The following is a 210,105-nucleotide window of genomic DNA, read 5'->3' as shown; positions in this document are numbered from 1 at the left end:
TGGGTCTGTGGAGATCGTCACCGGAATACCGTGGGGCGTCTGCTCCGCAAGCTTCTGAAGAGCATTACTCCATCGCGCCGCCATCCGTGCGTCCGCCAGCGCGTGCACGTTGAAGTGGTTCATGAGCTTGGTTAGGACGACGGTCGACGTCGGGGACTTACTGATCAGCCCGGGCGCCTCCTGAACGCTACCGTCGGCTCCTGCCTCGATGACAGTTTGAAACATCAGGCCGATCTTCTCGTCCAGGGAGAGGCGACCCAGGAGGTCGTCCGTGCGTTCCTCAGCTGTTCGCCGCGGATCTTCGTACAGGTCCATGACGCCGTTGCGGTTCAAGTCGCGGTACCGCGTGCCGTCGGCTGCAGTCGACAGGACGAGCAGTGTCAAGATCCGCTCCCAAGGTGGTCGAGTCGGGGCGCGCCGGTTGATCGCAGGTCGTGACTGCCGGACAACGAAGGGACGGATCCCTTGGAGCGCCGCACCCATCGTGCCATCGAGGTCGTTGAGCCGGGCTTCATTGCTTCGCCTCATGTTCATCCAGTGGGACATTGCTGTGACGCGCGGTGAATATAGAACAGCTGATATACATTGTCTACCTCATTGTGGCCGTGTGAACGAGACTGCCCCAGACGGCGCTCGCCGGCCCGGCCAAGAGGGGCCCCACCCGCTACGTGATCTCCTCGACGCACACACGGTGACGTGGACCTTGGCACGAGAGGTGTCGACGTGAAGGACGAGGATTTTCGTCCCCCAGCCCCTTCCCGGCCGGAGCGATGGATGTTAGCGTTTACCAAAATGTAACAGCCAGTACATTTTCGTGATCTGCAGTGAAGGTTCACGGCGGCCAGGGCCAAGCGAGGCAGGCCCAAGTTTGTTGCGCCAGGCACTCAAAGGCGAGTCCGGAAAGGAAGGTGAGGCTCCTTCGGCGGTAGCGGCGCAGCTCTAGGCGTCGTCATCTCCACGTCGCTCTGACGGGATGCAGTCCCTCGACGTGACCACTGGACCTGGTAGCGGCCCCATAGCCGGCTAGATCTACCAGAGAAGACATTCAACCTGGGAAGAGCGGACACATCAGCCCTTCTTGCGGCCGATAACACTCTCGGCAGTCGATCGATTGAAAGGATGCACGCGAAGTGAAGACTCAACGCATCGTAGCGATGCTCGCGACAGTCAGTCTTGGACTAACACTGTCAGTGCTCAGCACCCAAACCGCTAACGCCGCCACGACGAAGGCAATTGCCACAGATCAGCGCCGCGCGAACGGCGGTGGTGACGCCATCGGCTCACTCCGAGACGAGGCGGAAAAGGCCGGCCTCCTCATTGGGTCGGGCTCGATCAAAGCGATGACGACCACGTCCGATGGCCGACCCCCCAACTACTTGGCTGAGCAAGAGTTCAGAAAGGTGCTGGCGCAGCAGTTCAACAGTCTGTCGCCTGAAAACGATCTCAAGTGGCAGTTCATCGAGCCGGAGGAGGGGGTGTTCGACTTCAAGGGAATCGATCGACTGGTCGAGTTCGCCAAGGAAAACCACATGCAGCTGAAGGGACACGGCCTCATCTCCTCCTGCTGCAATCCCGACTACTTGACGGCGAAGAGTGATCCGGTCGAGTTCCGGGCCGCGATGGTCGAGCACTTCACAAAGATCATGAAGCGGTACAAGGGCAAGATGGATCGGTATGATGTCGTGACTGAGGCACTTGAGACCTTCGGTGGCGGCCTCCAGCACAACGACTTCTACAACGTCCTGGGCCCGGACTACATCGCGGAAGCCTTCCGAATCGCCCATACGGCAGACCCGAAGGCGAAGTTGTTCATCAACGACAACCTAGTCGAGTTCTTGCCGGGGAAGCGTCAGGAACTTTATGACCTCGTTTCAGGGCTCGTCGCGGATGGAGTGCCCATCGACGGCGTCGCTCTGCAGATGCACGAGACCCTCCAGGGGCCGCCGCCCGGAGTCATTACCGAGATGGTGAACTCATACCATGCGTTGGGGCTTGAGGTCAGCATCGCGGAGCTGGACGTCCACACGTATGACCCTGTCAGTCAGGCGAAGATCTACGGCGACGTGGTCGCCGAGGCGTTGGCCGCCGGAATCACCGAGATCAGTGTCTGGGGCTTCACGGACAAGCACCTCTACACGTGGCTCCCGGGAGCAAAGCCGTGCCTCTTCGACGAGAACTACAACCCCAAGCCGGCCTACTTCGCCGTCCTTGACGCGCTCCGGAACTATGTTCAGAACAGGCAACAATCCGCGCAGGCTGGTCGACGGTCCCTCCAACACCGCTGACCCGATCATGGCGGCCCGGTGTGCCGAAGATCAGCACCTGGCTCTATCGGCCCAGCCCTCGACGAGTCGCCGAGGGCTGGGCCGGCAGAGGCGTCGCTTTCGCCACGCCTAAAGCGGTTTGACCGAGTCGTGCACGCGACCGGGTCGTTCCGGAGAGCGTGCCGGCCCGGCTGGTGCTCCTGATGCTAGACCCGAGGAGAGTGACGGCAGGTCAGCCGTTCCGGGCCGGTCAGCCGTTGGTCCCAGTGGTCATAACAATGGTGAGCAGCGCCGTCGGTATGGCCGGAGAGCGGATCGCCGAACGGCGGCTGCGCTGTAGCTCGCAGAGACCCTCTGAGCCGGCTTGATCGCCACCGACCCTGGTTGTTCCGACGTTGATACCCGTAGTCAGCACCGAGAGTCATCGGAGTTTTAGGAAGCAATGACCACTACGCCCGAGTGGAACAACCCCGCCGTCTACGAATGGGGCAGCGAGCCGGCTCATGCCACGCTCATGCCCTATCAAACTCACGCACAAGCCATGCAAGGCAACCGTTCCGAGTCCCCGTGTCGACTCGATCTCGACGGCGAATGGAAGTTTCACTGGTGGCCAAACCCGGAATTGAAGCAGGTCGATTTCGAGGCACAGAATTTCGACGATTCGGGCTGGGAAACCCTCCCGGTCCCGTCGAGCTGGCAGCTGCACGGTCATGACTTCCCAATTGGAACCAATTTTGTCCTTCCATGGACCGGCGCCACCGGAAATCACGAGCAGCCGAAGCCCACCGGAAACTATCCATTCGCGCCGACCATTTACAATCCGGTCGGACAGTACCGCAGGACTTTCGAGCTGCCACACGATTGGCAAAGTCGCCGTACGTTCATCCACTTCGACGGCGTCGAATCGGCCTATTACGTCTGGGTCAACGGCCAGCGCGTTGGCTATCGTGAGGACAGCTACACGCGGGGAGAATTCGATATCACCCGTCACGTGCGCACTGGGCACAACGTGATAGCGGTGGAGGTGTATCGCTGGTGTACCGGTTCCTACCTTGAGAACCAAGACAACGTACGGCTCTCGGGAATCTTCCGCAGCGTATTCCTGGTCTCGCGCTCGCCGGTCCTGATCCGCGACTTCACAGTACGCACCCACCTGGACGATGCCCTCGTCGAGGCTGAACTTGAGATCAGGGCCGATGTCCGTGATTACGCCGGGGAGAGCTCCGCCACGGCCCTTGGATACCAGCTTCGGGCACGACTCTTTGACGGAACCGCGCCCACGGCACCCGAAGTATGGGCACAAACCGCAGAGGTGGACGTGGCGGGCGTAGGCATTGACGTAACCACAACCCTCTCGGCACCGTTCCAACAGCCGCGGTTGTGGTCGGCCGAGTGCCCGAACCTCTATACGCTGGTGCTCGAGCTTTGCCATGAAGACGGATCGGTTGTGGAACGAGTCTCCACACGCGTTGGATTCCGCCGAGTCGAGGTCATCGACGGGGTGTTCCGGATCAACGGTCAAGCGGTCTCGATCCGTGGCGTAAACCGCCATGAGTGGAGCCCGCGAACGGGGCGCACACTCACCGCCGCAGAGATGCACGCCGACATCCGCCTCATGAAGCAGAGCAACATCAATGCCGTTCGAACCTCGCACTACCCAAACGATCCCCGTTGGTACGAACTGGCCGACGAGTACGGGTTGTACGTGTTTGACGAAGCGAACAACGAAAGCCACATCAACCGCATAGACGGAGGCGACCGGCCCAATATCCCCGGCGATCGTCCGGAACTACGCGAGCCCCTGCTCTGGCGAATGCGCAACATGGTCGACCGAGACAAGAACCATGCGTGCGTAGTGGCCTGGTCGCTCGGCAATGAGTCCGGCGTGGGGTCGAACCTCGAGGCCATGTACGAATGGGTTAAGACCTACGAGGCAACCCGGCCGGTAAGCTATCAGGATGCGACCGGGTCAGGCTCGGCCATTGTGCCCACGGGGCTTTCGGACTTCGACGGCGACTTCTACCCGCCCGTCACCGAGCTGATCACCCGAGCCGAGCGCGATTCTCGGCCTTACCTTCTTATTGAGTACGCGTTCAGTCAAGGAAACACATCAGGTTACCTTGATGAGTACTGGGCGGCCATTCGCGAACACCCAGGGCTGGTGCAGGGCGGCTTCCTCTGGGATTGGGCCGACAAGGGGCTGTGGTGGGCGCTTCCCGGGCATCCCGGCGAGGAGTTCATCTCTTACGGCGGAGACTGGGGCGACGACCCCAACGAGGAAGGCGCCCATATGAGTGGCCTACTGCTCTCCGATGGAACGCCTACAGCAAAGCTCGCCGAGGCCAAACTCGCGTACCAACCGGTCAGCATCTCCGCCAAGGACCTGCTTGCCTGGACGCTGACCATCTCGAACGAGCATCTGTTCACCGGCCTCGACGTCTACACGCTCCATTGGTCACTGACCGAGGACGGGACGACGATCGAGGAAGGACGGCTCCCCGGGGCCCAACTGGCCATCGGGCCGCAGCTGAGCGCAGACGTCACACTGCCGTGCAGGTTGCCCGAGCCCGTTCCGGCCTGGGCGGAGTATCGGCTGGATGTTTCGTTCCATCTCGCGGCGTCGACTTCATGGGCAGAGCGCGGGCACGTCGTTGCACGTGCGCAGTTCGACATTCCAGTCGCACTCCGAAGCGAGACGCGCGTCGCGGTCATAGACCTGCCGCCAGTAGACATCGCCGACGACGCGAACGTGGTCCGGGTCAGCGGCGATGCCTTCGCGGTCGTGATAGAGCGCGCCACGGGACGCCTGACATCGCTCCGCTACGACGAACGTGAGGTGCTCGCCAGCGACCTGCTGCCGAACTACTGGCGGGCGCCCAACGATCCGGAGCTCGCGACCCCCGAAATACGTGCGTATCTCCCTGAGCCGTCACAACCGTGGCGGGGCGTGGGTGAGGAATGGACGATCAGCAAGGTGGAGGTCCAGCCGATGTCGGGGGCTGCGCGCGTGACTGTTCGCGGCAGTATCACCACCAGTGTGCCCTTTCGGCCGAGCTACCAGATCACCACCTCGCCACAGTCGATCGTCTACACCATTTACGGCAATGGTCAGGTTGACGTGTTGTCGACCTTCGCACCCGTGGCGAACACACCCAATCCGCAAGTCATAGGCACCACGTTCGGACTCAGGCCTGAGTTCGACACGATCCATTGGTACGGTCGCGGACCGCTGGAGTCGACCGCCGACCGACGTGCTTCAGCATTCTTCGGGCGTTACTCCGGCGCGGTCGCGGACCAGGTCACGTGCTACAGCCGACCGCAAGACAGCGCGAACAAGGCCGATACCCGGTGGGCTGCACTGGTTGATGACACGGGAACCGGCGTGCTACTGGTCGCCGGTGGAAGCATGTACCTCAACGTCCAGCCGAACAGTCCGGACGAACTAGCCGACCGCCGACATTGGCATGAAGTTCCGACCTCGCGGCGAACTGTCGTCCGCATCGATTCCGCGCAGGAGGGCGTCCAAGGGGGGAACTGGGATGTCTTGACGCGTCCCGACAAGTACAGCAACACCCCCGCCAAGGGCCCATTTAGCCTCCTCTACCGAATCATGCCATTGCGTGAAGGAGAAGACCCGTCAGATTCGGCCCGGCGATATGTGGAGACCGACCTCCCCTATTCGCCGCCCGCCGCCCCGCACCCAAGTCCGAAGGACGCCGAATCGCAGACTGTGTCGGCGACCAGCACCGTGCGTGACTGGCTGGGACAACCGGATGCGGCCGGCCATCTGCGGGCGGCGATGAGCCGCGCGGAGTTCGACGACTCGGTGCTCGGCGCCAGCCTCGACCTCAGCGTCGTGCAGCTCTTCGCGTTCAGCAGAGGTCGGCTGACTTCGGAGATGCTCAGAGACTTGATCGGGAAGGTAGCAACGCTTCCGTCCCAGTCAGCAGGCACGATCCGGTAGCGCTCCCTTTGGCGCTGGGAAGTCAAACGCAGAGACGGGAACTGCGGTCATGATCAAGAGGCGAGAACTTGGTCGAACTATTCATATGTTGACGCCGAGGGAGAAGTTGACCCCCAGGCCGGCGCGGGCCAGGCCCATCTCCAGCAGGCCAGCGCCCTCCAACCAGTGCGCCAGGCTCAGGTCGCCGGCGTCCTGAGGGCGAAGGCCCGGCTCGTGATGAAGGCTGAGACGCTCGCCTTCGCCTGCGCGTCATCGCCAGCCATGAACACATGCACCGGGTCGCCCGCGGCCAGGAGTCTCCGCGCGCGATCGCGACGTCGGTAGGTCTGGTAACGACCGATAGAAATACGCGAGGTCTGGTCGTCGGGCGAGCAACTGCTGCATGCCGCGGGTGCCGCTCTCGCGGGAGTAGTCGCCAGCCGAAGAACGCCACCAACGAGGGATAGCGGAGGCGCGCACCTTGCCGTCAACGAGCGCGTGGAGTAGTCGCGAGATTGAGATGCTTCTCGCGCGCCCTCGCTGGCCTACAGCCCACGAGACCGGGACCGTGCTGGGACGACGCCCGCGCCCGCCGAGCTGCACCAGTTGCACGAAGGGGCTTGTGTTCTGGCAGCCCTTCGGTCTATTTTTGGGAAAGCGCATTCCAAAGGGACCACGAAGACGTGAGGAGCCACTGATGGGCAGCACGAGCAGGGCCAGGAGGGTGTCATGACCCTGGCCTCTCCGCCCCAGACGCCGCAGGGCATTGCGACCGCTGAAGGAGCCGACACGCTCGCGTTGATGAGGTTCCGCAAGGGGCGTCGAAACGCCTCGGAGGGCCGCGGTCAGCGCTGGTCGCGGCGCGACCGGCTTTCCATCCTGCTTTTGGCCCTGCCGGCGATCGTCCTGCTGGTCGTCTTCGCCTACCTGCCCATGGCGGGCCTGGTGGTGGCGTTCAAGGAGTTCAACATCGTCGACGGTGTTTTCAGGTCGCCGTGGGCGGGTCTGGAGAACTTCCGGTTCTTCTTCAGCTCCGGGGACGCGGTGCGGGTCCTGTTCAACACCGTCTTCCTCAACGTCCTGTTTCTGGGGTCGACGCTGGTCGTGGGACTTGGCTTGGCCATCATGCTCAACGAGCTGCGCAGCAAGTACCTGCGGCGGCCGTTGCAGTCGGTGATCTTCTTCCCGTACTTCGTCTCACCGATCGTGGTAAGCGTCATCCTGCAAGTGCTCCTGGCTGGCGTTGGCGGCAGTGGTGGCGCGGTCAACAAGATGCTGGGCGTCTTCTCGCTTCCTGAGGTGAGCTGGTACACCCAGCCGGGGCCGTGGCCCTGGATCTTGACCATCGTGAAGATCTGGCAGATGGGTGGCTACACGTCCGTCATCTTCCTCGCGGCCATCACCTCCATTCCCGAGGAGGTGTATGAGGCTGGCGCACTTGATGGCTGCTCGCGAGCCAGGATGGCGCTGCACATCACGACGCCGCTGCTGCGCCCGACGGTGGGCATCCTCGTCATCCTTGGTGTTGGGCGCATCTTCTTCGGCGACTTCGGCACGATCTACGCGATCGTTGGTGACAACGGGACCCTCTTCCCGACAACGGATGTCATCGACACGTATGTCTTCCGCGCACTGCGTACCCAGGGTGACTTTGGCACCACGGCAGCGATCGGCCTGTTCCAGTCGCTTGTCGGGTTCGTTCTCATCAGCGTGGCCACCCTGCTGGCCCGGCGCTACTCAAGCGACTCGTCGATTATCTGAGCGTCAGGAAACCGATTCGATGACTACTGTCCAGAACCGCGCTCGTCGGGCTCAGCCTCCAGCGCGTCCGGCAGCCAAGCCCAGGACCGAGCCGTTCGCCGTCGTGAGCCTTGTGTGCGTCTCGCTCTTTGCGGTCTTCGCCCTCGTGCCACTCTGGATGATTGTTGCGGGCTCGTTTACCGACGAGTCCAAGCTGTCAGTGGATGGGTACAGCCTGTGGCCCAAGCCGTTCTCCACGGCGGCATACCAGGCCATCTTCGCCGGCGGCACCCTGTGGAAGGCACTGTTCGCGTCCCTGTTCATCACCATCGTCGGCACGGCGCTTGCGTTGGCCGCCACGGCCGGGCTCGCGTGGGTGATTGCCCGACGCATCCCGCGGCTGAGCACGGCCCTGGCTGTTTTCGGCTACGTCCCGATGCTGTTCACCGGAGGCTTGGTTCCTCTATACATCCTGGTCACCCAGTACCTGCGGCTGACAGACAGCTGGTTCGCAGTCATTCTTCCCGGTGCGGTGGCCCCATTCCTCGTGTTCATCGCTGTCAGCTTCTTCGCCCAGCTTCCGAAGGAGATCTTGGACTCCGCCCGAGTCGACGGGGCCGGCGAGCTGCGCACCTTTTTCCAAATCGTGCTCCCCCTGAGCAAACCAATCCTTGCCGTCGTGGGCCTCTTCTATGCCGTGCACTTCTGGAACGAGTGGTTCATGGCGCTGCTGTTCATCTCCGACCCGAACAAGTTCCCGGTTCAGCTGGTGCTGCAGAACCTCATCGCCAGCGTGGCGAACGCCGCCAACATGGCGCCGGTCAGCAGCAACGTGGCACCCGTGTACCAGCTGCGGCTCGCCCTGACGGTCGTCACGATCCTGCCGATTCTCTTCGCCTATCCATTCGCCCAGCGCTACTTCGTCAAGGGCCTCACTCTCGGCGCCACCAAGGGATGACCCTGGCGCTTCACCCCCCAAGGCGCCGAGCTCGCTCGACTCGCCAAACACATCAAGGAAGGTAGTCATGTCCAACATCGCCTCCACGCCGGTGTCCCGGCGCGCGCTTATCGCCGGAACTGGCGGCTTGACCCTGGCGGGCATGCTCGCGCTGGCCGGGTGCAGCAACGAGCCGGGTTCGTCCGCCTCTAAGAGTGGCAAGTTCACGGGGAACCTCACGTTCCTGCTGCCTGGCACGATTCCCACCGGCTGGCAGAACGTCCTTGGCGCCGTGAACAAGCAGCTGAAGACGGACCTCGGCTTCACCATTCAGCCGCAGTTCATCTCCTGGGCGGACTACGCAACCCAGTCGCTGCTCAAGTTCACCTCCGGCGCCAATTTCGACACTGCGCTGCAGGCGCGGTGGCTTAACATGACCCAGCTTGTGGCCGACAAGGCGTTGGTCGACGTCAGCGGCAAGGTCGGGCAGTACAAGAATCTCAGCGCCACCGTCGACTCCAAGATTCTGGAGGCCAACAAGTGGGGCGAGGGTCTGTACGGCATCCCGCAGGTCAACAGCGCAGCACGACTTCACCACTTCGGCATCAGGCAGGACCTGGCCGACGAGCTCGGCTTCAGCGAGATCACCGACTTCGACACCCTCGAGCGGTTCTGGTATGCGGTCAAGCAGAAGAAGCGCGGAGTCATCCCCTTCGGCCTAAACACGGGTAGCGGTCGCAACACCGTCTTCGGGCCCGTGACGCCGACGCTGAATGCGTGGGCGTGGGACAACCCGAACGCGTTCGGGTGGAGCTTCACTGGTGACTCCATGCTGTTCGCGTTCGCTCAGGACGCGGCGACTGGCGGCAGCTCGAACCCGGTCCCGTTCTGGGAGCAGGAAGGCGTGATGGACGCGCTGAATCGGGTCCGGAAGTACAACCAGGACGGCATCATCAACCGTGACATCCTGAACCTGGACGCCAAGGCCGAGCAGGGCCTGTTCTCTGCGGGCAAGACGGCCACCACCTGGGCCATCACCGACGGCACGACGTCCAACTTCCTGACGGCACTTCGCAAGGCCGTGCCGGGCGCGCAGATGGCGAACGTTGCCCCGCTGCGCGGTGGGTTGTCCGCCAAGCCTCTGCAGAACTTCCAGGCAGACAACTTCACCGTTCTCAACACGCGCGGTCAGAGCAACGACGCCGCGATGGCTCTGCAAGACTGGGCGTCCATCAAGAAGAACTACGACCTGCTGAACTACGGAATCGAGGGCACCGACTGGGCAGCCCAGGGCGATGACGGCGTCGAGGTGAAGAGCGCCTACAACTTCCCAGGCTTCGCACTGGCATGGCGGGCGCCGCTGTTCCGCAACCCGTCGACCATGAGCCCCACGGAGAAGACCATCTTCGAGTGGTCGAAGGACACGGAGAACTTCACCCTCGACCCGTTCGCCTCCTTCATTCCCGACGTGGAGCCGGTGAAGACCCAGAACACGCAGATGTCTGCCGCGATGACGCAGTACGCCAAGCCGCTGTTTGCTGGCGTTGTCGACGTGAACAAGGGACTGGACAACCTCAAGCGGGCTGCGGACCGTGCCGGGTTGAGCAAGCTGCAGGCCGAAATGGCCAAGCAGGCGGACGCCTACATCAAGAAGAAGTAGCGCGTCGAGGTGAACCGCGAAGGCGCCGGGGGAGATCCCCCCGGCGCCTTCGTCGTGGCTCACGACCCTCGGGCTCGAGCGCGAACCCGTTGAGTGGCCCTCCCGTGATGTGGTTGCGGCGATCGGCTGCGAGCGGCCGATGCGCCAAGGCCTGGCGGTTCAGATGGTCTGCTGCGAGCACATCGAGGCGTAGGCACCTCCCGCAGAGAACAGCTCTGCGTGCGATCCGCGCTCGATGATTCGACCGTCGTCCAGAACGACGATCTGGTCCGCCTGCCGCACTGTGGCCAGTCGGTGAGCGACGACCAGGGTGGTCCGGTCATGAGGGAGCCGAGCCAGGGCGTCCTGCACGACAGACTCTGCGTGTGCGTCGAGCGCTGAGGTCGCTTCGTCGAGGATCAGCACCTTCGGGTCGCGGATCAGTGCTCGCGCGATCGCGAGGCGCTGCCGCTGTCCACCGGACAGTCCGGCGCCAAGTCCACCGACTCGGGTGTCCCAGCCGAGTTCCATACTGGCCACGAAGTCCCACGCGTTCGCCTCGGCCAGGGCTCGGCGGACCATCGCGTCGGGCGCGCCTTCCAGGCCATAGGTGACGTTCTCGCGAATGGTCCCTTCGAACAACACCGGGTCCTGCGGAACGACGGAGAAGAAGCGTCGGGCGGTGCGCAGGTCCACGCTGTTGGTGTCCATGTCGTCGAGCAGGATTAGTCCGCCGGTCGGGCGAAGGAACCCCAGAGCGAGGTTGATCAGGGTGGACTTGCCGGACCCGGATGCCCCGACGAATGCGACGGTCTGGCCTGCCTCGATACGCAAGCTGATGTTGTGAACTACGTCGGCCGGGTCATCGGGGTACCGGAACGTCACGGCGTCGAACGTCAAAGCTCCGTGGATCGATTGCACGGGGTGACTTACCCCGGTTGTCCTCGAGGTCGCGGTCTTGAAGGACTTCCGCGATTGACCGTAGCGACTCTCGTCCTCTCGTCACGATGGGTGCCAGGGCGAATGCGTTGGTGACCGAATTGGTCAGGATCGTGAAGTAGGTGCTGAGCAGCACGACCTCTCCTGCGCTGATGTTCAGTGTTCCGGTCAGGGACATTGAGGCGGCAAGCACCAGGCACAACACGCCCAAGGTCTGATAGCTGGCCCATGAGAGTGCGCCGAACCTGCCGTTGAGGCGGTCCAGGTGGACGCCGGCGTCCCGAACCCCTTGGGCACTGGCTGCGACGCGGCTGACGGCGACGCTCTCGAGTCCGTGGGCACGGGTGATGTGTGTCAGCGACGCCATCTCTCCTACTCGGCTTGAGAGCTGCTCTACCTGTCGGCGGAACGCTTCGTTGCGTTCATGCGAGCGTCGCCGCAGCCAGCGGACCAGCAGGGCGGCCAGTGGGACCAGTAGGAGGAACACGGCCATGAACTGGGGAACTCGCAGTGAGGTGACGACGCACGCCCCGACTAGGACGCCGACCGAGCTCATGACTGGTGCGAACGTCTGCTGCATCATCAGCTCGACGTTCTCCACGTCGCGGACGACCTTGCTTTGGGTGACCGATGCGCCAAGCCGGTAGTGGAACCCGATGCTGAGCTCTTGGAGGTGGTGGGTCAGCTCGTTACGGACGCTCACGCCGACGTCCCGAACCGTGGCCGACAGGTTGCGGACGCAGACGGCGTTTGCGGGCAGGTTGAGCAGGATCACGGCGGCGGCAGCCGCCCCGTCGACAAGAACAGGCGAAAGGGAGTCGCCAGCTACGACGGCGTCGATGATGTTGGCGGTGACTATCGGCATGGCCCAGAACGGGCTGTCCTTGACGACGAAGGCGAGGGTTGCCGCAGCCATGCGTCGGCGGTGGGGGCGTACGAGACGGATTAGGGAGCGGATGGCGTGGTCGCGGTGGACAAGGGGCAGTTCAGCTGGGGTCACACGTCCTAGTCTGTCTGGAAAACGACTGGACGGAAAGGGCTTTCCTACCGCTCCTCCCACTCGTTTCGGCGGGTGGCGCCTGCGAATGAGACGACGTCGGTCAGCACGGGCAGCAACGCGGCTTGGTACGCGTGGTACACGTCCGGCTTGCCTTGCCAGACGCTGTGCGAAGGCGTGTTCTGGGGGCTGAGTTCGTGACGCCAGGACCCGTCCGGCTCGATGAACAGCTCCATGGCGTGGGCCCACCAGCGGCTGTGCAGGTCGGCGTAGCGGGGGTCGCTCGTGGCAGCGAACATTGCCCAGGCTGCGGCGATGGCTTCGGTGACGACCCAGTGCATGCGTTGCCGGACGATGGGCCTGCCTTCGAAGTCGGTGGTGTACACGAATCCTGGGTGACCGTCCACGGCCCATCCGTCGTGCTCGGCGCGGGCGAACAGGGCCGCGGCGTCGTCAACGAGCCAGGCGGGTGCGTTTGATCCGAGGGCTGTGCGCACGTGCAAGCTCAGGCGCGCCCACTCGAACAGGTGCCCGATGGTCACGCCGTACGGTCGGAACGGGTGGGCGGGATTGTCCTCGTTGTACTGGGGGAGGGCGTTCCAGTCGGTGTCGAAGTGCTCGGGTAGCCGGTACGCGTTCTCGGTCGCGAAGTTGTGTACGACGCGCTCGACGATGCGCGCGGCGCGGTCGATCCATTCGCGGTCGCCGGTCACGTCACCGGCTGCTAGGAGGGCTTCGACGGTGTGCATGTTGGCGTTGACGCCGCGGTAGGGCTCGAGTGTTGACCAGTCGCGGTCCCAGACGTCGACCGCGAGGGCGTCCGGGAAGTGCCAGAACTTCTCGTCGTGCACGTCGAGGGCGTGCTCGAGCATGTAGTCGGCATCGGGGTGGCCGGCGGCGACTGCGGCGGACGCGGCGAGGATGACGAAGGCGTGTCCGTACGCCTCCTTGGACGCGTTAGCAGGACCGTCCTCGTTGACGGCGGCGAACCATCCGTCGTGGTTGCGGTCAAACAGGGTGTGCCGCAGGGCGTGCATGCCGTGGTCGAGCAGGCGGGTTGCTTCGTGGTCCAGCTCGAGGTGGCCGAGTGCGAAGACGTGGGTCATGCGGCACGTGATCCACAGCTCGACGTTGTGATGTGGTCTGAGGGCGCCGTGGTCGTCCAGCCAACCGAAGCCGCCGGTGGGGTGCTTGGAGGCGCTGGCGAACCGGCGCAGGTGCGTTCGATGCTGGCGCAACCAGGCGGTGTCGGGGCCAATCGTGATTGTCTCGCTCATGCGGTTGCTCGCTCGCTTCGGTGGTGGGGCCATGAGGTGGTGACGTGCTGTCCGGCAGCTTCGAGCCAGCGAGTTGGCTCTGCCAGCGCCGCTTGGGCTGAGCCGGCGAGCTCGCTCAGGGATGTGCAGCCGTGCAGGTTCTTGGTGTCCGAAGTGTCTTGTTGCCCGACGCATGCCCAGACGGGGACGCCGGCAGCGGCAGCGAGCTCGGCGACGTGGCCAACGACCTTGCTGCGGAAGGACGGGGAGTCCAGACGACCTTCGCCGGTGATGATGAGGTCGGCGTCGGCCACGGCGTCGTGCAGGCCGGTGAGTTTGCCGATGGCTTGGGCGCCCGGGGTCAGTTTCGCGGTCCAGAGGGCGGCGAGGCCGTACGCGGTTCCGCCGGCTGCGCCGCTGCCAGGGGTGGCGGGGTCGTGGCCCAGGACGTGGGCGAGGTGCTGCAAGGCGGCGTCGAGGGTTGCGACCTGGTCCGGGTTGGCTCCCTTCTGTGGGGCGAACTGGTGGGCGGCCCCGTTGGGCCCGATCAGTGGGGCGTCGACGTCGACGAGTACTTCGACGCCGTCGACAGGTGCCGGTAGCAGCCGGGAGAGGTCAGTGCGGATCAGCCCGGACAGGTGGCCGCCGCCCAGGGGGATTCGAAGGCCGCTCGGGCCGTAGAAGCGGACTCCGAGCGCGGTGAGCGCGCCGGAGCCGCCGTCAGTGCTTGCTGATCCGCCGAGGGTGGCCACGATGCGGCGCACATCCCGGTGGCTTGCTGCGTCTGCGAGCAGCTGCCCGAACCCGAATGTGTGCGCCCCGAGCGGATTGGGCTTTGGCAGCAGAGGTAGCCCGCTGGCGGCGGCAAGTTCGACGATGGCGGTACCGTCTGGGCACAGCAGCCAGGGCGCGACCAGTGGCCCGCCCGGTCCGAGGACCCGGACGACGCGCTCGGTGGTCCCGGGGACGCTTTGCTTGACGGCGGCGAGCGTGCCTTCCCCGCCGTCGGCCATGGGGATGACGGTCACCCTGTCGGCGGGGCGAGCGCGCAGCCATCCCTGCCGCAACGACTGGGCTGCTTGTGCGGCGGTGGCGCTGCCCTTGAAGGAGTCCGGGCAGATGACGACGTGCATGTTGGTCGTCATGTGGTGGGTGGCAGGACCTGGGTGAGGGTCCGCTGCTTGATGAGGGCCAGGACGGTGTCGGGGTTGGCAGCCCAGACGTCCGCGTTGAAGATCTCCACTTCGATGTCGCCGTGGTACCCGGCACGGGTGACGAGGTCGTAGTGGTGGTGGAAGTCGATGTGGCCGTCGCCCATGATCCCTCGTGACAGCAGCGTGTCGGCGGGTAGCGGAGTGATCCAGTCGCAGACCTGGAAGGACGCGATGCGGTTGGATGCGCGCGCTACCTGCGCCTCGAGCTGCGGATCCCACCAGACGTGGAAGGAGTCGACGACGACGCCGACGGTTTCGGCGGGGTACTTCTCGGCGAGGTCGAGCGCTTCGCCAAGCGTGGCCAGAACGCCGCGGTCGGCGGTGAAGATGGGGTGCATGGGCTCAAGGGCAAGTCGGACGCCTTGGTCGGCTGCCATGGGGACGAGCTCGTCGAGCAGGTCAGCGACTCGCGAGCGGGCTGCTGGCAGGTCGCGAGACCCTAGGGGTAGGCCACCGACGACCATGACCAGGCAGTCGGCGTTGAGCGCGCTGGCTTCGTCAATGGCTCGCTTGTTCTCCTCGAGCGCGTGCTGCCGGGCGGCTGCGCCTTCGGCGGTGAGGAAGCCGCCGCGGCACAGGGAGGAAACCCTCAGTCCGGCGTCGCGGATCAGCCGTTGGGCCTTGTCGAGGCCGATGTCGGCGACGGGTTCGCGCCAGACGCCGATGGACTGGATGCCGTGTCGCAGGCAGCCGTCGACGGCTTCCTTCAGGGACCAGGCGTTGGTTGTCTTCTGGTTCAGTGACAGTCGTCGCAGGTGCTCGCTCATCGGTGCAGTCCTGCAACGTCCAGGAGCTGGTGCATGCGTCCGGCGGCGAGGTCCGGGTCGGCGATGAGGCCCGCTCGGTCTGCGAGTTCGAAGGTGGTGGCCAGGTCGGTGACGCTGCGGGCGCTTTGCAGGCCGCCGACCATGGTGAACCCGGGCTGGTGGCCGCCGAGCCAGGCCAGGAACGCGATGCCGGTCTTGTAGTAGTAGGTGGGTGCGGCGAAGACGTGCCGTGCGAGCGGCACGGTCGGCTCGAGTACGGCGTTGTACGTGTCGATGTCGCCGTTGTCGAGGGCGTGCAAGGCGGCGCCGGCGGCGGGGGCGATGGCGGCGAAGATGCCCAATAGGGCATCGGAGTGGTGGCTGTCGTCGCCGAGGATGAGTTCGGGGTAGTTGAAGTCGTCGCCGGTGTAGAGTCGCACGCCTTCGGGCAGCCGTTGGCGCAGGTCCTTCTCGTGGTTGGCGTCCAGCAGGGACACCTTGACGCCGTCGACCTTGTCAGTGTTGTCGTGGACCAGGTCGAGGAACGCGCTGGTCGCAGTGGAAACGTCTGCTGAACCCCAGTAGCCGGCGAGGGCGGGGTCGAACGCGGTGCCCAGCCAGTGCAGGATGACCGGTCGCTGCACTTGGGCAAGCAGGCGGTCGTACACCTTGCGGTAGTCGTCAGTGTCCCTGGCGGCGGCGGCCAGCTGTCGGCTGGCCATGATGATTGCCTGCGCTCCTGTGGACTCGACGAAAGCCACCTGCTCTTCGTAGCCGGCCAGGACGACGTCGATGCTGTCGGCACGGGGGTCAAGGTGGTCCGTTCCGGCGCCAGCGGCCATGCGTGCGCCATGTTCGCTGGCTTGGGTGGCGCTGCGACGGATGAGCTCCTGGGTTGCGGGCCAGTCCAGGCCCATGCCGCGCTGCGCGGTGTCCATGGCCTCGGCGACGCCGAGGCCATGCGCGAACAGGTGTCGGCGAAAGGCGAGGGTGGAGTCCCAGTCGACCTGGGCCGGTGCTCCAGGAACGTTGTTGCCCAAGGGGTCAGCGACGACGTGGACGGCGGCGAACGCCACGCGTGAGCGTGCGGGTGTGGGCTGGGGGTTCCATTCCGCCGGGCCGCGGAGAGCAACTTCTCGCCACGTGCGGTCCGGCTGCGGCAGATGGATGCTGGTCACGGCTGAAGCTCGCCGAGTTCGATGCGGCGGCCCTCGGCGGAGGATGCCAGGCCGGCTTCGGCGAGGCGGACGCCGCGGGCGCCGGCCAGGAAGTCGTACGGGTGCTCGGCGTCGCCGACGAGTGAGCGCAGGAACAGCTCCCACTGCGCCTTGAACCCGTTGTCGAACTCGATGTTGTCCGGCACCTCCTGCCACTGCTGGCGGTAGGGAGTGGTGTCCTTGAGGTCGGGGTTCCACACGGGCTTGGGGGTCATGGTGCGGTGCTGGACGGCGCAGCCGAATAGTCCGGCTACCGCGCTGCCTTCGGTGCCGTCGACCTGGAATTCGACGAGCTCGTCGCGGTGGACGCGGACCGCCCAGGAGGAGTTGAGCGAGACGATGATGCCGCCTTCGAGCTCGAACAGGCCGTAGGCGGCGTCGTCGGCGGTTGCGGTGTACGGCTTGCCTGCTTCGTCCCACCGCTGGGGGATGTGGGTCGTGGTCTTGGCGGTGACGGCCTGGATGGGGCCGAACAGGTTTTCCAGGACGTAGTTCCAGTGGCAGAACATGTCGGTGGTAATGCCGCCGCCGTCTTCGGTGCGGTAGTTCCAGCTGGGTCGCTGGGCTGGCTGCTGGTCGCCTTCGAAGACCCAGTAGCCGAACTCACCGCGGACGGACAGGATGCGTCCGAAGAAGCCGCTGTCGATGAGCCGGCGCAGCTTGAGCAGGCCGGGCAGGTACAGCTTGTCGTGGACGACGCCGTTGGCGACGCCGGCCTCCTTGGCGGTTTTGGCGAGGGCAAGGGCACCTTCTAGGGACTCCGCGATGGGCTTCTCGGTGTAGACGTGCTTGCCAGCCGCGATGGCCTTGAGCAGTGACTCTTCGCGCACGGTCGTCAGCTGGGCGTCGAAGTAGACTTCGTCACTGCCGGCCAGGGCGGAGTCCAGGTCTGTGGTCCAGCGGGTGACGCCGTGACGCTCGGCAATCTCCTTGACCTTCTCCGCGTTGCGTCCGACAAGAATGGGGTCGACCTGGAGACGTTCTCCGTTGCTGAGCTCGACGCCTCCCTGGTCGCGGATGGCGAGTATGGACCGGACCAAGTGCTGTCGGTACCCCATGCGGCCTGTGATGCCGTTCATGATGATGCCTAGGGTTCTCGTCGCCATTGTCGGTCCTTCGCGCGTAGATCCAAATAGCGCGGAAAGCGCTTGCCAGAACCGTAGCGGTGCCATGCCGAGTTGTGCAAGAGTTGATGGGAAAGCGGATTCCTTCCAGGAGGTGGCAAGTGGTCGCATGGGGCTCGCGGGGTCGGCTGGGGGTGTCCTCGATCACCTTGAAGGACCTTCCAGCTGCGCAGGTGGCACAGGTCGCCGGTCGGTCGGTGCTGTCCGTTGTCGAATGGGCGGAGGTGCATGCTCCGCCGGGACGTCCTGAGGAGCTGGCGAATGCAGCCCGGGCGGCCGAAGCGGCGGGGCTGCAGGCCAGCTCGTATGGCTCGTACTGGCGGGCGGGTGTGTCGGACGCGGGCGAGTTCGTGGACGTGGTGCGTGCGGCTCGTGCGGTGGGGACGAGCCGGATCCGCATCTGGGCTGGTGCGGTGGGGTCTGCCGAGGCGAGCTCACAAGACTGGGCTGCGGTCATCGGGGCGACGCGGGAGGCGGCGCTGATTGCTGCGGACCAAGGCTGCGAGGTGGCCTTTGAGTTCCATGGGGAGTCGCTGACGGACACCGTGGACGGGACGGTTCGGCTGTTGGAGGAGGTGGGTAGTGTGAACCTGTCGACGTACTGGCAGCCTCCGGTGGATGCGAGCGTGCCGGACGCGGTGGACGGGCTGCGGCGGCTGGTGGACCGGGTCAGTGCGGTGCACGTGTTCTCGTGGTGGCCCGGGACGATGCGGCTTGCGCTGCGGGAGCGGACCGACCTGTGGTCCAGTGTGTTCGACGTCTTGGCCGCCCATGACTCGTCTACGGACCTGTTGTTGGAGTTCGTCCCGGGCGATGACCCGGACATGGTGGTGTCGGAGGCTGCGGTGCTGGAGGACTTGGTGGCGGCTGCGCAAGGCAGGGTGGCGTGACCCGCCGGCCGGTTGCTCTGTTGAGCATGGCGCCGGACCTGCCGGCCCGGTTGTTCGACCCTGACGCGAGGGCGCGGCTGCAGGCGGTGTTCGAGGTCGACTTCGACCGTCCGGCGGTGGCCGACTTGCATCAGGAGGACCCGCAGGTGCTGGCCGGGGTCGATGTGCTGATCACCGGGTGGGGTGCCGGCACGATCGACGATGCTCTTCTTGCTGCGATGCCACGTCTGCACGCGGTCCATCACGCGGGAGGTTCGGTGCGTGACCTCGTGGGGGAGGGCTGTTGGCGTCGCGCGGTTCGGGTGACGTCTTCGTCGGATGCGAATGCCGTCCCGGTCGCGGAGTATGCGGTGGCCATGGTCCTACTGTCCGCCAAACAGGCTTTCCGCAGCCAAGTGGTCTACCGCCGCGTGCGTGCCTTCGTCGACCGTGAACGTGAGTTTCCGTCGGCGGGCAACCATGGCGCTGTCGTGGGCTTGGTGGGTGCGTCGAGAATCGGGCGCAACGTCATTCGCCTCCTTCGCCCGTACGACCTGAAGGTTCTGGTGTTCGACCCGTTCCTTTCCGCGGCTGAGGCGGAGCGGCTCGGGGTCCGCAGCGTCGGTCTGGATGAGCTGCTGTCCCGTAGTTCGGTGGTGTCGCTGCACGCTCCGTTGCTGGAGAGCACCCGCGGCATGTTGGGGCGGCGTGAGCTGGCGCTGATGCAGGCCGGGGCGACCTTGGTGAACACGGCTCGCGGCGCGCTGGTCGACCACGACGCTTTGGTTGACGAGCTGGTCTCTGGTCGGTTGTGGGCGGTGCTGGACACCACTGACCCGTTCGAGCCGCTGCCGGCAAGCTCGCCTCTCTATGACCTGACGAATGTTGTGCTGACTCCCCACATGGCGGGTGCGGTGGGCAACGAGCTGACCCGGCTGGGAGACCACGCCGTCGACTCGGCAATCAGCATGTTCCGGGGGGACTCACCGGTGGCGGGAGAGGTCAGTGAGGAGTCCGCTGCGACGATGGCCTGACCTGCTGGTGGCCGGATGAGGGTGCGACCGGTTTGGGAGTCAGTGTCGTGGTGGAGTGCTTGCGCGGATGACGACCTGGCCGGCAACTCGGGTCTGGCGCGGTCGCGGGCCGTCGATGGTCACGATGAGGTCGAGCGCGGCTTGGCCGAGCTGCTCGAGGGGGAGTCGGACGGTGGTCAGGCTCGGGTCGACATCGCGCAGGGTCGCAATGTCGTCGAAGCCGGCCATGGCAAGGTCGTCTGGCAGTCGCAGGCCGTTCTCCCGGCAGGCTGCCATGGCGCCCATGGCCATCACGTCATTCACGGCGAACACACATTCGACAGTTGCACCGATTTCGAGCAGTTCCTGCATGGCTCCGTAGCCACCGTCGCGAGTGAATGCGCCGGGCACGACTACGGGCGCTGGCAGGCCGGCCTTGGCGAGCCCGTCGCGGAAGCCTTGGCAGCGGTCTCTGGCGGTGAGCAGTCCGCGAGGGCCGGCGAGAATGGCGAATTTTTTGTATCCCAGGCCGACCAGGGACTGGGCCAGCTGTCGCGCGCCTTTGCGGTTCTCGACGATGACGGTGTCGACGGGCAGCTTGGCCTGGCTAATGACGACGACGTGTCCTCCGGACCTCTGGAACGCCTCGACTTCGGTGAGCAGGCGTGCGTTGAGGGCTGGATCGTCGACGCGGCTTCCGGCCAGGATGATGGCGCGGCTGCGCTGGCCACGCAGGGTGCCCAGGTAGTCGAGCTCGCGTTCGGGGCGTCGCATGGTGCTGCCCACGGTGACGAGCAGGTGGTGTTCGTCGGCGGCTTCCATGACTCCGGCGGCGATGGAGGAGAAGTACGGGTCTGCGATGTCGTGGACGATCAGGCCGACGACGTTGGTGGTCCCGCGCGCCATGGCCTGCGCCGGCGCGTTCGCCGAGTAGTTCAGTTTCAGAGCTGCCGCGAGGACACGTTCCTTGAGGTCGGCGCGGACATTTCGAGTGCTTCCGTTGAACGCGCGGGATGCGGTGGCCAGGGATACGCCGGCTTCGTGGGCGACGTCCATGAGCGTGACCGGACCAGGCAGCTGGTCAGTCATGATTCCTCCAGGACGTCGATGGGAAGGCGCATTCCACACCTTACCGGCAAGAATCACGTTGTTGTTGCGACGACGAGCGATTGGGGATGAGCGCGTTGGGTGCTTTGGGCCAGATGTGTCTGATTCACGGTTGGGGTGCCACCGCGGCTTCGTGGCTGCCCGTCATCGCCGAGCTGGACGCGGGGTGGGACGTGCGGTGTACGGACCTTCCCGGCCACGGGTCCAGGGCGGGGCACGGCTTGACGTCTCCGTTGACGGTGGCGGACTTGGCGGCGGACGTCGCCGGATGGCTGGGCGCGGAGCCGACTGTCGTCGTGGGTCATTCGATGGGCGCGCAGGTGGCTGTTGCGCTGGCGCTGCGTGAGGAGGTTCAGGTGAGCGCCTTGGTGCTGGTTGACCCGGCGTTTGGTGCAGAGCCGGCGGAGATGGCCGGTGCGCCGGACCGGCTGGCGGACCTTCGGTCCAGGGGCGCACTGGCCGGCGTCGAGTTCGTCGACGGGGCCTTCCCGGACGGGCAGCCACATGACGTGTGGTTGCAGGCGCGGCGGGAGATGGCTGCGACCCCCGGGCAGGCGCTGGCTGACCTGTACGAGTCCATGTACCTGGCCCCGGACAGCATGGGTCCGACCGACCGCGCCGCCGCCGTCCTTGGTCGGGTTCGGGTCCCGGTGCTGTACCTGTTCTCGACGTCGTTCGCCGCTGGGGTGGCGAACGCGTACCCGAAGGTGCCCGGTTCGCGAGTTCAAGAATGGGTGGGCACCACCCACTACCTGCACCAGCAGCGGCCTGAGGAGTTCGCGCAACTAGTGCAGGGGTGGGTGGGCGGGGTCCGCTCGACGTAGGAACGCCTGGTTGTGGGCGGGCGCAGGCTGGGTGGCTTGGGGGATTACCGCCCAACCTGCGCCCTGGGGTGGTCAGCTGCGTTCGGCAGGGTTGTACAGGATGACGGTGCTCAGCGGGGGCACGGGTCGCGGTTGCGACAGGGCCACGTTCTTGCCAGTGACCAGGTCGCGTCCGCGCCCGGTGGCCGGGCACTGGTAGGTGAACGTCTGGTCCTTTGTCGTGTTCATGGCGATGTAGTACCCGGCATAGGAGAAGCTGTAGAACGGCGCCTTGCCGACCAGCAACGTCTCCACGCCGTACGTGGTGCCGCCGAGTGCGGGGTCCATGTCGGGCGGGGTTTGCGCGATGGGCAGCCTCTGTCCTGCGTACACCTGGTGCAACGCCGGCCCGGGTGGGGGGAACCCGCCGCCAGGCAACGGGGAGGGGCCGCCGTTGGCGTCGTTGATAGCGTATTCCCAGGTGACCCAGTCGGGGACCGTGAACGTGCCCACGGGGGCAGCTGTGCCGAACGCCGTCTGGCTGCGGATGACAGCAGAGCGTTCGAGTTGGGGGCCGACAAGGTGGACGCGCGCAAGGCTGTTCACGGCGGAGCGGGCGCGCCAGTACAGGGATGCGTAGAACACTTCCTCACCGTTCTTGACGGCCAGGCATCCGTTGACCTCGTCGGTGAACGTGACGTTGGGCTGTCCCCACATCATGGGCAGTCGCGTGCTGGACGCGGCCTTGGCGCGGAAGGAGGGCAGGTCACGCTTGAGGAACACCAGCGCTTGCAGCCCGACGCGGGTCCAGGAGTGTGAGTGCAGCAGTTCGAGCTCAGGGGCGAGCTGCCCGTCGCTGACCTGGGTCTGGGCCCAGCCCACGAGGTCGGGGTCGTCCAGGACGGCGGCGACCTGGAGCGGGTTGCCGTCCCATTGGGTCTTCTGCGTGTAGGCGACGTCGCCGGGGAAGTGCTCGTTGCGCCATCCGATGATGGTCTCCAGACGCATCGCCCGATTGCCGGACTCGTCCTCGCCTTCGTGGCGGAAGTACCCGCGGGTTTTGCACAGCTTGACGATCTGCTTGGTCAGGATGGGGTCGTCCACGGCGCCCTTGCCACCGGTCACGGTCTCGTGGAAGGCGATGAGCATGTCGTTGATCTCGCCGTAGTTTCCGACGTAACCGAGCTCTCGCGACAGGCCCTTGGGAGTGAACACGTGGTAGTCGTGTCCGAGCTCCCACGACTTGTCCCCGGCCTTGTTCTCAGAACCTGCCCAGGGCTTGAGGCCGACAGCCATGTAAAGCCACTCGCGCGCTTGCGGTTCGGGCCATGCGTCGACTGGGGAGAGCAGCGCCAGTCCGCGGTTGCACTGGTAGATGCCGATGGCGGTGAACTGTGCCTGGTTGGTGTAATGACGGAAGTTCTGGCGCCAGTACTCGCGGCTGCCCAGCAGCATGTCGCGGTAGGCGGCACGTCGCCCGATCGGTTCGGTCGCAGCGGGTGGTGGCGCGGTCACGGTCACGTCGTCGAACCAGGCAGTGGCGCCGTCGCGGGTGACGACCCAGAACTCGTACTGGGTGGCCCCCGTGGGGACGGTGACCTTGCCCTGCAGGTTCGTCCATTCGGTGGTGCCACCGGGCACGTGGATGAGGTGGTCACCGCCAACGAACGTGCCGTCTGCGGTCCAGAACAGGATGTTCAGGTCGACGCTCCCGGTCGTTCCGGGGTACTTGACCCAGGCGCCGTAGGTGACCTCGCCGGCTCCGGTGAACGTGCGTGAGTCCGGTCCGACGATGCACGCACCGGTTGCCTGTGCTGCGACCTTCAGGCTGGCGGTGCCGGTGTGGGCGGCGCTGGTGTCACGCGAGGCGGTCCCCTTGTTGGCCCATCCTTGGACGTGCCACCCGGACGGCATGGTCGTGCCAGCTTCAAACCCTGGGTTCATCACGTCGGTGCCGCCGGGCGTGACGTCGTCGTCCAGATCGTCTTGGATGTGGTCCCAGAAGCGGTCAAGGAAGAGGCCGACACGGCCGAAGCCCTGCCACTGCTGGTCGGAGCCTGTGAGGACCGCGGCGTCCTTCTTCCACGCGAGGTAGCGGCCGTCGATGCCCTGGCAGACCTTGGTCAGAGCAACGGGGTTCTGGTAGGCGGGGCTGTCCGGCCATTCATAGCCTTCGGCCAGCTGCATGTAAGCCCAGGCGTCGACGGTGGCCATGTTGGTTGCATACAGCATCCGGTTCTGGTCGTTGAGCACCCTGGTGCGGATCTTGGCGATGGCGGCGTCGTCGTTGTTGGCCCTGGTTGAGGGTGCGGCGGCATTGCCATACGTGTCGTCGGCCGTGGGGGTGAAGTATGGGGTGGTGTGGGTGTACGCGCGGTAGATGCCGCGCGACGCAGTGGTCATCGGATAGAAGAAGTTGTCCGCCTGCCCGTAGGCGTAGAGGCGTCCCATGGCGCGGATCTCCACCTCCAAGCTGGTCTTGCCCGCGGTGAGGAACGCAGGCAGGGGCAGCGTGTGCACGTAGAACCGGTCTGCGAGGCGTGGTGCGTAGCTCATCTGGTCGGCCTGGTCGACGGAGCCCTGGTCGATCCAGCCCATGATCTTGCCGCCGATGAACACCTGAAGGCGCCATTCGTGGGTGTCGTCGGCGAAGTCGCCGCCGAAGAACTTTGTGGACAGGTAGGTGGTGCCGGAGGAGGCCACAGCCAGGGTGAACTTCATGGTTCCCCCCCAGAAGTCCGGGGTGCTCTTCGGTTGGAGGACTCTGGAGGGCTGTCCGAGCCCACCGCGTGCTGTCGTGGACAGCGTCGACGTCAGGGCGTGAGCCTTCTCGGAGGCTGCGTCTCCGAAGACCACCGCGTCCAGCACCGGACCGGTCTTTCCTCCTGCGGCTGGCGCAGGGGATGGGGTCGCTGCTCTGGCAGGCGTCTGGGCGGCCCAGGCGTATGCGGCGGTTCCGGCGGCAACTCCTGCGCTCTGCAGAAGGCCTCGACGGGAAAGTGCGGTCATCTCCAACTCCCTTGGTAGACAAAGCATTACACAGAAGAAGCGGCATAACCCCGAGAAGGGGAAAGCGCATTCCCCTGCTCACGGTAGATCCGAGCGTGACGTTTCGCAACAGCAGACTGCTCGCGGCCCTGCGACTTCTCGACCGCAGCTCGATGCACTTCTTGTGCCCGAGTCGAAGTGCGGTTACCCTGCTATGGGCAAGCGCTTTCCAGTTTAGAAGGTTGCTTCTGTCCAGCCCGAGAGTTGCGTTAGGAATGAAGGAGAGTTGGTTTGGTGCCGCCGACGACACCCCCGCACGGCTCCACCTGGAGCCCCGTCAATCCCGTGGTGCCCGGTTTCCATCCTGACCCGTCCATCGTCCGTGTCGGGGACACGTACGTGTTGGCGAACAGCACGTTCGAGTGGTGGCCGGGTGTGCGGCTGCACACGTCGACGGACCTGCGTAACTGGGTGCCTGCAGGGCACGTGCTAACCGACCCGGCCGTGTTGGACCTGCGGGACGTTCCGGACTCGGGCGGGTTGTGGGCTCCGTCCTTGTCGCATGACGGGGAGATATTCTGGCTGGTCGTGGGCCTGGTGCACGCGTGGTCTGGGCCGTTCAAGGATGTGGACATTCTGCTGACGACGGCCACTGACATCGGCGGGCCTTGGACGGAACCGGTGCGACTCGGCGGCGGAGGATTCGACCCGAGCATCTTCCACCACGAAGGCCGGCACTGGCTTGCCAACATGCGCTGGGACCACCGCCCTGAAGAGTTTTCATTCGCGGGAATCACGTTGCAGGAGGTCACTGCTGCGGGGGTGGTTGGCGAGGAGCGGCTGATCTTCAGCAGCGAGGAACTTCTTGAAGGGCCGAATCTGTACCACCACGACGGCTGGTTCCATCTGATGCTGGCGGAGGGTGGCACCGGTTGGAACCACGGCATCCGGATTGCCAAGTCGCGAAGCCTCGAGGGGCCGTACGAGGTGGATCCGGAGCCGTTGCTGACGACGCGAGACAGCCCTGGGTGGCCGTTGCAGAAGGCTGGGCATGGTGAGCTGGTCCGTGATCCCGACGGCGGGTGGGCCATCGTTCACCTGGCCAGTCGGCCGCTGATGTCCAAGCGGGGTTTGGTGTGTGTGCTGGGCCGTGAGACGTGCGTCCAGCCGGTGGTGTGGGAGGACGGGTGGTTGCGGCTGGCTCACGGTGGTCACTGGCCGCAGGGTGCGACCGCGTTGTCCGCGGCGACGCCTTACCCGCAGGGGTTTGAGGACCGTTTCGACTCGGGTGGGCTCGACCCCGGGTGGGTGAGCTTGCGCGAACCGGTCAGTGCCACGTGGGCGGACCTCCAGGCGCGTCAAGGCTGGTTGCGGCTGCGCGGCAGACGCAGCCTGTTCGCTTCGACCGGTGTCAGCTTGATCGCGACCCGCTTGTTGACGACGCGCTGCGTTGTCACCACGGAGATGTCGGCGGCTCCGGAGAGCCTGGCTCAGGCGGCCGGCCTGGTCATCTGGTACGACCGTCTTGGGCATCACCGGGTGGCCATGACCTGTGGCCCGGGAGGCCGCCACTTGGTGGTGGCAACCAGCGACGGCGATACGTACACCGAGGTCGTGCCGGACGTGGACCTGTCCGAGTGGGTGACCGTGCACCTGCGGGCCACCATCACCAACCTTGAGCTGGTCTTCGACGCCTCGCCCGACGGTCAAAGGTGGAGTCGGGTCGGCAAGGCGCTGGACATGGCGGTGGTCTCGGACGACTGGGGCGGCCGATTGCGTTTCACCGGGGCGATGGTCGGCCTGACCGCTCAGGACACCGGCCCTGGCACCTTCACCGCGGACTTCGCCGGCCTGCTCATCACCCCGTCCCACGACCCCTGAGGGCCGACTGGCCTAAGCAACCGTCTGACCACCACCGTCAGGCGTCATGAACCGATGAGGAATCCTGTGAGCTCTCACCCTGACCGTCGTCCACCGCTGCTGAGTATGTGGTTCGGCAACTTCTTCGAACCGTTCTACTCCGACTTCGACGCCACTCGCCGCGGCATCGACGACGTGGCCAGCCTGGGCTTCAACAACATCAACCTGGACTCCAAGCCGTGGGAGGACTTCTTCGCCCGGTACCGCGGTGAGGAAGCCAGCCAGTACGTGGCCATGCAGGAGTTCATGATTTCTCAGGCCGGATCGCGGGGGATGACGCACACATGTCTGGCGCTGTACCTGTGCGGGGACAATCTGTACCCGAGCATCCGTGACGTCCCCCCGGTGTGGGGGGAGCAGGCGGTCCGGGTGGACGGAGACCTCATGGGCACGTACAAGTACTGGTCCCCGAGGGCGCAGGCAACGATGGTCGAGCACGTACAGGGGCTGCTGCGGCTGTACGGCGACGGGATGTACCGCCGCGATGACGGTTCGGTGGTCGTCCAGACGATGTTCGACCCCATTCCCAAGCCGAGCTTCGACCCCGAGGGGCGAGCCAAGTACCTGACCTGGCTGGAGAGTCATTACGAGGGTGACATCAGCTCCTTGAATGAGAGGTACGGCACTTCAGCTGGCGCCTTCGGTGATCTTGCCCCCGACGAGTACTGGCTGCGACCGCAGGAGCTGGACTGGGTTGGCTGCGCGCTGCCAAGCAGGGACGACTTCGAGCGCCGGTCGGGCGACTTCCACAGGTGGGTGGACAATCAGAGGCACCTGGCGCACGTGCTGGACGAGCATCTGGCCACCATGGTCAAGCAATGGCATGGGCTGGAGCCGGATGTGTACGTGGAACCTGTCCTGCACCAATGGGGATACTTCTTCAACCCGCCTGGCCAGCTCGACTGGCAGACAGGTCAGCGTGCCCTGGATGTGTACCGGTGCGCGGACTACGTGGACGGGGTGTTGTTCATGGCTGCTCCGCTGAACAGTGAAAACCGGGCCGACGCAATGGCCCTGAGCGTGGACTCGACGATTGCGCGCTGTGCGAACGGGGGTCGACCGTTCACCGGCGGCCTGTACCTGGGTCGTCACGTGAACACGGACATCTACCGTGTGGTGCCCCCGGCAGAGGCCATAGCGACCCATGTCGTCAACGGGGCCACTGCGTTGCACGTATACGGGTACAGCGGCTTGGACGACGGCGGCGTCATGTTCCGCATGGACTCGACCTTCAAGGACTCCCTGCGTGCCGGGACAGAATGGGCAAAGGCGGTGATGCCACAGTTGGACGCTCCGCGCACCAAGGAGGTGGCGTTGCTGTTTCCCGAGCAGATGAGCTTGCTCGAACCGCTCAGTGTCGACGAGGGTGGCCGTCACCGGATGGACCTCCTCGGCTGGTACCAGCAGTTCGTCGACCTTGGCTGGCACGTCGACATCGTGCATCCGCGCCAGGTCGTTGCCGGGGCCCTGCGCGACTACCAGCACCTCGTCGTCCCCACGGACAGCCTCTACGACCTGGGCGACAACGACGCCCTGGAGGCTGCTGTCCGTGAGTTCGTGAGCGACGGTGGGACGCTGTTCCACGGGCCTGGCTGTCGGCTCGCGCAGGCCGCGTTCGGCGTCCTCGAGCGGCCCGTACCCTACGACTGCATCCGGTGGACCGAGGACGTCATTCCGCACGGGTGGAGCACGGTCGCCTACGACAGCGGCGAACCGATTGCCCCCTACATCCAAAGCGGGGACGCAGCCTTCGCCCGCATCGACGTAGGCGACGGGCAGGTATTCTCGTTCGGTTTCGAGTACGGGTATGCGTACAGCACCAATGTCATGCCGATTGTCCCCACGCAGTACGGCAAGGCGGAGATGCACCCCGTCGTGCTGCTTGAGCACACCCCGGTCGAGGTCCTTGCGGGTACGTCACCGCGGTCGCCGCTTCACCCGGTCAAAGGCGTCGAGTCGGCTCGCTTCGGGGACAAGGTCGTCATTGTCAACCACAGGTCGAGTCCCGTCGCCTTGACCGGTATGCCCGCCGGGGAGCAGGTGCACATGGTCCCCGCGCCTCACGGATGGCTCGCGGCGCACTCGGCCGTATTGGTCCAAACCGCAACGCATCCCGACGCCCGGCCTCATCGGGATCGCCGGGCGTCCAACTGACAATGGCAAGGCCGGGAGATGCGCCGAGATGTGTCCTACGAAGGGCCTCGAGCGCGGGAACCGAGGGCGCAGAGGACCCTCCCAAGGCGCGCACGTGCGAAGGCGTCGGGAATCGACGCGTATCCGACTCGCGTTTGATCGGCGGTGTTCGGTAGCGCCCCATGCCTCTGGCGTCTGACGTCAGATCTGGGTGCCATTCTGGACTTGGGATCGCCGGGCCTCCTGCGTGGCCGCGCCTTGGGCTTCTAGGCGCCATGGCGCCCAGGCGGCGGCTTGCTCAGCGCGCCACACGTGGGTGGCGGAGGTGTCTACTCCAGTGGTGGTGATGGCGGCGCGGAGCACGTCCGCGGGGTCCGTGTGGTCGGGTTCACCGTGGTTGGTGGCGTGCTCAGGGTCGTGGGCGGTGTCGACGTACAAGCGGTTGGTCTCCCGGCCCCGGGTGGCCATCACGTAGAGGGGTTCGCGGAGGGTGGTCGCCGTGATGTAGGCATGGGCGGTGTCGACGGTTCGGCCTTGGGCGCGGTGGGCGGTGGTGGCGTACCCGAGCTCGACGTGATCACGCACGTAGTCCGCCGGGAGCAGCGCAGGGGACCCGCCACGGGCGCGGGTGACGTGCAGGGCCCCGTCCGCGCGGATGTCGGTGACGACCCAGTCGTCGCCGTTCTTGACCCAGCCACGCCCGGTGGCCAGGGTTCGGTGGTTGAGCCGGGTCACGACGACATCACCGACCCCGACTGTGGTTCCGTCACCGAGCCGCACCCCGTCCCCGGCTACCTCACCGGTGGCGACGCGGTGGTCCCGGGCTCGGGTGTTGAGGTCGGTCACGGTTTGGGTGTCAGCGGAGAGCATGAGCGAACGGCGGCCCGCGCTCGTGTCGGCGCGCCAGGCGTCGAAGAGTAGGTCCAAGAGGTCCTCCCGCGTCCCGGCCTGGACCCGGTCGTGGGTTAGGTAGGTGGCGGCGACGCCGGGGTCGCCGCGGCGGAGTCGGAGGGTGGCTTCGGCTTCCCAGTCGTGGGCGAAGCGTTTGACCTGGTGGAGGGTCGGGGTGTCGGGGCCGCGGTCGTCGGCGAGCAGCTTGAATGCGCCGCCGGCCTGCACCGGGGACAGCTGCGCCCAATCCCCCACGAGCAGCACCTTCGCGCCGACCTCGGCGGCGTGGGTGGCGATCCGGTGCAGGTCTTTGGTGGCGGCCATGGAGGCTTCGTCGATGATGACGAGCTGCCCGGGTCGCAGCGCCCACCGGGCGTACGCCTCATACGCCTTGGCTGCTCGCTGCTGCAGGGCATGGGTTTGGGATGAGGGGTAGGCGCGGGCCAGCCGGGCCGCGTACCCCTGGACGGCGGTAAGACGTTGCGGGGCGTTGTCGTGTTCGGCTAGCCATTTGGCGGTGTTCTCGGCGGGCACGCCGACGGCGTCGGCGAGCACCTCCGCAGCGGCGGCGGACGGGGCGAGTCCGACCACCGACCCGGACCCGTGGGTGGCCTCCCACACTGCCCGGACGGCGGCCATGGTGGTGGATTTCCCGGTCCCGGCTGCGCCGACGAGCACGTCCAGCCGCCTTCCCGAGGTGACTACGCTCGTGAGCGCGTCGACCTGCTCGGTTGAGAGTGGCTGGCGGCGGTGTGGGGTCCACGCGGCCGCTCGGACAGCCGCCGCGGAAGGCACGGTGGGGCCGTCTGTGGTTCGGCCGAGCTGGAGGAGGTGAGCTTCGGCGTCGATCAGTTCGGCGGTGGCGTAGACCTCGCTGTTGCGGGCCCGGAACTTGCTGGACCCGTCGGCGCGTTGCAGCGCCTCTGGGACGGCGCCGACCTCGGGTGGGGTGAGCATGACCGCCAGTTCGGCGGCGTGGGTGGCGGTCTTCTCGGCGACGGCGATGCGGTCGGTGGCGGTGGCGAACCGGACCCCGTGGAGCTGGCGCAGGGTCTCGGCGAGCAGGTTCGCGCGGGTGAAGGTGGCCCGCTTGTCGGCCACGTTGTCCAGGACGAGGGTGGCGGCGTCCCGCAGAATCCCGTCGTCGATGTCGGAGGCGGTGAGCAGGGGTTGGCTGTTGCGACCGGCCAGGCCGGCCACCCACGACGTCGGGTCGATGTCGAGGTGCGGTTGCGCGCGGGTGCGCCAGTCCTCAATCAGCCTACGCATCGGTGTAAGGGTCTTGGGATTGCGGGTTGTCAGGGTCGCCTGCTGTCGCAGCCGGAGGATCTCCGGCCCCGCCGGAGGTCGTCCGTGCGCGGCCTGAAAGTCGGCCACGAGGTGCTTGGTGGCGCCCTCGATCGCGCTAGTCCGCTGCGAGAACTCGTCACGCAGCGCAGCGGGGACGCCGTCGACCTCCCACTTTGGCTCCGCGGATCGGCGGCGTTGTTCCGGTGTCCAAGCCCAGCCGAGGTCGGCGGTGAGCTCGTCAGCAAGGATCCCGTTGTACAGCGTGGACATGCCGACGGTGGCCCTGAACAGGGCCTTGGAGTCCAGGGTGCGCCACTTGCCGTCGGCCACGCTCTGTGCCCTGTTGAGGACGACGACGTGGGTGTGCAGTTGCGGGTCGTGCGCGCGGGAGTCCCAGTGGTCGAACGCCACCGCGACGACCCCGCGCACATCCTCGGACACCACACCGCCGCGACCGGTGCGGGTGGCGAACACCTGCGACTCCCCGTAGGCGATGACCGCCTCCACCGCTCGGCGGTGCGCGGTATGGATGCGCTGCCGGGTGCCCTCGTTACCCAGGGCCCACGCCACGGACACGGACTTAGGGACAGAGAAGGTGAGGTCGAACCCGGCCACCGCCTGGACGGCCTTGCGCCGCCGACCCAGGCGGTCAACGAACGCGCTGGGATGCCCGACCGGTGGGCGTCCGAGGGGCTCCCCGGTAACCGGGTCCTGCAGCATCCCGAGCATCCGCCACAGCTGCTCCTCAGTGACCTGGCTCCCGGGTTGAATGCCCAGACCGCCGGCGAGGCCGCTCAGGCCGGTGCCGAGGAACCGCCCCGGCGGGGTGCCCTCCGCGGCGTAGTAGCCGGTCAGTCCGGCGGCGGGTCCGTCCTCGTCCATCCGCGCCACCGACGACATCAGGTACCGGTACCCCGCACCCAGCGTCATCCGCCTGATCGACATGGTCACACCGGGTAAACGGTGCGGACGGGGCACCCCGGGGACGAGTCGAGCCACCTTGGTGCCAACAGTGTGGCGCTGGTGGTTGGTGGGAGTGTTGGATGGTCAGGTGTGTCGCGTGCGGTGCGTGGGGAGGGCTGTGGGCGGGTCGGTGGGGTGATGGGTGGTGGGGGGCGCTGCGCTGTCGGGGCGTCAGGTCAGGATGACGCCGTGTGGATTCGCGTGAGCCGAGAGGTCGGACTGCCGGATCGCCTGCCTGCGTTCAAGCGACTGCCGCGACGTGCCGCGTTGTTCGTCGCACCGCGGCTCATGCCACGAGACCTCGACGGGCGCGCCTGACGCTGTGGACGTTCCAGAGCCGTGGCGCGTACGACTAGCTCCGGCGCGACGGCGTCCTGGTCGGCGATCCGGCGGCTGCGGACGTCGTGCCCCCGCGTCGGCGTACACGTCTCAGTTCGCCAAACGAAGGAGCTGAGCATGACAACCATCCCGATTGGCAGCGACGCACGTCGCCGCTTGCAGGAGGCGCAGCGCGCCGAGTCGGCGGCCGTGGCGGCCACGACGAAGGCGTATGCGGCACTCGCCCGCGCGCAGGGCAAGGTCGAGACCGCGCAGGGGGAGGTCGACCGCGCCGTCGCGGCTTTGGTCGACGTTTCCGGCGTGGAGCGCGCCGCGCAGCTGTTGGGCCAGCCGGTCGGCGTCGTCAGGCGTGCCCACCAGCGACGCGCGCGGCCGACCGCTGAGCCGCGCGGCATACCCCAGCGGCCATCCGCACCGTAGGCGCCGTCGGATCGGCGACCTTGGTGCGCCTCTTCTACGCTGGCCCGGTGGAGCCATGGACTGTGGAGCGGGGGCGTGCGATTGCCCAGTCGCTGGTGGGGTCGCTGGGGCGCCGCTGGGACCACACCGTGCAGGTGGCCCGGCGAGCTGAGGATCTGGTGGCGGCCGGCGCCGACCCCGCGGTTGCACTGGCGGCGTGGCTGCACGACATCGGGTACGCCCCGTCGGTGGCGCGCACCGATCTCCATGCCCTCGACGGCGCCCGTCACCTGAGCATCTTGGGTGCGCCGCGCGAGGTCGTGTCCCTGGTTGCCTACCACACGGGCGCCGAGTTCGAGGCGGTCGAGCGCGGCCTTGCCTCCGAGCTGCACGCGTTCGACCGACCGGACCAGGCCGCCCTGGACGCCCTCACCTTGGCAGACCTAACCACCGACCCCGCCGGCGGTGTCGTCGGGGTGGATGAGCGGCTTGCCGAGATCCTCCAGCGTTACCCGGCCGACCACCCGGTGCACAGGGCGATCGAGAAGTCCTCGCCCTATCTGCGGGAGTGCGCGCAGCGCGCCGCGACAATGTTTGACAGGGTGGCCGGGACCTGATCAGCCGATGATCGGCTGGTCGCGGTGCTCGAGGTAGTGCTGGATCCGCAGCCGCATGGAGGGATGCATGGGCAGCTCGAGCAGGTCGGTCGGGGCGACCCACTCGACCGCCTTGCTCTCGGAGCTGGTGCGCGCCTCGCCGCCGAGGAGCTGGGCTCTGAAGCACAGCGAGAACTGCTGCCGCACCTCGCCGTCGTCGTAGGCCATGACATGCCGGGGGTTGGTGTAGGTGCCGACCAGGCCGGTCACCTGCACGTCGTAGCCGGTCTCCTCCTTGACCTCACGGACCACGGTGTCGGCGATGGACTCCCCGATGTCGTGCCCGCCCCCGGGAAGAGCCCAGAGGTTGTTGTCGGTCTTGTGGATCAACAGGATCCGTCCTTGGGGGTCCTCGACGACAGCGGTCACGGACGGCACGACGCTGTTGGCGGCGGGTGCGTTCGGGTCGTCGATGTAGTCGATCCTGGCCATAGCGGTCACGCTACGTGATGTCGGCGGCCTCCACCGCCCGGGCGGTGTCCCAGGTGCGCTCGAACCCGTCCAGGAAGTGGGTGAACATGCGTCCACCGGGCAGGTGGTGCAGCTGGAGCACGGGCGAGCTGCCGGCGGCGGATCCCAGGACGTGGGTGTTGACGAGCAGGTCGTCGTCGAACCGGAACATCGAGGCGTAGAGGGTCTGCTCGTGCATGCGGGCCGCGATGTTCGGCTCGTCGAGGAAGGGCCGGAAGTACTTCCAGGTCAGGGTGCACCGGTCGGCGAGCGAGGACCCGATGCCTTCCTCCAGGCCGCGCAGCCGCACCGCGTCGCAGGCCGGGTCACCCAGGCACAGGCGCACCTGGACACCGTCTGCGGCCCGTTGCGCGAGGGTGGCGTCGAAGTCCGGCACCGCGTCGTGCAGGAATGTGGCTGCGAAGGCGAGGATGTCGATCTGCCGGCGCGCCTGGTTGAGCAGACCGGACCAGAGCGCCATCGGGATGGCGCCACGGCTGGGGTGGATGCCCACGAGCTCTTCGCGGCTTGTCTCGCCTCGCTGCGCCTCCGAAACCGCTGTGGGCCAAAGGAAGCCGTCGTCCTTGCCGACCGCGCTGGCGACCGCCATCCGGTGAACGCGATGCGGCACGCGGTCCTTGCTGATCCAACGTTCGACGGTCTTGGGGTCCACCCCGACGATCTCGCTGAGGCCGCCGACAGACAGGTTCGCGCCGACCAGCGCCGCCCGTAGTCGCTCGTTCGCCATCGCGTTCCTCCCTGCCTCGTCCGGGACGCGCTGTCTCATGTGCCGCGCCGCCGGACGTCCCGAACCGTCCCACGGCGCGGTTATCGCGTCCCCGCCCCAGCGGCTGTCCTGATCATGCGCCGCATCAGCGGCGGTCGCTCGGCGAGAGCGGCCAGTGACTAGTGAAGCGGATGGACGCCGTGAACGGCAGACCTGCGCAGGCCCCTGTGGATAACCCGCGAACCGTCGCATCATCCACAGGCACGCTGGCCGTCGGTTGCCGATCACTGGTCGGCGCCCTTGCCTGAAAGGCAACGGCGCTTGTCCGCATCCGGGACAGGGGAGGCAGTGATGACGTTCAGACAGCAAGGCAGGGCGCAGGCGGTGATGCGAGCGCTCTTGGACTGCCCGCGGCTCGACAGGCCCAGCAGGCAACGCGACCGGCTGTGGCTGGTGGTCCGCGACGAGGTGTGCACCCGCACCAGTGCCGAGGTCGTCCCGCTCGGGTCGACCGCAGCGGTCACAGTCACCGAGGACCACGCCACCGCGGAGCTGATCTGTGCCATGGAGTGGCTGTTCAAGCACGAGACCAAGGCACGCAGGCTGCGTCCAGACGCCCTCTACTCCCACCTGCGCAGCGCCGCCACGCGCCGCGACCGCGGCTCGGCCCGCGCTGCCCAGGCCGACGCCCTGCGCGGCATGACGGGTGTCCGCCCCGGTGATGCGGTGCAGTGGGTCTCCCGCGAAGCGATGGAGGCCTGGTGATGGCTACGGCGCTGGACGAATGGATCCGCGACGAGCTCCGGCTCGGACAGCACGACCCCCGACTGGCGGTCGTCGCGCCGGCGGCAGACATCCTGCTGTCCCGCGCGGTGGCCGCGGCGCAGCGGGGCGCGACCGACCCGCTGGTCACGGTGACCTCCAAACGCGCCGGAGGGAACTCGCGCGCCTGCACCAAGCGGATGCTGGAGCAGCTCGGCCTCGAGCCAGAGGCCCGCCGAGTGGTGCACCGCCTGCTGGCCGGGAGTCCCTCAGGCTGGCCGGGGCTGCTGCGCATCTTCAGCGAACAGCGCCACCTGAGCGATGCGGAGCGGACCCACGCCCGCCGCCAGCTGGGACTGCTGAACGGCTGAGAAGACCACCATTGAGGGCTAGAACGGTGCTGTGGTTCAGGGCGCCGCGGTTGAGCGGATCGGATCCAGTGCGGGGTGCGAGACGAGTGCCTCGGGCCCGTACAGCATGGCCACACCGGCGACCGCCAGCACCGCGGCCTGCGGTCCGGAGAAGAGCCGGGGGCGGCCATCACCGTAGTCGAGGATCACATGGCCGGCGGCCAGGTCCGCCTCGAACCCGACCAGGGTCGACCACCATTGCGAACGGAGGGTGCCGTCGGGCAGCCGCACCAGCAGCCGGTGGTCGGTGACGACGACGTGGCACCACAGGGCTGGGCTCCACTGCCCGTCGACGCGCCAGCGCACCCAACACCAGGTGGTGCGGTGAGCGGTCTCCCCGTTCTCGAGGACGATGCCGAGCCCCATGACGTCGACGTGCTCGGGTGCCCGTAGGCCGCCCAGCTCCAGGGCGAGAGCGCGAGCATCAGCGGCCGCGACCTGCCCTGCCAAGCCCGGCGCAGGGGCGGGCGCGGGCTTGTTGGCTCGGAGCCTGGTTCGCATCGTTTCTCCCTGACGGTTGTGGCTTCCTGACACTGTCTCGCACGATCACGACAGTGCAACCTCACCAGACCGTTGGTGCCCCGGCGCGGTCGTACACCGGCCATGACACCAATGCGCGTCGTCGCCGTGCTGGTCGCCGGTGCCGTGGCCGTCGGGGTCGTGGGCCTGACCGCGGTCGCGGGTGCGCTGCCCCAGGCGACACCGGTGCTGGTGTGCGCCGGCACCGGCCCGGTGGCCGGGCTCAGCGACGCCCAGGCACGGAACGCCCGCACCGTCGTTGCCACGGCCTCGACCCGCGGCGGGCACCAGGCCGCGGTGATCGCCGTCATGACCGCCATGACCGAGTCGAGTCTGCTGATCCTGGGCAACCCGAACGACCCCGACGGCACCACGCTTCCCAACCAAGGACTGGGGTACGACCACGACTCCCTAGGGCTGTTCCAGCAACGCCCCGGCTGGGGCACCGCCGCCCAGCGGATGGACCCGGTCGCCTCGACCAACCTGTTCCTCGACACCCTTCTGGCCCTGCCGGGATGGCAGCAGGCCGATCCGTGGGTCGCGGCCCAGCACGTGCAGCGGTCCGCCTGGACCGGCACCCCCACCGAGGTCAACAGCTGGTCCGACAGGGTCGGTGGCAACTACCTGGGCAACGCCCAGCGCGCCGGGAGCATCGTCGACACCATCGTGGCCACCACACCGGACTGCGGCGCCGGCCCCACCGACACGGTCCCCGCAGGCCTGCCGCCGGGGTACACCCTGCCCGCCGACACCTCCCCCGCCGCGCGGGTCGCGGTCACCTTCGCCCTGGCGCAGCTCGGCAAACCGTACGTGTGGGGAGCAACCGGCCCCACGGGATACGACTGCTCCGGGCTCACCGGCACGGCCTGGCGAGCCGCCGGGGTGGCGATCGGCCGCACCACCTACGAGCAGGTGCACGACGGCACCGCCACCACCCTGCAAGGCCTCGCCCCGGGGGACCTGATCCTGACCCCCGGCAGCGACGGCACCCTCGCCGCCCCGGGCCACGTCGGCATGTACATCGGCGACGGCCGGGTCGTGGAGGCCCCGCAGACCGGGGACGTGGTCAAGGTCGTGGCCCTGTCCTCGTACGTCTCCGGCGGCGTCTCGGCGATCCGGCACATCGCGTGAACCCGCGCCGACCGATGGTGCCCCCAGCGGCCCGTACACCAAGTACGTGCGCGGGACCGGCCCGCCGCAGCTGCGAAAGGCAACGCCATGTCGGCACCCACCATCGACATCCAACCCAACACCACCGGCCTGCCCGGACTGGCCGCGCTGGAGTCCATCGTCGGCGCCCTGCTCACCTTCGGGCTGATCGCCGCGGTCGCCGGGGTCGCGATCTCCGCCTCCGCCTGGGCGGTCGGCGCGCACTCCTCCAACCCGCACGTGGCGGGCAAGGGCAAGTCCGGGGTCCTGGTGGCCGGCGGTGCGGCCCTGTTGATCGGCGCCGCCAACACGATCGTCACCTTCTTCAACAACGCCGGAGCCTCGATCCGATGAGACAAATTGGTACGCCGTGCCCCCGGCACTCCGGGCGCCGCCGCCTCTACGTGGGGTCCGTGGTCAGCCTGCTGGCCATCGTGGTCGCGGTCACCGGACTGCTCACCCGCAACCACAGCACCTCGGACAGCGTTGACCGCGTAGTTCCGGCGCCTGTCCCGAGTGCGCCGCGCCCAGGGGCCGACCGCGCCGTTCCGCCACCCTCCTCGGGGCGGGAGGTCGACGACGCCGTGGCGGCCATCGCCAGGACACCGCGGTACCCGGCCGCCCCAGCCGCCACCCGCATCACCGGCATCACGGCCCGGCAGCCGGACCTGTACGCCGCCGAGTTCGTCCGCCGCCTCCTGACCCGGGACTACACCAGGCCACGCGAGGAGCAGCTGCGTTGGGTGCAGGCCGAGTCAGCGACCACCACCGAACCGCTCGTCATCGGGCTCGTGCCGGATCATCTGCGGGACAGGTTCGCAATCTGGTCGGTCACCGGCGCCACCGACGGCCCCGCGCCGGTACCGCCGCCTCCTGAATGGGCGCGGCTCGGGGCGGTTCGCGCCGTCGACACCGCCACGGTGGAGCGGGTGCAGGAACCGACCGCGTGGATCGGGGCCGTGCAAGCCGGGCGGATCACCGACCCCGGCATCACGGCCCGCCAGGTGAGCGCCACCGTCACCAGGCGGACCGGAGCCACGACGCAGACCTTCAGCGTCTCGGCCAGCCTCAACCTGGAGGGACCCCCGGTCCGTCCCACCTGGGGCGTCGTCGCGGTCATCACCTACACCGCCATCCCGGTGAGCACGTCATGAGCTGCACCGGCCCCAACACCCTCAACCCGCTGTGCATGGTGTCGAACGCCGTCGCTGACCAGGCCAACGCCGCGGCCACGTCGACGTTCACCCACATCGCCGGGTACTTCGGCACGGCCGCCGAGCACGCCACCGTGTGGCTATGGAAGGAGATCGACCACGCCACCACCCTCGACCTGCGCTCCCCCGAACTGCTGCGCGAGCTCGCCATCACCGGCGCGATCGCCGGCGTGATCTGCATGGGCCTGTTCGTCATCCAGGTGATCCGTGGGGTCCTGCGCCGCGAAGCCGAAGCCCTCGGGCGCGCCCTTACCGGGCTGGTCGTCGCGACCATCGGCACGACCTTCGCCCTGGCAGCCACCCAAGCCCTGCTGACCGCGGTCGACGCGCTCAGCGCCGGCGTCGTCCAGGCCACCATGGGCACCAACATTTCCGGTCTGGGTGCCAGGCTCACCGCAGTCCGGCTGTCCAGTACCGGGAACCCGGCCACCGTACTGCTGCTGTCCCTGGTGATCCTGGCCGCGGTGGTGATCGTGTGGGCCGCAATGCTCGCCCGCAAGCTGATGCTGCTCGTAGCCGCCGTGCTGGCCCCGATCGCGTTCGCCGGCGCGGTCGCGGACTTCTCCCGAGCCTGGGTGCGGCGCTGGATCGAGTTCGTCGTCGCGATGGTGGCCTGCAAGCTGCTGCTGGTCATCATCTTGTCCATCGGGGTCGCCGTCCTCGACGGCGCCGGACAGGCCTCCAGTGGCGCCACCCAAGCCACCACCCAGATGGTCGGCGGCGCCCTGGTCTTGTTGCTGGGCGGCCTGGCGCCGTGGATCGCGATCAAGACCTGCACCTTCGCCGGTGAGGCGCTGCACGCCGCGCACGTCAGCGCCATCCACTCCACCAGCGGCGCCCGCGTCGTGATCAGCGCCCCGCGCAAGGTCGTCGCACTGACATCGACCGCGCGCGCCCTCGTCCCCGGTGTCGGGGCCGCAGGTGGAGTCGCCCTCGGCATGACGGCCGGCGGAGGCGGCGGCCGTGCACCGGCCAAACGCGGCGACGCGTCCGGCCCCCTCGACAACTCACCCCGTCCAGTCGAGGCCCACGGCGACGGACCCGCCCAGAGCCGCCCGGTTGGGGCCGGCGAGCAACCCAGCCGAGTCGCAGCCTCGGCCACGCCCCCGGCCTCAACCGGGCCAGCCAGCCCCCGCCACTCCACGGCACCGCCCGGGACGAGCCCGCAACCCGATCGAGCATCCGCGCCGACGGGTCCGGACTCCCACGCCGGTGCGCCGCAACCGCAGCCACCGCACCAGCCGCCCCCTCGACAGTGAGGAACGAGCATGACCGACACCCTGACCGACACCCGCCACAGCCCCGCGGCTGCGCCCGCCGCGGTCCGCTTCTCCCGGCTGCCCCAGCGCGGCATACTCCTCGGGCTCTCCGCCTCCCGGCTGGTGTGCCTTGGCATCTCCGCTGCTGTGCTCGTGGTTTCCCTGTTCGCGGCCGGCTCCACCGGTGCCGCGTTCACCCTGCCCCTGTGGGCAGGCGCGGCCGCTGCGGCGCTGGTCCGCTGGCGCGGCAAGACCCTCGTCGAGCTCGCACCCACAGCGCTGCACTTCCTGTGGCGTGCCCGCACGGGGCAGACCCGCTACCGCGCCCGCCCCGAACGGCCCCGCCCCGGAGGCACGCTAGCGCTACCCGGTGAAGCGGCCGCGCTGCGCTTCCTGCCCGACCCCGACACCGCGATGCTGCACGACCCGCACCAGCACACCCTGACCGCGGTCGCGCTGGTGCGGCATCCCGCGTTCGTGCTGCTCTCACCGGACGAGCAGGCGCGCCGGGTGCACGGCTGGTCCCGCGCCCTAGCTCACCTCGCCGCCACCGGCGGCACCCGCGTCCAGGTCCTGGAGATCTCGCTGCCCGACGCCGGACGCGGCATCACCGGCTGGTGGCAAACCCACCGCGCCGGGGACCCCAACGGCTGGGCAGCGCGACAGTACGAGGAGCTCATGACGACCGTCGTCCCGGCCGCCGCCACCCACCGCACCCTGGTCGCCCTGTCGCTCGACCTGCGAAAGGCCCGGGCCCACATCCGGCAGTCCGGACGCGGCCTGCAAGGGGCCGCGGCATTCCTGAAGCAGGAGATGACCTCGCTCGAGGCCAACCTGCGCGCCGCCGACCTCATCCTCGACACCTGGCTGGGGGAGGCCGACCTCGCCGCAACGCTACGCACCGCCTACGACCCCGGCTACGGCGCGGGCGACCACATCCCGGCACGCCTAGAGGGCGCTGGGCCGGTCGCGGTCGACGAGCACTGGGACCACCTGCGGCACGACACCGCCTACTCCGCCGTGCTGTGGGTCAAGGAGTGGCCGCAGACCGCTGCGCCGCCGTTCTTCCTGCACGCCCTCATCTTCCAGCCCGCCATCCGCAAGACCCTGTCGATCAGTTACGAACCGGTCCCGGTCGAGGAGGCCATGCGCGACATCCGCCGCGCCAAGGTCGAGTACGCCACCGACGCCGCCCAGAAGGCCAAGATGGGTGTGCTCGCCGACCTGTCCGAATCGGTCGAGGCCGCCGACGTCCTCGACCGCGAACGGGCCCTGGTCGCCGGGCACGCCGACATCCGGTTCACCGGGATGCTCACCATCACCACCCCCACCCGGGACCAGCTCGAGGCCGCGGTCGCCGAGATCACCCGGGCCGCCATCCAGTCCGGATGCGAAATCCAGCGCCTGCTCGGGCAGCAAGCGCGCGCGTTCACGGCGGCCGCGCTGCCCCTGGCCCGCAAGGTCGCCCGATGACCCGGCCTGCCGCCTTCTACTCCGCCACCGGCAAGCGACGAGGAATGCCGCGGGGCCGGCAAGGCACCCTGTGGGGCGTCAGCAAGGGGCCGGGGTCCCGGCCGCCGGAGACGGTGCCGGAAGCCGACGCCGCGGCGTACCTGCCCGCCCGCGGCGAGCCCGGACCGGAGGCGGGCCGGTCGCTGCGCCCGTTCCGGCTCCCGGCCCACCGCGCCACCTCCGACGTCGTCGCGGGCGCCTACCCGTTCCTCGCCGAAGCCGGACTCGGCTCGGAGGGGCTCTACATCGGGCAGGACGCCTGGTCCGGCGGCGGGTTCTGCTTCGACCCCTGGGTCCTGTACGGCACCGGCGTACTCACCAACCCCAACTGCGTCCTTGCGGGCGTGGTCGGCAAGGGCAAGTCGTTCCTGGCCAAGTCGATCGCCACACGCTCCATCGCCCTCGGCCGTCGCGTGTACGTTCCCGGCGACCCCAAAGGGGAGTGGACCGCGGTCGCTGCCGCGGTCGGCGGCGCGTCGATCCAGCTCGGCGGCGGAACCCGCCGCCGGCTCAACCCCCTCGACCCCGGCCCCCGAAACTCGCAGGCCAGCGACGAGGAATGGCGCCACGAGGCCACCCTGCGCAGGCGGGTGCTGCTGGGGTCGCTGGCCGAGTCAGCGCTCGGCCGGCCGTTGCAGGCGGTTGAACACACCGCCCTCGACGTCGCCCTCGACAACGCCATCCAGGCCGCTGCCGAACCGACCCTCCCCCTGGTGGTGCAGGCCGTGCTGGAACCCCGCGACTCCGTACCCGGAGCGACCGTCGGCGAGCTCGCCCACGACGGCCGCCCCCTCGGACACGCGCTGCGCCGACTCGTCGCCGGCGACCTCGCGGGCCTGTTCGACGGCCCATCCACCGTCGAACTCGACCCCACCCTGCCCATGGTGACACTCGACCTGTCCCGCGTGCAGGGATCGGACCAGATGATCGCCATGCTCATGACCTGCGCCTCAGCCTGGATGGAAGCAGCGCTCACCGACCCGCACGGTGGACAGCGGTGGGTCATCTACGACGAAGCCTGGCGACTCATGCGACAGCCCGCCCTCCTCGCCCGGATGCAGTCGCAATGGAAGCTGTCCCGCGGGCTCGGGATCGCGAACCTGCTCATCGTGCACCGGCTGTCGGACCTCGACGCCGTCGGCGACCACGGCTCCGAAGCCCGCGCCCTCGCACGTGGACTCCTGGCCGACTGCTCCACCAAAATCGTCTACCAGCAAGAGGTCAGCGAAGCCGCGCACGCCGCGATCCAACTCGGGCTCACCACCGCTGAACGTGACCAGCTCCCGGATCTCCAACGAGGAGAAGGCCTTTGGCGCATCGGCAACCACGCCTTCGTCGTTCGCCACACCGTCACCGCTGGAGAGTCCGGAATGTTCAACACAGACTCCCGCATGAGACTGGAGTAGCGAGGCGGGGCAGCGACGCTGCGCGACATCCCCTCCGGAGCTGACGACAATACTCGCGCGCGCCACTAGGCACGGAGAGGATACAGGCGAGCCCATCCGTAGCACTCTGCTTCACGAACATGCGCTCTAGCGATGAGAGCGATCATGATGGGCGACGGCGCATTCATATAACCACCCGGTCCCCTCGCGGCCGGCGTCTCGCCCACTCCACAATGTGGACTTTCGTTCCTTTACATTTCGCGACCGCAATCATTACCTTCACCGGTGCGGTAACGCACTCGAGGCACGAGCCGGGTAACCGCAGCGACGGCCCGTTTCGCCAGCTCGCCCGGGCACCTACATCAACGGCAAACCCGACCGCAGTCCCGTCGTCCTGCCGCATCAATCGTCCGGGTGCACTCGACCGCCGAACCGGTATGGCCTCGGTGATAGAGCGTGAGCCACGTCACACCCAAGTCGCCGAGATACCCGACGGTAGCTGTGTCCTTCTGCTGTCTAATTCGACACAGTCACAATCTGACGCCTTCGAGCCAGGCCATGACGCAGCAACGGACAGTCGTACAACGACATCCGGGTTGCCGCGGGTGATGTGAAGTCGGTTTGGGGACCATCGATTGTTGAATGCGCTGGGGCCGCATCTTCGCGGGCGGACTGCACAAGGGCTCAACGGCGCCGTTGCCGTTGATAGCTCATGAGCCGCCCTGACGCCGGGCGAACGGGCGGGGCCCGGAGGCCGCGTTCCCCCGACCAGCCTTGCGCCTTGATCGCCGACGACGATGCGAACGTGCGCGCCGCACTGTCCGCGGCTGTGTGCCTGGTTGGTCTTGCATCCGTCACGGTGGAGGACGGACGACAGGCCATCCAGATGCTGGCCGACCTGCGCCCGAGCTTGGTCCTGCTTGACGTGCAGCTGCCCGGTCTCAGTGGGATCGAAGTGTGCTGGTGGATCCGACGCCAGCGTCACCTTGCGGGTGTTCCGGTGATCCTGCTGAGTGCGCGTACTTCACAGTTTGAGATCGATGCGGGCCTGCTGGCCGGAGCGAACCACTACGTGACGAAGCCGATTACGAGTGCCCACATCACGGCCCTTGTCGCGCACCACCTGGTTGGCCGCCCCCCATTGCCGCCCCCGGCCCGCGTGATCATCACCGACCCAGCGGACTGAGCGGGCAAAGTTCATCGCCCACTGCCGTCCGACAGCCTTCTCGTCGAAACCCGTTGACGTTGAACCGGCTCGGGCTGCCTGAAGGCTCCTCGTGTGAGATCGGTCCCCAGGCCACACGCTGCTGCTGGCGTCGGGAAGACAGTGGTGACAGCCGCTTTCGCCGTGACCCTGCGCCGAGGCGGAGCAAACGTCGCTGTGTGAAGTCGCTGCAGACGGGGGTGACCGACGGCGAGGGCGGCGACCTCCGGGTCGTTCAGCAGTTCCTGCTTCCCGCGCCCTGATGACCACGGATAGACGAGTACTCCACCTTGCGTCGCGCCTGGCTTGAACGAGGTCGATTGAACAGCCGCGTCCTGCGCATCAGCCTAGATGTCCAGACACGTAGCGCGCAGGGGTTGGGTACTCGTGCCGAAGGTGTGGATTCCGGCTTGCATCGAGGATATTCACACGCGGAGGGCGGACAGGGGTCGATCTGGTCACCGAGCCCCCTCGCGACCAGATCGACCTCTCAGAAGAGCGAGGACCCCCCTTGCTCCACTGCCCTGCCTCGAATCAAACCCTATGGGAACAGTCAGCACGAGGTAAAGGAACGGTAAGAATTCGGGACTGGTGGGGCCGGGCACCACAAATGCCCGCTTCATTCACCCCGGCCGTTCCATTTTGTGAGACGCGTGAGGTGAGTCTGTCAGCGTGGCGGCACCCCTGCCTCGGAGGCGGCGGCCAGTTGAGACGGGGGCCGTGCCCGAAAATTGGTGAGCACCAGTTGGTGGCCCGAACGCTCTGTGACCCGTATCACGCGACATACGTGGTCAAAGGGGCACCTTCTCACGCCCGTATCGATGGGTGGACGCCTTCGGGCCAGACCCACATCACGATCAAGCCGGTCGACCGCAGTTTGTCCTCGACGTTTTCTTCGAATGCGCCCTTCTGCTTACGACCAAGCCGTAGGACCCGACCGATCTATCGTTGTCAAGGCACGAAGCACCCGCCACGTTCGGCGCGCTGCCACATCCCGGCTCCCTTCTGTTGTCAACCGGTCGCTTTGAGGTGGGTCTTTCGCGTCGAGGCGGCTGGGCGTAGCGTCGTTGGTGCGGGTCCGGGAAGTGGCTGATCCGAAGTGCCGGTGTGCGGGTGTGAGCCGGCCGCGCTGGATTCTTGAGTCGCCCCGCGGTGCCCTCCCGGACCCGCGTCCACGCTCTCGGGCCGGGCTGCTGCGGCATCGGTGACGAGCTGTCGGAAGATGGCGTCGGAGATGCGGCGTTTGAGGCAGCGCAGCGCTTCGAGGGGCTTCTTTCCTTCGGCTCGCTTACGACGGTAGTAGGCCTGCCCGTCGGTGGCGGTCCGCAGCTGGCTGACTGCGGCGATGTGGATCATGTGGTTGACCCGGCGGTTGCCCGCGCGGGAGAGGCGGTGGCGGTTCTGTTCTCCGGAGGAGGCGTCCAGGGGTGCGGTGCCGGTCCAGGACGCGAACCGGTTGCGGTCGGCGAAGCGGGCGACGTCGCCGACATCGGCCAGGACCCGGGCTGCGACGACCGGGCCGACGCCGTGGATGTCGGTCAGGTTCGGGCCCCGGGAGGCGACGATCGTCTTGAGCTCGGCGGTGGCCTTCTTCATTTTGACCTCGACGGCGATGAGCTCGGCGAGCTCTTCGGCGGCGATCCGTCGGCGGGTCTTCCCCGCCATGTCGCGCGGTCGGACCGAGGCCAGCATCCGCTTGGCCTGGCCGGTGGTGATGTCCTTCTTCGCCTGTCCCGGAAGCAGTTCCGCCAACAGGGCCTGAAGCCGGTCGACGGTTTGGACCCGTCGCCGGGTCAGGGCTTCGCGTCGTTCAACGAGCATCCGCAGCACCTCAAGCTCCGGGTCGACCGCCAGGACCCGCAGGTCCTTGGCGCGGACCGCGGCGACCGCCACGGAGTGCGCGTCGTGGGCGTCGGTCTTGCGGCCGTGCCCGGTGTCCAGCAGCCGCGCTCGGGCGGCGAGCTTGGCCGGGACGTCGACGACGTCCTCGCCGGCCTCGAGCAGTCGTTGTGCCAACGGCCGACCGACGCCGTTCGCGCCCTCGACCGCCCACACCCGCCTCGGCCACGTCTTGGCGTACTTGCGCATCGCGGCGAACCCAGCCTTGTCGGTGGTGAACCGGCCGTGTCCGAGCTTGCGTTCCTGATGGTCGACGACCTCGATCGTCGCTGACAGCTTGTGGGGATCGACCCCGATGATGATGCGCCCCATGCTCTTGCTCCCGCCTGATCTCGAACCGGTGTGGACGGCGAGGTGGGCAGTGCTACTACGAGCAGGGCAGTCCCTTCTTGAGCCACGCCTCGTCAGCGGCACCCGGCGGGCAGCAAGCCGGAAGAGAGCCACACCCGCGAAGGGTGGGCAGCCCACTAGAGAGCGTCCCGCCGGGCACCTGGACCGAGTCTGGCCAGACACCGGCCCTGAGGGAATCCTCTAGTAGCCCACTGTGGGCGCATCACCTCGACCAGTTGGGGCCACCCGAGGGCGCCGAGCCGGACCGCCTGCCGTCATCACCATGCTGATGTGCGGGGGAGTGTCCCGCCCGTTCAGGACGCCCGCGCTCTCTGGGCGAGGGAATGTCCGGGGTCATCCATAGACTCGGTCAGGGCGGGGCTCTCCGAGCCAAAGCAGCGTGGGAGGCAGGGGAACCGACATGCAGGTACGACAGGTCTGGATTCGCTTCTATAAGTCATTCAATTTCGACTACGAACTCAAGGCAACTCCCGGCGCGAAGTCACTTCCGTGGCAGCAGACCGATGACGGGTGGATGCCGCATGTTCGAATCCCGATCGAACCGGACATCACAGCTGTCGTTGGGGCCAATGAGTCTGGCAAGACGCACCTCCTCGACGCGATCAAGATCGTCTTGACCGGTGATGGCCTGTTCCAGAGAGACTTCTGCCGGTCATCCACACTGTTCTCGGTCGAGCATGGGTCTCGACTCTTTCCGGAGGTCGGCGCGACCTTCGTGCTTGACGATCCCGACGCCGCAGCCATCGATGAGCTCGCGATTCCCCGGCTTAGGAATGGCAACCTGCTTCTGCTTCGGCCCGATCCTGGTCACGTAGCCGTGGTGGATCATGAAGATAAGCGGATCACGCTCAGCGACGAGCAGGCGACCGGCCTCCAAGCACTCCTGCCTCACCCCCACGAGCTGGACACCGACATCGCCTTACCCGACTCGGTATCGATCGCGATGCTTGCTGGGAACAGCCCGGCGCTAGCGGGGCGCAAGAAGCGCTACGCGCTGATGGAACTGCTAGCTGCTGTGACCACCACTGAACAGGTGACTGCGAATGCGCCGGGGCTGCTCGAACTTGTGAACGGCACAGAGGCTGTTGCGTCCAAGAAGCAGAGAGAACAGCAGCTCGGAATCGACCTGCTGGTGAAGATCGCACATATCGAGCAGTCGAGCTTCAGGGAACTGCGAGAAGCGATCGCCGAGGAGCGGGAAGGCCTGGTCAACGGCCTCATCCAGGAGATGAACAACGCAATCGCGCGTCACCTCAACGTTTCGCGGTGGTGGAGCCAGGACCCTGAATTTCAGCTCCGGGTCTCGCCGCGTGAGCATGAACTCGTGTTCACGATCCGAGACCGCACAGGCACGGACTACTCATTCGCCGAGCGAAGTCGTGGGCTGCAGTATTTCCTGAGCTATTACGTGCAAATGCTCGCGCACGACCGGCCGGTCACGAAGCCGGAGGTGTTGCTTATGGACGAACCGGACGCGTATCTATCCGCGTCCGGTCAGCAGGATCTTCTCAGGGTTCTCGAGCATCATGCGCGACCGGACGATGCCGCTCGCGAGGACCAAGTCGTGTATGTCACCCACTCCCCTTTCCTGATCAACCGCAACGCGGGGCATCGGGTCCGGGTGGTAGACAAGGGGGCCCGCGACGAGGGGACGCGACACGTCAAGGACGCGACTCAGAACCATTACGAGCCGCTGCGCACGTCTCTCGGTGCGTTCGTCGCGGAAACCGCGTTTATCGGTGGCGACAACCTCTTCGTCGAGGGCATCGCCGATCAGGTCCTCCTGGCCGGGATGAACATGAGACTGCTGCGTTCAGGTGTAGCCCCAAGTCAATGCCTCGATCTCAACCGGGTGACGATCGTCGCCGGCGGCTCGCACATCCCCTACATGCTGTATCTGGCTCGCGGTCGAGATCAGATCAAGCCGGCATGCGTCGTTCTAGTAGACGGTGACGCCGCTGGCGACATCGCACGGAAGCAGATCAAGAAGGGCGGTGCCCACGGCAAGCCGACCGTAACAGAGGACCTGATCGTCCAAGTGGCCGAGTGGGCGGCCGCCACCGACCTTGAGGTCACCCCCGGGGTCGTCGTCCGAGAGCCGGAGGATCTTGTGCCGGTGGCGGTCGTGATCGCGGCAGCCCGGCGTTACTCGCGGGCGTTCCTGGGCCTCAACGATGACGAGGCGAAGAAGCTCACCGAGAAGGACGTGAAAAGCAGGCTCCAAGCTCGGGACGGGAGCATGTGGGACGCGCTCGATGACGCGTTCCAGGACGCCTTCGAGACCACAATCAGCAAGGCGGGTTTCGCGAAGGAACTCCTCGCCTATTTGTCTGCCTCACAGAGCGACACCAGCCGACCAGCGGGCGTCCCCGCCTTGGATGCGAACTTCGGCAAGCTACTGCACACGCTGGCGGACACCCTTAGCCTTGCGCAAGAGCGTGAGTCCACCAGCCGGCGCGACCAGCGGCTGGAGCGAACCATCGATACGTTCGTCGGCGACTATCCCACCGGATGTACTCGGGATCGAGCGCTCACGGTGCTCAAGCGGGTCGACGCCGCCATCGATGAGTCGCCCGCGGGAGACGTCATCAGAGCCAACACCGCGCGCCTGCGGAGGGATTTCAAGCTGACGCACGAACCGCTCAAGAACGTTGACGACTACACGAACTTCATCGAGCGGCTCGGCAACCTGCGCCTCTTGGAGCGCCTCACCAACCAAGGCGTCGTCCCAGACTCTTCGACGCATCACATTGGTGCCGTGCGCGGAAGCGAGGGATGAGCTCGCGCGTTCTTCTCCGGTTCCAGACGTGTCGTACGTCCCGCAGACACGAGAGTGGCGAAGCACATCTGGACGTCGACGCGACGTTTCTCTAGTCATTGTCAGAGGAAGAAGCGAGAATCTACACGGCTTGAACCTCTATCGCTGCCAATCCCTACGGGCTCCTGACCAATCGCGGCACGACCGACGCGTGAATGCCTTAGGTCGAGTCAGGACCCGTGCGACATCCGTGCCTCCCCGGCGGGATGGCCTATCCGCGGTGGGTGAGGAGTTCTTCGTACGTCCTTTCGCCGCGAGATGCAATCACGCTCAATGGCAGCAGCGAGTGCGACGAAGTCCCTAGACGTCGCCGACCGTTTCCCAGTCCGGTCCAGTGAAGGGAGCGGGGCCGTCCACTCGGCCGCCAAGTCGGACTAGGAGGCGCATGTGATAACCCACCTCTGGTCCGTTGGCACGGAGCACCGATGCCCTCAGGTCCGTCATCCTGTGGACAACGCGCACGAGTGGATCAGGGACGTATCCGAGAGACACTTCACCCTCGAGGACCAAGCGCGCCAAGGGGTTGAAGGTGTTCGTTGGTTCGTGCCGGATGGCCAGGGGGTGGCCCACCGGCAGGGTTGTGATGAGCTCTTGGGCCTCGGCAGTCGTGTAGCGCACGCCGTGAACGAGAAAGTCGAACTCAAGTCGCCCGCCTACGTCGGGTACCGCCACAGGGGTGAGTTCGATCTGGTCTTCAACGCGTCGCCCACCGGAGCGAGTCAGTACCTCAAACGGGGTGGCGTCCGTGCTCAAGTCGAGGGCACGCATCGTCTCAACGCGGTCTGGGCGACGGGGCGAGATAACCCGCTCGGCGAAAAGCGGGAAGAGCGACGATGAGGAGTATCCGCCGTCGGTTCTCGACAGACCCGGCAAGGGCGTGAACCAGGACGACGCCACAGCTTCGCGCAGATAGGCGAACCGGAAGATGCCGTCGCTGTGTTGCGACAGGAATCCCAGGGCGCGGTAGGCAGGAATGCTGGGGTCACGCTGAGTCACTAGAAGTCGGTGCATACCGAGGGAGTTCGAAGCTGGCCGTTCGATCATCGCAGCGGACATCACGCGCACAACCTCCTCTGGTTGGTTTCTAACACCGTCCCCATGAAGGTACTCGTAGCCACCGACAGCCCGGGGACACCGCGCAGGATCTCGCGCGATTGCTCTGGGGTAATCGCGGCCAGTTTCCTGAGCCATTCGCCAGCCTTGGGTCCGCCACGCTGAACGGCGTCCAACGCAAGGTCCACCAGCGTTCTAGACCGACCGCCCTCGAACCTGCCGGCCATCCCGCGTGCGCACCATGCGTCCACGTCAGCCGGAATGCCCGTGTCGCGCAGGCCAGATCCCAGAGCGCTGCCATGATCGAAGGACGGGGCAAGGCACACATCGTTGCCTCGATAGAGCATCGCCCAATTGACTGCGTGGCGATCGGTATTCGCAATCCATGCGTCGAACACCAGGTAGCCAGCAAACACATCAAAAGCCGGCACGTCCGAAAAGGCCCCGAACGGAGGCCCGAACAGCCCATCCATGAGGACTTGGATGTTGGAAAGGTTGTGCCCGGAGCGCTCCTTTACCTTCGGGTCGTTGGCACAGGAGACATAACCGTCGAACTCAGCGAGGACCAGGTCCCCTGAGGCCATGGACCATCCGTCGGGTATTGCGTATCGCGACAGACATCCCTCGAGTGCATCACGTCTTGCCAAGCGCACTTCTGCGGCGGGCAGCCCCAAGCAACGAGCAAGTTGGGACGCAATCCGCTCGACCCGATCATCGTTGCGTCGGTACTCAGTCGCGTGTTGACCTCCCGTCGCTTTCACGAGGCCAGTCTTGGCGGGTTTGAATAGCCACCAGTCCGCCCGTGACTCGCTTCTCTCAGCCCCCGGTGGCGTCAACCACGCCTTACCGTCCGCGCCGGCGGGCTCGTCTGCCAGCACCAGCCACGTACTGACGTCGACAATCGCATCACCCACAGCCCGAAACTAGCCCTCCGGGAGCCCGCGCACCGGGATTGGCGCGAAGTCGAGCGCCATCAGGCTGCAATGGCGATCCTCACAGTCTTTCCGCCGCATTACGGCTGCGCCAGGGCGAGGAGAGCCTTGGACAAGTGCGATGGCAGGGTTGGCACGGATCGCGGCGATTAGTGCTTGGAGCGGACGCGGGGGTGACGCCTCGATGCCAATACGAAACGCCGGATACGCCAGCAGTCATTCGTGGTTGAGATTAGCAATCTCAGCCGATAGGCGCAATCATTCTCTCCATGGCCAAGCAGACGACGGTAACCATCACCGATGACCTCGACGGTTCGACCAACGCGAAAGAGGTCTCATTCAGCCTTAACGGCAGGAGCTGGGTGATCGATCTCAGCGCGAAGAACCGCGCTGCCTTGGAGAAGGCCCTCAAGCCCTACATCGCTAAGGCGACCGAGCAGGGCCGGGGAAGCCGTCGTGCCAAGGCCGTTCGCTCGTCATCTCGAGCAAAGTCACGTACTGACCTTGCGGCGGTGCGGGATTGGGCGAAGAACAATGGTCATCAGGTGAGCGACCGTGGCCGGATCAGTGCGGATGTTCTGAAGGCATACGACACCGCTCAGTAGACCGCGAGCCGAGCAGGTTCACGGGCCGGGCAGAGTGCGGCATTCCGCCGGGCCCGGGAGCCGCAGGACGGGCCTCGCTGCGAACCTGGCGGACTATCCGACGAGCACTCGGGACATCAGGAGGATCGTTTGGTGGCCTGGCCGTACTATGCGGTTGCGGTCGTTGGTGACTCTGTCGGTGTCAAGCTCGTTGATCATGCGTGGGAACTTGTACTGCGGTCGCATTTTGACCCGCCCAGTCGCGAGATTCTTCTATGAATTCAGGTTGGGCAACGCGTCGTTGTTATGGGGATAGAACCGTTTGGGTACCGGTCTACTTGAATCGTCTGATAGCCGCCTCTGATCTGCTGCGAAATCGGCGACGGAGCGGATCTTCACAATCCTGTTTTCCCTCTCTGCACGCCCGGCGGCGCACAGGTTGCGCCTGCAAGCTTGCGGTGATCCCCACCAGCACAAGGCGCGATCGGCCGCAACCGTGCGCATGGTCGCGCCTTGTCAGCCGTCCCACGCACGAGAGTCATGCCCCTCGGTGGGGGCAGGTCTCGATCGTGCCCCGTCGCCGGCGTTTCCTCTCCAGACCCAACAACGCTGGAGGCGACGTGGACGGATTCGGAATGGCGGCATCGGACGTCGGTGGCCGGCCGATGGTGGCGCTGTTGTGCGGGGTGGTGGGTTTCGCGTTGATGTTGGGCGCCGGCCGCGTCCGCCCACGGAGAGGGGGCCGGGCGCGTGGTGATGTCGAGCGGGATTGCGCCGGCCGGCGCGAGGTGGTGAGGGTCGCGGGTCGCCGTCAGCTGATCCGGCGCGGTCGGGCCCTGCGGCCGGCCATCGAGCGACCGTTGCCTGGCGATGTGGGGTACCGGATCGGGGTGGCGAAGGGGGCGGAGTGTTTCGCCTCGATTGAGGACTCGGTGGTGGTGTTGGGTCCGCCGCGGTCTGGCAAGGGGCTTCATTTGGCGATCCCGTTGATCTTTGACGCGCCGGGTGCGGTGGTGACCACGAGCACCCGCCCGGACAACCTGTCTGTGACGCTGCGCCGCCGTGCGGCGGCCGGTCCGGTCGCCGTGTTCGACCCTCAAGGTTTGGCCCTCGGCATACCGACCTCGACCCGGTGGTCACCGATCCGGGGGTGCCAGGACCCGCATGTGGCGATGATCCGCGCCAAGGCGCTCACCGCGGGCGCCGCGGACGGCACCACGGACGCGAACTTCTGGCAGGCCTCGGCGGAGCAGGCGGTCCGCTGCCTGCTGCACGCGGCAGCCTTGGGGGACCGGTCCACCCGGGATCTCTACCGGTGGTCCCTGTCCGCGCTGAAGGCCCACGACGCGGTCCACATCCTCACCACGCACCCCGACGCGGCGCACGCATGGAGCGAGGCATTGGAGGCGATCCTGTCGGCCGACCCGCGGCAACGGGACTCGATCTGGGCAATGGTCGCCATCGCGTTCTCCGCGCTCGGTGACCCGACGGTGCTGGAGGCACTGTCGCCGGCGCCGGGGGAGCAGTTCGACCCCGAGGCCTTCCTGCGCGGCAAAGGTACCGTGTACCTGCTGGGCACCTCCACCGGCGCCTCGGCGACAGCGGGGATCGTGGCCGCGTTCGTCGAAGACGTCGTCGAGGCGGCCCGCCGCCGCGCCGCCGCCTCGCCGGGTGCGCGCCTGGACCCGCCGCTGTCGCTGGTGTTGGACGAGGCCGCCAACTACCCGCTGCCGTCGCTGCCGGCGCTGATGTCCGAGGGCGGCGGCACCGGCATCTCCACCATCGTCGTGCTGCAGTCGCTGGCGCAGGCCCGGCACGTGTGGGGTGAGCACGCCGCCTCTGCTATCTGGGACGCCGCAATCGTCAAGGTCATCCTCGGCGGCGGCTCCAACGCCCGCGACCTGGACGACCTATCCAGGCTGATCGGGCAACGCGAACGCGCCACCACCTCGACCAGCCGCGGCGGCGACGGCCGACGCAGCACGTCGACGTCCACCACGACGGCGCCCATCCTGGAACCCGCGCAGCTGCGGACCTTGCCGTTCGGCACCGCCATCCTGCTCATGCGGGCCGCGCCAGCGATCGCCCTCACCTTGCACCCGTGGACCCGGCGCCGCGACGCCCACCTACTCGAGGCGGACCGGGACGCCACCGAGGCCCAGGCCCGGTCCGGGCCACGGCGTGCGGCGGTGTCGCCGTGACCGGGCCGCCCACGGACGGGTATGCCGGCCTGCCGGCTGGCCCGTCCCCGAACCCCTTCGTCGGCGGCCCCGTTCACGTGCCCACCCTCACCCTCGCCGCCCGCGGCACGCTCCTGGACGAGCTGGCGCCGTGGGTGGACACGCTCGCGCGCCGGTTCGCCCTGGACGTGCGCACGGTCCCGCCGTGCTGGGACCGGCACAACGGCATGGTCGAGGTCCTCGCCGCACTGCGCGACTACGAGCGCGGTGCGTTTGTCGGCACGGCACCCCCCACAGCCGCTATCGACTGGCTCCGCGCCCTGCGTGACGCGGTCGCGTTCTTGCGCGACCTGGGCGCCCTGACACAGTGCACTGCCCGCGAGCACCGACCCGATCCCGAGCGACCCATTCTGGAGCCTCCCGGCGTCTGAGTCTGCCGGTGGTGCCCCGAGCGCGCCGTAACCCTTCCAGAGGCGCGGCACGGGCTCGCGCGGGAAGGCGAGCGGCACATGGAACCCGACACGCGGCTGGGACAGGATGAGCAACATCCGTACGAGGCGCTGCTGCTCCAACTGGCCGTCATGGCCCAGGAGCAGGTCCGCGATACCGCGGATCACGAGTACCAGCTGGGGATCCGCGACACCTGCCTGACCGTGGTCGCACTCGCCCTCACCAAGGGGACCGGCCGACACGCGGACCAGGTGCGGCACCTATTGACCGACGCGGTCGTCAGCGGCGGGTGTGATGCGCCCCAGCTGCTGCAGCTTGCGCTGCACGCTGTCGGGCACGCCGGAGCGGGGCGACTGGGGCTGGACTGGGTCGGTCCGCGCACCTTCCAGGCACGGCACGGCCGCGTCGGCACCGATGAGGACCTGGCCAGCTCGCTCGGCCCGAACCGGTCGATCCGCATCTCGTGGCGCCGCGACCCCGGCCGCCATGTCGGGCTGCTTTACGCCTACGACCAGCTGTGGGACGAGTACGCCGTCATCGCCGCCTGCGTCGACCGCGACCTGGCCCGTGACGCCTGCCGGCGCGCGGTTCCGAGCAGGGGAGCCGAACTGTGACCGGCCACGGGGCGGCGACCCGGGTCGACATCGATCAGCTTCGGGCCCGGCACCGCATCGAGGACGTCGTCGCCGCCTCCGGTGTCGAGCTGCACCCAACGGGTCGCTCCCTGATGGGTTGTTGCCCGTTCCACGACGACCGCACCGCGTCCCTGTCCGTGGGCGGCGTCCCGGACCGGTTCCACTGCTTCGGCTGCGGCGCTTCCGGCGACGTCATCGACTACGTCGCCCGGCTGCACGGCCTCAGTTTCCGTGGGGCGGTCGAGCACCTGGACCACGCACCGATCGCACCGACCACCCCTCCGGTCGCTCAGCGTCCCGAGGCCCGTCACCGTTTCGTGGACGTGCCCGTTGAGCGGGCGTATGCCGTGAACCTCCTTGCGTGGGAACACTGGACGCGCCCGGTGAATCACGCGTTCGCCCTGGCCTACCTGCGTCATTACCGCGGCATCGACCTGCACCCGGCCGAGACCGTGAGGGGTGACCGGCTGGTCGGGCACACCGGCACCGCGTGGGCCAGCATGACCAACCACCTGGCCCGTCACGGCGTCGCCACCGACGAGCTGGTCGCGCTCGACCTCGCCCACGCCACCCGCCGCGGCACCCTCATCGACACCATGCGAGGCCGGCTCGTCGTGCCGGTGCGCGACGAGGACGGGCACATCACCGGGTTCCTGGGCCGCGACACCACCGGCGACCCGCGCGCACCGAAGTACCGCAACCCCACCCGGACCGAGGTCTTCGACAAGGCCACCATGCTCTACAGCCCGCAACCGCTGACCCCGACGAACGATCCGGTCGTGGTCGTCGAAGGACCGCTGGACGCTCTGGCCGTTACCGCCGCCGCGGCCGCGACCCGGATTCCGGTGATGGCCTGCACCGCCTCCGGAGTCGCGGTCACCCCCACCCAGGCCGACCGGGTCGCCGCCCTTTCACCGGGACGACCGGTTCTGGTTGCGCTCGACGGGGACGCCGCCGGCCGCGAAGGCGCCACCCGCTGGGTCGACCTCCTGCATGGCCGCCTCGGCCACCCGGTCCGCGTGGTCGACCTCCCCGACGGGCGCGACCCCGCGGACTGGATCGCCCACCACGGTCCCCATGCGCTCGGTGACCTGCTCGCCCGCGCCCGCCACCCAGCCCCCCCAGCTGGACGCCACCACTGCCCCGACCCAGCGCAGCAGCACGAGCCGATGCGCCCCCAACTCTGAAGGAGACCCACATGCACACCACCACGACCCGTGCCCAAGACCTCATCGACCTCGCACACCGGCACCTCGCCGCGGCCGCCGCCGCCGCCCGAGCCCGGACCAGTGACCCGGTCGCCGGCCACACGTTCGCCGCCCAGGTCGAGCTCGTCGCCGCGACCCTGCCCCCGCCCAGCCGACCCACCGACCCCATCCCGCCGCGGGCGGCCCGGCTGGTCCACCACCTGCTCGCCGCGATCACTGCCCTCGACACGATCGACCCCCTCGACGGACCAGCGGACCTGCCGCTGTGCGCCTGGCACGTCCACGAACTCGCCCGCATCGCCCGCACCCAGAACGACACGACGGGGACGCCATGAGCACCACGACCGCGGCGGACCTCCTCGCACGGGCCGAGCTGCTCAGCCGCGACCTGCGTCGGGACGCCAGACCGGTGACCCTGCAGCAATGGGCGGCGTTCGACGTGACTGTGCACCGGCTCCTGACCGCGATGCTCGGGGAGCACGGGATCTCGGTCCCGAAGGAACACACCGCACTGCGAGCCCTGATCGACCAGTACCCGCAACCGCTTACCGGTCCGGTGCGCATGCCCCGTTCCGAGTCTCAGCCAACTACCCGCGACCACTTCGAACGCCAGGCAGCTGCTTCCACACGCCGACAGCATCTGCTGTCGGTCCCCTCCCCCGCACCAGACGAGCCGCCCGCCCTCGACGTCGAGGGCCTCCCGCAGATCACCGATCCGCACCCAATGGCCCGGCTGACGTGCGCCTTCGGTGCACTGGCGGACCTGCTCCATCGTCACCGCGTGCTCGACCGAATCCCTGACGACATCGACGGGCTGACCGACGCTTCCCGACGAGTCCTGGCCATCGCTGCGCTCGCCGCCCACCACACAATGGCCTCCGTCCCACTCGCCAACACCCAACGCCCAATGACGGTGGGCCTACACGCCGAAGGGTTCCTCGACTCACTCACCACCGGCCGGCCCGCCGTCGCCCGCTGGCTATATGAGGTCGCCGCAACCCATGCCCAGACCGCACCCTCCAGCCCGCGCAGGAGTCTCGACGTCGTGGTGGCGGAGTGGGCGCGCACGTCCGAGACCGAGGTGCACGCCGCCGTCCCCAGCGTCGACAGCCTGCGCACCCTCACCCGCCAGGGAACCCACCTGCTCGCCACGATCGAAGAGCTCGCTTGTGCAGGGGACACGCGGTCATGGGCCGGTGAGGACCCAACCGGGCTGCGAGAGGCCGTGACGGCACTGATCGACGTCGACCAAGCGTGGCCGAGCGGCGCGTCGACACTGACCCGTCCAGCCCACACGTTCGTCGACGCCAGCCGTGCACTGCATGAGGCCCTCGAACCCCTCCGGCTCGGCGCAGCGCGGCTGGACGGCGCCGACCGTGACACCGCCATGGCCGCCCTGCTGCGCGCTACCAGCCACCTGAGCCATCAGCTCATCAGCGGTCGCACGCTCCCCGAACGGCTCGCGTGCTCCGGGCTGCTGTTCGCCCCAGCCCGCTCGCTCACCCCGGCGCCGGACCGGCTCAGCGACCGCAAGCACGGCCGGCACATCCCCGCCACGCTGAACGACATCAGCGACCTCATGCACACCTGGCATGAAGCCGTGGACCGTTTCCTCCAGGCGAACGTTGCCCTCATGCATCCCTCGCAGGTACGTCAGATGTCCTCGTCGGATATGGGACCGAGCCTCTAGGGGACTACTCGCGAGCTGAGATCCGAACTGCAGGAGTAGTAATGGAGAAACTCTTCACCTTGGAGGAAGCGGCTGAGGTGCTCGGCACCCCAGCGCGGTTCCCTCGACGGCTGGTCGCCGAACGCCGGATCCGGTTCGTCAAGGTGGGCAGGTATGTGCGGATCCCTGAGAGCGCCATCGAGGACTTCGTGGAGCACGGGACCGTGGACGTCGTTGTCCGGCGTGTGCGGGGGAGGGCGTCATGACCAGGCAGCGTCGTGAGTTCGGGAACATCCGAAAGCGCGAGTCTGGACGCTACGGGGCCAGCTATCTCGGGCCCGACGGTTTGCGACGCTACCCCGGCCGAACATTCGCTACCAGGGCCGACGCTCAGGCGTGGCTCGCCCTCCACCAGACACAGATGCGGAGCGCCAGTTGGACCGATCCGAGACTGGGGCGTCGGAAGCTGGGCGACTACGGCGGGCAGTGGATCGCTGAGCACCAGCTAAGCCTCCGGACGCGCGACCTGTATGCCAGCTTGTTCCGGCTGCACATCGATCCGTTCCTTGGCCACCTCCCTCTGGATCAGATCACCACAGAGGCGGTGAGGAGCTGGCGTGCGCGCCTGCGCGACCAAGGGCGCTCGGAGAGCACTGTGGCCAAGTCCTATCGATTGCTCCGCGCCATACTCAACACCGCGGTCGATGATGGACGAATCTCGAAGAACCCATGCCGAATCAAGGGTGCCGATCGGGAGAATCCGCCGGAACGACCAGTGGCGTCGGTGCCCGAAGTCTTTATGCTCGCCGACCGGATCGGACCCACCTACCGCGCCTTCGTCCTCACGGCCGCATTGGCGAGCCTTCGCTGGGGTGAACTCGTCGCTCTTCGCCAGCGAGACCTGGATCTGGAGGCGGGTTTGATCTTTGTTCGCCACAGCATGGTCGAGCGCGGGCGACACCTCGAGATCTCGCAGCCGAAGAACAACCGCACGCGAACCGTCGCCCTGCCAGGCGTGCTGGTCGAGGAGTTGAAGTCCCACCTGGCCAGAATTCCGCCGAATCCGGAAGGGCCGGTATTCACCGGCGAGCGCGGCGGTGTTCCACGACGCGGCAACTGGCGGGCCAACGTCAGGTGGAGGGACGCCGTCAAGGCCATCGGTCTGCCGGACGGGTTCCGCTTCCATGACCTGCGGCACACGGGCAACCACCTGGCTGCGCAGACGGGCGCCTCAACTCGAGAGCTCATGCAGCGGATGGGGCACTCGACGGTCCGTGCCGCGATGATCTATCAGCACGCTACAGACTCCCGCTCAAGGGAGATCGCAGACCGTCTCGACGGTCTAATCCGTTCCCAGCAGGAAGTCCGGGATTGACGGGTTCAAGACGGCTTATTGCCCAATAGTTGTCCGTAGGCGCTATCCGACGACCCTGATAAGCCCATCTCCGAGGGCCATCAAAGCCCTGACCTGCATCGATGCAATGGAGCCGGTGACGAGAATCGAACTCGCGTGTCCAGCTTGGGAAGCTGGCGCTCTACCATTGAGCTACACCGGCGCACCCCACCTGAGGCGGAGCGAACACCGCCCACCGGGCGGTGCGGCAGGAAGTCTAACCGAACGCGCGCGCGAGACTGACGGCCCCCGGCATACCCCTCGCGTTAGTCTCTCACCGTGCTGCTGAGCGACCGTGACATCAAGGCCGAGATCGACAACGGACGGGTCGTCCTCGACCCCTGGGACCCGGAGATGGTCCAGCCGTCGAGCATCGACGTGCGCCTCGACCGTTACTTCCGGTTGTTCGACAACCACAAGTACCCCTTCATCGACCCCGCCGAGGACCAGCCCGACCTGACCCGACTGGTCGAGGTCGACAAGGGCGAGCCGTTCATCCTGCACCCCGGCGAGTTCGTCCTCGGCTCCATCTTCGAGACGGTCACGCTCCCCGATGACGTCGCCGCCCGCGTCGAGGGGAAGTCGAGCCTTGGCCGCCTCGGCCTGCTCACCCACGCGACGGCCGGCTTCGTCGACCCCGGGTTCACCGGCCATGTCACCCTCGAGCTCAGCAATGTCGCCACCCTCCCGATCAAGCTGTGGCCGGGGATGAAGATCGGCCAGCTCTGCTTCTTCCGCCTCAGCTCGCCGGTCGAGAACCCCTACGGTTCGGCCAAGTACGGCTCGCACTACCAGGGCCAGCGCGGCCCCACCGCGAGCCGTTCGTTCAAGAACTTCCACACCACCGACGTCTGACCGACGCCCGGGTATGCCGCGTGCTCACCTCGAGCGCGCCCCGAACCTTCCCGAGATCCCACCTTTCGGGCCTGAAGGCCTCCGGCAGCCCCGAGATCCCAGCTCTCGGTCCCGGGGGCGTCCCCTCGACAACTCTTGGTGACCGCGGCATCCAACCAGGGCTCCGCGACGAACGACTGCCACAGGTCACACCGACCCGAAGGAGGCCCCGTGTCCGCTCCCCGACTGCTCTGGCCGGCGGAGGTCGACCAGCCGCGTGCCGTCGTGCTCGTCCTGCACGGTGGCAAGTCGCGCAGCCGCCGCCCCGTGCGGCCGTGGCACGGTGCCGTGCTGCGCATGGCGCCGTTCGCGAAGGTCATCGCGGAGGCCGGCGCCGGCTCCATCGCCGTGGCGTCACTGCGGTATGCCGTGCGCGGCTGGAACGGCGCCGAGCAGAGCCCCCTCGCCGACACCCGGCTGGCCCTCGAGCAGATCGCGGCGAAGTACCCCGGCATGCCGATCGGGCTGCTCGGCCACTCGATGGGCGGCCGCGTGGCGCTCCACCTCGCCGCCGACGAGCGGATCACCGCCATCGCCGCGCTCGCCCCCTGGGTCGAGCCGCGGGACCAGCCCCGCTCCCACCCGGGCCTGCACGTCCTCTTCATGCACGGCAACCTCGACCGGATGACCTCTCCGCGCGCCTCGCGGGCGATGGCCACCGCGATGGCCGGCCTCGGGGCCGAGGTGAGCTACGAGTCCGTCAAGGGCGAGAGCCACGCCATGCTCCGCCAGGCCCCCCGCTGGCACCGTGAAGCCGCTGCCTTCCTCGTCGGCCACCTGCTCGACCAGCCCTCCCGGACGCGGGTCCCGGGGAGCTGACGGCGCTGGGAGACGGCTAGCGCTCCTCGGGCGTCGACACGGCATACCGCTCGACGATGTGCTCGGCGAGCATCAGCTCGGGTGAGAGGTCGCGGTCCTCGATGCCCGCGGGCAGCGCCGCGCACCGCCCGAACGCCTCGCCCAGCTCGCCCAGCGGCACGACGCCGCGCATCCGCAGCGCCCGCACGGTGCACACCAGCTCGACGGCGAGCATCCGTCGGTAGGCGGCGGTCGCCTCACCGAGGCGCAGCGCCGCCTGGCCCGCGAACGACGCGTCGTCCTCGATGCCCGCCGACACCCCGGCCGTCTGCACGCTCGACGGCGTCGACGCCACGCCCCGGATCGTCGACAGGGCCGAGGCGGCGACGTACTCCGCGATGAGGACTCCTGACGACCCCATCGTGGAGTCCGACAGGAAGAGCGGCAGCCCACTGTCGGAGTCGGTGAGGGTGTGGCTGATCCGCGACTGCACCGCCTGCGCCGAACGCGTCAGGGCCAGCAACGTCGTGTCCACCGCCAGCACCAGGTATGCCGCGTGGAACCCGCCGTGGTGCGTCACCTCCGGCGCGCCGTCGGTGCCGGTGAAGAGCGGGTTCTCCGAGGCGGTGTTGGCCGCGGTCTCGACGACGGTCTTGAGGTCGCGGACCGTGTCGAGGACGGGACCGTGCACCTGCGGCCAGGTGCGCAGCCCGAAGAAGTCCTGGAGGTGGGCAGGCTCGCCGGGCTGGCCGTCGAGCAGCTCGCGCAGCACCCGGATCACCTCCTGGGCGCCGCGGAACGGCGTCGCAGCGGCAGCCGTCTCGCTCACCGCCTCGGGATTACCTTGCAGCGCAACGAAACTCAGCGCGGCAACGGTGTCGGCGGCCCGTGCCAGCTCGTGCAGCGACGCGGCATGGAGCGCGGTCTCCGCGATCGCGAACGCGTTGGACGACATGAGGGGGAGGGCGTCGGCCGAGGTGAGCTGCACGTCGGAGCGCTTGGCGCCACCGGACCGCTCACGCTCGCCGATCAGCGCCAGGCCGACCTCGGCGAGCGCGGTCAGGTCACCGGTGCCGAGCGACCCGTAGCGATGCACCACGGGCAGGTCGTCCTCCGGCGCACCGACCAGGTCGGCGAGCGCCTGCGCGAGGGCGGGGGTGGCGCCCGACCCGCCGGCGAGGATCTGGTTGGCGCGCACCGCCAGGGCGGCCCGCACGACGGACGGCGACATCACCTCACCCCACCCCGCGGCGTGCGAGCGCAGCAGCCGCAGGCCGTGGTCGACCTTGGAGTCGGTGCTCTCGTCGCGGGCCGCCCCGACACCGGTCGTGCGGCCGTAGACCGGTCGGATCCGGCTGACCTCAGCGGCATTGCGGTGCGAGGTCTCGGCCGCCGCCAAGGCAACCGGGTCGATCGTCGCAGGCGCTCCGCGGGCCGCCCGCTCGAGGGCGTCGAGGTCGAGGCTGTGGCCGTCGAGGTGCACCGGTTGCGTCACGTCGCCAAGTATCGCCTGCCGGTGTCGCTTGTCGGTGTGCTGGGTTAAGTTGATCGCCATGATCGCCTTCGACGGTGTCACGAAGAAGTATCCGGACGGCACCGTGGCCGTGGACGACCTCAGCCTGGAGGCTCCCAGCGGCAAGATCACGGTGCTGGTGGGTCCGTCAGGCTGTGGCAAGACGACCTCCCTGCGCATGATCAACCGGATGATCCAGCCGTCGTCGGGCACCATCACGCTCGACGGCAAGGACACCGGGCGGATGAAGGAGTCCGAGCTGCGCCGCGGCATCGGCTACGTCATCCAGCACGCCGGTCTCTTCCCCCACCGCACGGTCCTCGACAACGTCTCGACCGTCCCGCGCCTGCTGGGCATGGACAAGACCGAGACCCGCAAGCGCTCGATGGAGCTGCTCGAGCGGGTCGGGCTCGACCCGGCGTTCGCCAAGCGCTACCCGGCGCAGCTCTCCGGTGGCCAGCAGCAGCGCGTCGGGGTGGCCCGTGCCCTCGCGGCGGACCCGCCGGTGATGCTGATGGACGAGCCGTTCAGCGCCGTCGACCCCGTGGTGCGCGAGCAGCTCCAGGACGAGTTCCTGCGCCTGCAGGGCGATCTCGGCAAGACGATCATCTTCGTCACCCACGACATCGACGAGGCCATCAAGCTGGGCGACCAGGTGGCGGTGCTCAAGGTGGGCGGCCACCTCGCGCAGATCGCCGCGCCGGCCTACCTGCTCTCCCACCCGGTCGACGACTTCGTGGCCGACTTCGTCGGGCGCGACCGCGGCTACCGTGCGCTGTCGTTCCAGCCGACCCCGCGGCTGCCGCTCGCGTCCGAGCGCACCGTCTCCATGGGCGAGCGGATCGGCGGCATCGACGCCGACTGGGTGCTCGTGGTCGACGACGACAACCACCCGCTCGGGTGGGTCGAGCCGGCCCGACTGAAGGGTGAGGTGCGCAGCGAGACCCTCCATCGGGGCGGCACGGTCGCGCGGGCGAGCGGGCCGCTGCGGGCAGCACTCGACGCGGCCCTGTCGAGCCCGAGCCGGCGCGGGGTCATCGTCGACGACACCGGGGCGCTGGTGGGCACGGTCAAGGCCCACGAGGTGCTCACCGCCATCGAGGAGACCAGCCGTCCCGAGCTGGCCAACCCCGACAACCCCGGGGCGCCGGCGGCATGACCTGGTTCCTCGACCACATCCCCGAGGTCCTGCGACTGGCGTGGACGCACGCCTATCTCGCGGGCATCCCCCTGGTGGTCGGGCTCGCCCTCGCGCTGCCGCTCGGCTGGCTGGCGCGTCGCTACGCGTGGCTCTACGCGCCGTTCACCGCCGGCTTCGGCCTGCTCTACACGATCCCCAGCCTCGCCCTGTTCGTCATGCTCCCGCTCTTCACCGGCTACGGCATCCTCAGCCCGGTCAACGTCGTGATCGCGTTGTCCCTCTACACCCTCGCCCTCCTGGTGCGCACCGTCGCCGACGGCTTGGGCGCCGTCCCCGACCACGTGCAGAACGCCGCGACCGCGATGGGCTACACCCGGGGCAAGCGGTTCTTCGCGATCGAGCTCCCGCTCGCCGTCCCGGTGATCGCCGCGGGGCTGCGGGTGGCGGCGGTCAGCAACGTCAGCATCGTCAGTGTCGGCACCATCATCGGGGTCCAGCAGCTCGGGCTGTTGTTCAGCGACGGGTTCAACCGCGACTTCTACGACCCGCTGGTCGTCGGCATCATCGGCTGCGTCGTGCTCGCCCTGCTCTTCGACGGCATCATCATCCTCCTGGCGCGACTGCTCACGCCGTGGCAGCGGGCGACGGGAGGCCGCGCATGAACGGCGTCATCACCTGGCTCACCGACCCGCTCAACTGGTCGGGCTCCGACGGCATCCCGGGCCAGACCCTGACCCACCTCTGGTACTCCGCGATCTCGCTGTTCGTCGCCTGCCTCATCGCCATCCCGCTGGGGCTGGCCATCGGCCACACCGGTCGCGGCCGGTTCTTCGTCGTCAACCTCGCCGGCGCCGCCCGGGCGATCCCGAGCCTGGGCCTGCTCTACCTCATGGTGCTGTGGCTCTTCCCCAAGCTCAAGGGCGACTCGGCGTTCCTCGTGCCCAGCCTCATCGTCCTCATCGTGCTGGCGATCCCGCCGCTCATGGCCGGGGCCTATGCCGGGGTCGAGGGTGTCGACCCCGCCGCGCGTGATGCGGCCAAGGGCATGGGCATGACCGGCATGCAGGTCCTCGGCAAGGTCGAGGTCCCCAACGCGCTGCCGCTGATCCTCTCCGGGTTCCGCTCGGCGACCCTCCAGGTGATCGCCACCGCCACGCTGGCCGCGGTGGCCGGCACCGGCGGGCTCGGGCGGTTCCTCATCGACGGGCAGAAGATCCGCGACTACCCCCAGATGGCCGGCGGTGCGTTGCTCGTCGCCGTCCTCGCCCTCGTGGTCGACCTGCTGCTCGCCGTGGTGCAGCGCTACGTCGTCTCGCCGGGGCTCACCGGCCGCGGCGCCGGACCCGCTCGCGGGTCCCGCAGGCGGTCACCGAACCGTAACCTAGGTAATACCCCCCTTGATGTAGACATTCCGTCGACGACACGTACGGTTGATCCTCAAACCCCCTGATCAACAGTAGGAGCGGGACCGTGAAGCTCACCAAGATCACCCTGACCATCGCCACGGCGGCGGCCCTCATGGCCACCGCTGCGTGCGGCAACTCCGGTGGCGACCCGCTTGCCACCACCTCCAGCTCGAGCTCGGGCGGGGCTGCCAGCAGCACCATCAAGGTCGGCTCGGCCGACTTCCCCGAGAGCGCGCTGCTCGCCGAGATCTACGCCGGGGCCCTCGAGGCCAAGGGCGTCAAGGTCGAGAAGAAGCTCAACATCGGCGCCCGCGAGGCCTACATCCCGGCGCTCCAGGACGGGTCGATCGACCTCATCCCCGAGTACACCGGCGTGCTGCGTGACTACTTCAAGAAGGGCCAGACCGGCACCGATGCCGAGGCCGTCTACACCGAGCTCAAGGCCTCCGTCCCGGCCACGCTGACCGTGCTTGACAAGTCGGCGGCCGAGGACAAGGACGCCCTCGTGATGAAGAAGTCGCGCGCTGACGAGCTGGGTGTGAAGTCGATCGCCGACCTCGCCGGCAAGGCCGACAAGCTCACCGTCGGTGGACCGCCGGAGTGGAAGACCCGCGACACCGGCATTCCCGGGTTCAAGAAGATCTACGGCCTGGAGTTCAAGGCGTTCCGCCCGCTCGACGCCGGTGGCCCGCTCACGCTCGCTGCCCTGAAGAACGGCCAGATCGACGCCGGTGACCTGTTCACCACCGACCCGAGCATCGCGGCGAACGACCTCGTGGCGCTCGAGGACCCGAAGAACATGTATGCCGCGCAGAACGTCGTGCCGCTGATCACCAAGAGCAAGAGCAACCCGACCATCGAGGGTGCCCTCAACGCGGTCTCGGCCAAGCTCGACACGGCCACGCTGTCCGACCTGCTCACGCAGGTCGTCGTCGACAAGAAGGACGCCGACACGGTCGCCAAGGAGTTCCTGACCAAGGCCGGCCTCGCCTGACAGCAGCCCCTGACCGACCGATCCCGATCCTCCTCGGAGACGGATGAAGGCCGGGTGTGGTGTCCCCCCGGACCCACACCCGGCCTTTCGGCATGACCCCCCGGTCTGCCAATCCCAGTTCCGCCATCTCGGGAAGCGCCCCTCCGCGCCTCACGTGACCTCGGATCCCGCGATCTCCGTTGCCACAAGAGTGGCGGAGCGGGGCCGGGGCGGGCATCGGTGAAACCACCGATATTCCCCCTGACGGACGGGATAACCTGTCGGGGTGCTGACTCCGTGCGTGGGTCGTGACGACGTCCTCGAACGCCTTCGGCTCCTGCTCAGCAGCAACCGGTGGGTGACGCTGACCGGCGCCCCGGGATGCGGGAAGACGCTCGTCGCCCGGCACACCGCCAGCGGTGAGGGTGCGGTCGCCTGGGTCACCGGTTACCAGCAAGCGGACGTCGACTCCCTCGTGACCGCCTGCCTCGACGCCCTCGATGCCGAGGTGGCTCCCGGTGACTCGCCGACGCTGGCCCTCAAGCGGGCGCTCGACGGTCGCCAGACCCTGCTCGTGCTCGACGGCGTGGACGCCATCGAAGGCCTGGGCGAGCTGCTCAACGACCTGGTCGAGGACGCCGAGGACTGGCGCCTCCTGTGCACCGCGACCACGGTCTCGGGGCGACCGCACGAGCGGGTGCTCCGGGTGCCCCCACTCCCGGTGCCGACGGCGCGGCAACCCTTGGAGGGGCCGGCCATCGAGCTGCTGCTCGCCCGGGTCGCGGCCGCCGGAGGGCACTCGGTCGACCTCGACCAGCACGACAGCATCCTGCGGGGACTGTTGCGCGCCAGTGGTGGGCTGCCCTCACTGATCGAGCAGCTGGCGGTCCAGATCGCCCTCGTCGGGGTCAGCGACGTCTCCCCGACCAACACCCTTGCCGACGCCGTCCGCACCTCCTACGACCTGCTCGACCCGGCGCAGCAGGCGTGCTTCCGCCGGCTGGCCGTCATCGGTCGCCCGGTGGGCCTCGACGTCCTGGCCGACGTGTGTGGCGTGGGGCGCCCGCAGGCAGTCCAGCTCGCGGCCGCCCTGGCTCGGCGCAGCCTGGTCGAGGTGCAGCCGGACGGACGGTTCGACCTGCTGCCCCCGATGCGCGAGGCCGGACGTCTCCTGGCCCGCGAGACCGACGACGCGGAGAAGGCCCTCGAAGGACTCCTCACCTGGGCCGACCGTGTGGTGCCCAAGGCAGTGAACGCGGGGTCGGCCGACGAACCGTTCCTCAGCCAGCTCGCCCTCGTCGACTCCACGGTGCGCCAGGCCTGCGCCGTCGAGGCGACCCGACCGCGTGGCTACGCCATCGCCAACCGGGCCTTCCCCTCGCTGTCCGCCGCGATGCGGGCCCGTGAGGCGCTCGACATGATGGACGCCGCGCTCGCCAGCGGTGACGGCCCGCCGATCATCGGTTCGCAGCTCGCCCGCCGGGCCGGCATCTGCGCCTCCGAGGTGCGTGGCACCTACGAAGGGCTGCGGCTCCTCGATCGCGCGGAGGAGCACGCCTCCGCGCTCGACACCGCGACCCGTGACCTCGAGCTGGCCCGGAACGCCGCGATCCGCGCCGAGATGCACCTCGACGCGGGCGACCTCCTGTCAGCTCGCCGCGATGCCGAACGCACGCTCGACCTCGGGGGCGGCGACCCCTACGTCATCCGCCAGGTGCGGCGCACCCTGATGGACGTCTGCGTCTCGGCCGGCGACTTCGCCGAGGCCGAGGAGCTCGCCACCCTGATTGTCGACTCGCCTCCGGAGGACGAGCTCTGGATCGCGCTGTCGGCCCGCACCCTCCAGGCCAAGATCGCCTGGGAGCAGGGCCGGCTCGTCGAAGCCGCCTCGCTGGCGACCTTCGCCCGCTCGCAGGCCGAGGAGATCCGCGAGGATCGCATCGCGCTGCTCGCCGACACGGTGCACCGCATGGTCGCCGGTGGACCGGGGCTCAAGGTCGACACCGAGGCGCTGCCGTGGGCGGTGCGTCTCGTCGTGCAGCTCCAGGACGCGCGCCAGCTGCTCGCGGAGGGCGATGCCACCCGCGCCGCCGGTCGCGCCGCCGACATCGTCGTGCTCGCCGACAGCAGCAAGCTCGGCCGCGACGCCGTCGAGGCCAGGCTGCTCGTGGCTGACGCCCTGATGGCCCTCGGCGAACCCGCCCAGGCCCGACCGTCCTACCTGTCGGTGCTGCGCCGGGCCGTCGAGGTGCCCCTCCCGTTGCGTGCGGCCGACGCCCTCGACGGGTTGGCGGCGATCGCCGCGGAGTCGGGCACGGCGGCATACCGGTCCATCGCCGGGGCGGCCGAGGCACTGCGCGCCAGTCGCCGCGCGGTCGGGCGCGAGCGCCCGGGCGTGCCGTATGCCGCGGGCTCGCCGAAGGACTGCCCCGCGGGTTGGGTGTCGGCCGGCCAGCTGACCGCCGCCGGGGTGGCCGCGGTGACCGGCCTGCTCGGCAGCCAGGACTCGGTGGAGCAGGCGCCGACCCCGTTGCGGGTGCTGACCCGGGCCGAACGCGCCGTCGCCGAGCTGGTCGCCGAGGGGCTGACCAGCCGCCAGATCGCCGAGCAGCTGTTCGTGTCACCGCGCACGGTCGACGCCCACCTCAGCCACATCTTCCGCAAGCTCGAGATCGCGTCGCGTGCCAAGCTCGCCGCGTTGATGGTCGAGATCGCCTGAGCGACAACCAGTGGGCGCGCGACCACGAATGACAACCGTGCCCGACTTCACCTACCGCGTCGTCATCCGGCTGTGCCGCGCCCTGTTCCGGGCGCTGGGGCTGCGCATCCGGGTGTCCGGCATCGAGCACCTGCCCGCAGCCGGTGCTGTGGTCGTCGCGGCCAACCACAGCAGCTTCCTCGACTTCATGTTCGTCGGGCTGGCGGCGGTGCAGCGCGGGCGGCTGGTGCGGTTCATGGCCAAGGAGTCGGTGTTCCGGTCGCGCCTGTCGGGACCGCTGATGCGCGGCATGGCCCACATCCCCGTCGACCGGGTGCACGGTGAGCTGGCCGCCAGGCAGGGACTGCGCGCGTTGCGGTCCGGCCAGGTGGTGGGGGTCTACCCCGAGGCGACCATCGGACGGGCCTTCGTCGTGAAGGACGCCGTGGACCTGCGCCGAGGCGCGGCCTACCTGGCGTTGGCGACCGGCGCGCCGCTGGTCCCGGTCGCGCACTGGGGCATCCACCGGATCCTCACCGTCGACGGCCGCTACTCGCTGCGGCGTGGCAAGGCCGTCGAGGTGGTCGTCGGGGCGCCCCTCGTCCCGCTGTCCGGCGAGGATGCCGAAGCCCTCACCGCCCGACTGCACGACCGACTGAGCGCGATGGTCGACGAGCTGGTCGCGCGCTACCCGCAGCCACCGGCCGACCCGGCCCACGCGTGGTGGTGGCCGGCCGCCCTGGGCGGCGCGGCGCCGACCCGCGCCGACGCCCGCGTGCTCGACGACGCAGCCGTCAGCCGCGCCGACACCCCGCGCTGACCCCCACAGCCAGCCCCGCGGCATACCCCCTGTCGCGACGAACCTTTGCTAGCAAGGGTTCCTTGAACGCGGATAGGTTGCAGGGTGTCCGGGAACGAGCAACGTTTGCTAGCAAAGGTTGCTCGAAGGGGAGCTAGGCGACGGGCTGCGGCTCGCGCGGCTCGGGGTCGGGAGTGGGCTCGGTCGGCTCGGGCTCGGTGGGCTGGCCGTCGTCGCGGCGCTTGACCGCGGCGAGCAGCATCTGGGCGACGTCGACGACCTCGACGTCCGCGCCCTTGCCCTCGGACTGGGCGGCGGTCAGGCCGTCGGACATCATCACCCGGCAGAAGGGGCAGCCGATCGCGATCCGCTCGGCGCCGGTGCCGATGGCTTCCTCGGTGCGGTTGGTGTTGATCCGGGTGCCCAGCTTCTCCTCCATCCACATCCGCGCCCCGCCGGCACCGCAGCAGAACGACTTCTCCTTGGTGCGCTCCATCTCGCGCAGCTCGACCCCGGGCAGGGCGCCGATCAGCTCGCGCGGCGGGGCGTAGACACCGTTGTGCCGGCCGAGGTAGCAGGGGTCGTGGTAGGTCACCGTCTCGGCGGTGGAGGCGACGTCCTTGTTCGAGGACTTGCCGGGCACGTCGGCGGGACGGGCGACCGGGACGAGCTTCTTCTCGCGGACCAGCCGGTTGAGCAGCTGGGTGTGGTGGACCACCTCGTACTTGCCGCCGAGCTGCGGGTACTCGTTCTTGATGGTGTTGAAGCAGTGCGCGCAGGTGACGACGATCTTGGTGGCGCCGACCTCGTTGAGGGTCTCGACGTTCTGGGCGGCGAGCATCTGGAAGAGGAACTCGTTTCCGGCCCGTCGGGCGGAGTCGCCGGTGCAGGACTCGCCGTCGCCGAGGATCGCGAACGACACCCCGGCCTGGTCGAGCAGCTCGGCGACGGCGCGGGTGGTCTTCTTGGCGCGGTCCTCGTAGGCGCCGGCGCAGCCGACCCAGAACAGGTAGTCGACGTCGTCGGCGGACTCGACGTCCTGGCCCAGGATCTTCACCGGGAACGGCAGGTCCTTGGCCCAGTCGAGCCGGGCCCGGGCGGCCATCCCCCACGGGTTGCCCTTGTTCTCGAGGTTCTTGAACAGGCCGTTGAGCTCGTTCGGGAACGCGCTCTCGATGAGGTTCTGGTAGCGGCGCATGTCGACGATCGCGTCGACGTGCTCGATGTCGACCGGGCACTGCTCGACGCAGGCGCCACAGGTGGTGCAGGACCACAGCACGTCCTGGTCGATCACGGCGTCGGGTCCGTGCGGGTTGTACGCCGCCAGCGGGTTGGTGATGTCGTAGCCGGTGTCGCCGATCAGCGGCACCTCGGCCAGCGCAGCAGCGCCCTCGCCGAGACCCGAGCGGTCACCCTCGGTGGCGAGCAGCCACGGCGCCTTGGCGTGCGCGTGGTCGCGCAGCGCCATCACGAGCAGCTTGGGCGACAGCGGCTTGTCGGTGTTCCACGCGGGGCACTGGGACTGGCAGCGGCCGCACTCGGTGCAGGTGGTGAAGTCGAGCAGGCCCTTCCAGGTGAAGTCCTCGACCTTGCCGACCCCGAGCGCGGCGTCCTCGTCGAGGTCCTCGATGTTCTCGAAGTCGACCGGCTCGCCATTGACCATGAGCGGCTGGAGCTCGCCGAGCGAGGTGCGGCCGTCGGCGTGCCGCTTGAGGAAGATGTTGAAGAAGGCCAGGAAGCGGTGCCACGCGACCCCCATCGTCGGCTGCAGCGAGATGGTGATCATCCACGCGAACGAGATGAGGATCTTCACCGCGGCGACGACCACGATGACGTCCTCGAGGCGCGACACCGACCAGCCCTTGACCATCGCGCCGAGCCAGCCGGTCAGCGGGTAGTGCAGCGCGTCGGCGTGACCGACGCCGGAGAAGCCCTGGGTGCCGCCGTTGAAGTCGAGCGCGTACTCCAGCGCCCGCAGGGTGATGATGCAGATCGTGACGCCGAGGATGGTCAGCTCCACGTAGTAGGCCTGCCAGAAGGTCGACCCGAAGAACCGCGACCGCCGACCACCCTCGCCGGCGGCCGAGCGCGGGTGGTTCTTCTGCCGGATCACCATCAGCGCGACGATGCCCACCAGGCCGGTCCACGCGAAGAACTCGGTGACCCACTCGTAGAGGAAGAAGTGCCCGATCACCGGCAGCGTGAAGTCCGCCTTGACCAGCTGTCCGAACGCATTCAGCAGGGTGAAGAACAGCACCCCGAAGCTGATCATCGTGAACCAGTGCGCCACCGCGACGACCGGCAGCCGCGACATCCGCGTGTGGCCGAGGAACTCGCGCAGCAGCGTCACGGTGCGGGTGCCCTTGTCGCCGGTGCGGGTGGCATCGGGCTGGCCGAGGCGGAAGACGGCGAGGAACTCACCGATCACCCGCGCGAACAAGGCGATACCCGTGAGGGCGACGGCGAGGCACACGACGAGCGCGACGATCTGGAGCGCAGACATGATCGTCACTCTACTGGCCAGTAAGCGCCTGCTTACCGTCTGTGTGAGGAGCATCAAAGGTGAGTCGCGGCCCCCCTGCCAGGCCGGGGTATGCCGCGTGGCTGCCTCCGAGGACCCCGCGGCGTCCACCGGGTGCCCGCCTGCCGGGCGTTCGTTGCCAAGGTGCATAACGATCTGTTGGAATATGCATAACGTCGGGTTCGCTGAACCCGACGACAGCCCACGACCTCGCGCCACGGCTCGCCCGCGGCATACCGACGCAAGGAAGCTCGCATGCCCATCTATGACGATGTCACCAAGCTCATCGGCAACACCCCGCTGGTGCGGATCAACCGGCTGATCGACAGCGACGCGATCGTCGCCGGGAAGCTCGAGTTCTACAACCCGGCCTCCTCGGTCAAGGACCGCATCGGCGTCTCGATCATCGACGCCGCCGAGGCGGCCGGGGCGCTCAAGCCCGGTGGCACCATCGTCGAGGCGACGTCCGGCAACACCGGGATCGCGCTCGCCATGGTCGGCGCCGCCCGCGGCTACAACGTCGTCCTCACCATGCCGGAGACCATGTCGAAGGAGCGGCGTGCGCTGCTCCGCGCCTACGGCGCCGAGCTGATCCTGACCGAGGGCGCCCTGGGCATGAAGGGTGCCGTGGCCAAGTCGGAGGAGGTCGCGGCCGAGCGCGGCGGCATCCTCGCCAAGCAGTTCGCCAACGAGGCCAACCCCGAGATCCACCGCAAGACCACCGCGGAGGAGATCTGGAAGGACACCGACGGCCAGGTCGACATCGTCATCGCGGGGATCGGCACCGGCGGCACCATCACCGGCGTCGGTCAGGTCCTGAAGTCGCGCAAGCCCGGGGTGCAGATCATCGCGGTGGAGCCCGAGGAGTCGCCGATCCTCAACGGCGGACAGCCCGGCCCGCACAAGATCCAGGGCATCGGCGCGAACTTCGTCCCCGAGATCCTCGACCGCGACATCTACGACGAGGTCATCGACATCAACGCCGAGACGGCAGTCGAGTGGGCCAAGCGGGCCGCCAAGGAGGAGGGCCTGCTGGTGGGCATCTCGTCGGGCGCGGCGCTCGCGGCGGCCAACCAGGTCGCGACCCGCCCCGAGAACGCCGGCAAGACCATCGTCGTCATCATCCCGTCGTTCGGTGAGCGCTACCTCTCGACGATCCTCTTCTCCGACCTGCTCGACTGACCGACTGACCATGGCCGAGCGCACCTGAACCCGCCACAACCCTTCTGCCGCAACGGAACCCGATGACCCTCGCTCTCTACGCCAGGCGCGCACGCAATCGCATCGTCGACGACCTCGACGCCGCGATCGCGCGCGACCCGGCCGCGACCTCGCGGGTCGACGTGGCGCTGAACGCCCCTGGGCTGCACGCGATCTGGGCGTACCGGTTCGCCCACCGGCTGTGGCTGCGCGGCGGGTGGACCAAGCCGGTGGCGAGGGTCGTCATGACCTTCGTGCGCTCGGTGACCGGCGTCGAGATCCACCCCGGCGCGGTGATCGGTCACCGGTTCTTCATCGACCACGGCATGGGCGTCGTGATCGGCGAGACCGCCGAGGTCGGTGACGACGTGATGCTCTACCACGGCGTCACCCTCGGCGGCCGGTCGATGCAGCGGGTCAAGCGACACCCCACGGTGGGCTCCCGCGTCACCATCGGCGCGGGCGCCCGCATCCTCGGCCCGGTCCACATCGGCGACGACGTGCAGATCGGCGCGAACTCGGTCGTGGTCAAGGACATCCCGGCCGGGGCGGTCGCCACCGGGATCCCCGCGACAGTCCGGTTCCCGCACGGGACCGAGGACCCCTACGAGGCGATGTTCAAGGACCCGGCCCTCTGGATCTGAGAGGGGTCGGGTCGCCAGTCGGTGCCGAAGAGGCAGAAGGCCCCCGCGGCCGGGTGCTCTGCGAGGGTTGCGGCCAGGGCCTCGGAGGCGGTCCGACCTGACGCGAGCTGCTGGTGGTAGGCCACCATCGCCTGCTCCGCCACGACATCTGACACCGGCGCGACCGGGGCGACGACGCTGCGCACCCCGAGCGCCAGCAGGGCGGCGGTGAGACCGAGCGGTTCGTCGCCCGGTCGGGGGTCGAGCCGGCCGACGTCGCAGGCCGAGAGCACGACGTGCGGCGCGGTGGCCGGTCGCGGGAGCTCGTGGGCGAAGACCGGACCGTCGGCCATGTGCAGCGAGGAGAACCACGGGCTCTGCGGCTCGTGGGCGCCATGCGCGGCGATGTGCACCACGCCACCACTGACCAGGGCGTCCCGCACCGACTGGGCCGTCGCGGCCGAGTGTCCCTCGGTGTCCGCGCCGACCGACCGCCAGGTCTGGGCGACGGCGGCGGCCTCGGCCCCCGCTCGGAGCAGCCGGGGGCCGGTCAGGGTCGTGACGGCGAGCGCACCGTCGATCCTCGGGCCGGCGGAGAGCAGGGGGGTGGCCCATCGGGTCACCGACGGGGCCACCGTGACGGGGCGACCCGCGAGGCTGGGCAGCATGCCCCACGGCACCGCCATCAGGGTGCGGCCCGGGACGACCACGACCGGCCCGTCGCCGAGGCGGAGGTCGGAGAGCAGCCGCTGGTCGAGCGCTGCGACGGAGCCGGCGACCGCGCGTCCCACGGCGGCCTCCATCGTCGGGTTGGTGCTGGCGAAGGCGTGCGCCCGCAGGTCGCGGGTGAGCCGGTCGGCCAGGGCGGCGACCTCCGCGGCCGGGCCAATGTGGTGCAGCCGGCTGCCCTGCTCGCCGACGACCAGGACGTACTCCTCGCCTTCCTGGGCCACCCACACGAGGGCCTGTTCGCCGCGGGCCCGGAGCAGGTCGCGGGTGGTGCCGTGCCCGAGCGGAGCGCCCGCCGCCGCGACGTCGTCCTGCTCCACGCGCGTCCAGTCGAGTCGGCTGACCTCCCACTCGAGGCGTGCCGCGCGGGCGCGCTGCCGGGCACCCTCCTGGCCGGTGGTCACGCCCTCGCGGCGGGCCTGGCGCAGCTCGGCCAGCAGCTCCGCCGACCGCTGGTCCTGCGGTGCGGAGAGCAGCGGGAGGCGGTGGGACACCGCCCGCCAGCGCTCGACCGCGTCGAAGACCCGGGGCGCCGACCCGCTCGCCAGCGCGTCGTTGACGTCGAAGTCGGCGAGCCGCCGACCGTGCAGGGCCAGGGCGGACCGGATCTCGACGCTCTGGCTCGGCGCCTGCCGCTCCGTCAACCGGTTCATCGCGGCACGTACCGCGCGCCGCGACTTGACGGTGTTGCCCTGTGCCGCAGCGACTTTCGCGACAAGGAGCCGGTCGTGCATGTCGGCGGCGAAGCCCTGGCGCACCCGGCCGCTGAGTCTCTGCACGGCATACCCGGCGTCGTCGACCTGCCCCCTCAACAACAGGGCTTCGACGTGGACCCGCGCCGCGAGGCGTTCGTCGGGCGTGACCGGCCGGGCGACGTCGAGCCACGGCGCGAGCGTGCGGTTGAGGCCGCGCGGCACCACTCCCTCGGCCAGGGAGACCGAGGCGCGCAGCAGGGCGGCACTGCGCTGGCGCTCGGTGGCTCCACGGGCGCGGAAGGCCGCCACCGCGGCGTCGAGGTGCTCACGCGCGGTCGAGAGGTCGTCGCGCAGCATCGCCGTCGTGGCGAGGTCGAGCCGGAGGTCGGCCTCCTCGAGGCGGTGGCCGTCGCGCCGCGTCTCGTCGAGGGCGCGGCTGAGGGTCTCGCGGGCCTGGTCGAGCAGCCCGACCTCCAGCAGCACCAGGGCCAGGTCGTGCTGCGCCCGGACCCGACCGACCGGCACCGACATCTCGTCGGCCTCGCGCATCAGCTCGATCGCCTGGGGGAGCCGGCCCGCGTAGTACTCCAGGCACCCGAGGTTGTGGCGGACCTTGAACTCCTGCTCGGCCAGCCCGTGCTCGACGCAGACTCGCAGGGCGGTCTCCAGGTCGGCTCGCGCCGGGCCGAGCTCGAGCAGCGACAGGTGCGCCAGCCCGCCGTTGATGCGGGACGCCACCTCCTCGCCAGGAGTCAGGAGGGAGTGTCCGTCACCCACCTTGTCGAGGGCGGCCAGGGCCGAGCGCCAGTCCTGGCAGGAGACGTGCACCACCGCCTCCTGGATCCAGCTCAGCGCCCGGAGCCGGGGCGAGTCGTGCTGGGCCCGCGACTCCTGCAGCATCTCGAGGGCCTGGTCGAGCCCGTGCAAGGCCAGGGTCGGCCAGGCCAGGGTGATGAGCAGCCGGGCGCGGGTCGGCACCCGGTCGGGCTCGTCGAGGTCGTCGGACAGCGTCAGGGCGCGACGGAGCGAGCGCTCGGCGTCGCGGAACCTGCCGATCTCGTTGAGGTTCCGCGCTCGGGCCAAGAGCTCGGCGACCTGGCGGTCAGCAACCTCGATGTCGTCCCTCAGATCTCGATGGCTGGCGTGATGACGGGGCGGCTCTGCGGGTCGTCGAGCCGGCGCATGACGAGGTGGACGAGCCCGCGTTGCACCGAGGTGAACGTGAACCGACCCGCGTCGTCCGTCGTGGTCTCCTGGGTGCGCGAGCGCTCCCGCAGCTCGATGTGCGTCGGGCCGGTGGTCACCCACCCGCTCAGCCGGGCGTTGGTCCCCTCGACCAGCTCGATCGTGATCATCGCGCTGAGCTGCTCGCTGGAGAAGGTGATCGTGCCGGCCCGGTCGTAGTCGGTCGAGCGGACCCCGGCCAGCTCGGGCGTGGTCGTGGTGATCTCGGCGATCTCGGCCTCCAGCGCGGCGACCGACATCGCGAACTTGGCGCGCTCGGCGAGGTCGCTCGGCACCGGGTCGCTCGCCTGCAGGATGGACCGGAGGGTCGCCAGGGCCCGCAGGTCCTGCTCGTCGATGGGCTCTGCCGCGAGGGCGTCCAGGTCGTGTTCGGCGGTCATGACGTCGCCCACCCGGGGTCGCCGAGCAGGGCCAGCTTGAGCTTGGCGAGGCACCGACCCCGGGTCGGTCCGATGCTGCCGACCGGCATGCCCAGCGCATCGGCGACCTGGACGTAGTCGGGCCGTTCGGCGAGGGCGATGACCCGGAGCAGCTGCTGGCAGCGCTCGGGCAGGTCCTTGAAGTGGCGCCAGAGCAGACCCTGCTCCTGGCTGCGGACCACGGCGTCGGCGGGCTCGTCGCCCGTCGTCGGGACCTCGGGCATCGCATCGCCGATGTCCTCGCGCACGTCCTCGCGCCGCGACTTCTTCGACACCGCCCACGCCTCGCGGCGGGTGGTCGTGAGCAGCCACTTCAGGACGCCCCGGGGGTCGGTGATCCCCGATGCGTGCTGCACGAGTGACAGCCAGGTGTTCTGGACGACGTCCTCGGCCTGCGCGGCCGAGAGTCCCTGGGCGCGGGCGGTGTGCCAGAGCAGCGAGGTCGTGCTGTCGACCAGCTCGGACATCGCCTCGGGACGGCCGTCGCGGTAGTCGCTGAACGCGTTGGCGGCCAGCTCGGCAAGGCTGCGGGTGCCTCCTTCTGCGTGCATCACCGCTCTCCCTCCTTGGCGGCCCGGCGCCCCTTGAGCGAGGTGCGCTCCGCGATCGCGGCGCGGACCCGGCCGAGCAGGTCGAGCCTGGTCTTCACGTCAGCGTCGTCGGAGCACTCGTGCTCCACCATGGTCGCCGCGACGTCCCCGGCGTAGGCCGGCGCCGCGAACGACGTGCCGCTCCACAGCCCGAACCCGCTCGAGTAGTCGTCAGGGTCGCACGAGCCCCGGGCCGGGTCGTGTCCCGCTGGCTGGGCGATCACCGGCCGCAGGCTGCCGTCGAAGGTCGTCGGCATGGTGCTGACCACGGCCGTGCCGCAGCGGTAGGCCGTCACCCAGGACCCGGTGTTGGAGTAGATCGACACCGTGTGGCCGTCGGGGTTGTGCGACCCGACGCTGGTGATCGGGTGGTCGTAGCCGCCCGCAACGGCGAACGCCGCGGGGTAGAACTCCCGGTTGGTGCCGCCGTTCCCGGCCGCGGCGACCACCGCCACCCCGGTGCTGGCGAGCGCCCGCAGCACGCTGGAGAAGGCCGGCTCGTCGTCGAAGGCGCCCGGGGTCTCGTGGTAGTAGCCCAGCGAGAGCGACAGCACGTCGACGGCCGGCCCCTTGCCCCTGCCGGAGTGGGCCAGCAGCTGGCGCACGTAGAGCAGGCTCAGCGTCTCCACGAGGAACGCCTCGTCGGTGACGCCGTCACCGTGCATCACCGGGACGATCATCAGGACGGCATCGGGGCAGTGCTGGCGCACCACGCCCGCGATGAAGGTGCCGTGCCCGGCCAGCGGGTCGAGCACGCCGTTGACGCGGTCGAGGGTGCACCCGGTCAGCTCGGGGTCGTCGGCGGGGGTGAACCGCAGACCGATCGGCAACCCGTCGACCTCCACGTCACGGATGACGCGGTCGGCGAACCACGGGTGCTGGCCCAGCCCGGTGTCGAGCAGGGCCACGACGGGCCCCGACTTCTGGGTGGGCGCGGGCGCCGGCGCGGCCCAGACCACGGGTAGGCGCGGCGACGGTCCACCGCCGGGCATGGCGACCTCGTCGTCACCGACTCCGGAGCCGTAGCCGACCCCGGACCCGTAACCCACGCCCGAGCCGTAGCCGACTCCTGAGCCGTAACCCACCCCTGAGCCGTAACCCACGCCCGAGCCGTAGCCGGCCGCGGTGACGATGTGGCTGAGGCTGACGGCCTTGGCCGACTCCGGGTCCTCGGCGCGCAAGGTCTGGAGGATCAGCCAGGCGTCGGGAGCGACGACCGGCCGGTTCGGGAGCGGCCGGAACTCGACCATCGTCGAGACCGCCTCGTCGACCTGCGCGCCGAGCTCGTACTGCTCGACCAACGCCTCGAACCGCTCGTCGCGGCGCGTCTCGACCGAGTAGCCCAGCCGCTCGGCGATCGCGGACAACGAGCTGATCGGACCCTGCGCCGAACGGGTGGCGAGGCCACGCACGAGCAGTCGGTTGCCGGCATACAAGGTCGGCTCCAGGGCGTCGTCACCGTCGAGGCGCACCGCCTTCGCGGGGTCGAGCACGCGCACGTCGAGGCGCCGGGCCGCCGAGCGCGGGATCGCGACCGAGGGCGTGGGCCCCGGCCCTGACGGCGGCGGGGGAGTCGATGCGGCCATTGGTTCTCCTGAGGTGGTGCCGACCACGAAGTGCAGTGTTCAGCGTAGTGAGGGATCGCTTCATCTGACAGGAGAAGCCGACGGGTCGGGTGATACCGGACAGCCCCGAGATTCTGGTCCGGAAAAAACTTTCGGCGGGGATGTATCAGGGTCCGGCGCCCCCGCTCTTGTCCACTGTCAGACCTGGTCGGGGGACAAGGTGGGCACAACGAAAGGAAGCCTCGTGTCATGCAGGATCCGTCGCAGGGGGCGACGGGTCAGGCAGATGGAGGGCCGCTGGGCACAGGGGTGCCAGCGGACCGGACGGCAGGTCGTGGGGGCGTGCTGCCGTCCCGCCCCTCGGGGCGCGTCGCCGAGTAGGTCAGGTCGAGGAAGGTGCTGGTCAGGGGTTCCCAGCACGCGCCAGGCCCGACCTTCTCGGCGACGCCGTTGAGCCCAGCAACACAGGAACGGCACGGCATACAAGACCTCGTATGCCGTGCCGTTTCGTGCTGCGCGCCCGTCCCACCTTTATCGGGTCTAGGGAGAAGTGTCCGCTTCACCCGGGAAAGGTTTCCGGGTGAAGCCGCCCTTTGTCCCAGGACCCGATAAAGCTGAGGTCTCGTGGTCAGGGGAGCTTGCCGGGGCCCGGGCCGAACCCGGTCGTGTCGGCGTGCAGCCGACCGTCGGTCCCCCGGTGCAGGGTCTCGGGGAGATCCTCACCGGTGAAGCGCTCGCGGGCGCTGGCACCCGCGGTCTTCGCCGCGTCGCCGAGCTTGGCCGCGACGACGGGCGCCTGCTCCTTGACCGCCTGCTTCACGGTGTCGACCCGCGCCTGCACGGGCTCGCTGCCCCAGACGCGGTCGGCCTGGGTCTTGATCTGCTGGTAGCGCTTCTGACCGGCCTTCGCCCCGAGCACGTAGCCCGCAGCGAGACCGGCGAGGAACGAGAGCTTTGCCATGGTTCGCATCCTTCGGTCGGGGCTTCGACCCTAACCCATGATTCGCACAAACCCGCTGGTCAGCGACCCGCCCGAGCTTTCGCCCCGTCCCCAGCTCCATCGGGTCTGGCACCAAGGTTGACCCTCGCTCGGGTGATGAAGTCGAGCGAGGGTCAACGTTCCTGCATGACCCGACAAAGCTGGGACTCGTGGGCGGCGGGTGTGGGATTTGAACCCACGAGAGGTTGCCCTCTGGTCGCTTTCAAGGCGACTGCACTAGGCCACTATGCGAACCCGCCCGGCGTGCGCGCCAACTATTCCAGACCTTCCCATCCCGCCGGGAGCGAGTACCGTGGAGGAAGGGCGACGACACGCCACGAAGCAGGTGGTCGCAAAATCGATTGCGGTCCGAAATGTGTTGAATCGCAGCATAGTTCGGGCCGCGACCCAACCAATTCGACGCCACTCATACGCGAATTGAAGGATCCTGAAGTCACGGCCTCGCGACTAGCGTTCGCGGTGGGGGGAGATGAGACGTCCGCTTTCGGGCGGCGGGCCGAAGGCCGGGCAACCCTGCAGCCCGGCCTTCGCGCCGTCCCGGCTCCGGACCTGGCAGCTCAGCGTGCGCGGCCCTGCCGGCCCCCGGCCAGCGCCGCGTCGGCCAGCGCGTCCGCGACCGCGTCGAGGTCCCCGGTCGCGGCCCCCACCGTGACCCGCACGTGCCCGTCGGTGCCCCCGACCTCGGCAGCGCCCAGCCGGAACGGCGCCCCAGCCGCCACTCCGATCCCCCTGCTGGCGAGCCGGACGACCGCGGCGGTCTCGTCGTGCACCGGCACCCAGATGTTGATCCCCTCGGTCCCGGGCACCACGACACCACGGGCGGCCAGCGCGTCGACCACGTGCGCCCGCCGCGCGGCATACGTGACGGAGGCCCGGGCCACCTCGGTGCGGGCGGTCTCGCTGGTGAGCAGCCCGAGGAGCACCTGCTGCAGCAGCCGGCTCGACCAGCCCTGCCCCAGTTCGCGGCGGGCGGTCAGCGCCCGGTGCAGCGCCGCCGGAGCACTGAGCGCCGCGAGCCGCAGGTCCGGTCCGTGCGACTTCGAGAACGACCGGATGTATGCCGTGTGCTCGGGTCGCCAGCGACCCAGGCTCACGAGCGCCTCCGCGGACAGCCCGGCGGCCGAGTCGTCCTCCACCACCAGGGTGTCGGTGCCGTCGAGCAGGGCTGCGATGGCCTCGGCCCGTGCGGTGGTGATGGTGACGCCGACCGGGTTCTGGGCGCGGGGCTGGAGGAAGACGGCGGCCACCGGCTCGCGCAGGGCGTCCTCGAGCGCGCTGAGCTCGAGTCCCTCGTCGTCGAGCGGCACGCCGACGAGCTGCACACCGACGGACTCGAGGAGGTCGACCAGCGGCGGGAACCCAGGGTCCTCCACCACGACGCGGTCACCGAACCGCAGCGTCGTCCGCACGATGAGGTCCATCGCGTCCATCGCCCCGTCGACGACGGCCAGATTGGCTGCGGCATACGGCCAGTCCTCGCGAAGGGTGTCCGCGAGGGCCGGCAGCACCGGGTCGTCGAGGTAGCTGCCGGTCGTCGGGGCCGAGGTGAGCTGCGCGAGCACCGCGCCGAGCGACGGCAGCAGCGCGGGATCGGGCACCCCCGTGGACAGGTCGAGGGTGAAGGCCGCCTCGTGGCGAAGGGCCTGGCGGTAGCGCCCTCCCGTGGCCCCGCCCTGGTCGAGGATGGTGGTGCCCCGCCGCCCGTCGGCGTGGACGGCACCCGACCGCGCGAGCAGCGCCCAGGCCGCGCTCACCGTGGTGGGCGACAGCGCCAGCTGCGCGGCGACCGTCCGGATCGGGGGAAGCCGGTCGCCCGCCACCAGCTCGCCGTCCCGGATCGCCGCCGAGACGGCATGCGCGAGGCCCTTCGCGGTGGGGTGGTCGAGGCGTTGCTCGAGGGCGGAGAGGACGGCGGTCATGTTTTGTACCATAGCAATAGTGAGATTGTGTCACCAATCGGTGGTGCGTATGGTTGGGGCATGACGACGCGCATCTCCCACTGGATCGACGGCCGCCTCCACGAGGGCGGCTCCGGACGCTCGGCGCCGGTGTACAACCCCGCCACCGGGGAGGTCACCGCCGAGGTCGACCTGGCCTCCGTCGAGGAGCTCGACGCCGCGGTCCAGACCGCGGTCGTGGCGGCCCGCGAGTGGCGCCATACCTCCCTGTCGCGGCGCGCTGCCATCCTCTTCGCGTTTCGCGAGCTCCTGCACCAGCGCACGCCGGAGCTCGCCGCCATCATCACGGCCGAGCACGGCAAGGTGCTCTCCGACGCCGCGGGCGAGATCGCGCGTGGTCTCGAGAACGTCGAGTTCGCGACCGGCGTGCCGAACCTCCTCAAGGGCGGGTTCAGCGAGCAGGCCGCGACCGGGGTCGACGTCTACAACATCCGGCAGCCGCTCGGCGTCGTCGCCGGCATCACGCCGTTCAACTTCCCCGCCATGGTGCCGCTGTGGATGTGCGCCAACGCGATCGCCTGCGGTAACGCCTTCATCCTCAAGCCGAGCGAGAAGGACCCGTCCGCCGCGCTCTTCCTCGCCCAGCTGTGGAAGGAGGCCGGCCTGCCCGACGGCGTCTTCACCGTCGTCCACGGTGACAAGGTCGCCGTCGACGCGATCCTCGACCACCCCGCCGTCGCCGCGGTCAGCTTCGTCGGCTCCACGCCGATCGCCAGGTACATCTACGAGCGCGGCACCGCGAACGGCAAGCGCGTCCAGGCCCTCGGTGGCGCCAAGAACCACGCCCTCGTCCTGCCGGACGCCGACATCGACATGGCTGCCGACGCGGTCGTCTCCGCCGCCTACGGCTCAGCCGGCGAGCGGTGCATGGCGCTGTCGGTGGCCGTCGCGGTCGGTGACGTCGCCCAGCCGCTGGTCGACGCGATCGCCGCACGCCTGCCCAAGCTCACCGTCGGCGCCGGGACCGACCCCGACTCCGACATGGGTCCCCTGATCACCGCGGAGCACCGCGACAAGGTTGCCGGCTACGTCGACGCCGGCGAGTCCGCCGGTGCCGCGGTCGTCGTCGACGGGCGGACCGGCGACCACCCCGAGCAGGGCTTCTTCCTCGGGACGACGCTGCTCGACCACGTCACCCCCGAGATGACCGTCTACACCGACGAGATCTTCGGTCCGGTGCTGTCGGTCGTCCGCGTCGACACCTACGAGGCCGGGCTAGACCTCATCAACTCGAACCAGTACGCGAACGGCACGGCGATCTTCACCCGCGACGGTGGGGCCGCCCGCCAGTTCCAGTACGACGTCGAGGTCGGCATGGTCGGCATCAACGTGCCCATCCCCGTGCCGGTGGCCTACTACTCCTTCGGTGGCTGGAAGGACTCCCTGTTCGGCGACACCCACATGTACGGCCCCGAGGGCATCAACTTCTACACCCGGGGCAAGGTCGTCACGCAGCGCTGGCCCGACCCGGCGACGTCCAGCGTCGACCTCGGTTTCCCGCGCACCCGCTGACGCAAGCCGCCAGACTGTCCGGAACACCCGGCATACCAAGGACTCTCGATGACTGACACGCTCCCAGCCGCCACCACGACCACCGCCACTGCCTTCACGACCAACACCGAGGAGCAGGTGCGCCGTGACGACCGGGCCCACGTCTTCCACTCCTGGTCGGCACAGGGGCTGATCGACCCGCTGCCGATCGCTGACGCGTTCGGTTCCCACTTCACCGACTACTCGGGCAAGCGCTACCTCGACTTCTCGAGCCAGCTGGTCAACGTCAACATCGGCTACCAGCACCCCAAGCTGGTCGCGGCCATCCAGGAGCAGACAGGGCGGCTGACCACGATCAGCCCGGCCTTTGCCAACGACGCGCGCTCCGAGGCGGCCCGGCTCATCAGTGAGCTCGCCCCGGGCGACCTCAACCGGGTCTTCTTCACCAACGGTGGGGCCGAGGCGACCGAGAACGCCCTGCGCATGGCGCGGCTGCACACCGGGCGCCACAAGGTGATGGCGGCCTACCGCAGCTACCACGGTGCGACCGCGGGAGCCATTGCCCTGACTGGCGATCCGCGTCGGTGGCCTTCGGAGCCGGGTATGCCGGGCATCGTGCGTTACTGGGGGCCGTACCCCTACCGCTCGGCCTTTCATGCGCAGGACGAGCAGGAGGAAGGGGTCCGCGCGCTGCAGCACCTGCGGGACCTCATCACCGTCGAGGGTCCGCAGACCATCGCGGCGATCATCCTCGAGACCGTGGTCGGTACCAACGGCATCCTGGTGCCGCCGCCGGGCTACCTCCAGGGTGTCCGCGACCTGTGTGACGAGTTCGGGATCGTCATGATCGCCGACGAGGTGATGGCCGGGTTCGCCCGCTGTGGTGAGTGGTTCGCGGTCGACCACTGGGGTGTCGCCCCCGACCTGATCACCTTCGCCAAGGGGGTCAACAGCGGCTACGTGCCCCTCGGCGGCGTCATCATCTCCGACCGGATCGCGCAGACCTTCGACCAGCGGCCGTTCCCGGGTGGGCTCACCTACTCGGGTCACCCGCTCGCCTGCGCCTCGGCGGTGGCCTCCATCAACATCTTCAAGGAAGAAGGCATCGTCGAGCACGCCCGCTCGCTCGGCACCGACGTCATCGGTCCCGGTCTGCGCGACCTGGCCGAGCGCCACCCGAGTGTGGGCGAGGTCCGTGGCCTCGGTGCCTTCTGGGCGCTGGAGCTGGTCCGCGACCGGGCCACCCGCGAACCCCTCGTGCCGTTCAACGCCGGCGGTGCGGATGCCAAGCCGATGAACGACTTCGGCGCCGCGTGCAAGGAGCGCGGGCTGTGGCCGTTCATCCACTTCAACCGTACCCACGTCGTGCCGCCGTGCACCACGACCGCCGACGAGGTGCGTGAGGGACTGGCCATCCTCGACGAGGCGCTCACCGTCGCCGACGCCTTCTACACCGGCGCGGACGCCTGACGCCGGTGGGTCATCCCGCGCTGGCCGAGGCCGCGCCGGCCGTCTACTGGCTCGACCAGCCCGACCGACCAGCGCGCCGCCCGGGTCTCGGGGGTGTCTCGTCCGCCGACCTGAAGGCGGACCTCGTCGTGGTCGGTGCAGGGTACTCCGGTCTCTGGACTGCCTTGCTGGCCAAGGAGACCGACCCGTCGCTCGACGTCCTCGTCCTCGAGGCCGGATCGGTGGGGTGGGCGGCCTCCGGCCGCAACGGTGGCTTCTGCTCCTCGAGCCTGACGCACGGCGAGGCCAACGGCCGCGCCCGATGGCCGCAGGAGTATGCCGCGTTGCACCGTCTGGGGCTGGAGAACCTCGACGGCATCGAGGCGACCGTGCGCAGGTACGGGATCGAGTGCGTCTTCCGGCGCACCGGTGAGCTGACCGTGGCGACGGAGCCGCACCAGGTGCAGTGGCTGGCCGAGGAGTCCGAGGGTGAGCTGCTCGACCGCGAGGCGGTGCGAGCCCACCTCGACTCGCCGACCTACCTCGCCGGTCTCTACCAGTCCGGCGAGACGGCGATCGTCGACCCGGCCCGCCTGGCGTGGGGGCTCGCGCGAGCAGCCGAGTCGCTGGGAGTCCGCATCGCCGAGGGCGTGCGGGTGACGGGTCTGTCGACCGCCGGGTCGGGTGTCGACGTCACCACGGCCGAGGGCAGGGTCGTCCATGCGCCACGAGTTGCATTGGGCACCAACGCTTTCCCCTCCTTGGTCCGACGCACCCGGCTACACACCGTGCCCGTCTACGACTACGCCCTCATGACCGAGCCGCTGTCGGACGCCCAGCTCGACTCGCTGGGCTGGGCCAGCCGGGCCGGCGTCGGGGACATGGCCAACCAGTTCCACTACTACCGCCTCTCCGCCGACAACCGGATCCTCTGGGGCGGCTACGACGCGATCTACCACTACGGGCGTCGTCTCGAGCCCAGCCTGGACCAGCGGCCCGCGACGTTCGACCGGCTGGCCACCCACTTCTTCGAGACGTTCCCGCAGCTCGAGGGCCTGCGCTTCAGCCACCAGTGGGGCGGGGCCATCGACACCTCCACCCGGTTCTGCGCGTTCTACGGCACCACCCACCGCGGTCGGGTCGCCTATGCGACAGGGTTCACCGGTCTGGGTGTAGGCGCGACCCGCTTCGGCGCCCAGGTCATGCTCGACCTGCTCAACGGCGCGGAGACCGAGCGCACCCGGCTAGCGATGGTGCGCGAGAAGCCGCTGCCCTTCCCGCCGGAACCGTTGGCCTACACCGGGATCCAGCTCACGCGCTGGGCGCTCGCGAGTGCCGACCGGCACGAGGGCCGGCGCAACCTGTGGCTGCGGGCCCTCGACCGAGCTGGCCTCGGCTTCGACTCCTAGGACGTGCGGGTCCTCGCGGCCCCGCCTGGAAACCGGCCAATTGCCCGGTTCCCCGGCCCTCCACGCACCGGTGCGGCGGGAAACCGGGCAATTGGCCGAATCCTTGGGAGCCTTCGCCGCCTAGAGCGACGAGTCCTGGGGCTGGGCCGTGTCGAGGTGAGTGCGCAGGATGTCCGCGGCGAGGTCGTCGCGGGTCCGGCCGGTGGCAGCGGCCCGCTCCGCCAGCGCGGCGGCCACATCCGGCGGCAGGTCCAGCGTCGTTGCGGAGGTCCGTTGGTCGTCGCTCGAGCCGGGTCCGAACTTCATCAGGGCCGCCCCGACCACCGTCCCGAGGACGTCGAGGATGGCGACGATCCCGACCGCGCGGTAGAAGCCGTCGCCGGGGTCGACGCCGAGCACGAGCAGGCTGGTCAGCACGGCCAGGAGGGCGGCCAGCCCGATGGTGCCGAGCAGCATCCGTCGGGCCACGACGTTGGCCTTCTCTCCGGGCGCGAGCAGCAGGCAGGTCTGGGCGAGCGTGGCTGCGACGATGCCACCGACCGCGAACGTCTTGACGAGGGCTTCGTCGAGCCCACCACCCCCGTCGGCCCAGATCAGCAGCAAGCCGGTGACCAGGGGGACGAGGACGACCACACCACCCGCGATCCCGACCGGCTGTGACCTGCGGCCCGCAGTCGTGAGGTAGCAGAGCACCGCGATGCTGACGACGCCGACCAGCAGGGTGGTGAGGAGGATCTGTCCCTCCGTCTCGCCGAAGTCGCCTCCGCCGAGGAGAGCGACGATGCCGAGGAGGGCGGCCAGGGAGAACGAGCCGATGGTGACGCGGACGATCCAGCGTCGGATCGGTGCCGTGGTCGTGGTGGTGCGGGGGGTGGCCATGCCTCATGGTGGTGCATCGCGCTCGGTTCGCGCCTGAGTACCAAGCGCAGACGGCATGGCCCACACGGGTGGTCCTGTCCCCGGACCCGGGTGCGAGGATGGCTGGGTGAGCCTCCCCGAGCCGCGCCCCCTCGACCTGCCCCGGACGCCACCCTTGCGCCTGCGTGGCCGGACCTTCGACGCGTCGAGCCCTGCGGTCATGGGGATCATCAACCGCACCAGCGACTCCTTCTTCGCCGGCAACCGGCACGCCGACCTCGAGTCGGCCAAGCGTGCCCTCGATCTTGCGGTGGCGGCCGGCGCCGACATCGTCGACGTCGGCGGGGTGCGCGCCGGGCAGGAGGGCGAGGTGGTAGGCCCCCAGGAGGAGATCGACCGCGTCGTGCCCTTCCTGGCCCACGCCCGCGAGACCTATCCAGAGCTCGTCCTCAGCCTCGACACGTGGCGGTCCGAGGTGGCGCAGGAGGCGGGCCGGCACGGCCTCGACCTCATCAACGACACGTGGGCCGGCCACGATCCCGAGCTCGTCCACGTCGCGGCGAAGATCGGCGCCGGGATGGTCTGCTCCCACACGGGTGGGCTCCCGCCGCGCACCGACCCGGTCCGGGTGACCTACGGGACCGACCCGCTCGACGTCGTCCGAGACGTGCTCCGCACGCTGGCCGACGGTGCAGCCGCGGCCCGGCAGGCCGGCATACCCCAGGACCGGATCCTCATCGACCCCACGCTCGACTTCGGCAAGACGACCGTGCACTCCCTGGAGGTGCTCCGGCACACCGCAGTGGTGGCAGAGCTGGGCTTCCCGATCCTGCAGGCGTTGTCGCGCAAGGACTTCGTCGGTGAGTCGCTCGGGCTCGAGGCCGACGACCGGCTCGAGGGCACGCTGGCGGCGACCGCCGTCGCGGCCTGGCTGGGTGCCACGGTGTTCCGCGCCCACGACGTGCGCGCCACCCGTCGGGTGGTCGACATGGTGGCCGTCATCCGGGGCGACCGCGCGCCGGTCCGCGCCGTACGCGGCGTCTGACGGGCAGTCCCCGCCCGTCCTCATACCGCCTGGACGCTCATACCGCCTGGACGCGACGACGGCCGGAAGCCCCCTGGCATTCCGGCCGCCGCCAACCCTCAGCTCACCGCAGGGTGATGGTCACCGTGTGTGGCACTCCATCCCCCAGGTCGATCCGCAGCTCGTACGTTCCGACCTGGAGCGGCTTGGTGTTGAGGTTGAACAGGTACTGCCCATCGGTGTACCGGAACAGGTTGCCGGTGGTGGCCGCCGAGGTCGACACCGCCACAACCGTCTGACCCGCCGGCGTGGGGGAGACCTTGCGGACCCACAGCGTGGCCTGCAGGTTCGTCACGCCCGCCGAGGCGCCGGTCAGCGCGAACTTCACCGGGATGGTGCTGCCCTGCTTGTAGACGCCACCCTCCGTGACCGGTGCCAGCACGCCACTCCAGCCGACCGACACCGTGACCGTGAAGGACACCGAGGCGGTGTTTCCTGCGTGGTCAGTCGACGTGCAGGTCACGTTGGTGGTGCCGAGCGGGAAGGTGCTCCCGCTCGCCGGCGTGCAGGTCACCGCAGTGGCACCGTCGACCAGGTCGGTGGCCTGCGGCGTCGGGTAGGTCACGACCGCCCCGTTCGCCGACGTCGCCGTCACGTTGCGGTTCGCGACGCCGCCGAAGGCCGGCGCGGTCGTGTCGACCACGGTCACCGTGAAGGCAGCCGTACCGGTGTTGCCGGTCAGGTCCGTCGCCGAGCAGGTGACGATGGTGTCGCCGAGAGGGAACGTCGAGCCTTGTGCCCGGTCGCACGTCACCGGCCGCGTCCCGTCGACGATGTCCGTCGCCGTCGGAACCACCCAGCTGTGTGCCGCACCCGCGGCCGACGTGGCCTCGATGGTCTGGCTCGCAACCGCCCCGACCACCGGGGCCGTGGTGTCGGCCACGTTGACCGTGAAGGTCTTGTCGACCGAGTTGCCCGACAGGTCCTTCGCCGTGCACGTCACCTGGGTTGCACCCAGGGCGAACTCCGACCCTGAGGCCGGGGAGCAGACGACTGCGGGGGACGGGTCGACCAGGTCGGTGGCCGTCGCGGCGAAGGACACCGGCGCCCCGGTCGGCCCGGTGGCCTCGGCGGTGGGGACGGAGATGTCGTTGAACACCGGAGCAGTCGTGTCCCGCACCTTCACGGTGAAGTGGCCTTCGCCCTCGTTGCCGTGGGCGTCAGTGGCCGTGCAGTTGACGGTCGTGCTGCCGAGGGCGAAGGTCGACCCGCTGGCCGGTGCGCAGATGACGCTGACGCCACCGTCGACCAGGTCCGACGCGAGACCGACCGAGTAGGCCACGCTGGCGCCGTCGGGTCCGGTCGCCTCCTCCGTGACGGGAGCGAGGTCGGGGAGCGCCGGCGCGGTGGTGTCCCGGACCTTCACGACGAAGGAACCGGTCGCCTCGTTGCCGTGGGCGTCAGCGGCGGAGCACTCCACCGTGGTGGGCAGGTCGAGGGTGAACTGCGTCCCCGATGCGGGTGTGCAGTGCACCGCGACGGTGCCATCGACGAGGTCGGTGGCCGAGGTGGACCAGCCGACCACAGCGCCTGCCGGGCTGGTGGCCTCGGCCGTGATGTCCTCCGGCACCGTGAGGCTCGGGGCTGTCGTGTCCAACACCGTGACCGTGAACGTGGCCGACCCCGTGTTGCCGTGGGTGTCGTCGGCGGTGCAGGTCACCGTGGTGTTGCCGACCGGGTAGGTCGCGCCGGACGGGTGGTCGCAGCTGACCGTGCGGGCGCCGTCGGTGTCGTCCAGGGCCGTGGCTGCGGGCCAGCTGACGACAGCACCGGAGGGTCCGGTGGCCTCAACCGCCGCCGGCTCGTGAGTGGTCACGACGGGGGCTGTCTTGTCCTGGACGGTCACGACGAACGAACCCGAGCCGGTGTTGCCGGCCGCGTCCTTGGCCGTGCAGGTGACGGTCGTCGAGCCGAAGGCGAACCCGCTGCCCGAGGCCGGGGTGCAGCTGACCGGCCGTGCGCCGTCGACATTGTCCGTGGCGCTCGCGAGGAAGGTGTGGGCCGCGCCCGCGGGACTGGTCGCGTTGATCGTCACGTCTTCGGGCACGGTGACGACGGGAGCCGTGTGGTCCGCCACCGAGACCGAGAAGGTGGTGTTCGAGGAGTGGCCGCTCAGGTCACTGGCCGAACAGGTGACGGTCGTGCTGCCGATCGGGAAGGTGGAGCCCGAGGCGGGCAGACAGGTGACTGGGCGGGTGCCATCGACTGCGTCGGTTGCGGTCGGAGCGGTGTAGGTGGCCGGAGCCCCCGCCGCATTGACCGCGTCCACTGCCACGTCGGAGACCGATGAGAGCGACGGGCCCGTGGTGTCGACGATGGAGTAGGTCGCCGCCGCGGTGCCGAGCAGGCCACCGGCGTCGGTGTAGGAGCAGCTCACCGTTCGGCTCCCGAGCCCGGAGGCCGCGCGGGGTCCGCTGAGGGGTGAGACGGTGGGCGTGACGCTGCCCGAACCGTCGTGGTCGTCAGTCCACGAGCAGATCGGGGTCGGCGCGGAGCCGAACTCGTAGTTGGCACCTGCCGTGACGCCGGACAAGGTCATCACCGGTGCGGTGTTGCTCGTGCAGTTCCACGACACCGCGAAGGTGCCGGTGTCGCCGTCCGGGTAGCCAGCGGACGTGACCTTGACGGCTACCGTCGTGCTTCCAGTCGCTGCGCCCGATGAGATGGTCGTGCTGATCGGGAACGTGAACGACTGCCTGGCGCCGTTCGCGGTGAACCCATCAGGAACGACGACCGCCCCGCCGACCAGGCTGGTCGTGACCTGGGTGCTGCTGTCGGTGATCGCGATGGACAGCGTCTCACCGGGGAGGTAGTGGTTGGTGTTCGCGCCACCCGTGCGCTTGACCTCGACCAGGCCAGACCTGGTGACCGGCAGCGTGCAGGAGGTGGCGACGAGATCGGTGGTGGCCGCGGCGACCGTGTCGCCGTCAGGATTGACCTGGTCGGCGAAGGCCGACCCGGCCGAGAAGAGCGTCATCGTGGCCACGGCGAAGGCCGCGAGCAGACGTGACGGTGCGGACAGTGTCATGGACGTCCCCCAAAGAATGAAGCAGTAGTGGTGAGCGAACGATGACAGCCCCGCTGACCTGCGGAAATACCCCAGAGGAACAAAAAGTCCAAACGGCTGACACGTTCGTTGGGGTGGCTGTGCTAGGCCTTGATTTGGTTGCGTCTGGGGCTGGAAGGGGGCCAACGAGGGGTGAGTCTGCGAGGTAGCGTGAGTTGGTCGCCTGACCAGAATTTGACCTCGGAGGACCTCACGCGGTCGCCATGCTGCGTGCTAGCGTTTCTCACGGTTGCATCAAGCAGTTCCTCGCAAGGTCGACGAAGTGCCCGCCCTAGCACCATCAGAGCGGGCATTCGCCTTCTTAGGTGGCAGTTGGTCTGAGGGCGGGCATGTCTCGTCCGTGGGGGTGTGTACGGCAGCCTGGGTTCCGCGAAGTGCGGATTCCCAATGGCTACAAAAGAAAGAGTTACCCCATGGCACAGGGAACCGTTAAGTGGTTCAACGCTGAGAAGGGCTTCGGCTTCATCGCCCAGGACGGCGGCGGCCCGGACGTGTTCGTCCACTACTCGGCGATCGACTCCTCGGGCTACCGCTCGCTGGACGAGGCGCAGCGCGTGGAGTTCGAGGTCACCCAGGGACCCAAGGGTCCCCAGGCTGACGCCGTTCGCCCGATCTGATCCGAGGACTGCTCAACCAACAGTCTTCCGACAAGGCCCCCACCACCTGGTGGGGGCCTTGTCGCGTCCCGGTATGCCGCGTCGCTCAGCGGGCGAGCGCGGTGAGGAAGTCCTTGGCCACCGGAGCGGCGACGCTGCCACCGCTGGCGCCCTTCTCGACGAGGACCGCGAACGCGACGTCGCCCTGGTAGCCGACGAACCACGCGTGTGTCTCCGGCGGGTTCTTGGTGCCGAACTCCGCGGTCCCGGTCTTGCCGCGGACGGTGCCGCCGGGCGTCCCCCTGAGCACCGTGGCGGTGCCGCTGCTCACGACCTCACCCATCAGCGTCCGGAGCTGGCCGACGACCTTGGCGTCGAGCGGCTTGGGCGTCCGGTCGGCGCCGTCGACGGCCGGGTCGGTGACGAGCGCAGGGGCGATCGTCGAGCCGCGCGCGACGTTCGCGGCGAGGACCGCGAGGGCCAGCGGCGACGTGACGTTGCGACCCTGCCCGATGGCGGCCGAGGCCTTGTCGGTCTTGCCGTTGTTGGCGGGGACGCTCGCGTCGAAGGCGTTGGCGACACCGAGGGTCTTCGCCCACCCCGAGAGGCCGAGGGTGGCAGCGGCCTTGGCCAGGTCGCCGTTGCCCAGCTTGGTCGAGAGCTGCACGAAGGCGGTGTTGCACGAGTGGGCGAAGTCGGTGGTGAAGTCGGGGGTGCCGAGTGACTCGCCCTCGAAGTTCTTGTAGGGCCGGCCGTCGACCACGAACGTCTTGGGGCAGGTGACCGAGGTGTCCGGCGTGACCTTGCCCGAGCTCAGCAACGCGTAGGTGGTGGCGATCTTGAACGCCGACCCGGGCGGGTAGTGACCGGTCATCGCCCGGTCGAAGCCGAGCGCCGGCGAGTTGGCCGAGGCCAGCACGTCACCGGTCTTCACGTCCACCGCGACGAGAGCCGAGGGGACGTCGCCGGTCGAGGCGATCGCGCGCTCGGCGGCGTCCTGCACCGTGGGGGAGAGGGTCGTCGAGACGTCCTTGCCGGGCACGGCGTCCTTGCTGAACAGCGGGTTGTCGGGATCCGTGCTCGAAACCACCTCCACACCCGCGGTCCCGCCGAGGACTGCGTCGTACTGCCCCTGGAGGCCACTGACCCCGGCGTAGTCGCCCGCGGCATACCGGCCCTTGGACTTGGCGATCAGCTCGGCACTCACGGCGCCGAACGAGCCGAGCAACGGCTGGCCGAAGGTGCGCGTCTTGGCCAGCGGCTGCTCCCGAGCAGGGTAGATGACGCCCTTGAGCGCATCGAGGGCGTCCTTGCGCTCGTCGAAGTCGGCCTGCCGGTAGGTGATGACGGGGATCGGCGCCTTGCTGCCCGCCTTCGTCGCGGCGGCCAGCTTGGCCACGAGCGACCCGGCCGGCTCGTCGACGACCTTCTCGAGCTCGCGCACGGTGGCGGCGGTGGCCCGGGCGGGGTCGATCTGCACCGGGTAGACCTTGCCGATCGGGGTCAGGGCCTTCCCGTCACGGTCGAGCAGGGTGCCGCGCTCGCCCCAGGTGCGGTTGGCCGTGAGGGTGGCGCCGACCTTGAGCTGTGGGTGCCACGGCGAGTGGTCCTTGGGGAGCGTGATGGCCCAGCGGTCTCCGCCGGTCTCGGCGCGCTCGGCCGTGACCGGCACGTCGTAGGACCACACGACTCCGCCGGCCAGGGTCCACGAGACGTGCGCGGTGGCGGTGGCACGGTCGCCGGTGCGGCGCACCCGGTCCGTGGTGACCTTGACCGGGCCGGACCCAAGGCCCGCCGTGGCCTTGGTGAACTCCGCCTGCACCACGTCGCTGTTCGTGCCCGTGAACAGCATGCCCGGCGTCGAGAACGACCGCTTCGACCATGAGGCAGCGAACGACGTCACCTCGTCCCTGGCGAGCGTGTCGAGCTCCTTCTCCTGTTCGGAGTGCCGCCACCACAGACCAGCACCGGCCGCTGCCGCGACCAGGACGACGGCGGTGACTCCCCCCACTACTGCGCGTTGCCTCATGCGTCCATCCAACCTCACCTGTTGCGGCTTCGTCCCATTTGTCACCCCGGGACAACCCAGCGGGGAGCTACGGCGTCTGGAGGACAGGGCGCAGGAGGCCGAGCACTCAGGAAGCGCCCGTACACTCGCGGAGGCGATTCGTCGCCGGCCACCTGCAGGGGTGGCGTTTTTCAGGAATCAGAGAGGTACACGTGAGCGAGCCCACCAACGGCTCTGCGCCCGGCGACGACGTCAATGGCCAGAGCACGGGTGCCCCCGCAGACGGCACGCACAGCACCGAAGTCCCCCGGCGTCGGTCCGACCGCCACACGGCCAAGAAGCACCGCCACCCGTGGCTGCGCCGTGCTGCTTTCGGCGTGGCCGGCCTGCTCGTGGTGTCGCTCGTCCTCGGCGTCGCTGCGTACGTCAAGCTCAACGGCAACATCCAGCGCCTCGACATCACCGGCGCGCTCGGTGACCGCCCCACGCAGCAGGCCACGACGGACGCGCAGACCAACCTGGCCCCGCTGAACATCTTCGTGATGGGTTCGGACAGCCGTGAGGGCACCAACCTCGGCAAGGGCCAGACGGAGTACGGCATGGCAGGCAGCCGCTCCGACACCAACCTGATCGTCCACCTCTCCGCCGACCGCAAGTCCGCGATCGTCGTGTCGATCCCGCGTGACTCGATGACGATGGCGCCGCGCGACTGCAAGAACAAGAACGACAAGGTCGACAACGGCGTCATCCGCCAGTGGAACCAGAACTTCACCCTGGGCGGGCCGGCCTGCACGATCCGCACCTTCGAGGGCCTCACGGGCGTCTTCATCGACCACTTCGTCGTGATCGACTTCCGCGGCTTCCAGAGCATGGTCGACGCCCTCGGCGGCGTGACGGTCTGCCTCCCCGAGGCCGTCAAGGACCGCCAGAGCTTCCTGGACCTGCCGGCGGGCAAGTCCAGGGTCAACGGCAAGAACGCGCTGGCCTACGTACGGCTGCGCCACAACATCGGTGACGGGTCGGACCTGGGTCGGATCGACCGTCAGCAGGCGTTCCTGTCGTCGGTGATCCAGGAGGCGACGAAGTCCTCCCTGCTGCTGCGGCCGGACAAGCTGTTCCGCTTCCTCAACGCCACCACCTCGGCGATGACGACCGACAAGGGCCTGAACGTCGGTGAGATGAAGGACATCGCGCAGAGCGTGCAGAAGATCGGCACCGACCAGATCCGCTTCGTGAAGCTCCCGACCGAGGCCTACGCCCCCGACCCGAACCGCGTCCAGTGGACCTCGAGCGCCGACACCATCTGGAAGGCGATCCGCACGGACAAGCCGCTGCCCGGCACGAAGGTGCCCTCGGGCACCACCACGGCCACCGGGTCGCCCACCACGACCGGACCTGCGCTGACCGTCTCCCCGGACCAGATCCAGGTGCGGGTCAGCAACGACTCGGGCATCGCGGGACTGGCCAAGCAGTCGGCCGCCGAGCTGCAGGTGCAGGGTTTCAACGTCTCGTCGTACATCACCGGCAACAAGAGCGCCGACGGTGTCGTGGTCCGCTACGGCCCGGGGCAGAAGGAGGCGGCGCGCACCGTCGCGGCCGTCTACCCGGGGGCGCAGCTGCGAGAGGACGACAGCCTGAGCACGACGATCGAGCTGAGCATGGGTGTCGGCTCGCCGAAGGCCGTCGAGATCCCCAACCGCCTCGGCACCCAACCGCTCCCCATACCGACGGTCTCCGCTACACCGAGCACCGGCCCGAGCGAGACCATCAAGGCGCGCACCGCGGCCCAGGACATCTGCACCTGACCCGCCCACGGCACCCCTCGTGCTGTCCGCACAGGGTCGCTTTGCTCCCGTCGAGGGGGTGCAGATACCCTGTGCGGGCTCGGTTGCTCCATCGACCGGGTGAGGAGACGTCGCCTAGTCCGGTCTATGGCGCCGCACTGCTAATGCGGTTTGGGTTTATCGCCCATCGAGGGTTCAAATCCCTCCGTCTCCGCCACACCCAGCAAGGCCCGACACGCTCGTCGTCGGGCCTTGCTTCGTCCAGTCGAACGCGGCATCCGGATCCGTTTGGCTCGATCCGGAGACGGGATCCGGCCCGCTCGGGCATCCTGTGGGCGACCAAGTCAAGGAGCGTCATGTCGTACCCGTCCAACCCGTTCGGCCCGCCCGGGCACCAGCCCCAGCCCCAGTCCCAGCCGGCGTACCCACAGCAGCCCCACCCGCAGAACCCCCAGGCGTGGGCGCCGGTCCAGCAGACCGGGTATGCCGCGCAGCCGCCTGCGTCCGCGCCGTACCAGCCGTTCTCGCCGGCTCCCAAGGGTGGCAACGGCCTGGCCGTCACGGCGATCGTGCTGAGTGGGCTCGCCCTCTTGGGCGTCGTGGCGATGGCCGCGTTCTTCTTCGTCGGGCCGATCATGGCCGGGGGCGGCTACGCCCTCACGGGCGAGGTGACGGTCGTCGACAAGGGTGCGAGCTACTCGGACCTGCAGGACGCGCTGGTCGCCGCGATCGAGGACGACGGCGGCTCGGTCGACGAGATCGTGTGCCCCGAGCGCTCCCAGGTCGGTCAGGGACTGGTCACGGTCTGCCACGGCTCGGTGGACGGCTTCGACTGGACCGGGATCGTCGTGTTCGAGGACGACGAGGGCTCGTTCATCCTCACGGAGTACTGATCCAGGGCGGCCTGCTCGGTCGTGGTCAGCGGCCCCCCGCGGAAGATCCACGACCGCATGGCCACGAACCGCACGACCGTCGAGGTAGCCGTCGCAGCGCCGACGACGAAGGTCGCCACGACAGTGGACGGGGCAGCGACCACCGCGTGCAGGAGCGCCAACGCGCCCGCGGTCATCAGCCAGGTGATCCCGAAGACGGCCAGCCCCTGCACCTGTGACCGGAGCCGACCGGCGCCCCGGATGCCGAAGGTCCAGCGCCGGTTGAGCCCCGTGTTGGCCAGGCTCGCCAGGAGCAGGGCGACGAGGTTGGCTGCCTGGGTCGAGGCCAGCGCCGACGCGAGCGACGCGAACAGGCCGAGGTGGATGACCGTCGACACGACACCCACCGCGGCGAACCGGCTGGCCTGCCGCCACGTCCCGGTGGACGGGGCGCGGCGGCCGATCCGTGCGGCGATGTCCGCGACGGGCAGCCGCCCGGAGGCCAGCCCACGGCGCAGCCTGACCACCCCGCGCACGTCGTCGAGCGCCGTGGCGACGACGTCGACCCGCGAGTCGGGGTCGTCGAACCAGTCCACCGGCACCTCGTGGATGCGCAGCCCCGAGCGTTGGGCGAGCACCAGCAGCTCGGTGTCGAAGAACCACGTGGGGTCCTCGACCAGCGGCAGCAGCTCGGTCGCCACGTCGGCCCGGATCGCCTTGAACCCGCACTGGGCATCGGTGAACCCGGCCCCCAGCGCCCCCTTGAGGACGAGGTTGTAGCAGCGCGAGATCACCTCACGCCTGGCTCCCCGCACGACCCGTGAGCCCCGGGCGAGGCGTGACCCGATGGCCAGGTCGGAGTGCCCCGACATCAGTGGTGCCACCAGCGGCCACAGGGCATCGAGGTCCGTCGAGAGGTCCACGTCCATGTAGGCGAGGATCGGCGCATCGGAGGCGAGCCACACCTGCTTGAGCGCGCGCCCGCGTCCCTTCTGGGCCAACCGCGCCAGCGCCACCCCCGGCAGCTCCGCGGCCAGCACCGACGCGACGGCCACCGTCGCGTCGGTGCTGGCGTTGTCCGCCACCGTGATCCGGAACGGGTAGGGGAAGGTCTCGACCAGGTGGGCGTGCAGCCGTCGGACGCTGGCGGCGACCGTGTGCTGCTCGTTGTGGACGGGGATGACGACGTCGAGGACGGGGGCGGTCATCGGAGCTCTCCTCAGGTGGTCTGCGTGGTCGTGCCGGTGGCCGTCGACGCGCCGCTCGACGTCAACGGCTGGGTGAGGTCGTAGAAGGTCGAGCCGCCGATCGTGACCTGGGTGAAGTTGGCCGCCACCCACTCGGCGATCTCGGAGCCGGTGCCGGAGCCACCCATCCCGCCACCCGGGCCACCACCGGCCCCGCCACTCGCAGCGCTGTTGACACTCCCGCCTCCGGCAAAGAAGTGGATGTCGCCGTCCGCGACGTACTGCTGGAACTGCGCCAGGGTCGGGCTGGGGTCGCTGCCGTTGAAGCCACCGATCGCCATCACCGGCAGACCGGTCCCGAGCTGCAACCCGGCCGCGTTCTGCGAGCCGATCGCGGCGGCGACCCAGCGGTACGAGCTGGCGTCGGCTGACAGGGCCGAGACGACCTCGGTGTTCGGGGTGGAGGCGTCGAGCAGTCCGCCCATGCCACCCGCCCCGCGGGTGCCCTGGGTGCCGGTGGCCCCCTGCGGCCCGGCGAACGTGCCCTGCGGAGGTGCACCCGTGCCACCCGGGCCACCACCCGGCATACCTCCGCCTCGGCCGCCGGCCAAAGCGGGGCCCGCGGTGACGATGGAGCCGGTGTGCGCGGTGCCGACGGTCTGGACGCTGTAGGCGGCCGGTCCGGCGAGCGCCGCGACGAGGGCGCCGGCGATGACCACGGGCACGAACCGGCGGTGCAGCTGCGTGATCGCGAGCAGCAGGAGGGCGCTGGCGAGGCCGAGCGCGAGGACGACGATCCGCAGCCAGCCCTGCCAGTCGGTCCGCGACAGCAGGATGAACGACCAGGTGGCGGCGGCAGCCGTCGCGGCGGCCAGGGTGATCGAGCCGACCGGGCTGTGCCGGCGCTCCCACGCGTCGGCCGCGCCCATGCCGACCAGGGCGGCGATGGCGGGGGCGAGGGCGACCGTGTAGTACTCGTGGAAGATGCCGGCCATCAGCGAGAACGTCACCATCGTGACGAGCAGCCAACCGCCCCAGACCACGTATGCCGCGCGGCGGGCGTCGGTGCGCGGGGCCCGGCCCCGCAGGTAGAGGCCGACGGCCAGGAGGAGCAGGGCCGACGGGATGAGCCACGAGATCTGGCCGCCGATGGACGAGCTGAACATCCGCCCGAGTCCGGTCGTGCCCCAGCCGTTGCCACCGCCGACCGAGCCGGTCTCGTTGCCGCTGATCCGGCCGAGGCCGTTGTAGCCGAACGTGACCGACAGGAACGAGTTGTCCTGCGAGCCGCCGATGTAGGGGCGCATGCTCGCCGGGACGAGTTCGACGATGGCCACCCACCAGGCCGCTGAGAGGACCATCGCCGCGCTCCCGACGAGGGCGCCGGTGACGCGACGGCGGAGCGTGGTGTCGGCGAACAGGACGTAGGCCAGGCCGAACGCCGGGACGACGAGGAGGACCTGGAGCGCCTTGGTGAGGAAGCCGAGGCCGATGAAGACGCCCACGATCGCGAACCACTTGGCCGAGCCCTGCTCGATCGACTTCATCGTCGCCCACGCGCCGAGCGCCATGAGCAGGACCAGCAGCGCGTCGGGGTTGTTGAACCGGAACATCAGGACGGCCACCGGCGTCAGCGCCATGACCGCGCCACCGATCAGTCCGGCTGCGGCGCCGAAGTGGCGCTTCACCGTCGCGTGGACGACGCCGACCGCGGCCACCCCCATCAGCACCTCGGGCAGGAGGATGCTGAACGAGCTGAGCCCGAGCACCCGCACCGACAGGGCCATCACCCACAGCGAGGCGGGTGGCTTGTCGACGGTGATCGAGTTGCCCGCGTCGGAGGAGCCGAAGAAGAACGCCTTCCAGCTGTCGCTCCCGGCCTGCACGGCGGCGGAGTAGAACGAGTTGGCGTAGCCGTTGGCGGTGAGGTTGTAGAGGTAGAAGAGGGCCGTCGCGAGGAGCAGGCCGAGGAGTGCGGGGCGGGCCCACGCCGGGTCGCCGGCCGGACCGCGCCACAGGCGCTCGATCCGACTCGGCGTCGTCGGCGCGGCCGGACCTGCAGGCACGGGAGTGGTGGGGCGCGCGGGCAGCGCGGGCTGGCCGGTGGCGTCGCGGTGGAGGGTCATCGTGTCCATGTCCCTACGGTCGAGCTCGGCCCTGTGCGATCCCTGTGCTGCCCCTGAGCCCCGGTGATGAGCTCCGGTGATGAGCTCCGACTGCGGTCCCGTGCTTTCGGCCAATTGGCCGACTTCCCGCGCGCAGAGGCGGGTTGGTGGCGTGGTCCCGGCCAATTGGCCGACTTCCCGCGCGCAGCGGCTGATTGGTGCCGTGTTTTCGGCCAATTGGCCGAGTTCTTCGCGGGGCGCTCAGCCCCGCGGCAGGGCGACCGTGAAGGTCGTGTCGCCAGGACTGGAGGACAGCTCGACGTTGCCCCCGTGCGACTTGGCGACCGCGTCGACGATCGACAGCCCGAGGCCACTCGAGCCGGACGCCCGGTTGCGGGAGTCGTCGCCGCGGGTGAAGCGCTGGAAGACGTTGCGCTGCAACGACTCCGGCACGCCCGGACCATCGTCCGAGACGCTGAGCCTGACCCACTGACCGTCGGGCTTGACCGACATGACCACGCGGGTGCCCGCCGGGGTGTGGGTGCGGGCGTTCGCGAGGAGGTTCGCGACGACCTGGTGCAGCCGGGCGGAGTCGCCGGTCACCTCGACCGGCTGGTCGGGCAGGTCGAGCTCCCAACGGTGGTCGGGGGAGGCGGCATGGGCGTCACTGACCGCATCCATCGCGAGCAGCGACAGGTCGACGGGCTCGCGGTCCAGCGGCCGGCCGGCGTCGAGGCGGGCCAGCAGCAGGAGGTCCTCGACCAGGCCCTGCATGCGCAACGCCTCGGACTCGACGCGCGACAGCGCGTGGGTGACCGACGCCGGCACCGGCTCGCGCTCGCGACGGGACAGCTCGGCATACCCGCGGATGGAGGCGAGGGGAGTGCGCAGCTCGTGCGACGCGTCGGCGACGAACTGGCGCACCCGCTGCTCGCTGTCGTGCCGTGACTGCAGGGCGCCCTCGACGTTGTCGAGCATGTTGTTGAGCGCGAGGCCGACCTGGCCGACCTCGGTGCGCGGGTCGGTGTCGGCTGGGGGGATCCGCTCGGCGAGCGCAACCGCTCCGGAGTCGAGCTTGAGTGTGGAGACCTGGGTGGCCATGTGGGCGACCCGCTGCAGCGGCGCGAGATTGCGACGCACCAGCCACAGGCCACCCGCCGAGACGATGACGAACCCGACGATCGTGCCGCCGACCACGAGGGTGATCATCGTGACGACGGTCTCGTTGATGCTCTCGACCGGCAGGCCGCTGATGACGGTGTCACCGTCCACCGCCCGCCCGGCCGCGACCCGGTAGTCGCCGAGACCTGGCACGTCGACGGTCTTGGGGGTCGACCCGATGCTGGCTGCGTTGAGGGCGTCGATCTGTGCGGCGGTCAGGGTGCCGGAGGTGCGGTCGTGCTCCACCCGGCTCTGCGTGGCGACGCCGTTGCTGAGCCGCAGGAAGAGCGACTCACCCCCGGCGCCGGGCGGGCCAATCGGACCGGTGCCGTCGCCGCCGGGTCGTCCCCGGTCGGGGCCGCCGGCCCGCACGAGGCTGGCGGTGACGCCCTCGTCGAGCTGGCGGACCAGGCTCTGGTGCAGCAGCAGGACGGTCAGCGCCCCTGACGCCAGCGTGACGGCCAGGAAGAGCCCGACGACGGTGGCCACGAGCTTGCTGCTCAGCGACCACGCTGCGGGGTCGAGGCGCGAGCGGGCCGAGCCGACCGCTGGGGCAGGGCTCATGCCGCGGGCTTGAGGACGTACCCGACGCCACGCATGGTGTGGATCATCGGCTCGCGACCCGCGTCGATCTTCTTGCGCAGGTAGGAGATGTAGAGCTCCACGACGTTGGCCTGGCCACCGAAGTCGTAGTTCCACACGCGGTCGAGGATCTGCGCCTTGGAGAGCACGCGCCTGGGGTTGCGCATGAGGTAGCGGAGCAGCTCGAACTCGGTCGCGGTGAGGTTGATCGCCTCGCCGGCGCGGGTCACCTCGTGGCTGTCCTCGTCCATGCTGAGGTCACCCACCACCAGGACGGAGTCGGACTCGTCGGTCACCACGGCGGTGCGACGCATCAGGGCGCGCAGCCGGGCCACCACCTCCTCGAGGCTGAACGGCTTGGTGACGTAGTCGTCGCCGCCGGCGGTGAGGCCGGCCACCCGGTCCTCGACTGCGTCCTTGGCAGTCAGGAAGAGCACGGGGACGTTCGGGTTGTCGCCGCGCATCCGGCGCAGCACCTCGAGCCCGTCGAAGTCGGGGAGCATCATGTCGAGGGCGACGGCGTCGGGCTGGAACTCCCGGGCCGCGCGGACCGCTGCGACACCGGTGGCTGCGGTGCGGACCTCCCAGCCCTCGTAGCGCAGCGCCATCCCGAGCAGCTCGGTGAGGTTGTTCTCGTCGTCCACGACGAGGACTCGGACGGGCGAGCCGTCGAGGCGCTGGAGCTTGGCAGAGGCTGACTGCTGCGTGTTCATGCCCTCAGGAAACACCGGAACCATGTGCGGCGCCCTCGTAACTCCTGTGCGAATCCTGTGAGACCTCTGTGCCGGATGCTCAGTCGCCCGATACCCCTTCCACAGCCTCGCCACAGCGTCGGTGCCGAGAGTCGGACCCGACCACCTCCCCATCGACGTTGGAGAACCGATGACGACCCCGCGCACGTACGACACCGTCCCCCACCTCGAGTGGGCCCAGACCCAGACCTTCCCGTATGCCGCGCCGGCCCCCACCCCGGCCCCCGCACCTTCGGGTGTGGCCGCGGACACCGCGCCGGCCCTCAACCCGCCCACCTGGAGCGGTCGCAAGACCGCGATCGCCGCGGCGCTCGCCATCGGCATCTCGTCGGTGGGCGCGGTGGGCGCCGCTGCAGCGATCCCGGCGGGAAGCACCGCGGGCGGCGGCCAGGTGCAGCAGGGTGGCTTCGGCCCCGGAGGTCGTCAGCAGCGTGGGTTCACCCCGCCAGGGATGCAGCAGGGCTCCCAGCTGCCCGGCGGCCCCGGGGCGGTGCAGCAGGCGCCCGGCGGCGCCTCGCAGGCGCCGGGCACCCAGCTCCAGCAGTCCGCCGCCCCGAACGCGAGCACGACATGATCCACGTGGCCGTCCTGCCGCGCAGCGCCCGGGCGCGCTGGGCGCGGAGCCGGACCGCGACGCCCGGGTCGGCGGCATACCCGGGCTCGGAAGCGTTGCCCAGTAAGGACTTCAGCATCGTGCCGGTCTGTGGGTCGGTGCGACCCTCGGCGTCGCAGCGCCGGCTGAGCCAGCCCTGACCTCAGGGACGGATCTCGCCGGAGCCGCGCTCGACCAGCTCCGGTGCCAGCACCACGTGGCGCGGGGGTGAGGTGTCGCCGTCGATGCGGGCGAAGAGACGCTGGGCCACCTCGGCCCCGATCGCGCCGACGTTCTGTCGGATGACGGTCAGCGGCGGGTCGACGATGTCGGCCAACGGGAAGTCGTCGAAGCCGACCAGCGCGATCTCACCGGCCTTGCCGAGCCGGTGGAGGGCACGAATCGTGCCGACTGCCAACGAGTTTCGCGCTGCGAAGATCGCGGTTGGGGGCTCGTCGCTGTCGAGGAGGCGGCGGACCGCGGCCTCCGCGTCCTCGGGCGAGCGCAGTGACGTGATGGTCATCGAAGGGTCGATGGGGAGGTGCCTGGCCCGCATCGCAGCCTCGAAGCCCTCGTGTCGGGTGCGTGCCGTCTGGATGGTCGGCAGGTCGCCGAGGAACGCGATCCGCCGGTGTCCGTGGGCGACCAGGTGGTAGACCGCGAGCCGCGAGCCACGGGCGTTGTCGATCGTGACCGAGTCGGTGTCGATGCCGTTGGGGCTGCGGTCCACGAACACGATGGGTAGGCCGCTGCGCAGGTCGTCGGCGAGGTAGTCGTGGCGGTCGGTCGCGGGCATGAGGAGCAGGCCGTCGACCCGACGACGGACCAGCCCCTCGACCAGCGCCCGCTCGCGCTCGGGCTCCTCGTCGAGGCTGGACGCCACGATGACGACGTCGCGGTCGCGGGCCTCGTCCTCCAGGCTGCGCAGGAGGCTGGACGAGAACGAGTTGCTGACGTCCTGCAGGAGGGCGCCGACCATGGCCGTCTTGCCGTGGCCGCGCCGCAGGTTGCTCGCCGCGAGGTTGTGCCGGTAGCCGAGCTGGGCGACCGCCCGCTCCACCCGCGTCACGACGTCGGCGGAGACGCCGGACTCCCGGTTGACGACGCGCGACACCGTCTTGAGGCTGACGCCCGCGAGGGCCGCCACTTCGCGCATGGTGGCGCGGGGGCGTCGAGGGTCACCCTTTGACAACGATGTCACGATCACGTCTGCAGTTGTACAGGAACCGTTGACAAAAGCACAACTGAAGACTACAAACTTCCTTGACAACGTTGTCACGCGGCACTGGTGCCGCACGAGATGGGAGACACCATGCGTCACAGCACCCTGCAGACCCCTACCTTCCGCCGCACCATGGCGGTCACCCTCGCTGCCTCGACTGCGCTCGCCCTCGGCGCGTGCAACCGTGGCGGCGCCGACACCGGCGGAGGTGGCGGCGGTGAGGCCGCCGTCGGCGTCACCCTCATCACCAAGGACTCCACGAACCCCTTCTTCGTCGCCATGCAGAAGGGCGCGAAGGCGGACGCCGCCAAGAACAACGTCAAGCTGACGGTCGCCTCCGGCAAGCAGGAGGGTGACGACCAGGGCCAGATCACGGCGATCGAGGACGCCATCGCCCGCGGCGACAAGGGCATCCTCATCACACCCATGAGCACCGGCGTCAACGCCGCCATGAAGAAGGCGCGCGACGCCAAGCTCTTCGTCATCGCCCTCGACACCCCGCCCGACCCGCCGGACACGGTCGACATCACCTTCGCGACCAACAACCGCAACGCCGGCAAGCTCGACGGCCAGTGGGCCGCGGCACAGCTCGACGGCAAGCCCGCGGTCATCGCGCTGCTCGACCTGTTCGACGACAAGATCGTCTCGGTCGACTACAACCGTGACCAGGGCTTCCTCGAGGGCATGGGCATCGACGTGGCCGACGGCAAGAAGAACGGCGACGAGGCCAAGACCGGCAAGTACACCGGCGGCAAGGGCGGCGACTACACGATCGCCTGCAACGAGGCCGGACAGGGCGCCGAGGACGGTGGCCGCTCGGCCATGGAGAAGTGCCTGGCCAAGAACCCGAACATCAACGTGGTCTACACGATCAACGAGCCCACCGCGGTCGGCGCCAACGCGGCCCTCAAGGCGGCCGGCAAGACCGCGCTGATCGTCTCCGTCGACGGTGGCTGCGCCGGAGTCGGCAGCGTCAAGAGCGGCGTGATCGGTGCCACGGCCCAGCAGTACCCGCTGAAGATGGCCACGCTGGGCATGGAGGCCATCGCCAAGATCGCCCGCGGTGGCGAGAAGCCGCAGGTCTCCCCCGGCCTCGACTTCTTCGACACCGGCGTCGCGCTCGTCACCGACAAGAAGGCTGACGGTGTCGACAGCATCACCTCCGACGAGGGCGCCAAGATCTGCTGGGGCAACTGACCATGTCGACTCAGGTCACCTCTGCTGCCGCCGAGTTCGCTCGGCGGCAGCAGTCCCCCCTCCAGCGGGTGCAGCACCAGCTGCACGGCAAGCCGTGGTTGAGCCCGCTCTTCCTGCTGCTCGTGACGTTCCTGGTGTTCTACATCGCGACGCCCACGTTCCTGACCGCCAACTCGATGGGCATCCTGCTCCAGCAGACAGCGGTGGTCGCAGCGCTCGCGGTGGGCCAGACGCTGGTCATCCTGACGGCCGGCATCGACCTCTCGGTCGGCGCGATCATGGTCCTCTCGATGATGGTGACGGCCACGCTCGCCAAGGACGGCGGCATGCCCGCCGTCCTGGCCCTGGCGATCGGGGTCGTCCTCGCGACGGGAGCCGGCTTCCTCAACGGCCTGCTCGTCACGCGGATCAACCTCCCGCCGTTCATCGTCACCCTCGGCACGCTGAGCATCTTCACGGCCGTTGCGCTGCTCTACTCCGGCGGTGAGAGCATCCAGGCCGACCACCTGCCACGGCTGCTCAACTTCCTGGGCGAGGGGTTCGCGATCGGCCAGTTCCGGCTCACCTGGGGCATCGTCGTGGTCATCCTCATCTACGCCGTGATGGGGTTCGTGCTCTCGCAGACCGCGTGGGGACGCTACGTCTACGCCGTCGGTGACGACGCCGAGTCGGCCCGCCTCTCGGGTGTGCCGAGCAAGCGGATCCTGCTCGCCGTCTACACGGTGGCCGGCCTGATCTACGGCATCGCCGGCTGGATCCTCATCGGACGGGCCGGCGCCGCCACCCCCAACGCGGCACCCGACGCCAACCTGGCCAGCATCACCGCGGTCGTCATCGGTGGCACCAGCCTCTTCGGTGGCCGGGGTCGCCTCATCGGCACCCTCATCGGTGCCCTCATCGTCCAGACGTTCGCCTTCGGTCTGTCCCAGATGGGCGTCAACCAGCAGTGGCGCGTCATGGCGACCGGCGTCCTCGTCATCGTGGCCGTCGGCATCGACCAGTGGATCAGGAAGGTGAAGGCATGAGCACCAGCACGCTCGAGGTCGCCCATGGCGGCGTCCCGACCGGCAAGGAGGAGATCTACGGCAAGGAGCCGGTCCTCTCCGCCCGCAAGCTGGTCATCACCTTCGGTCGCGTCGTCGGCCTCGACGGCGTCGACCTCGACCTCTACCCCGGCGAGGTGCTGGCGGTCATCGGTGACAACGGCGCCGGCAAGTCCACGCTGATCAAGTGCCTGACCGGGGCGTACGTCCCCGACTCGGGTGAGATCACGATGAACGGCCAGCCGGTGCACTTCCGCAAGCCGCAGGACGCCCGCGAGGCGGGGATCGAGACGGTCTACCAGCAGCTGGCCGTCATCCCGGCGCTCGACATCGCCAGCAACCTCTACCTCGCTCGCGAGGAGCGCCGCAAGGGCCCGCTCGGGTCGGTGCTGCGCATGCTCGACAAGAACGGCATGGAGAAGCGGGCCGGCAAGTCGGTGCAGGACCTCGGGATCCAGACCATCCAGAACATGAGCCAGGCGGTGGAGACCCTCTCGGGTGGCCAGCGCCAGGCCGTGGCCGTCGCCCGCGCGGCGGCGTTCGGCAGCAAGGTCGTCGTCCTCGACGAGCCGACGGCCGCCCTGGGTGTGAAGGAGTCGGGCATGGTGCTCGACATGGTCAAGCAGCTGCGCGACAAGGGCCTGTCGATCATCCTGATCAGCCACAACATGCCACACGTCTGGGAGGTGGCCGACCGCATCCACATCCAGCGCCTCGGTGGCCGCGCCGGGGTCATCACGCCGCAAACGCACGACATGGGTGAGGGCGTGGCCATCATGACCGGTGCCAAGCGGCTGGACGGCGCCTCGTGAGCGGCGTCGTCGTCGTCGGCTACATCCCGACGCCCGAGGGCATCGCCGCCTTCGAGCGAGCCAAGGACGAGGTCGTGATCGACGGCTCCACGCTCGTGGTGGTCAACACCGGCCAGAGCGGCAACTTCGCCGGGTCGACCTTCGCGAGCCCCGCGGACATCGACGCGATCGACGTCGAGCTCAGCGGCGCGGGGATCGCCCACGAGGTGGTCCAGTCGACCGACGAGCTGGCGCCCGCCGAGGCGATCCTGCGGGTCGCCGAGGAGAAGGACGCCCGGCTCATCGTGATCGGGGTGCGACGTCGTACGCCGGTCGGGAAGCTCTTCCTCGGCAGCACCTCGCAACAGGTCCTCCTCGACGCCCACTGCCCGGTGCTAGCCGTGAAGGCGGCGAAGACCGGCTGACCGGCCCTGACCCGGATCCCCTGACCGGGTCAGCCCCCACGCGAGCGGCGTCCCTCCGACAAGGAGGGGCGCCGCTCGTCCGTCTCGGCGTCGAGGTCAGGTGCGGGCCGAGCCCAGGCCCAGGACGACGGCGATGCCGAGCGCGCTGCGCGGGTCGTAGGCCGTGCGCCACAGCCCGCCGTGCACCGCGCCGGCTGCTTCCTCACGCCAGGGCGTCATGGGTGCGTGCGGTGCCGTGCGCAGGTCGTGGACGAGGAGGGCGGCCATCAGGGTGTTGCTCGTGGCTGGCTCGAAGACCTCGATCCCGAACCGGTGGGCGCCGGCATACGCGCTGGCGAGGGCGCGGTTCTTGACCACCGACCGGGTCCGGGTGGGTGGCGCGACGTTGAGCGACACGGTGCGGCCGTCGCGGCGGGCGACGGTGGCCCGCCAGCGTTGCAGCCGCTTGGCCAACGCGTAGTTCGGTCCCTGCTGCGGCACCAGGCTGTCGTTGAGGCCGGGGTCGGTGCCGGGCGCGTAGTTACGCCGCAGCAGCCGGCCTCCGCTCACGGTCCGCAGCGCCGGTCGCACCAGCCGCATCGGTGTCGACGGGCTGCGGTAGCTGCGCGTCGAGTGCTCGACCGCCTCACCCGGCACGGCGAAGACATCGGTCGGGGTGGCCAGGAAGCCGAGCGCCACGTCGGGCCGTCGCCGCATCAGCTCCACGGTGAGGGCGTCCACAGCGGTGGAGACGCGCACGTTCGTGGCCCCATCGGCATACACGTAGTTGCCGAGGACGAGCGGTCCCTCGACCTCGGTCAGCCAGTCGGCGACGGCGGGGAGGCCGTGCAGCAGGTCGGCGCCAGCGTGCGCGGCGAGGTCGCTCGCCGACCACGGTGCGTCCGCGGCCACCGGCATGTGCAGCGTCCCGGCGCTGGTGGCGGCTACATCGAGGACCCGCTTCCAGATGTCGGGCCGGGGCAGGTCGACCCCGACGACGTGCCCACCCCACGACAGGATCGAGCGCAGCGGGCCCATCTCCGCGCCGGCGCCGAGCACGACGACCCGCTGGTCGCTGAGGTCGAGCCAGTCGGGGTTGGCCAGCACGGTGCGGACGGCCTCGGCGGCGGACGGCTCGATGATGCCGCGGGTGGTCCAGTCGTCGAGCTGCCTGCGGAGCGCGTCGCCGCGCAGGCGCTGCCCGTGCAGCGGGAGGCTGAGCTCGGTCGCCCGCTGGCCGGTGCCCCGCACGGTGGCGGTCCCGAGTGGCGTGCCGCCTCCTGCGGTGAAGGCGTCGTCCAGCGCGACCTCGCCGTCGGCGGTCGTGGCGCGCATCCGCCCGTGGAGCGAGTCGAGACCCGCGCGCGCGACGTCGACCGCCGCCTCGCCGTCACGCAACAGGCCCGCCTCGACCATCCGCCGGAAGTGCGTCAGGTAGCCCTGCCGCCAGTTGGTCTCGCGCTCCGCGGCCTGCGCCCCCACCGGGTCGACCGGCCGGAGCGCGTCCGCCACGACCGCGCGTCCGAGCGCTGAGGTGCTGCGCTTGCCGTCGACCTCGGGAAAGACCACGCCGTGCGGTTGGTGGGAGTCGCTCTGCGCCATGCTCCGCGAGTATGCCGTGTGCCCCGGAGCGCGACGAGCCCCGCCTCGTGCGTCAGCTCGCCGCGTCCGACAGGCGTCGGGCGATCAGCGCCACAGCGGCGCGCAGCTCCGGACCGTCCACGATGCGGAAGGGGACGGGGAGGGCCGCCAGCTGCGCGGCATACCAGTCGGGGGCGCTCGTGCTGCCGACCAGCCGGGTGGTGCCCTCGGGGCCCTCCTCGAGCCGTCCCAGGCCGCGGGGCAGCATCCGCGTCGCCGCCTCGAGCGGGGCCTGCACGACGACGTCGGTGGCGTACTCCCACCCCGCCGACATGTGGATCTCGAGCTCGGCCACGGGGTCGAGGTCCGCGGGGGGCTCGAACCGCTCGGCGAGCGAGGCGACCGCGGTGACCCGGTCGATGCGGAAGGCGCGCCGGGCGCTCGCCGCATGGCTCCAGCAGAGCAGGTACCACCGGCCGTGCCGCACCACGACGGCCCACGGGTCGACCTCTTGCGACCACTCGCGCCCTGCCTCGGTCCGGTAGCCGATGCGGACCCGGGAGCGGTCGATGGTGGCCTGGACGAGGGCGGTGGTGGTCTGGGGGTTCGGTCGGGCGGCGCCCCGGTCGGGGGCCGGTGCGGCGGCACGTCGGACGGCTTCGGCCTGCTCGGCCACGGGTTGGGGGAGCGCGCGGATGATCTTGCCGAGCGCGCTGCCGGCCGGGTCCGCCGCGTCCGCCGCTTCGTGGTGGCCGTCGAGGACCGCCATGACGAGGGCGAGCGCCTCGGACGCCTCGAACATCAGGGGCGGGAGTCGCAGGCCGCGCCCGACGCGGTAGCCGCCGTAGGGTCCCCGCTCGGACTCCAGCGGGATGCCGGCCTCGCGCAGGATCGCCACGTAGCGGCGGGCAGCCCGCTCGGTGACGCCGAGGCGGTCGGCCAGCCGGCCCGCGCTGATGCCGGGGCTGCCCTGGATGAGCTCGAGCGCGAGCAGCGCTCGAGCGGTCGGGCTGGTGTCGGTGGACGGCATGACGACAGCGTAGGACGACATGCGGAAGCCAAACGTCCGGAACAGGACCTAGCGTGCAGGCATGGCTACCACAGACAGCTCGAGCGACCCGGTCACCGACACCCCCTGGGAGCCCCCGCTGGCCGGCAACGAGACCGAGGCCGTGCTGGGCGCCCTCGAACGACTGCGCGCGACCTTCCGCTACAAGGCCGACGGTCTCGACCCGACCGGTCTGGCGACGCAGGTCGGTGCCTCGTCGCTGACCCTCGGCGGCCTGCTCAAGCACCTCGCGGTCGCGGAGGACTACAAGTTCACGGTCAAGCTGAGCGGCGCCCCGATGGACCCGGTGTGGGACGACAACGGGTGGGATGACGACGACGACTGGGAGTTCGCCTCCGCGGCGCAGGACTCGCCCGAGAGGCTCTACGCCCTCTACGACGGAGCGGTCCAGCGGTCGCGGACCAGGGTCACCGAAGCCCTGCGCGACGCGGGTCTGGCCGTCGGCCTCGACCACATGGTCGAGGCAAAGGACGAGCACGGCAACCACGCCAACCTGCGGCGGCTGTTGCTCGACATGGTCGAGGAGTACGGCCGCCACACGGGGCACGCCGACCTCCTGCGTGAGGCGGTCGACGGCCGGGTCGGTGAGGACCCGCCGCCCGGGTGGCAGCCGGTGTCCGGCGCCTGGACGTGGGCCACCCGATGACCGACCACGACGAGCACCCCGGGTTCGACGCCACCCACCGTGGCGAGACGTTCCGCCGGTTCGACTTCACCGACACCGTGTTCGACGACACCTACCTGGTCGGCGCGCGGTTCAAGAACGTCGCCCTCAAGGGTGCGCGGATCACCGGTTCGCAGGTCGTCGACGTCGACATCTCCGGCGAGGTGGAGCGCCTCACCGTCAACGGTGTCGACGTCACCGACTTCGTCGAGACCGAGCTCGACCGACGGGAGCCGGACCGCGCCAGGATGCGGCCGCGCAAGCCGGCGGAGTTCCGGGAGGCGTGGGACATCCTCGAGCGGCGGTGGGCCGAGACGGTCGAGCGGGCCCGGCGCCTGGACCCGGAGCTGCTCCACGAACGGGTCGACGGTGAGTGGTCGTTCATCGAGACGCAGCGCCACCTGGTCTTCGCGACCGACGCGTGGATCCGCCGAGCCCTGCTGGGTGACCCCTCCCCGTGGAGCTCGCTCGACCTGCCGCACGACGACATGGCCGACATCCCGGAGGTGCCCCGCGACCAGTCGGTGCGTCCCTCGCTCGACGAGGTGCTGGAGCTGCGTCGTGACCGGATGGCCACGATGCGCACCGTCGTCGACGGCCTGACCGACGACGCGGTCGAGAGCCGGACCACCCCGGTGACCGAGCCCGGCTACCCGGAGTCGCGTGACTTCCTGGTCGCCGACGTCGTCGGCTGCATCATCAACGAGGAGTGGTACCACCACCAGTACGCCATCCGGGACCTCGCCGTCCTCGAGTCGCGCGGGCGGCATACGGGCTAGCTCACCTCGGTCACTCGACGCCGAGGCGGGCCTTGAGGCCGTCGAGCTCGACCTGGAGCTGGGTCGGGAGGGTGTCGCCGAACTTGGCGAACCACTCCTCGATCTGGGGGATCTCGGCCTTCCACTCGTCGGCGTCGACGGCGAGGGCCTGCTCGAGCTCGGCGTCGCTCATCTCCAGGCCGGAGGTGTCGAGCGACTCGGGGGTCGGGACGTGGCCGATCGGGGTCTCGACCGCGGCGGCCTTGCCCTCGATGCGCTCGATCGCCCACTTGAGGACGCGGCTGTTCTCGCCGAAGCCCGGCCACAGGAAGCCGCCGTCCTCGTCGCGACGGAACCAGTTGACGTAGAAGATCTTCGGGAGCTTGGACGCGTCGGCGTCCTTGCCGAGGTTGATCCAGTGCTGGAAGTAGTCGCCGGCGTTGTAGCCGATGAAGGGCAGCATCGCCATCGGGTCGCGGCGCACGACGCCGACGGCTCCGGTGGCGGCGGCGGTCGTCTCGGAGGAGAGCGTCGCGCCCATGAAGGTGCCGTGCACCCAGTCGCGCGACTCGGTCACCAGGGGGACGGTCGTCTTTCGGCGGCCGCCGAAGAAGATCGCCGAGATCGGCACACCCTTGGGGTCGTAGTACTCCGGGGCGAGGATGTCGCACTGCTCGATGGGGGTGCAGTAGCGGCTGTTCGCGTGGCTCGACAGCTCGTCGGAGTCGGGCGTCCAGTCCTGGCCCTTCCAGCTGGTGGCGTGGGCCGGGGTGTTCTCCAGGCCCTCCCACCAGATGTCCTTGTCGTCGGTGAGCGCCACGTTGGTGAAGACCGAGTTGCCCTTGTTGATGGTCTTCATCGCGTTGGGGTTGGTGTGCTCGTTGGTGCCCGGGGCGACGCCGAAGAAGCCGAACTCGGGGTTCACCGCATACAGGCGACCGTCGTCGCCGAAGCGCATCCAGGCGATGTCGTCGCCGAGGGTCTCGACCTTCCAGCCCGGGATGGTCGGGGCGAGCATGGCGAGGTTGGTCTTGCCGCACGCGCTGGGGAAGGCCGCGGCGATGTAGTAGACCTGCTGCTCGGGGGAGATCAGCTTGAGGATGAGCATGTGCTCGGCCAGCCAGCCCTCGTCGCGGGCCATCACGCTCGCGATGCGCAGCGAGTAGCACTTCTTGCCCAGCAGCGCGTTGCCGCCGTAGCCCGAGCCGTACGACCAGATCATCCGCTCCTCGGGGAACTGGACGATGTACTTCTCGGGGTTGCACGGCCACTTCACGTCGGCCTGGCCGGGCTCGAGGGGGGCGCCGACGGAGTGCAGGGCGGGGACGTACTTGGCCTTGTCGCCGAGCTCCTCGATCCGGCGCAGCACGTTCACTCCGGTGCGGGCCATCACGCGCATGGAGACGACCACGTACTCGGAGTCGGTGATCTCGACCCCGAACATCGGGTTCTCGGCCTCGACGTGACCCATCACGAACGGGATGACGTACATCGTGCGGCCCTTCATGCAGCCGGCGTAGAGCCCGCGCATGAGGTCCTTCATCTCGTTCGGGTCCATCCAGTTGTTGGTGGGCCCGGCATCCTTCTCGTCCACGGAGCAGATGTAGGTGCGGTCCTCGACCCGGGCGACGTCGGTCGGGTCGGAGGCCGCGTAGAAGCTGTTCGGCTTCTTCTCCTCGTTGAGGCGCACGAAGGTGCCGGCCTCGACGAGCTTGTCGGTCAGTCGGGTCCACTCGGCTGCGGAGCCGGTGACCCACTCGATGTGGTCGGGGGTGGTCATCGCTGCCACCTCGTCGACCCATGCCTGCAGGCCGGCATGCGTGGTGCCGCCTGCGCGCTGGTCGGTGTGCGTCGCCTCGGTCGTCATGTGATCGGCCGTCCCTTTCGTCCGGGGCGGTGCTCCCCCGGATCATGAGGTTGTGCGTCCACGCCGACACGGCTCATCCGACCGCGTGTCCACATGGTGAACGCTCCTGATCTGGCCAAGGTACGCCCCCCTACGCGCCAGTAGATACCGCGCACGGTCTAGACCGCTCGTGAAAAGCCTCACAACCGGGGAGTAGGAAACGATCCCGTGCAACGTTCTTGCAAGCACTGCAAGAAGACGGCGGATTCCGTTGCGTTTCTTGCCGTTCGGCGTCGCGGGTCCGGAGCCGCCAGCCGTGGGGTGCGCCACCTCGGCCGCGTGCTCAGCCCGCCACGGCAGGAGGTATGCCGCGCGGCCGGCTCAGCGGCGCGGCATACCGATTTCGTCGGCGCGGGGTCGAGCCGGTAGTCTTTCCCGTCGTTGCTCTGGGCGATCCCACAAGGAACCTCAGGGCGACATTCGCGCCCGTAGCTCAACGGATAGAGCATCTGACTACGGATCAGAAGGTTAGGGGTTCGAATCCCTTCGGGCGCACTCTGCGTTGAGACAGACGATGGGGCCCCCGCTCGCGGAAACGCGACGGGGGCCTTACTCGTGCCCCGGCTGGCCCACCTCGCCGCCGGCCTGGAGGCGGAGGCCGGCCAGGGTGAGGTCGAGCGCCGCGAGGAACTGCTCGCGGTCGTCGTGCCCGGCGAACTCGTCGGCGATCTGGCTGACGAACGGGAACTGGTCTGGGTCCGCGGCCCGCCACGTCGCGGCATACCGAGCGAGGAACTCGGCGCGGTCGACGGCGCCGCTGACGACCTCCTCGGGTGGGTCCTGACCCAGGTCGGCGGCTGTGCCGACGACGACCCCGACGATCGCGGAGACGGCGTGGAACCGCTCCTTCGGCGTCAGGTCGAGGCGCAGGGTCTGCTGGCCGAGCTTCTCGTAGAGGAGGAGGGAGTTGCCCTGGACGTCGGTGTTGCGCATGAAGTACGCGGCCAGCCACGGCCGGTCCACGATCGCGTCGAACAACGTCACGGCCATGACCCGCAGGTCCGCGATCGGGTCGTCGGTGCCGGGCTGTCCCTCGACGGCGGTCAACACCCCCCCGAGGACGTGGTCGGTCGCGCGGTCGAGCAGGTCGTCCTTGCTCGTGACGTACCAGTAGATGCTGCCGACGCCGGTGCCGAGGCGGGCTGCCAGCGCGCGGAAGGTCAGGGCCGAGTCGCCGGCCTCGTCGAGCAGCTCCACTGCCGCGGTGAGCACGGCGTCGAGCGAGTGCGAGGCGCGCCGGCGACCGGGTGGACGACGGTCCACTGCTCGCGTTCGGGAGCCTGCCATGACGTCCATCCAACCACAGCTTGCGGATTTATCGAACAGTGTTCTATCGTCTGGAACGTCGTTCGATAGTCGACGACGCCTCGAGAGGAGGGGCCCCATGACGCCTACTGAGGTGACCACCACCGCCACCGCGGCACCCACGTACCGGTCGCTGCGGGCGGCCTGGGTTCCGCTGGCCGCGCTCTGCCTGGCCTTCTTCGTCGAGATGGTCGACAACACCTTGCTGTCGATCGCGCTGCCCACGATCGGGCGCGACCTCGGGAGCGGCACCACGGCTCTGCAGTGGGTCACCGGCGCCTACTCGCTGACGTTCGGCGGGCTGCTCCTCACCGCGGGTTCGGTTGCCGACCGACTCGGGCGCCGTCGGGTGCTGCTCGTCGGGCTCGCGGTCTTCGGCCTCCTCAGCCTGGCCGTGGCCGCCGTGTCCACGGCCGCCGAGCTGATCACCCTGCGAGCCGGGCTGGGCATCGCCGCCGCGGCGATGGCGCCGATCACCAACTCGCTGGTCTTCCGCCTCTTCGACGACCGGGCACTGCGCATGCGGGCCATGACCGTGATGATCGTCGTGGGCATGTCGGGGTTCGTGCTCGGCCCCTTGCTGGGCGGCACCGCGCTGGCCCACGTGCGGTGGGAGTGGCTCCTGGTGGTCAACGCGCCGATCGCGCTGCTGGCCTTCATCGGAGTGCGGCTCGGCGTCCCGGCCGACCGCCGGGAGGACCTGACGGACGACGGGCTCGACCTGCCCGGAGCCCTTCTCAGCGTCGCCACGATCGGCCTCGCCTGCTGGTCACTGACCAGTGGCGTCGAGCACGGCTGGGGCTCCCTGGTGACGATCGGCTCGATCGCGGGCGCCCTCGTGGCCGGAGCGTGGTTCGTGCGCCACGAACGCCGCAGTGCCGCGCCCATGCTCGACCTCGGCCTCTTCTCGAACGGCACCGTCCGCGGCGCCTCGATCGCCCAGATCGGCACCTCGATCGCGATGGCCAGCGTGATGTTCGGCCTGATCCTGCACTTCCAGTACGCCTACGGGTGGAGCCCCGTCCGCGCCGGCTTGGCGAACCTGCCGATCATCCTCACGATGGTCGTGGCGACGCCGTTGTCCGAGTGGCTGGCGAGGCGCTTCGGCCACCGGATCGCGTGCCTCGTGGGGGCTGGCTTCCTGGCCGGGTCGCTCGGCGGGCTCTCCTGGGGCGTCGACCACGGTTACCTCGCCATCGCGGTCTGCCTGGTCCTGATGACGATCGGCCTGCGGACGGTCATGACGATCTGTGCCGTAGCCCTGGTCGACGCGATGCCGGCCAACCGCACCTCGATCGGCACCGCGCTCAGCGACACCGCGCAGGAGGTCGGCACCAGCCTCGGCACGGCCGTCGTCGGCACGATGATCGCCGCGCTGGTCACCACCCAGCTGCCCGCGGGCACGTGGAGCACTGGTCTGGTCGCGTCGTTCTTCCACGGCGAGCGGATCACCTACGCCCTGCTCGCGGTGGTCGTCGGGATGGTCGCGGCCGGTGGCGCTCTCACGCTCACGAACTCCCACACCGTCGAGGAGCACCCGGTCGAGGAGCACCCGGACGACGAGACCACCTGACGTCAGCTGTCGAGGCGGGCGGCTGGGGGGAGCAGCGCTGGATCTGCGGCGGGCCAGTCCCGGGGGTTGGGGCCGAGGAGCACGAGCTGCTCGACCTGCTCCCGACACCACGAGGACACCGCCCGCCGTCCGTCGAGCACCTCGACCGAGAACGTCGACCAGGGCACCCACTCGGCGCCACCGACCTCGGCCGGTTCGAGGCCCAGCTCACGACCGGGAAGCACCCCGACGAACACCGGGCACAGCTCGTTCTCGACCACGCCGTCCATCTCGGCGACGTACCCGAACTCCGGCAGCACCAGCCGCAGCTCGCCCACCGTGACGCCCAGCTCGTCGAGCGCCCGACGCCTGGCAGCCGTGTCGAGCGCCTCGCCCGGGGCCGGGTGGCCGCAGACCGAGTTGGTCCACACCCCGGGAAAGGTCGCCTTCGTCCCCGCCCGTTGCGTGACGAGCAGCGCCCCTTCCGGGTCGACGAGGTATGCCGAGAAGGCCAGGTGCCGGGGCGTCTGGCCGTGGTGGACGGTCGCCTTGTCCTGCGTTCCGACCGCGCGTCCGTGGTCGTCAAGGAGGACGACGAGCTCGGTCACGCCGACCGGCCCAGCTCGTTGACGGCCGCCGAGAACACCCAGGGCGCTCGCGCCGCCAGCGGCACCAGCGCGCGACGGGCAACCTGTGGGCGGGTGGCCTGCAGCAGCCCGTGGGTCAGCAGCGAGCACCGCCAGGTGGCTGCGAGCCATCCGCGCTCGTAGTCCGCCGGCCGGTCGGCAGCAATCGCCGCAACTGCGGCCCGCGCCTGGGCCAGCCCCAGCGAGATGCCCTCACCGGTCAGCGCGTCCACGTAGCCGCTGGCGTCGCCGACCAGCAGCGCCCGGCCAGCGACCCGGTGCCGGCTGCGTTGCCGCAACGGACCGGCGCCTTGCACGGCCGAGGCCGGCCCCACCCCGGCGAGGCGTTCGGCGAGCGGCGGAAACTGGGCGAGGTGCTCGGCGAACGGTCGGCGTCGACGGCTCAGGACCGCGACGCCCACCAGGTCGTCGGCGACCGGGGTGACGTAGGCCTCGGCATCCTGCGCCCAGAGGACGTCGACATGACTCGACCACGGCGCGATCGCGAAGTGCTGGCGCAGCCCGTACCGGCCGGGCCGGCTCGCCGGTCGGTCGAGGCCGAGGTGTCGACGGGCCCAGGAGTGCAGCCCGTCGGCGGCGACCACGTGACCGGCTCGAATGGTCGGCCCACCCTCGCCACCCGGCAGCCGAGTCGTCACGTCGACGCCGTCGGCGTCCTGGCTCAGGCCGGTCGCCGACAGTCGGCGGACCGTGACGCCGGCGTCGGCGGTCGCCTCGCTCAGGCGGGCATGCAGCTCGGTCCGACGGACGCCGAGACCGGGACCCCGGGTGAAGTCCGCGACGGCGCTGCCGTTGCGCGCCAGATAGCGGATCCCGTTGAAGGGGTGGCCCTTTGGCCGCACGCCGAGGTCGTCGAGGGCGGCGAGCCCTCCGGGCATCAGGCCCTCACCGCACGCCTTGTCCACGGGGCCGGGGCGCGGCTCGAGCACCTCGACCGTGAGGCCGCGTCGCACGGCATACAAGGCGGTGGCCAGGCCCACGGGGCCACCGCCGATGACGAGGAGGTCGACGCTCACGCCGCACCGGCTCGGAGCCCGAGCGCCTGCTCCTCGACCCGGATCCGCACCGACAGCAGGAGGAGGTTGAGGACCGTGAAGGCCGCTGCGGTGACCCACGCGGTGTGGACCAGCGGCAGCGCGAAGCCCTCGACGACCACGGCGACGTAGTTGGGGTGACGCAGCAGGCGGTAGGGACCGCCGGCGACCAGGGCGGCGCCGGGCACGACGATGACGCGGGTGTTCCACTGCGGGCCGAGCGTCGCGATGCACCACCAGCGCAGGCCTTGCGCGAGCCCGACGAGGACGAGCATCGGCCACCCCAGCAGGGGGATGAAGGGCCGGTCGGCGGCGACGACCTCGACGAGCGCTCCGACGAGGAGCGCGGTGTGCAGCAGCACCATGACCGGGAAGTGGCCGCGACCCGACTCCACCCCACCGCGCGCGAAGGCCCACGCAGCATGGCGGTTGGACACGACCATCTCGGCGAGGCGTTCGAGCCCCACCGCGGCGATGAGCACGGTGAACAGGGTCTGTGAGGTGGACATCGTCGTCAGCCGGCCGCTCGGAGCAGCACCATCTCGAGGCAGAACCCCGGGCCCATGGCCATCAGGACGCCGTACGACCCGGGCGTCGGGGGGCGGTCGCGCAGGGTGTCGGCGAGGACGTGCAGCACCGAGGCCGACGACAGGTTGCCGATCCGGTCGAGGGAGTCCCATGTCACGCCGAGGGCATCGCGCGGCACCTCGAGCGCGTCGGCCATCGCCTCCAGCACCTTGGGTCCGCCGGGGTGCGCGACCCAGAAGCCGATGTCGGCTCGGCTGAGGCCGTGCCTGTCCAGGAAGCCGTCGATGTCCTCGCCGAGGTTGGCCCGCACCAGGTCAGGCACCTCGACGCCGAGGACGATCCGCAGGCCGGAGGCGCCGACGTCCCAGCCCATGGCGCGCTCGCTGTCGGGGTACATGCGGCTCCGGGTCGCCAGCACCCGCAGGTCGTGGCCGCTGTCGGGACCGAGCTCGGCCGCCTTGTCGGCGCCCACGATGACCACGGCTGCGGCACCGTCGCCGAACAGCCCGCTGGCGACGAGGTTGGCGGTGGAGGTGTCGTCGCGCTGGACGGTCAGGCTGCAGAGCTCGGCCGACAGGAGGACCGCGACGTCGCCGGGGTGGCCGAGCAGGTGGTCGTGGACGCGGGCCACGCCGGCCGCCCCGGCGACGCAGCCGAGGCCCACGATCGGCACCCGTTTCACGTCCGGGCGCAGGCCGATCCGAGCGGCGATCCGGGCCTCCAACGACGGGACTGCCAGCCCCGTCACCGTCGTCGAGACGATGAGGTCGACGTCGGTGGGGGTGAGACCCACCGCCTTCAGCGCATCGACGACCGCTTCGGCGCCGAGGTCCACGGCGACCGCGATGAACTCGTCGTTGGCCTCCCCGAAGTCGCGCAAGGCGGCATACCGCTCCAGGGGCAGCGCGAGGTGACGGTGGCTCACGCCGGCGTTCGCGTGGATCCGCTCGAGCAGCAGCCGGTCGACGCCGTGCGCACCGAGGACGGACGCGAAGGCGGCGGTCACCTCACCTTGGGCGTAGCGGTGCTCGGGCAGGACCCCGGCGACGGACACGATGCGGCTCACGAGGAGAGCGTAGGCACACCAGCGGGCGTCCTGCGTCGCCGGGACCGTCGGGCTTGGCCGGTGGCCGCCTAGGGTGGGCCCGTGTCCAGCGAGCCGGTGTCAGCGTCGTCGACGTCGCGCACCGCGCTGGTACGGGCTTGTCACCCCGGTCCCACGCTCGCCGTCACGGTGCTGGTGGCGCTCCTCTCGGTGGCCCTCGACCTCGACCTGGCGACCGGCATCCTGGTCACCACCGCCGTCTTCACCGGTCAGCTCACCATCGGGTGGTCCAACGACCTCATCGACGCCGCCCGCGACCGTGCCGTCGCGCGCGAGGACAAGCCGCTGGCCCGGGGAGAGCTCTCGCAAGCGTTGGTGCGCAGAGCGATCGGTGTCGCCGGTGTCGCCTGCGTCGTCCTGTCGTTCCTGTGTGGCTGGCGCTCGGCCCTGGTGCACCTGTTCCTCGGGGTGGGGAGCGGCTGGGCCTACAACCTCGGGCTCAAGCGCACCGCCTGGTCAGCGCTGCCGTATGCCGTGGCGTTCGGGGTGCTGCCCGCGGTCGTCTCGCTGTCGCTGCCGGCCCGCGGCTGGCCCCCGGTGTGGATGATGGCGACTGGGGCGGTGCTCGGGGTGGGGGCCCACCTCCTCAACGCCCTGCCCGACCTGGCGGACGACGCCGCCACCGGAGTGCGCGGGTTGCCGCAGCGGCTCGGTGCGGGGCGGGTGCGGGTGATCGCTGCCGCAGTGCTGTTGGCCGGTTCGGTCGTGGCGACGTTCGGGCCGGGTGGCGTGGTGCCTGCCGGTGCCTGGGTCGGCCTGGCCGCGTGCGTGCTGCTCGCCCTGTTCGCCGTGCTCGGTCGGGGGAAGGGCCCCTTCGTCGCGGCCATCGGCATTGCCCTGATCGACGTGGCGGTCCTGGTCCTGCGCTGATGCCCTCGGCTCCGTGAGTGAGCGCCAACCCACTGTCAGGTCGACTCGGTGAGTGGGTTGGCGCTCAGTGACGAGGCGGCACGGTCATCGGGGTTCAGCGCTTTCGGCGCGCCCCCAAGGCGACCACGATGCCGATCAGGGCGACGAAGGGCCCGATGACGGCCCAGATCGGGACGCCGCTCATGCCGCTGCCACCCACGATGTCGAGTCCCTGCAAGGTCCAGAGGAGGCCGACCAGAACGAGCAGGATGCCGATGCCGAGCGCTACGCGTGGGTGCACGTCGTGAGCCTATGCCCGGGGCTCAGGCGCCACGGTCGGCCGCGAGGTGGGCACGGAGGGCGACGTAGACCTTGCGGACCCCGATCGCCCGCTGCAGGTCGTCCTGGATGCGGGTGAAGAACTCGCGCCGGTAGTTCTGGTCGATCACGGCTTGCACGGTGAAGTAGAGGCCGGCGAACGCGGACAGGAAGATGGCGACCGAGAACAGCTCGTCACTCACGAGGTGGAACGGCCCCGTGTAGTGCGGCTCCGAGCCCACCCACGCCTCGATCACGCTGGGGCGGATGGCGATCGAGCCGAAGACGACGAAGAACCCGAAGACGATCAGCACCAGTGACAGCATCTGGATCGCCTGGGCGATGAAGAGCATGAGCATGAGGTTGCGGCGCTGCAGCGGGGGCAGCCGGATGCCGGCCACCTCGGTCGCGAGGTGTGGCTCGGCGAGGATCTCGCGCGCGGCCGAGGCCACCGGGGTCCCGACGCAGGTGGCCGCGAGCATCTCGCCCTCGACCTCGGCGCCGACCCGCTCGATCTCGCTGCGGAACGACGGCGCGAGGAAGGCGACCGCGAGCAGCGCGAAGATCCCGACGCAGACCCACAGCAACGGCCGGGGCAACGCCGAGGACACTTGCCAGACCTCGGTGTTGATGAAGAGGAAGGTGATGAACAGCAGCAGGAACGGCAGGGCGCGTGTCGCCAGCGGGCCGATCAGCGACCGGTTCTCCCAGGCGTGGGCCAGCGCCCAGCGGCCGATCCGCCCGACCCGGAACACCCGGACCGCCCGGCCCAGGGCGACCACGGCTGCGGTGAGGAGTCCCGCCGCGACGGCCTCGCCGACCCCGGCGTCGAGGTTGAGCGCGACCACCGTCACGAGCACGGCTGGCGCCACGGCGAGCACGGCCCAGAGGCCGACGATCCGCGGCACGAGGGCCCGCTGGATCGCCTCGTGACCCGCTTCGACGAAGTACGGCAACCCGTGGGAGTCGAACCAGGCCTCGCACTTGGCGACGTCGTTCGTGGTGAGCACGACGTCAGCCTCTCAGGTGTCGGCGGCGGCGCCGAGTCACCACGCAGCACCCGTCATCCCACTCCGGTCACACGACACAGAACTCGTTGCCCTCGGGATCGCGCAGGGTCACCGCGTAGTAGTCCGCGCCCTCCGGCGCGTTGCGGTAGGCGATGCTCGCGCCGAGCCCGACCAGGCGCTCGACCTCGGCGTCCACGCTCGCCCGCCGCTCGGCATACGGCATCGCCTCGCGACCCGGCGTGTGCCGGACGTCGAGGTGCAGCCGGTTCTTGACCGACTTGGGCTCCGGCACCTCCTGGAACCAGATGCGCGGCCGCACGCCCTCGGGGTCGACGATCGCCCCGCTGCCCTCCTCCGCACCCACGAGCTCCTCCTCCGGGATGCCGCCGGCACGCCAGTAGGCGAGCCACGAGTCCCAGCCGTCCGGAGCCGGCTCGGGCACGTAGCCGAGCGCCTCGCACCAGAACGACACGAGGCGGGAGGTGTCGGCGCAGTCGATGGTCAGGTGCCAGTTCGCGGTCATCCCGGCAGTGTCGCACCGGGGTCCGTCAGCCGATGGGCCCTGGGCCGGCTGCCTCGCTGAAGCGGGCCGCCCACAGGCGCAGCACCTCGAGCACCTCCGGGGTGGCCTCCTCGAGCGTGAACGGGGCATCGACGACGCCCAGCCCGAAGGCCGCCCACCCCGGGTGCACCGCGTCCATCTCCAGCAGGCAGGAGGTGGCGTCCATCGGGGTGACCCGCGCCCACCGCCCCGTGCGGCGCTCGACCTGCTCCGCAGGAGCGTTGACCCGGGCGCGCACGACGACGCGAGTTTCATTGCGGGACAGTCCCTTTCGCACGTATGCCGCCGCGTCACCTCCCGGCACCTCGCGGGCTCGGAAGCGGGCCCGGGTGCCGAACGGCTCGCTGAGGCGGTCGAGCCGGAACGAGCGCCAGTCCTGGCGGTCGAGGTCGTAGGCGAGCAGGTACCAGCGGCGTCCGACGGTGACGAGGCGGTGCGGCTCGACGTGGCGCCGCACGGCCTCGCCGGCCCCTTGGCCGCCCCGCGCCAGGTAGGTGAACCGGATCCGCTCGGTGTCCCGGGTCGCCTGGGCCACGGCGGCCAGGACGTCGGCGTGCACCGCGGGAGCCTCGGAGAAGGGCGAGTCGTCCGTCACCGAGCGCAGCGCCTCGGCCCGCCGACGCAGCTTGGGCGGCAACACCTGGACGACCTTCGACAGCGCGCTCACCGACGCCTCCGACAGAGCGCCGGCGGTGAGCTGGGCGGCCCCGTTGAGCGCCACGACCATCGCGATCGCCTCGTCCTCGTCGACGGTGAGTGGTGGCATAGTCGCGCCGGCGCCGAGCTGGTAACCGCCCTCGATCCCGCGGACCGAGTCGACGGGATAGCCGAGCTCGCGCAGCCGCTCGACGTCGCGACGCAGCGTGCGTTCGGACACCTCGAGCCGGTCGGCGAGCTCGGGCCCGGCCCAGAACCGATGGGTCTGGAGGAGCGAGAGCAGTCGCAGGGTGCGGGAACTGGTGTTGGCCATGACTTCAGGATGCCGGAGAAAGCGGTCAGAAAGTGACCGGATGTCTCCCTAGCGTCGGAGGTGACAGGAAATCCACGACCACGACGTCAGGAGAAGGAACATGACCACCACGCTCGAGGCCACCCGCGACGGTGAGCCCACGGCATACCCGCCGGTTGAGACGCAGCCCGGGACCGAGGCGGTCGCGCGAGGCGCGCTGCCGGTCGGCCGGGCGCGGACGATCGCGCTGCTCAGCCTCTTCCTCGCGTCGACGATGGAGCTGCTCGACACGACCATCGTCAACGTCGCGCTCCCGACCATCGAGTCAGGGCTGCACGCGACCGCAGCGCAGCTGCAGTGGATGGTGGCGGCCTACCCGCTGGCGTTCGCGGTCGCCCTCATCACCGGGTCGCGGCTCGGCGACCTCTGGGGCCGCAAGCGGGTCTTCCTCGGGGGGCTGGTCGGCTTCACGCTGATGTCGGCCGCCTGTGGCTTCGCGCCGAACGCCGAGGCGCTGGTCGGCTTCCGCGCCCTCCAGGGCATCGCCGCCGCGGCGATGATCCCGCAGGTGCTGTCGAGCCTGCAGGTGATGTACGCGCCGCACGAGCGGGCGAAGGCGATGGGACTCTTCACCGGGCTGGCCGGCCTGTCGGCGGTGCTCGGGCCGGTGATCGGCGCGGTCCTCACCGAGGCCGACCTGGGCGGCCTCGGGTGGCGCTCGATCTTCCTCGTCAACGTGCCGTTCGGTGTGCTGGCGATCGTGGCCGCGCTGCGGTGGGTGCCGGAATCCGTTGCCACGCAACGTCCTCGCATCGACCTGCGCGGTGTCAGTGTGCTCGCCGTCGGCCTGCTCGCGGTGCTCTACCCGCTCACCATGGGGCGCGAGCTGGGTTGGCCCGCGTGGGTGTATGCCGCGATGGCGGCCGGTGTCGTCGTGCTCGGCTTCTTCGCCCGGTCGCAGGTGCGGACCGAGCGCGCAGGTCGCGAGCCGCTGGTGGCCCTCAGCCTCTACCGGGGCCGGGGCTTCGCCGCTGGATCGGCGATGAACTCGTTGCTGTTCATGGCAATGGCCTCCTACTTCCTGTGCCAGACGATCTACCTGCAGGCCGGTCTCGGCTGGTCGGTGCTCAAAGCCGGGCTCGCTGGGGTGCCGTTCGCGCTCACGACCACCGTCTTCGCCGGGATCGGGGTGGCCGTGCTCGCGCCGAAGATCGGCCGACGCGTGCTGCAGATCGGCGCGCTGACCTGGGCGGCCGGTGCGGTCGTCCTCGGCTTCACCGTGCACGGGGCCGACGCCTCGACCTCGGTCTGGACGTTCCTGCCGGGCTTCGTCGTGGCGGGCGCCGGGTTCGGGCTGATGGTCTCGCCGATAGGGGTCTTCACGCTCGCGGACGTGCCGGTCGACAAGGCCGGGTCGGCGTCGGGGCTGTTCAGCACCACGGGTCAGCTCTCGGGCGCGGCCGGGGTGGCCGTGCTTGGGTCGCTGTTCTTCTCCGTGGTCGACGCGCACGGATCGACCGTGCCGGTGGAGATGTTCCGGCCGGCGATGGAGGTGGCGCTCGCGGTGCTGGTCGGGCTCATGCTCGTGGCGGCCTTCGTCGCCCGGCAGCTGCCGGCCATGCCCAGCCAGCCCTTGGAGCACTGAGGTCGGGACGCAGCGCACTACGACACTGCTCGCTCTCAGCGGGCAGTGTCGTAGTGCCGTGAGCCGGTGCGCCGGGTCAGCGTGTCGTGCCCGCCGCACCCGAGTCTCTGGCTGAGATCCTTCCTGCGTGCCGAACTCGCCCGAACCGCTGACGGGTGATGTCGCACGCCGCTGGACGCAGGCCCGGATGCCGTTCTGGCCGCCGTGGCTGCTCGTCGCGGTCGCCGTGGCGGGGGTGGTCCTCAGCATCGCGACGGACCCGACGGTGTGCACCCCGAAGGACCCCAGCGTCTGCGGCCCCGACCTCGCCTTCGCCTGGGCGATCGTGCTCCTCGGCATCGGGCTCCTGACGCTCTGGGTCTGGCCGGTGACGGCGTCCGTGCTCGTCCTCGGCTACGTGGCGCTCGATCTCGTCTACGACCCAGCCCGCCCTGCCCACGTCGCCTTCGCGATGCTCGGACTCCTCGTCCTGGGGTATGCCGCGTGGCACTTCGCCTTGCGCCGGCACCAGCAGGCGATCCTGGCCGACCTGGCCGGCCCCGCTCACCCTCCGGTGGTCGTCGAACGACGGTCGTGGCCTCGGCCTGTGGGTGTCCTGGTGGCCGCGGCCTTCGCGACGCTGGTCTGCGGGTCGAGCGGGCTCTGGTACGCCCACCAGGTCGACGAGGTCGCCCGCCACGTCGCAGGCTCCGTCGTGGTCGACTCGGTCGCGGGAACAGTCGACAGCGACGGCAACCAGGCGTTCCGGCTCTCGGACCCTCCCGCGGGGGCTCCCAAGGTCGCGAGGATCCTCACCGCCATCGAGGACTATCCGGAGGGGAGCCACCAGCCCGTCCGGGTCGACCGCGACGACCCGGAGTGGGTGCGGCTGGTCGCCGAGCCCGACGACCACACCGGCTGGCTCAGCCTCTCGCTCGGCGCGGGCATCCTCGCGGCCCTGATGGTGTCCTACGCCATCCGTCGAGAGCTGAGCCGGCGTCGGCTATCCGCCCCCGGCGCCCCGGGTGTCGGCGTCTCGGTGCGGGTGATCGGCGACCAGGTGTGGGTCTCGGCGGCCGACGGGAGCCACACGACGCTCGCGACCTTTGGCAGCTCCGAGGGCCAGGACGGGCCCGAGGCGCGGCGGGGCGTCCTCATCGGCGACCTGCGCGCGAAGGGATGGGCGGCGGTGTGGACCGACGACGCGATCCTGCTTCCGCTGAGCCGGTTGTCCGTCGAAGGGGGCCGCGAGCCGATGACCGACGCGGCCGCCGAGAGTCTGCAGCGGTCCTACGAGGAGGACAAGGAGGACGAGGACTACGAGGACCTGGGCGTCGTGGGTGAGGAAGTCCTCACGGGAAGAAGGGCCGACCCGACGCGCTTCCCCATCACCGACGGGCCGGCCCCGTGGCTGCGTCTCGTGGGTGCTCTCCTCGTCGTGGGAGCCGTGGTCGGCGGCCCCATCGCCGCGTGGAGCGCGACCGAGGGGCTGCTCGACCTGTTGCCGATCCTGCTTGTGGGAGGGACGGTGCTGGAGCGGGGGGTCAAGTGGTCGGCCAACGGGCTGCTGGTCACCATGGAGGGGGCGCGCCTGGACACCGGTTTTTCCAGTCGGGAACTGCCGTTCGCTGCAGTGCACCGGGTCCGCGTGGACCAGGAGCGGGTCATCCTCCTGTCCGACGAGGACGCAATCAGCTTCGAGCCGTGCCCGGACCTGGAGCCGCGGACCGTGCGGCTGGAGCGGGTGCGCGAGGTGGCCGAGATGGTGCGCGGGCTGGTCGTGAGCTCCCGGGGAGGAGCGACGACGTCGACCCGACGGGTGCGCCCGGGGGCAGTCGCCGTCGTCCTGTTCGTCCTGGGTGTCGCGCTCGCCGGAGCCGCTCGGCATCTCATCTGACCAGGAGCATGCTCGGTCCGATGTAAACACGCCCGGAAACCCCAGCGTGTTTACATCGAACCGAGCGCGTAGCCGAGCCAGACGGCGGGCAGTCCCAGCCCCAACGTGAGGGCGAGGTTGGCGACCAACGGCTTCCAGGCCCGCTCCTCCAGGAACACCCAGGTCTCGAAGGCCAGCGTGGAGAACGTCGTCAGCGCCCCGCAGAAACCGATGCCCACCAACGGCATCAGCCACTCCGCCGGATGCGGGACACCGGCCACGAGCCCGAGGACGAACGAGCCCGCGACGTTCACGACGAGGGTGCCGAGGATGGTCCCGGCGCGGGTGTGGTCGCGGGCCCACCGGTCCACCACGAACCGCAGCGGCGCGCCCACGGCTGCGCCCGCCAGCACCAGCAACGCGCCCGTCCCGGTCACGCTCGTCGTCCGAACAGCCGCTCGCCGAGGGTGATCCCGAGCCCCACCGCGACGAGGCCGACCACGAGCGACCCGACGAGGTATGCCGCGGCCACCAGTCCGTGCCCCGCCTGCACCATCGCGTGGATGTCGAGGGCGTAGGACGAGAAGGTCGTCCACCCGCCGAGCACCCCGACCCCGAGGAACGGCCTCAGCCACGGGTGCGGGCGGGCCATCGAGAGCACCCACACCACGAGCACCCCCATGGCGAGTGACCCCGTGACGTTGACGAGGAACGTCGACCACGCGAACGCCCCCGAGACGTGGGGGAGCGCCAGCCCCACGGCATACCGGCCGAGGGAGCCCAGCACGCCACCGGCGGCGACGGCCGCGAGCAGCCCGGAGTCACCGCGGCGCACGACATCCATCAGGCGCGCTTGGTCTCCAGGAAGTCCGCGATCCGCCCGATCGCCTCGGTGAGGACCTCGACGTCGGGGAGGGTCACGAGGCGGAAGTGGTCGGGCTCGAACCAGTTGAAGCCGGTGCCGTGGGTGACCAGGATCTTCTTGGTGCGCAACAGGTCGATGACGAACGCCTGGTCGTCCTCGATGGCGTAGACCTCGGGATCGAGCCGCGGGAAGCAGTAGAGAGCACCATGGGGCTCGACGCAGGAGACGCCCGGGATCTCGTTGAGCAGCCGCCACGCCGTCTTGCTCTGCTCGTAGAACCGGCCGCCGGGGTGGATGTACTCCTCGATCGACTGGTAGCCGCCGAGCGCGGTCTGGATGGCGTGCTGCCCGGGGACGTTGGCGCACATGCGCATGTTGGCCAGCAGGGTCAGGCCCTCGAGGAAGTCGACGGCCAGCTCCTTCGGCCCCGACACCATCACCCAGCCCGCGCGGTAGCCGCAGACCCGGTAGGCCTTGGACAACCCGCTGAACGTCAGGCAGAGGACGTCGTCACCCGCGAAGGTCGCCGTGTGGTGGTGCACCGGGTGGTTCACTTCGTCGGCGAACAGGATCTTCTCGTAGATCTCGTCGGACATCAGCACGAGGTTGTGGCGGCGGGCGATGTCGGCCATGCCCTTGACGATCTCGTCGCTGTAGACCGCGCCGGTCGGGTTGTTGGGGTTGATGACGACCAGGGCGTGGGTGTTCTCGGTGATCTTGGACTCGATGTCGGCGAGGTCCGGGTTCCAGCCGTTGGACTCGTCGCAGCGGTAGTGGACCGGCGTCCCCCCGGCCAGGGTCACGGCCCCGGTCCACAGCGGGTAGTCCGGCGCCGGGACGAGGATCTCGTTGCCGTCGTCGACGAAGGCGGTGAGCACCATCGAGATCAGCTCGGAGACACCGTTGCCGATGTAGATGTCGTCGACGTGCGTGTCGGTCAGCCCACGCGACTGGTAGTAGTGCGCCACGGCCGTGCGGGCGGAGTAGATGCCGCGGGAGTCGCTGTAGCCCTGCGAGTTCGGCAGGTGGTGGACCATGTCCTGGAGGATCGCCTGCGGCGCCTCGAACCCGAACGGCGCGGGGTTGCCGATGTTGAGCTTGAGGATCTTGTGCCCCTCGGCCTCGAGCCGCTGGGCCTCCTCGAGGATCGGCCCGCGCACGTCGTAGCGGACCTGGTGGAGCTTGCGGGACTGCGTGATTCGGCGCACGGGTTCAGTCTCCCAGCAACTCGACCGTGGTCACGACGGTGGTCACCGATGGGCGAGTCGGCGTCGAGCTGAACCCGAACCGGCACGGTGGGGCGACGTCGGCCAGCCGCCCCAACGGCACGCCGCGCCACGCGCCCCCGATGCTGCTGACGGAGTGCAGGTCAGTGGCGCCGTACCACTCGCGCCGACCCTCGAGGGCCGTCCCGCGGGTGCGGACCCCTGGCATCAGCAGCCGCGCGACCGGGTCGATGGCGGCGGCCCAGGCCGGCGCCGCGGCGAGCCTGCGCGGCACCGCGTGCAGGAGCCAGCCGAGCGGCATACGCGGTCCGAGGTGCAGGTATGCCGCGAGGTGACCTTCGACGTGCACGTCCCAGCCGTCGTGGGTCACCCCCACGGACACCGGGGTCGTGCAGACCTCGTCGAACTCGTAGGTCTGCTGGACGAAGCCGGCCACCTCGTCGCTCGGGGCGAGCAGGGTCCGGTGGCCGGAGGCGTCCTCGACCATGACGTCGGCAAAGGGGCCCAGGGGTGAGTCGGTCCACCGCCCCACGACGAACCGCACGCCGCTGGTCGACCCGACCCCGGCGATGGCGCCTGCGAAACGAAGACGTTGCACGGGCGCCAGCCTGACAGGTCCGGGCCCCCAGGGTGTCCCCCGTTGTTCGGAAGTTCCGCCGGACCAGGACCCGGCGGAACTTCCGAACAACGTCATCTGGTGCCGCTCAGTGGGTCGGCTTGGTGAAGCTGAGCGCGGCGACGACACCGATCAGGAGGACGGCGGCCGGGAGCAGCAGGGTCTGTGACATGGCCATGGCAAAGCCGTCCGCGAGCTGGGGCGGGAGCTTCACCCCGGAGGTCCGCTGTGACATGTCCTGCGGCACCCCCGGGAGGTTGGCCGTGAGCCGGGCCTCGATGAGCGCTGCGATGGCGGCGCTGCCGAGAACGGCCCCGACCTGGCGGGTGGTGTTGTAGATGCCCGAGCCGGCACCGGCCGACGAGAGCGGCAGGTTGCGGGTCGCAGTCGCGGCGAGCGGGGCCCACATGAACGCGTTCGCGACACCCATCAGGGCCATCGGCAGGAGCAGCAGCCAGGTCTGGCTCTCGACCGTGGTGACTCTGCTCAGCCAGAACAGCGACGCTGAGCAGAGCGCCAGCCCGAAGGCCGTGATCGTGCGCGGGTGGATGCGGTCGGTCAGCTTGCCGGCGACCGGCGCCAGCGCACCGGACAGGACCGCCATCGGCACGAGCAGCAGTGCTGACTTGGTCGGCGTCATGCCCCGCACGACCTGGGCGTAGAGCATGAACGGGAAGGCCATGCCGGTGATGGAGAAACCCACCGCGCTGATCGCGATGTTGGACAGCGAGAAGTTGCGGTCGCGGAAGAGGCCCAGCGGCACCAGCGGCTCGGTGCGGATCCGGCTCTGCCAGAAGATGAACAGCCCGAAGATGACCAGGCCGGCGACGATCAGCAGCGGCACCGAGAGGAAGCCGGTGATCTGGCCCCAGTCGTAGGTCTCGCCCTCCTGGATGCCGAACACCAGCAGGAACATCCCGATCGCCGACAGTGCGACGCCGACCCAGTCGAAGGTGTGGCTGTGCGTCTCGAGCTTGGGCACCAGGCGCATCGCCAGCGCGAACGCGATGATGCCGATCGGCACGTTGATGAAGAAGATCCACTCCCAGCCGGGGCCGTCGACGAGCAGGCCGCCCAGCAGCGGGCCCACCAGGATCGCGACGCCGGCGGTGGCGCCCCACAGCGACATCGCCTGGCCGCGGGAGGCGGCCGGGAAGGTGCGCGTGATGACCGCCATCGTCTGCGGCGTCATCATCGAGGCGCCGAGCCCCTGCACGACCCGGGCGATGATCAACATCTCGATGCTGCCGGTCAGGCCGCACCACAGCGAGGCGACGGTGAACAGCGCGAGCCCGGTGAGGTAGACGTACTTCGGCCCGATCCGGTCGCCGAGCCGACCCGTGATCAGCAACGGCACGGCATACGCCAGCAGGTAGGCCGAGGTGACCCAGATGACGGCGTTCACGTCCGAGTCGAGGCCCTGCATGATCGCCGGCGTCGCCACCGACACGATCGTGGAGTCGACGAGGATCATGAAGAAGCCGATCACCATGGCCCACAGGGCTGGCCAGGGGCGGTAGTCGGCGGGGAGGTCGGTCCTCACGGTTGTGGGTGCGGCCATGGCAGGTCGCCTTTCTCGAGTCGGGTGATGAAGCCGTTGATCCAGTCCTGCTGAGCCACGGTCATGTGGCGGATGTAGTCGGCGGTGATCCAGTACGCCTCGGCGACCTCGCGCGCCCTGGCCTTGTCGACGAGGCAGTCGATGTCGGACAGCTCGCGCTCGATCACCTCGAGGTGGTCGCGCAGGTCGGCGCACACGGCGCTCGCCGGCGCGTTGTGCGCCTCGGCCAGGGCGAGGGCGAAGGTGGGGAACTCGTTCACCGGCTCGCGCAGGATCTCGCGGATGCGGGAGACCAGGGCGGTGCGGCCGGTGTCAGTGATCGCGTAGGTGGTGCGTTCGGGGCGGTTGCCCTCCCGGCCAGTGCCGGTCGCCTCGGCCATCCCGTCGGCGGTCAGCCGGTCGACCGTGCGGTAGAGCGAACCGGGGGTGACCCGGACGATCCGGTCCTCGTGGCGCTCCAGCAGGAGCTGGTACATCTCGTAGGGGTGCATCGAGCGCTCGTTCAGCAGGGCGAGTGCGGAGATCGCGAGGGGGCTGAGCGTCATGTGCTCCCAGGTCCTTTCGCTGCTGCGGGTGGGGGCGTGGGTCGAGCGCCCCGGTGTTCCGGATGAAATATTCCACGCGGAATATACGATCACCCGCGACCGTCGTCAACCCACCGGTGACTCGCGGGCGGGGCTCCCGCGGCCGTGACCTGCGGATCCCTTCGCCGGTCTGCGGCGCCTGCCATAGGCTCGCCTGCATGGCGTCCACGTCGGACCTCGGCGAACTCGAGGTCGAGCTCACCCGACTGCTCCGGCGTGCCCGCAGTGCCCAGCAGCGCACCGCCGCCGAGGTGCACCCCGACCTCGACTCCGCCGGGTACGTCGTGCTGGTCGCCGTGCGCGACCTGGCCGCGACCGGCGGCGGCGCCCGGGGTGGCGACATCTCCGACCTCCTGGGTCTGCACAAGTCGACGACCAGCCGGAACCTCACGACGCTCGAGGAGCTCGGGCTGGTCGAGCGGATCCTCGACCCGGCCGACGCGCGCGCACGACAGGTGCGGCTCACGACGGCCGGGTCGGATGCGCTGGATCGCACTCTCGCGGGGCGTCGGGAGCGGCTGCGCGCCCGGTTGGAAGGCTGGGAGGCGAAGGACGTCACCGACCTGGCCCGGCTCCTGCGCCTGCTCAACGACACCGCCCCCTGACCTCGCCTGCCCCAGCTTTATCGGGTCTAGGGAGAAGGTTGTGCTTCACCCCGGAACGGTTCCGGGGTGAAGGTCAACGTTCCGGGGTGAAGCCGTCTCCGCCCGTCAAAGGGCTCAGGCGGGGCGCGTGACGAGGGCCACGGGCCCCAGCGGTTCCCGGGCTACCGATCGGTAACTAGGCTCGCGGCCATGACGACGCTCTCCGGCAAGACCATCATCATGTCCGGCGGCAGCAGGGGCATCGGCCTGGCCATCGCCGTGCGCGCCGCCCGGGACGGGGCCAACGTCGCGCTGATCGCCAAGACCGACAAGCCCGACCCGCGGCTGGCCGGGACCATCCACACGGCGGCCGAGGCCATCGAGGCGGCCGGCGGGCACGCCCTGCCGATCGTCGGCGACGTGCGCGACGACGACCTCCTGCTGGCCGCGGTGGAGAAGACGGCGGCCCAGTTCGGTGGGATCGACATCGTGGTCAACAACGCGAGCGTCCTCAACCTCAGCCCGACCGCCCAGCTCGAGCCGAAGCGCTACGACCTCATGCAGGACATCAACGTCCGGGGCACGTTCATGCTGACGAGGGCGGCGATCCCGCACCTGCTGGCCAGCCCCGACCCCAAGGTCCTCACCCTCTCACCGCCCATCAACCTCGACCCGCGCTGGTTCGCCGGCCACCCGGCATACACGATGGCGAAGTATGGGATGACGTTGGCAGCACTGGGTTTTGCGCACGAGCTCGGGCAGAAGGGTGTGTCGTCGACCTGCCTGTGGCCGGCGACGCTCGTGGCGACCGACGCGATCGGCAACCTCCCCGGCGGCGACCAGATGGTCAAGGTCAGCCGGAAGCCGGAGATCGTCGCGGACGCGGCCTACGAGGTGCTCACCACCGACGGTCAGGGGCTCAACGGCCAGACCGTCATCGACGAGGACCTGCTGCGGGCGCGCGGGGTGGCCGACTTCGCGGCCTACTCCATGACGGGCAAGGACGAGGGCCTCGCCCCCGACATCTTCCTGAGCTGAGCCGGCAAGGTATGCCGCGTCGCCCAGTCCCAGCGCGGCTCACCCAGAGGCTGCTCACCCAGAGGCTGCTCACCTACAGCTCCTGGAGCCGGCCATCCTCGATGTGCCAGCGACGGGTGGCCTGCACATCGGCGAGCATCCGGCGGTCGTGCGTCACGAGGAGCACCGTGCCGCCGAACGAGTCGAGCGCCTGCTCGAGCTGTTCGATCGCCGGCAGGTCGAGGTGGTTGGTCGGCTCGTCGAGGACCAGGAGGTTGACCTCGCGGGCCTGGAGCAGGGCGAGCGCGGCGCGCGTGCGCTCGCCGGGGGAGAGGGAGTCGGCGGCGCGATGGACGTGCTCGGCGCCGAGGCCGAACTTGGCCAGCAGGGTGCGGACCTCGGCATCCGGCCAGTCGGGCAGGGCGTCACTGAACGCCCGCGCGAGCGTCTGCGGCCCGAGGAACAGCCCGCGCGCCTGGTCGACCTCTCCGACCCGCACCGAGGAGCCCAGCCCGGCCGTGCCCTCGTCGACGGCCACCGTGCCGAGCAGCATGCCGAGCAGCGTGGTCTTGCCCGACCCGTTCGCGCCGGTGACGACGATCCGGTCGGCCCAGTCCACCTGCACGTCGACCGGCCCGAGGGTGAAGTCGCCACGACGGACCACCGCGCCCGCGGCCGAGGCCACGACGGTGCCGGACCGCGGGGCCGCGGCGATGGTCATCCGCAGCTCCCACTCCTTGCGGGGCTCGTCGACCTCCTCGAGCCGCTCGATCATCCGCTCGGTCTGCCGCGCCTTGGCGGCCTGCTTCTCGGCCGACTCGGCCCGGAACGCCGGGACGAACTTGTCGTTGTCGGTCTTCTTCCGCCTGGCGTTGCGGACCCCTACCGTCATCCAGTTCCGCTGCGTGACAGCGCGTTGCTCCAGTCGCGTGCGGGTGTCGGCGTACTCCTCGTAGGCCTCCCGCGCGTGCCGCCTGGCCACCTCGCGCTCGGCCAGATAGCTGTCGTAGCCGCCCTCGTAGACCGCCACCTGCTGCTGGGCGAGGTCCAGCTCGACGATGCGAGTCACGGTGCGCGCCAGGAACTCCCGGTCGTGGCTGATGATCACCGCCGGGCTGCGCAGACCCGCGACGAACTGCTCGAGCCGTGCGAGGCCGTCGAGGTCGAGGTCGTTGGTCGGCTCGTCGAGGAGCAGCACGTCGTAGCGCGAGAGCAGCAGCGCCGCGAGCCCGGCCCGAGCGGCCTGGCCACCCGACAGCGAGGTCATCGGCGTCTCGAGGTCGACCCCGAGCCCGAGCCCGGCCAGGGTCGCGGCGGCCCGCTCCTCGAGGTCCGCGCCACCGAGCGCGAGCCACGACTCGAGCGCCACGGCATACCGGTCGTCGGCGCCGGGGCCGCCCTCCCCGAGGGCGTGGGCGGCGTCGCTCATCTCCGTCTCGGCCGCGACCACGCCGGTGCGGCGCGCGATGAACCCGGCCACGGTCTCGCCGGAGCGGCGCTCGGGCTCCTGCGGCAGGTGGCCGACCGAGGCGGTGGGCGGGCTCAGCGCGACGGTGCCCTGCTCGGGCTCCAGCTCGCCGGCCAACAGGCGCAGGAGGGTGGACTTGCCGGCACCGTTGGCGCCCACGAGCCCGACGACGTCGCCGGCGCCCACCACGAGGTCGAGCCCTTCGAAGAGTGCCCTGGCGCCGTGGCCGGCGGCGAGGTCGGTGGCCTTCAGGGTTGCGCTCATGACGGGGGCGACGCTACCCGGAGTGGATCATCCGGCCCCAGCGGATATCGCGGACCCGTCCCGAGGGAGCGCGTCACGGGGTTGTGGGATGGCCGGGCGCGCGGTGGGATGAACGACATGACCACGCTGTCGCACACCGCTGGTGAGACCGACGTCCCGCTGCTCGAGCAGACCATCCCCGACAACCTCGATGCGACCGTGGCCGCGTTCGGTGAGCGCGAGGCCCTCGTCGACGTCGCCCAGGGGATCCGCTGGACGTATGCCGAGTTCGGCGCCGAGGTGGGTCGGCTCGCCCGAGCGCTGCTCGCCTCCGGGATCACCAAGGGGGAGCGGGTCGGCATCTGGGCGCCGAACTGCGCACAGTGGACGGTGGTGCAGTACGCGACCGCGAAGATCGGCGCGATCCTGGTCAACATCAACCCGAGCTACCGCACCCACGAGCTCGAGTTCGTCCTCAAGCAGGCCGGCATCTCGGCGGTCTTCCTCGCCGAGTCGTTCAAGACCAGCGACTACGTCGCGATGCTCGACGAGGTGCGGCCGAGCTGTCCGGGCGTGCGGGACTCCTACGTCTTCGGGCAGGGCTCGTGGGACGACCTCGTGGCCCGCGCCGACGAGGTCGATGCCGAGGAGGTCGCCGAGGTGCAGGCCGGGCTCGACCCCCACGACGCCATCAACATCCAGTACACGTCGGGCACCACCGGCTTCCCCAAGGGAGCGACCCTCAGCCACCGCAACATCCTCAACAACGGCTACTTCGTCGGCGAGCTCTGCCGCTACACGGAGGCCGACCGGGTCTGCATCCCCGTGCCCTTCTACCACTGCTTCGGCATGGTGATGGGCAACCTCGCGTGCACCTCCCACGGCGCCGCGATGGTCATCCCGGCACCCGGTTTCGACCCGGCCGCGACCCTCAAGGCGACGGCCGACGAGAAGTGCACGTCGCTGTACGGCGTGCCCACGATGTTCATCGCGGAGTGGGCGCTGCCCGACTTCGCGGCATACGACCTCTCCTCGGTGCGGACCGGCATCATGGCCGGATCGCCTTGCCCGGCAACGATGATGACCAAGCTCATCGACGCCGGGATCACCGAGATGACCATCTGCTACGGCATGACCGAGACGTCGCCGGTGTCCACCCAGAACCGCACCGACGACACGTTCGAGCAGAAGGTCGGCACGGTCGGCCGGGTGGGTCCACACCTGGAGATCAAGGTCGTCGACCCGTCGACGGGGGAGACCCTGCCGAGGGGCGAGGCGGGGGAGTTCTGCACCAAGGGCTACTCGGTGATGCTCGGCTACTGGGAGCAGCAGGACAAGACCGACGAGGTGCTGGTCGACGGGTGGATGCACACCGGTGACATCGCGGTGATGGACGACGACGGCTACGTGCAGATCACCGGCCGGATCAAGGACATGGTGATCCGGGGCGGGGAGAACATCTACCCGCGCGAGATCGAGGAGTTCCTCTACACCCACCCCGACATCCTCGACGCCCAGGTGATCGGGGTCCCGGACGAGAAGTACGGCGAGGAGCTGTGCGCCTGGATCCGGATGAAGGAGGGCGCCGAGCCGCTCGATGCCGCTGCGGTCCGGGCCTTTGCGACCGGCAAGCTCGCGCACTACAAGATCCCGCGCTACGTCACGATCGTCGACGAGTTCCCGATGACCGTGACCGGCAAGGTGCGCAAGGTGGAGATGCGGGAGAAGACCGTCGCCGACCTCGGCCTCGCGACCTGACCGGACGCCGGCGCGGGCGCCACAGCCGCCTGACCTCCTCTGACCTGCGCAAATACCGTCCTGTCTGGGTGGACGCAGCCGCAGACCGGGCCTACGTTGCCAGAGCCGGAGACCCGTTCCGGCCCCAACCAGGAGGGCTCATGAAACCCGTCATCTGGATCATCCTCATCATCGTCCTGCTCGTCGCCATCGCTCTCCTCGCCATGGTGGGCAGGAGCCGACAGGTCGAGGCGAGGCGCGGCGAGGCCGCCGACCTGCGCGCGGAAGCCGAGGTGCGGGAGCGGGAGCGTCTGGAGCGTGACGCCGCAGCCGCGGAAGCCCAGGCCCAGGCCGACCAGGCCCGGGCCGAGGCGGAGGCGCAACAGGCGCGCGCCGCCCAGCTCGAGACCGAGGCGCAGCGTCGTGCGGAGGACGCCGCCCAGGCCGGCGCGCAGCGCGACGAGCACCTGCGGCGGGCTGACGAGCGCGACCCCGACGTCGACGTCGTCGAGGCCGACGGTCGCACGCTCGACGCGGACAGCGAGAAGGGCGACCGCGAGGTGGCGGACGACCGCGAGGTGACCGAACCGCATACCCCTGACCGCGACGGCGACCCGGACGGCACCGAAGCCGACGACCGGCCCCGACAGGTCTGATCCGAGTCACCCCCCGTTCTGTCGGAAGCGGAACTACCGGATCTCCGGGCGTTCCGCTTCCAACAGGCGCGTCGGGGGCAGGTGAGGCAGCGCGGGGAATGGGTTGACCATGGGTGTGGTTGTACGAGATAGTTGAAATTCAAACTAGATCGGGAGTGACCATGCCTGCTGTCTCCGTCGCCGACCTCACCGTCCTGCCTCGGGTGCCCGCCGTGGCCCCGGCTGCGGTGCAGCGCAAGCTCCGCTCGGTGACCAGCGCGCCCAGCGGGTTCGAGGGCGAGGGCTTCCCGGTGAAGCGTGCCTTCGCCGGCGTCGACCTGCGCGACCTCGACCCGTTCATCCACATGGACGAGATGGGCGCCGTCGAGTACGCACCGGGTGAGCCCAAGGGCACCCCGTGGCACCCGCACCGCGGCTTCGAGACCGTCACCTACATCATCGACGGCATCTTCGACCACCAGGACTCGTTCGGCGGCGGTGGCACGATCACCGACGGCGACACCCAGTGGATGACCGCCGGGTCGGGGATCCTGCACATCGAGGCCCCGCCGGAGCACCTGGTCGTCAGTGGTGGCCTGTTCCACGGCTTCCAGCTCTGGGTGAACCTGCCGAAGGTCGACAAGCTCAAGGCGCCGGCCTACCAGGACCTGCGGTCCAGCGAGGTGGGCCTGCTCACCTCTGCCGACGGTGGCTCGCTGCTGCGCGTGATCGCCGGTGAGGTGGGTGGCGTGGCCGGCCCCGGCTCGACACACACCCCGATGGCCATGGTCCACGCGACCGTCGCCCCCGGCGGCGAGTTGACCCTGCCGTGGCGCCGGGACTTCAACGCCCTCGTCTACGTCATGAGCGGCGACGGCTTCGTGGGGCCCGACCAGACCCCGGTCGGTCCCGGCCAGCTGGCCGTGTTCGGTCCCGGCGACGCCCTCCAGCTCTCCTCGGCCCGCGCCCAGCAGGAGCGGTATGCCGCGGGCCTGGACGTCGTCGTCCTCGGCGGCCTCCCCATCCGTGAGCCCGTCGCCTGGGCCGGCCCGTTCGTGATGAACACCGAGGCCGAGGTCCGCAAGGCGTTCGAGGACTACCAGGCCGGCCGGCTCGGCCAGCCCGTCCCGCACGGCGACGTCGGCGGCGCCTCCGCCTGACCGCGCCCGCAGACGCTGCGTCTTTGATGGGTTGACCACACCAGGGTGGGGTCAACCCATCAAAGACTCGCGGCGGGTGAGGCCCCACCGGCAGCGAGGGGCTCGCTGGGAGCCGGCGCTGCGGCATACCGGTCGCGCAAGTCGCGGTAGAAGCGGCTGGTGAGGGCGTAGGTCGTCAGCGCCAGCCCGAGCAGCCCGGCGAGGACGAAGACCAGGGCGATGCCACGCGTCGGCCCGGTGCCGAACCACCCGCCGATCCAGTCGGCGCCCTGCCCGTCGGTCATGAACGGTACGAACGCGAACTGCGTCAGCGGACTGATCAGGAACGCCGTCAACGGCGACGCCGACTGCTCGACGCTCTGGGCGAACCCGAAGACCCGGCCCTGCCGCTCGTAGGGCACGACCTTCTGCAGAACGGTCTGCTCGGACGCCTCGACGTAGGGGATGAGCGCCATGTAGACGACCATCCCGACGGTCAGCCAGACGATCGAGTTGCGCATCGGGAAGACCACCGTGGTCGTCCAGAGGGCGAGGTTGATGAGCAGGATCAGCCGCACCGGGTTGGAGCTGAGACCGGTGCGCGTGATGAGGAGCCCGGCGACGATGAGCACCGCGCTGAGGGCGCCCCAGATCAGGCCCCACGCCTGCACCGACACCATCGACAGCCCGTAGGCGTCCATCAGCGCCATGAAGACGCCACCGAGGAAGTTGTTGATCGTCGAGAAGACGATCAGGGCGGGCATGCCTGGTATGCCGCGCACCACCTGCACGGTGCCGCGCAGGTCGACCTTGTGGTCGGCCCCGTCGGCGGCGTCGTCGACGGCGGACGGGATGCGGATCAGTGAGAGGTGCACCAGTGCGATGCCGAGCACCACGAGGGCCAGCACCAGGACACCGAACATCCCGCTGGCGCCGACGAGCAGGCCGCTGATCACCGAGGTGACGAGGAACGAGACCCCGGACGTGGTGCCGACCAGGCCGTTGGCGCGGTCGCGCTGGTGCTCGGGGACGAGGGCCGTGACGACGGTCGGGAGGGCGATGGTGCGCAGGTTGCCGGCGATCATGCCGGTCATCAGCAGGACCACGAACACCCAGAGCCGCACGCTGGTCGGGTCGCGGAACTCCTCGCGTGGGGTGATCAGGTAGAGCCCGAACGACGCGGCGTACAGCACCACCGAGGCGAGGGCCGACCCCTGCATGACGGCCTTCTTCGAGTGGTGGTCGACGAGGCTCCCGAACCAGATGCCGGTGAGCATCGTCGCCACGAGGAAGATCCCGGCGATCATGCCCGTCGCGAAGACCGACCGGGTCTCGAGGTAGACGAAGAACGTGATGGCGAACCACACGGTGAAGTTGATGACCGAGACGAGCAGGACGTTGGCCAGCAGCTGCACGAAGGTGGGCATGAACGGGTCGCTCCACCGCAGCCGCGCGGGGGTGCGGAACTCGGGGGGCGCGGCGTGTTCGGCCTGCCTCGGGTCGGCGGGCGGTTGGTCCGTCACTGGTCCTCCTCGGGTCATCAGTATCGACCCGCCAGTGCGCTGGAACTCATCGCCGGTTGACCTGCTTTCCTCATTACGATACGCTCCGTATCGTATTGAAAGGAGGCGGATCCATGAGCCGTCACGCCGCCCACAAGTACCCCCACGACTACCTGCACGACAACCGCCCGTATGCCGAGAGCCAGTCGGACATCGGCGGTGGCCTGTTCCTCGGAGCCGTCACGCTGATCGTCCTGATGACCCTGATCGTCGTCGGCCTCGTCTGAGCGACCCCGCCAGCAGCGCGCCCGCCGTCCACCGTGTGGACGGCGGGCGCGACTGTGCTCACATTGCCGTGCCATCGCAGCGGCTCACCCCCTAGGTTTGGCGAGGTCACGGCAGGTTTTGCACAGTCACGGCCAGCGGCGGGAGCAAGAGTGCGCATCGGAGTTCCAGCAGAGTCCAAGCCGGGTGAGACCCGGGTCGCAGCCACGCCCAAGACCGTGGGCCAGCTGATCGGCCTCGGGTACGACGTGGTGGTCGAGCGCGGCGCCGGTGCGAGGTCCTCCTTCTCCGACGACGCGTATGCCGCGGCCGGCGCCTCCGTCGTCGACGGCTCGGCGGTCGACGGCTCGGCGGTCAGTGGCTCGGCGGTCAACGGCTCAGACGCCTGGACCAGCGATGTCGTGCTGAAGGTGAACGCGCCGAGCGACGTGGAGATCGGGCGGCTGCGGCCCGGGTCGCTGCTCGCCTCGTTGGTCTCGCCCGCGCTCAACCCCGACCTGGTGGAGAAGCTCACCGCAGCTGGGGTCACCGCGCTCGCGATGGACGCGGTGCCCCGCATCTCTCGCGCGCAGTCGCTCGACGTGCTGTCGTCGATGGCCAACATCGGTGGCTACCGCGCGGTGATCGAGGCGGCCCACGAGTTCGGCTCGCTGTTCACCGGTCAGGTGACCGCGGCCGGCAAGGTCCCGCCGGCGAAGGTGCTCGTCGTGGGGGCCGGGGTCGCCGGCCTGGCGGCGATCGGCACGGCCAGCAGCCTGGGCGCGGTGGTGCGGGCGTTCGACGCCAGGTCGGAGGTCGGCGAGCAGGTCGAGTCGATGGGCGCCGAGTTCCTGCGGATCGAGGTCGAGGACGAGGGCCCGTCCGCCACCGGTTACGCCAAGGAGATGGGCGAGGACTTCAACCGCAAGGCCGCGGAGCTGTATGCCGAGCAGGCCAAGGACGTCGACATCGTCATCACCACCGCGCTCATCCCGGGCAAGCCCGCGCCACGGCTGCTGACCGAGGAGATGGTGGCGACGATGAAGCCCGGTTCGGTGGTCGTGGACCTCGCCGCCGCGAACGGTGGCAACGTCGCGGGCACCGTCGCCGACCAGGTCGTCACGACCGCGAACGGCGTGAAGCTGATCGGCTACACCGACCTGCCCGGGCGGCTACCCACCCAGGCCAGCCAGCTGTTCGGCACCAACCTGGTCAACCTCCTCAAGCTGCTCACCCCCGGCAAGGACGGTCGCGTCGTCCTCGACCTCGACGACGTCGTGCAGCGCGGCATGACGGTCTGTCGCGACGGCGAGACGTTGTGGCCACCGCCGCCCGTGCAGGTCAGCGCGGCCCCGGTCGCCGCGGTCAAGGCGGCGCCCGAGCCCAAGGCCCCCAAACCGCCGCCGGACCCGCGGCGCAAGTACGTGGGCATGGCGCTGGCCGCAGTGGTCTTCGGTGTCATCGCAGCGAACTCACCCGCGGTCTTCCTCGGCCACTTCACGGTCTTCGCGCTCGCGGTCATCGTCGGGTTCTACGTCATCTCCAACGTCGCCCACGCCCTGCACACGCCCCTCATGGCCGAGACCAACGCGATCAGCGGCATCATCCTGGTCGGCGGAGTCCTGCAGCTCGGCAGCTCCAACGCGGTGATCCAGGCCCTCGCGTTCCTCGCCACCTTGGTGGCCAGCATCAACATCTTCGGAGGGTTCGCCGTCACCGGCCGGATGCTCCAGATGTTCCGGAAGGACTGAACCGGTATGAGCGGCAACGTCACCACGAACCTCGTCCAGGCGGCATACATCATCGCCGCCGTGCTCTTCGTGCTGTCACTGGCGGGGCTCTCGAAGCACGAGAAGGCCAAGGAGGGCAACGCCTTCGGCGTCGCCGGCATGGTCCTGGCGCTGGGCGCCACCATCTGGCTGTCGGTCGACCGGGCGGCCCACCCGGCGCTCACCATCGCCCTGATCGCGGTCGCCATGGCGGTCGGTGCCGCGATCGGGTTGTGGCGGGCCCGGGTCGTCGAGATGACCCAGATGCCCGAGCTCGTCGCGATGCTGCACAGCTTCGTCGGGCTCGCGGCGGTCCTGGTCGGCTACAGCTCCTACCTCGAGTCCCGCGATGCCGGCACCGACGACAAGCTGCACCTCGTCGAGGTCTTCATCGGGGTCTTCATCGGGGCGGTGACGTTCACCGGGTCGATCGTCGCGTTCCTCAAGCTGAGCGCCCGGATCAAGTCGTCGCCGCTGATGCTCCCGGCGCGGCACTGGCTCAACCTCGCGGCGCTCGTCGTGTCGGCCGGGCTGCTGGTGTGGTTCGTGCAGTCGCACTCGGTGGTCCCGCTGCTGCTCATGACCGTCATCGCGCTGGCGTTCGGCTGGCACCTGGTGGCCTCGATCGGCGGCGGCGACATGCCCGTCGTCGTGTCGATGCTCAACAGCTACTCCGGGTGGGCCGCTGCCGCGGCGGGCTTCATGCTCGGCAACGACCTGCTCATCGTCACCGGCGCCCTCGTGGGCTCCTCCGGTGCGATCCTGTCCTACATCATGTGCAAGGCGATGAACCGGTCGTTCTTCTCCGTGATCGCAGGCGGGTTCGGCCAGGAGGTCTCGGTCGGTGACGACACCGACTACGGCGACCACCGCGAGACCATCGCCGCCGATGTCGCCGAGCTGCTGCGCGACGCCTCGACCGTCGTCATCACGCCCGGGTACGGCATGGCGGTGGCTCAGGCGCAGTATCCCGTCGCCGAGCTCACCTCACAGCTGCGCAAGAAGGGCGTCAACGTCCGGTTCGGGATCCACCCGGTCGCGGGCCGGCTGCCCGGACACATGAACGTCCTGCTCGCCGAGGCCAAGGTCCCCTACGACATCGTGCTCGAGATGGACGAGATCAACGGCGACCTCGCCAACACCGACGTCGTGCTCGTGATCGGCGCCAACGACACGGTCAACCCGTCGGCCGCCGAGGACCCGGGCAGCCCGATCGCCGGCATGCCCGTCCTCGAGGTCTGGAAGGCGCGCAACGTCGTCGTCTTCAAGCGGTCCATGGCGACCGGCTACGCGGGAGTGCAGAACCCGTTGTTCTTCAAGGAGAACAGCCAGATGCTCTTCGGCGACGCCAAGGAACGCGTCGAGGACATCATCAAGGCGTTGTAACCCCGCCACACCGCGAGTTTGAAGGATCCGCCGCGCCTGGGCCCGCCGGATCCTTCAAACTCGCCGACTCTGGCTACGCGGGAGGCGGGTGGCCCTGGTCGGCGACGACGCAGAACTCGTTGCCCTCGGGGTCGGCCATCACCTGCCACCAGGTGTCGATCGCCTCGAGCAGGTCGGTCACGGGCTTGCCGATCCGCCTGCCGCCCAACGCTTCCAGCCGGTCGACCAGGGCGGGGACGCCGAGGTCGAGGGGCGGGTGGACGTCGACGTGCATCCGGTTCTTGCCGGCCTTCTCCTCCGGCACCCGCTGCAGGATGAACACCGGTCCGGGCGGCTCACCCTCGCGCGGCCGCAGCACCTCGAACTCAGGCAGTGAGAACACCGCGTCGTAGCCGAGCGCCGCCGACCAGAACGGCACGAGCAGGGACAGGTCACGTCCGTCGAGGACGACCGAGAGTCGCATGGCTCCCACGATGCCGTATGCCGCGTGGCTACGTTCCAGATCGCGCCTCAGTCCGCGGCGCCTCAGTCCGCGGCGCCTCAGTCCGCGGCGCCTCAGTCCGCGGTGGCCCGGTCGCGGTAGGCGCTCGGCGTGGTGCCGACGAGCGCAGTGAAGTCGCGGGCGAACTGGTTCTGGTCGTACCACCCTGCGGCAGCGGCCAGGTCGGCCAGCGAGCCGTCGTACCCCGAGTCGATCGTCGCCACGGCGTCGTGCAGCCGGCGGCGGGCGACCATCCACTTCGGTCCGACCCCGACGTACTGGCGAAGCAGGCGCTGGAGGCTGCGGACCGACAGCCCGCACCGGTCGGCGAGGTCGTCCACCCGCGTCACCGACGGGTCCTGGAGGTGCTGGACCACGAGACCCACCTGCGCGTAGCCGAGGTCGGGCCCACGACCACGAGCGAGGTCCTCCACGAGGGTGCACAGTGCAGGGCAGGCCGCCCCTGCATCGAGGGGCAGGTCGGCCAGCGACGCCGAGCCCGGGACCAGCCCGTCGGCGAGCCGACTGCGATCCGTGAGCTCGGCCGCCGGGATGCCGGTGAGGGCACTGAACCCACCCGGGTGGAACTTGACGCCGACCACTCCGCCGCGCCCGCGGCATACGGCGTCGAAGCGCCGGGTGGTCACCCCCGTGACCCACACGCCCGGACCGGGCGCCCCGTCGCGGTCGACCTCGCCGCGCTCGACGGTGAGGCTCACCGAAGGATGCGGCACGATCGAGTTGACGTGCTCGACGCCCTCGGGAAGGTCCCATGTCACGGACCACACCCGCTCGACCCAGGGCGCAGCCCCGGCGGTGGGCGCGGTCTCGTCGAAGGCCACGTGGCGAGCCATCTGCTCCGGTCGCAGCACGCCCTTCGACGACGGCGTCCGGCCTGTCGTGTTTGTGCTAGCCGCCACGGGCCGAGTCTAGGAAGGTCGGGGGGAGTAGGACCACTGACGACAGCAGGAGGACGCATGACCCCCACCACCTCGAGCAGCGCACCCGCGACCCTGGCCATGACGACGATCGACTGTGCGGACCCTGAGCGGGAGGCGAGGTTCTGGGCGGCGGCCCTGGGCTGGGAGGTGGCCCACGCCGACGGCGACTACGGCATGGTGGTGAACGGTACACAGCGGATCGGGTTCGGCCGGGTCGAGGGCTGGACGGCGCCGGGGTGGCCCAACGCCTCGGGCACCAAGCAGTTCCACCTCGACCTCGCCGTCGACGACCTGGCGGCAGCCGAGGAGGCCCTGACCGGGCTGGGCGCGACCCGCGCCGAGCCGCAGCCGTCCACCGACTGGGTGGTGCTGCGGGACCCCGATGGTCACCCGTTCTGCCTCACCAAGGCAGCCAGCTGGGGCTGAGCCAGCAACCCCCCCGGCGCCTCAGGTGCTCGTCATGCTGGGCAGCTCGCCCTTCTTCGGGTTCCCCGACAGGCGACTGCTGCGGTAGCCGTAGGCGAAGTAGATCAGGAACCCGAGCGCCATCCAGACGAGGAACCGGATCCACGTCTCGACCGGCAAGGTGAGCATGAGGTAGGCGCAGATGGCTGCGGACACCCACGGCACCACGGGCGAGAACGGCACCCGGAACGGCCGCTGCAGGTCCGGACGGCGCCGACGGAGAACGGGCACCGCGAGTGAGACGAGGAAGAAGGCCGACAGCGTCCCGATGTTGATCATGAACTCGAGCTTGCCCACCGGGGTGAGGGCGGCGACCAGAGCCACGACCACCCCGACGATGACGGTGATGCGCAGCGGGGTGCCGGTGCGGTGGTTGGTCTTGCCGAGCCACGGCGGCAGCAGCCAGTCGCGCGACATCGCGAAGACCACGCGGGAGGTGCCGATCAACAGGGTCATGACGACCGTCGTCAGGCCCGCCACGGCTCCTGCGGAGATGAGCGTGGCGTAGCCGGACTTCCCGACGCTCTCGAACGCGGTGGCCAGTGAGGCCTCGGTGGACAGCTCGGTGAACGGCACCATGCCGGTCAGGACGATCGCCACGGCGCAGTAGAGGACGGTGCAGATGACGAGGGAGGCGATGATGCCGATCGGCAGGTCTCGCTTGGGGTTCTTGGCCTCCTCGGCCGTGGTCGCGACCACGTCGAAACCGATGTAGGCGAAGAACACCAACGAGGCGGCGGCGAGGATGCCGGGGATCCCGAAGTGCGACGGTGCGAAGCCGAATGCCCACTCGATCAGCGGCGACTCAAGGGAGGACTTCGCCTTGGCCGGCTGGCTCGGGGGGATGAACGGGGAGTAGTTGGCCGACTTGATGAAACCGATGCCCGCGACGATGACGAACAGGACGATGAAGACCTTCAGTGCGACCAGGGCCAGGTTGACGCGCAAGGACTCCTTGATGCCGATGCTCACCAGGATGCTCAGCACGACGACGAGCAGGAAGGCCGGGAGGTCGAACCTCGACCCGTAGGCCACGGACTCCGGGATGGCCAGGCCGAGGTGGTCGAGGAAGACGCCGAGGTAGGCCGACCAGCCTTGCGCCACCACGCTGGCGCCCAGCATCAGCTCGAGGAGCAGGTCCCAGCCGATGATCCAGGCGATGATCTCACCGAGGCTGGCGTAGGAGAACGTGTAGGCGGAGCCGCTGATGGGGATCGACGACGCGAACTCGGCGTAGCAGAGCGCGGCGAGGCCGCAGCAGACCGCGGCCACCACGAAGGACAGCACGACCGAGGGACCGGCCAGCTCCTTGGCCGCTCGCCCCGCCACGGTGAAGATGCCGGCACCGATGACGACGCCGACCCCGAAGACGGTGAGGTCGAGTGCGGTGAGCCGCTTCTTCAGCTGGTACTCGGGCTCGTCGCCGTCACGCAGGGACTGCTCGACTGACTTGGTGCGGAACATGGACATCGGCGCGCCTCCCGAGCTCGGAGCCGAGCCGCAGCGCCGCGACCCGGAGTCCAGCCAACCTAGCGCCGGTGCGGGTGCTGCGCTCCTCGGCGATCCGGCATGCGAAACGTCCGGGCCGGCCCCTGCGGGCCGACCCGGACGTCGTCGGTGCGGTGTTGCTGCGGTGCTGCTGAGGCTGAGCCGTGGGGCTCAGACCAGGTCGTAGCGGTCCAGCTCCATGACCTTCACCCAGGCCGCGACGAAGTCCGTGACGAACTTGTCGGCGGCGTCGTCGCTCGCGTAGACCTCGGCCAGCGCGCGCAGCTCGGAGTTCGATCCGAACACCAGGTCGGCGCGCGTGCCGTTCCACTTCACGGCGCCGGACGCGTCGACTGCCTCGTATGCCGCGGAGTCCGGAGCGGAGGCCCGCCAGGTGGTGTCCATGGAGAGCAGGTTGACGAAGAAGTCGTTCGTCAACCGGCCCGGCCGGTCGGTGAGCACACCGGCCGTGGACTGCTGGTGGTTGGCCCCGAGCACCCGGAGGCCGCCGACGAGGACGGTCATCTCGGGGGCGCTGAGGGTCAGCAGGTTCGCGCGGTCGACGAGCAGGAACTCCGCGGGAAGTCGCAGCCCCTTGCCGACGTAGTTGCGGAACCCGTCGGCCCGCGGCTCCATCTCGGCGAACGAGTCGACGTCGGTCTGGTCCTGGCTGGCGTCGGTGCGACCCGGGGTGAACGGCACCTCGACGTCGCGACCGCCGGCCTTGGCGGCCTGCTCCACGCCGACGCCTCCGGCCAGCACGATCAGGTCGGCGAGCGAGACCCGCTTGCCGCCGGACTGCGCACCGTTGAACGACTCCTGGATGCCCTCGAGGGTCCGCAGCACCGAGGCGAGGCGGGCCGGGTCGTTGACGTCCCAGCCGTTCTGCGGCTCGAGGCGGATGCGGGCACCGTTGGCGCCGCCGCGCTTGTCGCCGCCCCGGAACGTCGACGCCGACGCCCAGGCGGTGGAGACCAGGTCGGCCACCGAGAGGCCCGACGCCGCGATCTGCTCCTTGAGCGAGGCGACGTCGGCCGCGTCGACCAGGTCGTGGTCGACGGCGGGGATCGGGTCCTGCCAGATCTGCACCTCGCTCGGGACCTCGGGGCCGAGGTAGCGGACGACGGGGCCCATGTCGCGGTGGGTCAGCTTGAACCACGCCTTGGCGAACGCGTCCGCGAACTCCTGAGGGTTCTCGAGGAAGCGACGCGAGATCTGCTCGTAGACCGGGTCGACGCGCAGCGCCAGGTCGGTCGTGAGCATGTTGGGGGCGATCCGCGCGGAGGCGTCGTGGGCGGCCGGGACGGTGCCCTCGCCGCCGCCGTCCTTCGGCTTCCACTGGTGGGCGCCCGCCGGGCTCTTGGTGAGCTCCCACTCGAAGCCGAAGAGGTTCTCGAAGAAGTGGTTGCTCCACTGGGTGGGCGTCTGGGTCCAGGTCACCTCGAGGCCACTCGTGATGGTGTCGGCGCCCTTGCCGGTGCCGAACGAGTTGCGCCAGCCGAGGCCCAGCTCCGCGAGCTCGGCGCCCTCGGGCTCGTCACCCACGTACTTGTGGGGGTCCGCGGCACCGTGGGTCTTGCCGAAGGTGTGGCCACCCGCGATCAGTGCCACCGTCTCCTCGTCGTTCATCGCCATGCGGCGGAACGTCTCACGGATGTCGCGGGCCGCGGCCAGCGGGTCGGGCTGGCCGTTGGGGCCCTCCGGGTTGACGTAGATGAGGCCCATCTGGACCGCGGCGAGCGGGTTCTCGAGCTCGCGGTCACCGGTGTAGCGCTCGTCGCCGAGCCACTCGGTCTCCGGGCCCCAGTAGACGTCCTCGTCGGGCTCCCACACGTCCTCGCGTCCACCGGCGAAGCCGAAGGTCTGGAAGCCCATGTTCTCCAGGGCGACGTTGCCGGTGAGGACCATCAGGTCGGCCCACGACAGGCTCTGGCCGTACTTCTGCTTGACCGGCCACAGCAGGCGCCGGGCCTTGTCGAGGTTGGCGTTGTCGGGCCAGCTGTTGAGCGGGGCGAACCGCTGCTGCCCGGCACCGGCACCGCCGCGGCCGTCGCGGATCCGGTAGGTGCCGGCGCTGTGCCAGGCCATCCGGATCATGAACGGGCCGTAGTTGCCGAAGTCGGCCGGCCACCAGTCCTGCGAGGTGGTGAGGACCTCGGCGACGTCCTGCTTGACCGCCGCGAGGTCGAGGGCCTGGAACGCCTTGGCGTAGTCGAAGTCGGCACCGAGCGGGTTGGCCACCACGGGGTTCTTGGCGAGGATCCGCAGGTTGAGCCGGTCCGGCCACCAGCCGCGGTTGCTGCCGCCACCCTGGGTGGGGTGGGTCGCGGTGTGCGCGACCGGGCACTTGCCCTCGGCGGCGCTGTCCGTCGTGACCCCGTCGGCCTGCGGGTTGGTCTCCGCGGTCAGCGGCTGGTCGGGGTCCCAGCCGGCGGCATTGGCCTCGTCGGCTCGGGCGTTGGGGGTCAGGGGCTGGTCGGTGTCCGACATGTGGTTCCTTCCACGGTTGGGCGAGTGCAGGGCGATGGTCAGGTCTGGGTTGGTTGGTCAGGAGGCGGGCTGGTGCGTATGCCGCGTGGTCGCGACGGGCGCGCTCGTGGCGCTGGCGGGCGCGGTCGTCGCCCCACCGTTCGCGCAGTCGGGGCACAGGCCCCAGTAGACGACCTCGGCCTCGTCGATCACGAAGCCCTGGCTGTCGGACGCGGTGAGGCAGGGGATCTCGCCCACCGCGCACTCGACGTCGGCGATCGTGCCGCAGCCGCGGCATACGACGTGGTGGTGGTTGTCGGCGACGCGGGCCTCGTAGCGGGCCACCGATCCGGCCGGCTGGATGCGCCGCAGCAGCCCGGCTGCCGTGAGGGCGCGCAGCACGTCGTAGACGGCCTGGTGCGAGACGTCGCCGAGCCCGGCCCGGACGGCGCCGATGATGGTGTCGGTGTCGGCGTGCGGGTGGTCGTGCACCGCGGTCAGCACCGCGACCCGGGGCTTCGTCACCCGCAGCTCGGCGCCGCGCAGCACCTGCTCGAGCTCGACCGTCGTGGGCATGACCCGAGCCTGTCGCATTGTCTTGAATGAGTCAAGAAAACGTCTGGCGCGTGAGACGGTGCGGGCTCAGTCGTCCTGGTCGACGCGGCGGCGGGGGCGGAGCGGGATGGGGCCGGTGTCGGCGCTGCGGTCGCGGGCGCGCAGGTCGGGGCTGCGGTAGAGCGAACCCTGCGCTCGCGAGGTCGGGGACGTCGGCGCGGCGGGGCTGTGCCGCGGGTCGTCCCACCCGGCATACGGGTCGGGCAGGCCGCCACCCGAACGCCCCGCTCGCGACGGACCGCCGCCGCCGGACGGCGGGTCGTCCCAGCGGTCGTCCGGTCCCTCGAAGGGCAGGTCGTACGGGTCGCCGTAGTGGTCGTCGAACGGGTTGCGCTCGCCCACCCCGAAGATCTCGGAGCAGATGATGCGGTAGTGGTGGTCGGGGTCAGGCACGAAGCTGACCTTGTGCAGCGCCTGGTCCTGACCGGCGGACTCGAGCACGAACCGGCCGTAGCCGAAGATCCGCCCGGGCACCGACCGCTCGTACGCCATGTCGGTGACCTTGGTCAGCGGCATCATCGGGACCCGCCGGGTGATGAACCCGTGGAAGAGCAGCAGCCGCTTGTCGGTGGCGATGAACCAGTCGTGCCGCCAGTTGACGACCTTCCACCCGGCGCGCAGCACGAGCGCGAACCACGCCCACCACGCCAGCGTGCTGAGGAGGTTGAAGTCTGCGGCCAGCTTGGCGTCGAGCCATCCCGCGACAGCGAGCCCGGCAAGGGCGGACCCGACCGGCTCGGCGACCCTGCCCCAGTGCTGGTGCACTGCGAACACGATGCGCTCACCGTCGACGAGGTAGCGCTCGATCTCGCTACGACTGGGCGTCGGGCCCATGGGGGACTACCCGCGGCCGAGCAGGGCGTCGAAGAAGTTGCCGATGCTGCGAGCGCCGTCGACGATCATGCCCCACGACGTCCTGACGATGTCGGCTGCCTGGTCGGGAGACGTGAAGATCGCGTAGGCCGCGAAGGCGACGAGGACCCAGAGCACGATCTTCTTCACGCGCGTCATGCTCATCTCCTCGGTGGGGTCGGGACCTCTGTGGCTGAAGTCCGCACTGGATCAGGGGGTTTGTCGTGCGGTGGGCGCGCCCGTCAGGCGCACCACCGGGTCCATCCTGACCGATGCCATTGGCCGAACGGGTGAGGCGCGCCGCGCGCCCCGGCCATGCGGCATACGGTATCGGCGGTCAGACCACGCCGTAGAGGCGGTCGCCCGCATCGCCCAGGCCGGGGACGATGTAACCCTTGTCGTTGAGCCGCTCGTCGAGGGCGCCGGTGACGATCGTGATCGGGATGTCGAGGTCGGCGAGCGACTCCTCGACGTGCTTGATCCCCTCCGGGGCGGCCAGCAGGGTGACGGCGGTGATGTCGTCGGCGCCACGGTCCGCGAGGTAGCGGATGGCGTCGACGAGCGTGCCGCCGGTGGCGAGCATGGGGTCGACGACGTAGCACTGGCGTCCACTGAGGTCGTCGGGCAGCCGGTTCGCGTAGGTGATCGCCTCGAGCGTCTCCTCGTTGCGCTGCATCCCCAGGAAACCCACCTCGGCGCTCGGCAGCAGGCGCACCATCCCCTCGAGCATCCCCAGCCCGGCGCGCAGGATCGGCACGATCAGCGGCTTGGGGTTGGACAGCTTGATGCCCGTGGTCGGGGCGACCGGCGTCTCGATGTCGAACGGCTCGACCCGCACGTCGCGAGTGGCCTCGTAGGCCAGCAGCGTCACCAGCTCCTCGGCCAGCCGCCGGAAGGTCGGACTGTCCGTGCGCTTGTCGCGCAGGTAGGTCAGCTTGTGCGTGATGAGCGGGTGGTCGGCAACGTGGACGCGCATAGGCGAAACTTAGCGCGTGACCTCCACCCGCGGACCCTCGGTCGATGAGCGGTATGCCGCGTGGATGGGCCTGGCACTCGACCTTGCCGCAGCGGCGGGCCGCGACGGCGACGTCCCGGTCGGAGCCGTCGTGGTGTCGCCGTCGGGTGAGGTGGTCGGCGAGGGGCGCAACCTGCGCGAGGTCGAGGGCGACCCGACCGCCCACGCAGAGATCGTCGCGCTCCGGGCCGCCGCGCGAGCGCTGGGGGAGTGGCGGCTCGCGGACTGCACGCTCGTCGTCACGCTCGAACCGTGCCCCATGTGCGCCGGCGCCCTGATGCTCTCGCGGATCTCCCGGCTCGTGCTGGGTGCGTGGGACCCCAAGCTCGGCGCGACCGGTTCGGTGTGGGACATCGTCCGCGACCGGCGGGCGACCCACCGGGTCGAGGTCGTCGGTGGGGTGCGGGCCTCAGAGTGCTCTCAGCTGCTGCTGTCATTCTTCGAGGGACACCGCAATGACACCAACCGCACCGGCGGCGCCCACGGTCTACAGGGGGAGCACGCGTGAGCGGCATCATCAACAGCCTGGTCAACCAGGTGCTGGGTTCGCCGCCGTGGCTCGTCTACCTCATCGTCGCGCTGGTGGTCTTCGCCGAGGACGCGCTGTTCGTGGGGTTCGTGCTGCCCGGCGAGACCCTCGCGATCATCGGCGGGGTCACCGCCAGCCTCGGCCACACGTCGCTGGCCTGGGTGCTGGTCGTCGTCATCCTCGCCGCCATCATCGGCGACTCCGTGGGCTACGAGATCGGGCGGCTGTTCGGGCCGCGGGTGATGGGGCTGAAGATCCTCGAGCGTCGTCAGGAGAAGCTCGACTCCGCGCAGGAGTTCCTTCGTCGCCGAGGTGGGTCGGCCGTCTTCCTCGGCCGGTGGACAGCGTTCTTCCGGGCGGTCATGCCGGCGCTCGCAGGATTGTCCGGCATGCGCTACCGCGTGTTCCTCCCCTGGAACGCGATCGGCGGAATCGCCTGGGGCGCAACGGCTGTCACCGCCGGCTACCTCGCCGGCGAGTCGTACCACCGGGTCGAGAAGTGGCTCGGGCGTGGAGCGGCGGGGATCGTGGCGCTCATCGTGGTGGTGGCCATAGCCGTGTGGGCGGTCCGCCGACACCGCGCGCAGCCTTCCGCCCGGTCGAGGTAATTCGGGACCCGATTCCGGTCGCGGATTACCTCGAACGGCGAGAGATCCGGCCACGCCTCCCGCTGAGTTCACCCGATCGTCACCCTGCAGTGGGTCGCCAGTTCACCTGGCGGGTGGAGAACACTCCCTGTCCCCTCTGACAGGAGTCCCATGCGTCGCCACCTCGCCCTCGCCACCACGTGCGCCACCGCGGTCATCGCGCTGATGTCGCTCTCCGCACCCACCGCGCAGGCCGTGGACGGTCAGGGGAAGCCGGGCCACGAGACCTTCGCCGTGATCGGCGATGTGCCCTACGGTGCCGCCCAGGTGGCCAAGTTCCCCTCGTGGATCGACCAGATCAACGCCGACCCGGACGTCGAGCTCACCTTCCACGTGGGTGACATCAAGAACGGCTCGACCCGGTGTGACGATGCCTACTACCGGATGATTCGGACCCAGTTCGACCGGTTCGCCGATCCGCTCGTGTACACGCCGGGCGACAACGAGTGGACCGACTGCCACCGGGTCAACAACGGCGCCTACCAACCGCTCGAGCGCCTCGCCTTCGACCGGGCGGTGTTCTTCGACCAGCCGGGGACGACGCTCGGGGCACCCGTGCCGGTCTCGGTGCCGGACGCGGCATACCCGGAGAACGTGTCCCTCCGCCACGCGGGAGTGGACTTCGCCGTGCTGCACGTCGTCGGGTCGAACAACGACCTCCAGCCGTGGACCGGCATCGGCAACACGACGGCTACGCCAGCGCAGGTCGCGGAGGAGAAGGCACGGATGGCCGCCTCGATCTCGTTGCTGCGCAGCACCTTCGCCGACGCCCGCAAGCGGCATGACCGCGCCGTGGTCGTGCTCCAGCAGGCCGACATGTTCGACCCGACATACACGCCCGCGCCGACCGACATCTCGGCGTTCCAGCCCCTGGTGCAGGCCCTCGTCGACGAGACGGACGCCTTCCCGGGCGATGTCTACCTCGTCAACGGCGACTCGCACATCTACAACTCCGACCACCCCTTGGCGCCCGGGTCCGTGTGGCTGACGCGCTACGGCGTCACGGGGTCGGCCGCGGGTCTGGAGCGGATCACGGTGGACGGCTCCGACAACAACAAGGACTGGCTCAAGGTGACGGTCAACCGGCCGGGTGCCGCGAGCACGTTGAGCTGGACCCGCATCCCCTACGCCGGGTGACCTCCTGACGCGTTCGAGGTGAACACGCCGGTCTTCGCCGGCGTGTTCACCTCGAATCGGCAGCCCTGGCCTTGGGCATGAGGAGGGCGGCGACGATCGTCACGAGGGCAGCCACCAGGACGCCGACGAAGACCGCCGCGCCGGCACCGGCCGCAGTGCCCGGGTCGGTCTCGGGGTGTCCGGAGCGGGCGATCACGCCGTTCGCGACTGCTCCGAGCACCGCTGCACCCACCGCGCTCCCGATCGAGCGCGCGAACATGTTGGTGCCCGTGGCGACCCCACGCTCGTGCCACTCGACGCTGGCCTGCGCCGCGATCAGCGACGGGCTGGCGACCAGCCCCAGGCCCAGGCCGGTGACGAAACAGGAGACAGCGACCACGGCCACGGAGGGGTGGTGCGCCGTCAGGGCGAGCGTCCCGGTGCCGAGGACGACGAGCGCCATCCCGACCAGGATCGCCGGTCGGAAGCCGAACCGGAGGTAGAGCAGGCGCCCCGACAGGGTGGCCGAGATGGGCCAGCCGATCGTCAGGGCCGCCAGGGCGAGGCCGCCGACGAGGGGGTCGATGCCGAGGGAGTTCTCGAGGTAGGTCGGGACGAACGACGTCAGGCCGATCAGGATGACGCCGACCCCCAGCGCCAGCATCGTCGTCGTGGCCAGCAGCCGGCGGCTGAGCACCCACAAGGGCAGCACCGGCTCCGCGGCCCGGCGCTCGACCAGGAGGAAGACGAGCAGGAGCACGCTGCCGGCGCCGAGCACGGTGCAGCTGGTGACCGACGACCAGGACCAGGCCTGTCCGCCCTCGAGGATGCCGAGGATGAGCAGTGACATGGCGGCGGTGAGCAGCGCCGCGCCCGCGTAGTCGATGCGGTGCTGCTGGCGCGTCACCCGCTCGTGGAAGTTGCGGGCGATGAGGGTGCCGGCGACCAGGCACAGCGGCACGTTGACGAAGAAGATCCAGCGCCAGATGCCGAGCTGGGAGAAGATCCCGCCCAGCGTGGGACCGACGACGGACGACACCGCCCACACGCTCGCGATGTAGCCCTGCGCCTTGGCGCGCTCGGCCACCGTGTAGATGTCGCCCGCGATCGTGATGGCCATCGGCTGCACGGCACCCGCACCCAGTCCTTGGACGGCCCGGAAGACGATCAACGAGGTCATGCTCCAGGCGAGGCCGCACAGGACCGACCCCGCGAGGAAGAGCCCGATCCCGAACAGCATGAGCGGCTTGCGCCCCACGATGTCGGCGAGCTTGGCGTAGATGGGCACCGAGACGGCCTGCGCCAGCAGGTAGACCGAGAACAGCCACGGGAACTGCGCGAAGCCCCCGAGGTCACGCACGACCGACGGCACCGCAGTGGCGAGGATGGTCGCGTCCATGGCGATGAGCCCGGTCGACACCATCAGCGCCAGCAGGATCGGCCCGCGGTCCGATCGCAGGCCCACTCCAGCGGTGGTCTCGGTGGTGGAGGTCATCTCCGATGACAAGTGCCGTGGGCGCCCGCGCATTCCCCCAGCCGCCTCGACCGCGCCCCTGGCGCGCAGCGAGGTATGCCGCGTCGGCACCCCCTCGGAGCCGTCCAGCAGGCGCGATCGGGGCGATTTCGTCGCCGTCGGCCGCTCTAGTAACCTGCTCCGCGGTGGCGTGTCCGAGCGGCCTAAGGAGCACGCCTCGAAAGCGTGTGTGGGTGAAAGCCCACCGTGGGTTCAAATCCCACCGCCACCGCCAAAGCGAGAAGGACCCGACAGTGATCTGTCGGGTCCTTCGTCATGGTGGCCCTCAGAAGTCGGCCAACTGCCCGGTTCCGGGCGCCACCGTCAGTCCACCAGCGTGGGAAGTCGGCCAACTGCCCGGTTCCGGGCGCCAGCTGAGGTCCACCACCATGAGAAGTCGGCCAACTGCCCGAAAACCCTGGTGGGCTGGGCAACTGGGCGGCGACATGGAACGGTGGGGGCGTGATCCCGGAGCCTGCCGAGCCAGTCGCCCCCACCCCGGTGTTCTTTCTCGCCGGCGGCACAGGCATCTCGGCCGAGACGCTGGGCAACCTCATGCTGGCGCAGTTCCCCAGCCTCACCTTCGCGCGCCGCAAGATCCCCTTCATCACCACGGTCGAGCAGGCCCGCGCAGTGGTCGAGGAGCTCGACGCCGCCACCACCGACTCGGTGACCGCGCTGGTCTTCTCGACCGTCTCGGACGAGGAGATCCGCAAGGAGCTGCAACGCACCGAGGGTGCGTTCATCGACCTCTTCGGCTCGCACCTCGACACCGTCGAGCGGGTGCTGCACGTCAACGCGACCCACGGCGTCGGCGCTCTCCACGGAGTCGGCGACACGCGTCGCTACGACCTGCGCATGAAGGCGATCGAGTTCGCGATGGAGCACGACGACGGCGCCAGCCTGCGCAACCTCGACCAGGCCGACCTGATCCTCGTGGCGCCCTCGCGGTGCGGCAAGACCCCGACCTCGATGTACCTCGCCCTCCAGCACGGCCTCAAGGTCGCCAACTACCCGCTCGTCCCCGAGGACTTCGACTCCGACGCGCTGCCGCGGCCGGTCCGGGAGCTCGGCGCCAAGTGCTTCGGCCTGCTGTCCACGCCCGCCCGGCTGAGCCAGGTGAGGGGGGAGCGACGGCCGGGCTCGACGTATGCCAGTCTCGCCCAGTGCAGCTACGAGCTGCGCCGCGCCGAGGCGCTCTACCGGCTGCACCGGATCCCCTCGATCAACTCGGCCTCGATGTCGGTGGAGGAGATGGCGGCGGTCATCATGCAGACCAGCAGTCTGGGCAACCTCGCCTGAGTGCCACCATGAAGGACAGCGTCACCACCCGCGGCTCGGCCGCCTGTCGAAAGGAACGTCGTGAGCGGCAACATCTCCTGGTTCAAGGACCTCGGGTTGGGCGACGTCGAGTCGGTGGGGGGCAAGAACGCCTCCCTCGGTGAGATGGTGCAGCACCTGTCGAAGGCAGGGGTGCGCGTCCCGGACGGCTTCGCCACGACGGCGGATGCGTATCGCCGTTTCCTGGCGCACGAGGGTCTGGCCGACCGGATCAGCGCGACGCTGGCGGGCCTGGATGTCGAGGACACCCGGGCCTTGGCGGAGGCCGGCGCGCAGATCCGTGACCTGGTGGAGGGGCAGCCGTTCCCGGCGGACCTCGAGAACGACATCCGCGCGGCATACGAGGAGCTCGTGGCCGGCGCCCCCGGCGAGGTGAGCTGGGCGGTGCGTTCCAGCGCCACGGCGGAGGACATGCCGGACGCGTCGTTCGCGGGGCAGCAGGAGACGTTCCTGAACGTGTTGGGGATCGACAACATCCTGCTGGCGATCAAGAAGGTGTTCGCCTCGCTCTACAACGACCGGGCGATCGCCTACCGGGTGCACAGCAGCTACGACCACGACGTCGTGGCGTTGTCGGCGGGGGTGCAGCGGATGGTGCGCTCCGACATCGGGTCGTCCGGTGTGATGTTCACCATCGACACCGAGTCCGGTTTCCCCGACGCGGTGTTCGTCACCAGCAGCTACGGCCTGGGTGAGGCGGTCGTGCAGGGTGCCGTGAACCCCGACGAGTTCTACGTCTACAAGCCGGCTCTGCGGGCCGGGCGGCCGGCGATCCTCAAGCGCGGGGTGGGTGGCAAGGCCACCAAGATGGTCTACACGCAGGACTCGGCGGTGGGTCGCTCGATCGACTTCGTGCCGGTCGACGAGGCCGAGCGCGGGCGCCTGAGCCTGACCGACGACGAGGTCACCGAGCTGGCCCAGCACGCGCTGAAGATCGAGGAGCACTACGGCCGCCCGATGGACATCGAGTGGGGCAAGGACGGCGTCGACGGCCAGCTGTACATCCTGCAGGCGCGTCCGGAGACGGTGAAGTCGCGGCAGTCCGGCTCGACGCTGCAGCGGTTCCGGATGGACGAGCGCGGCGAGGTGCTGGTCGAGGGGCGCGCGATCGGGCAGAAGATCGGCGCCGGAGCCGTACGAGTCCTCACCTCGGCCGAGTCGATGCACGAGTTCCAGCCCGGTGAGGTGCTGGTGGCCGACATGACCGACCCCGACTGGGAACCCGTGATGAAGCGGGCCAGCGCGATCGTCACCAACCGTGGTGGCCGCACCTGCCACGCCGCGATCATCGCCCGCGAGCTCGGCATCCCCGCCGTCGTCGGCACCGGCACGGCGACCACCGCCCTGTCCGACGGGCAGGAGGTCACCGTCTCCGCGGCCGAGGGCGACACCGGCCTGGTCTACGACGGGCTGCAGAAGTTCTCGGTCACCGAGACCGCCCTGGACGACATGCCCGACATCGACGTGAAGATCATGATGAACGTCGGCACCCCCGACCAGGCGTTCGAGTTCTCTCGCTTGCCGCACAAGGGGATCGGGCTCGCCCGGCTCGAGTTCATCATCAACCGCCAGATCGGCATCCACCCCCGCGCGCTGCTCGAGCTCGACGACCAGGAGCCGGCCATCAAGGCCGAGATCGAGGCCCTGATCGCCGCCTACGACAGTCCGCGCGACTACTTCGTCAAGCGGGTCGCCGAGGGCGTCTCGATGCTCGCGGCCGCGTTCGCGCCCGAGCCGGTGATCGTGCGGATGAGCGACTTCAAGTCCAACGAGTACGCCCACATGCTCGGCGGTCAGCGGTACGAGCCGGACGAGGAGAACCCGATGATCGGGTACCGGGGTGCGGCCCGGTACCTCTCCGAGGACTTCGCGGAGTGCTTCGCGATGGAGTGCGAGGCGCTGCGGCTGGTGCGGGACGAGATGGGGCTGACCAACGTCAAGGTGATGATCCCGTTCGTCCGCACCCTGAAGGAGGCCGAGGGCGTCATCGACCTGTTGGGGCAGAACGGCCTCAAGCGCGGCGAGAACGACCTGCAGGTCGTGATGATGTGCGAGGTCCCCTCCAACGCCGTCAACGCCGACGCCTTCCTCGACCACTTCGACGGGTTCTCGATCGGGTCGAACGACCTCACCCAGCTCACCCTCGGCCTGGACCGTGACTCGGCCCTGGTGGCCGGTGGCTTCGACGAACGCGACCCCGCCGTGAAGAAGATGCTCACCATGGCGATCGAGGCCTGTCGGGCCCGCGGCAAGTACGTCGGCATCTGTGGGCAGGGACCCTCCGACCACCCCGACCTCGCCGACTGGCTGATGGACCAGGGCATCGAGTCGATGTCACTCAACCCCGACACCGTCGTCGAGACCTGGCTGCGCCTCGCCAAGCGGTCGCCGGAAGCCTCGTAGCGCCGTCCGGCCGAACGGGCGATTCGGGAATGAACGCCCGGCCCGATAGGGTTGCAACCACTGCGTGCGCACCGTCGTGCACGCCAGGTCGTCTGCTCCGCGCCCCAACTACTGGTTGGCGCCGTCAGCTCACAGGTTCGTGAGTGGTCCAGCATCTTCGGCCACTCCCTACTGCTGATGAGAGTTCTCCGTGTCTTCGCACGCCATATCCCTGAACCGCGCCCCCGCCTCTGTGTCATTTGTCGACCTCGGCATCCACCCCCGCGTCATCGCGGCCCTGAAGGAACGCGGCATCGACCTGCCGTTCCCGATCCAGGCCGCGACGCTCCCTGACTCGCTCGCCGGTCGTGACGTCCTCGGCCGTGGCCGCACCGGCAGCGGCAAGACGGTGGCCTTCGCGCTGCCCATGGTCTCCGCGCTGGCCAAGTCCGGCCGCCGTCGGGCGCCGCACACCCCGCGCGCCCTCGTGCTGGTCCCGACCCGTGAGCTGGCGATCCAGGTCGCCGAGACGGTGACCCCGCTCGCCGCCGCGCTCGAGCTGCGCACCATGACCATCTTCGGTGGCGTGGGCCAGAACCCGCAGGTGGCCGCGCTCCGCCGCGGGATCGACATCGTGATCGCGACCCCTGGTCGCCTCGAGGACCTCATCGGCCAGGGCCACGTGCGCCTGGGCGACATCGAGGTCACCGTGCTCGACGAGGCCGACCACATGGCCGACCTCGGCTTCCTCCCCGCCGTGAAGCGCCTCCTCGACGCCACCCCGCGGGACGGCCAGCGGCTGCTCTTCTCCGCGACCCTCGACAACGCGATCGACCAGCTGGTCAAGCGCTACCTGCACAACCCGGTCACCCACAGCGTCGACAGCGCCGCGTCGCCCGTTCCCGCAATGACGCACCACCTGTTCAACGTGAGCCGCGACAACAAGCCGGCCGTCGTGCGCGAACTCGTTGCAGGACAAGGCCGCACGCTTGCCTTCACCCGCACCAAGCACGCCGCCAAGAAGCTGGCCAAGCAGCTCACCGCATCGGGCATCCCGGCCGTCGACCTGCACGGCAACCTGTCGCAGGCCGCCCGCCAGCGCAACCTCGCTGCGTTCAGCGAGGGCCACAGCCGGGTGCTCGTGGCCACCGACATCGCGGCCCGCGGCATCCACGTCGACGACGTCACCCTCGTCGTCCACGTCGACCCGCCGGCCGAGCACAAGGCCTACCTGCACCGCTCGGGCCGCACCGCCCGCGCCGGCGCCGAGGGCGTCGTCGTCACCGTCAGCACCCCCGAGGAGCGCGGCGACACCCGCACCCTGATGCGTCAGGCCGGCATCAAGCCCACCGCCGTCGACGTCGCCCCCGGACACCCCGCCATCGGCGACCTGACCGGCCCGGTGGCCGAGCTGGTCACCCCCGCCCCGGTGGTCGCGCAGCCGAGCAACGGCAACGCCAACGGCGGACGCTCGCAGCGTGGCCGTGGCGGCTCCGGCCAGCCGCGTCAGCAGGGTGGCGCCGGTCGCTCCTCCGGCGGCGCTGGCCGCGCGTCGGGTGGTGGCGCTCGTGGCCGTCGCGGTGGTTCGCAGTCCTCGAGCACCGAGTCCTACCGCACCGAGACCCCGCGCTCGGGTGGCTCGCAGGGCGCCCGCTCGCAGTCGTCTCGCGGCGGTTCGCGGCAGGGTGCCTCGCAGGGTCAGGCCCGCTCCGGCGGCATCGCCGCCTTCTCCGCGGGTCGCCGCGGGCGCTGAGCCCACGCGCCGTCCGGAACTGGCGGCATCACCTCAGCCACACGGCATACCTCCAGCTCCGGGTCTGAGCGGAAACTTCCGGATTTCCGGAAGTTTCGCTTCCAACAGGGCTGAAGCGGTCGGGGTGACCCTGGGTCGCACGTCGTCCGTCGGCGCGCAAGGGTGGACCCATGCACGACGACACCACCCTGACGACCGGTCGCGTCACCCGCGTCCTCACCGAACGCATCTGGCCCGCGGTCCACGCGGTGTCCGTGCCGTTCACCGTCGAGGCCCACACCCTCCCCGGTGAACCGGTGTCACCGTCCGAGGGCCTCGCCCTCGACTACGAGCCGTATGCCGTGGGCTCACCATGGGGTGCGGCCTGGGGCACCACGTGGTTCCGGCTGACCGGTGCGGTGCCGGCCGAGTGGGCCGGTCGCCGGGTGGAGGCGGTCGTCGACCTCGGGTTCGACGTGGCTGAGCCGGGGTTCCAGTGCGAGGGCCTCGTCTACCGTCCTGACGGCTCACCGGTGAAGGCCGTGAACCCTCGCAACCACTGGGCGCTCGTGGCCGCTCCAGCCCAGGGGGGCGAGCGGGTCGAGCTCTACGTGGAGGGGGCGTCCAACCCGGTCGTGTTCGGGCCGGTGCGGTTCAAGCCGACCACCCAGGGTGACCTGCTCACCGCATCACCCGACCTGCTCTACAGCACCAGGCGGATGGACCTCGCCGTCTTCGACGAGGAGGTCCACGCCCTCGCCCTGGACCTCGACGTGTTGCTCGGGCTCCAGGCGGAGCTGCCTGCGGGGCAACGGCGTAGCCGCATCCTCCAGGCGATGGACGACGCGCTCGACCGGCTCGACCTCGCCGACGTCTCTGGCACGGCGACCGCTGCACGCGCCGCGCTGGGCGAGGTCCTGGCCCGGCCAGCGGGCGCCTCGGCCCACGTGGTCTCGGCGGTCGGGCACGCCCACATCGACTCGGCCTGGCTGTGGCCGGTGCGCGAGACCGTGCGCAAGGTGGCCCGCACGACGGCCTCGATGGCTGCGCTCATCGACGAGACCGAGGACTTCGTCTACGGCATGTCGAGCGCCCAGCAGTACGCCTGGGTCAAGGAGCACCGGCCCGAGGTGTGGTCACGGGTCGTCGCGGCGGTGCAGGCCCGGCGCTTCCTGCCCCTGGGCGGGATGTGGGTCGAGAGCGACACGGTGATGCCGTCCGGGGAGTCGATGGTGCGCCAGTTCCTCTACGGACAGCGGTTCTTCGAGGAGGAGCTCGGGGTGCGGTCGCAGGGCGTCTGGCTCCCCGACAGCTTCGGCTACTCCCCGGCCCTGCCGCAGCTGGTGCGCCGGGCCGGCTTCGAGTGGTTCTTCACCCAGAAGATCTCGTGGAACCAGGTCAACACCTTCCCCCACCACACCTTCCTCTGGGAGGGCATCGACGGCTCGCGGGTGCTCACCCACTTCCCGCCGATGGACACCTACAACTCAGAGCTGTCGGGAGCCGAGCTGGCCCTGGCGGACCGGCAGTTCCGCGACCACCGCATCGCGTCGGGCTCGATCGCACCGGTGGGCTGGGGTGACGGCGGGGGCGGGACGACGCGCGAGATGACCGGCCGCGCCGAACGCCTCGCCGACCTCGAAGGCAGCCCACGGGTGCGGTGGGAGCACCCCGACGACTTCTACGCCCGCACGCGTGCCGAGCTGGTGGGTGAGGACGGTCGGCCTCGGCCGGGCACCCCGGTGTGGGTCGGCGAGCTCTACCTCGAGCTGCACCGCGCCACCCTCACCTCCCAGCACCGGACCAAGGCGGGCAACCGGCGGTGCGAGCACCTGCTCGTGGAGGCAGAGCTGTGGGCCACCACCGCCGCGGTCCGGGCCGGCGCGGCGTACCCGCACGACGAGCTCGACGCGCTCTGGAAGCAGGTGCTGCTGCACCAGTTCCACGACATCCTCCCCGGCACGTCGATCGCGTGGGTGCACCGCGAGGCGGTGGAGCAGTACGCCCGGGTGGAACGTGAGGCAGAGGCGCTCGTGGCACGTTCCCTGGCCGCCCTCGTCGGTGAGGGGACCACGCGAATCGCACTGAACGGCGCGGCATCCGAACGCGCTGGGGTGCCCTCCGGGGCGGGAGTAGCGGGCGAGAACCTCGGCGCGGACCTCGGCGCGGGTCCTGTCGAGGTCGTCCGCAACGGTGCCGACCTCGTCCTCGACAACGACGTCGTCCGGGTGACCCTGTCCGCACAGGGTCTCGTCACGTCGGCCGTCGACCTCGCCTCGGGGCGCGACGCCATCGCCCCGGGTCGCGCTGCCGGCCTGCTGCAGCTGCACCCCGACCTGCCGAACAAGTGGGACGCCTGGGACGTCGACCGCTTCTACCGCAACACGGTCCGCGACCTCCGCGACGCCGACAGCCTCGACGCGTCGGTGGACCAGCGTGGCGTGGCCCGGGTCGTCGTCGAGCGCACCATCTCAGCGAAATCGACTGTGCGGCAGGTCTTTTCACTGGCCCCGGGTTCGCGGACGCTCGACGTCGAGCAGGTCACCGACTGGCACGAGGTCGAGACGTTCCTCAAGGTGGCGTTCCCGCTCGACGTGCGGGCCGAGCACACCAGCGCAGAGACGCAGTTCGGGCACCAGCGCCGGGCGACCCACGTCAACACCAGCTGGGAGGTCGCGCGCTTCGAGACCTCGATGCACCGGTTCGTGCACGTCGAGGAGCCGGGTTTCGGGGTCGCCCTCGTCAATGACTCCACCTACGGCTACGACGTCACGCGTGACTGGGTCGAGGACGGTGCGCTGGGGACGACCGTGCGGCTCTCGCTCCTGCGGGCGCCGAGGTTCCCCGACCCCGACACCGACCACGGGGCGCACACCCACCGCTACGGGCTCGTCATCGGCACCGGGGTCGCGGGAGCGGCCCAGGAGGGCGTCCGGCTCAACACCCCGGCGCGGGAGGTGCTGGGCGCCCACGGGTTCGAGCCCCTCGTGCGGGTGGAGGGCGACGGCGTGGCCCTGTCGAGCGTCAAGCTCGCCGCCGACCGGTCGGGTGATCTCGTGGTCAGGGTGCACGAGGTGCTGGGTGGCCGGACGTCGGGCACCCTCCACGTCGACACCGACGTGGAGTCGGCGTCCGCGGTCACCCTCCTCGAGGAGCCCCTGGGCCAGCCGTCGCCTGGCGAGGAGGCGACGAGGGGACGGGGCCCCGCGGTCGTCGACGTCGAGCTGGGCCCGTTCGAGGTGCGGACCCTGCGCTTCACTCGTCGTCCTCCGCGGAGATGACCTTGAGCACCGCGTTGATCAGCCCGAGGTGGGTGAACGCCTGGGGGAAGTTGCCGAGGTGCCGACCACTCTTGGCGTCGATCTCCTCGGCATAGAGGCCGAGCGGGGTGGCCAGGTTGAGCAGTCGCTCGCACAGGTGCCGAGCCCGCTCCATCTCGCCGACGATGGCCAGGCAGGACACCAGCCAGAACGAGCAGATGGTGAAGGTGCCCTCCTCGCCGGCCAGCCCGTCGTCGGTCTCGTCCACGCGGTAGCGCAGGACCAGGCCGTCGTCGGTCAGCTCGTCGGCGATGGCCAGCACGGTGGCGTGCAGGCGCGGGTCGTCCGGGGGCAGGAAGCCAACCAGCGCCAGCAACAGGTTGGAGGCGTCCAGCGCATCCGTCTCGTAGTGCTGGGTGAACACCCCTCGCTCGTCGGTGCCCCGCTCGCAGATCTCCGCGTGCATCTCGTCCGCAGCGGTCTGCCAGCGCTGGGCGAGCTCGTCGTCCTCACGGACCCGGGCCAGCTTGGCCCCGCGGTCCGCGGCGACCCAGCACATCACCTTCGACGAGGTGAAGTGCTTGGGCTCCCCGCGCACCTCCCAGATGCCGCGGTCGGGGTCGACCCAGTGCTTGATGGCCGACTCGACGAACCCGGTGAGGATCGGCCACAGCCGCTCGTCGAGGGTGTCGCGCGACTTGGTGTGGATCCACACCGAGTCGAGGATCGCACCCCAGACGTCGAGCTGCTTCTGGTCGAAGGCCCCGTTGCCGATCCGCACCGGTCGGGCCCCGTCGTAGCCGGTGAGGTGTTCGAGGAACGACTCGGTCAGGTCCGTGGCACCGTCGATGCCGTACATGATCTGCAGGTCGTCCGACGACTCGGCCAGGTCGGCGATGAACCAGAAGAAGTCGCTTGCCTCCCAGTCGAAGCCGAGCGTGTCCAGTGCCCACAGCGCCAACGTCGAGTCGCGCACCCACGTGTAGCGGTAGTCCCAGTTCCGTTCGCCCTTGGGAGTCTCCGGGAGTGAGGTGGTCGACGCGGCCACGATGGCGCCGGTGGGGGCGTAGGTCAGGCCCTTGAGGGTCAACGCACTTCGTTCGAGGTGGGTGCGCCACGGGTGGTCGGGGAAGTTGCCGCGCGCCAGCCAGTGCTGCCAGTGGTGGGCGGTCCAGACCTGCCGCCGGTAGGCCTCCTCGTAGCTCTGGGGCGCCTCGTGGTCGCTCCACGACAGCGCGACGAAGTGGGTGTCGCCCTCCTTGACCAGGGTGCGGATGGCGGCCTGCGGTCCCTCGAACCCCAGCCGGAGGTCGGTGGTCAGCCACACCTTGTCTTCGTCCTCGCCGTCGGCCTGCGCCACCGCCGAGTGGTAGCCCTCGGCGGTGTACGACCAGGTTGGCTGGATCCGCCCGTAGTCGAAGACGGGCGTGCAGTTCATCACCAGCTGCACCTCGCCGTTGACGCAGCGGATGGTCCGCAGCAGCACGTGCTCGGCGTCGTAGTCGGTCGGCGTCCGCCGGTAGCGGTAGGCGCGTTCGGTCTCGTGGTGCCACGGTCCCATCAGCAGGGCGTCGCGGACGATGACCCACCCCGTGGGCGTGCCCCACGAGGTCTCGAGGATCAGCGTTCCCGGGAGGTAGCGCCGGGCGGTGGGCACCATCATGTCGGCCGGGCCGAGCCGGAATCCGCCGGCGTCGCGGTCGAGGATGGAGCCGAACACGCTGGGCGAGTCCATGCGGGGCAGGCACATCCACTCCACGTTGCCGCTCGGCGCGACGAGGGCCGTCACCTGGCAGTCCGAGAGGAACGCGTAGTCCGCGATCGGCGGGAACGGCGATCGCGGCAGCCGCCACTTGGGGGCCGGCTGGTCGCCGGTCTCGCCCTGCGGCTCAAGGGGGCTGACGGTCGAGGTCATGGGAACTCCTCACGAGGCGCCGTCGCCGAGCGCGCGGCCCGAACCCAAGCGTCCCGCAGATGGTCGCCGTCCGCCATGGCTCGGGGGCGCAGTCCGGTCCTGCAACCTGGGCGCCCCCGAGGGCGCCCAGGTTGCAGAGACGCCCCGGGCGCGCATACGCCCGCGGGAGTATGCCGCGGTGCCACCGTCGTGGGACGCCACGCCCTGGCCGCGTTGCCTACGCTGGCAGGCATGCGTGAGCCCGACGACCTGGCCTGGGGTCCCCCGTGGATGCGAGGTCCGCGGGTCGGAGCTGGTCGGACGCACCCTGCTGCGCGCTACGTCCTGGCTTTCGTCGTGGCCGTGATCCAGGTCGGTGGCAGCTTCGGTGCCTCGCACGGCCAGCCCGACCGCCGCGCGCTCGATGCCCTCGCCGTCGTCCTGCTCCTTGTGGCGCCGGTGGCCATCAGCGTGCTTCGGCGGTTTCCGTTGTGGGCCATGGGGGCGACCTCCCTCGCCGCCAGCAGCTACCTCGCCCGTGGCCACGCCTACGGGCCGGTGTTCCTCGGGTTGGCGATCGTCCTGTTCGCGACGGTCGTGCGTGGCCACCGGGTGGCCGCCTGGCTGGGCGCGGCTGTGGTCCTGGCCGGTGATGCTGCCGGTCGTCTCGCCTTCGACTCGGCCCCCTGGTCGCGGCAGGCCGTGGGCGGGCTGCTGGCCTGGACCCTGGTCGTGCTGGCCGTCGCCGAGGTCGGGCGCAGCTGGAGGGATCGGGCCGCCACCTACCGGCAGGCGGCCCGCGAGACGAGGCTGCGCCAGGCCGGCGAGGAGCGCCTGCGCATCGCCCAGGAGCTGCACGACGTCGTGGCCCACCACATGTCACTGATCAACGTGCAGGCCGGGGTCGCCCTCCATCTGGCCGACCGACGGCCCGAGCAGGTCGAGCCCGCGCTCGTCGCCATCAGGGACGCGAGCAAGGAGGCGCTCACCGAGCTCCGGTCGCTCATCGACGTCCTGCGCCTCGACGGGGCACCGGCCCCACGCTCGCCGGTCGCCAACCTGGCCGGCCTCGACGACATCGTCGAGCGCAGCGGGCACGCGGGGCTGGCGGTCACCAAGACGGTGACCGGGCAGGCCCGCGCGTTGCCGGCGGCAGTGGAGCTCGCGGCATACCGGATCGTGCAGGAGGCGATCACCAACATCGTCCGGCACGCGCACGCGACCCGGGCCGCGGTGACCCTCCACTACGGTGACGAGGTGCTCTCCCTGACGATCGAGGACAACGGCGACGGCGCAGCGAGGCTGCCGAACCTGGTGCAGGGCAACGGGATCAGCGGCATGCAGGAGCGCGCGCGGGCGCTGGGCGGCGAGCTGCGGGTCGAGGCCGCGCCCGGTGGTGGCCTCCGGGTCGAGGCCGACCTCCCGACGGGCGGTCAGCATTGATCCGGGTGGTGCTGGCCGACGACCAGGCCTTGCTCCGGGCGGGGCTCCGGGCGCTGCTCGACGCCGAGGACGACATCGAGGTCGTGGGTGAGGCGGCCAACGGTGCCGAGGCGGTCGCGCTGGTCAGGGAGACCGGGCCCGACGTCGTGCTGATGGACATCCGGATGCCCGGCACGGACGGGCTCGAGGCCACCCGGCAGATCGCCGCCGACGAGCGGCTCTCGGGCACCCGCGTCGTCATGCTCACGACGTTCGACCTCGACGAGTACGTCTTCGAGGCGGTGCGGATCGGGGCCAGTGGGTTCCTCGTCAAGGACACCGAGCCGGCCGAGCTGCTGCGTGGCGTCCGCGCCGTGTCGGCCGGCGACGCACTGCTGTCTCCCGGCGTCACCCGACGGTTGATCGGCGAGTTCGCCACCCGCAGCCGCCCCAACGCCGCCCCGGCCGCGGACCGGTTGGGCGAGCTGACCGACCGCGAACGCGAGGTCGTCGCGCTCGTGGGCGAGGGCCTCAACAACGACGAGATCGCCCAGCGGCTCTTCCTCAGCCCGGCGACCGCCAAGACCCACGTCAGCCGGTCGATGATCAAGCTGCACGTCCGTGACCGCGCCCAGCTCGTGGTGCTCGCCTACGAGTCCGGCCTGGTGCGCCCCGGGTGGTCGCAGGAGTAGTAGGCGTCCGTGGCGTACGCCCGGGGGAGCAGGCCAGGTGTCGCCCCCGGTGGGATTCGGAAAGCCTTCTCCCGCCGAAGGATTGAGGAGTCAGCTCAATCCGACCAAGGAGTCACCATGACCACCGTCATCGCCACCGCGAGCACGCTCGCCGCCCACGACCCCTCCTGGAACGGCCCCGGCCCGTGGTGGCCGATCTTCCCCTTCCTGTGGCTGCTGTTCATCATCGGGATCTTCGCCACCTTCCGCTTCTTCGGGATCCGTCGCTGGCGCCAGGTGCAGGGCTACGCCGGCACCCGTGCCGGCGAGGCCAAGCTGGCCGAGCGCTACGCGGCCGGTGAGATCGATGAGCAGGAGTACGAGCGTCGGCTCGCCACCCTCAAGCGGATGGGGTCGTCATGACCCGGTCCGGGACGCGTTCCGAAGCGGTCGTGGAGATCCACGACCTGACCAAGAAGTACGGCCAGCTCACCGCGGTGGACGGGGTCAGCCTGACCGTCCGCCGCGGGGAGGTGTTCGGCTTCCTCGGTCCGAACGGAGCCGGCAAGACCACGACGTTGCGGATGCTGCTCGGGCTGATCCGGCCCGGCAGCGGCGACGTCACCGTCCTGGGTGGTCGTCCCGGCGACCCGAAGTCGTTGCGCCGCATCGGATCCCTCATCGAGGGGCCCGGCTTCTACCCCTACCTCACCGGCCGCACCAACCTCCAGACGATGGCCCGGTATGCCGGCGTGCCGGCTTCCAGCGTCGCCCCCGCCTTGGAGGCGGTCGGTTTGGCGGACCGCGCGGGGGACAAGTTCGGTTCCTACTCGCTCGGGATGAAGCAGCGCCTCGGCGTCGCTGCCGCCCTGCTCAAGGACCCGGAGCTGGTCATCCTCGACGAGCCCACGAACGGCCTCGACCCGCAAGGGATGCGGGACATGCGCGAGCTCATCGTCGACCTCGGGCGGCAGGGCAGGACCGTCATCCTGTCGAGCCACCTGATGGGCGAGGTGCAGCAGATCTGTGAGCGGGTCGCGGTGATCGACCGCGGCCGGATCGTGCGCGAGGGCACGGTCGAACAGCTGCGTGGTGACACCGAGCTCGAGCTCGTCGCGACCCCCTCCGACACCGCCCTCGCCACCCTGCGCGCGCTGTCGTTCGTCGACTCGGTGCGCGTCGAGGATGGGCGGCTCCTCGTGGCGGTGGGGACGCGTCACACCGCCGAGATCACCCGGGCGCTGGTCCACGCCGGCGTCGCCGTCACGGGCGTGCGCCGGCGCGAGCGCGAGCTCGAGGACGTCTTCTTCGACCTGACCACCCACCAGCCCGACCACTCCACCCACCCCGACAGGGAGCCCAGCCATGTCTGACCTCGTCAACGTCACCCGCGCCGAGCTGGCCAAGCTCGCCCGGCGACCCGCGACCTGGGTCCTGCTCGCCGCTGCCGTCACGCTCAACCAGGCGTTCGGCTTCGTGATCCCCTACCTGTCCTTCAAGAACGGCTCGGGGTGCGCCATGACCGACGGCCAGACCGGCGCCCAGCTGCTCGGCAGCACCCTGCCCGACCAGGTGGTCACCAACACGACCGGGGCCTTCCCGGTCTTCACCGGCGCGCTCGCCCTGGTCCTCGGCGCACTGGTCGCCGGCACCGAGTTCACCGGCGGCACGCTGAAGACCGTGCTCACGCAGGGGCCGCGTCGCACGTCCGTCTTCGGTGGACAGCTGGTCGCCCTCGTCATCGCCGTAGGCGCGGGGGTGCTCACGCTCTTCGTCACCTGTGCCGCCAGCTCCTTCGCGATCGCGCAGGTCGAGGACCAGGCCGTCGTCTGGCCGTCGGTCGCCGACCTCGCTGCCGGCCTCGGGTCGGGCTGGCTCGTGATGACCATGTGGGCCTCCCTGGGAGCCGTCTTCGCGGTGCTGCTGCGTTCGGTCGCACTACCCATCGGTCTCGGCGTGGTGTGGATCCTCGGCATCGAGAACCTCGTCTCCGCCGTGGCGCGCACCTCGCTCACGGCCCTGCAGCCGCTGCGCGACGTGCTCCCCGGAGTGACTTCCGGGTCGCTGATCAGCTCGGTCCTGCCGGCCCAGGTCGGTCCGTTGCCGCCCGGGGTGCAGTCCGCCGTCAGTGGTGGCCGGGGCCTGGCGACCGTGGCTGGGTACGCCGTCGTCGCGACCCTCGCCGTCCTCGTCGTCGGCCGCCGCCGAGACGTCGCCGCCTGAAACGCGAAGCGGACCCGATGCTGCGGCTGATAGCCAAATCCCTTGGGCGGGAGGAGAATCAAGGTGTTCGGCCCGCCTCGGATCGACGGACCGCCTTCAAGGAAAGGTGGTTGTGACCACCATGAAGCGATGGAACCATCCACAGGATCTCATTGCTCTGATCGCCGGCGCCTACGCAGCCCTCTCGCCGTGGTGGACCACCACGACTGACCGGGCGACCATGACCATGGTCGTGCTGGGTGCCGCCACCGCCGTCCTGGCTCTGATCGAGCTGTTCAGGCCGGACATGATGTCCATCGAGGGACTCACGGCACTCCTGGGCGCTGCCATGATCGCGGCTCCCTGGGTCATGGGGTTCAGCGGCACCCGGCCGATGGCGTGGACCGCCTGGATCGTCGGCGCCGTCGTCCTCGTGGTCGGCATCGCCGACCTCCAGGTGACCCGCTCGCACCACAAGGGGACCATGGCGACGTCCCACTAGGCCGCCGGGCCAGTCGTCGTCAGGTGAGGCTGAGGAGGGCCAGCGCGTAGGCGCACTCGGGGTCAGGATCCGCGTAGGTCTCGCGCCCCTCCTCGGTCTCCACCGTCACCAGCCACTGCTCCTCCTCGCGGCTCAGCGACACCAGTCGCTCGCCGATCAGGTCGCGCAGCTGGTCCTCGCGCGGCATCCAGAGCGCGGTGTCGAGCGTCACCGAGTCGAGCGCCCATTCCGTCGTGCCGTTGAAGCCGAGCAGCGGCTGGCCCTTGAAGGTGTGCACGTCGATCGTCAGGTGGCTGATCCAGAAGACCTCGCCGACCACGTTCGGCTGGTCGATGGTGAACCGGTCGCCCGGCGCGGGTTCCCACAGCACGCCGCCCTGGTTCAGGCTGCGCGACAGCTCCACCGTGATCATGGGCCGAGCCTACGTCGCGCCCCATTCGGGCGCCGCTCCGCGACCAGAGGTATGCCGCGCGGCCAGCGGCCCACGCGGCATACCTCGGTCCGTGGTGGTGTCAGAGCAGGTCGAAGGCGCGCAGCTCGCCCTCGCTCATCAGCCGGGAACGGATCAGGAACCGGACCCCCTCTGGCGCCTCGACCGAGAAGCCGCTCCCGCGGCCCTTGACGACGTCGACGGTGAGGTGGGTGTGCTTCCAGTACTCGTACTGGGAGACCGACATCCAGAACTCGATCGGGTCGAGCAGCCCGCTGATGACCAGGTCGTCCAGGTGGACGTCGGCCTCGCCGGTGATGAACTCGCCTGCGGGGTAACACATCGGCGCGCTGCCATCACAGCAGCCGCCGGACTGGTGGAACATGAGCGGGCCGTGCTTCACGGTGAGGCGACGGAGCAGGACCGCCGCCTCACCCGTGAAGTCGACCCGGCTGTGCTGGGTCGTGTCCACGACGGTCTAGAAGAAGCCGAGGGCGTCGGGGGAGTAGGAGACCAGGAGGTTCTTGGTCTGCTGGTAGTGGTCGAGCATCATCTTGTGGTTCTCGCGGCCGATGCCCGACTGCTTGTAGCCACCGAACGCGGCGTGCGCCGGGTACTGGTGGTAGCAGTTGGTCCAGACCCGACCGGCCTTGATGCCACGGCCCATTCGGTAGGCACGGGCACCGTCGCGGGTCCACACGCCCGCGCCGAGGCCGTAGAGCGTGTCGTTGGCGATGGCAAGGGCGTCGGCCTCGTCGGTGAAGCTCGTGAGGGAGACGACCGGGCCGAAGATCTCCTCCTGGAAGACCCGCATCGAGTTCGTGCCCTCGAAGACCGTCGGGGTGACGTAGTAGCCCTCGGCGAGGTCGCCGTCGAGCACGTTGCGCTCGCCTCCGGTGAGGACCTTGGCGCCCTCCTGGCGGCCGATGTCGAGGTAGGACAGGATCTTCTCGAGCTGGTCGTTGCTGGCCTGTGCACCGATCATGGTGTCGGTGTCGAGCGGGTTGCCCTGCTTGACCTTCTCCACGCGCTCGATCGCGTCGCCGACGAAGTCGCTGTAGATCGACTGCTGCACGAGGGCGCGCGACGGGCAGGTGCAGACCTCGCCCTGGTTGAGCGCGAACATCGTGAAGCCCTCGAGGGCCTTGTCGTAGAACGCGTCGCTGCTCGCGGCCACGTCGTCGAAGAAGACGTTCGGGCTCTTGCCGCCGAGCTCCAGGGTCACCGGGATGATGTTCTGGCTGGCGTACTGCATGATCAGGCGGCCCGTGGTGGTCTCACCGGTGAAGGCGACCTTGGCGACGCGGCTAGAGCTGGCCAGCGGCTTGCCGGCCTCGACGCCGAACCCGTTGACCACGTTGAGGACACCGGCCGGGATCAGGTCACCGATCAGCTCGAGCACCTTGAGGATCGACCACGGGGTCTGCTCGGCGGGCTTGAGGACCACGGCGTTGCCGGCCGCCAGCGCGGGGGCGAGCTTCCACGTGGCCATCAGGATCGGGAAGTTCCACGGGATGATCTGCGCGACCACGCCGAGCGGCTCGTGGAAGTGGTACGCGACGGTGTTCTCGTCGATCTCCGAGCTGCTGCCCTCCTGGCCGCGCAGCACGCCGCCGAAGTAGCGGAAGTGGTCGATCGCGAGGGGCAGGTCGGCTGCCAGGGTCTCGCGGACCGGCTTGCCGTTGTCCCAGGTCTCGGCGATCGCCAGGGCCTCGAGGTTCTCCTCCAGGCGGTCGGCGATCCGGTTGAGGACGAGCGCGCGCTCGGCGAGCGACGTCCTGCCCCAGGCCGGCGCTGCGGCGTGGGCCGCGTCGAGGGCGGCCTCGATGTCCTCGGCGGTACCGCGACCCACCTCGGTGAAGGCCCGGCCCGTCACCGGAGAGATGTTCTCGAAGTACTCGCCCTTCTTCGGCTCGACCCAGTTGCCGCCGATGAAGTGCCCGTAGCGCGGCTCGACCGTGACCTTCGAGCCCTCGGTTCCGGGGGGTGCGTAGACCGTCATCGCTGTTCTCCCAACGTCCTTGGTGGTGCCCCGCGTCTGCGGGTTGCCGTGACGATAGGCAGCGCAACGTTGCGACCACGTTGCACCCGCTCACTCGGGCGGAGGCGTCAGGCGCCGAGCTCGCGGTCGAGGCGCGCGATCTGGCCGAGGACCAGCGGTCGCAACGGGGAGGCCGTGCCCAGGGCGGCGAGCTGGGCGGTCCACATCTCGTGGTCGTCGGTGCCCCACGCCGACCTCGTCCAGGTCGACATCAGGTCGGGTTCGCCGCTGGCGAGCAGGGCGCGCCGCAGCTGGCTCTCCACGCTGCCCCGCAACCGGGCGACGCCCGGCGAGGTCGAGGCCGGCAGCAGCGGTCCGCGGTAGGTGCGCAGGGCTGCGCCGACTGCTCCCGCCGCAAGGTGCGCCTCCACGGCCAGCCAGTCGGCCGTGACCTCGGCCGCGAGCCGGTAGGGCCGCGACGCCAGCAGGTCGTCTCCGAGCAGTGACCGCAGCCGGTTGAGCTCGGCCCGCAGCGTCGAGGACGTCACGTCCTCCTCGTAGAGCAGCACCCCGAGCTCGTCACCCGAGAGGCCGCGGGGTGCGGACGCCAGCAGGAGCAGGATCTCGCTGTGCCGGCGGCTGAGCCGCACCGTGCGCCGGTGGCCACGGCCGTCGTCCACGGTCAACAGCGCCTCGTCGCGGCCGAGGGCGTGCACCGCGGCGGTCAGCTGCGAGGAGGACTGGTGCGGTTGGTCCGTGCCCCGGGTGAGCAGCTCGCGGGCCAGCTCGGCCTCGGCCATCCGCGCCGCAGCCCGGACCATCGCCATCGTCTGTGGGACGACGATCTGGTCGCCCCCGGTGATGTCGAGGACGCCCAGCAGGGACGCGGTGGTCGGGTCGTGGATCGGGGTCGCGGCGCAGCTCCAGCGCTGGACGGAGCGGCGGAAGTGCTCGGCTCCGATGATGTTGACCGACTGGTCGAGGGCGAGCGCCATGCCGGGGGCGTTGGTGCCGGCGAGCCGCTCGTCCCAGTTGCTCCCCTCGACGAAGCCGATGCTCTCCGCCCGCCGCAGCACGGCGGGTGTGCCGCAGACCCAGAGGAGCTGCCCGGCGGCGTCCGACACCGCCATGATCGCGTCGCACTCCCGGGCGGCCCGACCGAGGACGTCGTCGAGCAGGGGGAAGACCTGGGCCAACGGGTGTGCCTCGCGGTGGTCGCGCAGCGCGTCGGCCGGCAGCGTGATCGGCGCCTCCACGCGGTCGGCCTCGACCCCGGCGGCAGCGGACCTGACCCAGGAGTCGGCCACCTGGGCGCGCACCGCCGACATCGGTTCCACCGCATCAGTGTGGGTGTGGCTCCGTGGCCTGTCCACGGTCGTCCGGCCCGGGTCGGCCCAGCGGCCACCTGCCGCGCCGAGTGGTCGGCCCCCGGCGCGCCCGTTTCAGCAGGTGGAGGTGGTGGGCGACGGCGTCTTCTTCGGCGGGGGCGTCAGGGCGGTGAACTTCGCCCCGAGGACGAGGTCGACCGACGAGTCCGTGCGGCTGTCCTTGACCGCCTTCGCACCCTTCACCAGGGCGAGCACCAGCTTGCTCGACGACGCGCCGGTCGGCCCGTAGCGGACCTCGGCGGCCCCCTTGACGTCCCGCTGCAACGGGTCGTTGCTGACCGTGGAGATCTTGAACCCACGCTTGCGCACGTCGGCGGCCGTCTTGGCGGCGAGGCCGGTGCGCTCGGTGGCGTTGTAGACGTTCACGGTGACCTGGGCCGGGGTCTTCACGGTGGAGGTCGCGGTGCAGGTGGGCGCGGGCGCGGCCTTCGCCTTGTTGCTGTCCTGGTAGTAGGAGTAGGCGTACCAGAACGCGAAGAACAGCATCAGCGCGACCACCCCGAGGGTGATGAGTGCGCGACGGCGCCGCGCTCGGCGGGCTCGCGACGACCCCGACTCGACGACGTAACTCATCCACCCACCTCCGCCCGCGTCAGCGCGGCCCCGACATGCCTGAGGTCAGTCAAGCACGAGGACGCGTGCGTGGAGGGTAGGTCGCTGCTGAAGCGCGGCACGTAGCGCGCGGTGCAGACCGTCCTCGAGGTAGAGCGTCCCCTCCCACTCGACCACGTGGGCGAACAGGTCGCCGTAGAACGTGGAGTCCTCCGCGAGCAGGTGACCGAGGTCGAGCGTGCGCTTCGTGGTGACGAGGTCGTCGAGCCGCACCATGCGCGGAGGCACGTCAGCCCAGTCGCGAGGGGTCGACTTGCCGTGCTCCGGGTAGGGGCGGCCGTCTCCGACTTTCTTGAAGATCACCGTGCCACTGTAGGTGCACCCCGCACTAGAGTCGCGAGCGTGACCGAGAACGCCACCGAAGGCTCGACGAAGTCCGACGCCCAGCTCGACGAGATCCGCGCCGGGTACTCCTTCGAAGGTGGGGCCCTGCACTTCGGTGCCGCCGTGATCGACGGCAAGGCGTATCCCGATGCGCCCGTGCGCATCCCGCTGTCGACCCTCAACCGACACGGCCTCGTGGCGGGCGCGACCGGCACGGGCAAGACGAAGACGTTGCAGCTCATGGCCGAGCAGCTCTCGGGTCAGGGCGTGCCCGTCTTCCTCGCCGACATCAAGGGTGACCTCTCCGGTCTGGCGACGGCAGGGCAGCCGAACGACAAGGTCACCGCCCGCGCGGCTGACGTGGGGCAGCAATGGGTCGGCACGGCATACCCGACCGAGTTCCTGTCGCTCGGCGGCCTCGGCAACGGCATCCCGATCCGCGCCACGATCACGTCCTTCGGGCCCACCTTGCTCTCGAAGGTGTTGGGGCTCAACGAGACCCAGGAGTCCAGCCTCGGCCTGGTCTTCCACTACGCCGACAAGAACGGCCTCGCACTCCTCGACATCAAGGACCTTCGTGAGGTCATCGCGTTCCTCAACTCCGACGAGGGCAAGGCCGACCTGAAGTCGCTCGGCGGACTGTCCTCGGCCACGGCCGGCGTCATTCTGCGCGAGCTGATCGCGTTCTCCGACCAGGGCGCTGAGGCGTTCTTCGGCGAGCCCGAGTTCGACACGCAGGACCTGCTGCGCACCGCCGCCGACGGCAAGGGGCTCGTCACGTCTCTCGAGCTGCCGGCCGTGCAGGACCGGCCCGCGCTCTTCTCCACCTTCCTCATGTGGATGCTGGCTGACCTCTTCCACGACCTGCCCGAGGTCGGTGACGTCGACAAGCCGAAGCTGGTGTTCTTCTTCGACGAGGCGCACCTGCTGTTCAACGACGCGAGCAAGGCGTTCCAGGACGCGATCGAGCAGACCGTCCGGCTGATCCGGTCGAAGGGAGTCGGTGTCTTCTTCGTGACGCAGTCGCCCAAGGACGTGCCCTCGGACGTCCTCGCCCAGCTCGGCAACCGCGTGCAGCACGCCCTGCGCGCCTTCACGCCCGACGACGCCAAGGCGCTCAAGGCCGCCGTCTCGACCTACCCCCACAGCGGCTACGACCTGGCCTCGCTGCTCACCTCGCTCGGCACCGGCGAGGCGGTCGTGACCGTGCTCTCCGAGCGGGGCGCCCCCACGCCGGTCGCGTGGACCCGCATGATCGCCCCGCAGTCGCTGATGGCGCCGTCCGACGAGGCCACCGTCAAGCAGGTCATCGCCGCGTCCGCGATCGGATCGAAGTATGCCGCGATGGTCGACCGCGAGTCCGCCTACGAGAAGCTCCAGGCCCGGCTCCAGCAGGCGCCCACGCCCGAGCAGGCGCCCGCCCCGACGCCGAAGTCCGAGGCCCCGGCACGCGCCCCTCGCCCGGCGAAGGAGGAGCCGGGCATCGTCGAGCAGGTCGTGAAGTCGAGCGCCTTCAGGTCGATGGTCCGCTCGGCCGGCACCGTCATCGGTCGCGAGATCACCCGCTCGATCTTCGGCACCGCCCGCCGCTCCCGCTAGCAGGCGTCGATCCGTGACGGGGACGCCACGGATCGACTTCGATCGCCGGTGCGGACGTCCATTGGTGGCTCGAGTGCCACAGATGGACCAGCGGTGACCGCCCCCGGCTTGGTCACCCCTCAGCCGAGGAGGGCGGCCACCAGCAGGATCACCGGCACGGCGCCGATCGTCGTGATGAGGATGGTGTCGCGGGCCAGGACGGTCGCCCGGTCGTAACGGGTGGCGTGCACGAAGATGTTCTGGGCGGTCGGGAGCGCCGAGGTGACCACGATCGCCAGGAGCGCGTGGCCGTCGACTCCCAGCACCACCGACGCCACGAACCAGGCGACCGCCGGTTGCACGAACAGCTTGAGCGACGACGTCGTGACCAGCTCCGCGATCGAGCCCGCGCGCCCGAGCCCGGGCCCCAGCCGCAGTGCGATGCCGTAGGCGACGAGCATCGAGGGGACGGCCATGTCGCCGAGCAGGCCCAGTGGCGCGGAGACCATGGTGGGCAGCGTCCACCCGGTCAGTGACAGCCCGAGTCCGATGAGGGAGCCGACGGTCAGGGGGTTCACGAACGGCTTGGTCAACAGCCGCCACCAGGAGGACCGGCCGCCGTGGGCGTCGGCGTCGAGGAAGCCCAGGGCGATGGGCTGGAACACGAGCAGCTGGAAGAGCAGCGTCGGCGCGACGAAGGCCGCATCGCCCAGGACGTAGCTGGCGACCGGGATCCCGAGGTTGCCGGCGTTGACGTAGGACGACGAGAGGGCGCCGATGGTGGTGTCGCCCATGGAGCGGTGCCAGAGGGTGCGGGCCAGCAGCACGTAGACGCCCCCGGCGACGACGACGCCGGCCGCCGAGGCGCCGAGGTTCGCGGAGAGCACCTGGTGGACGTCGGCCCGCGACAGCGTGACCACCATCAGGGCCGGGCTCGCGACGAAGAAGGCGAGCCTCGACAGCACCTGCTGCGCGCCGAGGTCGACGATCCTGAGGTGGGCCAGCAGGGCCCCCACGGCGATGACCAGGCCGATGGTGGTGAAACCGTTGAGGACTCCCTGCACCCCGTCAGGCTAGGCGGGCGAGGACAGCACGGGGCCGAGGGTCTCAAGGACCGAGGCATCCTCGATCGTGCCGGGCACCGTGGGCACCTTCCCGTCGGCCATCTCGCGCATCGTCTTGCGCAGGATCTTGCCTGACCTCGTCTTGGGCAGGGCTGTGACGACGTCGACCCGCTGCAGCGACGCGATCGCGCCGACCTCGTCGCGGACCCGCTGCTTCAGCTCCGTGCGGATGCGCTCCCCGTCGGCCGCCCCGTCGACCCCGGCCTTGAGCACCACCAGCGCCCGCGGCACCTGCCCCTTGAGGTCGTCGTGGACGCCGATCACCGCGCACTCGGCCACTGCGGGGTGCCCGGCCAGCGCCGCCTCGATCGAGCCGGTCGAGAGCCGGTGACCCGCGACGTTGAGCACGTCGTCGGTGCGACCCATCACGTAGAGGTAGCCGTCCTCGTCGACCAGGCCGCCGTCACCGGTGAGGTAGTAGCCGTCGAACGCCGACAGGTAGCCGGACACGAAGCGGTCGTCGTCGCCCCACAGGGTCGGCAGGGTGCCGGGGGGCAGCGGCAGACGGATGCAGATCGCACCCTCCTCGCCCGCGCCGAGCTCCCTGCCGCCCTCCCCGAGGATGCGCACGTCGAAGCCGGGGGCCGGCACGGTCGGCGACCCCGGTTTGATCGGCATCGGCTCGAGCCCCCGCAGGTTCGCGGCGATCGGCCAGCCGGTCTCGGTCTGCCACCAGTTGTCGACCACGGGCACCCCGAGCCGTTCGGTCGCCCACGCGTAGGTGTCCGGGTCGAGGCGCTCGCCGGCGAGGAACACCGTCTCCAGCGACGACAGGTCGTGCCCCTTCATCAGCTCGCCTTCGGGGTCATCTCGCTTGATGGCTCGGTATGCCGTGGGGGCGGTGAACATCGCCTTCACACCATGGTCGGCGATCACCTTCCAGAACGCGCTCGCATCCGGGGTGCCGACCGGTTTCCCTTCGTACAGAACGGTTGTCGCGCCGGTGAGCAGCGGTGCGTAGACGATGTAGGAGTGCCCGACCACCCAGCCGACGTCGCTGGCGGTGAACCAGGTGTCGCCCGGCCCGATGCCGTAGATGTTGCCCATCGACCAGCGCAGGGCGACCGCGTGCCCGCCGTTGTCGCGGACGATCCCCTTCGGCCGGCCCGTCGTTCCTGAGGTGTAGAGGATGTAGAGCGGGTCGGTGGCGCCGACCTCGACGCAGTCGGCGGGCTCGGCGTCGGCGACCAGCTCGTCCCAGTCGAGCTCCTCCCAGTCGGTGTCGCGCTCGCCGACGGCGGCCCGAGCCTGCTCGCGCTGCAGGACGATGACCGACTCCGGCTTGTGCGTGCTGCGGTCGAGGGCGGCGTCGAGCAGCGGCTTGTACTCGACCACCCGCGTCGGCTCGACGCCACAGCTCGCCGCGACGATGACTACTGGCTTGGCGTCCTCGACGCGGGCCGCGAGCTCGGCCGGCGCGAACCCACCGAAGACCACAGAGTGGACCGCCCCCAGTCGGGCGCAGGCGAGCATCGCGACGACGGCCTCCGGCACCATCGGCATGTAGATGACGACTCGGTCGCCCTTCTCGACGCCCAGTGACGCCAGCGCCCCGGCGAACGTCGCGACGCGGTCGAGCAACGCGGCATACGTGATGGTCTGGTGGGTGTCGGTCACCGGCGAGTCGTAGTGCAGCGCCGGCTGGTCGCCGCGCCCCGCGGCCACGTGCCGGTCGAGTGCGTTGAAGCAGGTGTTGAGGGTGCCGCCGGTGAACCATCGGTAGAACGGCGGCCGGTCGTCGTCGAGCACCCGCGGTGGCGGAGTGATCCAGTCGATCGCCTCGGCGGCCCGGCCCCAGAACGCTTCCGGGTCCTCGAGGCTCTGCCGGTATGCCGCGCGGTAGTCACCGTTGCCCATGTCGCCATCGTGGGCCACCACGCCGCGACCCGCCAGAGCCGGAGACCGAGGAGGTGCTGGTTGCGCCGCCCTTCAGGCGCGGCGCTGGGCCGGGCGGTCAGTCCTCGGGGTTGCTCTGGTAGCGGATCCAGGCGCTGGAGTCGCGGTGCCACAAGCGGACGAGCGCCCACCCGCCGACGAGCAACAGACCGAGGGCGAGGGTGCGCGCGAAGGTCCCTGCGGTGGGCAGCAGCGCGCCGGCGAAGAGGCCGAGCGACACGGGGAAGAGCACACTGGCGATGATCCGAGCCCAGCGCGACCCGCGGGCCGTCGCCCTGGCCATCGCGAGCCAGATCACGCAGCTGACGACGGCGACCGCCGTAGTCAGGCTGAGCGTGAACCGCAGGACGCCCTCGATGTCGTCGGCGGTGGCCGGCAGCTTGCCCACCGCGACCTCGTTCCGGATCGCGTCGCGCAGCTGACCGCGGGTGAGAAAGCCGCGCACGACCTCGAGCACCTCGAGCGCGGCGCCGAACTGCATCAGGCGCACGGCGTCGACGATCGACCGTGGCGGGACCAGGGGCGAGCCGGGACGCCAGGCGGTGTCGTCCGGACGGCCGTCGCCGGGACCGTCGGGGCTCAGGACGCCGCGCCAGTTGATCTGTCGGGCCATGCGGTGTGGCTCCTCCGGACGAGGCCGGTCCTTGACGGGTCGGCCTCGTCGAGCGTGGTCGACCCGTCAAGCACCCGAGCACGGGACCTGGGTTGTGGCGGAGGATAGGGGATTCGAACCCCTGAGAGCTTTCACTCAACACGCTTTCCAAGCGTGCGCACTAGGCCACTATGCGAATCCTCCGCCGAGGAGGCTACCTGAGCCGAACCCCACCACTGAAATCGCTCCCGGATGACCGGGTCGAAACGGCTCCAGCGACGGCCGACAGCTCGGTGACGACGCCGGCGGGGCGTCCGTTCGATGTAAACCCGCCGGGATGTGTCGGCGGGTTTACATCGAACCAGCCGCATCAGCGGATCAGCCTGGCCAACCGCGCCACGGATGGACCGGTGCGCGGCCGTGCCCGGGGTCGACGCCGATGATGCGCCCACCGGCGAGCGTCGTGGTCTCGTGCCGCGCGGAGCGGTCCACCGAGGTGACCGCGCGGATCGGCTCAGCGGCCCGGAACCGGTCGCGCGCCCAGTCGAAGACGGTGGAGTGTCCGTGCACCTGGCTGAAGGGCAGTGGTCGGTCCAGCCAGCTCGGCACCAGCTCGGTCGCGGCCGAGGCCCACAGCGGCCCCACGGGTCCTTCGTCGGCGGACCCGCGCAGCATGACACCCGCACGGAACACGTCGTCCGAGCCTTGCGCCGCAAGGGAGTTCAGCACGTCCGCCGCATCATCCGCCGTCCGAGGCGAGCCCAGCACGGTCTCCCAGAACTCGGCCGTCACCCCGGCATGGGTCACGAGGTGGACCTCGCCGGCCGACTCGACGGTGGCGGCCACCGCGAGCTGGCCAGAGCCCCACCACCGGCGCATCGTCTCGATCGCGTGCGCGTGGAGGCGTTCCGGCCACTCGAAGACGGGCTGCCGCAGGTACTGCATCTCGTGGTTGCCCACCAGCTGGGTCCACTGGTCAGGTTGGTGGGTGAGGTAGCCGTCCACCAGCGCGACGACCTGCTCCGAGTCCGGCCCACGGTGGACGAGGTCGCCCAGCTGGACGACCTGCAGGTCGGCCGGCAGTCGACCGGTCCCGGGATCCGCCCCGAGCCGGACGAGCTCGGCGAAGAGGGCGGTGGCGTGGCCCCCGACGTCGCCGATCACCACGCGGCGGACCGCCGTGGGTGCCGTCATGGCGCCGGTCGCGACCATTCGGCCGTCGGGAGGTACACCGACAGCCGGGTCATCCGCTTCTGGACCGAGGCGATCTCCCGGACCGCCTGCGCGACCACGCTGCGGTCCAGGGGGGACATCAGCTCCTCCGAGAAGGTGTCGGACGGTGGCTGACCGGCTTGGTGCTGCATCAGCTGGTAGCGCAGCCGGAGCCGTTGGAGCGTGTCGAACACGTCGACGAGCGTGGCGGCGCGGTCATCGGGGAGCATGGTCGACCCGGCCGCCGCCACCAGCCGGTCGCGGGTGCCGAGCGCCTGCGACCCGGCGCTCAGGGCGGCCCACCGGGCGAGGTTCACCACCGGGAGCAGGGCATGCTCCTTGACGTCGATGTCGGCCGGCCGACGCCGCAACGCGTCGCGGGTCGTCCGCAGCCTGGCCCGGTGGGCGAGCGACTCCTCCAACAGCAACCGCATGGTCCCGGGGTGCCGACGCAGCTCGGTGAACACCTGCAGCGCGGCGGGGAGCCCCGGGTCGCCCTCGATAGGACGCCCGTCGACGAGGAGCGAGGCCATGATCGCGCCCTGGTTGAGCTCGGGCGACGCCATCCACCGCAGGGCTGCGGCGCGCCACTCGGTGTTGGTCCGGGCGAACGGCTCGCGCGAAGCGGTCGCGCCGTTCCAGTCGCGGCTCAGGCCACCACGGGCCAGCACGTCGTGGACCTCCCCGAACGCGGCGCGATAGGCGGGTAGCAGGTCCACCGGGACGTCGTCGGTGAACGCCACCGCCGAGTCGACGTCGGAGCTGAGCACCGCCTCCTGGCGCCCGTTGCTGCCGAGCGAGAGCCAGGTGAAGGCGTCGCGGTCCAGCTCGGGGTGCGCGGCGAAGACGATCCGGATCGCCCGACGCACGGTCGTGTCGATGATCGCCGCGTAGAGGGCGATGACCCGTCCGGACGTGAACCCGCCCGCGAGCAGCTCGGCGAGGACGGAGGGTATGCCGCGGGCGAGCCGCGCGAGGTCGTCGACCGTCTCAGCGCGGTTGAGCTGCGCGTGCAGGGCGACATCCGCGGAGGTCGACGGCGAGGCCGCGCCCCTGGACCGCGCCGCGAGGCTCTGGGCGAGGAACCGCGCGCCCTGCCGCGACGTGAAGACAGGGGTCGCGAGGGCTCCCGGGATCCGGGCGACCCGGGTCCGGCCCGAGGCCACGGCCCGAGGCCCCACCGATCGCTCGGTCAGCATGGCGGAGAAGCCGAAGACTCCACCCGGCCCGAGGACCTCGTCCGGCACCTCGGCGAGCCGGGCCGGGTCGTTCCAGACGTCCACCCGGCCCTCGATGACGACGAAGACCTCGACCGTGGGGTCGATGAAGGCGTCGAGGACGAGGTCGCCACTGCCGTAGTCGACGACCCTGGCGGCGGCAGCGAGCTCGGCCAGACCGGCCGCCCCGAGGTGGCTGAACGGCCGGTGCTGGCCCAGGAGCTCCGCGAGCTCACCCTCGTCCAGATCAGCCTCCGACGGTCGGCGGGCTGGGGATGTCGTAGCCCGACGGCCCCACCGTCTTCTCGAGGGCGGTCTTCCATGCGCCGGAGGAGATGTACTCCTTCAGCGCCGCGTTGACCTTGTCCACCATGGCAGTGTCGCCCAGTTTCACGCCGATGCCGTAGCGCTCGTCGGTGAAGCCCTTGCCGACCACCTTGAGGATGCCCTTGTACTCCGGCTCCGCGGCATACCCGGCGAGGATGAGGTCGTCGGTCGAGACCGCGTCGACGTCACCGTTGGCGAGGTTGCGGACGCACTCGGAGTAGGTGGGCACCTGGCGCAAGGTGATCTTGCCGGCATAGTGCGCCTTGACGTAGTCGGCCGACGTCGTGCCCGACGCGGCGCACAGGATCCTGCCGTCGAGCGTCTCCGGTCCGGTGATCTCCACGTCGTTTCGTCGGATGAGCAGGTCCTGGTGGGCCACGAAGTAGGGGCCGGCGAACGACACCTCCTTCTTCCGCTCCTCCGTGATGGAGAAGGTCGCGATCACGAGGTCGACCGCGCCGCTCTGCAGGGCCGAGATGCGTTCGGCCGGGTCCACCGGTTTCCACGTGATGTTGGCCGACGGGACGCCGAGCTTCCCGGCCACGTACTGAGCCGTCTCGATGTCGAAGCCGGCGTACGTGCTGCCGGACTTCGCGCTCACGCCCGGCTCGTCGTCCGCGATCCCGATGGTGAGCTTCCCGGTGCCCCTGGCTCCGTTGTCGGTCGTGGGGACGGCCGGCGTCGACGAGCAGCCGACCAGCACGCCCACGACGAGCGACGCGGCGGCGGCGGTGACCACGGAGCGGCGACGGATGATCGACATGGGGCCTCCAGAACCCTTGCGGGACAAGGTGCGAGCCACGGTGCGGGACATCAGGACCGCCCTCCGTCGATCGCGTCGGGGTTGGCCGCCACTCGGGGCCCGTAGGTCGGTCCGTCGTCTGCCCAGACCGCCCTGAGGCGGTCGCCGGTGTTCGCGACGACCTTCGGCCTCACCACCCGCCAGCCGATCTCCAGGATCGCGAAGATGAGGGGGATCCCGATGATGACGACGACGAAGTCGGTCTTGTGCCAGAAGTACGGCGACGACTTCCACCCGGAGACGGCCATCCCGACCACCACCATCGCGAGGAAGGCGAGTCCGATGTAGCTGGTCCACGGCGACCCCGGGGCCTGGAAGGCGCTCGGGGGGATGACCCCTCGGTCGGTGAGCTGCCGAAGTCTCAGCTGGCACAGGAAGATCGTGCCCCAGGTGAAGAGCACACCGATTGCTGCGGCCTCGAGGGCGATCTCGAAGGCGTCCGGGGTCAGGGCGTTCAGCACCGCGCCGAAGACGTAGACGACGGAGGTGAAGACGATGCCGGCCCAGGGGACGCCGGACCCGCTCATCCTCAGGGTGAAGCCGGGTGCCTGCTTGGCCATGCCGAGGCTTCGCAGCACCCGGCCCGTCGAGTAGAGACCGGAGTTGAGGCTCGACATGGCCGCCACGATGAGCACGACCTGGATCAGGTCGCCCATCCAGTCGAGGCCCATCCGCCCGAAGATCGTGACGAACGGGCTGATGCCGGCCTTGAAGTCGCTCGTCGGCAGCATCGAGACGAGCAGGAAGATCGAGCCGCAGTAGAAGACCGCGATCCGGAAGATGACGGCGTTGACCGCCTTGGGCACCTCGACCTTCGGGTTCGCCATCTCGCCGGCTGCGACGCCGACCATCTCGATCGCGGCATACGCGAAGACGACACCCGACATGACGAGAATCGGTCCGTACCAAGCGAAGTCGCCACTCGCCGGCCAGAAGCCGCCGGGGTTGCCCCACAGGTTGCTCACACCGGCCTTGTGCCCGCCGATGTCCAGGCGCAGCCCCACGACGACGATCCCCACAATGAGGAAGATGATGATCGCGCCGACCTTCGCGACGGCGGCCCAGAACTCGAACTCACCGAAGGCGCGGGCCGACAGCAGGTTGACGACCAGCACGACGGCCAGCGCGATGAGCACGGTCGCCCAGGTCGGCATCGTGGGCCACCAGTGCTGGACGTAGAGCCCCACGGCGGAGAGCTCGGCAATGCCGGTGAGGGCCCAGTTCAGCCAGTACATCCAGCCCGTGATGTACGCGGCCTTCTCGCCGAAGAACTCACGCATGTAGGAGACGAACGCGCCGGAGGTGGCGCGGTGCAGCACGAGCTCCCCGAGGGCGCGCATGAGGAAGTAGGCGATGACGCCGACGAAGGCGTAGCTCAGCAGCAGGGCCGGCCCGGTGCTGTGCAGCCGGGAGGCCGATCCCAGGAACAGCCCGGTGCCGATGGCGCCACCGATGGCGATCATCTGCACGTGCCGCCGCCCGAGGGACTGCTTGTAGCCCACCTGCTCTGCGTCGAGGGAGTGGTGCGACTCCTCGGCCGCCGTCCCCGTCACGGTGTCACTCATTGGTCAACCTCTGATCTCTCGCTCGGACCGACACCCCCACCGGACCTCCCGCGGTCGCGGGCGCTGGTGACTGGACGCATCCCACCACTGCTGCCGCCAGCCCACAATTGGCAAGTTCTGTGCTCGTTTGAGGAAGCCAACGTCGACTGACGTGTGTTGACGGGCGTTGGGCTGTCGAAGCCGCAGGTCAGGGATGGTGCGCACCGAAGCAGGGGGGCTGCTGGCCGTCCGTCGGCGGCGGTGCAGGACGGGCGGCAGGTGTTCGACCCGTGGACACTTCGCGAGGTCCCGGGGGACGTGGAAGGGGGTGGCAGCCGCCCCGGGAGGGGATTGGCTGCGGCGGCGGGGGCCCGTCTACACTGGCCGCAGGCACCCCGTGTGGTGGTACCTCTCCGAACTCCCCCAGGGCAGGAATGCAGCAAGGGTAGGAGAGCTCTTCCAGGTACGCGGGGTGTCCCTTTTGTGCCGGACGCGCGTCAGGTGCGGTGGCCCTCGTCGAGCAGCCTGACCCGGCGCCGCCCGAACGCGACGGCGGCATACGAGGCGAGCACCAGGACCATGAGGGCGTTCGAGGCGGTCGACCTCGTCAGCAGCGCGGTCGCGGCGACGCCGCCGATGATGGTGAGCAGCAGCGGCCGGGAGTACCAGAACGCCACCGACACCACGGCCGAGCCCGGTGAGAACAGGCTGACCGGCGGCAGTCCCCGGAACGCCGCCATGAGGTGGCCCCCGGCCACGAGCGCCACCATCGCCAGCGGCCAGACCAGAGCGGCGAAGCCGGCCCCCGGCGTCGTGAGGACGACGGCGACCCCGGTCAGGAGCGCGACCACCGAGTAGAGCGCCGAGGGCGTCACCAGGTGGGCCAACGCCTCCCTGCCGTACGCGAGCCCGATCAGCGGCGGCGTGCCGGCGTTGTCACCCTGCAGCCGCAGCCCTTCGGACCAGGCCCCGTAGCCCAGGTAGCACGAGACGGTGCCGACGAACGCGACGATGTTCGGCACGCCGGGGATGGTCGCGTGGGCGAGAGACCAGCAGCCTGCGGCGACGAGGACGAGGCCGACGACCAGGGCGCCGGGCGCGCGCCGGAGCCCCAACAGGTCGCGGCCGGCCAGCACCGCGACCGGCCCGCGGGCCCGGAGCCTGGTCCGCCGCAGGCGCGTCGACGGGGAGGCGACGTCGAGCCGGGCCGCGCGCAGGTCGCCGGCCAGCACCGCACCACCCATCGTCACCGCCCGCGACGACTGGGTCCGCAACCCGACGTGGTGCAGCGCCCGCAACGACCGGGCGCCCCGCAGCACCGTCGAGGCACCGCGTGGTCCGGTCGGCCACGACCGCACCTGCCCCCACAGCCACGACCCGGCGAACCCGAGCCCCACCACCAGGCCACCCAGGCTCGACGGCAGCAGCGCCCACGGCGAGGACACGTCCGCGACGACCATGCCGGTGCCGACGACCGCGCCGGTGAGCAGGCCACCGATGAGGCAGCCGAGCAGGCTCAGCCGCCACCAGCGACGCAGCACCACGGCGCGGTCGAGCGAGCTGACGGCGACGTGGTCGAGGTAGGGCAGGTCCGGCACCACCGGTCCGCGGAGCGATCCCAGCCGGTGCCCGACCAGCCACACGGCGGCGACGAGGACGCCCACGACCAGCACGCCCCGGGCCCCGGTCAGGTGCCGCGAGAGCCAGGCCGGGTCGACGAACATGAAGAACGCCCGCGACGCCGGCACCCCGTAGGTGAGGGCGGCGATCACGGCGACGTACGCGGCATACACGACGTTGCCGTTGCCCCCCTCGGGCAAGCCGCCGCGGATCACCCGACGCGCCTGGTCGAGGCGCTCGCGGTCGCTCGTGGGCCCGGCCTCCTGGGTCGGCGTCGAGCTCACGGGGCGACCACGTCGACGACGCGGTCGGCGATCGCGGCCGTCATCTCGGGGTCGTGGCAGGCCACCACGAGCGCGTCACCAGCCGCCTTGCGAGCCACCAGGATCTCGGTGAGCAGGCCGCGCTTGTGGGTGTCGAGGCGCTGCTCGGGCTCGTCGAGGAGCAGCACCCGGGAAGGGCGGAACAGCACCAGCGCGAGGTGGAAGAGGTGCTGCTGACCCGACGACAGCTCGTGCGGGAACCGCTCGGAGAGGTGGTCGATCTCGAGGCTGACGAGCAGATCGTCGGCCCGCTCGTCCGCGGTGCCGATCGCGCCGCCCCACGTGGAGTCGATCAGGACGAGGTGGTCGACCACAGTGAGGTCGCGGTATGCCGTGGGGTACCCGATCAGCGCGGCCACCCGGGCGCGGGTGCCCGGGTGGCGTTCGTCGATGGAGCCGCCGTCGAGGGTCGCGCTGCCCTCGGACGCCTCGAGAGTGCCTGCCAGGATGCGCAGGAGGGTCGTCTTGCCGCTGCCGTTCTCACCCCGGACCACGACGCACTCGCCCGAGGAGACCACGAGGTCGATGGGGGACAGGAGCACGTTCCCGTCGATGTGCTTGCCGACCCCGTTCGCCTCGAGCCGGATGGGTGCAGCGCTCTCGGACCCGCCGGGGGGCGGCTTGGTGGTGTCGTGTCTGCGGCGTGCGAACATCTGCCTCCCTCGTCCGCGCCAGTCTGCCACCGGGCTCGTCCCGCGCCCGCCGGGGCCGGGGTGAGGGGCTGTGGAGGGGCTGTGGGAGGGGGACGCGGATGTCATCCGGGGCGACTAGGGTTCCCGAGGTGAGCACCGCCCTGTACCGCCGCTACCGGCCCGAGTCCTTCGCCGACGTGATCGGTCAGGAGCACGTCACCGAGCCGCTCATGCAGGCGCTGCGCACGGGCCGGGTCAACCACGCCTACCTGTTCTCCGGTCCGCGAGGCTGTGGCAAGACGACCAGCGCCCGCATCCTGGCCCGCTGCCTCAACTGCGAGCAGGGCCCGACGCCGACCCCCTGCGGCACCTGCGACTCCTGCGTCGCGCTGGCCCGCGGTGGCGCCGGCAGCGTCGACGTCATCGAGATCGACGCGGCCAGCCACGGTGGGGTCGACGACGCCCGGGACCTGCGCGAGCGGGCGTCCTACGGTCCGGCCCAGAGCCGCTACAAGATCTACATCATCGACGAGGCCCACATGGTCACGCCGCAGGGCTTCAACGCCCTCCTCAAGATCGTCGAGGAGCCGCCGGAGCACGTGAAGTTCGTCTTCGCGACGACCGAGCCCGAGAAGGTCATCGGCACCATCCGCTCCCGCACCCACCACTACCCGTTCCGCCTCGTGCCGCCCGGCCAGCTGTCCGACTACATGGCCTCGCTCTGCCAGCAGGAGGGGGTCGCCGTCGCGCCGGGCGTGCTGTCCTTCGTGACCCGCGCGGGCGGCGGGTCGGTGCGTGACTCGCTCTCGGTGCTCGACCAGCTGATCGCGGGCTCGGGCGACGAGGGCCTCACCTACGAAGGGGCCGCGGCGCTGCTCGGGTTCACCGACGCCGAGCTGCTCGACGCGATCATCGACGCGTTCGCGGCCGCCGATGCCTCGGGTGTCTTCCACCAGGTCGACCGGGTCATCGAGACCGGGCTCGACCCGCGCCGGTTCGTCGAGGACCTGCTCGAGCGCCTGCGTGACCTCATCGTCGTGGCCGCTGTCCCCGACGGCGCCTCGTCGGTGCTGCGCGGCGTGCCCGAGGACCAGCTCGAGCGGATGCGCCAACAGTCCGCAGCGTTCGGCGGGGGTGCCCTGTCGCGGGCGGCCGACATCGTCAACGCCGGGCTCACCGAGATGACCGGCGCCACCGCGCCGCGGCTCCAGCTCGAGCTGATCTGCGCGCGCGTCCTGCTCCCCGCCGCCTCCGGCGAGAGTGGGTATGCCGCCCGGCTCGACCGCCTCGAACGCCGCCTCGACGTGGAGGGCGTGCCGTCAGCCGCTCGCGCGGCTGCGCCGACCGCGCCGGCACCCGCTGCCGCACCTGCTCAGGTTGCCGCACCGGTTTCGCAGGCCGCTCCGGTTTCGCAGGCCGCTCCGGAGACCGCCGCTCCCTCCTCCAGCGCCCCGGCGGAGGCGACGCCCGCACCGCAGGACGCCCCGCCCGAACAGGGTGCCGGTGGGTCACCCGAGCCGGCCGAAGCCGAGCCAGCAGCCGCTGCGCCCGTGGCGCCCCAGCCGGTCGCCGAGCCGGTCGCCCCCGCCGAGCCGGCTGCGCCCGCCGCTGCGGACGCCGGACCGGTGGCGGAGCCCGCGCCGGCCTCTGCGGGTGGGCAGCCGGGAGCCATCGCCGGTGGCCTGGACGTCGCGGCCATCCGGCGCGCCTGGCCAGACATCCTCGGCTGGATCTTCAAGCACAAGCGCACGACCTGGACGCTGCTGTCCGAGCACGCCACCGTCCACGACTACGACGGCTCCAAGGTGGTGCTCGGCATCTCCACCGTCGGCATCGCCAACACCTTCCGCCACGGTCCGCACGCCGACCTGGTGCGCCAGGCCCTGATCGACGTCCTCGGCGTGGACGCCCGCGTCGAGGGCATCCCGACTCCAGATGCTGGGCAGTCCGCCCCGAGCGGGGAGTCCCACCCGACCGTCGTCCCGGCCAACCGCTACCCGTCCGACGACCCGGCAGTGAAGGGTGACAACCCGGCGCCATCGGGCGGCCGAGGAGGCAGCACCGATCGCGGTGCGGCGGGCAGCGGAGCCGGCCCCGCGGCATACGCCGGGATCGCGGCCTCGAGCCCGCCCCCGGAGACCGGCGGCGGCTGGGCGACCGCGTCGTCGGGTCCGTCCAGCGGCCCGAGCTGGGCCAGTGACGACGCCCCGGGGGGTCCGGCCACGGCGGCTGCGCCCGAGCCCGGTGCGCCCGCCGAGCCGGGCACGGGCTCGAGGCTGGCCGCCGCGAAGGCCGCGGTGGCGGCGGAGGCACCGGCTCGCACCCCTGACACCTACGTCGCCGACGACAGTGCGGCCAGCACCGACGACGAGGACATCGCCGAGCTCGGCGAGGTGGGCCGCCCCGTGATCGAGCGGCTCCTCGGCGGCAAGGTCATCGACGAAGGACCCTGACCGCGGCGATGGGCGAACACCTTGACGGGTGGTCGACCAGCTCACCGTGGTCGGGGCTGGCTGCGGGGCTGCGCGAGCGAGTCCGGGGCGGCGTCGTGGGTGGTGACACCCCGAGGGCATAGGCTCACCGATGTGTATGAAGGTGTGGTCCAGGACCTGATCGACGAGCTCGGCCGGCTGCCCGGCGTGGGCCCCAAGAGTGCCCAGCGGATCGCCTTCCACCTGCTGCAGGCCGACGCGATCGACGTCAAGCGCCTGGTCGAGGTGCTCACCGAGGTGAAGGCCAAGGTGCGGTTCTGCGAGACCTGCGGGAACGTTGCAGAGTCCGAGCAGTGCCGCATCTGCGCCGACCCACGCCGGGACGGCACTGCGATCTGCGTCGTCGAGGAGCCCAAGGACGTGGTGGCCATCGAACGCACTCGCGAGTTCCGCGGTCGCTACCACGTGCTCGGCGGGGCGATCAGCCCGATCGACGGCGTCGGCCCCGACGACCTGCGCATCAAGGAGCTGATGACCCGGCTCGCGTCCGCCGAGGTCACCGAGGTCATCATCGCCACCGACCCCAACCTCGAGGGCGAGGCGACGGCGAGCTACCTCGCCCGGTTCCTGCGTCCGATGGGTCTGCGGGTCACCCGGCTCGCCTCGGGCCTGCCCGTCGGTGGCGACCTGGAGTATGCCGACGAGGTCACCCTCGGTCGCGCGTTCGAAGGCAGGAGGCTTCTCGATGTCTGACGACCTGCAGGTGCTGGCCGACGAGTCGGCCCTCGACGCCCGGGCCTACCTCACGACGTTGACCGAGGTCGCGTCGGGCTCGGCTCCCGACGCGGCCATCCCGATGACGCTGTTGGCCCTGTCGCAGGTGCTGGTCATGGGCGCGCGGCTCGGGGCGATCGAGGACATCGTGCCGGTCGAGCGGTTCGAGACGGACACCGTGGAGGCCGAGCTCGACCCCTTGCGCACGGGGGTGGCCAACCTCTTCGAGGGTCTGGATGAGTACGCCGACCTGGTCGACCCCGTCACCTCGACCGAGCTGACGACCGGCTCGCTCTCCAACGACATCACGGTGGTCGCCGGCGCGCTCTCGCACGGCCTGCGGCACTACGACCAGGGGCGCATCTCGGAAGCGCTGTGGTGGTGGCAGTTCAGCTACCTGTCCGACTGGGGTGAGCGGGCCGCCTCCGCCCTGCGGGTGCTCCAGTCCCTGCTCGGCCACATCCGGCTCGACGCCGACGAGGAGACCATCTCCGAGGCCGAGTTCGACGCCCTCCACCCCTGACCCGCTGGCCTGACCCAGGTCACACCTTCGGGCTGGGGGTCACCATGGCAGACGGGCGTCGTGGGCGGCGGGATTAGTCCAATCGACGGTTCGCAGTGCGGGCCGTCGAGGGGATCGTGGGCACCGCAGGGACGACTGAAGGGAAGTCCCATGAGGAAGTTGCTGATCTCTGCCTGTGGCGTCCTGGCCCTGGCCTTCGCGATGGCCCTGCCGGCCCAGGCCGCACCGTTGGAGCGCGAAAACTACAGCGGCTCCGACTCCTTCGACTTCGACGACTGTGGCCCGCTCATCCACGAGGAGGTCACCTTCGAAGGAGTGTTCATGCTCAAGGCGCCGACCAAGCCGGGCTACCCGCCGCGGTACTTCGACAACTACGACGTCCAGGAGGTCCTCACCGCCAACGGCAGGACCATGACGATCGACCACCAGGGTCTGTACAAGGACCTGCACGCGACCCTGATCTCGGGCACGACCTACCGCTTCGAGGCCATGGAGTCGGGCCAGCCGTTCGTGGCTCGTGACGAGACCGGTGCGATCCTCTTCCGCGACCACGGCCTCCTCAAGACCACGTTCGTCGATGACACCAAGGGCGACAACGACCTCGACAACGACGTGTTCATCGAGGGCAGCTTCGAGCTGCTGGCCGACCACGGCAGCCACCCGGCGTTCTACGTCGACTTCTGCGAGGTGCTCGCCGACTACTTCGGCTGACCTCGACGCCACGAAGGCTCGAGCGACGGGAGGTATGCCGCGTGGCCACCCCGGCCACGCGGCATACCGTCTCGCTGTGGTGCGCCGTCAGGCGATGCGGGTGCCGTTGGGCAGCCGCCGGATCGGCGTCCTGAGCCGGCGGCCGGCCAGGACCGTCGCACCCGCACCGGCCACGAGCAGGAAGGCCAGCCCGTAGGGCCAGACCGGCGCGGTGTCGAGGGCCTTCGAGAGCGGGTCGTCGACGCCCTCGTCCGAGCCCTGCATCGGCTCGTTGACGATGTAGCCGGTGCACTCGTCGTGCACGTCGCTCGGCCCGTTGCGGGCGGCTCGGACGCCGGCGCTGATCCACCGCATAGGGGTGAACCCGCTGGCGTACAGGCCGTTGTCCTTGCGTGCCTCCGAGGGTGCGGCGTCGGCCACGACCACGAACGGGTTCAGCGGCAGCATCCACCAGATCCGCTCGGTGTGCGCGACCGTCGAGGTCCGGGTGAACGTGGTGCAGTCCGCGCGGGTCGGCTGGCGCTGGCTCTTCTGGATCTCCTCGAGCTGCTCGGGGGTCAGGTTGGGGTCGGCAGGGTCGAAGGCCGGCGGCTGGTGCTGCTCCCACCAGGTGTCCGGGATGCCGTAGACCTGCTGCGTCTCCTGCTGCGTCACGAGGAACGCGCTCAGCCCGAACCCGATGGTCGTGCCGAAGACGAGCGCGCCCATCGTCAGGTAGGTGAGCACCGCCGAGGAGACCGGGCGGGCCGTGAGCGTCGAGAACATCAGGCCGATGGCGCAGACGACTGCCAGCACGAGCACCAGCACGAACAGCGACAGCACGATCCGGCCGCCGGAGACACCGCCCTCGGCCCACGCCCACGCCAGGAACGGCAGCGCGGTCGCCAGGAACGCCAGCGCGACCACCCACGCGGACAGCAGCTTGCCGAGCGCGATGTCCCACTCGGTGAGCAGGGTCGTCTGGAGGGTGGCGAGCACGCCGTGCTCGCGGTCGCCGTTCACCGAGGTCGCTGTGAGCGACGGGACGATGAGCATCGACAGTCCGAGGACGAAGAACACGACGATGTCGTACATCGCCGAGCCCGACTGGAGGTCGGGGTCGTTGGTGGCCCAGTAGGACAGGAAGCTGATGCCCGCGATGAGCAGCACCCAGATCCCGAAGACGATCGGCCACCGCGACGTGCGCAGGCGCTGGCGCAGCTCGAGGGCGGCGATGGTCTTGATCCCGTGCCAGCTCATCGCCGGTCCTCCGTCGCTGCGAGGTAGGCGGACTCGAGGGCCCCCTGGCTCGGGGCGAACGCGATCACGCGGATGCCGTCTCCGACCAGGTCGGCCAGCAGGCGGGCTGCGTTCTCCTCGCCGGCGACCTCCACCTCGGTGAGCCCGCCACCGACCTTGGTGGCGGGGACGTGTCTCTCCTCGAGCCAGCTGGAGAGCCGTTCGGGGTCGAGCGAGTCGATCCGCCACGACGCCGTGGCGGTCGCGATGAACCCAGCGTCGAGGCTCTGCGTCTCCAGGCTGCGCCCCCGCGCCACGATGACGGCGCGGTCGGCCACCTCCTGCAGCTCGGTGAGGATGTGGCTCGAGACCAGCACGGTCTTGCCCTGGGCGGCCAGGCCTCGGAGCACGTCCCGCAGCTCGATGCGGCTGCGCGGGTCGAGCCCGGACGCCGGCTCGTCGAGCAGCAGGACCGAGGGGTCGTTGATCAGCGCGCGGGCCAGGCCGAGCCGCTGCTTCTGCCCTCGCGACAGGACGCGGGCGCGCCGGTCCGCGAGGTCGTCCAGGTGCACGGTGTGCAGCAGCTCGTCGGCGCGGGTGCGCGCCTGGTCGGGCGCGATCCGGTATGCCGCGGCGATGGTCAGCAGCACCTCGCGCACCGTCAGCGCGTCCCAGGTGCCGAAGCCGTCGGGCATCCAGCCGATCTTCGCCCGGACCTCGGTCGGCTGGGTGACCGGGTCGAGCCCGTCAACCTTGATCTGCCCGTGGTCGGGGACCAGCAGCGTCGCCAACATCAGCAACAGCGTCGTCTTGCCGGAACCGTTGGGACCGATGAGGGCGGTGACCTCGCCCGGTTCAGCCGTGAGGCTGATGTCCTCCACGGCGAGCACGTCCCCGAACGCCCGCCGCACCCCCTGCACCTCGATGCTCATGCGCGAAGGCTAGCGGCGCAGCCACCCCCTGACCTCCGCTTTCGTACTCACTCGCGCGTCCGGCATACGACACCCGCGTCCCACGATGAGGACCGCAGATAGACTGACCGCCCGTCCCACCCGCACCTGCCCGCCGTGGTCCCAGGAGAAGCACCGTGCCCATCGTCGTCCAGAAGTACGGCGGCTCCTCGCTCGCCGATGCCGCGAGCATCAAGCGCGTCGCCCGGCGGATCGTCGAGGCGAAGAAGGCCGGCAACGACGTCTGCGTGGCGGTCTCGGCCATGGGCGACAGCACCGACGAGCTGCTCGACCTCGCCAACGAGGTGAGCCCCCAGCCGCCCCCGCGCGAGATGGACATGCTCCTGACCGCGGGCGAGCGCATCTCGATGGCGTTGGTGGCCATGGCGATCGCCGACCTCGGCTACACCGTGCGCTCCTTCACCGGCAGCCAGGCCGGGGTCATCACCGACTCGAGCCACGGCAAGGCGCGCATCATCGACGTCACCCCCGGGCGGGTCACCGACGCGCTCGAGAAGGGGCACATCGTCATCGTGGCCGGGTTCCAGGGGGTCAGCCAGGACACCAAGGAGATCACCACCCTGGGTCGGGGTGGCACCGACACCACCGCGGTCGCGCTCGCCGCAGCCCTCAACGCCGAGGTGTGCGAGATCTACACCGACGTAGACGGCGTCTTCACTGCCGACCCGCGAATCGTCCCGTCTGCCAAGAAGATCCACCGCATCTCCAACGAGGAGATGCTCGAGCTGGCGGCCTCCGGCTCCAAGGTCCTGCACCTGCGCAGCGTCGAGTACGCCCGCCGCTTCGACATCCCGATCCACGTCCGCAGCTCCTTCTCAGCGAAGGAGGGCACCATCGTCACGGACAAACCAGCCGAAGGAGACACCGTGGAAGCCCCGATCATCGCCGGTGTCGCACACGACCGCAGCGAAGCCAAGATCACCGTCGTCGGCGTCCCGGACCACCCGGGCATGGCCGCCGCGATCTTCCAGACCTGCGCCGATGCCGAGATCAACATCGACATGATCGTGCAGAACGTGTCGGCGACCGAGACCGGCCTGACCGACATCTCGTTCACCTGCCCCAAGACCGACGGGCAGACCGGCGTGCACGCCCTGAGGAAGGTCCAGGAGTCGGTGGGCTTCGCGTCCATCCAGTACGACGACCAGATCGGCAAGCTGTCACTGGTCGGGGCCGGCATGCGCTCGCACCCCGGCGTCTCCGCGACCTTCTTCAAGGCGCTGGCCGACACCGGCGTGAACATCGAGATGATCTCCACCTCGGAGATCCGCATCTCGGTCGTCACGCGGGCCGACGTGCTCGACGACGCCGTCCGGGCCGTGCACTCGGCGTTCGGGCTGGACTCCTCGGAAGGCGAAGCCGTGGTCTACGGAGGCACCGGCCGGTGACCTCACTCGCCTCGAAGGCCCCGCGCCCGACCCTCGCCCTGGTCGGTGCCACCGGAGCCGTGGGGGCGGTGACCCAGCAGGTGCTCGCGATGCGAGCCGACATCTGGGGCGAGATCCGCGCTGCCGCTGCGCCCGAGGATGCCGGGACGGTGCTCACCGTCTGTGGCCGTGAGGTGGTGGTGCAGGAGCTGTCGGCGGAGTTCTTCGACGGCGTGGACATCGCCCTGGTCGACGTGCCGCCCCCCGTGGCGGCGCACTGGGCGCCCATCGCGGCCGCGCGCGGAGCGGTCGTCATCGACAACAGCTCGGCCCTGCGCGGCGACCCCGACATCCCGTTGGTCGTGCCCGAGGTCAACCCGCTGCAGATCCGCAACCGGCCCAAGGGGATCATCGCCAACCCCGGCGCCACGACCCTGACGATGATCGACGCCCTCGGGGTGTTGCACGCCGGGTGGGAGCTGACCGAGCTGGTCGTCGCCTCCTACCAGGCCGCCTCCGGAGCCGGTCGCGTCGGCATGGCCCGGCTCTACGACGAGCTGGAGGTCGTGGCCGGGCACCGCGAGCTGGGACACCAGTCCGGCGACGTGCGACGACTGATCGAGCACGAGCTCGGCACGTTGTCGCCCTTCCCGGCGCCGCTGGCCCTCAACGTCGTGCCCTGGATCGGCACCGCGGCCGAGGACGGCTGGACGTCCGAGGAGCTGAAGATCCGCAACGAGACCCGCAAGGTGCTGGGGCTGCCCGACCTCCGCGTCTCCGCGACCTGCGTGCGCGTGCCGGTCATCACCACCCACTCGGTCGCCGTCCACGCGACCTTCGCGCGCCGCATCGACGTCGCCGAGGCGCGTCAGGCCCTCGTCGAGGCCCCGGCCGTGGTCGTGCTCGACGACCCCGACAGCCTGGAGTTCCCGACGCCGTCCGACATCGTGGGGTCCGACCCGCGGTTCGCCGGCCGCCTGCGGCAGGCGCTCGACTTCCCGAACACGCTCGACTTCTTCATCTGCGGCGACAACCTGCGCAAGGGCGGCGCGCTCAACATGGTGCAGGTCGCCGAGCTCGTCGCGAAGGACCTCGCCGTCGTTCGCTGAGCCTCAGTCGTCGAGGGTGGCCCGCAGGCCGGCCTCCCCGACCGAGAGCCGGAGCCTGCCCTTCGCGGGCAGGTCGACCACGGCGCAGCCCTTGAGGACGTCCACCTGCGGTGCCTCCACGAGCCGGCACACGGTATGCCGCCCGGTCGCGGTCAGCGCGAAGGTCCCGTCCGCGGCGATGCTCGCCAACGACCCCCCGGCGCTGGTGACGTCGTCGTGGAGCACTCGCCCGCCCACGTAGGGCAGGTCTCCGGTGCTGGGCACGTCGATCCCGGCCCCGGAGAGGAACCCGAGCAGGGCGTCGTCCTCGAACACGGCCACCCAGCCGCCGCCCAGCGGTCGGTCGCCCTTGCCGGTGTCGTCGACCGCGACGACCTTGCCCTCGAGGTGGTCCGGGCCACCGCAGCCCGCGAGGGCAGCCAGCGCGACGGCCACCGCGGCGACGGTGAGCAGCACGGCCGTGGCGGCGGCCAGTCGGCGGCCACTCGGGACGCCGCCGGGCCGCGCTCAATGGGTCAGGTGGGCGAGGGAGGTCATGGGGCGACATCCTCGCGCACGCCGTCCCGCAGCTCGGGCGATGACGGCCCGGTGTCCATCACGGAGCGGTGACGAAACGGGTCGTCAGCGTGTCGCTTGACCTGTGACAGATGTGACTGATGTGACTATTGGGACTCAACGGGAGCGCGAGCCAGGGGGCAGCCATGAAGGACGAGAACCTCACACCCACACAGCTGTGGCGCAAGCACCGGATGCGTCAGGTGATGCTGTTCGTCACCATCCCCGGCGTGATCCTGGGCACCGCCAGCATCACCGCCGCCTACTCGGCCGGGTGGATGACCCCGCCGGCGCCCAAGCCGGCGTGCAACCCGGTGGTCGTGCCCGCCCCGGCCAGGGCCTCGTTCACGGTCAACGTCATGAACGCCACCGGCCGCACCGGCGTCGCCGGGCAGGTCGCGTCCGGGCTGGCCAAGCGGAAGTTCACCGTCGGANGCACCACGGTCCCGACGGTCTCGACCAGGCCCTGCTCACCGCCTCCCAGATCCCCGGCGCGAAACTGTTCGCCGACTCGCGCAAAGGCACCTCGGTCGACGTCGTGGTCGGGCTCGCCTACAAGGACCTGGTCGCCATCCCGCCACGGCTCAAGCCGATCCCGAGCGAGGTCAAGGTCAACGTCTACAACACCACCTACAAGACCGGCCTGGCCAAGGTTGTCGCCGACGACATCGCCGGCCGCGGCTTCAAGGTCAAGGACGTCTCCAACGACCCCCAGCGCACCATGCAGCTCGGCACCGCCGTGATCCGCTACGGCGAGCAGGGAGACCTCGCCGCAGCCCTGCTCAAGGGCCACGTGCCCGAGGCACAGCTGGTCAAGGACGACCGCCTCGACGCCACGCTCGACCTCGTCATCGGCAACGCCTACACCGCCCTCACCCCGACCAGCGAGGTCCCGCCCCTGCCGGCCCGCCCGAAGCAGCCGACGCCCACGGTCGCCCGCCCCTGCACGTGACCAGCACCTGAGCACGGCACGCCCGGACTGGATTCGAGGGGGACGAACAGGGCACAGTGGGTGCCCGATGACCTCTCGCCCCGTGTATGCCGTGTCCTTGGCTTCCCTCGTGTGCCTCGCCCTCGCGGCGTGCGCGAGTGACCCGGGCGGCTCCGCCGCCCCCACGTCGGTGGCCCCCACCACCATGAGCACCACCACGGCCCCCCCGACGACCACGGCGACGGCCAGCCGGACGACGAAGCCCTCGACGACCACGACCAAGGCCACGCCGTCCCGCAGCACGACCGTGGCGCCGCCGAAGCCCAAGCCGGTCACGGCGCTCGCCCCCGTGCCGCGGGCCGGTGTCGAGCCGACCGTCCGGTTCCCGAAGAACGAACCCGCCGTCGGCTCGGGGGCCAACGCGTCGGTCGCGCGGGTGCCGGACTCGGTCTGGAACCGCATGGTCGGCGTCTCGTGGACCCAGGGCTGCCCGGTGGGCCGCTCCCAGCTGCGCTACGTCCGCGTCAACTTCTGGGGTTTCGACGGCAAGCGTTCGCGCGGCTCGCTCGTGGTCAACGCCTCCATCGCCGACGAGACCGCCGCGGCCTTCGCCCGGCTCTACGCGCTGCAGTTCCGGATCCGCCAGATGAAGCCGATGGACTCGACCTGGGGCAAGAACCCCAAGGGCCCGGGTGCCAACGACTACGCCGCCATGGAGGCCGACAACACCTCTGCCTTCAACTGTCGCTACGTCGGCGGCGAGGAGGCCAGCAAGGTCTACAGCAAGCACGCCTACGGCACGGCGATCGACGTCAACGACTTCGAGAACCCCTACGTTGCGGACGACGGCACGGTCTACCCCGACCGCTACTGGCTGCATCGTCGTGGCCCCGCCCCGGGGGTCTTCTCCTCCAGTGGCAGCGCAGCCGTGCGAGCCTTCACCAGCCAGGGCCTGCGCTGGGGCGGCCTCTGGAACAACCCCGACTACCAGCACTTCGACCGATGAGCCGGCGCTCGATGACCCGACGTCCCGTGCTCGGCGCGCTCGGCGTTGTCGCCGCGGTCCTCCTGGCTGGCTGCGGTGGTGCCGACCCCGAGGCGGCCGCCCCCACCTCGTCGTCCACGACCGCGACCACGCCCTCGTCGACCACCACGAGCACCACGACCACCGCGACGACCACGACCAAGCCGGTCCCCAAGCCCAGCACCAGCACTCGCAAGGCGACCCCGAAGCCGACGGCCAAGCCGAGCCCGAAGCCGACCTCCAGGCCCAAGCCGCCGACCTGCCGGGTGCCCTCGGGGGTGCGGGCGGCGCAGGTGGTCCTGGTGACGTCGTCCGGTTCCAGCGCGACCGTGCGCGCCTGTCGTCGCACGGCGACTGGCTACGCTCGGGAGCTCGGTCCGTACTACGGCCACGTCGGACGCAACGGCGTGAGCTGGTCCAAGCGCGAGGGTGACCTCAAGACCCCGGCCGGCACCTACCCCCTGCGCGGCGGCTTCGGCGCCAGGGCGAACCCCGGCCTGGCGCAGGGCTGGTTCCGCGTCGACAGCAACGACGTCTGGGTCGACGACAGCCAGTCGAGCCTCTACAACACCCACCAGCGCAAGCCGGTCTCCGGTCGCTGGGACTCGGCGGAGAACCTGCTCAACACGCCGGCCTACAACTACGCCCAGGTGATCGGCTACAACGAGTCGCGCACCCCGGGCAAGGGCTCTGCGATCTTCTTCCACGTCGACACCGGTGGTGGCACCGCGGGCTGCGTCTCGCTGCCGACCTCGGCGCTCCTCGCGGTGCTCCGGTGGGAACGCTCGGGTGCCGTCATGTCGATCAGCTGAGCCCACTCCTCAGACCACGGTGGAAGTGGCACCCCCGACACGGCAGAGTGGGCGCATGACCGTCAAGACCGTCGCCATGCTCACCGCCGGTGGCCTCGCCCCGTGCCTGTCGTCCGCCGTGGGTGGCCTCATCGAGCGCTACTCCGAGGTTGCCCCCGACGTGCGGATCATGGCCTACCGCAACGGGTATGCCGGTCTGCTCACCGGTGACTCGGTGGAGGTCACCGACGAGGTGCGCGCCAACGCACACCTGCTGCACCGGTTCGGGGGCAGCCCGATCGGCAACAGCCGGGTCAAGCTCACCAACGTCAAGGACTGCGTCGAGCGCGGGCTGGTCCAGGAGGGGCAGGACCCCCTGCACGTCGCGGCCGAGCAGCTGACCCGCGACGGTGTCGACGTCCTGCACACGATCGGCGGTGACGACACGAACGGCACCGCAGCCGACCTCGCGGCATACCTGCACTCCAACGGTTACGAGCTGACGGTTGTCGGCCTGCCCAAGACGATCGACAACGACGTCATCCCGATCCGCCAGTCCCTGGGCGCCTCGACGGCGGCCGAGCAGGGTGCGGTCTTCGCCCGCAACGTCATCGCCGAGCACACCGCCAACCCACGCATGCTCATCGTCCACGAGGTGATGGGACGCAACTGCGGGTGGTTGACCGCGGCCACCGCGCAGGCCCACCACCAGTGGGTGCAGGGTGCCGAGTTCAGCGGCTGGGTGGAGAACGCGGCCGAGCGCTGGGACGTCCACGGCGTCTACGTGCCCGAGCAACCGCTCGACATCGACCGCGAGGCAAACCGCCTGCGCACCGTCATGGACGAGTTCGACGGCGTGAACCTCTTCATCTCCGAGGGCGCCGGCGTTGCGGAGATCGTGGCCAAGATGGAGGCCGCCGGGCAGGACGTGCCGCGCGACCCGTTCGGCCACGTGCAGCTCGACAAGGTCAACCCGGGGGCGTGGTTCGCGAAGCAGTTCGCCGACCAGCTCGGGGCAGACAAGGTGCTGGTGCAGAAGAGCGGCTACTTCTCGCGGTCCGCCGCAGCCAACGACGCCGACCTCGCGCTGATCAAGGACTGCACGACGTATGCCGTGGACGCGGCCCTGCGGGGTGAGTCCGGTGTCGTCGGACACGACGAGGACCAGGACGACGCCCTGCGGGCGATCGAGTTCGAGCGCATCAAGGGCGGCAAGGCCTTCGACCCCACGACGGACTGGTACACCACACTGCTTGCCGACCTCGGCCAGGCCTAGCCTCGCTCGTCGATCTCGGCGAACACCCGGTGGGCGCACGCCCATGGCACCTACTCTTGGCCGGTGGCAAGAGGGGGCATCGACCGAACCGTCCGTGAGGTCGTGGTGGACCGCGCGCTGCGGCGTGATCTGTTGCGGGCCGTGCGCGCCAGCCAGCGGCTCGGCCGCGGTCTCGGCATGGCGTTGGCGGGTGCCGTCTTCTTCGCGTTGACCCAGTGGTCCTTGAACCTCTCGGTGCCGATGGGTCTGGTGGCCACCGTCATCGCACTGCTCGGGATCGCGGCGGTCGCGACCGTCAACGCGCGGGACTTCCGACGCACCCTGCGCGTCGGCTCGGTGCTGACCCTCGAGGTCCTCGGGCACGGGTTGCGCTTCGGACGCTCTGGTGACGAGGTCACCGTTGCGTGGCGGGACACCCCGGGGTTGGCGTTGACGCGCGGCCATCTGATCCGGCCCGGTCTGGAACCGGCTTGCATCCCGGGCCCGTTGCTCCGTGACGGCGACGTCGACTACCTGCTCACCCACCGTCGGTACGCATGGTCGGCGGCTTTGTACGGTCGTAAGGTCGGTGACATGGCAGCGAAGCCCAGCACCGCGGCATACCGGGAAGCTCGTGACACCCTCGTCGCGCTCAGTGGACAGCACGAGCGCGCGGTGCGCGAGTTCCGTTGGCCCGACGTGGGGGAGCGGTTCAACTGGGCGGTCGACTGGTTCGACGAGATCGCCCGCGACAACGCCGCGACCGCGCTGTGGATCGTCGAGGAGGACGGGTCCGAGCTCAAGCTGAGCTTCGACGAGCTGGCCCTGCGGTCCGACCAGGTCGCGGTCTGGCTGGCGTCCCTGGGAGTGGGCAAGGGCGACCGGGTGCTGCTCATGCTCGGTAACCAGGTGGAGCTGTGGGAGACGATGCTCGCGGTCTTCAAGCTGGGGGCGGTGATCATGCCCACGACTGCAGCCCTGGGGTCCGCTGACCTGCGCGACCGCGTGGACCGGGGCGAGGCAAAGGTCGTCGTGGCCAACGCTGCCGACGCCCCGAAGTTCGACGAGGTGCCCGGCGACTACCTCCGCGTGGTGGTCGGCGCGGTCGATGGATGGCACACGTACGCCGACGCCTATGCCGTGGTGGGTCATGAGTTCCAGACCACCACCGCCGCCACGGATCCGTTGCTGCTCTACTTCACCTCTGGGACGACCAGCAAGCCGAAACTCGTTGAGCACACCCAGGTTTCGTACCCAGTGGGTCACCTGTCGACGATGTACTGGATCGGTGCCAGGCCGGGCGACGTCCACCTCGCGATCAGCTCCCCCGGCTGGGCGAAGCACGCGTGGTCCTGCTTCTTCGCCCCCTGGATCGCGGAGTCGACGATCTTCGTCTTCAACTACGCGCGCTTCGACGCGGCCGCCCTGCTCGACCAGATCCGCCGTGCCGGGGTGACGACCTTCTGCGCGCCCCCGACGGTGTGGCGGATGCTGATCCAGGCCGACCTCAGTGGCGGCAAGGGTGAGCTCCGCGAGCTGCTCGCGGCCGGGGAGCCGCTCAACCCCGAGGTGATCACGCAGGTCGAGAAGGCGTGGGGTCTGGTGATCCGGGACGGCTACGGGCAGACCGAGACGACCCTGCAGGTGGGCAACATCGCCGGCGAGCCGCTCAAGCCCGGGTCGATGGGCCGGCCGATGCCGGGCGTGCCGGTGGCCCTGATCGACCCGCTCACCGGTGAGCTCGCCGACGAGGGGGAGATCGTCCTCGACCTCTCGAAGCACCCGGTCAACCTGATGACCGGCTACCTCGGCGACGACGAGCGCCAGGCCGAGGCGATGGCCGGTGGCTACTACCACACGGGTGACGTGGCGCAGCGGGACGCCGACGGCTACATCACCTACATCGGTCGCACCGACGACGTGTTCAAGGCGAGCGACTACAAGGTCTCGCCGTTCGAGCTCGAGAGCGTGCTGATCGAGCACCCGGCGGTGGCGGAGGCGGCGGTGGTCCCGGCTCCCGACCCGACCAGGCTGGCGGTGCCCAAGGCCTACATCGCCCTGGCGCCAGGCTGGGAGCCCGATGCGGAGACGGCCAAGGCGATCCTCGGCTACGCCCGGGGCCACCTCGCTCCCTACCTGCGCGTGCGCCGGCTCGAGTTCTTCGAGCTCCCCAAGACGATCTCGGGGAAGATCCGGCGGGTGGAGCTCCGCGACCGCGAGCAGCACGCCTTCGAGGGCGGCACCTCGCTGTCCGAGGAGTTCCGCGACGACCAGTTCCCCGACCTCAAGTCCTGAGGCGGGCGCGCGGTCCTCCCCGTTCACCTCCTCGCACCTCCCGCACGTCCGCGCCCCAGAGGTGACATCCGTCGTTGGCTCAGGCTGGCTGCTCCTCTAGCATCTTCGGGTCGAACGGGAGCCGGGGACTGCGCCCGCCGACCAACACGTGGCCTGCTCGCAGGCCGAACCACCGTGGGAGAAGGCATGAATGGGCTGGCCACTGCCGTGCCGCTGACGACGCGTATCGCCGTCCACGTGCTCGGCGTGGACCCGGACCGTCGCGTGCTCCTGGACCGCGCCCGCCCGCCGTCGGAGCCCGTCTGGGGCCTTCCCGGGGCTGTGGTCGCGCCGGGCGAGGACCCAGTGGTCAGGGCGCGCCGGCTGGTGTCGGACGCCGGGGCGATCGCCGCGACCAGGGTCGAGGTGATCGACCTCGAGAGCCTCGTCGAGGACGGCCTGCACGTCGTGCACCTGGTCTTCGAGTGCGGGGCGGAGCCCTCGCTGCTGCGCACCGACGGCACGTCGTCGGCCCTGTGGTGGTCACTGCCCGAGATCGTCGGGCTCAGCCTCTCGGCGCGCACCCGCAAGGCGCTGGCCTCGCGCTGGGCGATGATCTGGCCCGACACCTGATCGGTGCGGTGCGGGATCGCTGCGCTGATAGGGCATTCCGGCCATTACGGGCATCTGGGTTCCAGTGGGCGTGGTTGGTCTCAGTGGATGGTCGTTGAGGGCTTTCGAGGCCGTTGGACCCCGAGTACCGTGAAATCGGCGGTCCGCCGGGTCCGCTGGGGTATCAGAGCGGGCCGGGGCTGCCAGTGCGGACTTACCCATATGCGTTTCACGTCGCCCTCGACGGCAACGGACTGAACGGGCTGGAGGGCCGGGCGGGCGTGTGCCTGTTCCACTACGACCCCGTCACCGGCGACCACGCCTACAAGGTCACGTACTTCGGCGGAGCGTCCGGGGGGCACGCGCCGAGTGTCGACCCCAGCCGACGGATCGGCTTCCTGGGCAACACGGGTCAGCACCTGCTCTTCTACGACCTCGCGACGCTGGAGGAGGCCGACCGGGTCTCGACCCTGCGGTTCGAGGTGCCCGACACCACGATCAAAGGCAGCACCCACGTCGTCTGGCTCGACGACACGCAGTTCGTCACGTCGATCGGCGAGCACCTGTGGAAGTTCGACGTCAACCGCCTCACCAAGGCCGAGCAGGTCGCACCCCACGGGCTGAAGATCCCGCACGCGATGAAGCGCACCGCCTCCGGCCGCTACATCGTCTACGGCGGGATGGACCACCCGACCAGGGGTGAGGCCAAGGAGGTCGGCATCCTCGACACCGTGACGGGCGAGGTCCGCCGGATCACCCTTCCGACCACCTGCTGGCACGTCGTCTGCCACCCGGTGCTCGACGTCTTCTACGCGATCTCGTTCAGGGTCAACGCCGCCGACCGCTCGGACTACGAGCACTGGGGCATGGCCTGGCTGCGCCAGTACGCATTCGAGATCGACGCCGAGGACGGTCGGGTGGTGCGGCACTGGGCCGCCGACCGCGACCTGCCGGCCCACATCAACTCCGACGTGACGATCTCCGACTCCGAGCTGATCTTCTGCACCGGCGGCAGCCACACGGTCGTCTTCGTCGACCTGCTCACGCTGAGCCAGCACCGGCTCATCGACGAGCACCCGGGCGCGCTGGAGAGCCTTGCCCTCACCCGGCAGTCGGCCAACACCGTCGCCGAGTCGGTCATGCGCGGCAACTTCTTCAGCAACTCCCACCTGTATGCCGAGTCGCTCCGGGTGAGCCGCGGCGCCCTGGTCGACGGCATCTACGCCTGCCAGCTCTCGGCCGACCAGACCCTGCTGTTCACCGCGAACCGCGGGCAGAACCACATCACGGTCTACGACTACCCGTCCCTGGCGGTCCGCGACCGGATCGTCATGCCGGAGCTCCAGGAGTTCGACCCACGGTTGGCCGCGTGGGGTGACCCCCGACTCGGGTTCCACCACTCCTACCTCGTCAGCCCCGACGCAGCCTCGTCCGATGCGCCCAGTCCCGCAGGAGCCCACTGATGGCCGACTACACGATCGACACCACCGTCTTCGGCGGGAACACGTTCAGCTCCGACGTCACCGCGGACGTGACTTCGAGCCTCACCGGGCTCGACAACATGAAGCTCACCCTCGCGGGTGGCACCACGAACACGAACAACGGCGAGAACACCGTCCACAGTGACGCCACCATCACCCTCGAGCCGGTCACGACGACGTCGACGGTCAACACGACCTCGAGCATCGAGTCGAGCTCCGACGTCACGTCCAACGCCAACGTCGCGACGACGTCGAGCGTGGACCTCAAGCCGGTGGCGGTCGACACCTGCGTGCGGCTCGAGCTCGGCCCACCACCAGCCACCGAGGTCTGCACGCCCTACGAGCAGACGTGGGGGTGGTCGGTGCTCGGCCTGGAGCTGTTCGCGGTCACCGTCCGCGGCAGTGCCACGGCGCACATCCGGCCCGAGCACCACGGCCCCGTCGTGATCGACCTGTGAGCCCGTCGTGACCACCGCCCGCCGCAAACCAGCGAAGGCCACACCCGCGAAGGCGACACCCGCGAAGGCCACACCCGCGAAGGCGACACCCGCGAAGGTCACAGCAGCGCAGCCGTCATCCGACGCCATCGTGCTGACCGGGCCGCCCGGGCTGCTCAGGGCGACCGTCTCGGTCGAGAACGCCGTCGACCAGCGCGTCGCGGTGCGAGGACTCACCCTGCACCGCAGCGGGCAGCAGGCCCTCGCCGGCGCCGGTGCGGCCGTGATCGCCCCGGGTGCCACCGCCCAGGTCCCGGTCTCCTTCCGACTCGAGCCGGACACCCCGCCGGGTGAGTACCCGGCGGAAGTCGAGGTGGGCGGCATCCGTCGGGAGGCGGTCCTACGGGTCGAGCCCGACCTCTCGATGCACGTCTCGCCACGGCGGGTGCTGGCAGAGGTGGGCGGCTCGGCGGTCACGATCACCGTGACCAACGACGGCAACCTCCCGATCCCGCTGGCCGCCGTCGTGCGCGCCCGCACCGACGACGGCGGACCCGACCCGGGCCCCGACGTCACCCTCACGCTGACCGACGCCACGACTGCCGCGCCGGGCACCACCTCTGTGCTCCGGGGCAGCCTCAGCGTCCCCGACGAGCTAGACCCCACCCGTCGGCACACCGCACGGGTCCCGGTCGGCACGGCCGACCTCGACGTCATCATCCTGCCTCGCGACCCATCGGAGTGATCACCATGAGCACCACCGCACCCGAGTACCTCACCTCCCTGCGCGACGGCTTCGCCGACGCCGTGCAGCAGTGGGTGGACCAGTCGAGGACCGCCTGGGACCAGTGGCAGCAGGCCTGGTCGCCGGTCGTCGAGGCAGCAGGGCTGGGTATGCCGGGTGCTCCCGGCACAGCCCCCGGTCGTCGGTCGAAGGGTGCGCGCGGCCACGGCCACGACCACCACCACGAGCACGGGCACGACCACCACCACCACGAGCACGACCACCACCACCACGAGCACGACCACCACGAGCACGGGCACGACCACCAGGGGTGCGGCTGTCACGACCGGTGCGGGTGCGGCGACGTGTGTGACTGCTGCGTGCCGGCGGCGGACGTGATCGTCCACGCCCGGGCCGGTGAGGTGCGCGTGGTGCCCTTCAGGCTCCACAACCCCTGGCGTCGTGAGCGCGAGGTGTCCCTCCAGGTCGGGCCCTGGCACGGCTGCGACGGTGACGACCTCGAGATCCGCGCGGTCCTGGAGGAGGAGAAGGTCGTCCTGAAGCCGTGCGAGGACAGGGTGGTCCGGCTGCTGGTCTCGACCCGCGGCGACGGCTCGTCGACCAGCAGGTCCGCGGACGTCGTCGACAAGGCGGAGCCCGAGGACCCGGCATCGGACGCACCCACCAAGCCCACCAAGGCGGCCGCAGCCGCAGCTGCGGCGCGTGAGCCCGTGGAGGTGGTGGTCGCCTCGAGGAGCCGGACCGCCGACGTCGACTCGTGCGTGAGTGCGTATGCGGACGTTCGCTTCGAGGGCTGCGCGCGCCCGCAGCGGGTCGCCGTCGTGGTGCTGCCCGCGGAGTGCGACGCGGTCGACGTGGGCTGCGACTGCGGATGCTGCTGCTAGGAGGAGTGTCATGACGGAGACGAACAGCACCGACGAGACGCTGGCCCGGATCACCGAGCTGGCGCGCCAAGCCCTGCAGTCACAGTCGACCCTGGCCAAGCAGTCGCTCGAGCTGGGCCGGGCGGCCCTGTCCGGCGATGTCGACCGGTCCACCACCAGCAAGGCCTACCTCGACGCCGTGAGCCGCGAGGGCGCGCGCTACTGGCGCGAGGCCAGCGCCCTGGGCCTCGACTACGCCAGCGAGCTCATGGCGCTGGGCACCCGGAGTGCGGCCCGCATCATCAGCGACGCCTCCGCTGCCGGCGGCACGCGGGTGCGTCGCGGCACCAGCACCTCGCGCACCGGCGCTCCGCCGGCGCCGCCGGCCGAGCCGGACGACGGGGTCCGCCGCTCGCGGGTGCACCTGCGAGCTGCCGTGGGGCAGACCGCCCAGGGCACGGTCACGGTCGTCAACCGGCACCCACGCGCCCGTCGCGTCGAGCTGGAGCCCAGCGACCTGCGCGACGCCACCGGCACGGTGGTCGCGCTCAGCCTGGAGGTCGAGCCCGAGCACGTGACGATCCCGGCCGGGGAGGAGCACCAGGTCCGGATCTCGGTCGACCTCGAGGAGGCGGTCGTGCAGCCGGGTCAGCAGTACGTGGGTAGCGTGACCGTCAGCGGCGGCGACGAGGCCATGCTGGAGGTGACCGTCGAGGTCGCGGACTGACCTCCTCCGGATCCGTCAGGGGTGCGGCGACCAGGTCCCGGGCGGCGCGCACCTCGGGGTGCAACCGCAGTCCTTCACGCGCCCATCGGGGCAGGTCGGGGCTCACCGCCAGCCACGCCAGTGAGGCGGCCACCGACGCGCGAGCCGGCCGCGCGGCATACCCGAGGCCCTGGGCCTTGGTCGAGGTGTACCAGTAGAACCGGCCCACGGTGGAGGCTTCCTCGCGCGTGGTCAGCGGGGTCGCGTCCCGCAGCTGGGCCCACCACTCGGTCGCGGCCGACACGGCCCACGCGCTGCCCGCGTCCATCTCGGCGAAGGGGCCGGGCAGCCCGGCGAGGTCGGACACGAGGCTATGGAGCATGCGCCAGCTGACGTCCTCGCCGCCGAGCAGGTAGCGCTCGCCGGCCACCCCGTGCTCGAGGAGGCACACGTGGCCGGCGCCGACGTCACGGGCGTCGACGACGTTGCACCCGCCGGGGAAGGTGCTGCGCGTCGGGTCGAGCAGGTAGCGCAGGACGATGGCGTTGCTCGGGGCGAGCCGGGTGAAGGGTCCACCCAGGACCACGGTGGGCAGGGCCAGCACGACCTCGAGGTCCAGCCGGCGACCGGTCTCGAGGGCGATCTCCTCCTGGGCGACCTTGCTGGCGTAGTAGGCCGGCGCT

At 69.8% G+C, this 210,105-nt stretch carries 181 protein-coding genes, 6 tRNA genes, 1 other RNA gene and 2 pseudogenes (1 of these 190 running past the window's edge); 104 read left to right on the top strand and 86 right to left on the bottom strand.

Annotated features, from left to right (window positions below):
* A pseudogene (locus tag ASG95_RS20390) lies at positions 1-384 on the bottom strand (glycoside hydrolase family 3 protein); the annotation flags it as partial.
* Positions 385-1,130: 746 nt separating this feature from the next.
* On the opposite strand from ASG95_RS20390, the gene ASG95_RS20385 reads away from it, so the two are divergent.
* The 5 genes from ASG95_RS20385 (at position 1,131) to ASG95_RS20365 (ending at position 10,544) form a co-directional block, all read left to right on the top strand.
* Positions 1,131-2,285 (top strand): endo-1,4-beta-xylanase, encoded by a 1,155-nt coding sequence (locus ASG95_RS20385; protein ID WP_235544100.1) that lies wholly within the window; start codon positions 1,131-1,133, stop codon positions 2,283-2,285.
* Positions 2,286-2,706: 421 nt separating this feature from the next.
* Positions 2,707-6,228 (top strand): glycoside hydrolase family 2 TIM barrel-domain containing protein, encoded by a 3,522-nt coding sequence (locus ASG95_RS20380; RefSeq protein WP_082592974.1) that lies wholly within the window; start codon positions 2,707-2,709, stop codon positions 6,226-6,228.
* 708 nt (positions 6,229-6,936) lie between these two features.
* Complete coding sequence (locus ASG95_RS20375) at positions 6,937-7,968, top strand: sugar ABC transporter permease (RefSeq protein ID WP_200961953.1); 1,032 nt, start codon at positions 6,937-6,939, stop codon at positions 7,966-7,968.
* 112 nt (positions 7,969-8,080) lie between these two features.
* The gene (locus ASG95_RS20370; protein WP_162259432.1) at positions 8,081-8,905 is read left to right on the top strand and encodes a carbohydrate ABC transporter permease; all 825 of its coding nucleotides are present in this window, start codon (positions 8,081-8,083) and stop codon (positions 8,903-8,905) included.
* A 67-nt stretch (positions 8,906-8,972) separates the two neighbouring features.
* Entirely contained in the window at positions 8,973-10,544 is a 1,572-nt protein-coding gene (locus tag ASG95_RS20365) for an ABC transporter substrate-binding protein (RefSeq protein WP_057378631.1), read from the top strand.
* A gap of 159 nt (positions 10,545-10,703) precedes the next feature.
* On the opposite strand, the gene ASG95_RS22165 is transcribed toward ASG95_RS20365, so the two are convergent.
* The 7 genes from ASG95_RS22165 to ASG95_RS20335 all read right to left on the bottom strand — a co-directional run bounded on the left by ASG95_RS22165 (position 10,704) and on the right by ASG95_RS20335 (position 17,998).
* Positions 10,704-11,423, bottom strand: a complete 720-nt coding sequence (locus tag ASG95_RS22165; protein WP_235544098.1) for an ABC transporter ATP-binding protein — start codon at positions 11,421-11,423, stop codon at positions 10,704-10,706.
* Positions 11,386-12,378, bottom strand: coding sequence for an ABC transporter transmembrane domain-containing protein (locus ASG95_RS22160; RefSeq protein ID WP_235544091.1), 993 nt, complete (start codon positions 12,376-12,378; stop codon positions 11,386-11,388). The genes ASG95_RS22165 and ASG95_RS22160 overlap by 38 nt, the downstream gene beginning before the upstream one ends.
* A gap of 128 nt (positions 12,379-12,506) precedes the next feature.
* Positions 12,507-13,736 carry an AGE family epimerase/isomerase gene (locus tag ASG95_RS20355; RefSeq protein ID WP_057378630.1) on the bottom strand — a complete coding sequence of 410 codons (1,230 nt, stop codon included), beginning with the start codon at positions 13,734-13,736 and terminating at the stop codon, positions 12,507-12,509.
* Positions 13,733-14,848 carry a glycerate kinase gene (locus ASG95_RS20350; RefSeq protein ID WP_157582345.1) on the bottom strand — a complete coding sequence of 372 codons (1,116 nt, stop codon included), beginning with the start codon at positions 14,846-14,848 and terminating at the stop codon, positions 13,733-13,735. The genes ASG95_RS20355 and ASG95_RS20350 overlap by 4 nt, the downstream gene beginning before the upstream one ends.
* An 8-nt stretch (positions 14,849-14,856) precedes the next feature.
* Positions 14,857-15,696: a sugar phosphate isomerase/epimerase gene (locus ASG95_RS20345; RefSeq protein WP_057378628.1), complete on the bottom strand. Its 840-nt coding sequence runs from the start codon at positions 15,694-15,696 to the stop codon at positions 14,857-14,859.
* Positions 15,693-16,853, bottom strand: a complete 1,161-nt coding sequence (locus ASG95_RS20340) for a dihydrodipicolinate synthase family protein (protein ID WP_057378627.1) — start codon at positions 16,851-16,853, stop codon at positions 15,693-15,695. The genes ASG95_RS20345 and ASG95_RS20340 overlap by 4 nt, the downstream gene beginning before the upstream one ends.
* Positions 16,850-17,998, bottom strand: coding sequence for a Gfo/Idh/MocA family protein (locus tag ASG95_RS20335; RefSeq protein WP_057378626.1), 1,149 nt, complete (start codon positions 17,996-17,998; stop codon positions 16,850-16,852). Before ASG95_RS20335 ends, ASG95_RS20340 begins: the two co-directional genes overlap by 4 nt.
* A 152-nt stretch (positions 17,999-18,150) precedes the next feature.
* Here ASG95_RS20335 and ASG95_RS20330 point away from each other — a divergent pair, with 152 nt between their 5' ends.
* Together ASG95_RS20330 and ASG95_RS20325 are read left to right on the top strand one after the other, a co-directional pair.
* The gene (locus ASG95_RS20330) at positions 18,151-18,906 is read left to right on the top strand and encodes a sugar phosphate isomerase/epimerase (protein ID WP_200961952.1); all 756 of its coding nucleotides are present in this window, start codon (positions 18,151-18,153) and stop codon (positions 18,904-18,906) included.
* A gap of 26 nt (positions 18,907-18,932) precedes the next feature.
* Complete coding sequence (locus ASG95_RS20325) at positions 18,933-19,919, top strand: hydroxyacid dehydrogenase (RefSeq protein WP_057379039.1); 987 nt, start codon at positions 18,933-18,935, stop codon at positions 19,917-19,919.
* A 39-nt stretch (positions 19,920-19,958) separates the two neighbouring features.
* Here the strand turns inward: ASG95_RS20325 and ASG95_RS20320 are convergent, their stop codons facing one another.
* Complete coding sequence (locus tag ASG95_RS20320; protein ID WP_057378625.1) at positions 19,959-20,987, bottom strand: LacI family DNA-binding transcriptional regulator; 1,029 nt, start codon at positions 20,985-20,987, stop codon at positions 19,959-19,961.
* 86 nt (positions 20,988-21,073) lie between these two features.
* On the opposite strand from ASG95_RS20320, the gene ASG95_RS20315 reads away from it, so the two are divergent.
* Positions 21,074-21,829 carry an alpha/beta fold hydrolase gene (locus ASG95_RS20315; RefSeq protein ID WP_057378624.1) on the top strand — a complete coding sequence of 252 codons (756 nt, stop codon included), beginning with the start codon at positions 21,074-21,076 and terminating at the stop codon, positions 21,827-21,829.
* Between the two features lie 72 nt (positions 21,830-21,901).
* On the opposite strand, the gene ASG95_RS20310 is transcribed toward ASG95_RS20315, so the two are convergent.
* Positions 21,902-24,529: a Tat pathway signal sequence domain protein gene (locus ASG95_RS20310; RefSeq protein ID WP_157582341.1), complete on the bottom strand. Its 2,628-nt coding sequence runs from the start codon at positions 24,527-24,529 to the stop codon at positions 21,902-21,904.
* A 561-nt stretch (positions 24,530-25,090) separates the two neighbouring features.
* On the opposite strand from ASG95_RS20310, the gene ASG95_RS20305 reads away from it, so the two are divergent.
* Both ASG95_RS20305 and ASG95_RS20300 read left to right on the top strand, forming a co-directional pair.
* Positions 25,091-26,677, top strand: coding sequence for a glycoside hydrolase family 43 protein (locus tag ASG95_RS20305; protein ID WP_057378622.1), 1,587 nt, complete (start codon positions 25,091-25,093; stop codon positions 26,675-26,677).
* A gap of 105 nt (positions 26,678-26,782) precedes the next feature.
* Entirely contained in the window at positions 26,783-28,870 is a 2,088-nt protein-coding gene (locus ASG95_RS20300) for a hypothetical protein (RefSeq protein WP_057378621.1), read from the top strand.
* 180 nt (positions 28,871-29,050) lie between these two features.
* Here ASG95_RS20300 and mobF read toward each other — a convergent pair whose 3' ends face one another.
* On the bottom strand, positions 29,051-31,975 hold the full coding sequence (mobF, locus tag ASG95_RS20295; RefSeq protein WP_235544089.1) for a MobF family relaxase: 2,925 nt from the start codon (positions 31,973-31,975) through the stop codon (positions 29,051-29,053).
* A 474-nt stretch (positions 31,976-32,449) separates the two neighbouring features.
* Here mobF and ASG95_RS20290 point away from each other — a divergent pair, with 474 nt between their 5' ends.
* Complete coding sequence (locus tag ASG95_RS20290; protein WP_057378619.1) at positions 32,450-32,752, top strand: hypothetical protein; 303 nt, start codon at positions 32,450-32,452, stop codon at positions 32,750-32,752.
* Between the two features lie 47 nt (positions 32,753-32,799).
* Positions 32,800-33,348 (top strand): HD domain-containing protein, encoded by a 549-nt coding sequence (locus tag ASG95_RS20285; protein ID WP_200961951.1) that lies wholly within the window; start codon positions 32,800-32,802, stop codon positions 33,346-33,348.
* Here the strand turns inward: ASG95_RS20285 and ASG95_RS20280 are convergent, their stop codons facing one another.
* The gene (locus ASG95_RS20280; RefSeq protein ID WP_057378617.1) at positions 33,349-33,819 is read right to left on the bottom strand and encodes an NUDIX hydrolase; all 471 of its coding nucleotides are present in this window, start codon (positions 33,817-33,819) and stop codon (positions 33,349-33,351) included.
* Between the two features lie 10 nt (positions 33,820-33,829).
* Positions 33,830-34,624, bottom strand: coding sequence for an XRE family transcriptional regulator (locus tag ASG95_RS20275; protein WP_235544080.1), 795 nt, complete (start codon positions 34,622-34,624; stop codon positions 33,830-33,832).
* Positions 34,625-34,915: 291 nt separating this feature from the next.
* On the opposite strand from ASG95_RS20275, the gene ASG95_RS20270 reads away from it, so the two are divergent.
* Entirely contained in the window at positions 34,916-35,329 is a 414-nt protein-coding gene (locus tag ASG95_RS20270) for a hypothetical protein (RefSeq protein ID WP_157582335.1), read from the top strand.
* On the top strand, positions 35,329-35,697 hold the full coding sequence (locus tag ASG95_RS20265; RefSeq protein ID WP_157582332.1) for a hypothetical protein: 369 nt from the start codon (positions 35,329-35,331) through the stop codon (positions 35,695-35,697). The genes ASG95_RS20270 and ASG95_RS20265 overlap by 1 nt, the downstream gene beginning before the upstream one ends.
* 36 nt (positions 35,698-35,733) lie before the next feature.
* Here the strand turns inward: ASG95_RS20265 and ASG95_RS20260 are convergent, their stop codons facing one another.
* Entirely contained in the window at positions 35,734-36,237 is a 504-nt protein-coding gene (locus ASG95_RS20260; protein WP_157582329.1) for a hypothetical protein, read from the bottom strand.
* Between the two features lie 102 nt (positions 36,238-36,339).
* Between ASG95_RS20260 and ASG95_RS20255 the strand changes: the two genes are divergently transcribed.
* From ASG95_RS20255 to ASG95_RS20225, 7 genes are all read left to right on the top strand, one after another.
* Positions 36,340-37,386, top strand: coding sequence for a C40 family peptidase (locus ASG95_RS20255; RefSeq protein ID WP_235544078.1), 1,047 nt, complete (start codon positions 36,340-36,342; stop codon positions 37,384-37,386).
* Between the two features lie 87 nt (positions 37,387-37,473).
* Positions 37,474-37,758 carry a DUF6112 family protein gene (locus ASG95_RS20250; protein WP_057378612.1) on the top strand — a complete coding sequence of 95 codons (285 nt, stop codon included), beginning with the start codon at positions 37,474-37,476 and terminating at the stop codon, positions 37,756-37,758.
* Positions 37,755-38,558, top strand: coding sequence for a hypothetical protein (locus ASG95_RS20245; protein WP_157582326.1), 804 nt, complete (start codon positions 37,755-37,757; stop codon positions 38,556-38,558). Before ASG95_RS20250 ends, ASG95_RS20245 begins: the two co-directional genes overlap by 4 nt.
* Entirely contained in the window at positions 38,555-39,877 is a 1,323-nt protein-coding gene (locus tag ASG95_RS20240; RefSeq protein ID WP_057378610.1) for a hypothetical protein, read from the top strand. Before ASG95_RS20245 ends, ASG95_RS20240 begins: the two co-directional genes overlap by 4 nt.
* A gap of 9 nt (positions 39,878-39,886) precedes the next feature.
* Positions 39,887-41,350 carry an SCO6880 family protein gene (locus ASG95_RS20235; RefSeq protein WP_057378609.1) on the top strand — a complete coding sequence of 488 codons (1,464 nt, stop codon included), beginning with the start codon at positions 39,887-39,889 and terminating at the stop codon, positions 41,348-41,350.
* Entirely contained in the window at positions 41,347-42,795 is a 1,449-nt protein-coding gene (locus ASG95_RS20230) for a type IV secretory system conjugative DNA transfer family protein (RefSeq protein ID WP_235544076.1), read from the top strand. Before ASG95_RS20235 ends, ASG95_RS20230 begins: the two co-directional genes overlap by 4 nt.
* A 760-nt stretch (positions 42,796-43,555) precedes the next feature.
* The gene (locus ASG95_RS20225; RefSeq protein ID WP_235544074.1) at positions 43,556-43,960 is read left to right on the top strand and encodes a response regulator; all 405 of its coding nucleotides are present in this window, start codon (positions 43,556-43,558) and stop codon (positions 43,958-43,960) included.
* Positions 43,961-44,989: 1,029 nt separating this feature from the next.
* Here the strand turns inward: ASG95_RS20225 and ASG95_RS20220 are convergent.
* Positions 44,990-46,189, bottom strand: coding sequence for an IS110 family transposase (locus tag ASG95_RS20220; RefSeq protein WP_057378607.1), 1,200 nt, complete (start codon positions 46,187-46,189; stop codon positions 44,990-44,992).
* 439 nt (positions 46,190-46,628) lie between these two features.
* On the opposite strand from ASG95_RS20220, the gene ASG95_RS20215 reads away from it, so the two are divergent.
* A complete protein-coding gene (locus ASG95_RS20215) occupies positions 46,629-49,007 on the top strand; it encodes an AAA family ATPase (RefSeq protein ID WP_157582323.1) in 2,379 nt (792 codons plus the stop codon).
* Positions 49,008-49,346: 339 nt separating this feature from the next.
* Here the strand turns inward: ASG95_RS20215 and ASG95_RS20210 are convergent, their stop codons facing one another.
* Together ASG95_RS20210 and ASG95_RS20205 are read right to left on the bottom strand one after the other, a co-directional pair.
* Positions 49,347-50,102 carry a hypothetical protein gene (locus tag ASG95_RS20210; RefSeq protein ID WP_157582320.1) on the bottom strand — a complete coding sequence of 252 codons (756 nt, stop codon included), beginning with the start codon at positions 50,100-50,102 and terminating at the stop codon, positions 49,347-49,349.
* The gene (locus ASG95_RS20205; protein ID WP_235544260.1) at positions 50,102-50,977 is read right to left on the bottom strand and encodes a HipA domain-containing protein; all 876 of its coding nucleotides are present in this window, start codon (positions 50,975-50,977) and stop codon (positions 50,102-50,104) included. The genes ASG95_RS20210 and ASG95_RS20205 overlap by 1 nt, the downstream gene beginning before the upstream one ends.
* A 323-nt stretch (positions 50,978-51,300) precedes the next feature.
* On the opposite strand from ASG95_RS20205, the gene ASG95_RS21065 reads away from it, so the two are divergent.
* From ASG95_RS21065 to ASG95_RS20165, 9 genes are all read left to right on the top strand, one after another.
* Positions 51,301-51,636, top strand: a complete 336-nt coding sequence (locus tag ASG95_RS21065; protein ID WP_082592968.1) for an Lsr2 family protein — start codon at positions 51,301-51,303, stop codon at positions 51,634-51,636.
* Between the two features lie 254 nt (positions 51,637-51,890).
* On the top strand, positions 51,891-53,816 hold the full coding sequence (locus ASG95_RS20200) for a type IV secretory system conjugative DNA transfer family protein (RefSeq protein ID WP_369820401.1): 1,926 nt from the start codon (positions 51,891-51,893) through the stop codon (positions 53,814-53,816).
* Positions 53,813-54,226, top strand: coding sequence for a hypothetical protein (locus tag ASG95_RS20195; protein WP_057378602.1), 414 nt, complete (start codon positions 53,813-53,815; stop codon positions 54,224-54,226). The genes ASG95_RS20200 and ASG95_RS20195 overlap by 4 nt, the downstream gene beginning before the upstream one ends.
* Positions 54,227-54,304: 78 nt before the next feature.
* A complete protein-coding gene (locus ASG95_RS20190) occupies positions 54,305-54,859 on the top strand; it encodes a hypothetical protein (protein WP_057378601.1) in 555 nt (184 codons plus the stop codon).
* Complete coding sequence (locus ASG95_RS20185; RefSeq protein ID WP_057378600.1) at positions 54,856-56,067, top strand: DNA primase; 1,212 nt, start codon at positions 54,856-54,858, stop codon at positions 56,065-56,067. The genes ASG95_RS20190 and ASG95_RS20185 overlap by 4 nt, the downstream gene beginning before the upstream one ends.
* A gap of 11 nt (positions 56,068-56,078) precedes the next feature.
* Positions 56,079-56,423, top strand: coding sequence for a hypothetical protein (locus ASG95_RS20180; RefSeq protein WP_057378599.1), 345 nt, complete (start codon positions 56,079-56,081; stop codon positions 56,421-56,423).
* Between the two features lie 74 nt (positions 56,424-56,497).
* Positions 56,498-57,778, top strand: a complete 1,281-nt coding sequence (locus ASG95_RS20175) for a hypothetical protein (protein ID WP_157582317.1) — start codon at positions 56,498-56,500, stop codon at positions 57,776-57,778.
* A gap of 41 nt (positions 57,779-57,819) precedes the next feature.
* Positions 57,820-58,023: an excisionase family DNA-binding protein gene (locus tag ASG95_RS20170; RefSeq protein ID WP_057378597.1), complete on the top strand. Its 204-nt coding sequence runs from the start codon at positions 57,820-57,822 to the stop codon at positions 58,021-58,023.
* A complete protein-coding gene (locus ASG95_RS20165) occupies positions 58,020-59,132 on the top strand; it encodes a site-specific integrase (protein WP_057378596.1) in 1,113 nt (370 codons plus the stop codon). Before ASG95_RS20170 ends, ASG95_RS20165 begins: the two co-directional genes overlap by 4 nt.
* 107 nt (positions 59,133-59,239) lie before the next feature.
* Here the strand turns inward: ASG95_RS20165 and ASG95_RS20160 are convergent.
* A tRNA-Gly gene (locus ASG95_RS20160) sits at positions 59,240-59,313 on the bottom strand.
* A 116-nt stretch (positions 59,314-59,429) separates the two neighbouring features.
* Here ASG95_RS20160 and dcd point away from each other — a divergent pair.
* Together dcd and ASG95_RS20150 are read left to right on the top strand one after the other, a co-directional pair.
* Positions 59,430-60,005 carry a dCTP deaminase gene (dcd, locus tag ASG95_RS20155; RefSeq protein ID WP_057378595.1) on the top strand — a complete coding sequence of 192 codons (576 nt, stop codon included), beginning with the start codon at positions 59,430-59,432 and terminating at the stop codon, positions 60,003-60,005.
* A gap of 210 nt (positions 60,006-60,215) precedes the next feature.
* Positions 60,216-60,863 carry a S9 family peptidase gene (locus ASG95_RS20150; protein ID WP_162259430.1) on the top strand — a complete coding sequence of 216 codons (648 nt, stop codon included), beginning with the start codon at positions 60,216-60,218 and terminating at the stop codon, positions 60,861-60,863.
* A 16-nt stretch (positions 60,864-60,879) separates the two neighbouring features.
* On the opposite strand, the gene ASG95_RS20145 is transcribed toward ASG95_RS20150, so the two are convergent.
* A complete protein-coding gene (locus tag ASG95_RS20145) occupies positions 60,880-62,397 on the bottom strand; it encodes an aromatic amino acid ammonia-lyase (protein ID WP_057378594.1) in 1,518 nt (505 codons plus the stop codon).
* Between ASG95_RS20145 and ASG95_RS20140 the strand changes: the two genes are divergently transcribed.
* The 6 genes from ASG95_RS20140 to ASG95_RS20115 all read left to right on the top strand — a co-directional run bounded on the left by ASG95_RS20140 (position 62,396) and on the right by ASG95_RS20115 (position 69,393).
* Positions 62,396-63,514: an ABC transporter ATP-binding protein gene (locus tag ASG95_RS20140; protein WP_057378593.1), complete on the top strand. Its 1,119-nt coding sequence runs from the start codon at positions 62,396-62,398 to the stop codon at positions 63,512-63,514. The two genes, ASG95_RS20145 and ASG95_RS20140, sit on opposite strands and share 2 nt — an antisense overlap.
* Positions 63,511-64,158: an ABC transporter permease gene (locus ASG95_RS20135; RefSeq protein WP_057378592.1), complete on the top strand. Its 648-nt coding sequence runs from the start codon at positions 63,511-63,513 to the stop codon at positions 64,156-64,158. Before ASG95_RS20140 ends, ASG95_RS20135 begins: the two co-directional genes overlap by 4 nt.
* Positions 64,155-64,946, top strand: coding sequence for an ABC transporter permease (locus ASG95_RS20130; RefSeq protein WP_056921489.1), 792 nt, complete (start codon positions 64,155-64,157; stop codon positions 64,944-64,946). The genes ASG95_RS20135 and ASG95_RS20130 overlap by 4 nt, the downstream gene beginning before the upstream one ends.
* Before the next feature lie 20 nt (positions 64,947-64,966).
* Entirely contained in the window at positions 64,967-65,896 is a 930-nt protein-coding gene (locus ASG95_RS20125) for an ABC transporter substrate-binding protein (RefSeq protein WP_235544072.1), read from the top strand.
* 280 nt (positions 65,897-66,176) lie between these two features.
* Positions 66,177-68,594, top strand: coding sequence for a LuxR C-terminal-related transcriptional regulator (locus tag ASG95_RS20120; protein ID WP_057378591.1), 2,418 nt, complete (start codon positions 66,177-66,179; stop codon positions 68,592-68,594).
* 37 nt (positions 68,595-68,631) lie between these two features.
* Complete coding sequence (locus ASG95_RS20115) at positions 68,632-69,393, top strand: 1-acyl-sn-glycerol-3-phosphate acyltransferase (RefSeq protein WP_082592964.1); 762 nt, start codon at positions 68,632-68,634, stop codon at positions 69,391-69,393.
* A gap of 133 nt (positions 69,394-69,526) precedes the next feature.
* Here ASG95_RS20115 and ASG95_RS20110 read toward each other — a convergent pair whose 3' ends face one another.
* Entirely contained in the window at positions 69,527-71,875 is a 2,349-nt protein-coding gene (locus ASG95_RS20110; RefSeq protein ID WP_057379035.1) for a (Fe-S)-binding protein, read from the bottom strand.
* 273 nt (positions 71,876-72,148) lie between these two features.
* Between ASG95_RS20110 and cysK the strand changes: the two genes are divergently transcribed.
* Entirely contained in the window at positions 72,149-73,075 is a 927-nt protein-coding gene (gene cysK / locus ASG95_RS20105; RefSeq protein ID WP_056921492.1) for a cysteine synthase A, read from the top strand.
* Between the two features lie 62 nt (positions 73,076-73,137).
* Positions 73,138-73,737, top strand: coding sequence for a serine O-acetyltransferase (cysE, locus tag ASG95_RS20100; RefSeq protein WP_057378590.1), 600 nt, complete (start codon positions 73,138-73,140; stop codon positions 73,735-73,737).
* Here the strand turns inward: cysE and ASG95_RS20095 are convergent.
* The 7 genes from ASG95_RS20095 to ASG95_RS20065 all read right to left on the bottom strand — a co-directional run bounded on the left by ASG95_RS20095 (position 73,698) and on the right by ASG95_RS20065 (position 81,878).
* On the bottom strand, positions 73,698-76,223 hold the full coding sequence (locus ASG95_RS20095) for a CHAT domain-containing protein (RefSeq protein WP_057378589.1): 2,526 nt from the start codon (positions 76,221-76,223) through the stop codon (positions 73,698-73,700). The genes cysE and ASG95_RS20095 overlap by 40 nt on opposite strands.
* A gap of 41 nt (positions 76,224-76,264) precedes the next feature.
* On the bottom strand, positions 76,265-76,765 hold the full coding sequence (locus ASG95_RS20090; protein ID WP_157582314.1) for a hypothetical protein: 501 nt from the start codon (positions 76,763-76,765) through the stop codon (positions 76,265-76,267).
* A complete protein-coding gene (locus ASG95_RS20085; RefSeq protein ID WP_057379034.1) occupies positions 76,762-77,355 on the bottom strand; it encodes an RNA polymerase sigma factor in 594 nt (197 codons plus the stop codon). The genes ASG95_RS20090 and ASG95_RS20085 overlap by 4 nt, the downstream gene beginning before the upstream one ends.
* Positions 77,355-78,980 carry a S8/S53 family peptidase gene (locus tag ASG95_RS20080; RefSeq protein WP_057378588.1) on the bottom strand — a complete coding sequence of 542 codons (1,626 nt, stop codon included), beginning with the start codon at positions 78,978-78,980 and terminating at the stop codon, positions 77,355-77,357. The genes ASG95_RS20085 and ASG95_RS20080 overlap by 1 nt, the downstream gene beginning before the upstream one ends.
* A gap of 607 nt (positions 78,981-79,587) precedes the next feature.
* A complete protein-coding gene (locus tag ASG95_RS20075) occupies positions 79,588-79,920 on the bottom strand; it encodes a hypothetical protein (RefSeq protein ID WP_057378587.1) in 333 nt (110 codons plus the stop codon).
* Positions 79,921-80,113: 193 nt separating this feature from the next.
* Positions 80,114-80,198, bottom strand: a tRNA-Ser gene (locus ASG95_RS20070).
* A gap of 318 nt (positions 80,199-80,516) precedes the next feature.
* Positions 80,517-81,878, bottom strand: coding sequence for a PLP-dependent aminotransferase family protein (locus tag ASG95_RS20065; RefSeq protein ID WP_057378586.1), 1,362 nt, complete (start codon positions 81,876-81,878; stop codon positions 80,517-80,519).
* 60 nt (positions 81,879-81,938) lie between these two features.
* On the opposite strand from ASG95_RS20065, the gene ASG95_RS20060 reads away from it, so the two are divergent.
* From ASG95_RS20060 to ASG95_RS20050, 3 genes are read left to right on the top strand one after another with little or no spacing between them, the layout of a single operon-like run.
* Complete coding sequence (locus ASG95_RS20060; protein ID WP_057378585.1) at positions 81,939-83,429, top strand: CoA-acylating methylmalonate-semialdehyde dehydrogenase; 1,491 nt, start codon at positions 81,939-81,941, stop codon at positions 83,427-83,429.
* A 48-nt stretch (positions 83,430-83,477) separates the two neighbouring features.
* Positions 83,478-84,878 (top strand): aspartate aminotransferase family protein, encoded by a 1,401-nt coding sequence (locus ASG95_RS20055; RefSeq protein WP_082592962.1) that lies wholly within the window; start codon positions 83,478-83,480, stop codon positions 84,876-84,878.
* A gap of 5 nt (positions 84,879-84,883) precedes the next feature.
* Complete coding sequence (locus tag ASG95_RS20050) at positions 84,884-86,266, top strand: FAD-binding oxidoreductase (protein ID WP_235544070.1); 1,383 nt, start codon at positions 84,884-84,886, stop codon at positions 86,264-86,266.
* Between the two features lie 120 nt (positions 86,267-86,386).
* Here the strand turns inward: ASG95_RS20050 and ASG95_RS20045 are convergent, their stop codons facing one another.
* A complete protein-coding gene (locus tag ASG95_RS20045) occupies positions 86,387-87,145 on the bottom strand; it encodes a hypothetical protein (protein ID WP_056921501.1) in 759 nt (252 codons plus the stop codon).
* A gap of 106 nt (positions 87,146-87,251) precedes the next feature.
* Here ASG95_RS20045 and folP point away from each other — a divergent pair, with 106 nt between their 5' ends.
* A complete protein-coding gene (gene folP, locus ASG95_RS20040; RefSeq protein WP_056921502.1) occupies positions 87,252-88,169 on the top strand; it encodes a dihydropteroate synthase in 918 nt (305 codons plus the stop codon).
* 103 nt (positions 88,170-88,272) lie between these two features.
* On the opposite strand, the gene ASG95_RS20035 is transcribed toward folP, so the two are convergent.
* Entirely contained in the window at positions 88,273-91,236 is a 2,964-nt protein-coding gene (locus tag ASG95_RS20035) for an HYR domain-containing protein (protein ID WP_056921503.1), read from the bottom strand.
* Between the two features lie 452 nt (positions 91,237-91,688).
* Here ASG95_RS20035 and ASG95_RS20030 point away from each other — a divergent pair, with 452 nt between their 5' ends.
* Complete coding sequence (locus ASG95_RS20030; protein WP_056915917.1) at positions 91,689-91,892, top strand: cold-shock protein; 204 nt, start codon at positions 91,689-91,691, stop codon at positions 91,890-91,892.
* Positions 91,893-91,977: 85 nt separating this feature from the next.
* Here the strand turns inward: ASG95_RS20030 and ASG95_RS20025 are convergent, their stop codons facing one another.
* On the bottom strand, positions 91,978-93,900 hold the full coding sequence (locus tag ASG95_RS20025) for a penicillin-binding transpeptidase domain-containing protein (RefSeq protein WP_082592958.1): 1,923 nt from the start codon (positions 93,898-93,900) through the stop codon (positions 91,978-91,980).
* A 191-nt stretch (positions 93,901-94,091) separates the two neighbouring features.
* On the opposite strand from ASG95_RS20025, the gene ASG95_RS20020 reads away from it, so the two are divergent.
* The 3 genes from ASG95_RS20020 to ASG95_RS20010 all read left to right on the top strand — a co-directional run bounded on the left by ASG95_RS20020 (position 94,092) and on the right by ASG95_RS20010 (position 96,556).
* On the top strand, positions 94,092-95,684 hold the full coding sequence (locus ASG95_RS20020; protein WP_057378582.1) for an LCP family protein: 1,593 nt from the start codon (positions 94,092-94,094) through the stop codon (positions 95,682-95,684).
* Positions 95,685-95,787: 103 nt separating this feature from the next.
* A tRNA-Ser gene (locus tag ASG95_RS20015) sits at positions 95,788-95,880 on the top strand.
* Positions 95,881-96,019: 139 nt separating this feature from the next.
* On the top strand, positions 96,020-96,556 hold the full coding sequence (locus ASG95_RS20010) for a hypothetical protein (RefSeq protein WP_056921506.1): 537 nt from the start codon (positions 96,020-96,022) through the stop codon (positions 96,554-96,556).
* Here the strand turns inward: ASG95_RS20010 and ASG95_RS20005 are convergent.
* The 4 genes from ASG95_RS20005 to ASG95_RS19990 all read right to left on the bottom strand — a co-directional run bounded on the left by ASG95_RS20005 (position 96,451) and on the right by ASG95_RS19990 (position 102,283).
* Positions 96,451-97,743, bottom strand: a complete 1,293-nt coding sequence (locus ASG95_RS20005; protein ID WP_082592930.1) for a bifunctional glycosyltransferase family 2/GtrA family protein — start codon at positions 97,741-97,743, stop codon at positions 96,451-96,453. The two genes, ASG95_RS20010 and ASG95_RS20005, sit on opposite strands and share 106 nt — an antisense overlap.
* 11 nt (positions 97,744-97,754) lie before the next feature.
* Positions 97,755-99,857: a glycosyltransferase family 39 protein gene (locus ASG95_RS20000; protein WP_057378581.1), complete on the bottom strand. Its 2,103-nt coding sequence runs from the start codon at positions 99,855-99,857 to the stop codon at positions 97,755-97,757.
* 231 nt (positions 99,858-100,088) lie between these two features.
* A complete protein-coding gene (locus ASG95_RS19995) occupies positions 100,089-101,552 on the bottom strand; it encodes a HAMP domain-containing sensor histidine kinase (protein WP_057378580.1) in 1,464 nt (487 codons plus the stop codon).
* Entirely contained in the window at positions 101,549-102,283 is a 735-nt protein-coding gene (locus ASG95_RS19990; RefSeq protein WP_057378579.1) for a response regulator transcription factor, read from the bottom strand. The genes ASG95_RS19995 and ASG95_RS19990 overlap by 4 nt, the downstream gene beginning before the upstream one ends.
* A gap of 169 nt (positions 102,284-102,452) precedes the next feature.
* Here ASG95_RS19990 and ASG95_RS19985 point away from each other — a divergent pair, with 169 nt between their 5' ends.
* Both ASG95_RS19985 and ASG95_RS21535 read left to right on the top strand, forming a co-directional pair.
* On the top strand, positions 102,453-102,896 hold the full coding sequence (locus tag ASG95_RS19985) for a hypothetical protein (protein WP_057378578.1): 444 nt from the start codon (positions 102,453-102,455) through the stop codon (positions 102,894-102,896).
* Positions 102,893-103,075 carry a hypothetical protein gene (locus ASG95_RS21535; RefSeq protein WP_157582311.1) on the top strand — a complete coding sequence of 61 codons (183 nt, stop codon included), beginning with the start codon at positions 102,893-102,895 and terminating at the stop codon, positions 103,073-103,075. The genes ASG95_RS19985 and ASG95_RS21535 overlap by 4 nt, the downstream gene beginning before the upstream one ends.
* A 2-nt stretch (positions 103,076-103,077) precedes the next feature.
* Here the strand turns inward: ASG95_RS21535 and ASG95_RS19980 are convergent, their stop codons facing one another.
* Positions 103,078-104,070: a LacI family DNA-binding transcriptional regulator gene (locus tag ASG95_RS19980; protein WP_057378577.1), complete on the bottom strand. Its 993-nt coding sequence runs from the start codon at positions 104,068-104,070 to the stop codon at positions 103,078-103,080.
* A gap of 156 nt (positions 104,071-104,226) precedes the next feature.
* On the opposite strand from ASG95_RS19980, the gene ASG95_RS19975 reads away from it, so the two are divergent.
* The 4 genes from ASG95_RS19975 to ASG95_RS19960 are packed head-to-tail and all read left to right on the top strand — an operon-like array spanning position 104,227 to position 107,592.
* Positions 104,227-105,333 (top strand): substrate-binding domain-containing protein, encoded by a 1,107-nt coding sequence (locus ASG95_RS19975; protein ID WP_056921795.1) that lies wholly within the window; start codon positions 104,227-104,229, stop codon positions 105,331-105,333.
* A 2-nt stretch (positions 105,334-105,335) separates the two neighbouring features.
* Positions 105,336-106,358: an ABC transporter permease gene (locus ASG95_RS19970; RefSeq protein WP_057378576.1), complete on the top strand. Its 1,023-nt coding sequence runs from the start codon at positions 105,336-105,338 to the stop codon at positions 106,356-106,358.
* Entirely contained in the window at positions 106,355-107,188 is an 834-nt protein-coding gene (locus ASG95_RS19965) for an ATP-binding cassette domain-containing protein (protein WP_057378575.1), read from the top strand. The genes ASG95_RS19970 and ASG95_RS19965 overlap by 4 nt, the downstream gene beginning before the upstream one ends.
* Positions 107,185-107,592: a universal stress protein gene (locus ASG95_RS19960; protein ID WP_056921515.1), complete on the top strand. Its 408-nt coding sequence runs from the start codon at positions 107,185-107,187 to the stop codon at positions 107,590-107,592. The genes ASG95_RS19965 and ASG95_RS19960 overlap by 4 nt, the downstream gene beginning before the upstream one ends.
* Before the next feature lie 96 nt (positions 107,593-107,688).
* Here ASG95_RS19960 and ASG95_RS19955 read toward each other — a convergent pair whose 3' ends face one another.
* Both ASG95_RS19955 and ASG95_RS19950 read right to left on the bottom strand, forming a co-directional pair.
* Positions 107,689-109,173 carry a hypothetical protein gene (locus ASG95_RS19955; protein WP_057378574.1) on the bottom strand — a complete coding sequence of 495 codons (1,485 nt, stop codon included), beginning with the start codon at positions 109,171-109,173 and terminating at the stop codon, positions 107,689-107,691.
* A gap of 52 nt (positions 109,174-109,225) precedes the next feature.
* Positions 109,226-110,182, bottom strand: coding sequence for a YafY family protein (locus ASG95_RS19950; protein WP_057379032.1), 957 nt, complete (start codon positions 110,180-110,182; stop codon positions 109,226-109,228).
* A 61-nt stretch (positions 110,183-110,243) separates the two neighbouring features.
* Here ASG95_RS19950 and ASG95_RS19945 point away from each other — a divergent pair, with 61 nt between their 5' ends.
* Both ASG95_RS19945 and ASG95_RS19940 read left to right on the top strand, forming a co-directional pair.
* Positions 110,244-110,867 carry a DUF664 domain-containing protein gene (locus tag ASG95_RS19945; protein WP_056921517.1) on the top strand — a complete coding sequence of 208 codons (624 nt, stop codon included), beginning with the start codon at positions 110,244-110,246 and terminating at the stop codon, positions 110,865-110,867.
* A complete protein-coding gene (locus ASG95_RS19940; RefSeq protein WP_082593314.1) occupies positions 110,864-111,664 on the top strand; it encodes a DinB family protein in 801 nt (266 codons plus the stop codon). Before ASG95_RS19945 ends, ASG95_RS19940 begins: the two co-directional genes overlap by 4 nt.
* 10 nt (positions 111,665-111,674) lie before the next feature.
* Here ASG95_RS19940 and ASG95_RS19935 read toward each other — a convergent pair whose 3' ends face one another.
* Positions 111,675-113,510 (bottom strand): phosphoenolpyruvate carboxykinase (GTP), encoded by a 1,836-nt coding sequence (locus ASG95_RS19935; RefSeq protein WP_057378573.1) that lies wholly within the window; start codon positions 113,508-113,510, stop codon positions 111,675-111,677.
* Between the two features lie 461 nt (positions 113,511-113,971).
* Here ASG95_RS19935 and ASG95_RS19930 point away from each other — a divergent pair.
* Positions 113,972-114,044 (top strand) — tRNA-Arg (locus ASG95_RS19930).
* A 54-nt stretch (positions 114,045-114,098) separates the two neighbouring features.
* Here the strand turns inward: ASG95_RS19930 and ASG95_RS19925 are convergent.
* A complete protein-coding gene (locus ASG95_RS19925; protein ID WP_082592928.1) occupies positions 114,099-114,836 on the bottom strand; it encodes a TetR/AcrR family transcriptional regulator in 738 nt (245 codons plus the stop codon).
* A gap of 97 nt (positions 114,837-114,933) precedes the next feature.
* Between ASG95_RS19925 and ASG95_RS19920 the strand changes: the two genes are divergently transcribed.
* The gene (locus ASG95_RS19920; RefSeq protein WP_057378571.1) at positions 114,934-116,427 is read left to right on the top strand and encodes an MFS transporter; all 1,494 of its coding nucleotides are present in this window, start codon (positions 114,934-114,936) and stop codon (positions 116,425-116,427) included.
* 2 nt (positions 116,428-116,429) lie between these two features.
* Here the strand turns inward: ASG95_RS19920 and idi are convergent, their stop codons facing one another.
* The 4 genes from idi to ASG95_RS19900 are packed head-to-tail and all read right to left on the bottom strand — an operon-like array spanning position 116,430 to position 119,681.
* On the bottom strand, positions 116,430-117,014 hold the full coding sequence (idi, locus tag ASG95_RS19915; protein ID WP_057378570.1) for an isopentenyl-diphosphate Delta-isomerase: 585 nt from the start codon (positions 117,012-117,014) through the stop codon (positions 116,430-116,432).
* On the bottom strand, positions 117,011-118,069 hold the full coding sequence (locus tag ASG95_RS19910; protein ID WP_057378569.1) for an NAD(P)/FAD-dependent oxidoreductase: 1,059 nt from the start codon (positions 118,067-118,069) through the stop codon (positions 117,011-117,013). Before ASG95_RS19910 ends, idi begins: the two co-directional genes overlap by 4 nt.
* Positions 118,066-118,596 carry an isoprenylcysteine carboxyl methyltransferase family protein gene (locus ASG95_RS19905; protein WP_056921548.1) on the bottom strand — a complete coding sequence of 177 codons (531 nt, stop codon included), beginning with the start codon at positions 118,594-118,596 and terminating at the stop codon, positions 118,066-118,068. Before ASG95_RS19905 ends, ASG95_RS19910 begins: the two co-directional genes overlap by 4 nt.
* Positions 118,597-118,601: 5 nt before the next feature.
* Positions 118,602-119,681, bottom strand: coding sequence for a type III polyketide synthase (locus tag ASG95_RS19900; protein ID WP_057378568.1), 1,080 nt, complete (start codon positions 119,679-119,681; stop codon positions 118,602-118,604).
* Positions 119,682-119,762: 81 nt separating this feature from the next.
* Between ASG95_RS19900 and ASG95_RS19895 the strand changes: the two genes are divergently transcribed.
* A complete protein-coding gene (locus ASG95_RS19895; RefSeq protein ID WP_235544068.1) occupies positions 119,763-120,590 on the top strand; it encodes a UbiA family prenyltransferase in 828 nt (275 codons plus the stop codon).
* Positions 120,591-120,684: 94 nt separating this feature from the next.
* On the opposite strand, the gene ASG95_RS19890 is transcribed toward ASG95_RS19895, so the two are convergent.
* From ASG95_RS19890 to ASG95_RS19875, 4 genes are all read right to left on the bottom strand, one after another.
* On the bottom strand, positions 120,685-120,870 hold the full coding sequence (locus tag ASG95_RS19890; RefSeq protein ID WP_056921550.1) for a hypothetical protein: 186 nt from the start codon (positions 120,868-120,870) through the stop codon (positions 120,685-120,687).
* A 22-nt stretch (positions 120,871-120,892) separates the two neighbouring features.
* Entirely contained in the window at positions 120,893-121,897 is a 1,005-nt protein-coding gene (locus ASG95_RS19885; protein ID WP_057378567.1) for a hypothetical protein, read from the bottom strand.
* Positions 121,898-121,964: 67 nt separating this feature from the next.
* Positions 121,965-122,420: a VOC family protein gene (locus ASG95_RS19880; RefSeq protein ID WP_056921552.1), complete on the bottom strand. Its 456-nt coding sequence runs from the start codon at positions 122,418-122,420 to the stop codon at positions 121,965-121,967.
* A gap of 25 nt (positions 122,421-122,445) precedes the next feature.
* Positions 122,446-123,429: a YafY family protein gene (locus ASG95_RS19875; protein WP_056921553.1), complete on the bottom strand. Its 984-nt coding sequence runs from the start codon at positions 123,427-123,429 to the stop codon at positions 122,446-122,448.
* 100 nt (positions 123,430-123,529) lie between these two features.
* Between ASG95_RS19875 and ASG95_RS19870 the strand changes: the two genes are divergently transcribed.
* Positions 123,530-125,053, top strand: coding sequence for an MFS transporter (locus ASG95_RS19870; RefSeq protein ID WP_082592924.1), 1,524 nt, complete (start codon positions 123,530-123,532; stop codon positions 125,051-125,053).
* A gap of 127 nt (positions 125,054-125,180) precedes the next feature.
* A complete protein-coding gene (locus ASG95_RS19865; protein ID WP_157582308.1) occupies positions 125,181-126,929 on the top strand; it encodes a hypothetical protein in 1,749 nt (582 codons plus the stop codon).
* A 50-nt stretch (positions 126,930-126,979) separates the two neighbouring features.
* On the opposite strand, the gene ASG95_RS19860 is transcribed toward ASG95_RS19865, so the two are convergent.
* The 6 genes from ASG95_RS19860 to ASG95_RS19835 form a co-directional block, all read right to left on the bottom strand.
* Complete coding sequence (locus ASG95_RS19860) at positions 126,980-127,345, bottom strand: CrcB family protein (RefSeq protein WP_057378565.1); 366 nt, start codon at positions 127,343-127,345, stop codon at positions 126,980-126,982.
* Positions 127,342-127,752: a CrcB family protein gene (locus ASG95_RS19855; RefSeq protein ID WP_200961949.1), complete on the bottom strand. Its 411-nt coding sequence runs from the start codon at positions 127,750-127,752 to the stop codon at positions 127,342-127,344. Before ASG95_RS19855 ends, ASG95_RS19860 begins: the two co-directional genes overlap by 4 nt.
* A complete protein-coding gene (locus tag ASG95_RS19850; RefSeq protein ID WP_057378564.1) occupies positions 127,752-128,981 on the bottom strand; it encodes a pyridoxal phosphate-dependent aminotransferase in 1,230 nt (409 codons plus the stop codon). Before ASG95_RS19850 ends, ASG95_RS19855 begins: the two co-directional genes overlap by 1 nt.
* Positions 128,982-128,985: 4 nt before the next feature.
* Positions 128,986-129,597 (bottom strand): hypothetical protein, encoded by a 612-nt coding sequence (locus ASG95_RS19845; RefSeq protein ID WP_057378563.1) that lies wholly within the window; start codon positions 129,595-129,597, stop codon positions 128,986-128,988.
* Positions 129,598-129,703: 106 nt separating this feature from the next.
* Positions 129,704-131,176, bottom strand: coding sequence for a DHA2 family efflux MFS transporter permease subunit (locus ASG95_RS19840; RefSeq protein ID WP_057378562.1), 1,473 nt, complete (start codon positions 131,174-131,176; stop codon positions 129,704-129,706).
* Positions 131,155-131,721: a PadR family transcriptional regulator gene (locus ASG95_RS19835; RefSeq protein WP_057378561.1), complete on the bottom strand. Its 567-nt coding sequence runs from the start codon at positions 131,719-131,721 to the stop codon at positions 131,155-131,157. The genes ASG95_RS19840 and ASG95_RS19835 overlap by 22 nt, the downstream gene beginning before the upstream one ends.
* A gap of 197 nt (positions 131,722-131,918) precedes the next feature.
* Here ASG95_RS19835 and ASG95_RS19830 point away from each other — a divergent pair, with 197 nt between their 5' ends.
* Positions 131,919-132,365: a MarR family winged helix-turn-helix transcriptional regulator gene (locus ASG95_RS19830; RefSeq protein WP_057378560.1), complete on the top strand. Its 447-nt coding sequence runs from the start codon at positions 131,919-131,921 to the stop codon at positions 132,363-132,365.
* 189 nt (positions 132,366-132,554) lie between these two features.
* On the top strand, positions 132,555-133,382 hold the full coding sequence (locus ASG95_RS19825; protein ID WP_056921559.1) for an NAD(P)-dependent oxidoreductase: 828 nt from the start codon (positions 132,555-132,557) through the stop codon (positions 133,380-133,382).
* 73 nt (positions 133,383-133,455) lie between these two features.
* Here ASG95_RS19825 and ASG95_RS19820 read toward each other — a convergent pair whose 3' ends face one another.
* Complete coding sequence (locus tag ASG95_RS19820; RefSeq protein WP_056921560.1) at positions 133,456-135,093, bottom strand: ABC-F family ATP-binding cassette domain-containing protein; 1,638 nt, start codon at positions 135,091-135,093, stop codon at positions 133,456-133,458.
* Between the two features lie 117 nt (positions 135,094-135,210).
* Here ASG95_RS19820 and ASG95_RS19815 point away from each other — a divergent pair, with 117 nt between their 5' ends.
* The 3 genes from ASG95_RS19815 to ASG95_RS19805 all read left to right on the top strand — a co-directional run bounded on the left by ASG95_RS19815 (position 135,211) and on the right by ASG95_RS19805 (position 138,604).
* Positions 135,211-136,830: an AMP-binding protein gene (locus tag ASG95_RS19815; RefSeq protein WP_200961948.1), complete on the top strand. Its 1,620-nt coding sequence runs from the start codon at positions 135,211-135,213 to the stop codon at positions 136,828-136,830.
* Between the two features lie 140 nt (positions 136,831-136,970).
* Positions 136,971-137,465: a hypothetical protein gene (locus ASG95_RS19810; protein ID WP_057378558.1), complete on the top strand. Its 495-nt coding sequence runs from the start codon at positions 136,971-136,973 to the stop codon at positions 137,463-137,465.
* 161 nt (positions 137,466-137,626) lie between these two features.
* Positions 137,627-138,604, top strand: coding sequence for a pirin family protein (locus ASG95_RS19805; RefSeq protein ID WP_057378557.1), 978 nt, complete (start codon positions 137,627-137,629; stop codon positions 138,602-138,604).
* Positions 138,605-138,663: 59 nt separating this feature from the next.
* Here the strand turns inward: ASG95_RS19805 and ASG95_RS19800 are convergent, their stop codons facing one another.
* Positions 138,664-140,106, bottom strand: coding sequence for an MFS transporter (locus ASG95_RS19800; RefSeq protein ID WP_200961947.1), 1,443 nt, complete (start codon positions 140,104-140,106; stop codon positions 138,664-138,666).
* 113 nt (positions 140,107-140,219) lie between these two features.
* On the opposite strand from ASG95_RS19800, the gene ASG95_RS21530 reads away from it, so the two are divergent.
* The 3 genes from ASG95_RS21530 (at position 140,220) to pntB (ending at position 143,504) form a co-directional block, all read left to right on the top strand.
* The gene (locus ASG95_RS21530) at positions 140,220-140,372 is read left to right on the top strand and encodes a hypothetical protein (protein ID WP_157582305.1); all 153 of its coding nucleotides are present in this window, start codon (positions 140,220-140,222) and stop codon (positions 140,370-140,372) included.
* A gap of 150 nt (positions 140,373-140,522) precedes the next feature.
* A complete protein-coding gene (locus tag ASG95_RS19795) occupies positions 140,523-142,100 on the top strand; it encodes a Re/Si-specific NAD(P)(+) transhydrogenase subunit alpha (protein WP_056921564.1) in 1,578 nt (525 codons plus the stop codon).
* A gap of 6 nt (positions 142,101-142,106) precedes the next feature.
* Positions 142,107-143,504 (top strand): Re/Si-specific NAD(P)(+) transhydrogenase subunit beta, encoded by a 1,398-nt coding sequence (gene pntB, locus ASG95_RS19790; RefSeq protein WP_056921565.1) that lies wholly within the window; start codon positions 142,107-142,109, stop codon positions 143,502-143,504.
* A gap of 73 nt (positions 143,505-143,577) precedes the next feature.
* Here pntB and ASG95_RS19785 read toward each other — a convergent pair whose 3' ends face one another.
* Both ASG95_RS19785 and ASG95_RS19780 read right to left on the bottom strand, forming a co-directional pair.
* Positions 143,578-143,967: a VOC family protein gene (locus ASG95_RS19785; protein WP_056921566.1), complete on the bottom strand. Its 390-nt coding sequence runs from the start codon at positions 143,965-143,967 to the stop codon at positions 143,578-143,580.
* Between the two features lie 92 nt (positions 143,968-144,059).
* On the bottom strand, positions 144,060-144,905 hold the full coding sequence (locus tag ASG95_RS19780) for a helix-turn-helix transcriptional regulator (RefSeq protein WP_157582302.1): 846 nt from the start codon (positions 144,903-144,905) through the stop codon (positions 144,060-144,062).
* A gap of 57 nt (positions 144,906-144,962) precedes the next feature.
* Between ASG95_RS19780 and ASG95_RS19775 the strand changes: the two genes are divergently transcribed.
* Positions 144,963-145,352, top strand: a complete 390-nt coding sequence (locus tag ASG95_RS19775) for a VOC family protein (RefSeq protein WP_056921568.1) — start codon at positions 144,963-144,965, stop codon at positions 145,350-145,352.
* Positions 145,353-145,373: 21 nt separating this feature from the next.
* Here the strand turns inward: ASG95_RS19775 and ASG95_RS19770 are convergent, their stop codons facing one another.
* From ASG95_RS19770 to upp, 6 genes are all read right to left on the bottom strand, one after another.
* A complete protein-coding gene (locus ASG95_RS19770) occupies positions 145,374-146,861 on the bottom strand; it encodes an amino acid permease (RefSeq protein ID WP_056921569.1) in 1,488 nt (495 codons plus the stop codon).
* Between the two features lie 189 nt (positions 146,862-147,050).
* Complete coding sequence (katG, locus tag ASG95_RS19765; protein ID WP_082592922.1) at positions 147,051-149,369, bottom strand: catalase/peroxidase HPI; 2,319 nt, start codon at positions 149,367-149,369, stop codon at positions 147,051-147,053.
* 57 nt (positions 149,370-149,426) lie between these two features.
* Positions 149,427-149,924, bottom strand: a complete 498-nt coding sequence (locus ASG95_RS19760) for a Fur family transcriptional regulator (RefSeq protein ID WP_056921811.1) — start codon at positions 149,922-149,924, stop codon at positions 149,427-149,429.
* A gap of 66 nt (positions 149,925-149,990) precedes the next feature.
* Positions 149,991-150,797: a PH domain-containing protein gene (locus ASG95_RS19755; RefSeq protein WP_056921570.1), complete on the bottom strand. Its 807-nt coding sequence runs from the start codon at positions 150,795-150,797 to the stop codon at positions 149,991-149,993.
* A 6-nt stretch (positions 150,798-150,803) separates the two neighbouring features.
* Complete coding sequence (locus tag ASG95_RS21885; RefSeq protein ID WP_200961228.1) at positions 150,804-150,974, bottom strand: hypothetical protein; 171 nt, start codon at positions 150,972-150,974, stop codon at positions 150,804-150,806.
* A 178-nt stretch (positions 150,975-151,152) separates the two neighbouring features.
* Positions 151,153-151,791 (bottom strand): uracil phosphoribosyltransferase, encoded by a 639-nt coding sequence (gene upp, locus ASG95_RS19750; RefSeq protein ID WP_056921571.1) that lies wholly within the window; start codon positions 151,789-151,791, stop codon positions 151,153-151,155.
* A gap of 64 nt (positions 151,792-151,855) precedes the next feature.
* On the opposite strand from upp, the gene tadA reads away from it, so the two are divergent.
* From tadA to ASG95_RS19735, 3 genes are all read left to right on the top strand, one after another.
* The gene (gene tadA / locus ASG95_RS19745) at positions 151,856-152,338 is read left to right on the top strand and encodes a tRNA adenosine(34) deaminase TadA (protein ID WP_057379026.1); all 483 of its coding nucleotides are present in this window, start codon (positions 151,856-151,858) and stop codon (positions 152,336-152,338) included.
* On the top strand, positions 152,335-152,967 hold the full coding sequence (locus ASG95_RS19740; RefSeq protein ID WP_235544066.1) for a DedA family protein: 633 nt from the start codon (positions 152,335-152,337) through the stop codon (positions 152,965-152,967). Before tadA ends, ASG95_RS19740 begins: the two co-directional genes overlap by 4 nt.
* Before the next feature lie 150 nt (positions 152,968-153,117).
* Positions 153,118-154,143, top strand: coding sequence for a metallophosphoesterase (locus ASG95_RS19735; RefSeq protein ID WP_200961946.1), 1,026 nt, complete (start codon positions 153,118-153,120; stop codon positions 154,141-154,143).
* A 46-nt stretch (positions 154,144-154,189) separates the two neighbouring features.
* On the opposite strand, the gene ASG95_RS19730 is transcribed toward ASG95_RS19735, so the two are convergent.
* The gene (locus tag ASG95_RS19730) at positions 154,190-155,617 is read right to left on the bottom strand and encodes an MDR family MFS transporter (protein WP_057378556.1); all 1,428 of its coding nucleotides are present in this window, start codon (positions 155,615-155,617) and stop codon (positions 154,190-154,192) included.
* Positions 155,618-155,780: 163 nt separating this feature from the next.
* Between ASG95_RS19730 and ASG95_RS19725 the strand changes: the two genes are divergently transcribed.
* The 5 genes from ASG95_RS19725 to ASG95_RS19705 all read left to right on the top strand — a co-directional run bounded on the left by ASG95_RS19725 (position 155,781) and on the right by ASG95_RS19705 (position 164,371).
* Positions 155,781-155,870 (top strand) — tRNA-Ser (locus ASG95_RS19725).
* A 227-nt stretch (positions 155,871-156,097) separates the two neighbouring features.
* The gene (locus tag ASG95_RS19720) at positions 156,098-156,937 is read left to right on the top strand and encodes a pyruvate, water dikinase regulatory protein (RefSeq protein WP_255358344.1); all 840 of its coding nucleotides are present in this window, start codon (positions 156,098-156,100) and stop codon (positions 156,935-156,937) included.
* A gap of 60 nt (positions 156,938-156,997) precedes the next feature.
* Positions 156,998-159,379, top strand: coding sequence for a phosphoenolpyruvate synthase (ppsA, locus tag ASG95_RS19715; RefSeq protein ID WP_057378555.1), 2,382 nt, complete (start codon positions 156,998-157,000; stop codon positions 159,377-159,379).
* A 190-nt stretch (positions 159,380-159,569) separates the two neighbouring features.
* Positions 159,570-161,111, top strand: a complete 1,542-nt coding sequence (locus ASG95_RS19710; RefSeq protein WP_235544064.1) for a DEAD/DEAH box helicase — start codon at positions 159,570-159,572, stop codon at positions 161,109-161,111.
* A 170-nt stretch (positions 161,112-161,281) separates the two neighbouring features.
* A complete protein-coding gene (locus ASG95_RS19705; RefSeq protein ID WP_057378554.1) occupies positions 161,282-164,371 on the top strand; it encodes a glycoside hydrolase family 38 C-terminal domain-containing protein in 3,090 nt (1,029 codons plus the stop codon).
* Here the strand turns inward: ASG95_RS19705 and ASG95_RS19700 are convergent.
* A complete protein-coding gene (locus ASG95_RS19700) occupies positions 164,346-166,265 on the bottom strand; it encodes a glycoside hydrolase family 15 protein (protein ID WP_082592920.1) in 1,920 nt (639 codons plus the stop codon). The genes ASG95_RS19705 and ASG95_RS19700 overlap by 26 nt on opposite strands.
* A 231-nt stretch (positions 166,266-166,496) precedes the next feature.
* Between ASG95_RS19700 and ASG95_RS19695 the strand changes: the two genes are divergently transcribed.
* From ASG95_RS19695 to ASG95_RS19670, 6 genes are all read left to right on the top strand, one after another.
* Entirely contained in the window at positions 166,497-167,687 is a 1,191-nt protein-coding gene (locus tag ASG95_RS19695; RefSeq protein ID WP_057378553.1) for a sensor histidine kinase, read from the top strand.
* Positions 167,684-168,358 carry a response regulator transcription factor gene (locus ASG95_RS19690; protein ID WP_057378552.1) on the top strand — a complete coding sequence of 225 codons (675 nt, stop codon included), beginning with the start codon at positions 167,684-167,686 and terminating at the stop codon, positions 168,356-168,358. Before ASG95_RS19695 ends, ASG95_RS19690 begins: the two co-directional genes overlap by 4 nt.
* Positions 168,359-168,475: 117 nt before the next feature.
* Entirely contained in the window at positions 168,476-168,760 is a 285-nt protein-coding gene (locus ASG95_RS19685) for an SHOCT domain-containing protein (RefSeq protein ID WP_056921577.1), read from the top strand.
* Positions 168,757-169,710 carry an ABC transporter ATP-binding protein gene (locus ASG95_RS19680; protein WP_057378551.1) on the top strand — a complete coding sequence of 318 codons (954 nt, stop codon included), beginning with the start codon at positions 168,757-168,759 and terminating at the stop codon, positions 169,708-169,710. The genes ASG95_RS19685 and ASG95_RS19680 overlap by 4 nt, the downstream gene beginning before the upstream one ends.
* Positions 169,703-170,560: an ABC transporter permease subunit gene (locus ASG95_RS19675; RefSeq protein WP_057378550.1), complete on the top strand. Its 858-nt coding sequence runs from the start codon at positions 169,703-169,705 to the stop codon at positions 170,558-170,560. The genes ASG95_RS19680 and ASG95_RS19675 overlap by 8 nt, the downstream gene beginning before the upstream one ends.
* A 121-nt stretch (positions 170,561-170,681) precedes the next feature.
* Positions 170,682-171,041, top strand: coding sequence for an SPW repeat protein (locus tag ASG95_RS19670; protein ID WP_235544062.1), 360 nt, complete (start codon positions 170,682-170,684; stop codon positions 171,039-171,041).
* Positions 171,042-171,060: 19 nt separating this feature from the next.
* On the opposite strand, the gene ASG95_RS19665 is transcribed toward ASG95_RS19670, so the two are convergent.
* The 6 genes from ASG95_RS19665 to ASG95_RS19640 all read right to left on the bottom strand — a co-directional run bounded on the left by ASG95_RS19665 (position 171,061) and on the right by ASG95_RS19640 (position 175,755).
* Positions 171,061-171,453 (bottom strand): hypothetical protein, encoded by a 393-nt coding sequence (locus tag ASG95_RS19665; RefSeq protein ID WP_057378548.1) that lies wholly within the window; start codon positions 171,451-171,453, stop codon positions 171,061-171,063.
* Positions 171,454-171,553: 100 nt separating this feature from the next.
* Complete coding sequence (locus ASG95_RS19660; protein WP_057378547.1) at positions 171,554-171,943, bottom strand: DUF779 domain-containing protein; 390 nt, start codon at positions 171,941-171,943, stop codon at positions 171,554-171,556.
* A 6-nt stretch (positions 171,944-171,949) separates the two neighbouring features.
* Positions 171,950-173,473: an aldehyde dehydrogenase family protein gene (locus ASG95_RS19655; RefSeq protein WP_056921583.1), complete on the bottom strand. Its 1,524-nt coding sequence runs from the start codon at positions 173,471-173,473 to the stop codon at positions 171,950-171,952.
* 107 nt (positions 173,474-173,580) lie between these two features.
* Positions 173,581-174,780, bottom strand: coding sequence for a GAF domain-containing protein (locus ASG95_RS19650; protein ID WP_057379021.1), 1,200 nt, complete (start codon positions 174,778-174,780; stop codon positions 173,581-173,583).
* 114 nt (positions 174,781-174,894) lie between these two features.
* Entirely contained in the window at positions 174,895-175,413 is a 519-nt protein-coding gene (locus tag ASG95_RS19645) for a LytR C-terminal domain-containing protein (RefSeq protein ID WP_056921585.1), read from the bottom strand.
* 45 nt (positions 175,414-175,458) lie between these two features.
* The gene (locus ASG95_RS19640) at positions 175,459-175,755 is read right to left on the bottom strand and encodes a type II toxin-antitoxin system VapB family antitoxin (protein WP_056921586.1); all 297 of its coding nucleotides are present in this window, start codon (positions 175,753-175,755) and stop codon (positions 175,459-175,461) included.
* A gap of 39 nt (positions 175,756-175,794) precedes the next feature.
* On the opposite strand from ASG95_RS19640, the gene ASG95_RS19635 reads away from it, so the two are divergent.
* Positions 175,795-177,375 (top strand): helicase HerA-like domain-containing protein, encoded by a 1,581-nt coding sequence (locus tag ASG95_RS19635; RefSeq protein WP_057378546.1) that lies wholly within the window; start codon positions 175,795-175,797, stop codon positions 177,373-177,375.
* 119 nt (positions 177,376-177,494) lie between these two features.
* On the opposite strand, the gene ASG95_RS19630 is transcribed toward ASG95_RS19635, so the two are convergent.
* The 8 genes from ASG95_RS19630 to ASG95_RS19595 all read right to left on the bottom strand — a co-directional run bounded on the left by ASG95_RS19630 (position 177,495) and on the right by ASG95_RS19595 (position 186,089).
* Positions 177,495-178,418 carry an AEC family transporter gene (locus tag ASG95_RS19630; RefSeq protein ID WP_057378545.1) on the bottom strand — a complete coding sequence of 308 codons (924 nt, stop codon included), beginning with the start codon at positions 178,416-178,418 and terminating at the stop codon, positions 177,495-177,497.
* Positions 178,419-178,427: 9 nt separating this feature from the next.
* On the bottom strand, positions 178,428-180,335 hold the full coding sequence (locus ASG95_RS19625) for a propionyl-CoA synthetase (protein WP_057378544.1): 1,908 nt from the start codon (positions 180,333-180,335) through the stop codon (positions 178,428-178,430).
* A 97-nt stretch (positions 180,336-180,432) separates the two neighbouring features.
* Entirely contained in the window at positions 180,433-180,987 is a 555-nt protein-coding gene (locus ASG95_RS19620) for a hypothetical protein (RefSeq protein ID WP_057378543.1), read from the bottom strand.
* 95 nt (positions 180,988-181,082) lie between these two features.
* Positions 181,083-181,170: transfer RNA gene (locus ASG95_RS19615), tRNA-Ser, on the bottom strand.
* Between the two features lie 174 nt (positions 181,171-181,344).
* Complete coding sequence (locus tag ASG95_RS19610; RefSeq protein WP_157582299.1) at positions 181,345-182,160, bottom strand: metallophosphoesterase; 816 nt, start codon at positions 182,158-182,160, stop codon at positions 181,345-181,347.
* Entirely contained in the window at positions 182,157-183,461 is a 1,305-nt protein-coding gene (locus tag ASG95_RS19605) for a putative nucleotidyltransferase substrate binding domain-containing protein (protein ID WP_057378541.1), read from the bottom strand. The genes ASG95_RS19610 and ASG95_RS19605 overlap by 4 nt, the downstream gene beginning before the upstream one ends.
* A 181-nt stretch (positions 183,462-183,642) precedes the next feature.
* Complete coding sequence (locus ASG95_RS19600) at positions 183,643-184,485, bottom strand: glutamate ABC transporter substrate-binding protein (RefSeq protein WP_082592914.1); 843 nt, start codon at positions 184,483-184,485, stop codon at positions 183,643-183,645.
* A 50-nt stretch (positions 184,486-184,535) separates the two neighbouring features.
* Entirely contained in the window at positions 184,536-186,089 is a 1,554-nt protein-coding gene (locus tag ASG95_RS19595; RefSeq protein WP_057378540.1) for an amino acid permease, read from the bottom strand.
* A 365-nt stretch (positions 186,090-186,454) separates the two neighbouring features.
* Here ASG95_RS19595 and ffs point away from each other — a divergent pair.
* An RNA gene (ffs, locus tag ASG95_RS21060) (signal recognition particle sRNA small type) lies at positions 186,455-186,553 on the top strand.
* A 12-nt stretch (positions 186,554-186,565) separates the two neighbouring features.
* Here the strand turns inward: ffs and ASG95_RS19590 are convergent.
* Positions 186,566-187,972 (bottom strand): hypothetical protein, encoded by a 1,407-nt coding sequence (locus tag ASG95_RS19590; protein ID WP_057378539.1) that lies wholly within the window; start codon positions 187,970-187,972, stop codon positions 186,566-186,568.
* Positions 187,969-188,664 (bottom strand): ATP-binding cassette domain-containing protein, encoded by a 696-nt coding sequence (locus ASG95_RS19585; protein WP_082592912.1) that lies wholly within the window; start codon positions 188,662-188,664, stop codon positions 187,969-187,971. The genes ASG95_RS19590 and ASG95_RS19585 overlap by 4 nt, the downstream gene beginning before the upstream one ends.
* Before the next feature lie 128 nt (positions 188,665-188,792).
* On the opposite strand from ASG95_RS19585, the gene ASG95_RS19580 reads away from it, so the two are divergent.
* From ASG95_RS19580 to ASG95_RS19565, 4 genes are all read left to right on the top strand, one after another.
* On the top strand, positions 188,793-191,096 hold the full coding sequence (locus ASG95_RS19580) for a DNA polymerase III subunit gamma and tau (RefSeq protein WP_057378538.1): 2,304 nt from the start codon (positions 188,793-188,795) through the stop codon (positions 191,094-191,096).
* A 132-nt stretch (positions 191,097-191,228) separates the two neighbouring features.
* A complete protein-coding gene (gene recR, locus ASG95_RS19575) occupies positions 191,229-191,828 on the top strand; it encodes a recombination mediator RecR (RefSeq protein ID WP_056921597.1) in 600 nt (199 codons plus the stop codon).
* The gene (locus tag ASG95_RS19570; RefSeq protein WP_056921598.1) at positions 191,821-192,372 is read left to right on the top strand and encodes a DUF5063 domain-containing protein; all 552 of its coding nucleotides are present in this window, start codon (positions 191,821-191,823) and stop codon (positions 192,370-192,372) included. The genes recR and ASG95_RS19570 overlap by 8 nt, the downstream gene beginning before the upstream one ends.
* A 150-nt stretch (positions 192,373-192,522) precedes the next feature.
* Complete coding sequence (locus ASG95_RS19565) at positions 192,523-193,083, top strand: hypothetical protein (RefSeq protein ID WP_057378537.1); 561 nt, start codon at positions 192,523-192,525, stop codon at positions 193,081-193,083.
* Between the two features lie 87 nt (positions 193,084-193,170).
* On the opposite strand, the gene ASG95_RS19560 is transcribed toward ASG95_RS19565, so the two are convergent.
* Positions 193,171-194,322 carry an ABC transporter permease gene (locus ASG95_RS19560; protein ID WP_057378536.1) on the bottom strand — a complete coding sequence of 384 codons (1,152 nt, stop codon included), beginning with the start codon at positions 194,320-194,322 and terminating at the stop codon, positions 193,171-193,173.
* Entirely contained in the window at positions 194,319-195,233 is a 915-nt protein-coding gene (locus tag ASG95_RS19555) for an ABC transporter ATP-binding protein (protein WP_057378535.1), read from the bottom strand. Before ASG95_RS19555 ends, ASG95_RS19560 begins: the two co-directional genes overlap by 4 nt.
* Positions 195,234-195,388: 155 nt before the next feature.
* On the opposite strand from ASG95_RS19555, the gene ASG95_RS19550 reads away from it, so the two are divergent.
* On the top strand, positions 195,389-196,660 hold the full coding sequence (locus tag ASG95_RS19550; protein ID WP_057378534.1) for an aspartate kinase: 1,272 nt from the start codon (positions 195,389-195,391) through the stop codon (positions 196,658-196,660).
* Complete coding sequence (locus tag ASG95_RS19545; protein ID WP_056921603.1) at positions 196,657-197,748, top strand: aspartate-semialdehyde dehydrogenase; 1,092 nt, start codon at positions 196,657-196,659, stop codon at positions 197,746-197,748. Before ASG95_RS19550 ends, ASG95_RS19545 begins: the two co-directional genes overlap by 4 nt.
* A 3-nt stretch (positions 197,749-197,751) precedes the next feature.
* Here ASG95_RS19545 and ASG95_RS19540 read toward each other — a convergent pair whose 3' ends face one another.
* Positions 197,752-198,204, bottom strand: a complete 453-nt coding sequence (locus tag ASG95_RS19540) for a hypothetical protein (protein ID WP_057378533.1) — start codon at positions 198,202-198,204, stop codon at positions 197,752-197,754.
* A 245-nt stretch (positions 198,205-198,449) separates the two neighbouring features.
* Between ASG95_RS19540 and ASG95_RS22495 the strand changes: the two are divergent.
* The 9 genes and pseudogenes from ASG95_RS22495 to ASG95_RS19500 form a co-directional block, all read left to right on the top strand.
* Positions 198,450-198,737 (top strand): annotated as a pseudogene (locus ASG95_RS22495) (LytR C-terminal domain-containing protein); the annotation flags it as partial.
* Positions 198,738-198,841: 104 nt separating this feature from the next.
* Positions 198,842-199,255, top strand: a complete 414-nt coding sequence (locus tag ASG95_RS22490; protein WP_057378532.1) for a LytR C-terminal domain-containing protein — start codon at positions 198,842-198,844, stop codon at positions 199,253-199,255.
* 67 nt (positions 199,256-199,322) lie between these two features.
* Entirely contained in the window at positions 199,323-200,240 is a 918-nt protein-coding gene (locus tag ASG95_RS19530; RefSeq protein WP_157582294.1) for a M15 family metallopeptidase, read from the top strand.
* An 11-nt stretch (positions 200,241-200,251) separates the two neighbouring features.
* On the top strand, positions 200,252-201,070 hold the full coding sequence (locus ASG95_RS21880) for a L,D-transpeptidase (RefSeq protein ID WP_057378530.1): 819 nt from the start codon (positions 200,252-200,254) through the stop codon (positions 201,068-201,070).
* Between the two features lie 55 nt (positions 201,071-201,125).
* Positions 201,126-202,325 (top strand): pyrophosphate--fructose-6-phosphate 1-phosphotransferase, encoded by a 1,200-nt coding sequence (locus ASG95_RS19520; protein ID WP_057378529.1) that lies wholly within the window; start codon positions 201,126-201,128, stop codon positions 202,323-202,325.
* Between the two features lie 573 nt (positions 202,326-202,898).
* Positions 202,899-204,599, top strand: coding sequence for an AMP-binding protein (locus ASG95_RS19515; protein ID WP_057379018.1), 1,701 nt, complete (start codon positions 202,899-202,901; stop codon positions 204,597-204,599).
* A gap of 186 nt (positions 204,600-204,785) precedes the next feature.
* Positions 204,786-205,211: an NUDIX domain-containing protein gene (locus ASG95_RS19510; protein ID WP_057378528.1), complete on the top strand. Its 426-nt coding sequence runs from the start codon at positions 204,786-204,788 to the stop codon at positions 205,209-205,211.
* Between the two features lie 185 nt (positions 205,212-205,396).
* A complete protein-coding gene (locus ASG95_RS19505; RefSeq protein ID WP_057378527.1) occupies positions 205,397-206,653 on the top strand; it encodes a hypothetical protein in 1,257 nt (418 codons plus the stop codon).
* Positions 206,653-207,129, top strand: a complete 477-nt coding sequence (locus ASG95_RS19500; RefSeq protein WP_057378526.1) for a hypothetical protein — start codon at positions 206,653-206,655, stop codon at positions 207,127-207,129. Before ASG95_RS19505 ends, ASG95_RS19500 begins: the two co-directional genes overlap by 1 nt.
* On the opposite strand, the gene ASG95_RS22485 is transcribed toward ASG95_RS19500, so the two are convergent.
* A complete protein-coding gene (locus ASG95_RS22485) occupies positions 207,059-207,241 on the bottom strand; it encodes a pentapeptide repeat-containing protein (RefSeq protein WP_157582504.1) in 183 nt (60 codons plus the stop codon). The genes ASG95_RS19500 and ASG95_RS22485 overlap by 71 nt on opposite strands.
* Before the next feature lie 617 nt (positions 207,242-207,858).
* Between ASG95_RS22485 and ASG95_RS21875 the strand changes: the two genes are divergently transcribed.
* Together ASG95_RS21875 and ASG95_RS19485 are read left to right on the top strand one after the other, a co-directional pair.
* Positions 207,859-208,737 carry a hypothetical protein gene (locus ASG95_RS21875; RefSeq protein WP_200961944.1) on the top strand — a complete coding sequence of 293 codons (879 nt, stop codon included), beginning with the start codon at positions 207,859-207,861 and terminating at the stop codon, positions 208,735-208,737.
* Positions 208,738-208,747: 10 nt separating this feature from the next.
* Entirely contained in the window at positions 208,748-209,443 is a 696-nt protein-coding gene (locus ASG95_RS19485) for a hypothetical protein (RefSeq protein ID WP_057378523.1), read from the top strand.
* Here the strand turns inward: ASG95_RS19485 and ASG95_RS19480 are convergent.
* Positions 209,391-210,105: the 3' portion of an NAD-dependent epimerase/dehydratase family protein gene (locus ASG95_RS19480; protein WP_057378522.1), read on the bottom strand. 419 nt of this gene lie beyond the right edge of the window; the window shows 715 of its 1,134 coding nt (coding positions 420-1,134); its start codon lies off the right edge, out of view; it ends in the stop codon at positions 209,391-209,393. The genes ASG95_RS19485 and ASG95_RS19480 overlap by 53 nt on opposite strands.

Source organism: Phycicoccus sp. Soil803 (genome assembly GCF_001429685.1).
GTDB lineage: Bacteria > Actinomycetota > Actinomycetes > Actinomycetales > Dermatophilaceae > Pedococcus.
Note: the sequence above shows the minus strand (reverse complement) of the source record. Positions and strands in the feature narration are given on the sequence as shown.

Coding starts and splice junctions, on each gene's coding strand:
- ASG95_RS19815 (WP_200961948.1), top strand. CDS start 135,211: ATGACCACGCTGTCGCACACCGCTGGTGAGACCGACGTCCCGCTGCTC.
- ASG95_RS19570 (WP_056921598.1), top strand. CDS start 191,821: ATGTCTGACGACCTGCAGGTGCTGGCCGACGAGTCGGCCCTCGACGCC.
- ASG95_RS19785 (WP_056921566.1), bottom strand. CDS start 143,967: ATGCGACTCTCGGTCGTCCTCGACGGACGTGACCTGTCCCTGCTCGTG.
- ASG95_RS20335 (WP_057378626.1), bottom strand. CDS start 17,998: ATGGCGACGAGAACCCTAGGCATCATCATGAACGGCATCACAGGCCGC.
- ASG95_RS20110 (WP_057379035.1), bottom strand. CDS start 71,875: ATGTCTGCGCTCCAGATCGTCGCGCTCGTCGTGTGCCTCGCCGTCGCC.
- ASG95_RS19905 (WP_056921548.1), bottom strand. CDS start 118,596: ATGTCCACCTCACAGACCCTGTTCACCGTGCTCATCGCCGCGGTGGGG.
- ASG95_RS20230 (WP_235544076.1), top strand. CDS start 41,347: ATGACCCGGCCTGCCGCCTTCTACTCCGCCACCGGCAAGCGACGAGGA.
- ASG95_RS20060 (WP_057378585.1), top strand. CDS start 81,939: ATGACGACGCGCATCTCCCACTGGATCGACGGCCGCCTCCACGAGGGC.
- ASG95_RS19995 (WP_057378580.1), bottom strand. CDS start 101,552: ATGAGCCCTGCCCCAGCGGTCGGCTCGGCCCGCTCGCGCCTCGACCCC.
- ASG95_RS19990 (WP_057378579.1), bottom strand. CDS start 102,283: ATGAACACGCAGCAGTCAGCCTCTGCCAAGCTCCAGCGCCTCGACGGC.
- ASG95_RS20235 (WP_057378609.1), top strand. CDS start 39,887: ATGACCGACACCCTGACCGACACCCGCCACAGCCCCGCGGCTGCGCCC.
- ASG95_RS19560 (WP_057378536.1), bottom strand. CDS start 194,322: ATGAGCTGGCACGGGATCAAGACCATCGCCGCCCTCGAGCTGCGCCAG.
- ASG95_RS19805 (WP_057378557.1), top strand. CDS start 137,627: ATGCCTGCTGTCTCCGTCGCCGACCTCACCGTCCTGCCTCGGGTGCCC.
- ASG95_RS19530 (WP_157582294.1), top strand. CDS start 199,323: ATGACCTCTCGCCCCGTGTATGCCGTGTCCTTGGCTTCCCTCGTGTGC.
- ASG95_RS19500 (WP_057378526.1), top strand. CDS start 206,653: ATGGCCGACTACACGATCGACACCACCGTCTTCGGCGGGAACACGTTC.
- ASG95_RS19730 (WP_057378556.1), bottom strand. CDS start 155,617: ATGACCTCCACCACCGAGACCACCGCTGGAGTGGGCCTGCGATCGGAC.
- ASG95_RS20065 (WP_057378586.1), bottom strand. CDS start 81,878: ATGACCGCCGTCCTCTCCGCCCTCGAGCAACGCCTCGACCACCCCACC.
- ASG95_RS19870 (WP_082592924.1), top strand. CDS start 123,530: ATGACCACCACGCTCGAGGCCACCCGCGACGGTGAGCCCACGGCATAC.
- ASG95_RS19675 (WP_057378550.1), top strand. CDS start 169,703: ATGTCTGACCTCGTCAACGTCACCCGCGCCGAGCTGGCCAAGCTCGCC.
- ASG95_RS19840 (WP_057378562.1), bottom strand. CDS start 131,176: ATGGCCGCACCCACAACCGTGAGGACCGACCTCCCCGCCGACTACCGC.
- ASG95_RS19825 (WP_056921559.1), top strand. CDS start 132,555: ATGACGACGCTCTCCGGCAAGACCATCATCATGTCCGGCGGCAGCAGG.
- ASG95_RS19940 (WP_082593314.1), top strand. CDS start 110,864: ATGACCGACCACGACGAGCACCCCGGGTTCGACGCCACCCACCGTGGC.
- katG (WP_082592922.1), bottom strand. CDS start 149,369: ATGTCGGACACCGACCAGCCCCTGACCCCCAACGCCCGAGCCGACGAG.
- ASG95_RS19935 (WP_057378573.1), bottom strand. CDS start 113,510: ATGACGACCGAGGCGACGCACACCGACCAGCGCGCAGGCGGCACCACG.
- ASG95_RS19625 (WP_057378544.1), bottom strand. CDS start 180,335: ATGGGCAACGGTGACTACCGCGCGGCATACCGGCAGAGCCTCGAGGAC.
- ASG95_RS20145 (WP_057378594.1), bottom strand. CDS start 62,397: ATGGCGATCAACTTAACCCAGCACACCGACAAGCGACACCGGCAGGCG.
- ASG95_RS19510 (WP_057378528.1), top strand. CDS start 204,786: ATGAATGGGCTGGCCACTGCCGTGCCGCTGACGACGCGTATCGCCGTC.
- ASG95_RS20035 (WP_056921503.1), bottom strand. CDS start 91,236: ATGACACTGTCCGCACCGTCACGTCTGCTCGCGGCCTTCGCCGTGGCC.
- ASG95_RS20260 (WP_157582329.1), bottom strand. CDS start 36,237: ATGCGAACCAGGCTCCGAGCCAACAAGCCCGCGCCCGCCCCTGCGCCG.
- ASG95_RS20080 (WP_057378588.1), bottom strand. CDS start 78,980: ATGGCCGCATCGACTCCCCCGCCGCCGTCAGGGCCGGGGCCCACGCCC.
- ASG95_RS19595 (WP_057378540.1), bottom strand. CDS start 186,089: ATGAGTGACACCGTGACGGGGACGGCGGCCGAGGAGTCGCACCACTCC.
- ASG95_RS19515 (WP_057379018.1), top strand. CDS start 202,899: ATGGCAGCGAAGCCCAGCACCGCGGCATACCGGGAAGCTCGTGACACC.
- pntB (WP_056921565.1), top strand. CDS start 142,107: ATGAGCGGCAACGTCACCACGAACCTCGTCCAGGCGGCATACATCATC.
- ASG95_RS19685 (WP_056921577.1), top strand. CDS start 168,476: ATGACCACCGTCATCGCCACCGCGAGCACGCTCGCCGCCCACGACCCC.
- ASG95_RS19945 (WP_056921517.1), top strand. CDS start 110,244: ATGGCTACCACAGACAGCTCGAGCGACCCGGTCACCGACACCCCCTGG.
- ASG95_RS21065 (WP_082592968.1), top strand. CDS start 51,301: ATGGCCAAGCAGACGACGGTAACCATCACCGATGACCTCGACGGTTCG.
- ASG95_RS20165 (WP_057378596.1), top strand. CDS start 58,020: ATGACCAGGCAGCGTCGTGAGTTCGGGAACATCCGAAAGCGCGAGTCT.
- ASG95_RS20090 (WP_157582314.1), bottom strand. CDS start 76,765: ATGACCGCCGAACACGACCTGGACGCCCTCGCGGCAGAGCCCATCGAC.
- ASG95_RS20300 (WP_057378621.1), top strand. CDS start 26,783: ATGTGGTTCGGCAACTTCTTCGAACCGTTCTACTCCGACTTCGACGCC.
- ASG95_RS19585 (WP_082592912.1), bottom strand. CDS start 188,664: ATGTTCGCACGCCGCAGACACGACACCACCAAGCCGCCCCCCGGCGGG.
- ASG95_RS20290 (WP_057378619.1), top strand. CDS start 32,450: ATGACAACCATCCCGATTGGCAGCGACGCACGTCGCCGCTTGCAGGAG.
- ASG95_RS20255 (WP_235544078.1), top strand. CDS start 36,340: ATGACACCAATGCGCGTCGTCGCCGTGCTGGTCGCCGGTGCCGTGGCC.
- ASG95_RS20170 (WP_057378597.1), top strand. CDS start 57,820: ATGGAGAAACTCTTCACCTTGGAGGAAGCGGCTGAGGTGCTCGGCACC.
- ASG95_RS21530 (WP_157582305.1), top strand. CDS start 140,220: ATGAGCCGTCACGCCGCCCACAAGTACCCCCACGACTACCTGCACGAC.
- ASG95_RS19665 (WP_057378548.1), bottom strand. CDS start 171,453: ATGATCACGGTGGAGCTGTCGCGCAGCCTGAACCAGGGCGGCGTGCTG.
- ASG95_RS20055 (WP_082592962.1), top strand. CDS start 83,478: ATGACTGACACGCTCCCAGCCGCCACCACGACCACCGCCACTGCCTTC.
- ASG95_RS20365 (WP_057378631.1), top strand. CDS start 8,973: ATGTCCAACATCGCCTCCACGCCGGTGTCCCGGCGCGCGCTTATCGCC.
- ASG95_RS20085 (WP_057379034.1), bottom strand. CDS start 77,355: ATGCACGCAGAAGGAGGCACCCGCAGCCTTGCCGAGCTGGCCGCCAAC.
- ASG95_RS19520 (WP_057378529.1), top strand. CDS start 201,126: ATGACCGTCAAGACCGTCGCCATGCTCACCGCCGGTGGCCTCGCCCCG.
- ASG95_RS19985 (WP_057378578.1), top strand. CDS start 102,453: ATGACGACCCCGCGCACGTACGACACCGTCCCCCACCTCGAGTGGGCC.
- ASG95_RS20210 (WP_157582320.1), bottom strand. CDS start 50,102: ATGTCCGCTGCGATGATCGAACGGCCAGCTTCGAACTCCCTCGGTATG.
- ASG95_RS19965 (WP_057378575.1), top strand. CDS start 106,355: ATGAGCACCAGCACGCTCGAGGTCGCCCATGGCGGCGTCCCGACCGGC.
- ASG95_RS20075 (WP_057378587.1), bottom strand. CDS start 79,920: ATGGCAAAGCTCTCGTTCCTCGCCGGTCTCGCTGCGGGCTACGTGCTC.
- ASG95_RS19775 (WP_056921568.1), top strand. CDS start 144,963: ATGACCCCCACCACCTCGAGCAGCGCACCCGCGACCCTGGCCATGACG.
- ASG95_RS19555 (WP_057378535.1), bottom strand. CDS start 195,233: ATGAGCATCGAGGTGCAGGGGGTGCGGCGGGCGTTCGGGGACGTGCTC.
- ASG95_RS20000 (WP_057378581.1), bottom strand. CDS start 99,857: ATGGACACGATGACCCTCCACCGCGACGCCACCGGCCAGCCCGCGCTG.
- ASG95_RS20135 (WP_057378592.1), top strand. CDS start 63,511: ATGACCTGGTTCCTCGACCACATCCCCGAGGTCCTGCGACTGGCGTGG.
- ASG95_RS20140 (WP_057378593.1), top strand. CDS start 62,396: ATGATCGCCTTCGACGGTGTCACGAAGAAGTATCCGGACGGCACCGTG.
- ASG95_RS19970 (WP_057378576.1), top strand. CDS start 105,336: ATGTCGACTCAGGTCACCTCTGCTGCCGCCGAGTTCGCTCGGCGGCAG.
- ASG95_RS20045 (WP_056921501.1), bottom strand. CDS start 87,145: ATGGCCACCCCCCGCACCACCACGACCACGGCACCGATCCGACGCTGG.
- ASG95_RS19620 (WP_057378543.1), bottom strand. CDS start 180,987: ATGGCCCGACAGATCAACTGGCGCGGCGTCCTGAGCCCCGACGGTCCC.
- ASG95_RS19680 (WP_057378551.1), top strand. CDS start 168,757: ATGACCCGGTCCGGGACGCGTTCCGAAGCGGTCGTGGAGATCCACGAC.
- ASG95_RS19810 (WP_057378558.1), top strand. CDS start 136,971: ATGAAACCCGTCATCTGGATCATCCTCATCATCGTCCTGCTCGTCGCC.
- ASG95_RS20030 (WP_056915917.1), top strand. CDS start 91,689: ATGGCACAGGGAACCGTTAAGTGGTTCAACGCTGAGAAGGGCTTCGGC.
- ASG95_RS19820 (WP_056921560.1), bottom strand. CDS start 135,093: ATGAGCGCAACCCTGAAGGCCACCGACCTCGCCGCCGGCCACGGCGCC.
- ASG95_RS20320 (WP_057378625.1), bottom strand. CDS start 20,987: ATGACTGACCAGCTGCCTGGTCCGGTCACGCTCATGGACGTCGCCCAC.
- ASG95_RS19735 (WP_200961946.1), top strand. CDS start 153,118: ATGCGTCGCCACCTCGCCCTCGCCACCACGTGCGCCACCGCGGTCATC.
- ASG95_RS20325 (WP_057379039.1), top strand. CDS start 18,933: ATGGCGCCGGACCTGCCGGCCCGGTTGTTCGACCCTGACGCGAGGGCG.
- ASG95_RS19975 (WP_056921795.1), top strand. CDS start 104,227: ATGCGTCACAGCACCCTGCAGACCCCTACCTTCCGCCGCACCATGGCG.
- ASG95_RS19980 (WP_057378577.1), bottom strand. CDS start 104,070: ATGCGCGAAGTGGCGGCCCTCGCGGGCGTCAGCCTCAAGACGGTGTCG.
- ASG95_RS20375 (WP_200961953.1), top strand. CDS start 6,937: ATGACCCTGGCCTCTCCGCCCCAGACGCCGCAGGGCATTGCGACCGCT.
- ASG95_RS19880 (WP_056921552.1), bottom strand. CDS start 122,420: ATGACCGCGAACTGGCACCTGACCATCGACTGCGCCGACACCTCCCGC.
- ASG95_RS21880 (WP_057378530.1), top strand. CDS start 200,252: ATGACCCGACGTCCCGTGCTCGGCGCGCTCGGCGTTGTCGCCGCGGTC.
- ASG95_RS19645 (WP_056921585.1), bottom strand. CDS start 175,413: ATGAGTTACGTCGTCGAGTCGGGGTCGTCGCGAGCCCGCCGAGCGCGG.
- ASG95_RS20345 (WP_057378628.1), bottom strand. CDS start 15,696: ATGAGCGAGCACCTGCGACGACTGTCACTGAACCAGAAGACAACCAAC.
- ASG95_RS20005 (WP_082592930.1), bottom strand. CDS start 97,743: ATGACCGCCCCCGTCCTCGACGTCGTCATCCCCGTCCACAACGAGCAG.
- ASG95_RS21535 (WP_157582311.1), top strand. CDS start 102,893: ATGATCCACGTGGCCGTCCTGCCGCGCAGCGCCCGGGCGCGCTGGGCG.
- tadA (WP_057379026.1), top strand. CDS start 151,856: ATGGGCCTGGCACTCGACCTTGCCGCAGCGGCGGGCCGCGACGGCGAC.
- ASG95_RS20315 (WP_057378624.1), top strand. CDS start 21,074: ATGAGCGCGTTGGGTGCTTTGGGCCAGATGTGTCTGATTCACGGTTGG.
- ASG95_RS19925 (WP_082592928.1), bottom strand. CDS start 114,836: ATGGCAGGCTCCCGAACGCGAGCAGTGGACCGTCGTCCACCCGGTCGC.
- ASG95_RS20275 (WP_235544080.1), bottom strand. CDS start 34,624: ATGAGACAGCGCGTCCCGGACGAGGCAGGGAGGAACGCGATGGCGAAC.
- ASG95_RS20265 (WP_157582332.1), top strand. CDS start 35,329: ATGGCTACGGCGCTGGACGAATGGATCCGCGACGAGCTCCGGCTCGGA.
- ASG95_RS21885 (WP_200961228.1), bottom strand. CDS start 150,974: ATGACGCGCGTGAAGAAGATCGTGCTCTGGGTCCTCGTCGCCTTCGCG.
- cysE (WP_057378590.1), top strand. CDS start 73,138: ATGACCCTCGCTCTCTACGCCAGGCGCGCACGCAATCGCATCGTCGAC.
- ASG95_RS19755 (WP_056921570.1), bottom strand. CDS start 150,797: ATGGGCCCGACGCCCAGTCGTAGCGAGATCGAGCGCTACCTCGTCGAC.
- ASG95_RS19835 (WP_057378561.1), bottom strand. CDS start 131,721: ATGACGCTCAGCCCCCTCGCGATCTCCGCACTCGCCCTGCTGAACGAG.
- ASG95_RS20355 (WP_057378630.1), bottom strand. CDS start 13,736: ATGAGCGAGACAATCACGATTGGCCCCGACACCGCCTGGTTGCGCCAG.
- ASG95_RS20220 (WP_057378607.1), bottom strand. CDS start 46,189: ATGGGGCGCATCATCATCGGGGTCGATCCCCACAAGCTGTCAGCGACG.
- upp (WP_056921571.1), bottom strand. CDS start 151,791: ATGCGCGTCCACGTTGCCGACCACCCGCTCATCACGCACAAGCTGACC.
- ASG95_RS19670 (WP_235544062.1), top strand. CDS start 170,682: ATGAAGCGATGGAACCATCCACAGGATCTCATTGCTCTGATCGCCGGC.
- ASG95_RS21875 (WP_200961944.1), top strand. CDS start 207,859: ATGAGCACCACCGCACCCGAGTACCTCACCTCCCTGCGCGACGGCTTC.
- ASG95_RS19695 (WP_057378553.1), top strand. CDS start 166,497: ATGCGTGAGCCCGACGACCTGGCCTGGGGTCCCCCGTGGATGCGAGGT.
- ASG95_RS20280 (WP_057378617.1), bottom strand. CDS start 33,819: ATGGCCAGGATCGACTACATCGACGACCCGAACGCACCCGCCGCCAAC.
- ASG95_RS19610 (WP_157582299.1), bottom strand. CDS start 182,160: ATGACGGCACCCACGGCGGTCCGCCGCGTGGTGATCGGCGACGTCGGG.
- ASG95_RS19855 (WP_200961949.1), bottom strand. CDS start 127,752: ATGGATGTCGTGCGCCGCGGTGACTCCGGGCTGCTCGCGGCCGTCGCC.
- ASG95_RS22160 (WP_235544091.1), bottom strand. CDS start 12,378: ATGGCTGCGGCAACCCTCGCCTTCGTCGTCAAGGACAGCCCGTTCTGG.
- ASG95_RS19770 (WP_056921569.1), bottom strand. CDS start 146,861: ATGTCCATGTTCCGCACCAAGTCAGTCGAGCAGTCCCTGCGTGACGGC.
- cysK (WP_056921492.1), top strand. CDS start 72,149: ATGCCCATCTATGACGATGTCACCAAGCTCATCGGCAACACCCCGCTG.
- ASG95_RS19485 (WP_057378523.1), top strand. CDS start 208,748: ATGACGGAGACGAACAGCACCGACGAGACGCTGGCCCGGATCACCGAG.
- ASG95_RS19920 (WP_057378571.1), top strand. CDS start 114,934: ATGACGCCTACTGAGGTGACCACCACCGCCACCGCGGCACCCACGTAC.
- ASG95_RS19955 (WP_057378574.1), bottom strand. CDS start 109,173: ATGGCGCAGAGCGACTCCCACCAACCGCACGGCGTGGTCTTTCCCGAG.
- ASG95_RS20245 (WP_157582326.1), top strand. CDS start 37,755: ATGAGACAAATTGGTACGCCGTGCCCCCGGCACTCCGGGCGCCGCCGC.
- ASG95_RS20380 (WP_082592974.1), top strand. CDS start 2,707: ATGACCACTACGCCCGAGTGGAACAACCCCGCCGTCTACGAATGGGGC.
- ASG95_RS19700 (WP_082592920.1), bottom strand. CDS start 166,265: ATGACCTCGACCGTCAGCCCCCTTGAGCCGCAGGGCGAGACCGGCGAC.
- ASG95_RS20310 (WP_157582341.1), bottom strand. CDS start 24,529: ATGAAGTTCACCCTGGCTGTGGCCTCCTCCGGCACCACCTACCTGTCC.
- mobF (WP_235544089.1), bottom strand. CDS start 31,975: ATGTCGATCAGGCGGATGACGCTGGGTGCGGGGTACCGGTACCTGATG.
- ASG95_RS20025 (WP_082592958.1), bottom strand. CDS start 93,900: ATGAGGCAACGCGCAGTAGTGGGGGGAGTCACCGCCGTCGTCCTGGTC.
- ASG95_RS20350 (WP_157582345.1), bottom strand. CDS start 14,848: ATGCACGTCGTCATCTGCCCGGACTCCTTCAAGGGCAGCGCCACCGCC.
- ASG95_RS19565 (WP_057378537.1), top strand. CDS start 192,523: ATGAGGAAGTTGCTGATCTCTGCCTGTGGCGTCCTGGCCCTGGCCTTC.
- ASG95_RS19650 (WP_057379021.1), bottom strand. CDS start 174,780: ATGTCGGCGGTGCGCGCCCAGGTGGCCGACTCCTGGGTCAGGTCCGCT.
- ASG95_RS20200 (WP_369820401.1), top strand. CDS start 51,891: ATGAATTCAGGTTGGGCAACGCGTCGTTGTTATGGGGATAGAACCGTT.
- ASG95_RS20180 (WP_057378599.1), top strand. CDS start 56,079: ATGCACACCACCACGACCCGTGCCCAAGACCTCATCGACCTCGCACAC.
- ASG95_RS20190 (WP_057378601.1), top strand. CDS start 54,305: ATGGAACCCGACACGCGGCTGGGACAGGATGAGCAACATCCGTACGAG.
- ASG95_RS19705 (WP_057378554.1), top strand. CDS start 161,282: ATGCACGACGACACCACCCTGACGACCGGTCGCGTCACCCGCGTCCTC.
- ASG95_RS20240 (WP_057378610.1), top strand. CDS start 38,555: ATGAGCTGCACCGGCCCCAACACCCTCAACCCGCTGTGCATGGTGTCG.
- ASG95_RS19830 (WP_057378560.1), top strand. CDS start 131,919: ATGGCGTCCACGTCGGACCTCGGCGAACTCGAGGTCGAGCTCACCCGA.
- ASG95_RS20250 (WP_057378612.1), top strand. CDS start 37,474: ATGTCGGCACCCACCATCGACATCCAACCCAACACCACCGGCCTGCCC.
- ASG95_RS20215 (WP_157582323.1), top strand. CDS start 46,629: ATGCAGGTACGACAGGTCTGGATTCGCTTCTATAAGTCATTCAATTTC.
- ASG95_RS19760 (WP_056921811.1), bottom strand. CDS start 149,924: ATGCCCACGACGGTCGAGCTCGAGCAGGTGCTGCGCGGCGCCGAGCTG.
- ASG95_RS19600 (WP_082592914.1), bottom strand. CDS start 184,485: ATGTCGATCATCCGTCGCCGCTCCGTGGTCACCGCCGCCGCCGCGTCG.
- ASG95_RS19655 (WP_056921583.1), bottom strand. CDS start 173,473: ATGACGGTCTACGCACCCCCCGGAACCGAGGGCTCGAAGGTCACGGTC.
- ASG95_RS19875 (WP_056921553.1), bottom strand. CDS start 123,429: ATGGCCAACACCAGTTCCCGCACCCTGCGACTGCTCTCGCTCCTCCAG.
- ASG95_RS20010 (WP_056921506.1), top strand. CDS start 96,020: ATGTCGTACCCGTCCAACCCGTTCGGCCCGCCCGGGCACCAGCCCCAG.
- ASG95_RS20130 (WP_056921489.1), top strand. CDS start 64,155: ATGAACGGCGTCATCACCTGGCTCACCGACCCGCTCAACTGGTCGGGC.
- ASG95_RS19950 (WP_057379032.1), bottom strand. CDS start 110,182: ATGCCGTCCACCGACACCAGCCCGACCGCTCGAGCGCTGCTCGCGCTC.
- ASG95_RS20270 (WP_157582335.1), top strand. CDS start 34,916: ATGACGTTCAGACAGCAAGGCAGGGCGCAGGCGGTGATGCGAGCGCTC.